This window comes from Streptomyces sp. Tu 3180 (assembly GCF_009852415.1).
Classification (GTDB): Bacteria; Actinomycetota; Actinomycetes; order Streptomycetales; family Streptomycetaceae; genus Streptomyces.
The window spans coordinates 56,738-244,846 of sequence record NZ_WOXS01000001.1; the positions used below are offsets into that span (position 1 = coordinate 56,738).

Below are 188,109 nucleotides of genomic sequence, written 5' to 3' on the forward strand. Positions count from 1 at the left end.
TCGACTCGATCACCGCCACGGACTGATCCCACCCCGTCCTGCCGGGCACGGCTTCCCTGAGCCCTGCCCGGCACGAGCCCGCCGCCCTCGATCGTCGAGGGCGGCCCTTCACGTCTCCCGGAGAGAACCATGACCGCAATCGCCGCGCTGGCCCCCGTCGTGCGCGCCTACTCCTGGGGGTCACGCACCGTGATCCCCGCCCTGCTCGGACAACAGCCCGACGGGGAACCCCTGGCCGAGTTGTGGTTCGGCGCGCACCACGCCGCTCCGTCACCGCTCGTCGGCCGGCCCGGAACCCCGGATCTGGCGGCCGCGATTGCCGCCGACCCCGTCGGCGAACTGGGAGAGGCGAGCCTCGCGGCCCATGGGCCGCACTTGCCGTTCCTGCTCAAACTGCTGGCCGCCGCTCGGGCACTCTCGGTCCAGGTGCATCCCACGCGCGAGCAGGCACGGGCAGGCCACGACCGCGAGGACGCGGCCGGAATACCGGTCGACGCCCCCCACCGCACCTTCAAGGACCGTAACCACAAGCCCGAACTGCTGTACGCGCTGGGACCTTTCGAGGCACTCTGCGGCTTCCGCGAGCCGGCCTGTACAGCCGATCTGCTCGACGCTCTTTCCGTGCCCGGACTCGAACCGTGGGCGGCCTCGCTCCGCTCCCGCCCGCAGAGGGACTCCCTCGGGCACACGCTCCAGGCGGCGCTGACCGCGCCACGACGCCTGGTGCGCGCCGTCGCCGACGCCCTGCCCGCGCTCGCCGGGTCGCCCGGCTCGTGGAGCTCGGCCGCCGCCGCGTACGCCACCGTGGCCGCCGACTTCCCCGGCGATCCCGGCCTGCTCGCGGCACTGCTGCTCAACCATGTCAGTCTCGACGCGGGGGAAGCCCTGTACGTGGCGGCGGGTGTGCCGCACGCCTACCTGCGGGGGACAGGCGTGGAGATCATGGCCAACTCCGACAACGTGCTCCGGTGCGGTCTGACTGACAAACACGTCGACACCGCACTCCTGAGTGGGATCGTCGACCTGACCGCTGCACGACCATCTGTCATACGTGCCTCACCGACGGGGGTGAGGGGTGAGGCACACTATGCCTCTCCGGCAGCGGAGTTCGCCCTGTCCCGCGTCGAAGTGGGCGCCGAGGCCGTGTGCCTGACCGACGCCGGACCGCAGCTGCTGCTCTGCCTCACCGGCGAAGCGCTGCTGGAAGCAGGACCGGCCTTGGCCGCGGGTGCTGCCGCGTTCGTCCCGGCTGGCTCGCCCTGTGCGGTGTCCGGTGCGGGAGCGGTGCTCTACCGGGCTCGGGTGCCCCTGGGCGGCGTCTCGTGAGGCTCGCGACGCGGGTCTGGGGGGAAGGCCCCCGCACAGCCGTACTGGTGCACGGCATCATGTCGGACTCGCGCGGCTGGAGCCGTGTCGCCCCGGCGATCGCCATGCATGGTTACCGGGTCGTCGCCGTTGATCTGCCGGGCCACGGAGCGAGCGTTCCCGCCCCGGTCTACACACCCACCGCACTCGCCGCAGACCTGCTCGACACCCTGCCCCCGGCGCCCGACCTCGCCATCGGTCACTCACTGGGCTCGGCCGTGCTGCTGCTCGCCGTGCCTCGACTGCGCTGCGCCCGCGCCGTCCACTGCGACCCCGCCTGGGTGCCCCGGAACCGGGACCTGGAGGCCCTGCGCGCCGGCAAACATGCCACCTGGCGGGAGTTGCGTGCCGCCCATCCCCGCTGGCACGACGACGACATCACCGCCGAGCAGCAGGCGCTCGCCACCTGGGACCCCGCGTCCGTCACCTCGCTCAAGCACCTGCCCGGCCTGCCGAAGCCCCCGGATGTTCCCTCACTCGTCGTGCTCGCCGGTCCCAGTGAGCGGATCTCGGCGACTCATGCCATGGCGTTGAGCCGCCGCGGCTGGCATGTACGCACGGTGGACGGTGCTGGGCACACCGTCCACCGTGATGATCCAGCCGGGTTCCTCCGGGCGCTTCACGGCTGGCTGTGACCGGCGCACCCCGGCAGGCTCGGCCGCGCAGCGCCCGCTCCGGGCGTCAGGGCAGCACGACCTCACCCTGGTTCAGCACACGGGGGTGGAAGTACGCCGCCTGGATCTCGGCGTTCGTGTTGTTCCCTCGCAGCTGTTCCGACCACATCATGAACCACGCCCACCTGGTCTGACTGTTGAGCAGTGCGGCGTTCGGTACTTTGCCCATTTCCGCAATGGCCATGGGCTTTGTCCCCGCAATGCTCTGCATCTGCTGGTAGTCGGCGGAACTGGGGTGGTTCTTGTACCAGACGTCCAGCGAGACGACATCCACGTACTGGTTGCCCGGGTAGTAGTTGCTCCAGCCGCCCGCCGGATTGTCCTGCACGTTCCACACCCAGATCAGATTGTCCAGCCCTTTCGTCCCGGCGAGGTAGTCTCGGGTGATCTGGTAGAGGCGCGCACTGCCGTTGGCTCCGGGACGGTTTCCCCACCAGTTCCACGATTCGTTCATTTCGTGCAGTGGCCGGAAGAGGACCGGAACTCCCGCGTTCTTCAGTTGCTGGAGGTAGGGGACGACTTCGTCGAGGCGCCGCTTCCAGGCGTTGTTCAGGACGCTTCCCTCGGTGATGATCTGCGAGAACTGGGCGTTGGAGATGTTCGACTTTACGCCGCCTTCGAACGCGCAGGTGCTACCCCCGGTCGGGGGGCAGACATGCCAGGTGAGGGTGACCAGCGAGCCGTTCGCCCACTCGGTCTTTGCCTGGTCGATCACGCGCTGGCGGTTGGCCACGTCGGTGGCGTTGAACATCAGGTCTCCGCCCCACAGGCCGGGGTATTGCCCGGTCACGTCCTTGACCTGCTGCGTGTACTGCCCGGGCGCGGAAGCCGGCTCCTTGTTGTGCTGACCGGAAACGATATGGTGCCCGGAAATGGAGCGCAGATAGTTCAGCACCGTCTGCTTGGGGGTGGGGGGGAACGCCTGCGCGGATTCCGTCGCAGGCCAGACAAGGATTGCTGCGGCGGCCGCGACAGCCACGACGAAAGCGACGCAGTGCCTCGTTCTTCTCATGGGCATTCCATCTTTCATGGTCGAACGGAATTCACTTCGCCATCAAGGTGGCCGCTGCGGAGGCGGTCGTCAATGGGATGGACTGCCTTCGGCAACTACCGGGCGGCATCCTTTACTTAACGTTTCCTGAACGCCGTCGAGAAGGTGACTTCTTATGCCCAATGCGCGGTTTTGTGTTGCAGCTCGACGGTCGGACTTCCTCGTATGCCCGCGCTGTGCGTAAGGTGCGGACCGCCCGTCGGCAACCATCTGCCCGGCGTCGGGCGGAAGCAGGGATGATCTGCTGACACCCCCGCGCCCGGCCTCACCGTCGACCCGCACCGGCCTGCTCTGCGTCACCCTCCTGCTGCGCCTGCGCAAGGAGATCGACGGCGCCAAGCCCGGCACCGTCGTGCACGTCATTGCCACCGACCCCGCCGCCCCGCTCGACCTGCCCGCTGCCACATGACCGGTCACCACTACCTCGGCCCTGTGCTGAACTCAGCCGATGCGCCTGTGTACGCACTGCGGATCGCTGCCGGTGCACGGCTTGCCCGAGCAGGCGCCCCTGGCATGTGGATGACGCGGTCGGCTGACCGGCCCGCCTCACCTCGGCAGCTTGGCCGTGCGTTCGGGATGGGCGGTCCCCACGTAGTGCATGGCGGTCTTCTCCGTGATCCCGAACAGACGCATCAGCTTCAGCGGATCGCCGCACTCGAGCGCCTCGTTGAGAATTCGGTCCTGGCGCAGGCCGTCCAAGGTCACGCCTTTGGGCAGCACCCCTCGGAGCGTGCCGATGTTGACGGCCGGCTGGTCGGGGTCGAGCGCGGTCTTCTGGCTGACCAGCAGATGCGGGTTCGTCGAGGCCGGCCATCGGCGGTGGCGGTAGGTCAGCCACTCGGCGGCCAAGCGGTGCGTGAACTGCTCAAGGTAGAGGGTGTGCCGCAGCAGGCCGCGTTGGATCTCGACGGTGCCGCGGGCGAGGTCCACATCGGCTGTCCGGATCGCGCGGATGTCGTGGCCGGAGATCGCGTGCACAGCAGCCAGGGCGACGGTCAGGCGCCCGAGCGGAGTGGCAGCGTGGTCCAGCAGCCCGGCCAGCAGGTCGCTGGGCACGGACCGCGGCATCCCCTTCAGGTCGCCGACGGGCAGGTTTCGGGCGGGATCGCGAAAGACGACGCGTTGCCGTTTCAAGGAGCGGAACAGGCTGCGCAGGACGATGGCGAGCTGCCGTCGGGCGTGGCCGGACAGGTCGTTCACGGCGTCCTCGACCTGCTGCTGAGTGATCTCCCGCAGTGTGCCCACCCCGCTCGCCGTCCAGTCGGTGAGCACCGGCTGGACGTAGGTGAGGTAGCGGCGGATGCCGTCCCAGCTGCGGAACTCGTCCTCTCGGCGGCCTTGGCTGCGCAGCAGGTCTACCCAGGCTCGGACCTCGCTCGCGACGGGCTGCGGCAGTGCGTCGAGAGCGGCCTCGATCCAGACCAGATCGGCGTCCTGGTGGAGGTCCGGGTCGTCGACGAGCAGGCCGCGGGCGCGCAGGAACTGGCACACCGGCTTGGCGGCGAGGTTCGGATCGAGCTGGGCCAGGCCGTGGACGTCTCGCTCAAGGACGGCCGCCTCAGCACCGAGCCAGTACATGAGGATGGTGAGGGTGTGGATGTTCTTGCGGTAGTCCGGGGCCTGTTGGTCCGCACGCAGCTGGAGGTACTCCTCCACCAGGAGCCGTGCCCGCTCGGTCAGAGGCAGATCGGCCCGCGGCCGACGTCGGAGCCGGGCGAGCACCGGTGACCAGTCGCGCCGCAAGGCGAACAGCGCTTCCTGGCCGCGGGCCGTCCATCCTGCGGGTGTCTCGTCTGCGTCGGCGGCAGGCGGGGCATCGACCGGCACGGGCAGGACCGGCCCACCCACGCCAGCGGGGAGAGTGATCTCCAGTTGGGTGGCCCGGGACGTCACGGGTCTGGCTTCGTCCAGGAGGCGGTACGGATGACAGGTGCGGCAGCGGTCGGCCCGCAACGGCAAGTCCTCGCGGCGACACCGTACGCACCGGCCGCGCGGATGTCGCTCGCGCCAATGCCGGCACGGTGAGCAGCGGAACCCGGCCCGGCGGCCCACGGGCATCCAGCCGTGGCAGTCCCGGCACTGCCGCGGCGCGCGCGGCGGAACTGGTACCGGATCAGTCATGTACGGGGTGCGGGCGGGCTGGTTCGCACGGGAAAACCGCATCGGCTCCGGTGCCGCCTCCAGCAGGTCGGCCCGCAGCAAAACCAGCCGCACCGCATCGCGGTGGGTGGGCAGATCCCGCAGCATCGGCTCGGGGAGCCGGTCAGCTCCCTCGGCCTCGCGGACCGCCAGGGCGAGGTGGACCATCTCGGCAACCACGTAGTGCCAGCCCTGGCTCATGCCGTGCTCGGCCGCCATCTCCACCAGGACGGAACGGGCACGGTCCCAGCCGGACAGCGGCCGGCCGATGATCGCCCGCACAGTGGCATCGGTCAGGGTGCGCGGCACGGTGAACAGGGCGAGTTGGCGACGGAATCCCGGCTCCAGTACGGCCGCCGCTCCGGTGGGTGCCTGCTCCTGCTTGAGCTTGAGCCGCCACGCCTGGCTCACGCGGCGCCCGCCGTCGGTCCTTCGGACCAGCTTCCGGGCCTGCGTCGCGTAGTCGTGCCACGTGCCGACGATGAGCTGCACGTCGCGCGGCCGGGCTCCTGCCCCGCCCAGGGCCCACTCGGCGTCATCGACGGCCCGGATCGCCTGCAGACATGGCTTGCACAGGCCATCAGTATTCAGGTGGGCCTCGTGCCGGCACCGCGGGCATACTCCCCGCTCGGGGTACGTCCGCTTCCAGGCCCGGCAGCCGTGGCACGTCCGGGTCCACCGCAGCACCGACCAGCTCAGGCACATCTCGCAGCTGCGGGCGCTGCCACCCTCGTTCGCCATCTCCAGTTCCTCAGCTCGGAGGCAGCGAGCGCGGCCCGCCTCGGCGAGGACCGCGCGGTACCGGCCGCACCGGCCCCGGCGGCTGGACCTCGGCACCCACGGCCACGTCGCCGGCCTCCCCTGCCGGATGGGCGCCGGCGAGCGGTTCGGCCTGGAGCAGATCCGCGACGGAGCAGTCCAATGCCGCACACATCAGGTCCAGGTCGTCCAGCCGCACCGTGACCGGAGTCCCGCTCCACAGTGCGGCGACCTTGCTCAGCGAAGGGTTGAACCCCACCTGCTGGAAAGCAGCCAGCACCTCGGTCGGCCGCCACAGGTCCCGCTGAGCGGCCACCATCCGCAGATTCCACTTCACCGGAGATTTCCCTTGTCCATCACCAGTCGTTGGGCCGCCCGGGAACTCGCGGCCAGGTTCGCGTGCTCCGGGTCGGCGTGCGCAGTCGCCATGTACCGCAGGGTCGTGGTCGCCCAGTCGTGTCCGAGGACCTTCTACACCTCCCACAACGTCATCCCACGCTCGTAGTTGTGGGTCGCGCATGCATGCCGCAGCAAGTGCGGGAACAGGTCGCTGACCGATCCGCTCAGGTAGGCGCCGGCTGCTTGGTGGAAGGCCCGACGGAACGTTGAGGGGATGATCGCTGGCGCGATCGGAAGGTTCAACGCGGCCACCGCCGTGGGCTTGCGCTCCGACGGCCACAGCGGCGCCTTGGGATGCTCGACGTCGTCGCCGAACTCGCCGCGGATCTCCTCGATGTACCACCACAGCAGAGCGCGGCCCTCCTGGAACATGTACGCCTCGCGCGGCCGGGGCCCCGACCCGTGGGCGCCCTTGCCGAGCACAACGAAGCGGCCCCACTGGCCGTGCTCCCAGTGCAGGTCGCCCATGCACACCCCACACAACTCGGCCGCCCGGACACCGGACAGGTACGCGACCTTCGTCATCACGTAATCGCGGCAGGCGACCAGGTACTTCCGGGCGTTCGGTAGATCCTCACGCCAGCGGCCGAAGAAGTTCCGCAACGCCGTCTGCGAGGGCGGAATCCGCAGACCGAAATCGCCGCGATGGCGCGGCCGGTTGAACACGTCGATGGGCGACTCGACGGTCTGGCCGAAGCGGCGCATGATCTCGCCGGCGTAGCGCTGTTCGAGGAACGCGAAGTATGCGTCGATCTTGTTGATCTTGCCGCGCAGAGTCGACGGTGCACGCTTCCCAGGGCCGGCGAAATACCGGTCGACCTCGCGAGACGTGAGCTGCCACGGCACCGTGCAGTAGAGCTCACAGACCTACACCACGGGCTTGATGAGCCCATCCAGCGTCGTCGGTGCCAGGCCAGCGGCATCCCTCGCCCACTGGTACTCCGACAGCGTGTCGAGGAAGAAGCTCTCCTCGTCCTGCGCCGAGATCCGCGCCTGCCGACGACGCTGGAGCGTAACGACGTCCGCGAGCCCGCTCTCGACGGAGACCGCAGCGGGGTCCACCGGCACAGTCGGCTCCGGTCCGGGGCGCACGAGGGTCAGCACGCGAGTTTCGGAATCTGACACGAAACCGCAGATTACGGCGATCACTTGCAGAATCTGCGAGTTACTGCGGAGATCTCACACCATCGAGTGACAGGCCAGCACGGTACGATCTACCTGCTGAAATGCAGCTTCACCGCCGCCGAGTAGCCTCGGGGAACCCGCGCGTACTCCACTAGAGAACACCACGGCGCTGCGGTTGCTCAGGCTGGCCAGGCTTCTGCGGACCGCCCGCTTCCTGCCCTAGCTGCGCATCGTGCTCGTCGCGGTCGCCCGCAGCCTGCCAGGCACCCTGAGCTTCCTGCTCGTCGGCACCCTGCTGCTGTACACGAGGGGGCCGCTGAGGGGCGGAAGGGTTCGGCAACAGGGGGCGGCGGTCACGGACCGGGTTCCTTTTGAGATCGGGATCAGCTTTCCCTCTCGGCCCTGGAGCGGCGGGATTCCGGCAAAAATCCTCGATGTGACGCCGGTCATTGCCTTGTGCTCAGGTGCCCAGGCTGGGCGGCATACCGCCACTGTGCGAGGCGCCGACGCCTACCTGGCGATGCCTCCTACGGTGCGGATCGCGCAGTCCATGACCTCACATAGCCCGGCCGGCTATCGGCCGACGAGCGCCGCGTACGGGTTGTCGACCAGCAACTTCTTCATGCCGCCCACGGCCACTGCCCCAGTCAAGATGGCGACCCGGTCGAGTGGACAACTCGATGCCCTTTGCCTGCGTCAGAAACTGCGCATCGCCCCTGGTCCCCAGAGGTCGTCACGCGCCTTCCAAACGCCGGCGGGCAGGTCGTCGAGAAGGGCATCACAGGGACGGGCGTCCGACCGTTGGGAGCTGAGTGGAGCCCGGTCGGCTTCTTTCATTCGTCAGGCGGGGTGGTCAGCAGCATGACGCGCATTTGGTACCGCTGGTACCGTAGGTGCCATGTCGGATCCCAAGGCGATGAATCTGCGCTTCCCCGACCCCGCGCAGCGGGCAGCCATCGCGGCGGCCGCCAGGCAGGCGGGGGTCAGCATGCAGGAGTACATCCTCTCGGCCGCCTACGACCGGGCGACCGCGGTGGAGCGGCGGTTCCTGGAGGGCTTCAAAGCGTCCATGGCCCGCAGCGGCGCGGCTTTCGCGGCCGAGCTCAGCAGCATCGACGCCGGCACGGAGCAGCGGGCGGCCGAGCAGGAGGCGCTGCGGAAGCTGGAACAGCAGGAGCGGGGCCACGCCGCGTGAGTGAGCAGGAACCTCCTCACCCGCTCGACGTGACGTTCTTGCTGCATGCCGCCGAGCTGCTCGAGGGGGATCCGCAGGTCGACGACTACGGTCCGCTGTATGCGGCCGTGGCCCGGGTCAACGCCCGGGCGATGGAGCGGGACATCTACGGATCGCTGTACCTCAAGGCCGCCGCCCTGCTGCAGACCCTGGCGAAGCTGCCGTGCCTGGAACACTCCAACGAGGCGTTCGCCTGGCACGCGACCGAGGCCTACCTGGCCCTCAACGCACACACCCTGGACTACCCGCCCAAGGCCGCCGTCACGCTGGTACGCGACGCGGCCTCCAGTGCGCTCGGCGTCGCCCGGATCGCCCAGCAGCTGCGCGACTGGACCGCCGCCTGACCTGATCGCATCGGCCGCTTCGGCACCGCTCAAGCGCAGCGTTTCACCGCGCGGGCCGTCCTTGCTGCTGCCGCGCCCTCTATGGGCGGAAGCCCCGCGGAGGGGGTGGCGTGGGGGTCTGGGCTTGCCGGGCGGCGGCGTTCCCGCCCGGTCGGGAGGGGCGGGATGTTTGCAGGCTGTCGGGCAGGGGCGCGTCGAGGGCTGCGGCGGCCCGCTGAAGGCGCTGGCGTGTGGCCGCCTCCACCTCGGCGATCTTCTGCTGTACCGCCTGCAGTGTGCCGGGGTCCTCCAACGCCGTGCGCCACTCCTCGTGGGAGAGGGTGATCTCGTCGCCTGCGGGGCCGGTGGGCCGGGCCTGGGTGATGAGCTCGATGGGCCGCTGCTTGCGCTGGGCCACCTGCGCCCAATGGGCTGGGCCTGCTTGTCGAGGGTGGGCAAGGTCATCTAAATGCGTGGCATTGGGGGCAGGGCTGCGGTCCTGGTCCATGTCCTGGGGTGCCTTTCGGCCGGGGCTGGGCTGGTGCGCGGCCGACGGTGCCGTAGGTGCGTGGGGTGCGGCCAGGCGGGTGGTGAGCTCGGCGAGGAGGGTGGCATGGTGTGGTGGGCCTGCGGGAGGGGGTCGGGGCGTGGATGGGTGCACGGGGCGCCGGGGAAGGGGTGGGCGCGGCCGGGGAACGCCTCAAGGAGCTGGGTGAACTGGTCGTCGCACCAGGAGGGGACCCAGGCGCCGGAGCGGCACAGGAACACGGTGCGAAGGGGGCCGCGACGGGCGTCTGGTCGTCGACGTTCGTCTTGAGCGGGACCATCGGCGGATGGCTGTCCCCTCGCGGGTGCCAGGCGGGATAGGTGAGCAGGAGCCGCGAGCCCTTCGCGTGGTGGACGAGCATCCAGTCCTCGCAGGAGTACTCCCCCGCGCGCTCCACTCCTGGAAAGTCCGCGGACCGCCCTGGTGCGGGTAGCCGCTGTCGTGGTGGGCGTCGAAGAGGTGCACCTCCTGCCAGGCCGCAGCGGTGCCGTCGAACAGGGCGTAGTGGGCCGGGGTGAGGCGGCCGGCGTAGCGGTTGGAGTCGGCGTAGAACAGCGGCGGGCGGGTGGAAGTGATGGTGAACCGGTCCCAGAAGCCGTCGAGGCCCTCGCAGCGCGGCGGGGTGATGCCGGCGCGGTAGAAGTCCTCGGCGCGGAACGTCCAGATACCGTCCTGCAGGAAGGGCACCGCCTCGGTGTGGGCCCAGTCGTACAGCAGGGGGTCACCACGGTGCGGGACCGGCAGTCCTTCGAGGGGGTTGTGGAAGAAGAAGTCGAAGTCAACGACCAACAACCGGCCCTGCCGTCCTTCTTGCATGGATCCCCCCCCCAGTCCGGCCGGTTCGCGGCGGGGCTCATTCTCCACGGCCCGGCCGGCCGCAGCATGCGGATCCCGGTTTCGCTCCTGCAGGGACAGCGCCTGCGCCAGGACGACCGCAACGGCGTTCGGGAAGGCTGTTCCCTGCTGTCTAGCAGCGGTACGAAGGCGGTGCGCAGGGCGGCGGGCGAGGGCCAAGGACCGTGCCGGTGGACGCAACTCCTCTGCTCCTCAGCGATGGGGTGGGTCCAGGCGTGGCTGCCTGGTCAGCCGTCGAGCGCGGCGGAGGGTGTGTCTCCGTTCTGGGCCTGCTGGGCCCGCTTGGCGAGCACTGTGGCCAGGTCCTGGACACCGTTCTCGTCGATGCCGTCCTTGTTCGCGGAAGCCGCCAGGGTCCACAGCAGCGTCGTGCCGACTCGGGTCTGGGTCACGGCGCCGGGTTCGCCGCGGAAGCCGGAGGAACCGAACCGGGCGTCGCGCTCGTCACCGATCGGGCCGAGCCCGAACCTCTTCGCCCTCTGTCCCGCCCTCTTGCCGTAGTAGCCGTCCCAGAGCACGTCGTACGCCTTTCGGGCGGCCTGTTCGCTGTCGTAGGCGATGATCAGAAAGGTGACGGTGGCGGCGTTGTCGTGGTGCCGGAGGGTCGAGGCGCCGTAGAAGCGGGAGTTCTCGCAGCCCGCGTTGTCCTTGATGGGGCAGGCCTGCGAACGGTAGAGCTTGTCCATCTCGACGGCCGTGGGCCGAGCGGACTCCTTCCAGCCCGTCATGGCTTCGCCGTCCGGCAGCGTCTGCCGTACCTGTTCTTTCGTGAGCGTCACCGCCTTGCCGGTTCCGCTGTCGCTCTTTGCGCCGCCGCAGCCGGCCAGCAGCAGTACCGCCGCGGCCGCCACGCACCACTGGTAGTTCCTCATGGCCATGCCACCACCCCTCGGGCAGTGATCCTACGCGGACCGTCTTCACACAGAGGGTGTTGTCCATGACCCCCACCCAAGAACTGCGCTCAGCGCAATCTTTTGCAGCCATCGCAAACATGCATCCGATTGAAGAACTGGCCACCCTGCGCCACCCGTTGCCCGAACCGGGCACCGTTACCCCCCGCGGACTGCTACGACGACGCCTGCGCGCAGGCCCTCGAGCAGCGCAAGCAGGACGTACTCAACCTGGAGGCCGCCAGTGACGGACTCGAGAGGGACCCGCTGCTGCTGGCGCTGGAGGAACTGAGGGCGCAGGAGGCCGTCGACGCGCGGATCCGCCAACTGCTGGCTTATGGGAGGGAGTTCTACGGCAGCCGCCCCTACGGACTGGAGGAACTCGCTCGCGCCGCCGGGTACAGCTTCTCCGGGGTACGCACTGCGTACGGCGAGACGGAGATTCGGCAGGTCGCCGTGCAGATCGGCCGGGAGCCCAACCGGTCGCGCCGCAACACCGCCAGAGAGGTCAGGTGAGCACGACGAACGGCCGGGCGGCGACGGCCTGCACATCGGCCAGTACGCCGCCGGACAGCGGTTCCTCTTTCGCGCCCATCCCGGGCAAGGGCTGACCACCCTGGCCGACTGGCTCGCCTTCATCGACCGGCCCGGGATGGCGCTCCGTGCCGAGCATGGCCTCACCGTCAGCGTGCAGGAGGTGCAGCAGACGATGACTGCTGCCACCGACGATCAGGGCCTGTCGCTGCGTGCCCGCTTCCGCGGCAGCGACGAGGACCGGTACGTCACCTCCGGCGGTCACGCCTTCTCCCGCCGCGCCTTGTGCTGAGCAGTTGCGAGGGCGGCGCGTACTCTTCGCCGGTACACGCCGCCCTCGCACTTCACTCCCCAGTCGAGTCCCGTCTGCCCGCGGCCGGGCCACTCACACCGCCCCGGCCCGGTGAACGGGACCCCGTACAGCCGGGCGCCTCCTCTCGGCCGGCTGTCCCAGGGCCGCCCCGGCGGGGCAGCGGGGCGGGCGGCAGCAGGTCGGCCGCGGCTTGGGGGTCAGCTGTGGTAGCTGATGTAGCCGTTGCCGTCGCGGTCGTTGGCCGTCTTGGTGTAGGAGTGCACGTCCGCGCGGGCGCCGGAGGGCTTGTACAGGTAGATGGTGTCCTTGTCGTTGTTCCACAGGAAGTTGCAGTTGTCGCGGTAGACGACGTTGCCCGCGTCGGAGTCGGTGCCGTGGCCGCCGCGCAGCTTGATGTAGTCGCCGGGCTGCAGGTAGTGGTTGGCGGTGAAGGCGAAGCGGTTGCCGGCGGCGTCCTTGACGACGTAGCCCTTGAGGTTGACGGTCGCCGACGCGGAGTAGTTCTTGACCGTCAGGTACTCCTCGTCGGTGTTGCCCGTCGAGCAGCTGTTGGAATCGGGTCCGGGGGCGTCGTACTGGATCCCGCGGACCTTCACAGCGGAGCTGTACTCGGCGGCCTGCGCCGACGCGGCAGGGATCAGGGCGGCCAGGGTTCCGGCGGTGACGGCGGCGGCCAGGATCGAACGGATACGCAAGAGAGTGCTCCCCCTACAGGTGAACGAACGCTGCTACGTGGGAGGGGACCGGCAGGAATCTGTCCTGGTTGCACGGCGAACAGCCTGTCACTCTTTCGGGTGACTTCGGTGGACCGCCGGAAGGATGTGCAGTCTTTCAAGCCCGGGGGCTTCGCACCACTGGCAGCAGCTGGCGTTTCGCAGCCCCTGCCAGTGGCCCTGCTCACCCTTCGCGCGATGGCCAGGGGAACATCCCTGCGTAGGATGTTTTCGAGCAGAACGGTGTGGGGTGATCAGTTCTCCGAGGGGATGCGGGCGGCGATCTCCTTCGCCAGCCGGTTTGCCTCCTGCGACAGCGGCCCCTCTCCCTCTTGTGCGATGGTCAGCAGCAGCCGCAGCAGGTCGTGCGCTTCCTCGAGCGTCAGCAGCGCCAGCCGCTCGGCGGTGTGGTCCACCGGCGCGAAGTCGATCTCGTCGAGGTCGAGGTGCTCGTAGTCGTCCATATCCTCGGCAACGGCTGTGCCCGCCCGCCGGTCACGGGCCGGCCCGGTGCGGTGCGGGCGGTGCGGTAGGACCATTGCCACCACGCGGGTGATGTCCCTCGCAACAGATCGTGTCGGGGCTGCGCGGGCCGCTATCAACGGCACATGATCTCCATCGTGTTGCGCGGCCTTGCCGCCGCCGTGCTCGCCGTCCTGCCCCTGGTCGTCTCCCCCGCTTCCGCGCACGCGGCGGAGGTCCTGCCGCTGGCCGAGGCGGTCGCCCGCCTGCCGGTAGGAACGGAGTCCCGCGAGGGCTACAGCCGGGACAGCTTCCGGCACTGGAACACCGGGCTGGATCCGGCCGACGGCTGTAACACCCGCGCCGAGGTCCTCATCGACGAGGCCATCGAGACCCCCGCCGTGGGGGCCGGCTGCCGCCTGACGGGTGGACGCTGGTTCTCCTACTACGACGCCATCTGGGTGACCTCCGCCTCGAGCCTGGACATCGACCACATGGTCCCCCTCGCCGAGGCCTGGGACTCCGGCGCCTCCGCATGGAGCGCTCAGCGCCGTGAGGCCTACGCCAACGACCAGGGCGCCCCGCAGTCGCTGGTCGCGGTCACCGCCGGCTCCAACCGCTCCAAGGCCGACCAGGACCCCGCCCAGTGGCTGCCGCCCGCCGCCGACGTGCACTGCCGCTACACCGCCGAATGGGTCGCCACCAAACTCCGCTGGAACCTGACCGCCGACACCGCCGAGCGGGCCGCACTGACCGAGCTGGCCGCCGCCTGCCCCGACCAGGCCGTCAGCTACGAGCCCGCCTCTTAGATCACGCCAGGCCCGGGTGCCCCCGCAGGAAGCAGCTCCGCCCCGGCCAGGTGGCCGGGGCGGAGCTGATCAGCTTGTGTGGTCGCGAAGGGCGGTCGCCTACGCGGCGAAAGGCTCTGCAGGGCTTCAGCCGAACGATCGTCCCTGCAGGCAATAGGTGAGGCCCGGGGACACTGTCCCCTCCACGACCACACCCCGCACAACCACGCCCGCCCGCGGATTGTTCCCACCCCCTCTCCCCCACCGCGTCAAAGGAGCTCCGCGCCCGGCGGGCACCCTGCGTCCCGGCTCGGGGGACACGGAACGCAGGGGCCGCATCAATTCTTCTCCACCCAGGCGCGACGCGGATGCACCGCGCCGCGCCGACACCATCACCGCGGCGAACACGCGGCTCATCACCGCCCAAGCCGACATCCCGATCGTGCGCTACTGGGGCGACGGGCTGCTCGCCTCCGTGGACGGGCTGCGGTTCGTCATCCCCGTCCGCACGGTCAGCGCAGCGCCGTCGCCGAAGTATTTCGGGTTCAAGCGCAGCATCACCTGGCTCAACGCGGTCAACGACCAGGTCGCGGGCATTGGGCAGATGGTCGCGCCCGGCACCCCGCGCGACTCCCTGCATATTCTGGACGCGCTGCTGCACTTCGATGGCAGGGTCAAGCCGGAGATGGTAGCGACCGACAACGCCTCGTACTCCGGCATGGTGTTCGACCTGCTCGAGATCCTCGGCTACAACTTCAGCCCCAGGTTCCGCGACCTACACGACCAGCGGTTCTGGCGGGCCACCATGCCCAGCGTCGAGACCGGCAGCTATGGCACGCGGGAGGATCTGGCCCGCAACCGCGTGAACCCGAACAAGGTGATCACGCACTGGCCGGACATACTGGAGGTCGCCGCTTCCCTGGTCACCAACCAGGTCCGCGCCTACGACCTGCTGCGCATGTTCGGACGTGAGGGGCGCCCGACCCTGCTGAGGGCGGCATTCGCGGAGTACGGGCGGATCGCCAAGACCGAGCACCTGCTCCGCGTGGTCGACCCGGTCGACGACACCTACCGCCGCCAAATGAACCGGCAGCTCACCGTGCAGGAGTCCCGCCACAAACTCGCGAGGGACGTGTGTCACGGAAAGCGCGGCACCATCCACCAGGCGTACCGCGACGGCCTGGAGGACCAGCTCGGCGCGCTCGGCCTGGTCCTAAACGCCATCGTCCTGTGGACGACGAAATACATCGACGCCGCCGTCCCCCAGCTCCGCGCCGAGGGCCACGAACTGCGGGACGAGGACATCGCCCGGCTCTCCCCCCTCAAGCACCGCAACCTGAACCTGCTCGGCCGCTACAGCTTCACCGCCAGCGTCCCGACTGCCGGCGCCCTGCGCCCGCTGCGCGACCTGGAGGCGCCGGAGCTGGACGAGGACGACGACGGGAGTGAGAGAGACTGAAGCGGCCGGGGCGATGCCGGGGGAGCGATTTCGGCATCGCCAACGTCGTGTGATGCGGCGGAGGATCGGACCGATGGCGGTGATGCTTCTCGCCGTGAGGCTTGCTACCGGGTGCGTTGCTGGGTTTCGGCGAGCCGCGCGAGGGCGGCGGCCATGCCGGGCAGGATGTCGGCGGGGATGTGGTCGAGGACGCGCTGGCGGGCGCTGGCTAGGTGGGTGGGCTGGGCGGCCCGCAAGGCCCGGAGGCCGGGTTCGGTAAGGACGGCTTCGCTGCCGCGGGCGTCCCGGCCGTGGCGTTCCTTGCGTACCATGCCGTGGCGCGCAAGCCCCTCGACGATACGAGTGATGCGAGAGGGCGTCAGGCCGGAAGCCGCGGCCAGCGCGGACATGCGCATACGGTGCTCGGGTGTTTCGCTCAGGAGCAGGAGGACGGCGAATTCGGTCATGGTCACGCTGGTGCGGGACATGTCCTCCTCCAGCAGGCGCGGCAGGGAGTGCACCAGGCGGCCCAGGCTCTGCCATAGCAGCAGTTCGTCGCCGGTGAGGTGATCGGTCGCGGGTGAGGTGTCGGCCATGCCTCTACTCTATTTGACGAAGCAAGCAACTAGGGTAATTATTGCTGAAGCAAGCAATTAAGGAGGCTGGGGTTATGAGTACCTTGGCATCAGCCCCGGCGGGGTTCGAGCACGCGCGGGCCGACCTCGATGGCGTGCGTATCCACTACGTGACCGGCGGAGCGGGCCCCGTGGTGGTTCTCGTGCACGGCTGGCCGTTCACCTGGATCGAATGGCGTGCGGTCATGTCGCTGCTGGCCGAGCATGGATTCACCGTCATCGCGCCCGACCTGCGTGGCTCGGGCGACTCGCAGATCCCGGCCGGGCACTGGACCAAACGCGAGGAGGCCGGTGACCTCCACCGGCTCCTGCGGCACCTCGGCCACGAGCGCGCCTTCGTCATCGGCACCGACGTCGGCACCATGACCGCGCACGCCTGGGCCCAGCACCACCCCGCGGACGTGGAGCGGCTCGTGCTCAGCGAGGCGTTCCTGCCTGGCTTCGGTCTGGAGGAGCACATGAACCCCGCAACCGGCGGTTCATGGCACTTCGGGTTCCACGCGCAGAGCGAGCTGGCAGCCATGCTCACCGCTGGCAAGGAGGAGCAGTACCTGGCCGGGTTCTGGTCGGTGATGACCTGCGGCGGCATCACTGACGCCGACCGCGCGGACCTGCTACGCGTCTACACGCGGCCCGACGCGATGCGCGGAGGGTTCGAGCACTACGCCACCCTCGTCGAAGATGGGCAGCGGGCCCGCGCCGGGGACCGCCTGGCCATGCCCGTTCTCGTCCTGAACGGCGAGCATGGACTGCCTCAGAGCATCCTGCTGGACGGCGCCCGCGACATCGCTGACGACGTGCGCGCCGACATCGTCCCGGACGCGGCCCACACATTCGCTGCCGACAACCCCGCCTGGACGGCCGACCGGCTCGCCCGGTTCTTCTCCATCACACCCGCCGCCTGACACGCGAAGACCCCCGAGTGCCGCCCCGAAGTCGGAGCCGTCGGGCACAGTGCGGCGGGTGATCTTCCCCGTGGTCGGTGGTGAAAAGACGTTCAAGGCCCTGGCGGCGGAGATTGCGGCGAACGAGGCCCGCTATAAGACCCGGGTGCGCACGGTGCTGCGCTCGTCGTACTCGGCGCACTGGCGGCGGATGCTCGCGCCACTGCTGAAGGCGCTGGAGCTGAAGTGCAACAACACCGCCTATCGGCCGGTGATGGATGCGATCGACCTGCTGAAGCGGTATCTGGAGCAGCCGCTGAAGGAGGGCGCGTTCTTCGACCCGGCGGAGACGGTGCCGCTGGAGGGCGTGATCCCCGAGCAGTGGCGGGTGGCGGTGGTGGACGACAAGGGCCGGGTCGAGCGCATTCCGTACGAGCTGTGCGTGCTCGTGTCGCTGCGGGATGCGCTGCGGCGCCGCGAGATCTCAAGCGATCGAGGAACTCGGGCGGGCGGTGCGCACCTCGTTCGTCTGCGACTACCTCGCCGACGTCGAGCTGCGGCAGGAGATCCACGAGGGCTTGCAAGTCGTGGAGAACTGGAACAACGCGAACAAAGACTTCTTCTACGGCAAGGACGGCGACCTCGCCGGGCAGGACAAGGAGTCCCAGGAGGTGTCCATGCTCGCCCTCCACTTGCTCCAGTCCGCCCTGGTCCACGTCAACACGCTGCTGATGCAGCAGGTCCTCGCCGACCCGAAGTGGGCCGACACGCTCACCGATGCGGACCGGCGGGCACTGTCGCCGTTGTTCTGGACGCATGTGAACCCGTACGGCAGGTTCGAGCTGGACATGAACAGCCGCCTCGACCTGGGCCTGGAGTTGACCCCAGCAGCGACGGTGCCCGGCCCGCGCGCTTCCGAGGGCCAGGGCGCCAGGGCATCCACCTGACCAGAGCCGGGCGCACGGTGGAGGGGCCGGACGGGTGCGCCGCTGTGCGTACATCGTCTGAATCCACTCCGCCGCCCCGCCCTTGGCGGTGATCTTCCCGCGCTCGTCCTGCAGGTACAGGTCCTCGGATGAGGACGGCGCCAGCCGGGGAAGGGAAGCGGCCGTGCTCAGAGCACGGGGCCCTCGGCGGCCGCCAGCATGTTCTCGATGAGGTCAGCAGCGCGCGGGGTGCCGCCCTCGGCCCGGGTAGCGGCCTGCAACTGCTTGGACCGGTCAACGCGTTCCGGATCCGTGACCAGGTCATTCAGCGCCGCGCGAAGGGTCTCGGCGATGGCGTCAGCGGTGTCCACACGGCGGGCGACGCCGAGTTCCACGAGCCGGTCGGCGTTCATGAACTGCTCGGCTCCCTGCGGCACGGCGATCATGGGAACGCCGGCGAGGAGCCCTTCGCCGCAGCCGCCCATGCCGGCGTGGGTGACGAAGGCGTCGGCCTGTTCCAGGACTGCCCGCTGCGGGATCCAGGAGTGCACTTCGACGTTGGGCGGGATGGTGCCGAGTTCCTCCGGGTCGGTGTACTTTCCGATCTGGAGTACGACGTGCCAGCCGGGCAGGTCGCCGAAGGCCGCGATGCACTGGCGGTAGAACGCGGGCTGGCGCGTGTACGCGGAGCCGAGCGAGATCAGCAGCACGTTGTCCGCGGTCGCCGGGCGGGTCCAGCCGTCCGTGTCCGCTCGGGTGTCGAAGCAGGGGCCGACGAAGGTCACCGTGTCGGTGTCGACTCGATCGGCGTGCGGCTGCATCGCTCGCGGGATCAGGGCGAGGGCTCGGGCGGGTGGGCCGGAGAACGTGTCCACGTCCGTGGTGGTGGCGCCGCAGTCGGCGAGCCACCGTGCGAACCTGTCCCGGTACGCGTCGGCGCCGGGCAGCTTCCGCAGATGCGCCGCGACTTCCTCCTGGTAGCCGTCCCAGCCGACGAACGTCGGGGACAGTTGCAGGAGGGGACGGCCCTGGGCTTCGGCGAGGGCGCGCGCGGCATAGGCGCCGATGTCGTAGAGGTACAGGTCGGCCGGATCGTCGTCGTAGGCGGCGCGCAGTTGCGGGAGCGCCTGGACGGCGTCGTCGAGGAAGAGGCTCGCCGCGGCGATGGGATCGGCAGGCCAGGCGTTGTCCTCGACGGGCAACGTGGAGGTGCACGGCACCAATTCCGCGCCGGCGGATTCGATCCGGTCGGCCACGATCGGGTCGTTGGCGTAGGTGACCCGGTGCCCGCGGGCCACCAGCTCACGGATGAGCGCGAGGCTGGGCAGGACATGGCTGACGATGGGGACGCCGACCATCGCGATATGGGCGCGGGGACGGGACATGGGCGATCACTCGTTTCTGGCGCGGGACGGGTGCGGGCGGTGTGGCGAGGACGCGGTGTCAGGGCTGGTCGATCTGCGCGGCGGCCTCCTCCATGTCGGCGACGGTCCCCGACATGATCGTCCGTACATGCCGGGTGATGGACTGCACGGGCCAGTCCCACCACGCCACGGCGAGGAGCCGGGCGATGTCCGCAGCGTCGTAGCGGGTGCGGATGAGCCGGGCGGGGTTGCCGCCGACGATGCCGTAGTCGGGGACATCGCCGGTGACCACGGCGCCGGCGGCGATGATCGCGCCGTGGCCGATGCGTACACCGGGCATGACCGTGGCGCCGTGGCCGAACCACACGTCGTTGCCGACAACTGTGTCGCCCCGGCCGGGCAGGTCGGTGATCAGGTCGAAGTGCTCCGCCCAGGAGCCCCCCATCGTGGGGAACGGGAAGGTGGAAGGACCGTCCATGCGATGGTTTGCGCCGTTCATGATGAACCGGGTGCCCGTCCCCAACGCGCAGTACTTCCCGATGACAAGCCGCTCGGGGCCGTAGTGGTACAGGACGTTGCGCGTCTCGAATGCGGTCGGGTCGTCCGGATCGTCGTAGTAGGTGAAGTCACCGACCTCGATCAGCGGCGACTTCACCAGCGGCTTGAGCAGAACCACGCGCGGGTGCTCGGGCATCGGGTGGAGCACGGTGGGGTCAGCGGGAACGGGCGGCATCGCGAAGGCGGTTCCTCTCTAGCGGACCTAGAGCGACAACTGTCGCATTAAGATGCTGGCACAGCCCTGCCGTCTTGATCAACCGGATACTGATTGCCGATGACAGACCCACTGGACACGACGTCGGACCGCCGTCCGGGCGGTCGCACCTCCCGCATCCGCGCCCAGGTTCTCGATGCGGTGCGCACCGAACTCGCTGAAGGCGGTCACGAAGGACTCACCATGGAGGGTGTGGCGACGCGGGCCGGAGTGCACCGCGCCACGGTCTACCGGCGTTGGCGCGATGTTGGCGGCCTGCTCGCCGACGTCATCAACGCCGCCGGCGAGATCGACTGGCAGCCGCCGGACACCGGCTCCCTGCGCGGTGATCTGACGGCCCTCAACCAGGAGATCCAGGAATCCCTGGTCGTACAGCCGTCGCTCGCCATCGCCCTGATGGCCGCCTCGTTCCACTCCGAACAAGCCGCGCGGGCCCAGACGAAGTTGTGGACGGACCGGTACGCCCAGTGCGAGATCCTCGTCGAGCGCGCCACCGAGCGCGGTGAACTCCCCGCACAGCACACGGACGCGCGGAGTCTGTTGATCGCCGCCACTGCGCCCCTCTACCACCAGCTAGTGCTCCTGCGCGCCGATCCGGACCCCCAACTCCCGGAACAGGCCGCGGAGGCGGCAGTCCTGGCGGCTGCCGCGGGGGCCTTCTCCGTCCGTCGGGAAGAGAGCGTGTGATTGAGGAGATAGGGAGCAAACAGCCGCGAGGTCAACTTTTGAGGGCTCACCTACGGCGGCGGGCGGCCGGGTCGCGCTCGGCGACGTGCCGGGCGACCGCGTCCACGCCGGGGCGGGCGTATCGCTCCAGGGAGCGGACGGAGGCGTGGCGGGAGCGGGCCAGCAGCATTGGGGTGGAGGTGCCGCCCTCGGCGTCGTGGGTGAGCGCACTGTGGCGGAGCCGGTGCAGGGTCCAGTCGTCCAGGCCCTCGATGTCCTCGGGTGAGGCGAGGTCCTCGGATGAGGCGAGCGGGTTGGCCAGAGCCGGGTGTTCTCCTCGAAGATCTCCTCAGCCCGACGGTAGGAGAGCCGGGCATGGCCGGTCTCCGGGCACACGTCCATCGTCGGCGTTCCGGCGGGGGCCCTGCGGCCGGTGAGGAACAGCGGGCCGTGGTTACGGCCGGCGATCAGCCGGGGCAGCAGTTGGGCGGCGCCGGACTGCCAGTGGATCCACTCGGTCGCCCCGCTCTTGGCCAGGGTCCGGCCGCGCTTGTCGCCCGGGTGCAGGTCCTCGACGTTCAGGCACAGGATCTCCTCCGCCCGGGCCGCCTATTCGTAGAGCATCTTCTCCCGCAGCGCGACGTCCAGGCGCCAAAGGGCGGCGATCTGGTTCTCCGAGAAGGCCTTCGTGCAGTCCGGCGGCGCCGGGCGCCACTCCATGCCGATCGTCGGGTCGCAGGCGATCCAGCTCTGCCGCTGCCACCAGCCGATCGCCTTGCGCGTGATCGACAGCTCCCGGTGACGGTGTCGGCGTCCATCTCGTCCGCCCGCGCCGCCGCCAGCTCGGCCAATACCTCCGGCAGCACCGGGTGGTCAATCGCGGCGATGGGGATTAGGGGCGGCTTCGCGCCGCGCCGGGCGGGCCCGGTCGGCGCGCGCTCGCCGGCGAACATCCACCCCCACGTCGTCAGTGGGATCCGGTAGATCCGCGCGGAGGACTTCGCGATGCCCGCGCCGGTGAGGTACCGCTCGACCGCCGCGGTGTACGTGGCCGGAGGGGCGGACATAGGCACGACGCGGGCGCGCGGCAATCGAAGCGCGCCTCCTGCTCTGAGTTCGATTGCTAGTTCGATCGCCACGCCTGGCCTGCCCTTCCGGCACTGCCGCAGCAAATGCGTACACCTCGCCCTGGCGGCCGGAGTGGTTCGCCGCAGCCCGCGATGATCGCGGTAAGGGATCCGCCGCAGTAAATCCGGCATTTACTGCGGCAGCGCCCTGACGAGACATCAGGCCACGAAAGTCCGATAAGCCGACCCCGAAACGGAACCGTCGTTGCCAACCGCTGCACCGTCAACCTTCACGGCGAACACAGCCCCGAGCGTTACCCAGCGCTACATGTCCGTTCGCCGTAGCTATACGAGAACAGGGCCGATGAAGGGGACGCACGCGGTGCCCCAGGTCGTCATCGTCGGCAAGCTCTGCTCCTACGGCGCCGCCTATCGCGCGGTCATGCCCTCCGTGGAGCACCGCTCGCACAAGGGGACTGAACAACCGGGCGGAGAACAGCCGTCAACCAGCGAGGCAACGTGAACGGGCGATGAAGGGCTTCCGCTCGGCGAGCCCCACTCAAAGGTTCCTGCCCTCGCTCAGTAGTACCCCGCCCCGCTTCCGGCCCTGCCGTCACCTGATGACCGCCTCCGGACACCGAGTCGGACTGACAGTCCGCTTCGCGGTATGGGACCAGATCACCGACTCTGCCGGTCAGCCCACCACGGCCGACACCCACCAGTGTCGCGCTCGGCTCACTGCTCGTGCTGATTCTCAGAGTCTTCCGCACCATCCTGGCCATGGCCCGCGACCCTCACTTGCCACACGCCCTGGCCGCCGTCCACCCGAAGTTCCGGGGTTCCGCACCGCAGCAATCTCCTCGTCGGTGCTGTCGTGGCCGTGGCGGCCGCGTCCCGGAGGGCGGGCGCGGAGCGATCGTTTCTCCTCCTTCGATGTCCTGGTTTACTACGCTGTCGCCAACGCCTCCGTCTGGACCCTTGCACCGGACGAGGGCCCCCGGCGCAGGTCGTCCCGGTGCTGGGCACCGGGCTGTCCGGGCCGCACCCGGCCGGGGTGCGCGAGTCGCTCGGCTCCGCGCTGCTGGCGGCCGGCGGGCTGGCGCTGGCCGCGCGCCGGAGGTCACCGCTCGTGGTCCTGGCCGTCACCGGCCTGTGCGCGGTGGGCCACCAGGCAGCCGGTTTCGACGTGCTCGCCGTCTCCTACCTGGTCGCGGTCTACGGCGCGGTGCGCGCCGGGCACCGCACGGTCGCACTGGCGGCGTCCTCGGGCCTGCTGGCCGTGCTCCACCTCACCGCCCTGGTCTTCCAGGACGGATCCGCGCGCGAGGTCGTGGCACAGGCCCGGAGCACCCTCGAGCTCGCCTGGCTGATCGCCGCGTTCGCCGCCGGGGAGGCGGTGCGGCAGGCCGAACGGCGGGCGGACGAAGCCGAACGCACCCGTGAGGAGACGGCGCGCCGCCGGGCCGACGAGGAGCGGCTGCGCATCGCGCGGGAGCTGCACGACTCGCTCACCCACCAGATCTCGGTCATCAAGGTGCAGTCCGTGCACGGTAAGCGGTGAAGCGTCGTGAATGGCGGCGGGACTCAATGTTCACGTTTGCCGTGCCAATGTCAGGTCCGCGGTCTGCTGATGGGACAGCAGCCGGCAACAGCCTGAACGGTGTGACTCATGTGCTCGCGGCCGCCAAGGTGGCGGGCCAGAGCACGCCAGTTCTTCTGATGGTCATGTAGACGCACTTCGGGGCGGCAGTCTCCTTCAAAAAGGAGGCCGCGGACACGGCACATGGTGGGAAGCAGCGCCACGAAGGGCGCGCACCACATTCGCACACGTCTCTGACCAGATCCAGCGCATCCCATTACAGGGGCAGCGTTATCCCCAGCTGCTGCATTGCGCTCGATGGCGGGCCACCTTCGGAGCGCTCCGTCTTGTAGCCCTTCACTCGAGGTTCGAGGGTCTGCGGGTCAACAGCTTCGGCAGGAGCGCTCTTGGCGTACAGCCCGTCGGGTTCGCTGTCGCGGTCGTGCGGCAGCAGCCAAAAGACACGGCGGCGGAAGGTGCCGGATGCACGGGAAGCTTTCGCTTGCTGGCTGAGGATGGCATAGCCGACCATGCGGCCGGGACGGTGGTAGGCGGGCTTGCCCTTGCGGGTGGGCAGCCGGTCCAGGCTTTGGCGGACGTAGTCGAGGTTGTCGATGTCCTCCAGCCACACCAGCTCGGTCTCGTGGCTGATCTCGTCCTCGGTGATCAGGGAGCTCATGAGCCGTCCTTCTCCTGGTCGGTGAGCAGTCCGATGCCGGGGTAGTGCTTGCGCTGGTTGGACAGGATCATCTCCTTGGGCGAGGCCAGTCCTACGAGTTCCCGGGTGCGGGCGGCGAACGCCCTGGAGGACATGACCGGTGCTCCTTCATTCTGGCACCAGCTCTTGTAGGCAGCGTAGAGCGCCGTCTGCTCGGCTCGCAGGTCCGGGCCGAGGACGCAGCATTCTTCATAGAAGCGGCCGGTGTGGTCTTCGGTTTCGGCGTAGGCGGTGGTGGCGATGCGGACGCGTTCTGGGCCGGTCAGGTCGCGGTCTCCGACGAGGTAGCGGCGAGCGCCGTCGATGAGCCAGCCCAAGATACCGGGGCCTTCTTCGGTGACGAGGATGTCGGCCAGGTTGTCGATTTTGCGGTGGTCGGGGACGACGCGTTCGAACGGGATCAGGCGCATGCGGCGCCAGAAGGCGAACCCGCCGGTGCCGACTTCGGGGCGGTGGTTGCCCAGCAGCCAGAGCTTGTGAGTGGGTTCGAAACTGAAGAAGTCCTGCCGCATGCGGCGTGCCTTGATCCGGTCGCCTCCGGTGAGCAGTTTCACCCGCGCCTCGTCGAACTTGTCGCCGGGCTTGACCTCAGAGCAGACGATGACGCGGCGGCCGTGGAGCTCGGCGAGGTCGGTGGGGTGGCCTTCATAGGGGCGGGCCATGAGGAAGCCGGGTGGGGCGGCGTCGGCGTAGTCGCCGAGGAGTTTCATCAGGACGTCCAGGAGGACAGACTTGCCGTTCTTGCCAGAGCCGAAGAGGAAGGGCAGGATTTGGCCGCCGACGTCGCCGGTGACGGAGTAGCCGAGCAGCAGCTGCAAGTAGTCGATCATTTCCCGGCCTTCGGCGTCGTCGCCGAAGGTGTCGGTCAGGAATCTCTGCCACCGGGGGGTCGGTACATGCTGCGGGCCGACGGCGGTGGAGCGGGAGTGAAAGTCCTTGTTGGGGTCCGGGGTTTTGACCAGGCCTGTGCGCAGGTCGACAATGCCGTCGGGGGTGCACAGGGCGTAGGGGTCGGCGTCCAGGAGGGCGGCGTTGAGGACCATGCCTGGGGCGGATTTGGCCTGGGTGAGCATGGCGTTGATGCCGGTGGTGGACAGGGCGCGGCGGCGGTGCTGTTGCAGGGCGGTGGTGGTGTAGACGCCACGGGAGTCGTGGGTGGCGATGGCTTCGGCCAGGTCGCCAGCCGCCCACAGGACGGTGTCGTCTTCGTCGATCTGCCAGCGGGTGGTGTCCCAGCGGTACCAGCCGATGCCGGGCACATGCCGATAGTCGTTGGCATACAGCTTGACGAACAGCTTGGCGTTGCCGCGGTCGCTGAGCGTATCGGGCAGCAACCCGTCCGCAGTCGCTTCACCGGCTGGGAGGCGACTGGTATCGGTCCGGGTGGGGCGTGGCACGGCAGCGGCGCCCTGGGCGCGGATCTGGGCGGCCACAGCTTCGGGGTCGAACTCGAAGAGCATGTCTGGCTTGGGCGACGTCACGGGCGCCTCCCGTTGCCGTGCAGGGGGCGCTTGAGGCCGGCGGTCAGGCCGCTGCGAATGATCTGGTCGATGCGCCGTTCCTGTCCGGGGCGAGCGGCGAGTGCGGCTTCCTTGAGGGCTTGTTCGGCTTCTTCCTGGGGCAGGCGGCCAGCGGCGATAAGCCCTCCGAGGGTATAGGCGGCGCGGTTGAGGGTGTCGGAGAATCCGGCGCCTTCGGCGACCTGACCGCACGCCTCCACTGGGGCCAGCACTGTCTCGAGGGTGTGCTGCAAACGGTCGCGGCCGCCGCCTGCGGCGAGGATTGCCTGCCGGGCACGCGGCGGGACCGGCCTGGGTGCGGGGGTGTTAGGGGCGGGCAGATGGCCGGTGCGCTCAAGTTCCTGGGCGAGCCAGAAGGGGAGGGCTGCTGGCTCGCGGACGTCGCCGACAGGGGTGTAGGTGCCGTGGCGTGTGGTGGTGCCGGGGGCGATGATGTAGCTGCCGTGGGCGCGGATGTCGACCTGCCATGCCAAGGCCCTGCTGGGGCTGGAGCCTACGGAGGACTGCCAGCGGTGGCCGTCTCCGGCCCGGTACCAGACGTGCAGGCCTCCGGAGGGAGTGCGTACGCGCAGGGTGGTGGCATCGTCGGCGGGGCTGGGCTGGCCGCGCAGTGCGGCCAGGACGGCGAGGGTGTGGAAGCCGTTGGCCAGGCCTGTGAGATCGACGTGGTCGGCGATGGGGATGCCGGGCAGGATTCGGTCCCGCGTGGGCGGCTGAGCGGGGTGGGCGTCAATGTCGAGGACGATCAGGCCGGCTGGGCCGCAGGAGACTCCGATGCCGAACTGAGGGTTGGCACTCCACCACTGCTGGATGCGGTCCTGGTCGAGGGTTGCCGCGTAGAAGCCGTGACACCAGCGGCCTGCCGGCAGACACGGACATGCAGCAGGTGGATGGGGGTTATCGCGGCAGTCGCTGCAGTTTGCGGCGGGTGTTTTACGGCCTGCGGCGAGGGGGTGCACGGGCCAGCCGCGGCGTGCGCACCAGCGGGCCGTGGCCAGCGACGGCTCAGCGACTGAAGGCTCGAGGGCATGCTGCTGTGAGTCGCTGCGAGGAATCCGCAGCTCAGCAGGCATCTGCACCCCTTATTAGCGACCGAAGCGACTCAACGACAGACACAGACTAGCGAACCTTGCTGGCGAGGTTGTGGAGCACATGCGAAAAGGCCGCGCTGCCGTGTCGATGATGGGACCGGATGACTGCCTGCCAGCGACTGAAGCAGGCGGGGAGCGACCGAACCATCTTCGGTCGCTCCTGCCAGGCGTGGGAGAAAGAGCAGCTCAGAGGGGCTCTGACATGCGGATCAGCGACTGAAGCGACTGAAGCTTCCTATATATAACGCACACGCGCGCACATGAATGTCTTCATATACCTGGAACTTCAGTCGCTTCAGTCGCTGTGCTCCCACTCATAACCCTCTGACCTGCGGTTTTCCTCTGCTCGCAGGCAGCGACCGAAGAGTCGCTGAGTCGCTGGCTTTCAGTCGCTCAGCCAAGACCGACCGCAGCGACCCAAGCGACTGAAGCGACTGAACACCAGACCCTGCTCCCTGCCCTGATCCGTATCCCCTTTCCCCGGCGTGGGTCGCTTCAGTCGCTCAACCTTCACCTCACGCGACCCCTCCCCCACCACTGGCCTTCTTCAACCAAGCTCCGCGCCAGCCAGGGCACTCAACGACCCAACCGCGGTCCCCTGACGGCTTTCGGGTGTGAGTAGTTGAGGTACAGGAAATCCCGGTGAGAACGATCATGGTCGTCTAGCACGCGTGATCGGCCTGGTGCGGGGGTTCGGAGGAAGATCCTCGATTGCTGTCGGGGCATGGCTACCGTCCGCCGCATGCCGGTGGAGTTTTTAACTGATGAGCAGGCTGAGGCGTACGGGACGTTCGCCGAGGTGCCCACCCGCCCGGAGCTGGAGCGGTTTTTTTCCTCGACGATGACGACCGTGACCTGATCGCCCTGCGTCGTACGGACGCACATCGCCTGGGCATGGCCTTGCAGATCTGCACGGTCCGCTACATCGGCCGGTTCCTGGGTGAGGACCCACTGGTGGTGCCGTGGGAGGCCGTGGAGTACCTGGCCGGGCAGCTCGGCATCGCCGACGCCTCGTGTGTGAAGCGGTACCCGGAGCGCCGGTCGACGGTGTACGAGCACGCGGCGGAGATCCAGAAGCGGTTCAAGTACCGGGACTTCACCGATCGGAAGTGGGGGCGGGAGTTCCGCGGCTTCCTGTACGGGCGGGCGTGGACGCATGCCGAGGGGCCGGTGGCGCTGTTCAACCACGCGGTGACGTGGCTGCGGAAGAACCGGGTGCTGCTGCCCGGCGTTTCGGTGTTGGCACGGCAGGTGTCGCAAGCCCGGACGGTTGCCGAGCGGCGCTTGTATGAGGCGGTGGCCCGCGCCGCGTTGCGGGCCGATCCGTCGCTCGCGCCGGCGCTGGCTGAGCTGCTGGTCGTGCCGGAGGGCAAGCGGGTCTCTGAGCTGGAGCGGCTGCGTACTCCGCCGACGAAGTCGACGGGTACGGCGATGGTGCGGGCCATGGAGCGAGTGGAGGAGATCTCGGCGTTCGCGCTGGGGCGGGTGAACCTGTCCCGGGTGCCGGTGAACCGGCTGTCCACGCTGGCCCGGTACGGACAGTTGAGCAAGGCGCAGACGATCGAGCGGGCGCCGGAGCCGCGGCGGACCGCGCTGTTGGCGGCGGTGGTGCGTCAGTTGGAGGCTCAGGCGGTCGATGACGCGCTGGACCTGTTCGCGGTGCTGATGGCGAACCGGTTGATCAGCACGACCCGCCGGGCGTCAGACCGGGACCGGCTGGCGATGCTGCCTCAGCTGGAGAAGGCGGCCCGCATCCTGGCGAAGGCGTCGAAGATCCTGACCGAGGAGCTGGATCTGGTCGCCGCGGCCGGGACGGACCTGGACGTCGGCGCGTTGTGGGCGGCGATCGAGGAGACTGTGCCGCGTACGGCGGTCGCGACCGTGGAGGTCCTGGTGCCGGAGCACGACGGGTCGGCCGAGGCAGCGATGTGGGAGAAGCTGGCCCTGCGCTACAACACCGTCCGGCCGTTCCTGTCCCTGCTGGGTGAGTCGGACGCGCTCGGTGCGGCCCCGGCCGGGTGGCGGGTGCTTGCCGCGGTACGCCGGCTACCCGCGCTGTCGCGGCGGCGGGTCAAGGACCGGCCGCTGCTGCCCCGCGAGGTCGACGCCGAACTCGTGCCGGCGATGTGGAAGCGCGCGGTGTTCTCCAACGCCAAGCTGCCGCAGGGCGCGGTCGACCGTGACGCGTACGTGGTGTGCGTGCTGGAGCAGTTGCACCGCGCGCTGAACCGGCGGGACGTGTTCGCCTCGCCGTCGAGCCGGTGGGCGGACCCGCGCGCGAGGCTGCTGGACGGGCCGTGGTGGGAGGCGATGAAGGCGGACGTGCTGGCGGGCCTGTCCCTGTCCGGGGACGCCGTCGAGCACCTGGACCAGCTGGTCCGGGGCCTGGATGCCGCGTGGTGGCAGATGGCCGACCGGCTTCAGGAGGCCGGGGACGACGCGAAGGTGGAGGTCGTCATCCCCGAGGGCGGCGGCAGGGCCAAGTTGTCGGTGGACAAGCTGGGTGCGGTGGGTGAGCCGGAGTCGCTGACCTGGCTGAAGAACACCACCGGGGCGATGCTCCCTCGGATCGAGCTGCCGGACCTGCTGTTCGAGGTCCATTCCTGGACAGGGTTCCTCAACTCCTTCGGGCACGTCTCCGAGCGGCGCCCCGCATGGAGGGCCTGCTCGTCTCCCTGGTCGCGCTGCTGGTCTCGCAGAGCTGCAACATCGGCCTGACCCCGGTCATCGACACGGAGAACAAGGCGCTGACCCGCTCGCGCCTGTCCCACGTCGACCAGAACTACGTGCGCGTCGACACCATCGCCGCGGCGAACGCCGCGCTCATCACCGCCCAGTCCCGTATCGAGCTGGCCCAGATGTGGGGCGGCGGGCTGCTCGCCTCCGTCGACGGCCTGCGCTTCGTCGTCCCCGTCAAGACCATCAACACCGGCCCCTCGCCCAGGTACTACGGCTACAAACGCGGCGTGACCTGGCTCAATGCAGTAAACGACCAGGTGGCGGGGATCGGCGCGATGGTGGTGCGCGGCACGCCGCGCGACTGCCTGTACACGCTGGACACCCTGCTGAACCTCGACGGCGGGGTGAAGCCGGAGATGGTCGCGACCGACAACGCCTCGTACTCGGACATGGCCTTCGGCCTGTACAAGATGCTTGGCTTCCGCTTCGCCCCGCGCTTCCGTGACCTTGACGACCAGCGGTTCTGGCGGGCTGACCTGCCCGACGACGGGGAGACGTCGGCCGCTGGATACGGGCCGCTGGAGGCCGTCGACTGCAACAAGGTCAACCTCAAGCGGATCGTCACGCATTGGCCGGACATGCTCCGGGTCGCCGTCTACATGACGCTCGCAGGACTGCGCCTGGGCCAGTCCATCGCCGTCGTCGTCCAGCACGTCCAGCGCGACAACGCCGCCGGTCCCACCTGGCGTCTTCCCGCGAAGAACAACAGCTCCTCCGCCGTCACCCGCCTCCAACCCGTCCCTCGGCCGGTGGTGTGGGCGCTGGACGAGTACCTACCGGTACGCACCCACAAGGCCCCGCACTCCACCGAGACGACCGGCCTCCTGCTGCTGTCGCGCACCGGGCACGGCCTGGACCGAGTCACCTTCCCCCGACTGCTGCGCACCGTCGCCGCCACCCACCCCGACCTGAAGGACATCGCCCCCTTCCTCCTGCCGGACGTCGTCGCGCGCTCGCCAAGCCCGTTCGCCGAGGAGACGGATGCCGACGGGGACGGGCAGCGACCCGGTATCTGACCGCGCTCCAATTCACCGAGAACAGCCCCGTAATCACTGGCGCAGGGACGAGTGCGCACCGACAGGAGACTCATGGCCCCCCGGGGGGGGGGGGGGGGGGGGTACCTTCCCTGCAGGTGCAGGGACAACCCGTTGTTACCGACGACCCAGTGATGCGTTTCGGAGCTACCCCCGCGGGTGCGGGGACGACGCTCAGGCCGAGGAGGAGGCCGTGTTCTCGTATAGCTGCCGCCAGGTGGCGAGTAACGCTGAGTAATTACACGGGGCTGCGGTCGCGCTGCTGGAGCGGAGCACGGTGTGCAGCATGTCGTCGGTGATGACCGGCGGCCGGCCGCCGTGGTTGCCTGCGGGCCGCGGCGTCCAGCCCTTCGGGTGGCGGGTCCGGACGCGTCGGACCGCCGGATCAGTCGTGGGGGGTGTCGGCCGGATGTGTAGTCGGGGCGGGGGCGGTCTGCCAGGAGCTGAGGATCCGCAGTGAGTGGTCCTCAGGGGTGCCAGGTTCGGCGGTGAGGACCATGAACATGACGTCGGGGTCGTTCGGACTGGTCCAGGTGTCGCAGTCGAGGGTGAGGGGGCCGACGAGGGGGTGCCGGAAGCGTTTGAGGCCGTAGGTGGTGTCGGAGACGATCCGTCCGTTCCACCACTCGCGGAATTCGGGGCTGCGTACCGACAGCTCACCGACCAGCGTGGCCAGGCGCGGGTCGTCGGAGTTGCTGGCCGTCTCCATCCGCAGCAGTGCCGCGCTGAGCCGGCCCGCGTCCTCCCAGTCGGTGAAGAGGCTGCGCATGGCCGGGTCGAGGAACAGCAGTCTGGTGAAGTTGCGCTCGGATGGCGTCAGCTTGCCGAAATCCTGGTAGAGCGCCGCTGCGGCCGTGTTCCAGGCGAGGATGTCGTTGTAGCGGCCCAGCACCATCGCCGGCAAGTGGCCGAGGGCATCGAGCATCCACTGCACCGACGGCCGCACCCGATACCCCGCGCGGCGGCGCGGGGCGGGGGTCTTGCCCGCCAGCTCGTACAGGTAAGCCTGCTGTGCCTCGTCGAGCCGCAGCGCCCGCACCAGGGAGGCAAGGACGGTCGCGGAGGCCCGCACGCGCCCCTGCTCGATGCGGGTGTAGTAATCGGTACTCATCGTGGCAAGGCGGGCGACCTCGTCGCGGCGCAGCCCCGGGACACGCCGCAGGGTCCCGTCATCGGCGAGACCCACCTGCGCGGGCGTCAGCTCGGCCCGGCGAGCCTTGAGGAACGCACCGAACTCGGATCGGGATGAACGCGAATCGGACATGACACCACTATGCTTCCACCGTGCCGCGGACTCGGGCCATCAAGGGGGGAAAGAATCTTCCCCGGCACGCCTTTCCCCAGGCAGGAACCTTCCTCTCCCGCACACGGGGCACAGCGGGCACGGTGGGGTCATGCGAACCGATGTGACCTTCACCAGCGCCGGGATCACCCTCGCCGGCCACCTGCACACCCCCGACACCGCTGCCGACGGCCCGCTCGCCGCCGTGGTCGTCGCTCACCCCGGCGGCGGCGTCAAGGAGCAGACCGCCGGCGCCTACGCCCAGCGACTTGCCGACGCCGGATTCGTCGCGCTCACCTACGACGCCGCCTACCAGAGCGAGAGCGGCGGCACCCCCCGCGGCACCGAGGACCCCGCCCAGCGTGTCGAGGACATCAAGAACGCCGTCTCCTATCTCACCACCCGCCCGGAGATCGACTCCGACCGGATCGGCGCCCTGGGCATCTGTGCCTCCGGCGGCTACGTCATTCCCGCCGCGGTCGCCGACCACCGTATCCGCGCGGTCGCGACGGTCAGCGCCGTCGACCTCGGACTGTACTTCCGGGTCGGCCCCGACGGCACCCAGGACCCCGCCGTCCTCCAGGCGCTGCTCGACGCGGCGGCCGCGGCACGCACCACCGAGGCGGCCGGCGAGCCGCTCCCGACGATGTCCGTGCTCCCAACTGAGGAAGAGGCACGCGCCGGCGGCCGCTACTCCTACGAAGCCTGGGAGTACTACAGCACCGACCGCGGCCGGCACCCGCGCCAGGCCGACGAGTTCACCTTCTCCAGCGTCGACAAGATCGTGAACTTCAACGCCTTCCACCTCATCGGTCTGCTCGCCCCGCGACCGCTTCTGATGGTCGCTGGCAGCGAAGCGGCCACCGCCTGGATGTCCGAGGAAGCGGTCAAGAAAGCGAACGAGCCCAAGCGGCTGCACTGGATCGAAGGAGCCAGTCACGTCGACCTCTACGACCGCTACGTACCCCAGGTCACCACCGAACTCCTCCCGTTCTTCACCCAGAACCTCGCGGCGCAGACCGCGCACGCGACGGTCTGACACCCCCCCGGCGGAAGCGGTCGCGTGGCCCGGGCGACATTCGCGGCCACGCAACTGCTCCCGTTCGCCATGAAAGGGAAGCAGTTCGGCGTCAACCACCTCGGACACTTCGCGCTCACCGGCCTCCTGTTGGAGGTACTGCTGCCTGTGCCCGGCTCGCGGGTGGTGACCGTCAGCAGCTTCGGCCACCGCATCCAGCCGACATCCACTTCGACGACCTGCAGTTCGACCGTTCCTACAACCGCGTCGCCGCCTACGGGCAGGCCAAGCTCGCCAACCTGACGTTCACCTACGAACTCCAGCGCCGCCTTGCCCGGCACCACACGACGATCGCCGTCGCCGCCCACCCCGGCGCCGCCACCACCGAACTCCGGCAGAACCTGCCCCGCCCGCTGCGCAAGGCCGCGGACCTGGAGCTCCCGCTGATCACCCAGCCGGCCTCCATGGGCGCCCTGCCCACCCTGCGCGCGGCCACCGACCCCGCCGTCACCGGCGGCCAGTACTACGGCCCCGCAGGCATGGGCGGAACCCGCGGCTACCCCAAGCCGGTCGCCTCCGGCAAGAAGTCCCACGACACGACGGTCCAACAGCGCCTTGGGGCGCATCCGAGCAGCTCACCGACGTCCGCTTCCCCGTCTGACCCATTCAAGGCAATCCGGCCGACCACCCCGTACGGCAGAAAATGGATCACTGTGCGCATTGTCATCTTCGGAGCCACCGGCATGGTCGGGCAGGGAGTGTTGGAAGCCTGCCTGCGCGACGAGGAGGTCACCGACGTCCTCGCCATAGGCCGTACATCCACTGGTCGCGCCCATCTCAAGCTCCGCGAACTCCACCACGAGGATTTCACCGACTTCACCGCCGTCCAGGACCATCTGGCCGGTTTCGACGCCTGCTTCTACTGCCTGGGCGCCTCCGCCGTCGGCATGAACGAGGCCGACTACCGCCTGGTCTCCTACGACTTCCCCTTGGCCGCCGCCCGCGCCCTGCTGACCGCCAGCCCCGGCCTCGTCTTCACCTACGTCTCCGGCGCCGGCACCGACGGCACCGGCAAGACCCGCATGATGTGGGCACGCGTCAAGGGCGAGACGGAGAACGGCCTGCTGGAGCTGTCACCGCGGGCCCACATGTTCCGCCCCGCGTTCATCCTTCCTCTGCCCGGCACCAGGGCGAAGACTGCGTCCTACGTCCTGCTGTACAAGGTGATCGGCCCGCTCTACCCGGTGCTGCGGCGCATCGCGCCGCGCTACGTCACCACGAGCCTGCAACTGGGCCAGGCCATGATCCAGACCGCACGCAGCGGCGTGTCCCGTCGCGTGCTGGCCACAGCCCACATCAACCAACTCGCCGCCTCCTGATGGTCGGCACCGTAACGACCACGGCGGCGACGCGGCAGAGAGGGAACCCTCCAATCTTCAAAAAACCTCCGTTTTCTGAAAATCACCCCGCAGTATCGACCAGATCCCGCAGAGCCTTCAAAAACCCCTTCAAAAACCGGGGGCATTCAACAACTCCGGGCCACCGTTTTCTGACATGATTCGGGGCCATGACCACCTCCGTACCGGCCGAGCCGGGCTTCCTCGTCGCCGAACCCCTCGTTCGCACCGAGATCAAGATCGGATACGCCCGGGTCTCAACCAGCGGGCAGAAGCTCGAACGGCAGCTCGACGCACTCACCGCCGCCGGGTGCCGGAAGATCTTCGCGGACAAGAAGTCCGGCAAGAACGCGCTCCGCCCCGAGCTGAAGGCATGCCACGCCTTCCTTGACCCCGGCGACACCCTCGTCGTCCCCTCGCTCGACCGCTACGGCCGCAGCCTCCAGGACCTCATCAACATGGTCGCCGAACTCCGCACCCGCGGGATCGGCTTCACCTCGCTGCACGAGAACCTGGACACCACCACCCCCGGCGGCCGACTCGTCTTCCACGTCTTCGCGGCCCTGGCCGAGTTCATCCGTGAACTCATCGTCGTCGGCACCAACGAGGGCCTGGCCGCTGCCCGTGAGCGCGGCCGGGTCGGCGGACGTCCGAGCGTCGCCACCGAGGAAGTCATCCGCGCCGCCCGCGACCTGCTGCCCGACTCCGGCCGCTCGATCACCTCGATTGCCAAGCTGCTGGGCGTCTCCCCCGGCACCCTCTACAACCACATCCCGGACCTCCGCGAACTACGCGCCGGCGCCGTGCCCCGTCAGATCGAGGCTCCGACGAAGTAGACGGACTCCAGCAAGATCAATCTCAGACGCCCTGCCTGAGATCAGCACCCACCGGGACCGCATCCTGACCGAGGTCTCGCTGTACTGGCTGACCGCCACCGCCGCCTCAGCAGCCCAGATCTATTACGAGGAGATCTCTGCGAACACCTGGAGCGAAGCTGCAGCCGATGACCGGACTGACTCCAGCGCCGCGCACGACACCGGATGGAGCGACGGCCAGGATGACTGGACGGCCAGTCCACGGGGAACTGTGCCCACCGCCGTGCTGCTCTCCGCCCACGACGTGACCATCCGCCGCTGGGCCGAACGTGACCACAACGTTGTGCGGTGGACCGAACTCGACCGCGGCGGTCACTTCCTCGCGATGGAAGTCCCGGAACTGCTCATCAATGATGTCCGCGAGTTCTTCGACAAAGTGCACTGACACGAAGTGACCCGAATCTTCAACGGTCGGGCGAAACAGCCCCGCTGCTCATTGAGCGCGTAACCAAGTGAGGGAGAGGAAAAGAAGTGGAGGATCTCCGAAGATCCTCATCACCGGTCCACAGGGACTGAGCGCCTAGTGTGCAGCAAAGAGCGTGCACGGCTGCGCACTGCAGAACTGACCGAGTCTTTTTGTCGATTGCGCAGCGTCATCGGATGTGCCGGGGCGTGTGCTGTGAACACGTGTACCAGTTCCTACCGGTGTGCGTCGGCGTGGTGGGTCAGGGCCTGCCAGCGTCGTTCGAAGTCGGCGGTGTTCTCGGTGAGGTAGTCGGCGCTGAGGGGCTTGTTGTACTGGCCGGTGATTGCACGAACTGCGCATTCTTGCGCAACAGTGTCCGCGATGGGCTGTTCTTCGCGGATGCGGTACTCGGCCCACACGTGGTAGACGCGAAATGGCAGGAAGTAGCGGCGCAGGGTGGCAGGACTGACCGGCTTCTTCCCGCGGCCGTGCATGCCCTTCTTCGCGAGGTAGGCGGACAGCTGCTCGGCCGTCGGTTCCTCACCGTGCCTGCTCTGGTATTCCGTCCACGCGAGGTAGTAGCGGTCGACGGTGGTGAGGACGGGGTGCTCCCCCGGTGTCTCCTTGGGTCCGGGCGGCGGGCCGTCGACGGAGGCGCTTACGCGTGGGCCGCGCTTCTCCTGCGCGGCTTGCGTACTGGAAGCGCCGGCCACTTCCTCGGCGAGCGCATCGGTGCTGTTGGAGACGTGTTCCCGGAAGAGCGTCACGAAGTCCCTCAGGTCCTCCCCCGTGATGGGGCGGCCGCCGGCTCCGGTGATGGCGTCCCGCTCGTAGACGTAGGCCGCGAGCGTAGCGGCGTCCGGATGAACACCGTGCTCTTGGTGGTAAGCGCGCCAAGCGCTGAAGAAGTAGTCGTACCAGGACTGGTCTGCCGTCTGCGGTTCTTCGGGGTCAGGGGCGGCGGCGGCAAAGTTTTCGGTGTCAGGTGCGTAGCGCTGTTGGAGCACGTGCAGCAAGGGCTGCACCTGGTCCTCGGAGAGGGGGCTGCCGGTGCCGGTGGAGATGCCGTAGACGTCGCGGAGCCACAGGGCCCACTGCGCGGCCGTCGGCACAGCTTGGAACTGAGCGAGGAACGCCTGGTATGCCTGGGCGAACCGCTCGTTGACGTCCTGCGCCGCTGTACGCGGTCCGGCTGGCTGCTGGGGAAGGCCGGTGATGGCGGGCTCGGGAAACGGTTCGGGCTCCTGCAGTTCAGGTATCTCGCGTGGGGGAGCCGTCACAGGGTCAGGGGTGGAGGTTTCCGGCTGTGCGGGAGCGGAGGGCCGTTCGACGGTGATGATGACCGGTGGTTCGGTGATGCCGGCGGCCGCCAGGCCCGCCGGGGCGGTGTCGGCGAGGGGGACGCCGTACTTGGCGAGGCGCAGCGGCATCAGGGCCTCCACCGGGGCCTTGCGGCGCCAGGCGCGGCCGAAGCGGGACCGCAGGCGGGCCTGGTAGACCAGACGCTCCTGCTCCAGCTTGATCACCTGCTCGTAGGAGCGCAGCTCCCACAGCTTCATCCGCCGCCACAGCAGGAACGTGGGGACCGGGGAGAGCATCCACCGGGTGAGGCGGACGCCCTCCATGTGCTTGTCGGCGGTGATGTCGGCGATCCGGCCGATCGCGTGCCGGGCCGCCTCCACCGAGACCACGAACAGCACCGGGATCACCCCGTGCATGCCCACACCGAGCGGATCCGGCCACGCCGCCGCGCCGTTGAAGGCGATCGTCGCCGCCGTCAGCAGCCACGCCGTCTGCCGCAGCAGCGGGAAGGGTATGCGGATCCACGTCAGCAGCAGATCCAGGGCCAGCAGGACGCAGATGCCGGCGTCGATGCCGATCGGGAAGACGTAACTGAAGTCCCCGAAGCCCTTCTTCAGGGCCAGTTCACGGACGGCCGCGTACGAACCCGCGAAGCCGATCCCGGCGATGATCACGGCTCCGGTGACGACCACGCCGATGAGGATCCGATGTCCTCGGGTGAGCTGAGATTTTGTGCCGTTCCCCGCGGCAGTCACTGCTGTTGCCACTCCCCTGTCTGTACATCTCTGGTTGAACAGTTTTCACCCTTGCACGGAACAGCGGGCCTGGGCACTGCTCGGTGCCGTCTGCGTACTGGAGGTTCTCCCCCTTGCGTTGCCGCACCAGGATTGTCGCGCCGTAGTAGTTGCTTCCCACGCCCTCCTTCCTCGCCAGCTGTTTGGCCAGCGGACTGTGACGGTTGAGGCGTCCTCGGCTGGACCTTGCGGCGATCCATGGAGGCACGGTGGTCCGGTGGCAAGGTCGGCGATCTTGTCAGGCCTTGACTGAGGCGGGGAACGAACAGGGCCGGCCCCCCTCAGGAGAGGGACCGACCCTGTGTAGTGCCGCCCATTCGGCCAAGCTGGCCATCAGCTGTAACAGGATCAGCCGGTGCGGACCGTTTGGCCGTCCCTGTGCTTGATGAGCAGGTCCAGCATCTTGTTGAACTCCTCAGGCGGCATCTTGTGGATCAGGTGCTGTGCCGCGTACACGCCGTCCTCGTAGGGGAACCGCTTCGGCTGCTCTCCTGCACCGACTGCTGTCGTAGGAGCGGTGGCCTGCACGGGAACGGATGGCGTGTCCTTCCTCGCTTCAGCGGCGGGCGGCTCATGCTCCGTGGCCTCCGGCGCAGGTGTCGCGGGGTGCCCTGCGGTGGTTGGTTCCTCCGATGCCGGAGATGGTTCGGCTGCTTTGTGTCCATGCGGTTCGCTGCCAGCCGTGGTGTCGGTGATTACGCCGTAATCATCAGCAGGGCTGTCCTGTGAACTTGCGGGCGTGCCGGTTGTCGGTTGCGTGGCATGCTTTGCCGGGGTACGTACCTTTTCTTCTTTTCGTGCTCTTTCTGCCTTCAGTTCCTGCAGAGCTGTTTCCTGCTGGTCCGCTGGTTTGTTGCCGACAGCCCGCAGCAGGTCGATGGGTTCCTCGCCGATGCGTGCTTGCAGCTCGGGAGTGAGGTTGAGCAGGGCGAGACGCTGTGACACCCAGCCTTGAGAGCGGTGGAGGCGCTTGGCGAGGGCTCTTTGGCTTCCGTGGATGGCCAGAAGCCTTTGAAGAGCGCGGGCTTCGTCGAGTTCCTCGAGGTCTTGCCGGTGGATGTTGGCGACGAGGGCGGACTCGAGGAGTTCCTCCGAGGTGGTGCCCTGGTCATCGCTGACCATCACCTTGACGGTGGCAAGGCCGGCCTCGCGTGCGGCGGCGAGGCGGCTGCTGCCGTCGATGACGACGTGGGTGGTGTCCGGTTCGAGGTCGGCTTCCCGGTCCGGATTGGCTTTGACGTAGGCGTCGCGGTTCATGACCGTGATCGCCTGCTTCTGGCCGTGGGTTTTCAGGCTGCCGGCAAGGTCGGTGAGGTCTCCGAGTGCGGAGCGGGGGTTGTCCGGGTTAGGGCTGATGCGTTCGACAGGGAGTTCTGCCGGCGGGGCAACGCCCTCGGTGGGCACACCGGTTGCGGCAGCCACGGCCTGGCGGCGTGCGCTGACAGGACGTACTCCCCCACCGAATCGGCCGGCACCGAGTCGATCGGCCTTGCTCACAAGACCTCCCTGGCGAGCGCGCGCATGCCGACTGCCTGCTGTGACTTGGGGGCATAGGACAGCAAGGGCTTCTTCACCCGGACGGCTTCCTTCTGTTCCTTGAGGTCTCCGATGAGGCCGACGACCCGTGGATCCTTTATGTCCACCCATCCCTGGAGAGAAGAGGTGGCGATGTAACCGCGGCGGGAGTCGTACAGGTTGACGACGATGCCGAGGTAGTCGATATCGACCTGGAGGTCACCGCGGAGGTCGTCGATCTGCGTGGTGAGCAGTTCGTACGCGTCGGCGGAGCTGTCTTCCGCCTGGACGACGATCAGAGCACCGGACTGTCCGGGGCTTTCTCCGTCACGACGACGGCCGTAGTAGGCGGCGGCATCCATGCTGAGGCCGAGGCTGGGCGGGCAGTCCACGATGATTACGTCGTAATCAGCTTCGAGCGGGGCGAGAGCCCGCTCCAGGGCGGCCTCCCGGGCACGCACGGCGGAGAGCCGCACATCGAGCAGAAACGCGTCATTGCAGGCGGGCAGCAGGTGGAGCCGGCCGTTGAAGGTGTCTTCGTCGATGGAGACGATGAGGTCGCTCAGGTCGCCCTTCGGGTCGCCTGCCATGTGGTTGGTGAGGCTGTCGCCGTTCATGGGCAGGGGCGCGGCGCCGAGCTGATTGGTGAGGTGACATTGCGGGTCGAAGTCGACGAGAAGCACACGCAGGCCGGGGCCGGGGAGGTTCTCGATGTCGAGCGGGTCGTCGTCCGGCCCGGCTTCGTCGGGGTGGGTTTCGCTGGCGCGCAGTGCTTTGGTGAGGGCTTTGGCGACGCGGACGGGGTGCAGGGTGTTGGCGTCCTCTGCAAGAGCCTCGCCCAAACCTGCGGTGATCGCGGTCTTGCCGACTCCGCCTTTCTGGTTGCAGACGACGATCCGGCGGGTGATGGAGGGCCGCTCGATCTCCGGGGCCGGATGGGTGTCGAGCCACAGTTGGACGGACTGGGCGAGGCCCTGGATGAGTGAGACGCGTCGGTCGGCGGCGATCTGCCGGAACTCTTCCCACTGGCCGGGAGGCAGGAAGGTGGCGAAGGAGTCGGCTCCGGCGGTGTCGACCGCCGCGGTGGCAGAGGCCAGGTCGCACCAGGCGCTGATGCCTTCTTCCACGGCGGTCTGGATCTCGATGCCGTGCTGAGCGGCTCTGACTTTGAGGTTCTGCCGGAGCCATCCCGGCAGTTTGGAGACGACCTTCTCGCGGTCGCTGGAGGTGGCTGGCGAACTCATGTGAGACACCATACTAACGTTCATGATCCATCGAGACGCCGACACGTTAGTTAGACCAAGTTGATGTATGACGGTGACCGCCTGGGTGATTACGGCGTAATCACCCGGCGCGCCGACCGACCGTCAGCCCGCCGGTGATTACGGCGTAATCACCGGCCGCGACGAGTGTGCGGTACCGGCAGCCGGGGGAGAGCTCGGGCAGGGTTTCCGCACGGCACCCGGCTGGAGGATCGGGTGCTGCCGCACTATCGCCGCAAGCCCATCTCCGCTACCAGGAGACCCGTGCGGATTGTCCCGTCCGTCTGTTCAGGGGGAGCTGCGTGTCTGGTCGTCTTCTTACCGTTGCCGAGCAGAGGGTGTGGGATGCCTTCCCCACAGGGAGGACCGTCACCATGAGCCACTCCCCCCGCAGGCCTGCGTCGGACCCCGACATGGTCGTGCGTGCGGAAGTGATAGCCCGCCTGCTGCTCGGCGAATGCGAACCAGCGCCTGGACACGTTTCTGCCCTGCGGTTACGCGGAGCAGCGGTGACGGGAGAACTGGACCTTTCCGGCTGCGATGTGCCCTACGCGCTCGCTATGACGGACTGCACCTTCCAGCAGGAGCCCCGCCTGGAGGCGGCTTCCACGAAACTGGTCAGTCTCAGTGGTTCACGACTCCCCGGCCTGCTGATGCGTGACGCACGCGTTGATGGATTCCTCCGCCTTACGGGATGCCGCAGCGACCAGCCCGTCCGGCTCACCCGAGCACATGTGACCGGCACAGCCGACCTGTCCAGCATGTCGATCAGCGGTGCTCCCGCTCTCCACGCCGACAGCCTCATCGTGGAACGCGATCTCATCTGCCGCGACGCCACAATCCACGGCGAGCTGCTGATGTGGAGCGCGCGGATCGGCGGGACGCTGGTCATGGAAGCTACCCACATCATCAATCCCGACGGTGTCACCCTGAACGGCGACGGACTGGTGGTGGACGGCGGCCTCTTCTACGGGGAAGTTCTCACACCCTCACGCGCCGTGCTCTCCCAGGGAGAACTGAGGCTGCAGGACGCGAAAGTCTCACGCTGCTGCGTGCTCACCGGAGCACGCCTGGACAATCCCAGCGGCACTGCACTGAGCGCGGAACGATTGCACGTGGATGGCCCTCTGACCCTGACCGACGCCACCGTCGAAGGAACTGTCCTCCTGGCCGGAGCATCCGTACAGGGGCAGCTGGCGCTGCAAGGCGCGACACTCAATGCCTCCGGCCGAAATGCCCTCGACGCCTCACTCATCCGCATCGGCGCAGACCTCGTCGGCACACCGGGCTTTTCAGCCCACGGTCAAGTCATCCTGGACGATGCGCACATCGACGGCTCAGTCGAACTTGCGGAAGCACAGCTGCACAACCCGCACGGCGACACGCTGTCGGCTCGCCGACTCCACGTGCTCGGACGCGCGTACTGCGATGGCCTGACGTCCGAGGGGCAGATCGTGCTCAGCGACGCCAGCGTCGGGGCCAGTGCTGAATTCCATCGCGCCCGCCTGAGGAACCTGTCCGGGAACACGCTGACCGCCTGGGGACTGACTGTAGGCGGTGCTCTCGACTGCTGTGACGGCTTCGTCTCCCATGGCAGTGTGTCCTTCACCGGCAGCCAGGCCACCAGCGCCGTGTGCCTGGCACGGTCGACCATCACTGGCTCTTTGTCGCTGCGGAAGGTGAGGGCCGGGTCGGTCAAGACGGACGCCTACACCGAGCTGAGTGGGCCCGTCGACCTGCGGTATGCACAGGTCGACGTGTTTACCGATGTCCCCGCCCGCTGGCCTGACGATCTTCTCTTGGACGGACTCGTCTATCAGCAACTGGAAGCGGCCCTGCCCGTCGAGTCCCGGCTTGCTTGGCTGGCGAAGGAAAACAGCGGATACCTGCCGCAGCCCTACGAGCAGCTTGCCGCGGCCTACACCAGCAGTGGGCATGACGCTGCAGCACGTGAGGTGCTGCTCGCCAAGTGCCGCCGCCAGCGCGCGACACAACCTCCTGCCCTCCGTCTGTGGGGCTATGTCCAGGACTGGACGGTCGGCTACGGCTACCGCCCCGCTCGGGCCGCCGGTTGGCTCGCACTTCTTCTCCTCACTGCGACGGTGGTGTTCGCCTCGCGTCAGCCTCCTGCGGCCAAGCCGGCCGAGGCACCGCCGTTCAATGCCTTCCTCTTCGTTCTGGACCTGCTGCTGCCCGTCGTGAGCTTTGGGCAGGAGCAAGCCTTCAATCCGCACGGATGGCAGCAGTGGTTTGCGGCAGGACTGATCGCCGCAGGATGGATCTTGGCCACCACTATCGCTGCCGGTCTCACGCGTATCCTCTCCCGGCGCTGACGCCGCTCCCGCGGTGCGGGTGATTACGCCGTAATCACCAGCCCGCCCCGCTGCACATCATGCGAGGGCTGGGCATCCTTCGTGGCCTTTTCCCGGCCAAGACCATGTGAGCCGAGCGTGATGGGTGCGCAGTTGCGGTGGTTACCGGGTCAAGAACTCAACCGCTGCGGACAACGCCAGACGCGCCTCATCATCGGTTGTCACTGGGCGGGCGGTACGTTGCTCCAACTTACTCAGAGCACGGACTGCGGCATCCAAGTAGCGGCCGAGGCTGACCATCTGAGTGGGCGTACTGCAGTTGGACAGGACTTCCGCGACTTCGTCCAGCCAGTACTCGGCGTCCTCATCCAGGACGAGACCATCCCGGTGAGTCAGGAGCCGTTGCGCCACCGGCACTAGGAGATGGTGCCGGTGACGGGCGGCTTCCTGGGCTCGTTGCTCAGCCGCGCGGCGGCGGGCAAGACGCTGTTCGGCTGCAACGACCGCCTCGGGGGTACGGCGAACGGGCTCTGGATGTGCTTCGTCTGCCAGCACTGCGGCCTGGAGCCGCCTGGCCTTGTTGTAGGCCGCGCTGGCGGCCTTCACCGCAAGCGCGGGCGCCAGCTCAATCCATTCGGCACCAGCGACACGCGCGTCAGTGACGGCTTGAGCCTGATGGATCTCAGCGCGCTCACGCAGGTACTCCCAGAGTTGGACACGCTTGAAAGCAGCCGCCTTCTGCTTCTCGGGCGGAAGCTTGCGTAGAGCAGCGGCGTGCTTCTCGACGTACAGAAGCGCGCTGAAGATCTCATCGTCAGCCGGCATGCGCTCCACGTTCGGATCATCGGCCTCCTCATGGAGCTGGCGAAGCTCACCGATGACTGCCACAGCGTCTATCTTCCCCACTTGAACGCGAGCCTTGACCAGGGGCTTTGTTGGGGATGAGGACTTCCGGACGCGATCTGCCATGGAGGACAGTCTGCCCGCTCAGAAGCGATTCACAGAATGTGAATCACTCGGGATGGGCAGTCTCCGAGTGCACAACGATCAGCTGACCGCAGCTCACTGCAGTCCTTGCAACGCATGCATCTGTGCACGTCAGCGGGATCTCCTTCGCAGATGAGGATGGGTCACGCCCAGCCGAAGAGAAGAGGGGCGCAACCCTCGCGCATGTAGTGCCACTTGCCGGTGCGAGTGATCACAGGAACCGATCGGAGACAAGGCTCATCACGGCGTGGGCAGAGACACCCCGCGCGCTGGGCACCGGCGCACTCTTCCGTCGACCACAAGCCGCCTGCGGACTCATCTGTGGTCAATGACTGCTGGTGCGCCTTTGGAGCGCGCTCAGCGGGCCGGAACTCCATGCTGCACGCCCCTGCCGACAACTTGCTCCGAACCGCGGATCCCCGTAGGGGAAGGTCGGAAGAGCTGGGGCGGTCACGATGAAGCTGACTGTGCAGCGCGCGGATCAGGCGCAAGAGTGACGGTCATCCACGGCACGGCCTCTTTGCGGAAGGAGTGCCCGACGGGGTCGATGCCACTGTGGTCGTCGAGACTGAAGCCGGTCACCATGATCATGTCTGAGTCGGTGTCTACGGAGGCGAGGTGGCTTCCGCAGCGAGGGCAGAAGCCGCGGTGGAGGGTGGGCCAGGTCACGTACCAGGTCGGTTCGCCGCCGGGGCCGGTCCAGGCCAGTGTGGTCTTCGGAAAGCCCACCCACAGCACTGCGGGCCCGCCGGAGATGCGTGTCTCGTGAGGGCACGAGCAGAGGTGTGGATCGTCCGGGATTCCGGCTACCTCGTAAGTGATGTGGCCGCACTCGCACCGTCCAGTCCGCACCTCGGGCGTGGGATCGGACGAGACGGCTCCGGGTTCCGTGAGAGTTGAGGAACTCCCGATGGAAACGGAGCTGGTCCTGTGGCCGACGGGGTGGGGTGAGCTGGGCATGAGTCTTCTCCTGAGAGTTCTCGGTCGAGTGGTCGGTCACGGTTGTTCTGTGGTGGACGGAAGCCGGGTTCCTAGCTGCGCTAGGGCGTCAATTGCCCAAGCCTGGGCCCGTCTGCGGTGAAGCAGATGCGGGTGAAGTACTCGGTGCCCATGATCCGGGCACGGCGTTCGTCGTCGAATCGGGAGAGCAGTGCGGGCAGCGGCCTCTCGCCCTGGAGCTGGCTGCGGTGTGAGCAGATAGCGGCCCATTTACGGTCGACCCAGTCCATTACGTTCACGATGGCGGTCACGTGCTCGTGGGGCACGGTCAGCAGGGTTTTGCCTACCCCGTACAGCAACGGCTCAAGATCGTCGATCCCGGACTGAGGGTGGGTGGCCGCGTAGAGCCCCGCGGGGCTGCCACGGCTCGCTGGCCTCGGGATGAAGGTGAACGATTCCGGCTGCCTCTACGGCGAGCAGAGTCACTTGGTGGGTGCGCCGGTGATCCGGGTGGCCGGTGAGCTGGCCGAGCGCGTCATGCGTCACGACGATGTCGGGACGGAACTGTCGGATGTGCGTGACCACCTGGGTGACGGCATCGTCCAGGGGCACGTCGTACCAGCGGGGTCGGCCGGGTGCCGACGATGCATTGCGTGCATCGCCGTATCCGAGCATCCGTGGCGCATCCGCGCCGAGAACGTCCAGAGCCGCAGTGAGCTCGGCGGCCCGCTGGCTGTCCCGGGTCCAGGTGGCGGTGACCACCGCCGTGCGGGCTCCGACGGCGGCGTACTGGGCGAGCACGCCGCCGGCGAGGAGGGACTCGTCATCCGGGTGGGCGAAGACGCCGAGCAAGCTGGGTAACACGGGTATCTCCCGGGACGGTGATCGTGTCCAACGAACGGTCGGACAAGGGGGGGCAGAGGACGATTGGGCGTACTGCTGACCGGTCATAGGGGCGGGTCGAGGGGTCATGAGGCGCAGGTAGGCGAGGGCGGTCTGGAGGGTCTGTCCGGAGGTGAGGGCGCTGGTATCGATCACGTGCCCGTCGGTATGCATCCAGTCGGTGGCAGCCTGGTGGTAGTCGGGCGCGTCGGCGGCGGTAGGTGCGTACGGCTTCGCTGCGTTCGGCGTCACTGGGGAACTCCCAGCTGGCCTCGATCCGCTCCTGGAGCGCTGCGAGGTTGGTATGCACGACGAGGTGGTGGGAGCTGCCGGCCTGGCGTAGCGGGTGAAGATTTCAGTGGGATACGCGGGCTCGAGGAGGGTCATCGGCACGATGACGGGACTGCTCGTGTGCCGGGTCAGACCAGCGACGAAGGCGCCGGTCAGCTGCCGCCACAGTGGTAGATCCTGATATCCCGGCACTGCAGGTCGCGGCTGGCGAGTGTGCTGCGCAGCAGGTCGCCTATGGCCTCCGGGTCAGCTACCACTGCGCCAGACAGAGCGCGGCACAGTGGGGAGGCGAGGGTGGGTTTGCCGCCACCGAACGGTCCGTTCAGCCAGATGATCATGCCTTTCCCGTGACTGTGGTGATCGCGTCGCTGCGCCGAGCGGGGCCAGGGAGGTGGCTGTTCCGGCCGGGCCACCGGAGCACCAGGCGGCAGTGCTCCTTGTCCAGGACGTCCCCGGCCGGCAGCAGGTCGTCGGGCGTGCCGACCGGGTGGACGGTCAGGGCCGGATCGGTGTGTTTACTGTTGTCGTCGGTGCGCACGTGGCGGTCCCAGGTTCGCACTGTGGCCACCAGTTGCTCGACGAGCTGCGGACCCTGCTCACCGAAGGCGTGGACGAACCACTCCCACTCCTTGTCCTCGGAGTGCTTGCTGTGCCAGCTCTGGACGTGGATCAGGTAGGCGAGCGAGGCATCGCCGATGATCGCCGGTGCGTCACGGTCCTTCGCGATGCCGGTGACGCCCGTGTTCCGATGGGCGGTCAGCCGGCAGAAGGTGGGCAGGGTGGTAGCCGCGTACAGCTGCAGGGAGCCGAAGTAGGCGCCCGCCCCCATGGTGACGCCGGTGGCCACTTCGTACCGCGGCCCGCGCAGCGCCTCTTCCAGGCCTGTCGTCGGGGCGGCGGCGCCGTTGTCGAAGCGGAGTGTCAGCTCGCCGTTGAGGAGGCCGGTGACCGGAAGGGTGCGGGCCTGCTGTCCCTGGTCCCGGACGAAGCCGCAATGTGTGAAGTGGCGGGCGTGCAGCACCTGGCCACACCGCTCGAAGGCGATCGCCCGGGTGTAGCCGCCGATCTCGAGCGGCAGGACCAGGCGTCCGCCCTCGGCCAGCTGCTCCCGCCAGGCTGGGGTGATGTCCCAGCAGTTGTAGGTGATCACGCTGGCGTCGAAGCCGCCGCGCGGCACGAGGTGTGCAGGAGCGCCGAGGGCCGCGTCGGCCTCGACGACGGTGACACGCCCACTGCCGGCCTCCATGGTGAACCGACAGGTGCGGCGCACAACCCACGGGTCGATATCGACGGTGACCACACGCCCCTCGGTTCCGGCGATATGAGTGATCAGCTCGGCGTTGTAGCCACCGGATCCCGCCTCGAACACGATCGCGCCCGGCTTCAGGCGCAGGCTTTCAATCATGTCAGCCTGGAGCCAGGCCGCGGACACCGAGCTGATCGCCGCTCCGGTCCTGTCCCGCCGGGTGATGACGGCTCGGTCGCCGCCGTCGTACGCGGTCGCCAGGTTTACTTCCGGCGCGAAGCGGTGGCGGGGCACGGTTCGCAGCGCATCCTGGAGCGGTTCGGAGGGGGCCCAGCCTCCGTCGATCACTGTTTGTGCCATCGCCTGGCGCAGACGAACAGCCTCGGCTGGTTCTCCGGGCACCGGCGGTACGGTGGTGCTGCACGGGTAGGAGTGGACAGGCGCCAGCCCTGGCAGCACCCCGGGCCATACTGCGGTCAGGGCTTGTGCGCTGGGCGCGAAGATCCGGCCCAGGGTGGCCAGGGTGTGTAGGTCGTGCCACTCCCAGCGCACGAAGTTGTGTGCCTCGAGCAGACTCAGTTCGCCGTCCCAGCGGATGACGCGGACCACGGCGATGATGCGGCGTACGTCCAGCCGGTCATCGTGCAGCACGGTGACGACGTGAGCGTCCTCCACGCGCGTGGTCAGTCCGCTCTCCTCAGCGAGCTCCCGCACGGCAGCCGCTGGCGCGGCTTCGCCTTGCTTGATCCGGCCGCCCGGCAGCTCCCACATGCCCTGGGTTGAGCGGCCCAGCAGGACCCGCCCGAACGCGTCGGTGACCACTACCGCGGCCCCGAAGACAGCCTGTGGCTCGGGCCGCTGCTTCTCCTCTGTGCTGTACGACCCATCCGGACCGTGCAGGACCAGCACTGCCAAGCCCTCCGCGTCGAACCGCTCGCATACAGCGAATCCGTCGACCAACGCGGCGAGTTCGCTCTCGTCCAGAGCGATATGGCGCCGCTCCTCGGGAGTGCGCTCCGCGACCGGCGTAATGACGATGAGCATCCCGCCCTCCCGCAGCCGCGCGGCCAGGCGCCGCAGCACCCGGGCGCGATCACGGACAAAGGCGATGGCCAGACGGATGGTGATCAGGTCATAGCCGCCCTCGGCCAGGGCGGCCAGGTCGTCGTGCTCCACGTCCAGGCACAGCCAGCGCACCCCCCCGACTCCAGCGTGCTCCGTACGGGCCCGCTCCAGGGCGCCCTCGGCGAAGTCGGCGCCGTCAAGGGTGTACCCGAGTGAGGCGAGGTAAGCGGCCATCTCGCCGGTGCCGCAGCAAGCGTCGAGCGCACGGCCGCCCTCGGGGGCTGGTGCATGCTTGACGAGCAGGCCCTTCTCCTCGTCTCCGAGCTGTCGGAAGCGGATCCCCGCGTTGTAGTGCTCGGACCAATAGGCCGGGGTGTATCCCACAGATCGCTCCTCGTGCATGAAAGCCGGGTGGTGCGGCGTTACGGCAGTTCGACGGGGCCGTAAAGGGCGGCAGACTGCCGGGTCTGCAGCGCCCAGTACCGGTCGCCGAAACTCCAGTGCCACCACTCGGTCGGGTAGTTGATCAATCCGGCCGCCGACAGCACGGCCTTGAGGGTGGCCCGGTTCGTCCGTGCCCGGGCGCTGAGCCCGGGGGTGTCGGTGTAGCAGGCGCCGTTCGATTCCTCGGGGCTGGCATTGACGCGCGTGCCCATGTCCAGCTCCCGGCCCTCATAGTCGATGAGCGTCACATCGACGGCCGCGCCGGCGGAGTGCGGCGCGATCTCCGGAGGGGACACGAAGCGGCTGGCCGCCTCGCGGAGCTCGGCGGCCAGCCAGTCCGGGTGAGTCCGGGCGAGTTCGTCGGAGTACTCCTCGAAGTACTGCTTCTGCAGGACCGGCGGCCGGAAGCCCTCGATGAACAGCAGTTGCACGCCGGTGGGCAACAGTGACTGCGCGTGCAGCAACCGGGTGAGGACTCCTTGCCGAACGTGTGCGTAGGCCCCGACCTCGTCGTGTTTGCGGTCATCGGCCTTCAGGCCGTACGCACGGACGTCGACGAGGGCCTCGTCGCATTCCTGAACAGGAATCGCGGCTACCCTCCGGTCGGACATCAATACGATGTTGCTGCTCATTCGTCCCCCCCAGTCCCAGGTGCCGACGTACGCGGCCTCGCCGGTACGGCGAGCCTCTGCTACCGCCCTCAGGCGCGCGAAGTCGCGGGACGGCATCAGGGCCTTCCACCCGGCCAGGGGCAGGACGCGGATCTCGTCGTGTTCCTGCGAATTCAAGGTGATGCCGCGTATCTGCGCCGCGGTGAGCCGGCCGCCGTCGAAGACCAGCCCGATCGTGCTGTAGGGCCACTCGGTGCCGGGCGCCCCGTACACGGCCGCCAGGAGCCGGGGCGGTCCGGACGGTGCCAGGCCGGTCTCCTCCCGGCACTCGCGCACGGCCGTCTCCCAGGGCCGCTCACCTGCGTCCATCGTTCCGCCCACCAGCTGCCAGGGATGTGCGGGGGAGTAGACGGAGTGCAGCTGAAGCGTTCGGTCGTCCTCGTCGGTGAAGTACAGGCATGCGAAGCAAGTGGCCTTGGGCACCGTTTCGGCGTACTGCTCGGGTGGCATCCAGGGAGAACTGTTCTCTGGTGTGCTCGCAGCGGCAGGTTCTTTAAGACGCGTCATCCGCATCAGAGCCGGACTACCCATGAAGCCCAGCTCACGGTAGAGCGGTGCTGCCTCCACGCTGGCGTGCAGTTCGAACAGCGTTACGTGCTCGGCGTCGGAGAGATGGTCGAGCAGCGCGGAGACCACAGCCCGGGCGTAGCCGCGGCGCCGGAGGTCCGGGTGCGTGGCGACCACGTGCACGCGGGCAGCCAGGCCCCGCGGGTAGGCCGGTGCCGGGAGCACGGGATGGATCAGGCCAAGGGCGCAGGCAGCCATCGTGCCGTCCGGCGCGTCGATGACGAAGGCCCGTGCGTCCCCCGCCGAAGTCAGCCGCGGGGCCAGCTCGTCCGTGCACCGCCGGATCCACTCCTCACTCAAGGGCGCGGACAGGACGTACTCGGAGCGCATCCGAATGATGCCTTCGGCGTCAGCGGGGGTTGCCGCGCGAACCGGTGGTCGCCCAGCGGCGTCCTGTGGTTCGGCTGTGGCGGCGGGTGCGGTGTCGGAGCTCATGGGGCTTCTCCTTTCGCTGAATGCAGACTGTTGTGTTCAGCGTGCAACCGGGCCAGAGTCCGCCGGCCGCGCTCGACCAGTTCGGGATCACCGTGGGCGGCGCCGTAGGAGATGCCGGAGACGGCATCCAGCACTGACAAGATCGTGAGCTGGGCTTCTTCTGCTGTGGTGAAGGGACGGCCGTAACCGTCCATCACGGCCTTGAGGAGATCGGGGCGGCCGTGCCAGGCATCGGACAGCCGTATGAAGTCTCGTACCGCTGGGCCTTCTTCCGATCGCTCGAAATCGATCACATACAGGGCATCGGCGGCTTCGTCCCAGCGCAGGTTGCGTGGTTGAAAGTCGCCGTGTGTGGGCACCGCCTCCAGGGCGGGCAGGGCGGAGACTCTCTCTGCTGTGGCGCGGATGAACTCCTCATCCTTAGGCGCGAGATAGGGCCGGGCTCCGTCCAGGTGCCGCTCCAGCTTCCCCAAGGGCAGTGTGCCGTCGGCCGGCCGGGGCGGGGTGCTGCTGTGGATGGTCGCCGCGAGCTGCCCGATGCGGTGGAAGATCCGGCGCTGCTGCCCGAGCGGGTGAACGGCACCGTACAGAGACCGGCCTCCTACCGCGGTGAGCACCACGGCTCGCAAAGACTTGTCGGCGGCCACCAGCCGGGGCGCGGCCGCACCGAGATGGAAAACCCAGCCACGGAGTGCCCGGACTTCACGCTGGTGGAACCGGTCGTTCTGGTGGATCTTGACGTACCAGGTGCCGCCCTCAGTGTTGTGTGCCCGCCATACGCGGCTTTCTGTGTGTGTCCAGGAGACGTCTGTCCAGCCGGTGATCCGGCCTACCGCTTGCTCGGCGAAGGCTCGCACCGCGGCTTCAGGAACCGCGCTGCGGCTGCCGCGTTCGGGGACCATGACCAGCCGGTCGGCGGTCGGGTCGTAGGCGATCGGGTCGCTGGGCTGCTGGAAATGCACGGCCATCCGCGCTCCGGCCCGGTAGGCGTCCAGCCCTGCCCGGCAGTACGCGACCATCGGCTGCGGTAGCTCGTCGAGCGTGAACCAGCCCATGGCATCGCACACCTGAGGTTCCATGACTTGCGGGGTGCCGTGCCAGCGCCGGACCTCGAGGAAGAACCCGACGCGCGCTTTGCCGGCGGGGGGAGCGGTGGTGCACGGTGACGGCCGCGTGGACATCCGCCGGGTCGACCACAATGCTGGTCTCCTCCTGGGTCTCGCGCACCAGCGCCGTGACCATGTCCTCCCATGGGCCGTCCAGATGTCCGGACGGAAGGTGCCAGCAGCCTGCCGCGTAGACGTCACCGGCCCGCCGGGAGAGCAGTACCTCGGGCCCCGTCGTGCCGTCGCGCAGTGCGATCAGGTGGACGTCGAGCGGTTCGGTGTGCCGCTGAGGGGTGCCGGTCATGCGTCACCGCCGGGGCGGTGTGCGCGCGGCACGGTGAACACCGCGTCCTCGTTCAGGGCTCCGCTGCGGGCATGTGTCTGGAGCAGCTGGAGCGCCTCGGCCTCGAATTTCTGGTGGCGGTCGGCGAAGAGGGCGGGGCGGGCGAAGCTGGTGGTGCGCAGGTCACCGAGAAGGTCCTCAGGAGTCCGGGTGCGAGCGACGGGGAGGCGGTGTTCGGCCATGTCGCTGAACGCGGAGTCGGCAAGGTCATTCTTGAAGGAGCGGGACAGCCCGGCGTACGGGTTCACGTCGCTCACCAGCCCATCTCCGAGTAGGCGCGGCCTTCGGTGATGCCGACGATGGCTACCCTGGCGTAGGGGACGATCCGTTTTGGAAGCTCGTGCGGCGGCCACCACTGCCAGCTGAGGCACTTGTCGGGCTCGCGTACCTCGGGGACGCCCTTCCAGCGGCAGGCCCGGAAGACCAACTGCAGCAGCGGCTGTCCGCCCGGCGTGTCCACGACGTGCACGACGTGCACCAGCTCCACGTCCGCAGGGTCAATAACCAGCCCCGCCTCCTCCCATGCCTCCCGTACCAGACATGCCACGGCGGACTCCTGCTCGCAGCGCCCGGCCAGGTAGTGCCAGGTATTGCCCGCGTACCGGGAATCAGGGTGGCGCAGCCCGAGAAGGACTCGGCCCTCATCGTCCTCCAGGTGGAGGTGGACGCCGATGCCGTTCAACACGGCCCGCCGGCCCTCATCCCACAGGGGTGGTGTCTCGGCAGGCTGCACTTGTGGGGTGTGCTCGGCCGCGTGCCGGTGGATCAGGTCACCGAGTCCGGGGCTGAGGCGCAGCCGGTCCAGCTGGTCGGGGGTGAACCAGCGCAGTAGTACCCCCTCCCGCAGTCGGAGACGGTCAGGGTTCCCGCGCCAGCGGCCGGAGAAGACCTTGATCGGCACGCACAGTCCGTCGACACTGGTGGCTTCCTCCGTGGCGTACGGCTTCAATCCCTCCAGGCGGAGCCCGGGGACTTCCTCGGACAGCTCACGCAGCAGCGTGTTCTCAAGACTTTGGTCGCCCTGCTTGCGACCGCCACCAAGAAGGGCGAAGGTCCCTGGCTGCCAGATACCGGGCAGGTCATCTCGCAGGTGGAGCAGATAGCGGCCGGCGCCGTCGTGGATGAGTGCGGATGCGTTCACCGGCTCCGGCTGGCCGTCGAGCCGTGCGCCAAGGAGTTTGGCCCGTAGTGTCGATGAGGTGACATCGGTGAGTGCAAGCCACTGGACGCCGGACACCTCCTGGTCCTGCAAGGTGATCGCCGGTGGCTGCTCGTCAGCGAGGTAGAACGCATAGCGGACGTCGTAGTGCTGGTGCGCCGGTTCGCCCTTGGCGGGGCTGGCGTCAATATCGTGGACGTCGATGTCGATCGGTGCACCGAGGGTCTGCGGAGTTAGGCACAGGGCACCCGGTGGGATGCCGGCTTCCTCTGCCACCTCGCGCAGCGCCGCGGCGAGCAGGGTGCGGTCGCCGGGTTCGACATGTCCTCCCGGTGCGAGGAGCAGGCCGGTTGCCCGATGCCGGATGTGCAACATACGGCAATCACGGTCGATGACGACCGCGCTGCAGGTGACGTGCCCGGGCAGTGTCCTCCGGCTGGTCGCATCGTCGGGACGGTCCAGTGCGGCGAGCAGCCCGACTAGAGTGTCGCGCTCGCTCGGGTGGCGGGTGAGATATGCCTCGGCGGCCTTACGGATGGCGTAGTGGCTGGGCGGCACGGGCTTTCCTCGCCTTCGGTGGGGGAATGTGATCGGAGCCGGTTTCATGCAGGTTGGGTCCGTGTGTCACCGCGCTTCCTCGTGATCGGACGGTGAGGCACTGCGTAGGTCGGGTACCGTGCCGGTCGCCGGTACGGTGCCTGTACTGGTGGACTGAGCGGTGAACTTCCCTGATAAGGGCCCCTGCCCGAAGTTGAACCGCTATGGCCTCAGCCAGGACCCGGTGGTCCGTTTGCCAGCCGGTGCGCAACACCATGCGCGGCAGTGCAGCCATCATGTGCCTCAACCCGAGCCAGGCCAGCGGGCCTTCGGGACGTATGCGGGACTGGTCGTAGCGGAGCTGCCTGCCATACAGCTCGCGTTCCGCAGCAGAGATTGCGTCCGTGGCCCCTGTCTTCTGATCCTTTGGGTTTTCGTCGCTGGGTGGTCCAGCTGATGTCAACGTGCTCCCTTTCTTGGAAACTTGAGGCGGTGTCGCCGGGTTCAACGACACCGCCTGCGTTTCGAACACGTGTCTTTCGGTCGGACTGTGTGGCCGGAGATTGAGCGGCTCGCTAAAGGTGTGCAGTACATCGGTCCTTGCCGTGCAAGGAAACGGCACTGAGCCGGGTTGGCCGAAATCCTGATGTCCGCCCGACGACAAGACCGCCCCAAGGAACTGCTGCTCGATCGGCAGGGAGTCACCGACTGTGCGACAGCGGTCCAGGCCGCGACGGTGATCCGCCACGCCCTGGGGGTGCTGTTCTGGTCGGGAAAGCCGGGCACACCGAACGGAGATGGCGGGCTGTTACTCGGGGGTGGTGTGAGTGACCACGAGGAACTGGTCGTTAAAGGGTGTTGTAGAAGGCCGTGAACACGCAGTTTGAATCAGGCGGCTGGCTTGTTGTTTCATGCGGTGAGGGCGAGGTTGTGCATGCGGGCGACGGCTTGGACGGTGTGGTGAAGGCCGTCGCCGCGTTGCCGGCAGTCGTGGGGGATCTTGTAGTTCTTCATCGGGCCGGTGACGTGCTCGACACGGGCGCGGACCTTGTGGTGGGCTGTATTGTCCTCCTCATCCTTGAGTAGAGGTCGTCCGGGGCGTTTGCGGTGCGGGACGATCAGACCGGCGTTGACGTAGACGCCGTCGTCGAGGACCGTCACACCCTCGCAGTGCTCCGCGAGCCCGGAGTCCCGCCAGGCCTTCGCGTCCACCGTGTTGCCAGGCGCCGGGCGAGCCACGGCCACCAGGCGAGACTCGGCGTCCACGATGATCTGCACGTTCACCGAAAACCAGTAGTTGCGCAAGGACGCCCCGACCTTGCGGTCGCGGACCGGGACGAGGGTGCCGTCCACGGTCCCCAGTCGCTCGGCGGTCTCCCGGGAGGTTCGGGCCAGCTCGAACGCGAGCAGCGGGGCGAGCTCCCGTATGGTGACGTTCGTGTGGGAGTACACACACGGCCATCAGCAGTACCCGCTCGGCCAGAGAGGCTGCTGCGGACGGCTCCATCCATACTCTTCGCCACCGCGTTCCCGCGCCGCTCTCAGTGGTCGGCTGAACTGCTTCACTCGCAGCCCGGTGAACGTCTCCACCCACACCCGCAGACCCTCAACACCTCAGTCATACATCGAAAATGCTCTGATCACGGTCTTCCGCAATGCTCTTTAGCGCCAGTCCCCGATGAGCCAGGCGACAAGACGGGGGCGGCCCGTCCACGGCTCGCACGGCACGAACGCGTCGGTGGAGACGAAGTCGGTGGTGATGACCTGCTCAAACTGCTCGATCGGTCGATATAGGTCGTCAGAGACATCGCCGGGTTCCCCGAAGACCGACGTATCGTAGGTGGGCATCGCTTCGGAGGTAGAGCAGCCGACATAGGGGAGGGGCTGGCCGAGGTACCAGCCGCCGACGAAGACGGCGTACAGCAGCGCAGCAGCGCCCAGACGGCGCGGAGTTATCCAGGTGGGCACGCTCGCAGTGTTCCACACGTACGACCGGGTATCTGCTGCTTCAGCCTGCCGCACGGGGGCCGGAGCTCGGCAGGGCGTTCCGGGTGGCTTCTCCCTACCCGCAGCAAACCCGCCGAAGGCCGGACCGTACCCGTGCGGTGATCCCGCAGCGCACCTGCCGCCGGCGCTCGGACCGGAGCCGCGCGGTGGCCCGAAGCCTCGCTGACGGCACATAGAGTACGGCCGGCGTGGCGTATGACGGGCCGCCAGCTGTGCCCCGCCGTTTGTACGGAGGCGAGGAGCTCTGCCCATAACGCCCAGATGCACCCCTGGCCAGTTCCTGCCGCAGGCCTTCTTCCACTTCGCACCCTCAAACAAGCTGCACCCCTGCGCCCGTTTCCCTAACAGGTCAGCGGCCCACCACAGCTCGGGAATCTGAAGGTCCACTGATGAGACCGACTCGGTGGAACTCTCTGTGGGTATCGGTATGCCGCCTTGACCAGGCTGGATGATTCAGCGCCCGCAGAGCCGGCGGGAGCCAAGGGCGCCGTCGGCAAGGCCACGGTGATCGCCTATGGCAGCTACCGCGGCGCCGGCCTGGTCATCCCGCACCGCTGCGAACACGGCCAGGCCGAACTCTCGGCCTGAGAACCGGCTACTCCCCCTCCCAGATCACGAGGAAGTCCGGATGGTGCCGCCACTGCCGGGCGATCGTGGTGAGGGCGTCCCACGTACCTGCGAGGGCAGGCTCATTGCCCCACTCCCGAAACGCCCGCGCCTGGCCCAACAGTGCACGCACCGCGTCGTTCAGTGCCTGCACAGCTCGGTCCGTGTCGGGGGCCACAGGGTGGCTCAGCAGCAGACGGTCCGTACGGGCGAAGAGAAACCGGGCCAGCTCCGTGAAGCGCTCCTCGGTGTACTCCTCCCCGCACTCCTCCACTACCTCGCCCTGCTCGTCCACAGCCGATCCTTTCCCTGCGGCATCCTTTATGCCGCACGATCGTACGGGGCAGTATCTCGCCGCCCGGCTGTCTTCCCGGTCCAGCGATCTGTCTGATGTGCCTTCCTGTGGGAGCAGCGCCCCGGCGGTGCTGCTGCTTCGCTGTCATCACCGTGGCCAGCAGGCTCAATCCAAGCTGTGGATCTTGGGGCTTGGTTGTCGTTTTGCTGACTGGTGGGGTGACTGGTTATCGGAGCGACGCAGACGTGCCTCGGTTGGGTTTACTCGGCCGAGGCACGTCTGGTGTTGTTGACGTGTCGGTCAGTCGTCGTCCGTGTCTTGGTCGGGAGGGCCTGAGAGGACGAGTTGGGTGACGACGGGGCCGTAGTCGGCTTTGGCGGTGACTCGGTACAAACCTGTGTTGGGCAGGGTGACCTTGGCGCCGAGTTTGCCGTCGGCGACGGCCTCGTGCCGGACGGGCATCTCCCAATCTTCGTCGACGGCGGTGACGGTGCAGTGGACTTCGGCGGGATCGTCGCTGCCGGTGACGATGCAGTCCCAGGCGCTTTGGGGAGTGACGTAGTCGGGGATGTTCAGGCCGATTCCGTCTTCTGCCTGATCGGGCCCGAGGTGATCATCCTCGAGGAGGAAGTCGGAGACGATGTGCTGTGCTTCGCGGCCGTTGGCGATAGCTCCGTGCTGGGCGAAGACGGGGATGGCGCGACGGGTCAGGGACGCTGACTCGCGATGGACCGTTCCGTCGCCCCAGACGGGGTAGCGGCGTGGTGCTCCTGTGTCTGGGTGGCGTTTGACTTCGCCGTCCGTGTCGGTGCGGAAACAGTACTCGGACGCGTAGACGACGCCATTGATGAGTTTCATCGACTGGACGGTGTCCTGGCGGATCCCGACCACAGGGCGGTGATGAGGCAGGTCCTGGGCGTGGAGAGTGGTGAAAAAGTCCTGCGCGGCTTTGAAGAGGTCTTTGTCTCCGCCGAGATCAGCGACGTCTGCGGGAGTCAGGTGACGGACGTCGGTTCCCTCTTCGAGGCAGAGGAACTGGGGGAGGAGCTCGTGGACGGCGGGCATGGTGGCGGCCGCCGCGGCCAGGCGCCGGTGGGGGAGGGGGAGCGGGCCGCCTTGGATCGTGTTCAGGATGTTCGCGGCGACCACCGATCCTTTGAAAGGGGTGCCGAGGGTCATGACGCCGCGGGTGTCGGCCAGCAGGGCCGTGTCGCCGCCCAGGGTCAGGGCGGCGTAGGTGACCAGGCCACCCATGGAGTGGGCGATGAACACGAGCCGGGCCGGGCGTTCATCGACGGCCTGCCGGCGTGCGGCGTCGTGGGCTGGGTGTGCGAGCCAGCGCTGGAGGTGCTCCCGGGCTTCTTTGGCGAGCCTGCGGGCGTTGACGGCAACGGGCAGGCGCCAGTCATAGGGGAAGGCCATGAGGGCGTCGCGGTGGGCGACGGTGTTCTCGATGGTGCCGACAAGTTTGTGGTAGGGCTCGATGCCGCGCAGGAACGGGCTCCAGGCGGGGGTTTGCAGGAGGCGGCGTGCCTTGATGCGGCCGTAGTCGCCGGCGAGTTCGTCCGGGGTGAGCTGGAGCTGGGTGAGGCCTGTACGGCTCAGCCACGCTTTGGCGAGCCAGCCGCCGTTTGCTAAGCCCCAGATCACCTTGTTGGTGGTGACGTCGTAGAGTTCGCTGCCCATGATCCCGGGCACGATGACGACCGCGTCGTGGGTGACGGGTGGTGTCAGGCCGGGTTCGGTGTGCGGGAACGGATTCGGGAAGCTTCCCCTCCAAGGCTGGTTCATGCATGCCACACTAGTGACATGCAGCACACGGGGGGTGAGGTTCAGCAGGGTCCCGCGTTAGCCGGGGACGGACTGGCGGCGCAGCGGGTACTGCTGACGCTGGCGGTACGCAACTACGACGATGACTACGAGGCGGAGGCTTTCGCCGAGGGGATCGACCGGCAGTTGTCGGTGGTGCGGGAGTGGTGGAGCACTCCGGGGCCGCTGCAGGCGTTCCGGCAGGTGGCACCTCCGGAGTTGCAGACGCGTGACGACGTTGAGGACTTCCTGAGGGCCCACCAGGTCAGGGAGATGCGCGGCCAGGCGCTGGTGCTGTTCGTGACCGGGCACGGCATCAAGGGCAAGTCGGATACGCATTTTCTGCGGCTTCCCGCCTCGGTGGAGTCCCGGCCTCTGGCCACAGCGGTACGCACCTCTGACATTGTGCTCGCGGCGCTGGACTCGCACGTCAAGAACGTGCTCGTGATCGTCAACGCGTGCTTCGCGGGCAATATGCATGCTGAGATCGCAGCGCTGTACAAGGAGATACCGCCCAGCCGCCGTGAAGGGCGCAACCTCGACGTCCTGACCACATGCAGCCACGACAGCAAGATCAGGGTGCTGCAGTTCCCGAAACTGCTGGAGGAGGCGCTGCAGCGCCTGCGGCGGACCGCCGGGATCACGACCCCGCATCTGAGCGTTCCGGACTTCATGGCCGAGTACGCCCGCGGTTTGCGAGACGAAGAAAAACGCAAGTTCAAGCTGCGGTATGCCCTGGACGGTGGTGATTCCGAGCCGACCCCATGTCTGCCCAATCCCGGCTACGTGCATCTGCCGGAGATGCTCGGCACGGCGCAGCAGGGCGGAGTTCTGGCACAAGGGTACTGGCTGGACCGGGCTACGGGCCGGCCTCGGGAGTACGACACCGGCTGGTACTTCCGCGGGCGTACTGAGCTGAACCGCGCCGTTGCATCGTTCCTCAGCCCTGCTGTTCCCCGGGGGGTCATGCTGATCACGGGATGTGCGGGCAGCGGCAAGTCAGCCGTTCTCGCCCGTGCGGTGACGTTGAGCGATCCCCTGTTCCGCGACGACCCGATGTACAAGGCAGCCCAGGACTCCGCGTCCGCGGACACGTTTCCGCCGGAAGGCGCCGTGACCGCTGCCGTCCATGTCCGGCATTTGAACGCAGCCCAGGTAGCTGCCAGTTTGCTGCACTCTTTGGCGTTGCCCCTCGAGCCGGTACCGGCAGCGGGCGATCAGGTCGACGTCTGGTCCCGCCAGCTGCTGGAGCATGTCCGCACGTGCGATCAGACTGTGACGATCGTTCTTGACGGGCTGGACGAGGCGTACGAGCAGGCGCGGATCATCGGTGACATTCTGACGCCGCTGGCTGATTTCTGCCTTCCGCGTGTGCCGGGGCAACGCCAGGACGAGCACGCAGAGACTGCGGTGCCTGCGGTGCGCTTACTGATCGGAGTGCGCTCCAGCCGGCCGAGCCAGAGCAGCACCAGTGCTCCATCTAGCGAAGACCCGGGCCTGCTGAGGGCCTTGCTGCAGTTGTTTCCAACAGCTCATGTGGAGCGCACCGACAACGAGAGCAGCAAGAACGACATCGCCGAGTACGTGGAAGCACTGATCGGTGATGGGGTGGATGACAGCACCGTGGCGGAGGTGGTGCCGCTGGTGGCCAAGATGGTGTGGCCGTCTTTCATCGATGCCCGGCTGGCGGGGGACCAGCTGCGCAGTACTGATGATCCGCTGACGCTTGCTCGCAGTGAGAATTGGCAGCGGATGCTGAAGCGGGGCATTCGGGGCCTGCTGCAACGCGATCTTGCACTTGTGGGCGGGGATGGTCTTCCTCCGGACGTTGCCCTGGCTTTACTGAAGGCCTCGGCTTTCGCCAAGGGACAGGGTGTGCCGTGGGCGGAGGTCTGGCCGGCCATCGCGGGGGTCTTCCTCGCTCCGAAGAGCCTGAACGGTGATGAATGGGATGCGATGATCGGGAAGCTGCTCAATGGCCGGCTGAGCGGTTACCTGGCCCATGCGGTGGAGGACGATCGGCGGGTGTACCGGCCCGCTCATGAGGAACTGGTCGAGGTGCTGCTCGATCCGGATGCGCGGCTGCTGGACAACGGGGGCCGGGATGCATGAAGCCGCTGACAGCAGGAACGCCGAGATTCACAGGAAAATCGCAGCTGCCCTGGCAGATCTGGTCCCCAGCGATCCGGCCATTCCCCCGCACCCGTACCTGCGCCGGCACCTTGCTGAACATGCCGCAGAAGGCCACGTCCTGGACGACGACCATGTACCGCCCGCTCTGCTCGCCTGGGAGACCAGTTCAGGGGTGCGGCAACTGCTGGCGGCTCATGAAGAGGGACTCGAACGCCGAGAGTGGCTGCAGGCGTGGGCCGGGCTGGAGCCGTTCGCACAGCAGGCGGGACCCCTGTCGCGGCTGTCCAGCATGCGTCTGGCCCAGTACTCGACCTCACTGCTGCCGTCCCAGTCCGGGCCGACACCATCCTCAGCGGCGTCGCAAACACTTCAGGCCTCACCGGTAACCCCGCTATGGAGCGATTGCGTCGCTCCGGTCCCCGCCTGGACCACTACGGGGAAAGATGTGACGGCCATGGCCACCGTCGTGAACGCCGGCGGTCAGACAGCTGCCGTGGCCGTGGGTGACGGAGGCGGTTCACTGCGCATTCTGCGCCGCGACGGCAGCCTGGCTCATGCCCCGATCACAGTCCACACCGGCGCGGTCAGCCATCTGCTCGCTGCCGGGGGAGACCTTGTGGTCACCGCGGGCATGGACGGATGTGTCGCAGTCGTGGACGCACTCCACGGCAGACTCGTCCAGAAAGTCGTCACCTGCCGGCCGCAGACCTGGGTCAGCTCCCTGACCTCCTACCGGCCCCCGGGACACCTCCCCCTGGTCCTGGCAGCGTTCAGCGACGGCCACATCGCGGCCTTCGACATAGGACGCCTCCAGATCCACCCAGTGCCCCTTCCAGAACTACAGGATTCATCAGCGATCATCTGCGGCATCACACGCGCCGACAAACACCCGTGCCTGCTCTTCACCGGACGTGACACCGTCCACTGCTTCGACGGCCACAACCAGTTTGTGCACTCCCGGCACCCGGCACGGATCCGCGCACTGCTGGCCCTGCCGCAGCCAGGCCAGTACGCCGTAGCAGACGAGGACGGAAACGTATCCGTCCACGACCTCACCGACACCACAGGCAGCGCCGCCCCCCTTGCGGTTGCTGCCCACGCCGCTCCTGTCACCGCGCTGCTCGTCACCTTTCTCGACCGCCAGCCGGCTCTCGCCTCGGCGGCCGGTGACGGGACGGTCCGGCTGTGGCGGCTGCCGGGTCTGGAACCTGTCGACGGCGAACTGCCGGCGCACGCCGCACCCGTCACCGCCATGACTCGCCTCACCGGCGACACCGAGGACCGTCTTCTGACGGGAGGAGCCGACCGCCTGGTACGCCGCTGGACGGTAGCCCGGCCCACTTTCGGCCGACCTCCGCAAGCACGGAACCATGTCACCGCCAGCGCCCTGTCCCCTTCACCTCCTCACCTGCTCGCCGTGGCCAGAGCAGCGCGTGTGGTCGTATGGAACCTGACCTCCAATACACAGCGCACGCTGCTGGAAGGACAGAAGGTAACGGCGCTCGCCTGGCCCAGAGTGCAGGGCCGGCTCCTTCTGGCCGCGGCACTGAGCGACAACAAAATCGTCTGCGTCGACCCCGACACCGGGAAGCAGGCCGGACCGGACATGACCGGCCACTTGCTGCCCGCCCGGGCACTGGTGGCGTTATCCACCAAGCAGGGAGAACTGCTGGTCAGCGGTAGCGGTGATGGACAGGTCCGCATATGGAAGCCGCAGACGGGACAGCTGCTCAGAAAGTTCGGCGATCACCAGTTCAGTGTGCGCTGCCTTGCCACCCACCGAAACCTCGCCCAGACGCTCGTCGCCTCAGGCGGGGGTGACGGCAACGTGCGGGTCTGGGATGCGGACAGGCTCGAGCAACACGGGCAGACAATCAAGTGCGATCAGGACGTCATCAACGACCTCGCCTTCGTGAAAGAGAGCGACAGACTCCTCGTTGCCAGTGCCGGGCAAGACGGCACACTGAAGCTGTGGGACGTCAGCACCGCAGAGAAGGCGCACGAGCTGACTCTCGAGGACGGTGAACTCAGCGCGGTCACCGCATTGCCTCTGCCCCAGGAGCGGACCGCAGTCGCGGCAGCTGGCACGACCGGAATCCACGTATGGGACGTCACCACCGGCCGACGCCTGCTGAGCATCGTGACGGGATCACCCATCCGCAGTCTGAAGACCGTGCAGGACCCGGACCGCGACGCTTCATCGATCCTGCTGGCTTCCGGTGAAGCAGGAACCATGGCTTTCCATCTGGACCGGGAACAACTGTGGTGACCGTGCGCCGCCCGCGTGCCTCAACGCTCCGCCAATGCGCCGTGCACCCGGGCCGTTCCTGGAAGACACGCCGCAGGGCCTGACGAGAGAATCTTCAGCCCCGCCAGTGGGACACCGAAGAGTCTGCCCTGCACCAGCACCGTTCGAGTGAGGATCGATGACCGTTGCGTTAGCCGCCCGGCCTCCAAAGCCCGTTGGCAAACACCCTTCCGCCGCGATCGCGGCTTGCCGCAAACGCCGAGAAGCGAGCCAGGAGAAGGGACATCGGCGATGACCGTTCCGCCTGTCACCTTGAAGCCCGCTCCCGACGACGGCGTGTGGCGCCTTGGCTGGGCTTATGACCCGATCAGGTACAACCAGGTAGAACCAGAGACCCTCGACGGATCCGCGGCCGGACGATTCAGTCTCTTCTCCTACGGCATGCTCTACTGCGCATCCGCGCCGGCCGGATGTTACGCCGAGGCCCTGGCTTCCTTCCGGATCGACCCCAGGATCCGCGAGCTCATGAAGGATGCCGACACCGGCAACACAGACCAGATGGCCCTGAACGACCTCGCGTCCAGTTGGCGGGAAGAGCGCATCCTGGTTCGCCTCATCCCCTCGCCCCATGCGCAGTTCCTCGACGTGGAGACCGAACAGACACGAGTCGTCCTCGCGGACTGCCTCGAGGACGAACTGAAGGCCCTGGGCGTCGACGGACCGCTGTCGGACCAGCACATCCACGGCAAGGATCGCCGTATTGCCCGGCAGATCGCCGCCTGGGCCGTTGCGCAGCGCAACAATGACGGCCACCAGCTCATCCAGGGCATCACCTACCGGTCCGGCTACGGAGGCCGCCAGTGCTGGGCGATCCTGCGGGACACCGAACTGAAGGAAGTCGAGCGGCGCCCCATCCGCATGGAGGACATTGCCCTGCAAGAAGTGGCCCGCGAGTACGGACTGACCATCAGGTGAGCGAACTGCGTCGACCGGCCGTACGTACTGTCGCCCGATCCGGTCGATGCAAGCTGCCGAGGTCACGCTTCTGCAACTTGGTGCACTGCAGCGAACCCGCTGCTCACGGGGCCACCCATGGGCCGCATGGTGGAATTTAGGTGTGTTCTTTAGGGGAAAACCGTGGGGTAAGGACCACCTAAACGGGTAACCTTTCATCAACACCACTAGGGAGTAAGCATGTTGATCGACATCGCCGCCACAGACCTCGGCTTACGCGGGCCGGCATCCCGCAGCCAGTACGGCGCAGCACCAACATCCCCCGTCGTCCCAGCCTCCTCCAGGCCGAGGTGGTGTGCTGCTCTCAGCAGCCAGCCGGACAGGCGCGCCCGCGGCACGGCTCCTCACAGCCGATCCGGCCGCCGTCCGAACCTGACCACGCCGCACGCCTTCGCGCGCTAAAAAGCGCCCGCCTTTGCCGCCTCCTCTGGCGGCGGGGAAACGAGGAGACCATGCAGACTCAGCGAGAGAACACCGCAGAAGCCGCAGACCGGGCGCTCCGTGACACCACAGAGCAGCCCATCGCCGAGATCGCGCGCTTCCTGCAGGACACCTTCAGCCAGCGAGTCGCCGCCCACATCGCAGGCGTGGAAGACCCCAAGCAAGTCGGCCGGTGGGCCAGGTCGCAGAACACCCCCCGATTCGACTCTGAATGCCGCCTGCGGACTGCGTACCAGGTGTTCACCTACATCGCCAACTGCGAGAACAGGCACATCGCCCGCGCCTGGATGATGGGCATGAACCCGCAGCTCGAGGACGACTCGCCGATCCAAGTCATCGCCGACGGACGCTTCAAGGACGTGATGGCCGCAGCCCGCTCCTTCCGCCGCGGCGACCTCTGACCACGCCCCGTCATCCGCCACGCTGTGACACGGCCGGCCTCATCCTGCTGGGACGCAAAACCCCTGCAAACTGAGCCGCGAGCACTGCCCCGGCGAGCGTGCATCGCCACGGCAGCAACACCCCAAGCCGTGGCGGTTCCACGCTGCGGAGCGTCCGTTCAAGCGTTCACTGGCCACACACCTGCACAATCCTGCAACGGTCTGGAGCGCCCCAGTCCCCTCGGGCTCCGGACCGCTGTTGATTTCTGCCTCGAATCCGTGGCTACAGGTACAGGTACGGCAGCAATCCTCGGGATATCCGGGTATCGGGCGGCGACGCGCTGGTGCTTGGTGGGGGAGGGGCCCACGGCGGTGACATTCGCCCCGAGGGCGGCCATGCAAACGGCGTGCTGGCCCAGTCCGCTCTGGAGGAGCGCGTCGACGGTAAGGCCGGCTCGGAGGCCGAGGAGGACCGCGAGGGCGCCGGCGGTCGGGGAGGTCATGGAGCGGCTTCCGGCGGTCACCGTGGTGCTGGTCGCCTGCATCCGGCGCAGCACAGCCCCGTCGTCCGGCCCACCTGGCCCGGACACCGCCCGGCAGGCAGCCGCCGCATGCCTGCGCGCGGCCACTGTACGGACGGCCACACACAGGCGTGACGGCATCCTGCAGCAAAGGCCCGGAAAGGGGACATGGACGTCCCGCGCGCCCGGTGGCAGGCTTCCAACCTCTCACCAGTCGGATGCTGTTGCCCGGCCTCACGCATCGCGCTGCGGACCGGCACCCGGTCCCGTCGGCGTCACCGCGCCGGACGAAGAGGTCAGGCCTGCGCCGGCACCTTCTCGGCCTCCTCGGCCCCGGTCTTCTCGGCGGCCGGGGCCACTTCTGTGGCTGCGTCTTCCGCGGCGGGCGCGGACTCGGCCACGGCGGTGTAGAGCACGGTGTTCTTCTGCTTCGTCCGCTCGACGCGGCTCTTGGAGACCAGCCGCTCCAGGGTGTTGCGCACGGTATTGATGTCACGGGCCCGTTCGGGGTGCTCCCGCTCCAGGTCACCGGCGACCTCGCTCGCGGTGCGCGGCTGGCCTGCGTGCCTGCCAAGAACGGTCAGCAACAGCTCGCCCAGGGACGGTTGTCCGTCCTCGGGCGCCGGCTTCTTCGCCGCGGGAGGCTGCTTCGCCGCAGGCTTCCGCACCGTGGTCTTCCTGGTCGCTGACTTCTTGGCCGTGCTCTTCCTGGCGGCCGTCTTCTTGGCCGTGGTCTTCTTCACGGGCGCCTCGGCCGGCTCGTCCTGCTGCTGCTCGGGAACAGCCGCGGAAGCCTCAACAGCCGACTCGGCCTGCTCGGCCGCTTCGGCCGGCCCGGACGTGCTGTCCTGCGGCTGTGCCGACTCCTCCTCGGGCATCTGCGTACCAAAGCGGCCTTCGGCCGGGGCAGACACCGTCTCCAATGCCCTCACCAGCCAGGCTTCGTCCGCCTCGAGCTGTTCAAGGCGCTTGCGCAGACGGGCCTGTTCCTCCCGGTTGGCGCTGAGGTGGTTGGCGAACTGGGTCGCGTACTGGCTCTGCAGGCTCTGGGTGGTGGGCTCTTCCGGCTCGGTGGCCACGCGGCACGCTCCTTCACACGGGGTTGTTGCTGCCGGATGCTACTCACCCGAACGGGACCGTCGCTGCTGTCCTGGGCGAACACCACCCCTGGGAGCAGCCGCACACGGCGATCCCCTCCGGAGCCCCGGTGCCCACAGCCCGGCACGACGACCTTCCCGCACGTCCCGCGCCCCCGGAACACGGCACACGCCTCCAGCCCCGGACTTCGGACAGCCATCACGCACGGCCGCTCCCGGCGATCTTCAACCGTCCCTGCTCCGGCGCCCCGCAGCGCATGCGGCACCCACCATGCCTGCATAAGGTCCCCCTCGAGCCCGCTCGGACAGGACGGCGGGACTTCGGCGGCCCCGTGCCCTCCACGCACGCCGCACGGGGCCGCTCCCGATGACGGACGCCGTTCCCGCCGAGCGCACCAAGTCCCGGGGTACCGGCCCGGAACGTTTCCCGCCCCGCGGGAGCAGCCAGTTTGCACCCGCTGCCTGCGCTGCGCCTGGCGGCCGAAGGACCGTGCCGGGACGGCACACGGTGCTGTCCCTCATCCTGAGGCCGACCTGTATGAGTGTTTCTGCCCGGCCGGGGCCGAGGTGCCCGTGCGGGGTGCAGGCTGACCGTGCCGTGCCCGGCCTGCGGCCTTGCCACCCACCCTCACCGCAGCATGGACTACGACGGGGTGAACGTCTACCGGCCCTGGGCCAGGCCCGACCCGGCGCGTGATCACAGGGGGAGGAGGCAGAGGCGGCATGGATCGTGCTGATCTCCGGCGACTACCCGGCCCGGTACTTCACCGACACCAAGGTCCACCACCTCGCTGGCCAGATCGCTTGGTCCGGCCCCCATCCCCGTGACTACGGCAGCGCGAAGGTCGCCCACGATGCCTGCTGCCCGTACCAGCCGTAACCGGCCGACTTGCAAGCCATTCCCATTTGTGATCGGGGAGGCATATTGCGAAGCGTACATGGACTGGGTGATCGTCCAGGCCGGGACAGCGTAGTCGGCGGAGCCACTGCCCCGCCGATTCTACCGCCGGTAGAATCGGCGGCATGAGTAAGCCGACGAGCATCAAGACCAGCGAGGAAGTGCGCGACCGACTGCGTGTCCTTGCCGAGGAGCGCGGCACCACCATTACCGAGCTGCTGGAAGAGCTCGCTTCCCGCGAGCTCACGGAAGCCGAACGGGAGCAGCGCGCTGCCGAGGCGGCCCGTGAGCTCGGCATCCAGTACACAGAGCAGGTCCAGCAAGCCGGCCAGGATGCCTGGGCGAAAATCCGCGCTCATCAGGCCGGCGCCGCCGCGTGAACCTGACGGCTGTCCTGGACCACACCGCTCTGGCCGCCCTGTACCGGGCCGATCCCTTCTTCACCGGCCTCTACATTGAGGCCTCACGTGGCACCGGCCGAGTCATCATTCCATCCCTGTCCCTCCTTGCCGCCGAGCGGCAGATCGCCGGGGCAGGCGAGCATGCGGCATCCTTGCGCTTCGCCGAGAACATCCCGTTCACTGCTGCGCACGCCGTAGACGCGATGGAATGGAAAAACGTGGACTGGCCGGTGGCCCACGCGGCCGCGATCGCCTGGCACGCGATCAAGGCTGGGGAGCCCCTCACGGTTCTGTCGCTGGAACCCGAGTTGTACACGGGTACCGGCATCACTCCGCTGAACCCCACCTGACCCGCACCCTGGGCGAAGGCGAGGCTGTCTCCGGGGAAGCCTCACATTCGACTTGCAGCGACCGGCCGCCGGCGAGGACCGCGGACGGTGCTGTCATTACATGCGGTGCGGGCACCCGTTGGTGGGACGGTCGGACCAAGCCCGTCCCGCCCACGCCGAGCCCCGCTGCACTCCCCACCGTCAGGCCGCTGACCAGGAGAAATACAGAAGTTCAGCTCGAGTGCTGAAGTGCTCGCCCCGCCAACCAGGGCGCGCCCTCGACTTGCGTCTTGGGCGCAGGCCGCAACACGGACACGGCGAAGAAGGTCGCGGGTCGCCAACGGAGCGTCGTCACCGACGCCCTCGGTCCGCTGCTCGCGGTGCTGGTCACGGCCGCGAGCAGCGGGGCCGGCGCCGGCACCCGCCTGGTCGAGCAGGTGGTTCACCCAGCCACCCAAGCGGCGGGCCGTGGAGCGGATCCCTGGATGGCTGGTGTTCCCCACGTCGAGCCGGTCGGCGCGGCCCTCCGCGGTGCGGCTGCGCTGTCAGTTCCCGAACGCGATCAGGACGCCGTTCTGCCCGGGCGTGAACACCCGGCCGCGCGCGGTCGCGATGCCGGGGTTGACCCAGCCCGCCCAGTCCTCCTCCGCGACCACGTTCTCCTGCGGATGCGGCTCGGCCCGCAGCCGGTAGGACCAGACCACGGCGCCGGTGCGCTCGTTCAAGACCACCAGGCGGCCGTCACCGTCCTGGACATACACATGGCCACCGGCGACGAGGCGGACAGTGGCCGCCTGGCGCGGGCTGCGGTAACTCCAGGCCGTCGTGTACGTCGTCGTGCTGATCGCTTTCACGGTGCCGCGATAGGTCACATAGACCCGGCCGGGACCGAACGTGGGGGTGGCGTCGGCGGGAAAGGACCGCAGGACGACGCCGGTGTGCTGGTCGTAGGCCACGGTCCGCTCGTCGTCGGCGGCCTTGCTGCGCAGCCACAGTGCTCCGGCGCCCCGCACGATCGGATTGCCGCCGAGCGCGGTCAGATCGGGTACGTCGTAACGCCGCAGTTCCCGGCCGGTGCTCCGATCCAATAGCTGGTACGAGTAGTTGTCGAAACCGAACCACACCCCGAGGTCGTCGACGACCACGGGCGACATCCCCCAGTCGACGAGCGGGGCTCGCCAGAGCTCCGCTCCGTCGGAGGCGCGCAGTGCCATCGCCGTGCCGCGGCCGTCCTGCGTGTACAGGACGCCGTCGTACCAGGTGGGCGGATACTCACAGATGCCGGAGCCGGTGCTGCGGGACCACCGCTGCTCACCCGTTGCGGGGTCCCAGGCTGTCACCACGCCTCGGCCGGTCTGGGTGAAGAGCAGCCCGCCACCGTAGGCCAGGGTGGCCTTGGGATCGTTGTCGGCGATCAGGCGTTGGGGCCACAGTCTCTTGCCGGTGGCCGCGTCCAGTCCCACGAGTTCCATGCGCGGGCCGCCGGTCTGCTCCTCGTCCACCGCGTTGACCACCACGAAGACCCGCCCCCCGATCGCTACCGGCGCGGAGACGGCCGAGCCGAGGTCGACCGACCAGAGCTTCGTGAACGGCGGAGCCGCCGTCGCCTGGGCGACGAAGCTGTCGTGGCGGGCGTTGGCGCGGTACCCCAGTGTGGCGTCCGCCGGTTCCGTGGTCGCCGTGGCGGGTGCGGGTCCCGGGGACGCCGCGTTTCCCGGACCGATGCCGACGGCCAGGACCGCCAGAACCGTCGCCGTCACACAGCCCGATCTGGTCCACACATGCCTGACAGTGTTGCCCATGAGCCCCCCCCTTTTGGATCGCCACTCCATCCGCGCGGGTGGAGTCGGCCGGTGCACCGGCCGCCGCTCCGGTTACCCAGGATGCGCGACGTAACTCCCTTGTAGTGAAGGGGGTTTGGGACTTCCCGGATGCGCTGCCCCCGGCAACAGCGCAGCGGACGCCCTACTGGCCCCGACAAAGCCTCCAGAGGTGTCGGTGGGTGATCAGGCAGACGGCGAGTCCGAGGAAGGCTTCATGGATGTCGTCGAGTCGTTTCCGGCGAATGCACAGACGGCGGAAGCCGTGGAGCCAGGAGATCGTCCGCTCGACGACCCAGCGGAAGGTGCCCAGGCCAGTGCCTTAGGGCTGCTCTCGCTCGGCGATCACCGGTCGGATACCCCGCTTACGCAGTAGGCGTTGGTACTTGTCGCGGTCATAGCCGCGGTCAGCGATGAGCATGTCGGGTCAGAAGCGTTGATCAGAATTCACAGTGCAGTCACTGGGAACTTGGAATTCTCAGACAGTGAGATACCGGTTGGTTGGCTTCGCCTGTACGCGGGGTGAGGAGCAGGGCTTTTCAGGTGTAGGCGAGCAGTCGGCCAGCGGCGATCACTCCGCACCATACGAGGATCGAGACGGTGGCCGCCATCCTCGCTCTCTTCGGCGTCGGGATGTCGATGTCCCAGGCGTTCACACCGCGGTAGGTACCCCAGTGGAAGACCGCGACATTGATGCCCGCCACGATCAGGAGGCCGAGTTTCCAAGGTGCCGCGCCACTGTTGCCGACGGCGACGGCACCGGAGATGAACATCACCACTCCGGTTGCGACCGCGAGCGCGAGACCGAAGCGGGCCAGCGGCAGCAGGTGCCGGGCGGCTGCCGTGACGGGCAACATCTGCCGACCGACCCCGAGTAGCCGCAGGTCGAAGGCGAGGGCGGGGCCGACGAGCAGCGCGATGCCGAGAATGTGCACGCTTTCGAGCGAGGAGTACAGCAGCGGCGTTGTGCGGACGGTTTCGCCCAGGTTGGACCGTTCGAGCCAGGAGAAGAAGTCGTCCACGGCTCAGGTCCTGTTGGCGCGCCGTACTACGTAGTAACCGCCGCCGACGAAGAGTAGCAGCACGGCACCGCCAGTCACCAGCCAGACGGTCGCGTCGGAGGAGTCTTCGGAGTCGGACGCCGTACTGCTCGACGCACCGTCGTCGCCGGTCCCGGACTCGGCCGGCGCCGCGCCACCCTCCTGGGGGGTGGCCTCGGGAGCCACCGGCAGGGGCACGGACCGTTGGCGCACCGCTTGTCCGTCCTCCAGGACGATCATCTCGGGGCGCAGCTCGTCATCGTGCTCCCGGTCTAGGTAACCGACGACCTCCAGCTTCTCTCCCTCTTCCACCTTGCTGTCCATCCCCCAGGCCGACAGCCGCTCGATGGGGGCCAGGAACAGCTTCAGTTCGTTGCTGGACCCGGAGTAGGAGCGGGTCGACTCCATCACCTGCCGTCCGCCGATGTCCTCCAGGTCCGAGGGGATCTCCCGGTCGGCCCAGCCGTCCGGCACCTGCTTGTCCTCGATGCGCAGCGTCACCTCGGGGTGCGGGTTGCCCCACCGGACACCGGTCACGGTGCCGGAAACGTAGTAGGGCCGCGGTTGTGTTGTAGTGCTCCCAGCCGTGGTGTGCGGCCGCCGAACCGGCGGACACCAGGGCGAGACCGAGTGTGGCAACGGTCGTGGTCAGAGCGAAAGCGGAGGATCGAAGTCGCATGCCCCGCAGTCTCGTTGGTGGTTCCGCCCACTCCAGTGATTGTTCATCAGATTCAATCTCTGTGATTGCATGGAGGTATGAATCTTGAACAGATGCGCTACATCGTGGTATTGGCGGAGGAGCTCCACTTCGGTCGCACCGCCCGGCGTCTGGGCCTCCAGCAGCCGACTCTCAGTCAACAAGTACGCAAGCTGGAGGACGAGTTAGGTGTATCCCTGTTCGACCGGACTACCCGTGAGGTCAGTATCACCGCGGCGGGCGAGAGCTTCGTCGCCGAGGCCCGCCGCGCCCTCCACCATGTCGAGCGGGCACAGCTGACCGCCAGACAGACTGGCCGCGGCGATGTGGGCCAACTGTCTCTGGGGTTCGTTGGCTCGGCCGTCCCCGAGTTGATTCCCCGGCTGCTGCGCCGCTTCCGGCGCGTCTATCCGGGCGTCGAGCTCCAGGTGCGGGAACTGCCCAGTGCCCGCCAGGTCGACGAACTGCTCGCCGGCCGCATCGATGTGGGGATCCTGCACGCCCTGAACGAAAGCGAAATCCAGGAGGGCCTGACCAGTCAGGAAATTTTCCGTGACGTCCTGGTCGCGGCGCTGCCCCGCAGGCATCCCCTGGCACTCGCTTCCCCCCTGCCGACGTCCAAGCTCGCCGGTGAGCCGTTCATCATGTTCCCCCGCCGTATGGGACCGTCCCTGCATGACCGGATAACCAGCCTGACCCGGGCCGCCGGCTTCGAGGTCCAGGTCTCGCAGGAGGCAGGTCATATGCAGACCATCATCGGGCTGGTCGCGGCCGAGGTGGGCGTATCCATCGTTCCCCGTACGATGGCGGCGCTGCGGCAACCCGGTGTCGAGTTCCGGCAGCTCACCCCCCAACCCGAGCCGCTGCCCATTCAACTTGTCTGGCGCCGAGGTGAGACGAGCCCGGTGGTGCGCAACTTCCGCACGATCCTCACTACGGACTCCTCCGCGCTCCGTGGCCGCCCCGACGGCTGAGGTTTGAGGCTTCCCGGATGCGTTGCCCCCGGCAGCAGCGCAGCGGACGCCCTACACCGTGTCCTGCATGGTCAGTTTCAGGTAGCGCTTGTAGCAGCAAAGGGCTGCGGCGTGTCCGAGAAAGGCAAGGTATCCTACGTGTCCACGCCGAACTCAGGGCCCGGGGACAAAAGATCAACCGCAAGCGCGTGACGCGGCTGATGCGCATCCACCACATCGTCGGGCGCCATCTGCGCCGCACCAGGCGAAGGACGATCGCGGACAAGACGGCCCCGCCCCGGACCTGATGATGCGCGACTTCACCACCGACACTCTGAACACGAAGTGGTGTGGTGACAACACCTACATCCCCGTCGGTTACGTGGCTGTATCTGGCCACGGTGATCGACATCTGCTCGCGCCGGGCCGTGGGCTGGTCGATCGCCGACCACATGCGCGCATCCCTGGTCACCGACGCCATCGAGATGGCCGTGACCGCCCGCGGCGGCCAAGTGGACGGGGTCGTCTTCCACACGGACAAGGGCGCCCAACACATGAGCAGGGCCTTCGCCGGTGTCTGCCAACTGCACGGCATCCGCCGCAGCGTGGGACGTGTCGGATCCAGCTACGGCAATGCCCTCGCCGAGTCGTTCTTCCAGGGCCTCAAGCGGGAACTGTTGCACGGACAGCGCTGGACGTCGAAGGCACAGACCCGCCTGGAACTGCTCCGCTGGATGTCGTATTACAACCGACGTCGCCGGCACTCCGCGCTCGGCTACCTCACTCCGGTCGAGTTTGAACAGCGTCTGATTACAGCACGTACTCTGTCACGCGCCGCATGAAACCCGGTGCCCACGCCCGGGAATCAACCTCACCCCAACACCGACCCTGCCGTGGTCAACACTCTCTCCAGCTGCGAGTGGATCAAGAAGAGTCAGCCCGACCCACAACTACTACCTGGACGTGCCGTTGGAGGAAACCGTCGCCCGGCATGCCACCAAGCCGATCGCCGACGATGTCAGTGAGGCGCAGCTGCGGGACTGGTACCGGTCGCGCGATTTGCTGCCCGGCGGAGTCGAGACCGTCATCGGTGCCGACAGCACTCTCGCCGCGACCGTCGACCGCATCATGCTCGACACTGGCCTGGCCGGCCTCCCGGCCATGGATCGTTGACACCGTCCGGCGAGCACGTCATTCGGTTGCGCTAAGCGTTGTCCCGTAAATGATCTACGGCATGCCGGTTGACCAGCGTCGTTGCCTCTCATCCGGCCAGTGTGAGGTTGTGCAGGCGGGCGATGCCGAGCATGGCATGGTGGACGCCGTCGCCTTTGAGGCGGCAGTCGCGAAGGATCTTCCAGGTCTTCATGCGGGTGAAGGCGTGCTCGACGCGGGCGCGGACCTTGCGGTGTGAGCGGTTGTGCTCTTCTTTCCAGTCCGGGAGTTCGGCCTGGCCGCGTTCGCGGCGGTGCGGGATGACCAGGGCCGGTGCCGCGGTAGCCGCCGTCGGCGATCACGGTGGTGTGGCCGGCGGCGTCCTTCGCGCCCGAGATCTCCCATGCCTTGCAGTCGTTGCGGTTGCCGGTGACCGGCCGGCCGACGGTGACGACGAGCCGGGTGTCGGCGTCGATGACGACCTGGTGGTGGGTGGAGTACCGGTAGTTCTTGGACTGCTCGGCGATGGCGTGGTCGCGGGTGGGGACCAGGGTGCCGTCCACGATCAGCACGGTGTCCTTGCGGAACCGTTTGCGCCGCTGGAGCGCGAGCGCGGGCCCGAGGTGGTCGACGATGCGGTCCGCGGCCGACTTCGACACCTCGAACAGCGGCGCCAGTTGGCGCAGGGTGAGGTTCGTGCGCCAGTACGCGGCGACCAGCAGGACCCGGTCTGGAAGCGGCAGGCTCCAGGGCCGGCCCTTGCGGACCGGGTCGGCACCCTCGCGCCGCAGCGCGGTGACCAGCTTGCCGAACTGCCGCGGGCTCAGCCCGGTGAACGGGGCTATCCAGGAGGGCTCCGACGCCGTGATCACACCAGCCACGGCGAGATCATCTCACCCCTGACCAGCGATTACGGGACAACGCTTAGCTCAGCTACGAGTTCAGCGATCACATCCGCCGACAGGCCCGTGATCCTCCGGTCACTGATGATCGCTGCACGAGACGCGTTCCCCACCACACGACCATGATCGACGAACAGAAGCTCGACGCCTCACCGCCTACCGTGCACGAGCTCGTTAATCATTTGTAGATCGAATGTAAATCGGGGCCCATGAGGATGCCTGTGCCGTCTGATCACAGACTGCTACGCCAAGAGGAAAGGCATACTCATGAGATACGGCAGAACCAGCCTGTGGGCTGCGGGTTCGGCCCTGGCCGCGGCGATGGCGCTCGTCGGCACCCTCGCCCCGGGCGCCAGCGCCGAGCAGCAGCGCGACGGTAACAGCGAGAAGAGCGTCCCGATCTTACAGGCTGTCGGCGCCGACAACCTGCGGAAGATGAACGAGCAGCGACCCCTCGTCGCCGCTGCGAGCATCCTGGCCAAGGCCCAGGAGCGGGGCCACTACGAGGGCTACACGGGCATCGGCCTTCAGGAAGACCACGTCACCCTGTGGTGGAAGGGCGACCTGCCCGAGCCCGTACAGCGGGCCGCGGAGCGGGCCCGCAGAACCGCCCCCGTGCACATCGTCGCCGCGGACCACTCGCTGGCCGAACTCAAGGACGCCTCCGAGCTGTTACAAACCCGGCTGGAGAAGGACCCCTCGCTCGGCCACAGCGTCAAGATCCCCACTGACGGCAGCGGACTGGTCCTGGCACAGGACACCACCCGCGCAGCACGCACCGCCTCCGTCGCGCAGGACCACAGCACGGTCGACCGGATCGCCGGCGTGTCCGTGAAGACGATCAGCGAGGAGCCTCTCCAGGAACGCTCGCGTGTGAACGACGGTGCGCCGTGGTCGGGCGGAGCACAGATAAACTTCAATGGCGGGGCGTGCACGGCCGGGTTCGGTGTGCGTGACGCAAGCGCGACCTACCTGCTCACCGCTGAGCACTGCGGTCGGAGCGGCAATCGGTTCACCAACCCGCAGGGCACCTACATCGGCACCTCCACCAAGTCCAGTGACGCCCACGACGTGATGCTCATCCCCACGAACTCCGACAACTTCATGTACACCGGGGGACCTGACAGCGACGCGGGCGTGCGGGTCGACGGCTGGGACCACGTCTTCCCGGGTGAGTACCTGTGCCAGTCCGGAATCACCAGCGCACGGGCCACGGGCGGCCCGGTCTGCAACATGAAGGTCCTCTTCTTCTACAACGACTCCGAAGACCTGGTGGAGGCGGAGCAGATGGACGGCCGGGAGGCGGCCCGCAGCGGTGACAGCGGCGGCCCGATCTACACCGCCTCGGCCGCCGGCGGCGCGATCGCCAAGGGCACGGTGACCCGTAGTGCGGGGGCGCGCCTGGGCTTCCAGGACTTCTACACGGCCACGCGGGACTTCGGCATCTGGATCAACAGGTAGATCCGTCCTCGCGGCCCGTACCAGGGCCCGCCCGGCGTCCTCGGCGGCCGTGAAGGCCGGGAGGACGCCGGCTTCCGTCGCGGCGGCCTCGGCGAGCCGCAGCGCGGGCTGGTGGTGGGAGCCGAGGCGGGACGGCTGTCAGTGCGGCAGTTCCTGTCCCCGCACCAGCGGCAGGTGTGCCGCTTGGAAAGTCATCGCTGCTGGTCAAGCCGCATATCGGTACTCGTTGATCGCTCCGCCGAGGATGCGGGTGCGTAGGGGTTTGCCGGGATGGCCGTGCTGGCGTTCGGCGGCGGGTTCCTCGCTCACGTCGGGCGGGAGTTGGTCCCGGGCCTGGTGAGGCCGGTGTCCGTTGTAGTGATCTTGGTACCGGCCGAGGACGCGACGCGCATGGGCCTCGTGCACGATCAGCACGTGGTCCAGGACCTCCCGGCGGATCGTGCCGATCACGCACTCGCAGTGGGCGTTCATTCGCGGCGCCCGGGGCGCGCTGAGCAGCACGTCCACGTCCTCTGACTGGAAGACGGCGTCGAAGGCCTCGGTGTACTTGGTGTCGCGGTCGTGCAGCATGAAACGCAGGGACTCCATCCGTGTGCCGAAGTCAGCGGCGAGGTTGCGTGCCTGCTGCACCGCCCACTGGCCGGTCGGGTGGGCGCTAACGCCGGTCAGGTGCAGGCGCCGGGTGCCGTGCTCGAGGAACGCCGGCACATACAGGCGCTTGCCCAGGACGGTGTCGAGGTGGAAGAAGTCCGCGGCAATGATCCCCTCGGCCTGGGCAGTGAGGAACGTGCGCCGGCCGGGGCCGGAGCGGCGTGGGGCCAAGTCGATGCCCGCAGCGTTGAGGATCTGCCAGACGGTGGACGGTGAGATCGGGTGCCCCAGCCGGGCCGGCTCGCCCTGAATCCGGCGATGGCCCCACCTCGGATTCTCCTCGGCCAGGCGCAGGACGAGCTTCTTCAGCGCGGCCGGGGTCGGCCGGTGCGGCCGCGGCGCTTGGAACAGTCCCACTTCTTCGCGATCAGCCTGCGGTGCCAGGCCAGTACGGTGCCGAGCTGGACCGGGAAGACCTGCGCCCAGCGACGGCGCGGTATCAGCGAGGACAGGGCAGCAAACCAGAACTGGTCGGCCGGCTCGTAGCGCACCGGTCCTACGAGTTGGCGGCGCAGGACCGTGTTCTCGTGCCGCAGCACGAACAGTTCAGCTTCCTTCGTGGTGTCGCGGCGCAGCAGTATGCCGGGGACAGCCAGCAGCTTCCGGGTCACCCTGTACAGCAGCGAGACGATCACCATGACAGCATCCCAGCTGCTACCGACGCTCCAGGACATGGGTACGCACCTGCAGCGATGACTTTCCGAGCGGTACACGTGGTCGTCGACCTGCTCTGCCACGCCTGAGGCAGGCGGTGACCGAGCGGCCGGGTGAGGACGCCCGTTCGGCGCGTCCTCACCCGCCTGCGGCTGACGCATACCAACAGGCCCTCATGGCGGGGAGGCCAGTTTCGCCAGCATCTCTCTCGCCCGGCCTGCCGCGTCCTCCCAAGCGCCGTTGGCCGCCCACTCGAACGCCTCCACTGCACCGGGGGTGTCGCCCGAGCGGAGGAGGCTCACGCCGAGGTTGACGGCGGACATGCCGCCCTGGACGGGGTGGCCGCCGGCCATGATGAAGCGGTATGTACTGCGGGCCTCCTCCTCGCGGCCAGCCTCTCTCAGCATGCCGGCCATGTCGAAGGCGACGGCCACGGAGTGGCTGGGGTGGCCGGTGCGGACGGCTCGCTGGTAGGCGGCATGGGCGGCGTCGAAGTCGCCGTCACTGCGCAGCAGTTCGGCCTCTTTCACCGCGGCCAGGGCGGCGAGCTCCGCGTCCCCTGCGGTGACGGCGGCCTGGTGGGCGTCGTGGAGGAGGAGCTGGGCACCGTGCCGGTCGCCCCGGATGCGCCGCAGGCGGGCCCGGCAGAGGAGGACCAGCGGAGTGTCGGCGTCGGTGGCCAGGGCGAGGACGCGATGGAGGTGGTTTCTGGCCCGCTGGGAGTCGGGGTCATGGGCGTAGTCGGTGATCTCGGTGAGGTAGTAGTGGGTACGGGGGTTCAGGTCGCCGGCTTCGATCGCCGCGGTCACGGGCGTGAGAGCGGCCTCGCGGGGCTCGTGGTGGGCCAGCCAGCGTCCGTAGTCGAAGTCCAGGTCGACGGGGGTGGCCGCGGAAGGCCGGGCGGGGGCGATGGCGGTGAGGCGGGCGCGGGCCTCGTCGGCGGTGGTGGGGGAGTCGAGGGCGAGGGCGTAGGCGGCGCGGGCCTCGTCGAGGGTGTACTCGCAGGCCAGGAAATCGCCGAAGGCGAGAGCGCCCGCGCTCACCGCTTCCGCGTCGTCGGCCTTCAGGGCGAGCTCCCATGCCGTGCGGGCTCCCGCGTAGTCGCCCGTTCTCTGGCGGACCTGGGCCAAGAGGGGCGCCAGCAGTGGTTTCTCCTCGGGAGAGAGGTGATGGAGGGCGCGGTCGAGAAAGGGCTGTGCCTGGGGGAGGCGTCCTTCCGTCATCAACCGCAGCCCGGCGGCGATGAGTCGAGGGGTGTCGCCGTGGGCGAGGACGCGGGCGAGCGGCCGGTCCAGCTGGGCTGCCGCGGCCTCGAGTTCGTCGAGTCGGCGCAGTTTGGCCGCCGCCTCCTCAGCCTCCGACGCGTCGGCCGAGTCCCGGGCCTGTTCGTAGGCGGCCCGGGCGGCCTCGAGGTCGTCGTCGGCCACCAGCAGATCACCCAGGGCATTGGCGGCGGCTGGGGCGATGTCCGGGCCGTGGCTCGCCGCGCGGACGAGTGCCTCGCGGGCGCCGTCCCGGTCTCCCCGGTCGAGCAGGACCAGGGCGCGGCCGAATTCGGCGGAGGCGGCGACGCGGGGATCGTCGGCCGCGGTCAACGGAGCGAGGAAGTCGAAGAGGGAGTCCCTGTTGCCCGAGATCGAGATGTCCCGGGCCTGCAGCAGCGCGGCGGCCCAGTCCGGGTCGACCGGTTCCGGCGGCGAGAGCCGCGGAGCGTCGGCCGCCGGAAGCGGACCTCCGCCGACGTCACCGATGGAGGGGGAGGAGTCCAGCGCATGGCGCACCGCGGCGAGGCGGGCCGCCAGCTCGGGATCCGCCTCCTCGATCCCGGCGAGGTCGGTGCGCAGGTCGATGCTCTGCGACCACAGGACGCCCCGGCCCAGCTCCAGGAACTCGACCGCGTCGGTGGCCCGGCCCGCGTCCAGGGCGGCCTGGGCCGCCCCGGACACCAGGCCCGCCCGGTCGGCCAGAGCCGCCTCCCGCACGGTCCGCGGGGCGCCCACCCAGGCGACGAGCGGCATCAGTTCCATCAGCTGCCGGCACGCGGCGAGCGTCTCCTCGTCGGGGCGTCCGGTGGCCGCCGCCCACCAACGCGCCGCCGCGAACCGCATACTGGCCGGAGCGGGGGCCCAGGTGGCCAGGGCACGGAGTACGGCGGCGGCCTCGGTGATCGTGTCGGGTGGATCGGATGCGGCGTCGAAGCCGTAGGCGCGTGCGTGTCGGATGAGGGACTGGCCCAGCAGCAGGGCCGAGACCGGGGACCGTTCGAGGCCGGCCCGGTCGAAGGCCCGACGGCTGAGCGCGATGGACATCTCGAGGTCCCGCCGGTCCCCGGCGACCAGCCAGCGCCTCAGCAGAGCGGCGGCGGTGTTGTGCGCGACGGGTGTCCAGCTGCGCAACGGCACCTCCTCCGACTCGACCGCACGCAGGCCGAGTTCGATGGCGCGGTCCCGGGAGTCACCGTGACGGCTCAGCGGATCGTCGCGGCCGGTCGTGGGTTCTCCGCCGCCGTCGGTGTTCTCACCGCCCCCGGCGTCCACGTCGTCCTCCTGCCCGTCGGGGACGTCGCCGTGGATGCCGACGAGGGCGGCGAGGGCGTAGTAGTGGGCGAACGATCCCTCCGTGGCCGCGCTGACGGCCTTCTCGGCATGGGTGAGACAGGTGGTGAGGTCGTCGGGATTACCGGTGAGGATCCAGCGGCTGCGGAACATGTTCGCCGCGGCGGTCAACCGTTCCGATCGTCTCCTGTGGCCGTCCGGGGTGAGCCGCAGGACGGTGACCATCGCGTCCAGGGCCTCGTCCAGATCGGAGGGGATCTCGTGGCGGTTGTAGCGCTGGCCGAGGGCGGACGCCAGGTTGTGGACCACGGAGATCTGGACGTCGCGGTACCCCCCGACCTCGGAGGCGGACCCGGTGTCCGCCTCCGGAGGGTCGCCCAGCCGGGCCCGGATGGAGGCCCAGGCCGTCCGGTAGATCTCCACGGCCCGGTCCAAATCCTCGGGCGGACCGCCCTGCTGGTGACGCTGGCTCAGACAGGCGGCCAGTTGGAGCAGGGCGGCCGACTCCGGGTCCGGCGGGACGGGGACGGCGACCGCCCGCTGTGCGTGGGCGAGTGCCACCTCCAGATCCGGGAGTGCGCTGAAGGCGTGGAAGCGGTCGTGGTGGTTGGCGGACTGGACCGTGAGGAAGTCCTGCCTCGTCCGGTCGTCGAGGTCCGGGCGGTCCAGCGCCTCGGCGACCAGATCGATCGCACGCTCGAAGTCGGCCGGGTCGAGGCTGACCGAGGCACGCATCCGGTACGCCTCGGCGACGAAGTACGCGACCCGCACCAGCCGTTCGGAGTGGGGTGGCGGCTGACGCAGGACGTGCTCGCCGTGCTCGATCGCCCGGTCCAGGTCGCCGAGGTCGGTGCCGTCGTCGTAGCGCCGCCAGTAGGTGAGGGCAAGGAGCTCGCGGCACAGGACGGCCGGTTCGCGGAGGGAACGCGACGATGCGCGGGCGAGGACCCGCTCCCATGCCTCGATCGCCGAGTTCCGCGTGGTGTCCGTGTCGTCGTGCACGAGGAGCTTGAGCACGGTGCCGGCGTACATGGTGAGGGCTTCACCCAGCTGGGGCTCGTCGTCCGGGAGGAGGGCGAGGGACTCCGCCATCGCCTGGCACGCCTGGCGCAGTTCCGTGGCCGGTCGGTCCGCCCGCTCGGCGATCTCCGAGAGCGTGGCACCGTAGTTGTTGAGGATCCTGGCGCGCACGGAGGAGGCGAGCGGGAGGGCCAGGGCCTCGCGATGGGCTTCGAGGGCGTCGCTCATCAGGTCCTGGTCGCCGGTCACCGTGGCCAGTTGCAGCCGTGCCATCGCCAGGTTGGGGAGGAAGGTCCGCAGCAGGCCGGAGTTCCCCGCCCGCCGCGCGTGTTCGACCACGGCGAGTGTGTGGTCGAGGGCTGCGCGCAGATTCTCCTCCTGGTCGCGGTGTTCGCTCAGACGGAAGAGGACGGCGCCGAGGTCGCCGCGCATCGACACGTGGTTGTCGCTGTCCGGAGGGGTGTGCTCCAGGGCCTTGCGCCAGAAGTGGGCGGATTCCTCGAAGAGTTGGGGGTCTTGGTGGAGGGTGCCGGCGTCGCCGAGGACGAGCGCCAGGTTGGCCGCCATGGCTCCGCGGGTCGGGCGGAGGGACACCGCTTGGCGGCTCGCCGCGATCGACCGTGTCAACAGGCCGGACTCTCCGGTGACCCGCCACGTGGCGCGCAGCAGGCGGCCCAGCCGGTCGAAGCGCTCCGCACGGAGCTCGTCGGGCGCGGCCCGGTCGGTGAGCGCCTCGGCCTCGGGGATCAGGGAGCGGTGGACGTCCGCCGCTTCCGGGTCCTCGGGCAGGCAGTTCAGCAGCGTCGTCCAGATGTTGCTCTCCGCGCGTGGGTCCACGGATGCCTCGTCCAGGAACTCCAGGGCGATGTCCTTCGCCTCACGCCTCAGTTCGGGCAGATTCGCGCGGTCGCCGACCCTGAGCACCTCCGGCAGCATGTTGGAGGCGCAGGCCAGGCGTTCCATGCCGGAGAGCAGGGGCAGGGCCTGCCGGTAGCTGTCGACTCCCTCCCGCAGGGCCTCGAAGGAGACGGCGAACTCGGTCTTGGTGAGGAAGTTGCCGAGGTTGTAGAGGAACTTGCCGCGGAATTCCGGGACATCGGCGACGGCCGGTTCCGCCGTCGCCGACCGAAGGGCATCGATGGCCCTCGCCGTGTCCTCCCGGTTGCCGGTCCGTGCGCCGCGCTCCGCCAGGAGATTGCCCATCAGGCCCTGGTGCAGCCATCGCATCGGGCAGTCCGGGTAGGCGGCCAGGTGCGTTTCATGGGACTCGATCGCGGTGTCGAGGGCGGCAGTGGGGGCGGCCTGCGGATTCTCGATGAAGAAGAAGGCCTCCTCGTGCGTGCTGTCCGAAGTGCCTCGCATCAGGTTCCCCGATCCGTCCTGTTCTCGTCCGCCCGGCCCGTAACCGCGCGGCCCACGCCGGCGCCGTCAGCCACGACCGTGGCCGCCCTTCTACGGACATTTCTCGACCGTTTCCACGACGAGCACATCCCGGAGCGGGACACCGACCCGCCCCGCCTTGGTCTTGATCATGAGACGACTGCCGTTGGCGGTCGCCGCTTCACCGCACAGGACCGTACCGTCGGCGGTCCGCACCAGTAGTCCAGGCTTGGACTTCTCCGGGCCGTACCAGGTGGTGCCCACCGCGGCGACCAGCAGCCCGGTGCACAGCAGGGTGGCGGCGATGCCCTGGCGCAGATCCCTGAGCGCCGTCAGTGCGAGGAGGTGGTCCTGGGCGGCGGTCGAGGCGTTGAAGTCGACGGGCGTGGCGCGTGGCCTGCCGTTGTGCGCGCTGAGCAGCCGGTGGGCGCCATACCCTCCGGCGAGCAGAGAGGCGAGCAGCAGGCAGCCGATGACGATGTGCCACGGCGCCTCCACCTTGTCGACCTCGCTGGGGCCTCGGACCAGTCCGAAACCCACGAGGGCAAGGAGCAGGCCGCCCAGGCCGATGCGCCAGGAGTGGGCGGCCTCCCGCACCCGTGGCAACTCGTTGCGCAGCGCCTGATGGTGCTCGCGGGCACGGGCGGCGTCGGAGCTGTCGACGGGCCGGCCGGGGCGCAGGGAGGCACTCATGAGGCGGTGATCTCCAGCCGCCAGAAGGCGCCGCAGCCGCTCCTGTCTCCGGGCCGGCCGGGATGGTCCTCCTCGCAGGTGCAGATGACGATCTCCTCGTGCACGTCACCGGGCGGTGGAACCGGCTGTGCGCTGCTTCTGCGCCACAGCCGGAAGCTCTTGTAGGTGCTGGTGACGACGGGCACGCGGATCATCACGCGGCAGCGGGGGCAGGGACCGCGGAGTTCGGCGGTGCCGGGTCCGAGCCGGGTGAGGGAGAACTCCTTCGCGGCCTCCTCTTCGAACGAGCGGTGGTTGACCTCTTCGTACGGCACCGGGGTCATGGCATTCCTCTTCTCTCAGCGGCAGCTCTCAGGGACCGATGTGGGTGAACGCCGCCCACCGGCTGGGATGTTCAGGGCTCTGGTGTCTCAGCCGGATCGCGGCCCCGGTCACGGCCACGGCCGACCCCTCCGGACGGAACAGCCCGTCCTTCATCAGTGAACGGAAGACGTCCCGCGCGAGTTCGGTCGCCGTCTCGGCATCGATCGACCACAGCGCGGCCACCACCCGCCGGAAGCCGGAGTAGTGCAGCGCCGCGCCGATGGTGATCGCCTCGTCGCTCAGGTCCAGTCCGCCGGAGGCCGTCATGCAGGCGGAGAGGAACGCGAAGTCACCACGGTAGGAGCCGCGGCTCAGCTCACCGATGCCCAGTGTCCCGTCGCTCAGCAGGAGTCCGCCGCGCGAGGGGTCGAACGGGTCCTGGCGCCCGTGGCAGCTGAAGTGGGCCCAGCGGTGCGTGGCCAGCCGGGACAGGACGGCATCGCGGGTGGCGTCCGGTCCTTCCAGGACGGTCAGCCGCTCCACCCCGAACTCCTCGCGCAACAACCGAACTTCTTCCGCGACCTGCGGCAGCGGTGGCATGTCGGCGGCCTCCTGCACGGCGACCACCAGCAACCGGTCCCTGTCGCAGGGGTCCGGCTCCGGCGAGCGGGTGGCGCGCGCCAGTGCGCGCAGGGTCGGGACGTACGAGGAGACGGTCCGGTCCAGGACGCTGCGCCCGCTGCCGTCGTGGTGCCCCGCCGCGTGCAGCGGCAGGAACGACAGCCAGCCCGTCGGACACCACCAGATACGGTGCCTGCCACCGGACGTCGGATTCGTCTCGTCCAGAGCCTGCAGCACGGGTTCGGCGACGGTGTCCCACAGCCAGGCGAGATCCGGGAGCAGCGTCCTGTCCAGCTCGGCCTGCGCCTCGGCCATGTGCACCTTCGCCGCATGGTGGGCCTGGTAGGTGGCATAGACCTTGCGGACCTGGGCGCGCTGCCTGGTGTGGTGCACCAACTGCGCCGCGGCGTCCGTCATGTGGAGCCCGGCGAGGTGCCTCGCGGTCCGGTCGTGGACCTCACCGGAGGAGAGGTCCGGCAGCGGGACGGCCGTCACTCCGCTGGACGTCACCAGCAGGGCGTGGCACTCCCTCGCCACATTGATCAGCACGCCGGTGCCGTCACCGACCGTCGCCGCGAGATCCTGCCAGCGGGGCGGTGCGAGAAAAGTGGCGAACTGCGGCGCCAACCCCCTTACTCGCGCGACGAGTTCCTCCCACTCGTGAGCCAGCGCGATGCGCTGATCCGTCGCGCTCGCACCATCCGGTTCCGGCCCCCCTGCCACGCCCACGAAAGTAACGGAAGAAGCGAAGCGGGCTCAACCGGTTCGCACCAGTACGTTCATGACGGACGGGGACGGACCGGCGTACGAGGACGCCGCCCTCAGTAGAGCAGACTAAGACCGTGTCCTACATGGTCAGGTTGAGGAGCCGTTTGTAGCAGCAGAGCGCGGCTGCCAGTCCGAGAAAGGCCAGGTAGTTGCGGGGGCGTCGTTCGTAGCGGTGGTTGAGTCGGCGGTAGCCGGTCAGCCAGGACATGGTGCGTTCGATGACCCATCTGCGTCGGCCGAGTCGCTCGCTGGAGTCGATGCCTTTGCGGGCGATGCGGACGCCGATGTGCTTGCCCCATAGCCATCGCCGCAGGTGAGGGATGTCGTATGCCTTGTCCGCGTGGAGACGCCCAGGCTTGGAATCGGTCGCGTGGGATTCGTGTCCCATGTGGAAGTGGGACAGCATCGGCTTCAGGGCGAGGCTGTCGTGGGTGTTGGCCGCGGAGAGTCCGACGCGTAGGGGCAGTCCGTTCGCGTCGGACAAGACGTGCATCTTGGAACCCGGCTTACCCCGGTCCACGGGGCTCGGACCTGTGTGTTCGCCCCTTTTTTAGCGCGGACGTGAGCGGAGTCGAGGACAGCGCGCGACAGGTCGACGAGGTTCTGGCCGTCCAGGAGCTCGAGCACCTTCTGGTGCAGTCGTCCCCACACACCGGCCCGGGACCAGATGAGAAACCGGCGGTGCACGGTCGACTTCGATGCCCCAAAGCACGGCGGCAACGCCCGCCAGGCACAGCCACTGACCAGCACATAGATGATCGCGGCGAACACCGCCTCGTCATCGATGTTCGCGACCCCGCCGCCCTGCGGACGCACCCGCGCCGGCGGCAGCAGTGGCCTGGCGATCTCCCACAGGCCATCCGGCACGATCCATCCCCACCGCCCACTCCCCATGACCAGTCCAACGACCAACTGACCATGCAGGACACGGTCTAAGACCGTGTCCTACGTGGTGAGGCGTCGTTGAGCTGGTCATGGGGCGGGGTACGTGGAGTTGGATTGTTCCGGACGGGTTGTGGGAGATCGCGAAGCCGCTGATTCCTCCGTCGAAGGTGCGGCCGCAGGGCGGTGGAACGCCAGACACACCTGATGAGACGCTGTTCGCGGCGATCATCTATGTGCTGGTCAGCGGCTGCGCCTGGCGCGCTTTGCCACCCTGCTTCGGGATATCGAAGTCGACCGCCCACCGGCGGTTCCTGATCTGGTCGAGAGCCGGTGTCTGGGGCCGCCTCCACGAGGCCGTGCTGCACCGGCTCGACGACGCCGGCCTGGTCGATGTCACCCGCGTCGTCCTTGACACCGCCCACGTAAGGGCGAAAAAGGGGGCGAACACACAGGTCCGAGCCCCGTGGACCGGGGCAAGCCGGGTTCCAAAATGCACGTCCTGTCGGACGCGAACGGCCTGCCCGTCCTTGTCGGCGTCTCCGCCGGCAACGTCCACGACAGCGAAGGGCTGAAGCCGATGGTGGAGGGCCACCAAACGAGACACGACCCCCACCGCGGCCGCCACTTCAAGCCCCAGCGGCTGCACGCCGACAAAGCCTACGACCGGGCCGACCTGCGCAGATGGCTGCGAGGGAAGCGGATCGGTGTGCGGATCGCACGCAAGGGAATCGAGTCCAGCGAACGATTAGGGCGCCGCAGGTGGGTCGTCGAGCGGACGATGTCCTGGCTGTCCGGCTATCGCCGCCTCAGCCCCCGCTACGAACGCGATCCCCGCAACTACCTGGCTTTTCTCGGCCTCGCCGCCGCCCTCTGCTGCTACAAGCGGCTCGTTCGCCTCACCACGTAGGACACGGTCTAATACTCCAGCAGCGGATCGTGTTCTGAGCTGCGTTTTCGGTAGTGGCAGCGGCGGGCGACGGCCTGGCGGTGTCTTCTCCAGGCCGACCACTTCAGTGCGTGGGTGACGGGGTCACGGTCGGCTCGTGGGCGGGGCAGGAGAGCGTCCAGGAGCCGCCGGATCTCTGCCACGGTGAGCGGGACGAGGGCTGATCCGTTTCTGCAGCCCCCTTTGCGGCCTCGCCGCCGGTCTGGGCGGCGAGTGCGGTGAGGACCGCGTGGGCGAGCATGGCCGGGGTGATGTGCCGATACCAGCCGGGATAGCGGCGGACCTCGTACTGGTCGAGGCCGCATTCGTTCTTCGCGGCCTGGAAGCACTCCTCGATCGCCCAGCGGGAGCCGGCCACCTGGGCCAGCTCGGCGATCTCGACGCCGACGGGGGCGTAGGCCAGGTAGTAGGCCACCTCTTCGGGGTCGGACAGGCTGCGGCGGGCCATCACCCACCGGTGGTGGGTGGGCGGGTCGGGGTCGAAGACGAGGTTGGCGGGCAGCTTGGCCGCGGCCCAGTCGTAGATGCGCGGGCCCTTGGCGCCGTCGCCGCAGGACAGCCGCTGCCAGGCATCGGCAGGGGCGTCCTCGATGAGCTGGTCGATGCGCCAGATGCCGGCCAGCGACTTGATCTGCTGCGACTTGGGCACTGCCACCACATAGCCGACGTCGAGCTGCTCGAGCAGGCGGCGGAAGTGCCAGTCCTGCCCGTAGGCCTCGTCCGCGGTGACCCACGTGGCGGGCAGGGCCGCGGCCAGACAGCGTCGGACGATGTCCCGGGCCAGCTCGCCCTTGGTCGCAAAGCCCCGCTCATCGGGGATTTTCGCCGCCCGGCAGCGGTCGCGGTCGGACGTCCAAGCTTTGGGCAGGTAGAGCTCGCGGTCGACCAGGGCCCGGCCCGAGCGGGTGGCATAGGCGGCGAACACGCCGATCTGGCTGGGGGTACCCCCTCTGGGGGATTGTCGATCTTTCCCGAGGTGCCGGTGTACTGCCGGCCGACCCCGGCCGAGGTGGTGCCCTTCTTGATGAACCCGGTGTCGTCGATGATCAACACGCCATTGGGGCCAAGGGACTCACCGACGTAGGCACGGACGTCGTCGCGCAGGGCGTCCGCGTCCCAGACGCTGCTGTTCAGCAGCCGCTGGAAGCCGTCCGGCGTGCGGTGGCCTGCCCATTCAGCGAGCTGCCAGCCGTTCTTCCGTGCCGCTTGACCCAGCAGACCGCGGACGTAGTCCCGCATCCGCCACCGCAGATCCGCCCGAGCGAACCGGCCCGCCACCCGAGCGAACACCGACTCCAACTCCGCAGCCCAGCAACCGACTTCAGTCATGCCCTCCATACCGGGACAACGACAATCACCAGCTCAAGACACGATCCGCTGCTGGAGTACTAAGTCAGCGAGATGACGCCGCGAGATCCCCGTGAACAACCGATGCGCTAGCACCACCCGATTGACCATGATCGCCACACCTGGATCATGCCACCCGCCAGGCACACACGGCCCACCCACTATCACGCACCAACTCGTAAAGCTCGGTGGGCCGGTAGCGTCGATCATGTTGCGGGCCTGCTGGTCATCGCGATGAATTGGAGCTGGCGCGGCGGATGAAGTGAAGTTTCCAGACGTTTAGAGAGACGGAGATAGCGTCCAGCAGGGCCTGCTTCAGGCGTGCGGGGATGTAGCCCTGGCCGAGGCCGGCCGAGGCGACGGCGGCCAACAGCGTATGGTGCTCGTCGTGGCTCAGCTTCTCACGGCAGACGGGATGAGCGAGGACATCACGTGCGACGTATCCGTCCCCCGATGTCGTTGCCTCGTGGGTGAGGCGGTGCGACGCTTCGGTCTGCCGGGTATGTGGGGAGAGGTCGAGTACGGCCAGTCCGAGGCGAGTGCGAAAGACGGAAAGCTCGGGGCCCGTGCCGAGGGCCAGATAGCGCTTCACCATCGTTTCGCCGGGGCCGACCGGGTTCTCGTCGGCTGCGGTGTGGCAAAGCACGGCGAGGCACGCAGCGACCGAGTGCTCCCAATCCTCAACCAGCGTGCTCTTGTGGAGATACTGCAGGGCTTCGCTGGGCTGTCCGCTGAGGCAGCGGACGAGTACTTCCACTTGACGCCCGTCGAAGAGGCGCTGGCCCACACCGCGGTGTTGCTCGCTGTGGGCCTGTGCGCGATCCCATTGGCTGGCTGCGACGAGGGCGCGGGTTCCGTCTCCGAGGAGGACGGTCCACAGCCACTGGCACACCGTCTGATGGTCGGTTGCCGACTGTGTGAGGTGCTGGAAGAACAGAGTGCGGCCGTCGATGACCGCTTCCGTCTTCGATCTCACTGCCCGGTTCAAGGAGTCGAGCAGGTGGTATGCGCTGTCTCCGGCGCTGTCGCGGATGCGTAAACGGGCCAAGTTGACCAAGGGCTCCAGGGCGTACCGGGCCTCCTGCGCGCTCAAGGGCTGAGCGCACAAGATGACCTCGGCGTGACGCCAGCACAGAGTGCGCGCCAGGTCCGGCATGCCACAGTCGCTTGCGATCAGGGCCGCCTTGTTCAAGGCGACGGTCGCGGAGTTCACCTTGTTGTCGCGCTCAGCGGCGGCAGCGAGGTCGCTGATCTCGCGGACCCGATCGGCGAGGGAGAGGCAGGCCGGACGTGGACGGGCGACAAGCGGGAATCGCTGCGCTATCTGGCTGACGTCCATGTCACTGCCATTCGATGACGATGCGGTTCAGCGCGTTGTCGAAGGCGAAGCGGCCGGGCTGCGGTGCGAGCGGGGCCGCGTCGAGCGCCTGGATCTCGAACCCGACATCGAGCGTGCGGAAGTCACGGTCCCAGGTGCGGATCTGGTCCGCGACGTCTCCGGCGAGTGCCTCGCGGTCGGGGCCGTGGCCGATGACGCCGAATTCGTACAGGGCGGCGCCGTCAGAAGCCTTCTTCGCGTACGGGCGCCGGGTGAGATAGGTGAGCGTGCCGCCCTCGAAGACCGCAGTCGAGGATGGGTAGGGCGCGGTGACCAACCCTTTCTCGATGGCCTCGTCCTTGGCGGGCATCCGGCTCAGGCCGTTCGGCATGGCGCAGGTGAGCCACAGCTCCAGGTACTCCGCCGACTCCGGGCCCCGGAAGGTGACGTCCGTCCACACCTCGGTGCGCGGCTGATGGAAGATGTCGCTCAAGGCGTCCGCGTCGACCTGCTGATCTCCATTGGTGACGAGGGTGACGGTGTCGTCAGGGTCTAGGGGAACGAGGACGCGCGGGTCGCTGGCGATGCCCTGGCGCAACGGCATGAACGTGTTCATCTGGCTGCCGACGCTGCGCCAGGATCCGGCGTGGTTTTCGAAGGCGATCGAGCGGGAGACGCTGCCGCGTAAGCGCAGCGGGGTGAGGAGCCGTCCGCCGGGGGCGAGTTGTTCGAGCCAGGCATGGGGCATGGCGTGGGCGCCGACGGTGGCTTCGATGCGGTCGTACGGCGCGTTGGAGGCGTGGCCCACGGCTCCGTCTCCGAGGATCACTTCCACGTTGTCGATGCCTGCGGCGGCCAGTCCGGCACGGGCCCCGTCCACGATGTCCTGGTCCACGTCGAGCGTGGTGACGTGCCCCTTCTCCCCGACGAGGTAGCCCAGGAGGCCGGCGTTGAAGCCGGTGCCGGCCCCCAGCTCCAGGATCCTCTGGCCGGGTTCGACGTCGAGCTGCTCCAGCATCATGGCGACGATGTCGGGCTGGGATGCGCAGCTGATGGAGATGCCGGACGCGTCGAGCTTGGTGTTCACGGGGGCATTGCTGTACGCCTTCTCCAGGGGGACGCCCGGGACGAAGAGGTGGCGGGGCACCGTCCGCATGGCCTCCTCCACGCGGGGCGTGCGCACGCATCCCTTTTCGACCAGATGGTCGATCAGCTGGGAGCGCAGGTGGTCGGCTGAACTGGCTTCGGTGGTGTGACTGTTCACCCCGTCGACCGTAGTGCTCGGCACCCTCTTGGCTGGGCTGGATGCGGCGTTGTCGCTCGTTCCCATGACTACCTCTTTCGCGAGTGTTGACAAGGTGTGCTGGTCCTCCGCGGGGAGGCCCAGACGGTTCCAGTGGAAGATGCCGTGGTGGGCGATCACGGCGCGCAACCCTCGTTCCAGGCGGCCCTGGCGGTTGAGGTCGGCGAGCTGTTGGCCGAACCACTCGAACGTGGCTATCCACTCGGCCAGCGGTGCGAGTCGGCCCTCCGTGACGCTGCGGCTGGTGGTGCTGACGTCGACCGTCATCAGCCGGTGAATTGCAGCCCTGTGCCGTTGCGGATCGCGGATGTCGTCGCCGGAGCGTTCGGCTGCGATCCTCGCCCAGACGTCACCCTGTTCGTACCAGTCGAGTCCCGCTGCACGCATCGCCACGCTGAGCAGGAGGACCGCCAGCTCGCGGCGCCCGAGCCCGGGGCCGCTCGAGGTCTGTTCGCGGGCCGCCTGTTCGAGTAGGTGATGGCTGTCGTGGTGGAACAGGGCGTGCGCGAGCTCTATCGCGGCCGGACCGCCGAAGGCAGTCTCTTCCGGCTCATAGATGCTCCGTGTCCAGGAGGCGAGGACACCAGCCCCGACCAGCTCGTCCAGGGCAGCGTCCAGCCCCTTCGCGGCGTCCGGATCCGCGGGGCGGTAACGCAACCGCCACCATGGGAACTTCCGCAGGAATGACCACTGGGCCAGTCCCGACTCCTGGGCGGTCAGCACCGGGAGCAGGTGCTCCACGGCGGTGGCCTCGGCGCGGCTCCAGTCGGTGAACCGGATGAGGCGCTGCGGCCATTCGTCCGCTGCCATGTTCCCTCTTCTCTATGGCTAGTTGGTCAGGAAGCAGGTGTCCCACCCGGACGCGGACGGCGCTCCGGTGTGGAAGGAGTGGAGGGCGAGGGCGGTGCCTGCGGCACCTTCGAGGAGACCGATGTCCCCGCCTTCGGGTGGGTCGATCAGGGAGTCCGCCAGCGTGCCGGGCGCGATGTCGGTGATCGGTGCCAGGAGCCGGGGCAGGCACTCGGTGAGGCCGGGGGTGGTGGCGTCGGCGGCAACGAGTTGCGTGATGTGCGCCAGACCCGCGAAGCCGTGGCACAGGGAGAGATCCACGGTCGCGCCGAGTTGGCCGGGGTTGGTCATGGCGCGTAAGAGGGCGCCCTCGGAGATTCGTTGACGCGCAGGATTATTGAGAGCCAGAGCGGCAAGTTGCTGAGCGCGGGCGAGTCCGGCGGTCCCGTAGCACCAGGACGGCCGGGAGGGTCCGGAGCCGGGCGTGCCGGATCGTAGCTGCTCGCGGGTGATCCAGTAGGGCCACCACGGGCCGGCGGGGCCCTCCTGCTGCCAGTGATCAAGCCAGGCCAGGATGCGGGTCATCGCGTCGAGGTGACCCTCTACGGTGACGCCGCGGCACGCTGCGAGGGAGAGCACGGCGAGGGGGCCGCCGATGCCGTGGGCGACGCCGTTGTTGGCGTGCCCTTCCAGGTAGTCCGGGGAGGTCGCGCCGGAGGGAGCGAGGTGGCTCCACCAGCCAGGCAGGAATTCGCCGTCGTGCTTGACCGGCTCGGTCAGGCGGACCAGGTACGTCAGGATCTGCCGGAGCACGTCGGTGTGGACGTCGCGGTGCAGCAGGAGCGCGCCCATCCCGCTCAGACCCCGGATCGCGTCGAACTCGGCCAGTGCGGGCATCTCGCCCCGGTCCATGCGCGTGTGCGCGCCGACGAGCCGGTCGCGGATCGCCGCCGTGACGCACCTGTCGAGGGTGTTCAGGGCGCGGACGTAGCGTCCGGGACGGTCGGCTGCGGCGTGCAGGGCGAAGGCGAGCGCGGGCGCCCCGTAGTGGAGGTGGCTGTCCGCGCCCCCCACGGCGGGTTCTGCTGCGGCGCAGGCGAGCCAGTCGTGTGCGCGCTGCCACGGCCCCTGCTCGGTGCGGGCCCGTTCGATGTGCAGCAGCGCGACACCGACCGCGCCGTGCGCGAGGGACTGTGGCCACCAGCCTTGGCGGTGATGCAGCCCTCGTATGTCCCGCGGTGCGGCAAGTCGCCCTGCGATGGTGTCGGCGGCGACCCGCGCTTTTTCACGCAGGTCCATGGTGATCTCCTCGGTGAGTCCAGGCCATGGCGGCGGCGTGGGCCAGCCGTACGCACGTGCGCTCGTCGTCCTTGTCGATGCCGGTGGCACGGATGTGGTGGGCGTGGAGCAGCGAGTCGAGAACGAGGTTCGGGTCGATGCCGCTCGAGATATTCAGCAGCTTCCGGTAGCGGGCCACGGCCTTGTTGCGCTCGCTCCAGGCGGCAGTGATGGTCGCGCCGCCGGGGGCCGTGCGCAGGGCTGCCCAGTCGCCGGTCGGATCGGCTAGACGTACCGCCTCATCGAGCACCCTCCGGTCCAGGGGGCGCGGGTCGGTGATCCGGCCGTGGGTGATCAACCAGTTCATGCCGCCTGCGGTGCTGCCAGTGAATGCGGCAGCGAGCGCGACGAAGTTCGCTGCGGTGAGCACCTGATGGTGAGGGCGCACGTTCTGGGCGAACTGGACGGCCAGGGCGCGGGAGTCCGCAGTGAAAACGTCTTCGGCCAGGCTCATCAGCGGCCCCGTGCCCCACCGGCCGTTTTCCGGGTAGGAGGTGGCGAACTGCATGTCGGTGAGCAGTCCAACACGGCGCAGTTGGGCCGCCCAGGCACCCACGCGCTGTGCGGCGGATGCGAAGTCCTGCGGGTTGGGTACCGCGATGCGCAGACGCAGGTGCCAGCGCGGATCGCGGTAGCGCATGTACCACCACCTTGGCGGTTTTTCCCACTGGGCGAGGAGTCCGGGAAGGTGGCGGGCCAGGATTTCGGGCTGGCGTTCGATGTGCCCGTACAGTTTGACCAGCAGCCATGGAACGGTTCCCGGGAGATGACCGTAGTCGCGGGTGAGGATCTGCTCAGCGGTCACGCGCGGGACGGCTGGCCACTGTGGCGGGCGGGTGGCCGTCATCGGGACGATGATCTCGTGGGCCCGTCCGTCGAACCAGCCCGCGTCGGATACCGCTTCGGTCAGGGCGGCCGACTCGTTGGTGTCCAAGTGGGCGCGCAGCAGTGCGAGGTGCGCGCTTTGGGAGAGGTCCAGCGGGAGGAGCTGGTCGTCCTCGGTCAGCGCGACGTGGTCCGGAACTCGTCGGCGCGTGCGCCACTCGTCGGCGGCCTTGCGCCATTCCTTCCAGGAAGCTCGGCGGCCGGGCAACTCCGACCGGTCCAGCCGCCACCTGGCCGGAGAGAGGATCGTGCGTCCGTAGCGCACGCGCGGCAGGTACGGCAGGGCGGTGGCGGAGGCCCACGGGAAGATGGTCAGAACCGTGGTCTGGGAACGGCTGATCTCGGTGAGGAAGCGGGCGAGCGGGGGCGTGTGGCCGCGCAGGTCCAGAGCGTGCAGCGTCATGGGGTCCAGCAGGCACGCACGGGAGAGGGACACGAGGTAGAGCCTGCGGCGGTCGCAGCCCACGGCGAGGTCATCGAGTGTGACGGTGCGCTCGTCCACCGGGCGGTGCTCCGCCAGGCTGATCACGGCTGGCAGGAGTTCGGCAACGCGGGTGACGTTGGCGTCGCCGCGGTCGAGAGGAGCGAAGGAGACTTGCGTGGGCAACGCGCCGGGCGCGTTGACCGGCAGCTCCTTCAGCATGGCGGCTATGTGAGTCTGGTCCTCTGGTGTGAGTAACCCCAGGCTTCGACCGCTCGTCGTGCCAATTCCGCGGGAGGGCGCCACGCCGTGGAGGGTGAAGTCGCCTTCCTTGAGGGCGGCTTGTGACGTGGCGCGGATCTGGAAGCGCAGCTCCGTGTGGGCCGGCACCTGCGCCACGTTCGGGTCTGCGACCGTCAATGTGCGGACCAGTTCCTCGTCCAGGCAGATCTCGTCGCGGCCGTCGAGCACGGCCGCCTGGGCGAGGGAAAGCAGACGCTGCTCACAGGAGGTCAGGGCCTCACGTCGTTCGGATTCCGCGTCCCGGTATCCGGCCGGGAATCCGAGACCGACATCCGGGTCCACGACGTCCCGGACCGGGACGAGCGAATTGATGCCGTACCGTTCGAAGAACCTGTTGTGGAAGTCCTTCCACCCTGGTGTGCCGAAGGGATGCGCGGAAAGCCGGGCCAGTACGGTGGCGGCCTCCTCCGCCTCGCGGGCAACCTGTGGGGGCAGAGTGAGCGAGCAGTCCATGCGCAGGTCCAGCGTGAGGGGCTGCGCCTTGACGGGGCTCAGGGCCGTCATCTTCTGGCGCAGGGCGGTACGTAGGCGTCGACCGTCCGCCGGGGTGAGGACCTGGTTGTGCTGGCGGATGGCGTCTCGGACCGCTCGCAAGTCTGCCACGAGGTTCGCGGTTGGCGGCGCGTCGGCGGCCTCGGCCTGCTGGACCACGTGGTCGAGGGCGTCCAGGGTGGCGGACGGCGCGTGCAGGCTGCTGATGAGCACACCGCGCTGGACCAGGCTGGTGACAAGCCCTTCCACCCGGTGATCAGGCACGTCGGGGAACCCGGCTTTCACCCGTCTCACGGCTGCCTGGAAAGGGATGGGCGAGGCGGCGGCTTCGACGGCGAGCCGGACGGCGGCTGTGTAGCGCAGGGATACTTCTGCCGCAAGGCTGTTCTCGGTGCGGCGTGAGCGGGGCGGATAGGGGACGATCAACCGGTCACCGCGTACGTAGGCGGTGTTGTTGCCCATCACGTCGAGCTGCCGCAGGAGTTGAGGGCTTGCTTCCAGGCGGGCGATCAGGTCAGCGATCCAGTCGCCGTCGGCGCGTACGACGGCGCGGTGCCACTCGCCCCAGGTCCATCCCGGCTGTGTTCCAAAGGAGGCGGGTGCGATGCCGGCGAACAGGCCGTTGGGGGTTGCTCGGCCCGTCATCCGCAACACGTACCGCATGATTGCCATCACAGCTCGGCGTAGCTGACGGGTTTCGGGTCGAGTCGCTGCGCACAGGGTGGTGATCTGCTGTGCGAGCACGGGGCTGGCCTGCTCGATGGTGTCGGCGACCTCGGTCATCGACCAGACGTCGCGCAACCACGCCTGCCACTGAACTTGCCGGGCCGGGGTGTCGTCGGTGAGGTCCGGCCACGCGGGCAGCGGCAGCCTTGAGTAACGGGTGGCGCGCACGAGTGTCGTGTTCGCACACCGGTACAGCGGTCCGTCCTTCCCGGAATCCATGCACCCTCCCTGGTTCGTGGTGTAGGAGGTGCCAGCCCGCGCGGCGGATGACCGCGCGGGCTGGCACTTCGGCGTGCTGGGGGGTCAGGCCACGTTGGTGGCGCACGGGCTGGAGCAGGTGCTGCCGCAGCCGTCGTCGGTGAGGTTGATCAGCGTGGCCTGTCCGTCGCCGGACTCCAGGACGCTGATGTCGAGGTCGAACTCGTCGTTCTCCATGTGTTGTTTCCTCCATAGGTGTGCGCGGCTCCCATTGAGCCGCGGGATGAGTGCCGCGTGAGCGGCGCCGGCACGGCACGGGCGCTGTGCCGGTGGTCTGGGGTGGTCAGGAGCCGCTGGAGACCCTTGCGTGGGCGGCGGGAGACCAACTGGGTGGTGTCGGCGGCACCTGCATCCGCGAGGAGCTGGTGGAGCGAGACGCGAAGGTCCGCGGGGGCGAGCTTTGCTGCCTGTGTGATGTCGAGCGGTCGACTGCACTCGGTGACGGCTCGCAGAAGGACCAGCCGCGCGTCACTGAGTGCGGGCGCGGGCATGTCCGATGGGGAACAGCAGCTTCCCCGGAAGCGATCAGCCGATGGGCGACGACTGTCAGGGTGCAGCGTTCGGGACTGCGCAGCTTCCCCCGCATGATGCGCAGGTAGGAGTGCGTCGTGCTCGATGAGAGCTGCGTGGCGTCGGCGATTTCACGTGCTGACAAGCCGCCCGCGACGTGCTGGGTGATGCCTTGCTCGGCTGGGGTGAGTGGTGTAGTCGGGGCGGGGGTCACCATGAGGGCCTTCCTCGTTGACATCGGTCAGCGGCTGGGTGCCGGGTGCAGGCGGACGGGGACGGAGGTGTGTCCGTTGCTGATCAGGCTCGGCAGCGTTTCCAGCCCGGCCTGTTCTGTGGCGAGTTGGGTGTGGGGGAAGCGTTCGAAGAGCAGGCGCAGGGCGGTGGCGACTTCGAGGCGGGCGAGCGGGGCGCCGAGGCAGAAGTGGACGCCGTGTCCGAAGGCGAGGTGTTCTTTGCTGGGGCGGGTGGCGTCGAAGCGGTCGGCGTCCTGGTGCCAGCGGGGGTGGCGGTTGGCGGCGGCGTAGGAGGCGAGGATCGCCTCGCCGGCCTTGATTGTCTGCCCGTCGGGGAGGGGGATGTCGGTGAGGGCGTAGCGCAGGGGGAGGTGCTTGACGGCGGGCTGGTGGCGCAGGGTTTCCTCGACGATGTCCTGCCAGGTGCAGCGGCCCTCCCGGAGGTGGGTGAGCTGCTGGGGGTCGGTCAGCAGAGTGGTGATGGCCTGGTCGATGACGTTGACGGTGGTCTCGTACCCGGCGCTGATCATCAGCAGGAGTGTGTCGCGCAGTTCGGCGTGGCTGAGGGCGGAGCCGTCGCCCTCGTCGTCGCGGGTGGCGATCAGCAGCGAGGTCATGTCCTCGCCGGGCTCGGTGCGTTTGGTCTCGATCAGGGCGTCCAGCAGACGGTAGAGGGCGGCGGTGTTTGCGGCCTGTTCCTCGACGGACAGGTGGGTGGCGAACACGGTGTCCACCACGGTGCGGAACTCGGTGCGCTGGTGGGCGGGGACGCCCATGAGCCGGCCGATGACGGCGATCGGCAGGGGGTAGGCCAGGTGCTCGCGCAGGTCGATGACCTCGCCGGTGGGGAGGGCGTCGAGGGTGTCCAGGAGGCCGCTCACCAGGTCGTGGACGATGGGCTTCAGGGCGGCGATGCGGCGGGCGGAGAAGGCGGGGGCGACCATGCGGCGCAGGCGGCGGTGGTTGGGGCCGTAGGCGGTGAACATGTTCTCCACCGCCACCCACAGGGCCAGGGGCCAGGTGGGGACGGTCTCGGCGAAGGCCGGCCAGTGGTTCTTGGCGTCCTTGGAGACGTCCGGGCTGGTCAGCAGGTGCTTCAGGAGGTCGGGGTCGGAGACGGACCAGGCGGTCACGCCGAGGATGTCCACCAGGGTGGCCGCGCCGCGGGCACGTAAGGCCTGGTGCTCGGCGTGAGGGTCGGCGGCTCGGGGGTCGAGGATGAGGATGGGCTGCTGGGGCACGGCGGAAACTCCTTCATCGGGTGGTGGGGAAGACGACGGGCAGTGTGCTGAGGGACCGGTGGAAGGGGCCGGGGCGCCAGATGAGGTCGCCCGGGCGGCAGGCGAGGTCTATCTCGGGGAGGGCGTCGAGGATGTGGTGGATGGCCGTTTCGGCGATGAGGTAGGCGTGGCTGCGGGCCGGGCAGCTGTGCGGCCCGGCGCCCCAGGCGAAGTGGGCGCGGTTGCCGAGGGTGGGTGAGGTCCCGATGGCGGGGTCGTTGTTGCAGGCGGCCAGGGAGATGACCACTGGCTGGTCGGCGGGCAGGAGAACGTCGTCGATGTCCACGGGGCGTGGGGGTAGCTCATGCAGAAGTTGGCCAGCGGCGGGTCGCGGTAGAGGACGGTGTCCAGGGCTTCGCGGACGGAGGCGTCTGCGGCGTGCAGGTCGCCGGAGAAGCCGATGTGGGTCAGCAGCCGCAGGAGGGTGTTGGTGATCAGGTTGGTGAGCGGTTCGATGCCCGCGCCGTAGAGGGTGACGATCTGGTGGATCATTTCGGTGTCGTCGAGGCGGACGGTGTGGGACAGGAGCCGGGTGGTCAGGTCGTTGCCGGGCTGGTGCCGGCGCAGGGCGACCAGGTCGGTGACGGCCTGGGTGAGGATCTGATTGCCGATCGTGGCGTTCACGCCGTCGAAGATCTTCGCCATGCCGTCCGCGATGCGGTGGCCGATCTGGTCGGGGCAGCCGAGCAGGGTGCTCAGCACGTGGAAGGCGATCGGCCAGGCGTACTGGGCCAGGAGGTCGGCCTTGCCGTCGTGGCGGAAGCCGCTGATCGTCTGATGGGCGGCCTTTTCGACCAGGGCGCGCAGGGCGTGCTGGTCGATGGCGTCGAGCGCGGTGGTGTTGGCGGCCCGGTAGCGGGCGTGTTCGGTGCCGGCGGAGCGCAGGGCGTTGGGGCGCCATTCCATCATCGGCAGGACGGGGCAGGTGTCCGGGATCGTCTTTTGCCATGCGCGCGGGTCGGAGGGGAAGCGCATGGGGTCGCCGAGGATGCGGCGGGCCTGCTCGTAGCCGACGACCAGGGTCGCCGGCACCCCGGGGGCCAGGTCCACGGGCACGAGGGGGCCGGATTCCTCGCGCATGCGCCGGTAGGCGGCCTGCGGGTTGGAGGCGAAGTCGGCTTCGTACAGGGGGATGCGGCGGGGGGTGGTGCTCATGGCTGGGGCTCCAGGCGGGGTGCGGGGCGGGTGAGGTACTCGGCGAGGGTGATCAGTGCCTGCAGGCAGGAGCCGTACTCGCGGGCGTCGCACTCGGTCAGCGGGGTGTGGTCTTCCAAGGCGAGGGCCTGGCGGATTTCCGGCAGCGGGTAGCGGGGGGCGTGGTCGAACAGGTTGATCGCCACCGCGTACGGGGTGCCTTGGGATTCGAGGAGGCCGAGGATGTTGTGCGAGGCGTCCAGGTCACGGGTGTCGGCCAGGATGAGCGCGCCCAGGGCGCCTTCGGTCAGGTCCTCCCACAGGGGCCGGAAGCGTACTTGCCCGGGGGTGCCGAACAGGTACAGCACGAGCTGGTCGCTCAGGTGAATGCGGCCGTAGTCCAGGCCGACGGTGGTGGTGTTTTTGCCGGGTGTGCCGGTCAGGTCGTCCACCGCGGTGCTGGCCCGGGTGATCGGCTCTTCCATGCGCAGCGGGGCGACTTCGGAGACGCTGGCGACGAAGGTGGTCTTGCCCACGGCGAAGGCGCCGGCGATCACGATCTTCGCGGACTGTGTCACCGTGGGCGGGACGAAGTCGACGCGGTTAGGCGAGAGCGCGCAGTCCATGGAGCACCCTTTCCATGAGCGAGGCGGCGGGCTGTTCGGGAGCGGCGGGGGCGGTGAGTAGGCCTTGGTCCATGAGGTCGGCGACGAGGATCCGGGTGGCCGACGGCGGCAGGGCCAGGGCGGCGGCGATGTCCGCGACGGCCAGGCCGCCGCCCTGGGCCGGGGCGAACAGGGCAAGGACGCGCCGGGCGTCCGGTCCCAGGCCCTGGATGGTGCCGGTCGCGGCGAACACCAGGCTCTCCAGGCGGACGTCCTGGCTCGGGCGGGTACGTCCGCCCGTGCGGACGTAGGGCCTGACCAGATCCGGGTCCTGCCGCGGCCCGGTCATGCCGTCGGTGCTTTCGTGCTGCCCGTACTGCGTGCGGCGACTGCCAGCTCGCGGCCCACGCGTGAGGCCAGGCGGTGTGCCGCCTCGCTGACCACACCCATGTCGGCGTTCGGCCCGTCCGTCTTCACCACGAGCATGGTGTTCTCGCCTGCCTGGGTGATCAGGGCGATGTGGGTGACGGTTTCGATGAGGACCTGCCGTACCCCTTCGCCGCCGGCTTCCTGCGCGTAGGCCCGTGAGGCGCCCCGTAGTGTGGCGGCGACGGCCGCCAGTTTTTCGGCGTGGTCGATGTCCAGCTCACCGGTGTGGGCTTGCAGCATGCCGTCCGCGGAGACCAGCACGGCGGATTCCACTCCGGCGGTCTTCTCCAGTTCGCTGAGCAGCCAGCCGTTGCCGTTGCCTTTGTTGTTGTGGTTGGTCATGAGTGTGGTCCTTCTTCGGGTGCGGGGGAGGAGGGGGTCTCGCCGCTGCGGGCGCGCTGCGTGCCGCGGGCCCAGGCGGCGACGACGCTCGGCCGTCCCGGTTCAGCGGCGGGAAGACGCGGGGCAGGATCGGGGGTTTTGCTGCGGGTGCGAACGGTGAGGCCGCTGGCCGTCGTCTGGGGCGGTGCCGGAGTCCGGTCCGGCCGGGGGCCGGGCTGCACGGGGGTCACAGAGGCAGCGGTGGCGGCCTCGAGGGGAGCCGGTTCCGCTGGTTGGGCCCCGGGGGCTGGGGTGAGGAGGTCCTGGGGGAGGAAGAGGAGGGCGCGCGTGCCGAGGAATGCGTTCGGTGCTTCCAGATCGACGCGGAAGCCGTAGGCGTCCGCGAGGGCGGCGGCGACCGGAAAACCGGTCTGCGGGTGGGCGCCGAGCTGGGTGAGGTCCTCGTGGCGGTGCCCGGTGAGGATGTCGCGTGCCCGGTCGAGCTGCTCGGGTGTCATGCGCAGGCCGGCGTCGTCCACCAGGATGGTGACGCCGTGGTGCCCCTCCTGGAAGGACACGTGCACGGTCGCGTTCGGTGGCGAGTACCGCACCGCGTTGTCCAGCAGGAGCGCCAGGGTGTGCACGACCGGTCCGACGGCCCGGCTCGTCACCGCGGTGGGCAGTTCCTGGGTACGGACCCGCTGATAGTCCTCGATGTGGCCCATCGCGGCGCGTACCACGTCGGTCAGGGCGGTCGCCGGCCACCGTCGTGTCAGCTTGCCGCCGGCCAGCACGGCCCAGCCCTGGGCGGTCAGCAGCATCTGCTGGACGGTGTGGTCGATGCCGGTCAGCGTCTCGAACGCGGCGTCGCTCTCATGCCGTCGTACTCCCTCGCTCACCTGCCGGCCGGTTTTCGCTGCCATCCCGACGAGGGCGGACGACACGCTCCGCACCGCAGTCCGGGCGGATTCCAGTGCGGTCGAGTGGATCTGTGCCGTCTCCTGCGCTGTGATCGTACGGATTTGTCTGATTTCTTCCGCTGCTGCCGCCTGGGCCTGCTCGACCTGCCTGCGGGCCGCGCTGTGGGTGTCTTGTGCGACCGCGTGCACGACCTCGGCGGCGCGGACCGCGATCGCCGTCAGCTGCTTGCCGACCGTGGTGCCGGCCAGCTCTGCGGGCAGGGGCGGAAGAGCGCCCGGTCTGCCGGTGTGCCGTAACTGCGGAAGCGTCTGCTGCAGGAGGTGGACCAGGGCGCGTTCGGTGGCCCGTTGCTGTCGGGCGAGCCGTTCGGCTTCCTGGCGTGCCGTCTGCCAGTGGCGCCGCAGGACCCATGCCGCCGATCCACCGGTAGTGAGCGTGAGGGTGAGCAGGAGGGCGAGGGCGGTGCCGGCGGTGCTCATCGGACCTCCACCGGCGTGAGGGCGGTGGCGGCAGTGGCGGGCTTGCGGGCGTCGAGGCGCTGCAGGAGGAGCGCCGACTCGATCAGACCTATGTGGCTGAACGCCTGGGGATAGTTGCCCAGTTGCCTTCTTGTGGTCACGTCGTACTCCTCGGCCAGCAGACCGAGATCGCTGCGCAAGGCCAGCAGACGGTTGAAGAGGGCGCGGCCCTCCTCGAGGCGGCCGGTCAGGGCGAGGGCGTCGACCAACCAGAAGGAGCAGAGCAGGAAGGTGCCTTCCTCGCCGACGAGCCCGTCCACGCCCACCGTGTCTGCGGCCGTTGCGTATCTCTGGACGAACCCTTCGGGCGTGGACAGCTCCCGGCGGACGGCGTCCACCGTCCCGATCACCCTCGGGTCGTCGGCGGGCAGGAAACCGACGCGGGGGATCAGCAGCAAGGACGCGTCCAACTCGGCCGAACCGTAGAACTGGGTGAAGGTGTTGCGTACCGGGTCGAACCCCTTGGCGCACACCTCGTGGTGGATGGTTGCGCGTAATTCCTTCAGGACGGCCAAGTCGACGTTCAGAGCACCGGCCTCGGCCAGGCGGATCGTCCGGTCGACCGCGACCCAGGCCATCACCTTGGAGTGCACGAAGTGCCGACGCGGCCCGCGGATCTCCCAGATGCCCTCGTCCGGCTCCCGCCACCGCTGCGCAAGGTGCGCGATGAGACGCTGGTGCAGGGCGGCGGTGTCGCTGCAAGGAGCGAGGCCGCCCCGGTGGACGAGGTGGAGGGTTTCGATCACTTCGCCGTACACGTCGAGCTGCAGCTGGTCCGCGGCCCCGTTCCCGACCCGTACCGGAGCCGAGCCCTCATAGCCGGGCAGCCACGGCAGTTCCCACTCCCGCAGATCCCGCTCCCCGGTGACGTCGTACATGATCTGCAGGTTCTCCGGGTCGCCGGCCACCGCGCGCAGCAGCCACCTGCGCCACGCGCCGGCCTCGGCCAGGAAACCGATGTTCAGCAGGGCGGCCAGGGTGGTGGAGGCGTCGCGTATCCAGGTGTAGCGGTAGTCCCAGTTCCGCCTGCCGCCGAGGGTCTCCGGCAGCGAGGTGGTCGGCGCGGCGACGATCCCCCCGCTGGGGGCGTACGTCAGGGCCTTCAGCGTGATCGCGGACCGGACGACGGCCTGACGGTCGGGCCCGTCGTAGGTGCACTGCCGGCTCCAGTCCTGCCAGACCTTGAGTGTCGTGGCGAGCGCGGCATCCGGGTCCGCTACCTCGGGTGCGGCGCCGTGCGAGGGGCCCCAGCTCAGGACGAACGCCACGCTCTCACCCGTAGTGACCGTGAAGGTGCTCACGATCGCGCCGTCCTTCTCCGTCTGCCGGGTGGAGGTGTCGAGCCAGAGCGCATCGGCGCCGGCCTCGGCGACCATCCGCCCGCCCACTTCGTGAATCCAGGGGCTGACCCGCCCGTAACCCGGCCGAGGACGCAGGGCGGACCGCATCGGAACTTCGCCGGCGACCCCTTCGACGATCCGGATCACCTGCGGCGCCCCGTCCCGAGGCGGCATGAAGTCGGTGACGCGGACGGAGCCTGCCGGCGTGTGCCACAGCGTTTCAAGGACGAGGGAGTCCCCGACGTACCGCCGCTCAGCAGCGGGTTTTGTGCCGGTGGCGCAGGCGGGGGCTATGCGCCAGGCACCGTGCTTTTGCGTGCCGAGCAGGGCGGCGAAGACAGCGGGCCGGTCGAAACGGGGCAGGCACAGCCAGTCGATCGATCCGTCGTCACAGACGTGCGCGCTGGTCTGCATGTCGCCGATCAAGCCGTACTGCTCGATACGGGGAAGGCGTTTCATTGTTCGGGTCTCCGTAGGTCCGGGAATCCGGAGAGGGGTCGGGGCCGCCTGGCGGCCGAAGTGAACGGGGAGCGGGGGAAGGACGCAGGCGCCAGGCCGCAGGCCGTCCGGTGCTGGTGTGGCGGCGTGCCCGTCGCCTCGGCCTTTGACCGGCCGGTTGTCGGTCGCGGTGGCCGACTCGCGCTTGGTGAGCAGGCGCATCACTCTCGTGGCACCGAGGCGGCGATGGCCAAGAGGAGAAGGGCGACAGCGAAGACCGCGACGCGCCCTGCATGGCGACGGGGCCTCCACCGCTGGCGCATGCTTCTTCGCCACCAGGGCAAGGACCGCTCGGTGAGGTCCTGGGCGGTGGACACCAGATCCTGTGTGGCCTCGGCCAGCCGGACCAGATGCACGCGGCTGCGCACGTATCCGCAGGGGACGGGAGCCGAACCGAGCTGCTGCGCGTGAGCGAGGGCGGGAGTTGTGGGAGGAAGGACCGCTCCCAGTCGGTTGATGTGGCCTCGCAACCTCAGGGTGAGGACCTCCACGTCCGCAGCGGTCTCCGGCAGAGGCGAGTGATCACCGAGAACCAGGGCGATGGTCTCGCCGGCGGCGACGGTCTCCTCTCGCCGCCGCATGGTTTCCCTGACTGCAGCACCGTGCAACGCGGTGCCAAGGCCGGTGAGGGAAAGCCGGCCCCGGCGGGCGGCTGATGAGGAAGGCATAGCGGGACTCCTGTGCAAAGTCAGCCGAGTTGAAGGGAGAACGCCGTACGGGATCGGCAGCTGGCGTGCGAAGTGAGTGACCTAGCGGCTACGTTGAGTGAAGCGTGAATCCCCGCTGAGGGGTATGCCCGTGCACACCCCAAAGCCGTCAAAGGCGTCAAAGACCATTTCGACTCGGAAGACAGCGCATGGCTCGTCAGCGAAACGTCGCCCTCGCCGCCCTCCTGCGCGAAGCGGGCTGGTCCCAGCCACAAGCAGCCGCGGCAGTCGCGCGGGTAGCCGCGGAAAGCAAGGTGCGTGAGCTGGAGGCCATCTCCCGCTCGCACATCGCCATGTGGGTTCAAGGCACGCACCCGAGCGGCCAGGCGCCCCATATCCTTCGTGAGACGCTGTCCCGCAGGCTCGGCCGCCGCCTCACCCCGGCCGACCTCGGGCTGGAAGACGGACCGACAGCAACGACCGACAGCGGTTCCGACTGGAGCGTCGACCCTGTGACCGTGCTGGCCGAGCTGGGAAGCGACGACCTGGACATGCACCGACGCAAAATGCTGGCGACCACCGCCTACTCGGCCGCCGGCCTTGTGCTGCCCCCTGCTTCGTGGTGGGCAGCCGCCCCTGCCGCCGCGGCCTCGCGCCCCTCGGTCTCGCCCCGGCGAGTGGCCCAGGCCGACATCGACGACGTCCGCAACCTCACGACCTTCTACTCCGCACGAGACCAGCAGCGCGGCGGAGCCTCGGGGCGCTCGGCCCTCGCCGGCCACCTTCGCGACGAAGCAGTGCCCCTGCTGGGCAGCAGCTTCACCACAGAACAGATGCGTCGTGACACCTACTCGGCCGTTGCGGAGATGACCTACCTCGCGGGATGGATGGCCTTCGACGCCTCCGAGCACCGCACCGCCCAGCGCTACCTCACCCTCGCCGCCCGCATCGCAGCCGAAGCGGGCGACGGGCCCCTCAGCGGCCACATCCTTCGCGCTCTGGCGCACCAAGCCGTGGACCTCGGACATGCCCGCCGAGCGCTCGCTCTGGCCGACGCCTCCATGACCCGGGACCGCTATGGCCAAGCCAGCCACCGTGAGAAGGCCCTGCTCGCGATCGTCCACGCCCGAGCCCTCGCGGCAGACGGCAACCGCGCCAAAGCGCTCGCGGCCATCAGCCGCGCGGAGCGGGACCTCGCCCGCGCCGACCACAACGATGCACCGGGCCGCGTGGGCTTCTTCCAGGAAGCATCCCTGGCCCACGAGACCGCCTGCGCCCTGCGAGACCTGGGCCGGCCAGGCGATGCAGAGATCCACTTCCAGCGCAGTGTCGCCACCCGCCGCCGACAGCAATACGCCCGCACCCACAGCGTGACCCTCGGCTACCTCGGCGCCGTCCAGGTCCAGCAAGGACACCTCGACGAGGCATGCGCCACCTGGAATCAAGCCCTCGACGCCATGGCCGGCGTCCAGTCCGGCCGCGCCCGCGACGTCATCGTCCGTATGCAGAGCGACCTCTCGCCCGTCCGGCAACGCGGTGGTCGCCACGTCGCCGAACTGGACCGCCGAGCACGGAACATGCTGCGGACCATAGGCTGACCGCAGAGCAGATCCGCGGCGTCGGCCGGAGACCGCCGCACACGCTACGCCCAGGGAGAGGAACGAGCGCCGATGGCGACATATGAGGTCAAGTCGATCGCAACAGTCGTCGGGGGCCACACCCGCGTGCAGGATGATTACCAGGGCGGAGTCGAATCGATCATCAGGCTCCACGACACCTACCCCCTCGAAACACTGCAGGGGATCGAGGAGTTCTCCCACCTGACGGTGACGTGGCGCTTCCACCTGGCGCGGCCCGAAGACGTCCAGCTCCACGCACGCAGCCCACGGGGAAACCAGAGCTGGCCGGCGACCGGTACGTTCGTTCACCGCAACCACCGTCGGCCCAACCAACTGGCGATCAGCTACCCGCGGTTGCTCAAAGTCGAAGGCCGGGAACTCCTGGTCACCGATCTCGACGCCGTCGAAGGGACGCCCGTGATCGACCTGGCCCCGTACTTCGAACAGATGGGGCCTCGAGGCCCGATCCGTCAGCCCGCATGGCCCGGCGAGATGCTTGAACCGAACTACTGGGCGAAGGCAAGCGAGCGGCCCTTGGAACGCCCTGTGTAGCGGGCGTGACTGTGCTGTCCGACTCGGCGTTCGCATGGTCGGGGACCAGCTGGAGGTCTGACTCAAACCCGTGACGGTAAATACGACTGCGGGAGCGTCCACCGGCCACGGTGTCATGACGGACTGAGCTGCCATCCGCAGGTAGAGCGGGTGATCGTCGAGGCCCGGAACGGCCAGGTAGGCATAGCCGTGCGCGAGGAACACGCAGGCCGGCTTGCTGATGGCCAAGGCACTCAGAATGCGCGTGGCCAAAGGCTCGAGCCAGCCCACGGGAGCTGGCGCACGGACCGTGGGAACCTCAGCAGGGACTCGGCCCTTGTCGAGGAGCTGCTCCGCGAAGACGCGAAGTGGAGAGTTCAACGGGTACCTCCCGTGAAGAAGAGGCGATGTCCTTTGCCGTCCCGTCGGGGGAGCGGAGCGGGAAAGAGGGCTGAGGCCCGACGCGGGGCGGTGACCTTGCCGTGGGGGAACACGAGTCGGGCAGTTCGCCCCTGCGCCGGGGGTTGTGCCTGCCCGGCGGCCCAGGCCGAGGGGAGGCGTCCGGGCCGCTGGACAGGGGCCTATACGGGGCTGGGCTGCTCGCCGACCGGTGGCCGCTGAGCTTCCTCCTGCGCCATCTCATACAGCTGGTCGCGCGAGACGGGGGTGACGCCGTGCAGGCTGACCACGGTGAAGCTGGCCAGCGTCCAGCGGATCGTCTTGTCCCCCACGTACACGTGCTGGAGCTCGCCCGGCCGCCCCTCGGGCGCGGGAAGCGGTTCCAGCGTCACCGGGTCGTGCACCACGCCGGCCACCCCCCACAGCGGGACGTACTCGACCAGGGCGGCCGCCCAACCGCGTTGCAGGGGCGGACAGTTCTCGAGCGCCTCGACCCCGCAGAGCGGATGCACGGGGGGCGCGGCGGTCGTCTCCCCCTCGGCGATCGGTTCCGCGCCGCCCAGCAGATGCAGGGTGCGCTCATCGGCCCGTGCCTGAAGGACGGTCTCACCGCACACCTGGCACAGGCTGTAGCACATGGCGCGCTGCTGCCGGCGGCTGTTCAACCGGCGAAAGTCCGGCCAGCCGCGACCCGGGGCGATCCCCGAGCGCACCCACAGCGCCTCGTAACGCCGATCGGTGACGGGGTCCTCGTCCGCATAACCGATGCCCACGCCGGCGTACCCGACGTGCCGGACGAGCCCGGGTTGAGGAAGGGCCTCGGCGGTCCAGGCCGTGACGTAAGGGACGCGTTGGCCCTTCCAAAAGTGCTGCCGTGTCACAGGTCCACCAGCCCAGGGACGAGGACGGCACGGACGGTCTTGCCGGGGCCTTCCTGGGGCAGGAACCGGGTAACCCGTGCGCCGAGGCGAGCGACCTGCCGCAGCCCTCGCCCCTTCTTGCCGCGTACGGCCGCGTCGAAGTTGGGGAAGGCCGGATTCTGGTCGGAGACGTCGATGACCAGGGCGCCGGCCGCCTCGAGCGCAGCGCTCAAGGAGAGCTGCCGCTCGGACAGGGCCAGGCCGTCGGGCGTTCCGTGCCGCACCCCGTTGTCCACCAGCCGCGCGGCGACCTCAACCGCCCGCAGGACGTCACCGTTCCAGCCCAGGACGGTGACAATACGCCGGGTCCACATGCGGGGCAGGTGCAGCGCCCTCGAATCGCCAGGAAGCTGCGTTGTGAAGCTGTGGATGAGGAGCGCACCAGCCGTGACGCGGTCACGGGCCGCTGGCGCCAAGGGCCGGGACTCGACGGGCACCGGAGACTTCCCAGGAGGTTGATCTTGGCGGGCGGACATCTCGCGAAGGCTCATGTCGCCTCCTTCAAATGCTTCATTGCGACGAGCCGTTCGAGGAGTTCGCCGGCGGTCCAGCCCATCCGGCGCAGGTGCCCGACGGCCTTTCGGTAATCGCCGGGGACGTCGTTGGTGCGCAGGGCGCGGGCCCGCTCGATGAGCTGCGCCACCGCGGTGTCCTGCCCGGCTTCGGTGGCGACGGCGATGGTCACCAGCTGCATGAGGTGGCCGCGGAGCCGCTGGGCGATCTTCTCGACGGCTTCCTCCGGTATGACGTCATCCAGAGCGGATGCGACGTCGTCCAGGAGGGCGCCGCCGTCGAAGGGCTGCCACCGGCGGACCTTGGCCAGGACGTTTCCGAGTGCAGCATGGTCCAGGGGCGGCGTCCACCGCTGTACGGGGCGGAGGAGGCGCTGGACAGCGCCGGGCCCGGTCATGGCCGCCCGTCCGGGACGGCGAGGTGGCACCAGGTGGTGGCCCCGCCGTCGCTGGTCCCCCAAGTGCCGCCGTGAGCGGCGGTGAGGCAGTCGACAAGGAAGAGGCCGCGGCCGTGCTCGGCGTCATTGTCGGCGTCGTGGACGACCGGTCGGCCGGTCGTCTCGTCGTGCACGGCCATGCGCAGGAAGCCGTCGCGCACGGTCATGGTGAAGGTGACCTGTGCGCCGCGGCCGTGCTGGATGGCGTTGGTGACCAGCTCGGACACGATGAGCGTCGCGTCGTCAACCAGCGTCTCCAGACCGCAGTAGCGCAGCCGGGCCGCGGCCAGTCGCCGGGCCGCACCCACCCGGCGGGCATCCCCTTCGGGGATACTCTTCTCGTTCCGGGGCGGGGAGACCTCGAAGCACACGCTCATCCGGTCGTGGGTCCGGCGCGGACTCCCGGGGTGACGAGGGGCGTGAGGTAATCGGTCTGCCACCGCGGCGGCCAGCAGGGGGAAATCAGCGGCATCTAAGGCGGCTCGACGGGCGCGCCCCGAGGCTGGGAGGTGGGCAGTCGTCATGGTCGGCTCCATGTCGAAATAGCGTGTGACGACATGGTGGTGAACCGTAAAGGCCCCAGCTATCAACACTTGTTGATAGTTGGGGCCAAAGCGTCACCCAGTGTGACTTAGTGGGTGGAGACGGGGCCGAGCCACGACCCGTAGGACAGGAAGCTGTCCGGGAGGCGACGGCGAGCGGCCTCAAGGCCCGCGTACGTCTCCCGTACGGTCGGGTGGTACTTCGCTTGCTGCGGGGCGGCCTTGCGTGCCTTGAGCAGGTTCTCGAAGGAGGCGTCGAGGTTGCCTGTCCACAGCAGGGATCGGGCGACCTCCGCATAGTGGTGACTGGTGCGGGAGTTGGGCCAGTCCTTCGGGATGACAGTTGTCTCCGCGGCCTCGACCGATTCGCCGTACTGATCTAGCTCGGCGAAGACAGAGACGCGGTGCACGCCCACGTTGGTCGGCCCGAAGGCGAGCCAGTGAACCTTCATCGCTTCGCCGGTCTCAACTGCGATCTGCTCGGCTTCACCGAGGTGGGTGTGAGCCTGGTCCGCGTCGTGCGCGCGGCCGGCCAGAACCGCGGCGCCGAGGTGGAGTTGCCCGGTGACGACCCGCCGTTCGCGGCTGGCTTCGGCCTGGTCCAGGGTGGTCAGGCCGAGACGTACTAGGCGGCTGCCTGTACGGTACTTTCCTTCGCGCAGATAGGCGAGCGCGCGCAGGTAGTGGTACATGCCGCCGAGGACAGCGTCTGACCCGCGCTGGGCTGCCCAGTCGAGCCGGGCCAGGGAGAGCTGGGCGAGGTCGGGGTATCCCAGCTTCGCCGCGACGTCGTAGGCCGTGCGGTAGAAGCTCGCCAAGGTCAGCCAGCCCTCCCGGGTTTGGGTGGTGTGCGCGGCGGTCGTGCTCTCCTCGATGAGGCCGGCGACACGCGACGCGGCGCTCTTGATCTTCCCTGCCCGCACATCGGCGCAAAGCTGTTCGGCCTCGCGGTGCAGTTCTTCCGGTCGGCGGGCTCGAATGTCAGGGTCCGCGCCCAAGTCGTACACGTCGAGGGCCTCGCGGATAGGCCTTATAAGTACATCGAGTTGGTCGGCTCGCAGCTCATCGGCGTAGGGCTGGCCCTGGATGGTCACCACTTCAACGCGCAGCGCGCGGGCGCACGCTCCCACGACGTGGGGTGAAGCGGGAATGACACCTTGCTCGACCTTCGTCAGGGTGCTGTACGGGATGTTCGCGAGCTCGCTGAGGGCCTTCTGCGTCAGGTGCCGCTCGCGGCGTAGGCGTGCGATTCGGGTACCAGTGTGGTCTTGCGGCAGAGCGTGCATACTGGCTCCTGTTCTGCTTCGACACCAGAACGGTACCCGCGGTCGGCTCCGCGGGTACACGAATAGCCCCACCGTTCGCCGAGCGGTGGGGCTTCGTCTTTGCACCTGCTGAAGGGGACCCGGGGCGGCGATGTCGCGGTGACCACGGACTGACCCAGCCACATAGCGGGCCTCAATGCTGGTAAGGGAGAGAGCCCGCTGCGCCGGACCTACCTGGCGGCTGACGGCTCAAAGCCGCCAACGGGCACCTCTCGCACAGGTATCGTCGTGCGGGCTGGTCTGAGGCCGGTCGTAGCCCGTATCGACGGTGTTCGACTCCAGTGTCCAGCGGCCGCGCCGGTTGTGTTCCCGCAGGAGAAGAAGCCGACTGAGCCGCGCGGCCCGGAGCGTGAGGCGTATGCGCGGTTGCTGAACGTCGTGGGCCGCCGCTTCCAGCTGGCCCGTGAGCTCACTCAGGAACTGGACTGGCTGCGCGGCTGCTCGGTGCCCCGGATCGCCTGGGTGGCCAGGCACATTGCTGATGCCGGATGGACCATGACCGACGTCCGCGCCTGGCTCCACTTCCGCCGCGGCGACGTCACCCGGGTCCGCCGGGGCTCCGGCCTGCTCGCCGCACTGCTGGCCGACGCAGAGACCTTGCTGGACACCCTAGAGAAGCGGGTCACGGCGGTGGAGGACTGGCACGCAGCCCAGAAGGCGACCCGCCGTCACCGCATCCAGCAGGTCCGCGCCCGCACCTAGCAGTTCGAGGGTGACTGGCAGGCCCCCACCAGCCGCGCCGTCACGCGCCAGGTGGCTCAGGCGATGGCCCACGTCCACGAGGCGGCTAACGGCGGCCGCCACGGAGACCAAGCGCCGGTCGCGGACGACCGGTGCGAGGACAGAGGGCTGGCTGACCCGCAGATCGACCAGATGCGTGCCCAGGCGCGGGGCGAGCTCATGCGCGGAGTGACCGATCTGATCGACCTGGCGGTCGACTCCATGGGCCGCGAGGCCGCCGAACAGCTCTACGGCACAGAGCTGATGCGCCGCGCCCGCCAGCTGGCCAGTGCCGCCCGCAGCTCGCACATGACCATCACCCACCGGTAGGAGGCCCTGATGACCGAGACCACCACCCGTATCGAGCAGGCCGCCGTGGACGGTTCGGAACTGTCCGGCGTCGACCTCGCGCGGGTCGCACTGCACGCTCGCCCGCGAGGCTGCCCGCAAGCGCGGCGACAGCGAGGCCCGGATGCCGCGCCGCCGCACCCAGCATGCCGTCAAGCGCGATGGCCGCGAGCCGACCGGGGTCGCCGCCGTACTCCAGGACCTGATGGCGGAGCGGGCCTGGGCCATCCCGGCCGCCGGCGGCAGCGTCCTGGACCGCTGGCTTGACATCGCGGTCGCAGTTTCCTCCCGGCTGCCCGAGCACGTCCAGGCTGTCGCGTTCCACCCGGAGTCCGGGCAGTTGGACCTGCGCCCGGACTCCCCGGCCTATGCCACCCAGCTACGGCTGATCAGTGCCCGGATCATCGCCACGGCGAACCAGGCGGTCGGCACCGACGTTGTCCGCACCATCCGGGTCCTGGCCGCCGGAGCCGCGCCCGAGCCCCGCAGGACGGAGCCCGCCCCGCAGACCGCTGCCGCGCCCCAGGCGCCGGTGAAAACCCGCGAGACGGCCTGTGAGGGTTACCACCAGGCGCTCACCGCGCCCCAGGCGGCCCGGCCTGACCGGCTCGTCGACCCCGCCATCGCGGAGGCGATCGAGTCGCAGACCCGCGCCCTGCGCCAGCTCAGCCGGCATGCCTTCCCCGACCCCGGCGACCGGCCCAGCCCGATCGAAGCCGCACGGGCCCAGCACCGCCGCCAAGCCGCAGCCACCGAAGCCGCCGCGCTACGCCGAGCCCGGACGGAGCGTAATCGCGCCCGGATGGGTGGTACCGACACCAACACCGAGGAGCAGAGGAGCAGACAGCGATGAGCCTATACGGGAAGGCCCGGATGCTGCTCATGCAGGGCCCGGGGCTGGACGCCCCGCCAGCGCCGCTGTCGCGTAGCTGATCACAGTGGGCTTTTTTCGGCGGGCCGCCCGGCTCTTTCTACTGCTATCTCATGCGGCTCGCTGCCATCATCTGCCCTTCTTGAGACCGCCTGCCTCGCCCCTTCTAGACTGGCGACGCCTCACGAAAGGATTGATCATTTATGCGCCCTTTGGACTACCGCGATTACCTGGTTGACCTGCTGAAAAACTCCCCCGACGTGCAGCGAGTGGAAGTCCTGGAGAACGGCCCCTACCCGTATGCGCTGGCGGCGACGGTCGCGGGCCGTGAGCAGCGTTGGCAGGTGATCGGTCAGCTGGCCGACGGCGCGAAGCACAACGACGCGACGCCGCCGATCGAGGGGCAGCCCCCCGCGTTCACGGCAGCTCCGGTGACGGGTGCGCCAGACGCATGGCTGGCTGGCGTGATCGGTTCCGCGGAGCCGGTAGACACGGAACGCGTCGAGGTGTGGTCGACGCGCGAGGGTCACAACGGGCAAGGGCTGACCGTCTTCTTCCGGAACAGCGAGCGTGCATTCGTGCGCCTGGTCTGACCCCTTTCCGGCTCTTTCCCTCCGGCTTCATGGTGCGGGGAGTGATTCCGTCGAGAGGGGACCGGAATGTGTGATCAGCAGGATGGGCGGTTCGACCCGAGTCGGGTCAAGGCGTCGTGTTCGCAGTGCGGTTCGTGGGTTGGTGCGGAGAAGGGCCAGCCGGCCGCGCATCACCAGAAGCCGGGGAGCCGGGAGACATGCCCGGGAAGCGGTCAGCCCACCCAGTGAGTTCCTCCCGTCGGTGGCGGCGCTTGAGGTAGCGCGCGCCTGGCGGCACAGCGAAGCCTTCCTCCTTGACCGGAGTCCGGGGCGGGGGCTTCGCTGTGTTCAGTCGTCCTCGGTGAGCAGTTCGACGAGTTTTTTGATCTGGTCGGGTTCGAGGTTGTGGCGCAAAGCCTTGACTGCGTCGGCTGGCGTGGTGACGGAGATCCTTATCTTCCGCTTGCGGACCATTCCCGCGGGTGCGGGGAGCAGAGTCGGACGGGGGCCGCTCCGCGCGGGCCCGTGGGACCATCCCCGCGGGTGCGGGGAGCAGACGGGGCCGTTCGTCTCCGTCCAGTGCGCCAAGGGACCATCCCCGCGGGTGCGGGGAGCAGGACTTGGCACGGGCCTTGGCGATGTGCCCCTTGGGACCATCCCCGCGGGTGCGGGGAGAAGCTCGGGGCGCCCATCCGCGTGCTCGGCAACTTGGGACCATCCCCGCGGGTGCGGGGAGCAGTCCCGCTCCAGGTCCTCGCCCTGGATCGGCCGGGGACCATCCCCGCGGGTGCGGGGAGCAGGACGGCGCACACCATCCGCCCGACGCGACCAGGGGACCATCCCCGCGGGTGCGGGGAGCAGACGGATGCCACACGGGCCGGATGGGCGTCGCCGGGACCATCCCCGTGGGTGCGGGGAGCAGAGCGAGAAGCCGGCCGCCTCGCCGACCAGGCCGGGACCATCCCCGCGGGTGCGGGGAGCAGAGGTTCACGCCCATCGGGATCGCCTCCCACAGGGGACCATCCCCGCGGGTGCGGGGAGCAGGCTGTAGGTGCGGGCGGTGAGGCGCTTGTCGTGGGGACCATCCCCGCGGGTGCGGGGAGCAGAAGTGCCGGAAGGCGGCGTGGGAGGCGGAGCGGGACCATCCCGCGGGTGCGGGGAGCAGTGGACGAGGATCGACTTCGCGGCCCAGTGGGTGGGACCATCCCCGCGGGTGCGGGGAGCAGCCGCCGGGCCCCTCCATCCGCAAACGGCGCCGGGGACCATCCCCGCGGGTGCGGGGAGCAGGAGGCGCTCGCAGGTCACCCGACCGAGACCGAGGGACCATCCCCGCGGGTGCGGGGAGCAGCTGTTGCGGGACCCGCACCCGGAGCTGACGCGGGGACTATCCCCGCGGGTGCGGGGAGCAGCCCATCGAACCGGGCGCGAGCTGCTGGGCGATGGGACCATCCCCGCGGGTGCGGGGAGCAGGGCTACCCGTCCGACATGGACGTCCGGGCGGCGGGACCATCCCCGCGGGTGCGGGGAGCAGCGGTTGGCCGTCTACTTCACGAAGCACGGCTCGGGACCATCCCCGCGGGTGCGGGGAGCAGGGCGACGGCACGGTCACGGCGGCGGCCTCCGCGGGACCATCCCCGCGAGTGCGGGGAGCAGGACTACGTCTACGAGGGCGCGGCCAAGGAGCCGGGACCATCCCCGCGGGTGCGCGGAGCAGGGCGGGTGGTGGGCGACGGGCCGCCCCTCTTGGGGACCATCCCCGCGGGTGCGGGGAGCAGTCGGCGCAAGCCGGGCACTGGACGCGGCCGAGGGGACCATCCCCGCGGGTGCGGGGAGCAGGCTTTGAAGCAGGCGTGGGAGGAGCACCCGCATGGACCATCCCCGCGGGTGCGGGGAGCAGGGCTTCAAGGTCACCCAGATGAAGGACGGCCGGGGACCATCCCCGCGGGTGCGGGGAGCAGTACCCCTTGCGCTTGTTGCCCCACGCGGCCGGGGGACCATCCCCGCGGGTGCGGGGAGCAGCGGTACCGCGGATCGCTGCTCGGTTGCGCCGAGGGACCATCCCCGCGGGTGCGGGGAGCAGAATGTCATGATGGGCGTGCCGACCGCCCATTGGGGACCATCCCCGCGGGTGCGGGGAGCAGACGTAGGCCAGGCCGGGGCCGGGGAGCATGTGGGGACCATCCCCGCGGGTGCGGGGAGCAGGGCACCGCATCGGGGCCGTCCGGTGTCGCACGGGGACCATCCCCGCGGGTGCGGGGAGCAGAGTTCCTTGATCCGGCGAAGGGGGAGCTCCACGGGACCATCCCCGCGGGTGCGGGGAGCAGATGAGGCCACGCAGGGCGGGCAGGACGATGGAGGGACCATCCCCGCGGGTGCGGGGAGCAGGACGCCGCGTACCGCACCGACCTGATCGCCCGGGGACCATCCCCGCGGGTGCGGGGAGCAGATCGACGAGCTGCGTACAGCGAACTGGCAGCGGGGACCATCCCCGCGGGTGCGGGGAGCAGAGGGGACCGACGAGGGAACGTTCGAGGCGATCGGGACCATCCCCGCGGGTGCGGGGAGCAGCCTCCGAGGGCGTAGCGGCCGCGGGACTCGTTGGGACCATCCCCGCGGGTGCGGGGAGCAGATCAGCGAGCAGAGGGTCTAGTAGACGACGTCGGGACCATCCCCGCGGGTGCGGGGAGCAGGCCGGGTCGTCGCCGGAGACCGCGGGCAGGTGGGGACCATCCCCGCGGGTGCGGGGAGCAGGTCGTGGTCTGGGTGGACGAGGCGGGTGAGGCGGGACCATCCCCGCGGGTGCGGGGAGCAGCGCCCGGCGCCGACCCGCGCACGGTCGTCGTCGGGACCATCCCCGCGGGTGCGGGGAGCAGGGGAGGGAGTCGTCCCCCGCACCGTGCACGCCGGGACCATCCCCGCGGGTGCGGGGAGCAGCTGGCAGGGTCGGCTGCGGCCGTGGCTGCCCAGGGACCATCCCCGCGGGTGCGGGGAGCAGAACTCGAGCCATGCGGCCCGGGTGGCGAGGTAGGGACCATCCCCGCGGGTGCGGGGAGCAGGACGGAGAAGACGGCTTCCCCGACCTGACGTCGGGACCATCCCCGCGGGTGCGGGGAGCAGGCCCGTCCCGGCACTCCCGGCTCCGCGTGTTCGGGACCATCCCCGCGGGTGCGGGGAGCAGGACCCCCGCACCGGCTGGGTCACCGCGCACTGGGGACCATCCCCGCGGGTGCGGGGAGCAGCATTGCGGTCCTTCCGGGTCGGCGGGGTGGTGGGGACCATCCCCGCGGGTGCGGGGAGCAGAAGCTGGGCGCCAACAACATCGCGCACGCGGTGGGACCATCCCCGCGGGTGCGGGGAGCAGGAATGGCAGGCGCCCGGTTGCGGGCCCGGCCGGGGACCATCCCCGCGGGTGCGGGGAGCAGTAGGAGTGATCCAAGCACCGTTCGGGCCGGGTGGGACCATCCCCGCGGGTGCGGGGAGCAGAGACTGACATGTCGTATCAACTTGCGCAACCCGGGACCATCCCCGCGGGTGCGGGGAGCAGAGGTTCTCCGGGGTCCGGAGAGCCATCCTGCGGGGACCATCCCCGCGGGTGCGGGGAGCAGGGCGCGGGCGGGAGCCCCCTCACTTGATCGTCGGGACCATCCCCGCGGGTGCGGGGAGCAGTCTGACCTGCGCGGGTTGTAGTTTCTCCGGTAGGGACCATCCCCGCGGGTGCGGGGAGCAGGAGGCGGGGGAGCTTGCCTCCCCCTCACCACCGGGACCATCCCCGCGGGTGCGGGGAGCAGCCGTACCACTGCCCGTCGACGGTCACGTACGAGGGACCATCCCCGCGGGTGCGGGGAGCAGTACGGCAAATTTGGCCGTAACATCCCGTTCCGGGGACCATCCCCGCGGGTGCGGGGAGCAGGACGTCGTGAACTCCAGCCGGGCCTGGAACAGGGGACCATCCCCGCGGGTGCGGGGAGCAGCTCCTCGCCCGCATCCAGGGCCGCCCCGGACCGGGACCATCCCCGCGGGTGCGGGGAGCAGTGGGCGGCGGGTCTGACACCACGGTAGCGCGCGGGACCATCCCCGCGGGTGCGGGGAGCAGTGCGCTTCGGCTTGGGTTTGGTGGTCCCCGCGGGGACCATCCCCGCGGGTGCGGGGAGCAGTCTTCGGCGGACACGCCCAGGATCTCCGCGACGGGACCATCCCCGCGGGTGCGGGGAGCAGATCGAACCGGGCTACAACGGCGAGCGGAAGACGGGACCATCCCCGCGGGTGCGGGGAGCAGGGACGTCCGACGCCCTGCGCCACGGCGCGACCGGGACCATCCCCGCGGGTGCGGGGAGCAGCAGGACCGCGAGGAACGCGCGGGCCGGGCCCTGGGACCATCCCCGCGGGTGCGGGGAGCAGTTGCCGGCGCCCTGGCCGACGAGCCGGATCTCGGGACCATCCCCGCGGGTGCGGGGAGCAGATACGGATCACGGCCTCGTCGCCGGGCTCCAGGGGACCATCCCCGCGGGTGCGGGGAGCAGCACACCGGTTGGGCGATCAACATGGGCTCGCCGGGACCATCCCCGCGGGTGCGGGGAGCAGTCCGGCCTCACCGAGGAGGCGGTCGCCGCCGCGGGACCATCCCCGCGGGTGCGGGGAGCAGCCGTGACGGGGGCCGGTGCCCGCGTCGCAAAGGGGACCATCCCCGCGGGTGCGGGGAGCAGGGCGGTTGGGGCCCTCGGGGCTAGAACTCGGTGGGACCATCCCCGCGGGTGCGGGGAGCAGATCGACAGCTTCCCCAGGGCCCGCAGGATGGCGGGACCATCCCCGCGGGTGCGGGGAGCAGCCACCCAGCCTGAGAGGAATTCCCATGAAGAAGGGACCATCCCCGCGGGTGCGGGGAGCAGTGTTTCCAGCCATTTAGCGTGTCACGGATTGCGGGACCATCCCCGCGGGTGCGGGGAGCAGCCTGAGGACGCCCAGCAGTTCAGCCGCTACCTGGGACCATCCCCGCGGGTGCGGGGAGCAGTTCATCGCCAGCGGGGCCTGCGGGGTCGCGCCGGGACCATCCCCGCGGGTGCGGGGAGCAGACGAAGCGCGGGAAGCACGGGCACCGGACCCCGGGACCATCCCCGCGGGTGCGGGGAGCAGACACGGTCACGGCGGCCCGCGCGGCGGCCGGGGGGACCATCCCCGCGGGTGCGGGGAGCAGGTCGTCGGTGGGTGCGAGGGTCCACCCTTCGCGGGACCATCCCCGCGGGTGCGGGGAGCAGGCGCGGTAGACGGTGCGGCCGTCGGCTCCGATGGGACCATCCCCGCGGGTGCGGGGAGCAGCATGTCATGACTGATGACGCCTCCGAAGGTTCGGGACCATCCCCGCGGGTGCGGGGAGCAGGCCAGGCGCAGCGTCCCCGACCCGATGTGGCTGGGACCATCCCCGCGGGTGCGGGGAGCAGTGACGCCGTGTCTGTGGTGCTCCGCTCGCACGGGGACCATCCCCGCGGGTGCGGGGAGCAGCGGGGAGCGGGTCGGCCGGCGTACCGGGAGGCGGGACCATCCCCGCGGGTGCGGGGAGCAGGACTACGTCTACGAGGGCGCGACCCGGGAGCCGGGACCATCCCCGCGGGTGCGGGGAGCAGACGGGACCCTCCGTGAGGTTGTCGTCAGGGCCGGGACCATCCCCGCGGGTGCGGGGAGCAGGCGGTGACGGTGTCGGCGAGGTCGGCGCGGCGGGGACCATCCCCGCGGGTGCGGGGAGCAGTCTCTGCGGGTCAAGGAAGGCGGGACGGCCTCGGGACCATCCCCGCGGGTGCGGGGAGCAGCTGTCTACGGCGGCCGCCGCTCCGTCCGGGAATGGACCATCCCCGCGGGTGCGGGGAGCAGTCCCTGCCGTCCGTGCAGGAGATCCGCGAGCAGGGACCATCCCCGCGGGTGCGGGGAGCAGCGCCCTCGTCGTGGGCCTGGGGCTGGACGGCGGGGACCATCCCCGCGGGTGCGGGGAGCAGGCGCTCGACGCACTCGCTCCCCTGGCGGCGCCGGGACCATCCCCGCGGGTGCGGGGAGCAGCCGGGTCTCCTCGGTGCCAGCCTCAGCCCGGAGGGACCATCCCCGCGGGTGCGGGGAGCAGGACCGGTTCCGGCAGATCGACGACAGCGGCGCGGGACCATCCCCGCGGGTGCGGGGAGCAGTGTCGGGGACTGCTGCGGCGAGTCGCCCCGCCGGGACCATCCCCGCGGGTGCGGGGAGCAGAGCCGCCGGTTCGTCACCGAGGTGAAGCCCGGGGGACCATCCCCGCGGGTGCGGGGAGCAGCTCGCCGACTACGCCGCCACCGCCCCCGCCGGAGGACCATCCCCGCGGGTGCGGGGAGCAGCTCGCCAAGGAGTGGGTGCCCGGCGGTACCCGGGGACCATCCCCGCGGGTGCGGGGAGCAGAACTGCCACAGGTCGATGCCCTGGCCCCACTTGGGACCATCCCCGCGGGTGCGGGGAGCAGACCTCGGATGACTCGGTGTTGAAGGGGAGCAGGGGACCATCCCCGCGGGTGCGGGGAGCAGGCCGTCCCGTCCCACAGGTCGAGGCGGTTGACGGGACCATCCCCGCGGGTGCGGGGAGCAGACTGTGTCCGAGGACCGCGTGGAGACGCTGCCGGGACCATCCCCGCGGGTGCGGGGAGCAGGTCAGCAGGGCGCCACCCAACGTCTCCAGGGCGGGACCATCCCCGCGGGTGCGGGGAGCAGCTGATCAACAAGATCCCAGGAGGCACGACCGGGGGACCATCCCCGCGGGTGCGGGGAGCAGTGCTGCGGCTTGCGCGCGCGGTGCCGGACGCGGGGACCATCCCCGCGGGTGCGGGGAGCAGGCCGCGCGCCGGGCCGCCACGCTCGCCGCAGAGGGACCATCCCCGCGGGTGCGGGGAGCAGGGACGTGCTCTTCCAGATGGACGCTGCCGACGGGGACCATCCCCGCGGGTGCGGGGAGCAGGTGCGGTCGCGGCCGTAATCCGGGTGTCACCCGGGACCATCCCCGCGGGTGCGGGGAGCAGACTGGATGACCTGCGGTTTTACTGGCGCCGGGGGCGGTTTCTGAGTACTTTCTCCGATTCCGGCAAATGTGGCATAAAGGGCCCGATCTGCATCAGCCCCTCCCGAAGCGTCGGCGTTTGGCGGCCCTGCTCCAACCAGAGGGCGGCCCGTTCCGGGGAGCCGGGCCGGGAGCGGGTGTGTTCGGGTCGGGGCGGCGGATCAGGGTGATGCCCTCGTGGTCGATCGGGTGCCAGGCGTGGTCGTGGGTGCGGAAGGTGAAGCCCTGCTCGTTGTTGGTTGTGTGGGCCAGCAGGGCGCGGCCCTGCCCTGCGTACTGCTGGACCTCTTCCCAGAGGACGTCGCGGATCCGGGCTGAGGGGTTGCCCACGAACACGCCGGCGGAGATTTCCAGCAACCAGCGGGTGAGGAAGCCGCGTAGTCCGGCCGGGCAGTTGGTGAGGACGATGACGGTCACCAGAGTCCGTCCTCATAGTCCTCGGGACCGTCGTGGTTGACGCCGGAGGCGACCTGGTGGCCGTGGTCGCTCTGGAGCGTGACGACGTCCCGGTCACCGCCGAGGTCGGAGGATCCGACGGTCTCCGGCAGCAGGAGGTGTTTGATGTCGTCGACGCACCGATTCAGCAGGGATGTTTCGTTGATGCGGTCTCGCAGTGCACGGCGGGTGCGGGGGCCGACGTCCTCTTCGTCCTGTGCGGCTACGTCGAAGGCGAGCGGGATGCCGAGCTCCGTCTTGTAGAGGTCGGCGATGTCCAGGACGAAAGACAGTTCGTGGCCGGAGTGGATGAAACCGAGGGCCGGGCTGCATCCCAGGGAGGTGACGACGGCGTGGGCGATGCCGTACATGCATTGGGCGGCGGCGGTGATGGCCTGGTTGACGGCGTCGCCGCTGGTGAAGTCGCCGGGGGTGTAGCGGCGGCCTCGCCAGGGGACGCCGGTGCGGGCGGCTTCGGCTCGGTAGCAGTCCTTGACCCGTCTTCCCTCGCGGCCGAGGAGTTCGTGCCGGGTGAGGCCGGCGGGGTCCTCGTCCGGGAATCGCAGCCGGTACATCTTCCGGGCCACGTCGAGGCGGCTGCGCGGGTTGGCCCACTGCCGGGCCTGGGCCTCCATGAGGGCGGAGGAGCGGCTGAGGGCGCGGCCGGAGGCGTAGTAGCGCACGCCGTGTTCACCGACCCAGCAGACCGCCGCGCCGGTCTCACCCAGGACGCTCATGGCCTGGTGGGTGATGCGGGTGCCGGGGCCGAGGAGGAGGGTGCCGATGGTCGCCGAGGGGATGTGGGTGGTGCCCTCCGCGTCCTGGGCGGTGATGGCGTTGGCGTCACGGTGGACTGTGCAGCGTTCCAGGTAGACGAAGGAGAGGCGTTCATCAGTGCGGGTGAGTTGCCGGGGCGTGAGTGCCGGGCGCCGGGCGACGGTGCTCATGGGATCTTTTGGGCGTGCTGGGTGAGGGGGGACAGGGTGAGGAGGCCGCAGCCGTAGGCGCGGGCCCGGCCGATGCCCTGGGTGAGGGTGCGGCGCAGGGCATCGGGGTCGGTGACCTCCAGGCGTCCTTCGAAGGTGACGGTGACGACGGTGACCGGTTTGTCCCGACGGCTTCCGGAGTCGCGGGACTTGTCGAAGGAGAGGGACCTCGTGTCCCGTATGGCCAGCTCGTACCGGTCTCCGGGGTGGGGCCGCTTGTGGTGGGTGGTGCCTTCGGGCAGGAGCCGCCGGTCGGCCGGTTTCTCGCAGACGCGGAAGCCGAGGCGTTTTTGGCGTTCTTCGTCGAGCAGCCAGCCCATCTGGTGGACGGGTGTGAGGTGGGCGGTGAGTTTGCGGGGTTCGCCCTCCTTGCGGCGGATGGTGTGCACGGGGTTCGCGGTCAGGCGGAACGCCCAACGGTCACCGGTGGTCAGCCGGTCGAGGAGGGGGGCGTAGGGCCGGGTCTGCCAGCCGGGGTTCTCGGGGCCGGCGACGGCGGGCCATCCGGCCTGCTCGACCAGGTGTGTCAGGTCGGGGCGGTCGGGGCTGACGATGTACAGCAGCACCTCGGCGCGGGCCCGCTGGTCCAGACGCCACAGCACCCGTGGCGCGTCGGGCTGCGGGGTGTCGGAGGGCAGGATGTGCGGGAAGGACGACATGACGGCCGCGTGCATCGCCTGGGGCGAGGACAGCAGGCGGCGGGCGCCGGGCCGCGCGGTGTTGACGCGGAAGCGGGAGATGAACATCAGGCGCTCTCATCCTCCAGGACATCGAGGGCGGCGAACGGATCGTGCACGTCCCGCGGGCTGCCACCCGCCGGGATCGGGATGGGCACGACGGCGGTGACGACGGTGCGCAGCGCGTGCCGCCGGTGGGCGGCGTCGAAGCTGACCGGCTGGTCGCGCAGGACGTCCGTCGCTTGGGCGGGTTCGTCGGCGGCCGTCTCGCGCAGCACGGTCAGGGTCTGCGGGATCCGGTGGCGCCTGCGGTACCAGGCGGAGGCCTGCCAGGGCACGCTCGTCAGTACGTCCTCGAGGCGGGCGTCCTCGTGCAGTGCGAGGTCGACCGGCTCGGAGGGCGGGCAGGAGCGCCGGCCGAGGTACGGCGGGTAGACCGGGGTGCCCAGGGCGTCGCGCAGGCCGGTGAGCAGGGCGTGGTCGCCCTCGACGGCGGCGACGAAGACGGCGTCGGCGAGGTAGAACCGCTCGGACAGCGGCATGGACGCGCCGGTGACGCCGTGGTGGGCGGTGTGGAAGTCCCGGATGCGGGTGCCGGGCTGGTCGATGCGGACGGCGAACCGGAGCGCCGCCAGGGGGGCGAGGCGCGTGTCGTCGCCGCGTTCGATGCCGGCCGCCGCGGCGAGCAGGCCGACGACGCCGCTCTTGGTCGGGGCTGATTCGGTGGTGCGGCGGGTGAAACGGGAGGAGGCCCCCCAGGACTGCAGGGGGCCTGCCAGGCGGAGGACGAGCACGCCGGTGCGGCTCATGCGGGCTTCTCCAGGCGTTCGGTGACGGCCTGGCCGACGGCGGCGGCGAGCTCACGCAGCGTGCCGGTCTCGGTGCCGAGGTCGGCGAGCTTCTGCGTGGCGGGGCCGACGCGCAGGACCCAGGTGAGGGTGGTCTCGGGGTCGCCGTAGGCGCGCTCGACGTCCAAGGCGTAGGCGGCGAGCCGGTCGGCGGCCTCGCGCAGGTGCCCGCCGCCGTCACTGCGGACCGGGTCCTCGAAGGCGGCGACGCAGCTGATCGGCCGGGTGGTGCGGAGCTTGACGACGACGGCGTCGGGTTCGGTGTGGTGCCCGAAGGTGTTGATCTTCCCGGTGGGCAGGGAGGAGACGAAGGCCTGCACGAACGCCTCGACGGCCCGGCGCACCGGCTCAGTGCGCGGTTCGTCGTCGCGCAGCCCTTGACCGAGGTTGGCGGCGAGCTGGTGCACGCCGAGCGCGGCGTAGCGGTAGAGGGTGGCGGAGTTGAAGTCGACGGTGCCGATCATTCCGGCGCCGGTCTCCTCGTCCGTGTTCTCGTCGTCGACGGCGGTGTAGTAGTCGGACTCGTTGTCGACCCGGTGGACGCTGAGGGCGTGCGCGACCTGCACGGCGGCGTCGACGTTGATGTCGGCGACGTCGGCGACCATCCGGCCGAACAGAGCGATGTCCACGGAGTGGCGGGTGTCCGCGAGCTCCTTGGCGCGGGCCTTGTTCTCCTTGGTCTTCCAGAATGCCGTGCTGTCGCCGGCGCTCTCGAGTGAGAGGCGGGCCAGACCGTCGAGCTGCCGGGAGCTGAGGAAGACCAGGTACTTGCTCTCGGGGGCGGGGGTGGGGCCTGCGTCCTTCTTCGCCTGCTCGGCCTTCCGCTTGGGAACCTCGGTCTTGAAGCCCGCGGCCTTGACCGTCTCGTCGGCGAGCTGCAGCGCCGTCTCCCGCTCGACGGACGGGTCGAGCCCGGTGATCCGGTCGGCCAGGAGCTCCACGACCTTCTTGGTCCGCACGCCCAGCTCGGCGGGGTCGAGCAGGTGCTCGTCCTTGAAGTAGGTGCGGATGGCTCGCTTCCACGCCTGGCTGGAGACACGGGCGCGGGAGACCCCGCCGTAGACGGCCGTCTTGGGTGCGCCTGTGTCGTCCCGGTTGAGGTTGCTGGGCGGGACGGTCTGCAGGGCGTGCACGTCCAGGAAGATGCGGTTCACGAGGCGTCCTTGTCGTCCGTGTCGGTGTCCGAGGTGCTGTTCTCGTCGGTGCCCGGGGTGGTGTTCTCGCCAGCGGCCGGCCGGGTCCGCCGCTGCTCGTGGAAGGAGCGGCCCCACCGGCGGCGGACGGCGGCGGGCCCGTCGGGCCACTGCCAGAGGTAGAGCTGGCCGGCCAGGAGGCCGTAGTCGAGCGGGATGTCGTCGCGGCGCAGCAGGGCGACGATGTCGCGCAGCCGCTGAGTGAGGGTGACGAGGTCGGGGGCGGTGCCCGCGCGGACCAGGCGCTTGCGGACGGGTTCGTCGACGCCGTCGGCCGGCATCAGGCGCCTCACCGCCGCGCCCAGGCCGCCCGGCCGACGGTGCATAGGAGTGGAGCGAGACTGCTGGTGGAACGCCCACAGGGTGAGGGCCGCGTGCAGCGCGTTCTCGGCACGCACCAGCTCCTGCTCGCTCAACGGCCGCGTCCCCTCGGCCGGGGTGTGCAGCGGATCGGTGTCGATCAGGCTCCACAGGTCGGGCGTCTCACCCGCCTCACGGCCCGCACCGCGGCGCAGGCGGGCGAGAGCGGCAACCGCCGCGGACCTGTCCTTGAGGTACCCCTCCTGCCAGGAGCCGATGAGTGTCGCGGCGAGCTCCGCGACCCGCTGGTGAATCGGGACCGCGACGGGCGGAGCCGATGGGGATGTGGCGGATGCGGTGGTCATGCGTGCACCTCCGGGTCGGTCGCGGCGTGATCGGTTTCCGGCAGGCCGGTGGGCCCCGGCCCGGGCGGACCGTCGTCGGCCGGGGCGGTGCCTCCGTTGCTGTCTCCGGAACCGGGAGAGCCGGGGTCCCCCAGCGCCCGGGTCAGTCGCCCGCGGAACCACACGTCGGCCAGGCCCGCGTTCAGCCAGTGGGTACGGCCCTTGGTGTCGGTCTGGATGCGCCCCTCCCAGGCCGCATCACCTGCGGCGGCGATGAGACGGTCACCGAGACGGCCCACCGTCTCCCGCACCTGCCGCTGCCAGACGTGCCGGTGCTCGAAGGGGTCGGAAGCCTCCGCTATGGCGGACAACCAATTGCGGTACGGATGGTCCAGCGCGTCGAACCCCTCGGCACGGGCCGCGGACTTCGGCCCCTCCTCCTCAGCCCCGGCCGCCCGGGCCAGGTCGGCCGCGAGATCCCCCAGGACCCGCACCGCCCGGTCGGCGTCCTCGGCCGCGGCGATGGCCTGCCGCGCGTACGTGGGGTCCTGCCGGTGCAGCAGAGCGACCGGCATTACCAGGCGGTCGTCGACAACCTCATCGATCACGGACTGCTGGGTCCCGTACCTGACGCCCACCACCCGGGCACGGACGAGGGAACGACGGGGGAGGTGGCCTTCGGTCACCAGTCGGGCGACCCACTCGAGGATCCGCGGCCGCAGACGCGAGGGACCCTCGGCGCCACCGGTCTCCTCCAGCCGGTCGGCGAGCAGCGCGGCGATGCCCCGCCAGGCCGAGCGGGCCGGATCGTGTTCCAGGGGCAGGTACACCGGCGACTGCCCCAGCTTCTTCTCCTGCGCGGGACTGCGCCGCCACGCAGTCATCGGCTCGCAGCGGTGCATGTTCCGCCAGACGAGCGGATCACCGTAACCGAGGACGACACCGTGGACACCGTCCGCATCGTGGTGCAGACGCACCCGGCGCGACTGCCAGGTGTACAGGTCACGGAGACCAGTCGCTGAGCGCCCGTCGGAACCTGGACCGCAGGGCTCACGGCGCCAGGCCGGCCTGTCATCGGGGGAGAAGCCGAGCTCTTCGGTGTCCGCCGCCACCAGGTTGAGCAGCAGGGTCTCGCGCAGGGTGTCGCCCTCCACGAAGACGCCGCCCAACCCGCCCGCCCAGCCGGTGCCGAGCGGGTACACCTTGCCGCTCTTGACCCGGTCGTCGCCGACCATACCGGTTTTGATACCGGAGGTGTCATAGGCGTGGACATGAACGACCCAGCGGGCAGCCTCGGCTAAAGTCAGCCGTTCCACGTCCGGCATCCGCGCGCTGAAGAACGGCTCTCCGACGGGCACGTCGGCCACGATCCGGTTGAGAGAGAAGACCTCGTCCTTCGCCGTGCGCAGCCCGGCAGCTTGGAGGAACGGCAAGTCGGGGTGGAGCAGGTCGAAGTGCCCGCGGTGGGTGTCTAGGTACGCCTCGACGGGGACGAAGCAGTCGGGGTCGCTCCACAGGTCCGCCCAGTCCTCGGTGTTGCGGGGACCGTCCAGGGCGTCGTGCGCGACGGCCAGCAACAGGCGCACTAGGGCGAACTCCTGAGTGGCCAGGTCCCCGACCACCCGGCGCAGGTCGTCCACCTGGGCGAACACTTGCCGCAGCGACAACTCGTCTTGCGTACCGTCACATCTGAGCACCCCGATCCACGGGCGGTCGGTCAGATCGAACGACGGTGGCATGTTCTCCTCCGTCCTGGCCGATTCCGCTCCCACCGCATACACCTCACAGATCGCTGTTCGGACTGTCCTGAGCTACAGAACTTCGACACCAACATCCGCCGCTGCCTGCCAGCAGCCGTGTCGACGACTGATGTGGTCTCTGACCATTGCTAACTCTCCGACGTGCACCAGACACTGGTGCACAAGGACCGGATCTCACGACCTATCGTCCCATGACGCAACAGCTTAAGGGGAGTTGAACCGCTAGGCTCGGCCCCCTAGGATACGCAAGTCCACAACAGCTTGAGGGGGGATGAGAGTTGAAGGGCTGGATCCGTTGGCTTGTCGTCGTAAGCATGGTCGTCATCGTCTTCTGGTTGGGTCTCCTGCTGGGCCGTTGGCTGCCGTTAGGAGGATCTGAGGACGAATCCGCCAGATGGACTGTTGCCACCGCCCTCGCAAGCGCGTTGTCAGCTGTAGTCGCCATGCCGCTGGTCCGATGGGCAGAGAAACGCCCGGAGGGTCGCCAGCCGTCGAAGGAGCTCTGAGGTGCGCTCCCGCGACGTACGGCACCCCTGCGCGTGCGCGGCGTGCACCGGAGCGGGAACGTGAACCTGGCCTGATACGAGTTCCACGTATCATGCGACTGTTGCTCCCCACTCTCATGGGGATGGCCCCAGCTTGAGGGGCATACCTGCCTTTTCGCTTCACTGCTCCCCGCCCCCCGCGGGGATATCCCGCAGGACCACTGTGTGCCTTTGGCTCTCTGTCCTGCCAGTTCACGTCACCTCCAGACCATCCAGGCGGCTGTACCGGAGCGAGAATCCTGCCAGCCGGGTCTGACAGTTCTCATTGAGAGCGAGGATCAGCTGGTCGGAGAGCCAAGGGCTTTCCTTCCCCTGCCACTTGGGCAGATACAGCCGCTCTAGCTCCTCGATGGCCCGGTCCATGGTCTCGCCGGAGAACTGCAAGGGGAGCCGTAGCCCGCAGCTCGCGGCCGTACGGGCCGCGAACCGCGTCGGCGTCGCGTCCTGCGGCAACTCGAGGCCTGCGCGCTGCCGCCCTTTGCGGTCCGGCTTGAGCCACGGCAGGGTGGCGAGGCTTCCGTCACCGCGCCGCTGCACGACGACGACCTCCAGACTGTCCCGGCTGTCGCGGACCTGAGCACGCCCGGTGGAGGTGTCGTCCGTGTCGCCCACCCCGGCGGCGACCCAGCCGAACAGCGGCCGCCCCGGCTTGCCGACATCCCCCAGACGGAACACGGCGGCGCGCCCGGCCTGGTCGTCGCGGTGCCGCTCGAACAGCTCGCGCGCCTCCTTCAACGCGTCCTGCCAATGGTCCGGTCCGATCGGGTCTTCCCCGTATGCGCTCTGCACGAGCGGGCTGATGTCCGCCGGGAGCCGTACCGGCCGCCGGGACCCGCCCTCCAGGTGGGGGAGGAGCACCGCGGCCGACCGCAGTAGGGCGTACCTTCCGTACACGGCGACCGACCCCCGCACCGGGGCAGGCACGTCCGCCGTCCAGTCGGCTCCCGTCACCAGACAGCGCGCCGTCCGCAAGGGCTCAGGCCGCTCCCCTTGGCCTCGTCCGCGCTGGTGGCGGTGCAGGCGCCCCATGCGCTGCAGGAGTAGGTCGACGGGGCACAGGTCACTGACCAGCAGGTCGAAGTCGACATCCAGGGACTGCTCGGCGACCTGGCTGGCCACCACGATGTGCCGACCCGTCGGCCTGTCGTCCGTCTTCTCCGAAGGCCCGAAGAGACGGAGCAGTGTGCTGTCCTTGTCCGCCCGGTCGAGGTCGACGAAGCACGAGTGGGCCACGGTCACGTTCTCGGCGCCGAACCTGTCGCGCAGCACGTGGGCCGTCTCCAGCACCCGCTTGACCGTGTTCCGGATCACCAGCACGCACCCGCCGTCAGCCAGTTCACTTTCCAGCCGGTCGGCGAGGACGTCCAGATCGTCGGCGAGGCGCTCCACCTGTACGGTCGTCGACCGGCCCGATGCCTGCGGGCTTCGGGCCAGCGGAGTACCACCCGGTGCGACGGCGGTCAGCAGCGGATACGCGTCCGATGCGGTCGTGTCCCCGGGAGCGACCGCATCAGTACGGCCGGAATACGCCGCGACGAGTTCACGTCTGCGTGAGGCCGGCAGGGTCGCGGACAGCACCACCACCGGGACCCGGTACGCGCCCAACCAGGACAGCACCCGGTCCAGGTACACGCTCATGTACGTGTCGTAGGCGTGCGCCTCGTCGATGACCACGACCTTCCCGGCCACGGCGAGGTGCCGCAGCGCCAGGTGCCTGCTCTTCAACCCGGCGAACAGCAACTGGTCGATGGTGCCCGCGACGAACGAGGCCAGCATGGCCTTCTTGCGGCCACGCAACCAGGCGTGCGCCACGAGCTCGGCCCCCGCGCGGTGCTGTTCGTCCAGCCTCTGCCGGGGTGCGGGCTCGGATTCATCCACGCCAACGGCCACGACCTGTCCCGTACGGGCCATCAGGCCGGCGAAGTCCTCATTGAGGGCTGCCTTGGAATGGGCCAGCTGCACCGAGCGGCGTGAGCCGGCCACCCCCGGCAGCCGATCCAGCCAGTCGAGCAGGCGAGGGAACATGGCATTGCCGGTGGCCATGGTGGGCAGGGCGAAGAACACCCCTCCCGCGCCCGAGCGCGCCGCGAAGATCTCGGCCACGGCGAGCGCCGCCTCCGTCTTGCCCTCGCCCATCGGCGCCTCGACGATCATCAGACCGGGTGCTTCCATCTCCCGGGCGAGTGCCACGGCCGCTTCCTGGACAGGGCGTATCTCCGCTCCCGTCGGCAGCTCGAACCGGGAGGTGAACAGCTCCTCGGCACTTCGGTCCGGTTCTTCGGCCCGCCAGGGATCCGGCAGGTCCAGTCCCTGCCAGGCCACGGCGAGACGCTCCTGGTCATCGCGGGACGCACCATCGGGGAAGTACGGGAAGAGGTCCGGGTTGCTGGCGATCCAGTCGGAGACGATGACCAGCGCGGTGAGCAGCACCTGCACCGGCTGCGGCAGCCTGACCGTCCGCCATCCCCCCAGCCTTTCGGCCACACCGAAACGCTCGGCACAGGCGTTGAGCAGCTCGGTCTGCACCTGCCGCCAGACACGGCCGCTCGCACCAGGAGTGCGCAGCAACTCCTCATGCTCATACAGAGCCTTGATCTGGCCGTGCTCGGGCGGCACACCGTGATGTCCGCCCACAGCAACCGTGAACTGCCCGGTCCGGTTGGGCGCCCACCCGTGTCGTTCCTCCAGCCACTCCCCCAGCAGCACCTGCCCGGCCAGACCGTGCGGCGCGATCCGACGGTCCGGCCCCATCGCCCTCGCCGAGCGCATCTCCAGCCCTCGACCGCGCATCACGTCGGCGAGCTGATCGACCTGACACGCGAACGCCGGAGTGGCCTTCCCGATGTCGTGCACACCGGCGAGCCATACGGCGAGGGCACGTGCGTCCGCCTCACCCTGCGGCAACGCCTCGGCCACCAGCCTCCGCACCCCTACCGGCAACCACCGGTCCCACAACAGGCCGGCCACCGCAGCACTGTCCTCCATGTGCCGCCACAACGGCAGCCAACCGTCGGTGTCACGATCATGCTTGGCCCATACCGACCGAGCTGGCTCCCCAAGCCGGCGCAATAGGTCGGAACGAGGGCTCCCCCCATCGCTCATGGGTGATTGATACAGCGAAAGCTCGGCTCCGCACACCAAAACGAGCAAACAGAAGTATCCGCAGGAAAACAGCACCTCCAAGCCGTACGATGATCGGCTCACCTTCGAGTCAATGAGAAGCGCCTACGAGACCAGAAACCCCCGCCATGTCCCATTTGCCGGAAACTGTATAAGTTACTGAAAGCACGTCTCCGCAGCAATAAAATCCCAGGTCAGGCAGTCTGCTCCCCGCACCCGCGGGGATGGTCCCAAAGCCGGTGAAATTATCACGGCCAGAGTTAACTGCTCCCCGCACCCGCGGGGATGGTCCCCTCGGGCCGGATCGAGACGTAACCGCGTCCGACCTGCTCCCCGCACCCGCGGGGATGGTCCCAGCACTTTCAACGGCACTTCAACGGCACTCGTCTGCTCCCCGCACCCGCGGGGATGGTCCCGGAACAACCGGCTGCGCTCGGCTGCGCGACACCTGCTCCCCGCACCCGCGGGGATGGTCCCTCGCCGAAATCCACGGGGTGAGCGTGTCGACGCTGCTCCCCGCACCCGCGGGGATGGTCCCCGGCTCGCCATCTCCCGATAGGTGAGCGGCGGCTGCTCCCCGCACCCGCGGGGATGGTCCCGACAGATGCGGGCGACGCCCGCTGAGCTCCGGCTGCTCCCCGCACCCGCGGGGATGGTCCCTGGCCCGCGTCCACCCATCGGAGAACGGTCCGCTGCTCCCCGCACCCGCGGGGATGGTCCCGGCCACGGCCGCACTCATCGCACATCGTTCCCCTGCTCCCCGCACCCGCGGGGATGGTCCGCCTTCCTGCCACACCGTGGCCGGGCCGTCCGGGCGTCCGTCCTCCTGCTCCCCGCACCCGCGGGGATGGTCCCACGGCCGGCATCCCCAGCAAGCGCGGGGGGAACTGCTCCCCGCACCCGCGGGGATGGTCCCGCGCGCCGGAACGCCCTCGGCCCTGCTGAACGCTGCTCCCCGCACCCGCGGGGATGGTCCCGACAACCCGCAGGCCAGCCTCGCGACCGTGACCTGCTCCCCGCACCCGCGGGGATGGTCCCGTTCCGCCCCAGAACGGGGCGAACAACGGCAACTGCTCCCCGCACCCGCGGGGATGGTCCCTCAGCGCTTCCGACTTCCGTCACGTGACGAAACTGCTCCCCGCACCCGCGGGGATGGTCCGTCGCCGCCCGCTGGCTGATGGGTGAAGCCGTGCTGCTCCCCGCACCCGCGGGGATGGTCCCGGTGGCGCGGCACGGGCGGCCACCACTTCCAGCTGCTCCCCGCACCCGCGGGGATGGTCCCGCCCTCGTTGCGCGTCCCCATCATGAAGGAGCCTGCTCCCCGCACCCGCGGGGATGGTCCCGCCGGCCTGGCGCAGGATCTGCCGGACGCGGACTGCTCCCCGCACCCGCGGGGATGGTCCCCAGGTCGGCCAGCGAGACGTCGAGGACGTGGGCTGCTCCCCGCACCCGCGGGGATGGTCCCAACGCCCTGGCCGCCTGGCGGGAGGACCTGGCCTGCTCCCCGCACCCGCGGGGATGGTCCCATCTACCTGGGCCTGCCGATCCGCACGCTCGGCTGCTCCCCGCACCCGCGGGGATGGTCCCGTCGGCGTGTTCGCGGCCGTGGGCGTGATGTTCTGCTCCCCGCACCCGCGGGGATGGTCCCGTCGGCGTGTTCGCGGCCGTGGGCGTGATGTTCTGCTCCCCGCACCCGCGGGGATGGTCCCGACTCCACCGACAGCGCGGCGCGGCTGAGCATCTGCTCCCCGCACCCGCGGGGATGGTCCCAAAGCTGGCCAGGGCCACGAGGCCCGATGCTGCTGCTCCCCGCACCCGCGGGGATGGTCCCGCCGAATGCCGATACAGCGCGTCGGCCGACCTCTGCTCCCCGCACCCGCGGGGATGGTCCCCTGGGCGGCGTCCTGCGGGCGGCCGGCCGCAGCTGCTCCCCGCACCCGCGGGGATGGTCCCCCGGGCGACGTCGACGTGTGGCCGACCTGGACCTGCTCCCCGCACCCGCGGGGATGGTCCCGTCGCCACGCTCGCCGAGGAGGCGCAGAAGGCCTGCTCCCCGCACCCGCGGGGATGGTCCCAGCCACCCACCCCCCGCCGGCCGGGAGCCGGTCTGCTCCCCGCACCCGCGGGGATGGTCCCGCCCCGACGATCTTGTCTTTCAGTGTCGTGCCCTGCTCCCCGCACCCGCGGGGATGGTCCCTGGGCCAGCTCGCCCGAGGACAGGTCGTGCCACTGCTCCCCGCACCCGCGGGGATGGTCCCCAGGAAACGGAAACCGGAAACCACTACACAACCTGCTCCCCGCACCCGCGGGGATGGTCCCAACCCCCGCACTCCCGTAGGAGGCGGGGGCTGCTGCTCCCCGCACCCGCGGGGATGGTCCCGGCGGGCCAGGCCCAGGCTCGGGCGGGGTCCACTGCTCCCCGCACCCGCGGGGATGGTCCCGTCGGGTTGGTGTTGAGGGTGACGGACGTGGTCTGCTCCCCGCACCCGCGGGGATGGTCCCCACTGCACCCGGAAGGACCAGACCCTGTGAACCTGCTCCCCGCACCCGCGGGGATGGTCCCCCGGTGTCTGCGGCGGCAAGCTCCGCAATGGCCTGCTCCCCGCACCCGTGGGGATGGTCCCACCACGCGCCGCACGCTCGGCAACGGACCGATCTGCTCCCCGCACCCGCGGGGATGGTCCCCACACCCGGCGCAAGGTGCTGGAGCTGCTGAACTGCTCCCCGCACCCGCGGGGATGGTCCCAGCTCGCGGCCGCGGAGACGACGCTCCGCCGGCTGCTCCCCGCACCCGCGGGGATGGTCCCACCAGCACGCTCCTGGTGTGTGACCTCCCCGGCTGCTCCCCGCACCCGCGGGGATGGTCCCTTCAGGTCCTCGAGGGCGCTGTTGTAGCCGTCCTGCTCCCCGCACCCGCGGGGATGGTCCCTACCAGCTCAACGCGATCAAGACGAAGCAGCTCTGCTCCCCGCACCCGCGGGGATGGTCCCGCCGCGTTGCGCAGCATCGGCGGCCGTCACCTCTGCTCCCCGCACCCGCGGGGATGGTCCCACGATCCTGTACTTGGGTATCGACTGGAGCGACTGCTCCCCGCACCCGCGGGGATGGTCCCGGAACCCGCAGCTTCGCAAGCTGCTGGAGCTGCTGCTCCCCGCACCCGCGGGGATGGTCCCCGCCCGTCAAACCCCGAACCCAGCCCCGAAAGCTGCTCCCCGCACCCGCGGGGATGGTCCCGACGCCCAGGCCCGCGCCACCCACCACCTCACCTGCTCCCCGCACCCGCGGGGATGGTCCCCTGTCTCTCTTCGAGGAGGAGCGGGCTTACGACTGCTCCCCGCACCCGCGGGGATGGTCCCGCCGGAGTCCACAGCCCTGCCCCACTACTTCCTGCTCCCCGCACCCGCGGGGATGGTCCCACGTCCCCGGCGCGCAGGGTGAACTTTCGCTCCTGCTCCCCGCACCCGCGGGGATGGTCCCGCCCCCAGGCTCGTGTTGAACGCGGTGATGGCGCTGCTCCCCGCACCCGCGGGGATGATCCCTGAACCGGGCCGCGGGTGCCGGTGAACGGAGACTGCTCCCCGCACCCGCGGGGATGGTCCCAAGGCGGGCCGGTGGCGTATCGTCCCCGCCCTCTGCTCCCCGCACCTGCGGGGATGGTCCCCATCGGCGCCGAACCGGCCGGGGCGAGCGGGTCTGCTTCCCGCACCCGCGGGGATGGTCCCTTGTCGAGCTTGGCGGGACGGGTCTTGCCGTTCTGCTCCCCACACTCGCGGGGATGGTCCCACTACCTGCACGACGACGGCCGAATCGATGCGCTGCTCCCCGCACCCGCGGGGATGGTCCCACTACCTGCACGACGACGGCCGAATCGATGCGCTGCTCCCCGCACCCGCGGGGATGGTCCCCAGCCCGGTGACGGGAAGTTTGTTCAGCTTGACTGCTCCCCGCACCCGCGGGGATGGTCCCGGGATCCGCTTCCTGTCCCGGACCGCGTCCCGCTGCTCCCCGCACCCGTGGGGATGGAGGCGGTGCAGGGGCCGCGGCCATGGAGGGCGAGCGACTGGAGGGTGTGGTTGCCGGCGAGCACCACCAGGTGGCCGTCCGGGAGTGGGCGGGCGATCAGGAAGCGGTACTGCCCGCTGGTGCGCAGGCTCTGCAGGATGAGGCGCACGTCGCCGCGGCGGGCGTTGCCCAGGTAGAGGGTCAGCTCCTCCAGCGTCACCTCTTGGGTGCGCACGCACGTCGCCTGTGACATGGGCTTATCCCCCTGCTCGGTGTCCTGGGCGACGGAGAAGGATAAGTGTAAGTTCCGCTGCCGGGCCCGGTTGCGGGCCCGGCTGGTCAGGTGCGGCGGGCAGCGCGGCGGGCGTCCTGCTCGGCCTGCCACTGGCGGGAGATGCGTCCCTTCATGCGCCGGCGGAAGGCGGGGATGTTATTGGAGGGGATGCCGACGGGGGCGGGGCCGAGGACGGCCAGGAGGCCGCTGTTTGGTCGGCGTCTGCGACCGCCGGGAGTCGATGATTACTCCCGACGACAATTGCGGTTACGTGGGCATTCGCCTTAGGTGCCCTTTTGGCCAGCTTATCCTAGATCGTGCGAATCCAACCTGGAACTGCCATCATGAGCGGCGACAGCGTTTGGTCGCTGCCCACCCAGGTCCAGCGAAGGGCGACGGCATGTCCGATCAGTCCGTTCAACCAAAAAACGACCGTCGTCTCACCAGGGCCGAGCGGATCGTTGCCGGTGCAGTGGGAGCGGTCATTCTAGTCATCGCCTTGGTCCTCGTCGTCAAACCGCCCGATCACCGGGTGGCGCTGCAGCAGTGTCGAAACGCCGCTGCGGGATGCATCGTCTCCGTCGACAACGACCTGACTACATTCGCTGTCGCCCTGGCTGCCCTGGGGACGGTCGCAGCCCTGATCGCGATCCTCGGTATTCGGTTTAACACGGTTAAGGCCGTCGGTACGGAGCTGGGTCGCGTGGACACCGAAGGCCTGGCCTACGTCCCCCCACCGGCCAAGGAGGGGGCGGCCGATGCCGTACCGTCTCAGACCTCACCGGACGAGCAGTCGGCAGACCAGTCGATCAGTGTGGAAGTGCGACAGGGCCTCGGTACGACGCTCGGCCGGGCCCCGGTTGCGATCACTCACCTCACCGAACCGATGCCTTCGGTGAACCCGCTACTTCTGCGTGACTACCGATCGGCGCGCAAGGAGGCCCAGTATGGGCACTTTCTGACGCATGTCCTCAACCCGGCTAGGACTCCGGGACAGCGTTATTCCGTTGCGCTCCGAGTAACCCCTGCCAGGAACGCCACCGAGAAGGTGCGGTCTGCATCGTTCTTCTTCGGGAAGCACTGGGGGGACAAGGTCTTCGACGGCCAACGCGGAGCGGACGGACGAGTCGGCATTGTCACCGAGGCCTATGGACCTTTTCTCGCGCTGTGCCAGGTCGAATTCGAGAGCGGCCGCCGCATCCTGCTGGACCATTACTGCGACTTCGACATGGGCGAGTTGCTGCACTAAAGGGCGTTGCAGAAGGCCGTGAACTGGGCATCTCCGTTGTATGGCTCGGGTGTTGAGGGCCGAGCGGATGCGGGTGGAGACGTTCACGGGCCTGCGGGCGGATCAGTTCGGTCGGCTGCTGAGGGCGGTGCGGGAACGCGGTGGCGAGGACTGCGGGCGGGGTCGCCCGTGGCGGCTTCCGCCGGCCGAGCGGGTGCTGCTGGTGGCCGTGTACCGCCGCACGAACCTCACCATGCGGCAGCGCGCCCCACTGTTCGGCGTCTCGCCCGCGACCGTGTGCCGAGCGATCCAAAGGCTCGGTCCGCTGCTCGCGCTCGAGCCGGCCCGGGCCTCCCGGGAAGCAGCCGAGCGGCTGTGGATCGTGGACGGCACCCTCGTCCCGGTCCGCGACCGCAAGATCGGAGCGTCCTCTCGTGACTCCCGGTTCTCGGCGAGCGTGCAGGTCATCGTGGACGCCGAGTTCCGCCTGGTGGTGGCCGCGGCCCGGCCGGTGCCCGGCACGACCGCGGACGCGAAAGCCCGGCGGGACTCCGGCCCGGCCGAGCACTGCGAGGGCGTGACGGTGCTCGGCGACGGCACCCACATCAACACCGGACTGATCGTCCCGCACCGCAAATACCCCGGACGACTCCCGCTCAAAGACGAGGAGGAGGACAACGCGCAGCATCGCAACGTCCGCGCCCGCGTCGAGCACACCTTCTCCCCCATGAAGAACCACGAGATCCTCCGCGACCGCCGGCAACGCGGCGACGGCCTCCACCACGCCGTCCAGGCCGTCGCCCGCATGCACAACCTCGCCCTCGCCGCATGGACCGGCAGACCAGCCACCCGCTCCAGCCCGCGCGATCACGGCCTTCTGCAACGCCCTTTAGCCGGATGAGTCATCTCCGCACCGCGCGGAAAGCAGACTGCCGACATGGGTCAGCACCGTCTGTGCCACCCTTCGATGCCGCATGCCGACGTACTGTGCGATCTCAACCAAGTCCGCGACGTTGCCTCCATGCCCTGATTTTCAACGGAATCACCCGACTGGAGTGGAATATCGCTTGTTAAACGCTGTCCCTCGCCGCTCCGTCAACTCGCCCGGACCGACCGCAAGATCAATCATCAGATACGGTCTAGTTGTTCGATGGTCAGACGCGTCCCTGCGGTCCTGCAGGCCAGCGTAAAATCGGCCGTGCCTGCGAGTGCAGGGGCTGCACTCTTGCCCCTGCCTGAAGTCGGCAGTTGCTCCGGGTTCACTCGAGGCTGGTGGGCGCTACACGCCGCCTGCGATCAGCGAATATCCGGGTTGTATATTCGTGATCGGGCCGACGTTGGCGTATTTACCACTGGTAAGCGTTGCCGTATAGGCTGTCGCGGTCACCCCGTCACTCTTATAGAAGACAAGACTGTCTGCGGTGCGTCCCACTTTGTGCCAACCAGGCGTATTTCCTAGCGTCTGCAAGGGGCCGACCTTGCCATCTTTCGCGGTCGCCACCACGAAACACTGCTCGTTCGTTGTGGCGTTGAGAGTCCACCATCCGAATAGGGAGTCCTTGGTCCCGGCCATGGCAGATAAGTTGCCGCCTGCGCTCCAGTTGCCTTCTGCGTACCAGACACCGTCAGGCAGCGGAACGTTCCCCACATGTTTATAGAGCCCGTATGTGAGGGTGCCGTATGCCAGTTCCCCGCCTTCCAATTTCCCTATTTCTTTCCACCAGGAGCGACTGAAGCACATGGTGTCGCAGGAGCCAGCGATGGACGACCAGCCGACGCGGAAGTCTGCGTATGAGCGCACGTGTTGGTACTTGCCTCCCCAGAGTATCCCTGTACCCGCGTGACCATTGTCCTTGTTGTAGAACAGTGCGGAGTCGCCTGTAGCCGTCACGCTGTGCCACCCTGGATTGAAGGTGTTGTAGATGTTGACCCGGGTGTACTGGCCAGCCTTGAAGGTTCCCGTCTCAGCGGTTCCTCGGTTCGCATTGTAGAGAAGTAGGGAGTCCCGGCTAGCGGCGGCGTGAGTATACCCGACCGGCAGAGTGAGCATGTTCTTCTGCTGCCATTTTCCGGACGATAAAATTCCTGTGATGGCAGAGCCTGTTCGCTCATTGTAAAAGAGAAGTGAGGAATTTGACTCCGAGTATTGGCAGACTGGCAGGGCGACGGCTTTTGCTATGGGGTTCCCCATGATTTTTCCCGGTTGGTTGTGTCTGGTCGTGCCGCGCCACCTCGGGGCGCTGAGAGGTTTGAAGTGTTCATCCTGAGCGAGGAATGCATGCTCTCTCTTCCACGGTACGTCGATGCTGCGGTGCCAGCGAGGCGAAGCCGGAGTCACTAGAGACCGACGAGGGCTCCCGCTGTTTTCCGGTTCGGAGCGTCGTCGAACGCTGCTTCAGCAGGCTCAAGCAGTTCCGGGCTGTGGTCACCCGCTTCTGCAAGAAGGCTGTCCGCTACCTCGCTGGTCTCCGCCTCGCGTCACTCATCCTCTGACTTCGCGAACAGTAAACCTTTTCATCCTATGCTGCAGGAATGAAATGAGCTGGTCAGCGGGGGCGGTAACGGGGCAGGGCCCCTCGTCATTGGCGTGGTGATTCTATTCAGCATGTCGGCGACCGGAGGGGCCCTGTTGGTTACGTGTCCTGCCATGCTCGACGTCTCCCATGAGCTGGTCGAGCACGTCTCCTGGCTCATCCTGTGCCGCTCGAAAAGTCATCGGCCCAGGTGGGAGTGGTGCGGTTCGGTCCTGGAATCGGGTCCGTGTGATCGTGTCTTTGCTGTACAGGGTGGTCCGGAGGCTGTTGTCCGTCCCGTCGGTGCTGCTGCGTGATACCCGTGAATGGCGCCGAGCTGCTCGTGCTGCGGCGTGAGAACGCAGTTCTGCGTCGGCAGATTGCCGGCCCGGTCCGCTACGAGCCGGCGGACCGGTTCTGGTTCGCTGCCCTTTTTGGGCTGATATCCCGGCGACGTTGGCGCGGGGTCTTCCCGGTCGCCCCAGGCACCTTGCTCGCCCGGCACCGCGGGTTCGTCGCTGCCAAGTGGGATTACACCGCACGCCGACACGCCGGACGCCCGCCCACCCGAGGGGCGATCAGGACGCTTGTTCTGCGGCTGGCCCAGGAGAACTCGCGGTGGGGGCACAGGCGGATCGAAGGGGAGTTGGCCCGACTCGGGCATCGGATCGCTGCCTCGACGGTCTGGGAGATCCTCAACGTCGCGGGCGTCGATCCGGCGCCGCGTCGTGCCGGTCCAACCTGGCGCGAGTTCCTGGCCGCCCAGGCCGAGGGGATCATCGCGGCAGACTTCTTCCACCTCGACACCGCGCTCGGCACGAGGCTGTACGCACTGGTGTTCCTCGAGCACGGCACGAGACGCCTGCACATCACCGGAGTCACCGCCCAGCCCACCCGGGAGTGGGCCGTGCAACAGGCGCGGAATCTCGCCGCCGACCTGGGCATGCGCAGGGAGTCCGTGCGGTTCCTGCTGCGTGACCGCGAGGGCAGGAACGGCGCGGCGTTCGACACGGTCTTCGAGGCCGAGGAGCTGGAGGTGATCTTGAGTGCCCCGCGGGTTCCTCGGATGAACGCCCACTGCGAGAGGATCATTAGCAGCATCCGGCGCGAGATGCTCGACCACGTCCTGATCGTGAACGAGGCCCACGCCCGCCAGGTCCTGGCTGCCTACCGGCGGCACTACAACGCCCACCGACCTCACCAAGCCCGACAGCAACTACCGCCTGATGCCAAGAAACGGCCCGATGCCACAGTGCACGACCTCAACGCCCGCCGAGTGCTGCGGACCAGGATCCTCGGCGGCGTGATCAGCGAGTACCGCTATATCGCTTGACCGGCGACGATGACTTTTCGAGCGGCACAGGCAGCGGGCTCGGTGTCGGACGAGCATCCCGGCAGGGCGCTCAGGGCGGTCAGGGCCAGAGCTGCGATACCGGTGCGCACGGTGCGCGGGGTCATGAGGGCGTCTCTCCTGTGAATCGTGGTGTCCGCGCTGGGTGGCTGGCACGGCTGGGTCGGAACGGTGGGTGCGACGTCTCACTCCGCTCAGCGCATCGGCGTGAGATGTCGCACCTACAGCGCGTTGCGCTCCGTCGTGTTCGGGCCGTTGAGCAGGTCGTTGATGAGTTGTTCGGTCTCTGGTTCGGGTGAGCAGTCCAGGGCCCGGTTGATCTGTTGGATGCGGGAGATCGCCGTGTGTAGCCCCGACCGGTTTCCGGCAGCGGCCTCGAGTCGGAGCCAGTCTCGGTAGATCAGTTCTGCTGCGTCGTCCACTTCCAGTCCGGTCGCCACGGCTTGCCGGGCCGCGTTGAGGTCCTGGTGCGGGCCGGCGGGGGTGCGGTGGGTGGCCACGGTGTGGGCGATGTCGATGATCCGGGTGGTCATCTCCTGGGCGAGGGGCTCGGCCCACGGCAGGGGTTTGCCCCCGAACGGTTTGCCTTGTACCAGCGTGAGTGCCTTCTCGAGATCCGGCAGTCCTGCAGGGCCCAGCGGCAAAGCGTGTTCGATGAGGTGGAGGAAGCGGGTCCAGTCGCAGCGTACATGGGGAGAAAGGCGGTAGGGGTCTTCGCTGTGGCTGCGGCGGGGGACGTAGGGGTTGCCGTCTGGGTCGTTTCCCAGGGAGCGGCGCAGACCCTGCAGCCGGGCGTTGAGGGTGCTCGTTGACCAAGGGCTGTCGGGGTCCATGCTGGTGCACAGTTCGTCGGCGCTGCGGCCTCCCCTGAAGTAGAGCAGGGCAGCGAGTTGGGCGGTGCGAGGGCCGTGGCCGCTGGGCCGGACGCCGGTGACATCCACCGGTCCCAAGACCCTGACCTCGGGCCCCTGTTTCTGATCAGCGCTGTGGTCGGATGTGTTCTGCTCGGGATACGCGCTGCCGATCGGGGCGGTGTCCCCGGCTGGGCCACCTCGTCCTGTTCGAGGGAGTGCGGTGGGGCACCGTGTGGCTTTGAGATCGGCTGAAGCGGCGGGCCGGACGGCTTCTCCCTCGGGCAGGTCGGCAGTGGTGGAGGGCGGCGGGGTGGTCTGAGAGGCCGCGGCGTGCAGGGCGGGAAAGACTTTGTCACTGTCGTTGGCGTTGTGACCGGTTGTTTCCGTCCCGGAGACTTCACCGGTGCCGATTTTCCTGCCGGTGGGAGTGATGCGCCGCTGTGATGCTGGTCGGGCAGGTAGCGGTGTGCGGGCATGAAGGCCGTCCGGCCTCTGCGGCTGGTCCGGCTGCGCGGGCTGCACGGCGGGCTCGAGGGCTGTGGTGAGGCGCTGGTAGGCGTGGTCGGTGAGGCGCTGCACGGTCACTGTGGCATTGAGGTGGTCCAGCGGTTGTGGTCTGTCGAGTGAGGCGTTGAGTACCAGTGCCTGGGGGAAATGCGGGGCAGCGGCATGGACCGGGGCGATGAGGGTGAGCGGGAGAGGTGCGGCTTTGTCGGCGAGGTCGGCAATGTGGGCGGCGAGATCATCCTTCAGGGGTTGTGCGCTGAGCAGCAGGTGGGGCCGGTGGCCGGGCTGCGGGAGCTGGCTGGCTTCGAGAAGTCGTTCGTTCATCTCGGGCACGGCATCGGTGGCCCGCGGCAGGTGAGTGGTGCGCGGGACGGGAGTCAGGTGCGGCAGGTCCTCGCCGAAGCCGACGTTGATGATGTCGGTGTCGGCCGCCCAGGGGCTGGTGATGAGTTCCAGGGCCAGCGCGGTCAGGACTTCCCTGACGCGCGGTAGGTCGCCGTCGAGGAGCAGAGCGGGCAGGTGGGCGAGGTTGAGCAGCAGCAGCGTGTCCTGGCCGTCTGCCGCGGTGGTGCCGATGGTGGCCAGCGCCGGATACGGGGCGGGCACCGTGCGGGCGGTTTCTTCGTCCAGCAGGTCGGCGTCGCCGGGCAGCTGCCACCAGCCGTCAGATCCGGCTCTGAAGGGCTCAAGGGGATGCCGGGTCTGGTTCTCGGGCAGGATGGCGAGGGTGTGGGCGCCGATGCGCGCGGCCTTGAGCTGCGGCAGATCCTGCTCGCCGTTTGCGGTCAGGCGGTGGGCCAGGGTGCGCAGGGCTGTGTCCAGGCGGGCGAGGCCGTCCGGTGCGGCCGACGGGTGAGCCTTGAGCGTGGCTTTTGGTGTGGTGCCGGTGCTGGGTGTGCGGCGGCGCTGCAGCAGGATGCGCGCTGCAAGAGCGCTGGCGACAGCGGCGGCCAGGAGGGCGAGAAGGCCGATCATGGTGCGCAGATGAGGCCCGCGGCGTCCTTCGGCTGCTGGCTGGGGTGTGGCAGTGCCGCTCGGCGGGGTGGCGGCGGACGGCTGCGGGGAGACCGGCGCGGAGGTGTCCGGCGTGCCTGAGCCGGCGCCGCTGTGTCCGGTGCGGCCCGGCTGAGGGCGGTCGGCCGGCTGATGGGCCGGGAAGGGCCGGGGTTGGGGTGGAGGGCTGGCGCTGCTCGTGGTGATGACCTGGGTGAGGCCGAGATGGCGCTGGTCGAGGTCGAGGATCTTAGGCCGGGCCAGCCGGTGGTGGGCGGGCAGCTGCAGGTCCGGATCGCGGGGGTTGAGAGACGGGGCCGGTGCTGCGGACGGCGGGGGTGCGGGCGCGGTGGGCCCGGTGGGAGAGGCTGAAGCGGGCAGTGTGCCGGCGGCGACGACAGCGGCCGCGACGCAGGTGATGAGCTGTGTGGTGATGCGGCGGGTGGGGGAGGGCGTCATGGGGTGCTCATCCGGAGATCGGGATGGAGGCGGTGTCGAACTGCGGGAGCTGGAAGGTGACCTGGCGGGTGCGAGCCGGCGGCGCGGGGAACTGCATGTAGACGGGGATGGATTCGCGCGCTTTGAGCACGGACAGGCCGGTGGTGGTCAGCGGGTGTCCTTCGGTGTCGCGCAGCACGTAGTAGCGCTTGCCGCCGGCGAAATCCACGAGGGTGGCGCCACCGAGGGAGGGGCCGTGCTTGGCGATGTCGGGCTCGTTGCCCGACAGGTGAGCCGACACGATCGTGGTGGTGGCTGCGGTGTTCGCCAGTGTGCCGCGCACTGTGATGAACCCGCCGGTGTCTCGCAGTGCGGAGGTGAGGGTCAGGCGCAGGTGGCGCGGACCGTTCAGGGTGGCCAGGGGCGCCGACCGCGGGCTGGCGGAAAGAGCAGGGCTGGCGGTGGGGCGGTCATGGCCGGCGCCGGTCAGGTCGGGGGAGGGTCGGGTCGAGCAGCCGGTGATGCCCGTCAGCAGTCCGGTCAGCACTATGAGCAGCACGGTCAGGCGCCGGGCGGCCCGGGCTGTGGCGGCCCGGCTGGTGAGGCCTGCCGCTGCTCGCATGGAACGGCTACTGGCACGTCGGCGGTTCGGTGCTCTTACGCCGCGCAGTGCGGCGGCTGGCTGCTGTCGGGGGGTGCTGCAAGGTGGCGGCGGTGGCAGGCGTCGGGCGGGCTGTGCGGCGCCCGTTGACCGGTGGAGGGGTAGGTGCGTCATCACAGCTCCCTGGGGCGGGGCCAGACGGTGATGACGTCGCCGTCGAGGGTGACGTGCCGGCCGGGGAAGCGGCGGCGCACCAGGGTTAAGTCTTCCAGGTCGAAGTCGCCGCCGTGGGAATGCACCACCCACGCACTGTCCATGCGCGTGATCGCGCGGGTGCAAGCCGGCCAGCCCTTCTGTGGCGGTCGGTTGATGATGTGAACGGCAGGGACGATGTGCATGACGTGCCTTCTCCAAATCCGTGAGAAGTCAGGGGAGTTGTGATGCGTGTGGGATGTACGCGCCAGCAATCTAAAGTTCGCCTATGCAAATTTCAAGGGTTTGTCGATCGTGCTCCCCGGTATGTCTCGGTCGGTGGGCACATTCCGGCCACCTGTGTGATCCGTCGGCCGCGAAGGCGCCCAACAGGGCATGTCGTGCGGCTTTCGGGTGGATGTCGGCTGCAGGGCAGTGCATAGACGGTCGAGTGCTTGCCCTCTGTTCCAGGTCGTGCAGGTGCCAGGAGTCTTTGCCGGCGACCCGGCCCCGTCAGGCAGAGTCTTCACGGATGCACATCCAGTGAGCGGGCAGCGGGCCTTCCCGTCGTACCCGTGCAGGTCAGGGGAGGGGAGGGAGTGCAGATGGCCAGGGCAGTACGGCTAGCTGGTTCCGCAGATGGGTCGACCTGGATGGTGTAGCCGCTGGTTCTGTCCGGTGCGGTCCCGTCTCGGCCCTTGACCGTGAGATCCCGCCGGTCAGCGGTGTCCATGCGGCTGCTCTCGATCCGCGGTAGGGCGGACAGCCGCGCGGCGCCGGGAAATCCCGAGTCAGCCGTGTGCCCTCGCTCGTCAGGCACCAGGCGCGTGTCCGCTTGAAGCGTGATAGCACGACATAGCCGATCAGGCCGTGGCGGCGCAGCCGGTTGAGCGGCTGGGAGGCAGCTTGGCGAGCGGCGCCAGCCGTAGGAGGGTTTGGAGCCGACTGGTGGTGCCCATGCGGTGCAGGGGCGAACACGGTGAGCGGCTGGTGCGACAGTGGCCCGGTGGTGGGCCGCGACGGCATGACTGCGGCGGCCGTCACGGTGGTCACGGCGGTTGCAGTGGTGGTCACTGATACCCCCTCGGCTGGTTGCGGCCTGCTACCAGAACGGTGGCAGCGTGCTGGGTGAGGAAGTCGCCCACCCGGTGGAGCTGGCCGGCGGCCCGGGCCGTGAGCTGCTCCAGCGGGGCGGCGCCGGCCACCCTTCGGGCTGAGCGTTCGAGGGCGGCCGCCTGGTGCGGGCGGGCATGGTCGGCGAAGACGTCGTCGAGGTGGGGGCCGGTGATCCGGACGGGTCCGATGCGGCGGCCGTGGATGGTCAGTGACATGTAGTGCTCGTAGCGGTCCAGGGCGGCGACGACGTCGGGGCCGGGGCTGTCGCCCCACTCCGAGGTGATTGGAGCGACGGCGGACTGCGAGCCCGCGGTGGAAGCCAGCGTGGAGGCGTTCTGCACCAGCGACAGCCGCACCGCGATGGGCAGGCGGGCGAGCAGCTGGGTCATGCCGTGGACGTGGACCCTGTACTTGCGGAAGTCCTCGAACATGCTCGCGATGGTCTCCGGGGCCACACCGGTCAGGGTGATCAGTTCGTCGAAGTACGCTCGGAACGGCACCCGCCGGTCCTCGGGGACATCGCGGCGGGAGCGCACCGCGCGCAGCAGGTCGCGGGCCAGGAGGGCGGTGATGAGCCGGTCGGTGGGTCCGTTGCCGCCCGGGCACACCCACACGATCATCCGGTCGTCCATGGCGGCGCGGATGTTGTAGACGCCGGCCGGTTGGCCGAGGAAGACGCGGGTGACGGGGTTGGCGGCCAGCCGGGCGATCGGGTTGAGGACCACGGCGAACGCGTCCGGCGGCAGCGTCGGGAAGACCACCTGCCACCAGGAGCGGGTCTCCTCATCCAGCCGGCCCTCCACCGCCGCGAGCGCTGCTTTGCGGAACGGGGCGTCGGTGAGCAGGGCCCGCACGTGGAAAACCGTCGCCTGATCCTCCGGCCGTCCGGCCCGGCAGGCGGCCTCGTTCACGGCCACCAGCACGGCCACAGCGGCAGTGAGGATGGTCAGCGCGCGGGGAGCGCTGGCATCGTCCCAGCCCAGCGCCGAGGCGTAGGCGTCGGTGACGGCTTCGACGACCTCGTGCGCCACCTGGCCCTGGTGCATGCCGATCGGGTTCCAGGAACTGATCTGCGGGGCGGGCCCGACGGCGTTCAGGTCGATCAGTGTGATCCGCTCGGCCAGATGGTCGTGGGCGAGGAATGGCATGGCGCGAGGCCAGGAGTCGCGGTGCGGGTCGAGGAACAGCAGTCCGCCGCCGGCGTGCGCCCAGCCGATCGCCTGGGCGAGGGCGCGTTCGGTCTTGCCGCCGCCGGCCTTGCCGACCCCGACTTCGAACAGCGTCTCGCGCGCGTAGGTGGCGACCAGGCGCCGTCGTCCGTCCGGTGCCCGGTAGATGCCTTGCAGCAGCAGGTCGGGATTGCCGTGCTGGAAGGTCGGCAGATCGGAGGCGAGTAGCGGCAGACGGCAGTGCACGGTGGGTGGCTTGAGCAGACCGGTCAGCTCTTCCAAGCGGACCCAGTTCGCCCGGGGCGGCTGGCAGTGCCCCAGCGCCCAGCGCCGCTCGAAACCCCGCCTGCTGGGCCAGCGGTCCGCCCCGAACCGCCAGGGGCCCAGGCGCCAGCCGCGCATCGCCCACCGCGCACCACCACCGAACACATCGAGGGCGGCCTGGAGCTGGGCGAGGCGGGCGTGGGCGCGGCCCTCGGTGTCGGAGGCGCACATCACCAGCAGCTGCACCCGCACCAGATGGTCGTCCTCGGCGAGCTTGCCCAGTGCCTCGGCCGCGTCCACCCGGCGCGGGACGGGCGGCATGACCAGGCGGCGCCCGCCCGCGCCCCCACCCTGCTTGCCGGTGACCAGCTGCTGCAGCTGCCAGGTCAGGGAGTCCTCGATGCCGCTGGCGTCCTGCCGTATCCAGCGGGCGGCCCGCTGCGCCTCGCGCCGCTCGACGCGCCGGGCCTGAGCCATCAGCTGCACACGGTGCGAGCGCAGTGCCCACTTCGGAGCACGCTGGATGTCGAGGCGCACCTCGGCCAGATCCCCCAGCTCCGCGCGCAGATCGGACACTGCGTCGACCAAAGGCTGCAGCGGGTCGGGCTCGAGGGGCACCTCGCGCAGCGGCGCGGTGGGCCTGCCGCGCAGCACGAACTCGGCCCGCACCACATGCTTGCGCGGCTTGTCCCTGAGGGGAGAAGCCTTCTTCACGGTGACGTCCGGTCCGAACGGGGTGATCGACAACAGCCGCTGCGCGCCGGCCGGTCCTTCGATGCGGTAGCGCAGCGGGCTGGAGCCGTCCGCGCGCAACCGGATCTGCACCGTCTTGGACCGGCGCGGCGCCCACCAAGGCATGGACGTGGAGGCCCGGGCCAGCTGCACCCCGCGGCGGAAGATCTCCTCCAGCGACGGGTTGAAGTGCCGCGAGGGCACCAGCTCCAGCGCCATCTTCTGAGTCGAGGCCGCGCGTGCCAGGCGGCGCACCACCAGCTCGCTCACGGCCCAGCCGATCAGGGCGGCCGTGGCGGGCACCCACCAGTAGGTGATCAGCCAGCCGGCGATGTGGGCGAGACCAGTGAGCAGACCGAACACTTCACCGGGGGCCGATGCGGCGGCCTGACCGCTCAGATACGGGGCTGCGGAACCCACGAGGATGCTCCCTTCGGCGAAGCGGTGCGGGTGAAGTACAGGTCGGTGATGCGGCCGTCGCTGTAGGTGTCGCCGCGGTCGGTGCCCGCCCACACCAGGTGCACCACCGCCCGGTCCGGGCGGCCGGCGCGGCGAGCGACGGCTGCCTGGACGCGAAACCGGGCGGTAGAGAATGCCGGCGCCAGGCCCCGGCCGGAGCCGGGGAAGACCTCAGGCCACCGCTCGCGGCCGGTCCCGGTGGCATCCGCGCGCAGCAGAGCACGCCCAGCCGCCAGCAGCTGCCGCTCATCACCGGTCGGGAGGTCGGCCGGCCACGCGGTTTCGAGGGCCTGCTGGATGGCCCGGTCACCGGCCGCGCCCTCCCCACGCGGCGGCAGCATCGAGGCAGGCGCTGATGGGCTCGGTGCAGAGGCAGTCGCGCGAGCTGAGTGGGCAGCCGACGGGGCACCGCCGCTGAAGTGCTGGCTGGCGGCAGGCCCTGAGGAATGCTCGGGTGAGGTGGCCGGGGCGGTCGCTGCATCCGCAGGGGCTGGTGCACTGGGTGGGTGCGGTATGGCCAGCAGGGCAAGCCCGGCGGCGGCCAGGACCGTGGCAGTGAGTGCCAGTAGGCGCGGCGAGCGCGGCGTGTGCGGTTGTGGTGAGGATGGCGTCATAGCAGGCGGGCTCCTCCCGCGTAGCCGGACATCGCGTCGACCGGGTCAACGCGGACGACGGCGCCGGGCCGGGGGGCGTTGATCATTTGGCCGCCGCCGAGGTAGATCCCGACGTGGTAGATCGTCGAGTCGAGGCCCGGGGCGTAGGCGTAGAAGACGAGATCACCCGGTCTCAGGGCGCTGGTGCCGTTGCTGGCGGGGATCCGTCGCCCGACGCCGGCCTGGGCAGCTGCGGTGCGCGGCAGGCGGATCCCGGCCTTCGCGTACGCGTAGGTGGTCAGGCCCGAGCAGTCGAAGCCCTTGATGGCCGTGCCGCTCTTGCCGCTGGGGGAGCAGCAGATCCCATAGGAAGGGCCGCTGGCGTTGCCGCCGCCCCACGAATAGGGCACGCCTCGCTGGGCGAGGGCCGCCTCGATGACGGTGCGGACCTTGCCGGAGACGTTGTTCAGGTCGGGGCTCTTGGCGGCCGCGGTGTACTGGTCGATCCAGCCCAGCACGTTGGCCACGTATGCGTTGGAGTGGTTGTACTGGAAGATCGCTGCTTTGAGCTGGGAGCGCTGGCCCAGGTTGCGGCCGCCTCCGCACAGGTAGATCGCGGCACCGAGCGCGGCATCGTCGGCATTGTGGGGATCGGCCGTGCCGTCACTGCCTGCGTCCTTGCCCACGCCCTCCCAGGTGGAGGGCAGGAACTGGAATGGTCCGACCGCGCGCTCCCCGGATGCGGTGCCGTCGTAGCGGCCGTTGTCGGTGTCGGGGAAGACGGTGGTGTTGCCGCCGGCGCCGGAGCCGTTGAGGAGGACCCCGTAGATCTTCGGGCGGATGTCCCCGTCCGCGCTGACGGTGCGGCCGGTGGCGTGGTTGGACTCGACCTTGGCGATCCCGGCGAGGATCGGCCAGCGCATGCCCCGGCACCGGGGCACATGCCGGCCCACCCGCTGCACGGCGTTCTTGTACGCGGCGAGCATGCGCGGCGGGATGTCCGCGGCGGTGCCCCCGTCGTCGATGGCGCCGTCGCCGTTCGTGGCGCTCTGCAGCGCGACGTAGGCGCTGATCGCGTTCGAGACCGGAGCGGCGCAGCACACCGCGGACAGCAGCACCACCACACCGATGCACCCCCACCGCCCCGCACGGCGCCGGACTCGCCTCACTCCTGCTCACCGTCCTCGGACGCGCCGGACGACTGCTGCTGGCTGCGCTCCTGGCGCAGCCGCTCGGCCTCGGGCGCGGTCCTGCGCATCAACTCCTGCATCCGGGCACGGGCCTGATCGCGGACATCACCGTGTGCGCTGCCACCGCCGGGAAGCACCGGCCCCTGCACGCTCGGGCCGGTACCGCTCGCCAGCCGGTTCGGCGACGTCGCCGGCGTGGCGCCGCCTTGGGCTGCAGACGCCAGCGCGCTGCTTCGCCCCGCTGCCGAGCCTGAAACGCGCGCAGCACTGCCGACACCTGACGTCTGCTGCGGAGGGCTCGGTCGTCGGCCGGAGGGCGACGCCGATGCGGCCGGGAGCCGACGGCCACCCGACGAAGCGGGCCCGCCCGGGGCGTCGGGGTTCTCCCGCAGCGCACGGGAAACCTGCCGGGCGGTGTCGCTCCAGGCCCGGCCGTCCTCGCGGACGGTGTTGCCCCACACCCGTACCTGCTGGCGGGCGTCCCTGGAGTAGCGCGAGCCGGCTGCCTTGGCCTGGCGGACAGTGGCCGGCAGGCCGACGGTCGCCCCGTAGGCGGCTCGGCCGCCGCGGTGCAGGATGCGGTAGCCGCGGAAGCGGACCAGCCGGTTGTGGGCGCGGGTGGACAGCAGGGTGCGGTCGGCATGCTGGTCGTGCAGCACCTCACCCGTGGCGGCGTCGATGATCTGGCCGTCGTCGTCGCGGTAGCGGTCGCGCGGACCACCGGCCCTGCGCGGCTCTCCGCCCGGGCCTGCCAGCCCGCCGCCGCCCGGACCACCCGGCCCCTGACCGGACGGGCCACCAGCATGTGGTTCGTCACCGCCGGCGGTGGGCTTTTGCCACTTGGCCAGCTGCTCCCGGTCCGGACGACGGCCGATCAGCAACCAGTGGGCGCCCTTCCCGCCCAGTCGTGCACCGAAGCCTGCGACTGCCGTTGCTGCGGTGAGCGGGGCCAGCCCGCGTCCGGCCTCGGCGGTGGCGTCGGAAAGGACGCGGCCGGTGTCCACCGGCATGCCCGCCCCGTCGACCAGGGAGGCGAGGGCGCCCATCAGCCGCTGCCGGGTGCCGAGCATCCCGAACCGGCCTTTGCCGCCGCCGGTGAAGGCCCGCAGCCCGCCCCCACCCAGGGCGGCAGGGGAGTTCATGGCCAGTGCGGCGCCGAGTTCGGAGGTGTCGCCGGGCAGGTGGGTACCTCCCACCTTGGCGTAGCGCATCCGCATCGCCATGCGCCGGCCGAAGGACGTGACGCCGGTCAAAAGCCTGCGGTGTCCGGCCGCCCCGGCGATGGCCAGCACGTCGATCAGCAGGATCCGCTCGATCATCAGGTCGGGGCCGTTGGTGATGGTGGCGTCCACGGCGATCCCGAACAGCGGCACGAACGCGCAGACGGCGACCAGGGCGAGGATGGCGATCCCCCACAGCGACAGCCACTTCCACACCGACTGGCGGGCGGGCCCGGGCAACATGCCAGCGACGAAGGTGACGCCGCCCGCGGCCGCGGCGGCCACGCAGATGCCCTGGATGCCGAGCATCACGACGGCGCTGGACAGCAGCATGCCGCAGATGAACAGTGCCGCGACGAGCAGCAGGCCGGCGCCGCCGACCCGCCACCAGGTGGGCTTTTCGGCGTAGGCGGCGCACGCCTTGCCGACGTCGCCGGCCCGCTTCATGTCCTGCAGGAAGGCGTCGAACTCGCGGTCCTCGTCGGTGACAAGCGCGTTGGAGGAATTCAGCAGCTCGCCGCCAGGCGTGAGCGAGGGGAGATCGTCGTCCGTTCCGGTGTCGCGCGCGATGTCCTCACCGCTGGGGACGCCTTCCTCGAAGCCGCGTTCGCAGTACTTTCTGGCCGGGCCGCGGATCTTGCTGCAGAGGTCCTTCCCGCGGTCCGAAATTTTGACGTCTCCGGCCTTGTAGCCGCCGGTGAGCCATTTCAGGTGGACGGCGTACGCCCTGCGGTCGGCGGTCTTGGCCGGGTCGAGGATGCGCCCGTACTGCAGCAGCATGTACGGCTTGACGATCAGCGCATTGGTGACCGAGTCCTGAAGCGGTCGGGCGATGTCGGTGGAAGAGGCCGGCGTGGCGGCCTCGCGTCGGTAGCAGTCGGCCTCGGCGGCGCCCGTGGCGGTGGCGCACGGGGAGCTGCTGGCGAGTTTGCCGCCCCAGTCGTAGGCGTTGACGCTCTGCTGGGCGACCTCGAGACCCACCTGCCGGCTCTGCCCCAGCGGCCCGTCCGTTGCGAGGAGGTAGTCCGGGCGGACGAACGCCGACGCGGCGAACGCCGCGATCAGCAAGGTCAGGAACATCTCGCCCACACCGCGGCCGATACGGCCGCGCACCAGCATGAAACCGGTGAACACGAACGCCCACGCCAGCAGCAGCCCGTTGATTCCGAGGGTGTCGACGACCACCTCGTCGTAGACCTCGGAGACTTTCTGCGCCGGAGTGGTGAGGATCTTCAGCAGCGGGAAGCGGAAGGCCACCTCGATCGCCCATCCGGCCAGCCCCACCAGTAGCCGGATCAGCGTGAACAGGCCCGACAGAGCGAACGCCAAGGCCTGAGTCTTGAAGGCCACGATGGAGCCGCCCTGGGCGTTCAGCTCGTACCCGTCGATCGGCACCCCCTCGGAGGAGTCGATATTGAGTGGGCCGAGCAGATCGCCGCTGGCATCGCTGTCGGCGGCGTGGACGACATGACTGTTGATCATGATGAACGCGACGGTGAGCAGCGCGACGAAACTGGCCGAGCGGAGGGTGCCACGGTCTGGACGCACCATCAGTCCAGCTCCCGCCGCGCGGTGGTCCGTTCCCGCCAAATCATGAGGGCGGCCAGGCCCGCTCCGGCTGGCACCAGCCTGCTCACCGCTCCCGCGACGTCGTGGCGTCCGGCAGAGGCGGAGGCGGAGGCGGAGACTGTGGAGCCCCGCTTGCAGTACTCCTTGGCCGGGCCCACGATCGGGCCGCACGGGTCGTGCCGGGCGAAACGGTTCTCGGTGGCGAAGGCCTGCCCGGTGCGCGGCCACCATGCCTCCGGCAGGCTCACCGACAGCACCAGGACGAGCGCACCGGCGGCCACAACGATGACGGTGAGGACGCTCGCGGTGGCGGTGCGCCGGGAGCGGCTGGGAGAGAAGGAGCTCATGCGGTGGGTTCCTCTGGACGATCACCAGTGGTGGCACTGGCAAGCGGCGCGGGAGCGGTGGTGCGGTGTCCCGGTGTGGTGGTGATGGACGTGGCGATGCGTGGGATGCGGGGGATGACGGCCTTGACCCGGCCGGTGTTCTGCCGCGGGCAGGTCAGCAGGAACTCGCCCTCCCGGCCCTTCTGGCCGACCGGGGACAGGCCGGTGGTCACCAGCCGCAGCAACTCCGGGTCGCCGGCGTCCAGGCCGACGAACTCGAGCCCGCGCCGGGCGCGTTCGCGGTCGGTGGTGCGCGCCAGCGCCCGGTAGGCCATCAGCCCGCGGTCCGGGCCCAGTTCTTCTGCGTCGTGGGAGCCGGCGATCAGACCGGCGCCGTGCTTGCGGCCGTCGTGGAGGATCTCGTGGACCAGCGCGGTGCCCTCGGCCGACGAAGTGAGCCAGTACAGCTCGTCCAGCACCACCGCGGTGAACCGCTCCGGGTCCTCGAACGCGGTCTGCCGGGCGATCGCCGCGATCAGGTAGAGCACCGCGCGGCCGATCAGCGCCTCCAGCGGCTGCTGGTGCAGCACCTCCGGCTTGTCGAACGCGGCCTTCGGCGGCAGCTTCAGCCCCGTGGTCGTGATCACGATCATGTCGGAGGCACCAGAGGCATCCAGCCGCACCGGCGGCAGCGCCGGATCGAACACCATCGCCGCCAGCGGATTGCTGGCCACCACCTTGATGAGACCGGCCAGAGTCGCGGCCGCGTCCTGCCGCTTACCCGCCTCCCGCGTCGCCATCTCCTGCAGGACTTCCAGCACGCGGTGCATCGACGGCTGCTCACTGGCGGCGGCCTGCTCCACGGCGTGGTGCAGTACCTCACCACTGGTGGACATCGGCCCGATGCCCAGCTGCAAGGTGAGGTAGGACAGGGCGTAGTGACGTCCCTCCGGCCCGTCGAACATCCGCAGCGGGTCGATGGACACCTCCGCCTGGGCGGCGTCGATGATCTGGCAGCGGCCCGCAGCGGCGGTGCGTGCGAAGGTGGCCCACTCGCGCACCGGGGTGCGGTCGATGCAGATCGCGACCCCGCCCCGGGCCCACACCGCTTCGGCGATCAGCTTCTCCAGCACGCTCTTACCGGCGCCCAGGTCGCCGACGATGCCCATGGAGGCCGAGGCGTCCTGCTTCGGCGCATCCGCCACATTGATCATCACCGGGCGGGTCGTGCCGCAGTCCAGGTCGAGACCGAGAAACATGCCGTTGGGATCGCCGACCTCCGTGGTGGTGAAGGCGCCGCCCAACGCCCAGTCCTCGGAGACCTGGTGCTGGGTGAACTCGCGCACCACCCCGGGCCGCACCGTGCCCGGCAGACCGAGCATGAACAAGGCCTCCTGCAGGCCGGCCGGGCGCACCGCCCGGTAGTCGGCGCCGCCCAGCAGCGCGACCAGCGCTCGGGCGCGGGCGTCGCAGATCGCGGCGGTCGGCCCCCACACCGACAGCACCGTCACTGACTGGACCTCGACCTCCACGCTGGTGCGGGACAGGCGGGCGTCCAGCTCGCCCAGATCACGGGCGGCCTCCGTCAGCGAGGCGGGCATGCCGGTGGGGCGGGCGTCGTACTGGTCGGCCTGGTCGATCAGTTCGTTCTTCTTGCGCCGCACCTGCTCGCGGGCCTTCTCCGCCGGCACCAGGGTGAGGTCGATGGTGTAGTCGACGGGAAAGTCCAAAGCCTCGAGCTGGGCGAACAGATCGGCGGCGTCCTGACCGATAGCGGGAGGGCACTCGGCCAGCACCAACTGCGCCTGATAGCCCACCCCGGCATCGGACTCCACCTGCAGCCACCGCCTGCGCAAAGGGGAGGACGCCTTGACCCGCCACCACGCCTTGCCGCCCGAGCGCGTCAGCTGACCTGCGCCATTCAGCTCGTCGGCGTCGTCGAGTTCGGGATCGACGCCGCCCTCTTGCAGGCGGACCTGACCGAGGTCGGCGTAGCTGGGGGAGTGCAGCACACCGGCGCGGACCTGCCCGCCGTACAGGCTGCTCGTCTCGGCTTCGGCCAGCAGCGGCTCGGGCATGCCGCGGTGCAGGGCGTGCTGAACCATCCACACGATCTCCGCCGGGCGGGCCGGGCGGAAGGCGACACTGCCGGCGAGCGCGGCCTCCACCCGCGAGGCCTGCTCGCGGTAGGCGCTCACCTCGCGCCGGGCCACGGGAGCGGCCCGCATGCCCAGCATGGGTGCGACGTCCGCCCACATCGCTCCCAGTGAGGCAGCCAGCTGGCCACCCGCGGCCTCGTTCTGCAGCGGCACCGCCAGCCACAGCGTGCGGCGGTGCATCTCCTGCCCCTCCAGCAGATCCAGGGTGGCCTCGACGTTCTCCACCCACGGATGCGGCTTTCCGCCCGCCGCCGGCCCGGCCGGCTCGACGCCCTCGATCATGCGCAGGGCGATCTCCCCGGCATCGACCTGCGCGCACAGCCCGAACAGACGCGGCGCCCCGGACAGCGAACGCACCAGATGCGTGATCCTGGCGAGCTGTTCGTCGCGGACCGCGGCCGGCACATAGGTGCCCTGCACCGTCTCCTCACGCCGCCCCTGCTCATCCGGGCCCGGGTGCAGCCGGTAGACCGCCCACACACTGCCGTGCGTGGACCACACCAGGTGCCCGGCGATGTGACGAATCGGCACCCTCACCGCGCACCCCCGCCCTGCTCGGCGAGCGCGAGCAGCCGCTGCACCCCCGACACCGGCCCCGCCGGCTCCTGGCGCGCACGCACCGCAGGACGTCGCGGCGTGGGCGTGCGGGTCACCGCGCTCCGGCGCGGTTCGCGAACAACAGCGTGCTGCCTGATCCGATCCGGTACGGCCGCAGACGACGAAGACGGGACAGCGCCGTGCTCGCTGGTGGGAGCGCCCTCGACGGTGAAGCCGCCCAGCAGGGCACGGGCAGCACGATCCCGGGCGGCGCGCCCGCCGATCCGGCCGCCGTGCGGCTGCCAGGCCAGCAGCACCCAGCCCAGCGCGGCCTGCAGCGGAGCCCGCCCCCCGATCCTCGGACGGCGCACCGCCCACACGGCCAGCACCCACGCCACGATCGGCACCGGCCCCATCCACGACCACAGCGGGATCGTCTTGACCAGCAGGAAGCCGCCGCCGACGGCGACCGCGATCTGTGCCGGGGTGTAGGGGCCGAGCGGAATCCTCCAGTCGGCGACCTTGCCCAGCACCCACGGATGACGACGAGCCGCAGTGTAGAACCGCCCGACCCGCCCCGCAGCCGCGCTCACAGCCCACCTCCGACACCGGTGGAGTGCTCCCGAGCAAGGGGATCGGCACCGCGCGCGGGCCCGGGGATGGCGGGAGCGCCCTGGGCGGGGTTCTTCACCTCGTCCTCGAACATGTCCGCCAAGTCCTCGCGGGAGTTGTACAGCCCCAACGCGATGATCATCAGCAGCAGGGCGCCGATCCCGGCCTTCAGGCTGAACTTCTGGATCATGATGACGACCACCAGCACGACCAGACCGGCCTGCAGGCCCTTGGTCGCCCAGTCCTCGAACATGGTGATCCAGCTGTCGCCGAGATCGTCCAGCTGCCCGGCGAGCACCACACCGTGCATCCCCATCACGACCGGTCCTCCTTCTGAGCGATTCCGGATGCCAGAGCGGCCACGTCCCACCGGCCCGAGCGGGCCGTGAACTCCAGCTCGTAGGCCAGCGGCCACCGCCCGGCCTCGTCCCGGGCCTCCACCTGCGCCAGGACGCGGACCGTGGTTCCGTCGCCCGGCACCTTCTCCCCCGCCGCGGCCTCCTCGACGGCGAGGACCCGCCGGAGGGTGACCGCGCTGTACGGGGCAGGAGAGACGGCCGGCAGGTGCACGCCCGGGGCGAGGTAGCGCTCCACCTCCCCGGCCCCGGCGAGGTACGCGCCCAGGAACTCCCCGACCGTGGACGACAGCTCGCCCTTGGGCACGGTCACGCCGTACGGCGACGGCGTCACCTCGGCTCGGGCTGGGCTGGCCACCACGCCGGGCGCGCCGGTCACCGTGAACGAGCCGCCGCCGTCGCCGGCGGCCACCGGGACGGCGAAGTAGCGCACCGAGGCGTCGGCGTACTGCGCAGCCACCGTCACCCACCACCGGCCGGGCTTGTGCTGCGCACTGCGCACCGCGGTCACCGACTCCAGCCGCGCGTGCGCATCGTGCGCATCGGCGGCCGGGTCGGGCAGCTCGACGTCCGGTGCCAGCGACTGCGCAAGCCGGGCCTGCGCGGTGGCGGTGTCGTTGGCGCTGCTGCGCAGCCACGCACCGAGGAACAGCTGCGCATAGCCGGACGGGTCGGCCGCAGCGGCCGCCGCCGTGGTGCGCATCGTGGTGGGCTCGGCCTGCGCAGTGGCCGCGACCGTGGTCGGGTCGGAGACCACCGCCACGCCCAGGGCGACGGGCCCGGCCGCGATCGCGGTGAACAGGGCCAGGCGCGACAGGCGTACGCGGCGGTTCATCTTCTCCAGCCGGACGCCCGCGGCCACCACAGCCGCCTCGGGTTTGGTGGCCTGCTTGCCAGGAGACATGGTCAAACTCCCAGGTCATCAACGTGTACGTGCTGACCTCGAGAAAACCCGCCGACCCCGACCAGACCACCGACCATGAAGGCCCGACCACGGTCACGAACAGGACACAAAACCCGTGGTCGGTCTCATGGTCGGCCCGACCACGAGACCGACCACGGCCCTGGACGCGACCGGGCACGCCCGAGCTCACCGCCGGGCGGGGGAGCTGGCCGCCGGTGAGCCGAACGGCTGCGCACAGGGCGAGATCGCCGACGGGTCGGACGTGCTCTCAGGAGTCGGTCGGGCAGGTCGGTTGCGCAGACTCTGCCGGTTGCGCAGCCTCACCGCGGACTTGCGCATCCCGCTGTGCGCAATCGGATGCGCACGCCGATTGCGCAGGACCCCACTCCCATTGCGCAGAGGTCTGCGCAATCGGATGCCCTGCGGTGCGCAGCCGCGATTGCGCAGTTGTCCGCGACACCGGAACCGCCACGGTCGGAGGCATGGTCGGGGCGGTGAGGACCGTGGTCGGCCCGACCATGAGACCGACCACGGCAGCTCACGGCGCATGTTGCCCGATCGTGACCTGTGGTCGGGGCTGGTGGTCGGCAGTCTGGTCGGGGGCGCCCGATGAGCTGATGGCATGGATCTCGTCCACCACTTTGCACTCAGCGACCCTGGTCATCCTCCGGCGTCACGCCGGCCGCAAAGCCTCAGCGGCGGTGCGGTCAGGATGCGTGGGGGCGCGTGGTGAGCCGCTTCGGCGCGGGGGTCCGGCGCGGGGTGATGGCAGCCGATCAGTTCACCCAGATCGCCAACCGCCTCTTCCGCGACCACCGGCTGTCCTACAAGGCGAAGGGGATCTTCGGCTGCATCTCCACACACCGCGACGGCTGGCAGGTCACTATCGCCGATCTGGCCGCCGTGGGCCCCGACGGGAAGGAAGCCATCCGTGTCGCCCTGAAGGAGCTGGAGCACTGCGGCTACCTCATCCGAGAACGCCTACGCCGCGCAGACGGCACACTCGGCGAGATCGTCTACTCCATCACCGACCAGCCCACCATGCTCGACGCAGCCCTGGGCGAGGTTCCCCCTGCCCTCGCAGCCCCGGTCGCCGACGGTGACACCGATTTCGCGGGAGGAGTCCGGCGCGGGGTGATGGCGGCCGATCAGTTCACTCAGATCGCCAACGGTCTCTTCCGCGACGGTCGGCTGTCCTACAAGGCGAAGGGGATCTTCGGCTGCATCTCCACACACCGCGACGGCTGGCAGATCACCGTCAGCGAGCTGGTCCGCCGCGGCAGAGAAGGCATAGACGCGGTTACTACCGGCCTCAAGGAGCTGGAGAAGTACGGCTTCCTGCTGCGTGAACGCCTGCGCAACCCCGACGGCACCCTGGGCGCGGCCGCATACTGCATCACCGACCTGCCTGCACTGCAAAACCCCAGCTCACAGCCAGAGTCGGGTTTTCCAGGATTGGCTGAACCTGTGTTGGCTAATCCCGGCACTAAGAACACCATGAGTAAGAAGACCAACAAGCAGAACACCAGACCCCTCCATCCGTGCGCCCACGACACCGCCACGCGCATCCCCGGACGGACGGACCAGCCACACCCGCCGACCGCTCCGCCGGCCGACGAGATGCACCCGGGGATCCGGCTTCTGCTGGAGATCGGAGCGAGCCGTCCCGAGCTGCTGCTGACGGGCAAGGCGCTGACCGATCAGGGCCGCGTGGTCACCGTGATGCTGGAAGCCGGCTGGAGTGCCGAGCTGCTGCGCCACGTCATCACCGGCCGGCCCCTGCCCAGCCCGGTGCGTACCTCGGTCGGTGCGATCATCGCCGCCCGGCTGCGCGCCGCTCAGGCCTACCCGCCCCCCGCCGTCGTGGCCGGCCACCCGGGTGCGCCCCGGCCGACTGAGCCGCTCACCGAGCAGTCGTGGGCGGAGCGGTCCTCGACCAAGGCGGCCGCCCGCACCGTCAATGAGGCCCTCACCTACCGGGCGCTCGTCGAGTGCGCGGGCTGCGGGGTCCCCGGAACCGCACCCGGCGAAGACCTCTGCCCGACCTGCCTGGGCTGGCCACCCTGCCGCACCTGCCCCGGCCCCACCCCCCGCCGCGCCCACCCGGACGGCGACGGCCGCTGCACCACCTGTGCCACCGCACTGACCCACTCCATCCAGGTGAGCACCTCGTAATGGGCCCGCTCTGCTCACGACACCGGCCGCACCCAGACAGTTCACACGATCCCTCAGCCTGAGATGACCGCCTCTCCGCTATCTCGCTGCCCTATTCGTACGCGATCCGCACGGAGAAAGTACGCTATCCGTACGGTTCAAAGGGTAGAATGCTGGTCAGGAGGTGTTTCATGTCCGAGTTGTTCGAGGCGGTCGACGCGCTGGTGGCGTCCCGTGCTCCGTTGCCGCCGGCGCAGGAGCGCAAGCGGCTGCGCCAGGCGCACGGCCTGACGCTGGACGAAGTGGCCACCGCGCTGAAGGTGCGCCGGGCGACGGTGTCCGGCTGGGAGTCGGTCAAAAAGACAGTCGAGCCGCGGGGCCCGGAGCGTGAGGCTTACGCGCGGCTGCTGAACAAGCTTGCAGAGCTTTACCCCGCGCCCTCAGTACCGGAGGAGTCAGCCGCCCCGACGACACCGGCCACCTTCACCGCCGCGCCCGCCCCGGCGGAAGCACAGACTCTGCCCCCGGGCCCGGCGCCCGATACTGCGGCTACGACTGCAGCCGGGAACACTCAGATCACCCCTGACCCCCTTCCTCCTGCTCCGGCGGTCGCGCCGCGTCCGGCGCGCACCACCGGGAGCGCGTCGACGTCGCGCCGCCCTGCCGCACGGAAGGCGGTCCCGGTCGGCACCCCGGCGGGCGGCTCCGACCCGCGCTTCGAGAACGGGCCGCTCGCGGTCGTCGACGTCGACACCGACGGCCAGGTCCTCGCGTACTGCACCGGCGGCCTGGTCCTGGACGTGCCCGCCAAGTCCCTCCCGGCCTTGGTGGAGTGGACGCTGAAGGAGGCCAGGCTCGGTCAGCCGAAGCTGTCCGGGCCGGGCAAGGACGCCGACCCGCTGCTGGTGCTGACCGAGGCCGCGCTGGAGCGCTACGGCCTGCCCGTGGCCCTCACCGAGGAGGAGCGCCTCGCCGGGCGCCTGCCGGAGGGCCACAAGGTCATCAAGCAGCTGGCCCGCGCGGACTGGAAGCTGACCAAGCGCGGCTTCGGGCCGTGGGCGCGGATCTACCGGCCCGCGACCGGTTCGGAGCGGGCCTGCGTGCAGCTGTGCATCCCGTCGTGGAACGCGCTCGATGCCCGCCACTGGGGCAACGCCGCCCAGCTGCCGCCGGCGGACCTTGCCCGTGTGCTCGGGGTGTACGCGTCCCGCGTGATGACGCCGCGCGGCTCGACCGCCGTCACCGGCCTGGAGCTGATGACCGCGCTGCACCCGCCGACCCGCGCCTCCGAGCCCGACGCCGACGGCCGCAGGCACTCCGAGCACAACCCTGGCAGCCTGGGCAAGGACCCGGTGGACTGCGCCCCGTGCGAGGCCCCCGACGGGCACCCGCTTCTGGCGGACCTGCCGCGCTTCCACGTCCGCGGCCCGGCGGAGAAGCTGTTCGAGGAGGCGTACGACTGGGCGCGGCCGATGACCGATGCCGAGTGCACCCTGCGACACCTGGTCGGCATCGACGTGAACATGGCCTTCGCCGCCGGAGCCAACGGCCTGATCGTCGGCCTCGGCGCGCCCACTCACGTCACCAACCCGGTGTTCGACCCGAAGCTGCCCGGCTCGTGGCTGGTGGACCTGTCCCACGTCGACCTGTCGAGGGTGAAGGCCGGCAAGGAGTGGGTGGAGCTGGACGGCAGCCTGTTGCCCTCCCCGTTCACGCCGAAGGGCGAGCGCCCGGAAGGCCCGGCCTGGTACGCGACGCCGACCGTCGCCTACGCGGTGGAGCTGGGCTACGAGGTGCGGCCGATCGAGGCGTACGTCCGGTACGACAACGGCCGCTACCTGGACGGCTGGTACCAGCGGCTGCGCGACGCCTACCTCGCCACGATGGCCGACCTCGGCGTCCACGCCGACATGGAGCCGGCCGACTTCCTGGCGGCGATGGACGGCTACCAGGAGCGCGATCCCGAGCTGGCGATCGTCGCTGCGGCGATCAAGGCGACGGTCAAGGGCGGTCTGGGCAAGCTGCGCGAGCGCCCGCGCGGGGAGGGCTGGCGGCCCGGGCAGCCGTGGCGGGCGCTGTCCCGGCCCACCTGGCGGCCGGACATCCGCGCGGCGGTCATCTCCCGCACCCGGATCAACCTCCACCGCAAGATCGTCAAGCATGCGGCGTTCACCGGCCAGTACCCGGTGGCCATCCTGTCCGACTGCGTGGTCTACGCGGCCGACGGCACCAGTCCGCTGGACTTCCTGCCCTACCGCCAGGGCAAGCCGCTGCCCGGCGGCTTCAAGCTCGGCGTCAACCCCGGTCTGGTCAAGCACGAGGGCACCCAGTCCGTCCTGTGGGGCGAGGAGGTCCGCGAGCGGTTCAACGCTCCGGAGCTCAACCTCGCCCGCTACATCAAGGACGGTACCGTCACCGACGTCGACAACGGAGAGTAGGAGAGGGCGACGATGAGTCTGTTCGGGGACGGCCTGGACGCCGCGGTGCAGAAGGCGTTCACCCGCCCGGCGCCCAAGAGCGCGCCCGCGCAGATGCGCTATCTGGTCAAGCAGCTCAAGGGCACCAAAGCCGTGGCGCAGATGCTGCGGATCTCCCAGCGCACCGTCGAGCGGTACGTGAAGGGCCAGATCAAAAAGCCCCGTCCCGACCTTGCCGCGCGCCTGGAGCGCGAGGTGAAGAAGCGCTGGCAGCCGCAGATCAGGGCCAAGGCCAGGGCGAGGGCGGCCACCACCGGTGGCATCGTCATCGACACCCGCGCCCGTCTCGGCTACACCGCGCCGATCGGGTCGACGGATGAGTCCCGCATCCGCCACCTGACCGTCGCCCTGCCCCCGCAGCACGCCGCCCGCCTCTTCGACGCCCACCAGGCCGGCGCCGGCGACCAGCAGCTCCAGCAGATCGCCGCCGACGCGCTCAAGGAGGTGTACTTCCAGGACGGCGGCCGCCGCGCCGGCAGCCTGGAGGAGGTCCGCTTCACCGATATCGAACACCTGGAGTTCGAGCTGTAGCCGCCACCGCACACCACGCGAGCCTTGGACCGATACGGTGAGCCGAAGCACGATAGTTGTCGCATCGACAGGCTGGTTGTCACCGACCTACAGCCTGGAGGAGTACCCGCATCAAGCACGTATGTCTTACCTGAGGTTGTGAACGCGCCCGCCGACCCCTGGCGATAGCGGGCCGAAGGCCCGTGGGTGTTGGCAGAGGGTGGGGTCATAGCGTGGTTGTGCCGCCCGGTCGCACTACTGTCTTTGGCCGGTTCCGACAGTTCACCCGGTTCTGCAGTGGGAGTAGCGTCACGGATTAATTGGCGCCCTCGCGGTCGGCCGACTCACTGGTGAATCGGCCACGCACGACGAGAGCGGTAGCAGACGGCGAGATGCCTTATCGGGTCGTAGAACCCGAAAGCACCGACCGGCAAGGAGGACGACGATGTCGTGGGTGACCAGCAGCCTTCGGACGCTTAGCGGTGAGATGCGTGCGCGGTGGCACGGGTACTTCGTCGGCTACGGGCAGCAGGACTGACGCTCGGCAGCCGTAACAGGCACAACTCCGACCAGCAAGGGTCGGGCAGCCGCCGTGTCATGGATCATCAAAAGCCTCCGGGTGCTCAGTGGTGAAGCGCGCACGCGCCGCAACCAGTACGGCGACAGGTACGGGCACAACGCCTGACGTGCTCTTCGTAAAGGGAATGGGACGCGCGGCCAAGCCGCCGCGCGTCCCATCCTCCGGCAGATGGGCGAACGATCTGTGCTCTTGGACAGGAAGAGTCTGTGGCCGCAACTGCGGCGGTGGGAGGAGCAGTCCGCGGACCGCGACGGTCCGTTCAGGCTCCGCTTTGGAACCCTCTTTGTAGCCGATGCCGACGCGGCCCGGAACATTCTGGTCGACTCGGCCGACAACTACCTGTCCCAGTCCGGGTTCTACCGCCTGGGATCGGACCCCCTGCCCCAGGCGGCCCGGAGCGAAGCCTCCCGCGAGTTACTCAGGGTCCTGGCCCGGCACGACCTGGCGGCATCATTCGACCTCGACTCCGCCCTCGATGAGGTGAGTGACGGCCGCGGCCGTCTGCGGCACCAGCGCTGGGGTGTCGAAATGGTCCGGCGGTACTTCGCCCCCGTTATCGCGCACCAGTGTCATACCGAAATCAACGCGCTCGTCGACGCCTACGTGACGTCGAGCATTGTGGCCGACGACATCGTCGGCCACGTGCTGAGACGCTCGCACCGTACGGTGCCCGCCGTCCGGGCCGGGCTCGCTGAACAACTCAGCCGGCTGCCGGCGCGGGAAGGTGGCGCACAGGACCTGGTCGATCTGGTACTCGGCCTGCCCGGTGAACTATCCCCGGGCGATCGCGCACAACTGTTGCAACGCCTCGTCCTGTCCACGGTCGGCTTCGCCGGTGTGACTCTCGAGTGGGTGGTGATGCTCGGCATTCAGCACGGCTACGACACCCCGGCGGTGCGGCAGGAACAGATTCATCGGCTGGTCAGGGAGGCGCTGCGCCTGTACCCAACCGCGTGGCGCCTGATCAGGGTGGCCGCCGCCGACCACGACGTTGCCGGCACCCGGGTCCACGAGGGCGAGCACATCCTGATCGGCACACACGCGATCCACCGGTCGGCGACCGTATGGGACAGACCACTGGACTTTCGTCCCTCGCGCTGGGAGCAGCCGACCGATGACCAGCGGCGCTCCTACCTCCCCTTCGGTAAAGGCGACGGCATGTGCCCGGCGAACGGCTTCGCCGTCAAAGCACTCGAACACCTTGGCCACCTCATCCTTAACGGCCACCGGGGGCACGTGCGCATGCACACCCGCAAGCCCCATGTCCGTACACTCCTGGCTCCACCTGCCGGTTGGACCAGCCTCGCCCCCGCCGCAACACTCGAGCGCTGAACTGAGCCTCTCGCTTTCATGAAGCGGGCTGTCCGGCAGGCGGTCAGGAAAACAGAAAGTTCCTCTGACCAGCAAGCATGAGGATTGTCGAGGTCCTTGTTCCTGCCACCGCCGGAGGCACAGGCCTTGCCCCTTGCTCTTGGACACACGAGACACTGGATCTGGGAGTTGTCGTCCGGTACGCGGTGAGCGGGCCTGCGCCCCCTCAGAGCCCGCATCGGTCGAGGATGCTCATCAGCTTGCGCCGGCGTTTCAGTTCTGCCCGCAGGTTGGCGAGGTAGTCGGTGAACGCCTCTTGCGTTCCCAGCGCACGATGGCAGTCACGGGCACCCAGCAGCAGCCGGGCCAAGTGCTCGTAGGCACGGTCGCCGGTCGGCTCCTTCAGCCGCTCGACCAGTCTCAGATAGACCCCGAGCGCCTTGGCCGGACGCGTCTCGCGTGACAGGTCGGCAAGATGTTCCCACTGCCGGTCGTCCGCGAGGCCGGCGGCCTCGCGCCAGGCCGTGTCCACATCGCCGTCGTCAAGCAGCGCATCGATCAGCACGGGTCCGCCATACCGCCCGCCATGAGCGCGGCGGGCGTCCTCTCTCAGGGCAGCCAGCGCGGCCACACGCTCGGCCTCCCAGCACTGCGCCGTCTGAGCGGCGGAGCGCAACTGCCGGTAGGCGGCCAGGGACCGTTCGACACGGAAGCGGTTCCGGCGCACCCCGACCACGTCCGCCGGCCGCCCCGCCTCCGAGTAACGGGCGCACACGTAGTCGACCAGGCGGCCGTCGATGTACGTCTCGGCGGCGCAGTCTCGAATTCCGTGCTCCGCCCACGTGAGTGCCTCGTCCGCACGGCCCGCCGAATCGAGTTCCTCGGCGATGCGCAGATGCGTTGCACCGGACGGGTCGAGGTTCTGCGCGTACAGAGCGACTAGCGCGTCGACGTCGCCCTCCGCCTCGACCAGGCGCTCCATCAGATGCTGCTCCGCCCAGCCGGACGGCCTGCGCCGCTGTGCCTCGGCCGCCAACTGCCGCAGGCGGGCAAGCCCACTCGGCCCCAGCACCTCGGCGTAGTCGAGCGGGTCCAGGTCGATCACGTCATTGCTGTCGCCGAGCACCTGGCCGACCAGCCACTCGGCCAGGTGCTCCGGATCGGTGCGCGCGGCTTCGCACGCTTCCAGATGGGCCTTGGCCACCGCGGCGGCGGCCTGCCCCACCACACCGTCGGAGTCGTCGATCTCCCCGTACGCCTCTCCCAGCACTCGGATCGCCTCCTCGGCCAGACCGAGTGCCTGCATCGCCTGACCGTCGGTGGTCAGGGCGCGCAGCGCGGCTGCCGCCTCTGCCACCTGCTGTGCGTACCTGGAGGCATCGGCGTACTCGTACCGGGCGAAAGGCCGCGGGTCAATCAGTGCCAGGATCCGGTCCCGGACCGTATCGGTGTCGGAGCGAGCGACGGCGGCCCGCAGTTCCAGGCGTCGGCGCAGCCGGTGGTCCTCGGCGATCTGCTCCCGCACCAGCGCCAGGAGTTCGTCCCGGGACAGTGCCGTGAGCCACGCTTCCAGGCCGGAGGCTCGTGCTCGTGCGGCGATCTGCTGATGCGGGATCGTTTTCGCCCGCCGCAGCATGGTCAGTCCCACCGCCACACAGTGCTTGCAGAAGTTGCCCTCCTGCCCGTAGGGACAGTCGCACCACCCCGAAGGTCCGTCGTCCCCGCCGAGGGTGAGCTCCACCTCGTAGATGTTCGTACCGTGCACCACGGCGGTGACCGAGTGCTCCCTTACCTCCAGATCGCTCACCGCGTCCAGGTACCCCAGCCCCCGCTCGAAGGACCGCATCCCCGCGAGCACCCGCAGATCGTCCTCGCCGAACCCCACGATTTTCCGTGCCACACCGGTATTCAATCGCGGATCGGCGGCTTCCGGAGGCCTCATGATCCCGGCTGTCCGCACGCGGGGCCGTGGAATACTCGGCTGCAACCAAGGCTGGCCAGCCCGTAGGCTCCTCGTTCGCGGCGTCGGCATGGCGCCCTGCCGGCAGTGGACACTCAACGGACCGAGGGTGCGTGGCGCAATGAGCAGCCGACTCTTCGCAATCTCCTTCGATGCGCACCAGCCCGAGCGCCTGGCGCACTTCTGGGCCGGCGTCCTGGGCCTGCAGAGAGCCGACGGGGGTGACGACGGGGTCACCCTGTTGTCCGGGAACGACGCCGGCTACCGTCTGGGCTTCCGTCCCTCCCGGGCGCGGAAGACCGCCCAGAATCGGCTGCACTTCGACCTGACCAGTTCCTCCCCGGAGGAACAGCGGGAGACCGTGGCCAGGGCGCTCGACCTCGGCGCGCGGCACGCCGACGTCGGCCAGGAACCGGACGCGTCCCACGTGGTGCTCGCCGATCCCGAGGGCAACGAGTTCTGCGTCATCGAGCCGGGCAATGCCTTCCTCGCCGGCTGTGGCCTCATCGGAGCGCTCGCCTGCGACGGTTCGCAGGCCGTGGGCTACTTCTGGAGCCAGGCGCTGGGCTGGCCGCTGGTCTGGGACCAGGACGAGGAGACCGCCATCCAGTCACCGAACGGCGGCACGAAGATCACATGGGGTGGTCCGCCGCTCATGCCGGACCCCGGCAAGGACCTGCACTTCGACCTCGTGCCGGAGGACGATCAGCAAGCGGAGGTCGAGCGCCTGCTCTCCCTCGGGGCGAAGCGTCTCGGCCCCGCCCGCGGCGGGGACGGGGCCGTGCTGCTGGCCGACCCCGACGGCAACAAGCTCCGCGTGCTCACACGCCGGTGAAGCCGGAACCGACGGGAACCGAAGCAGGCGGTTGCCGCGGGAGGGTCGTCGCTGCCGTCGAGCCCTGAGGCGCAGAGCGGTACCCGGCCCGGGACGGCCTCCCTGCGGCTGCCCACCCCCGGCCAAAAAGCCGCGCGGGCCGGCTGAAGGTATGAGGGCGGCCTTGGATCTGGTCCCGGCTGCTCATGCCAGGGCAGGTCTGTGCGCGTGGTCGTCGAGGCCACAGATGTGGAGACGCTGCGGATGGTGTTGCGGAGGTCGGCCGTTAGCCTGTCGGTATGGCAGAGCGTGTCACTGCGGGCCGTGCGGACGGTCTGATCACTCTGGGCGCCGCGGACGTTTTGTGGGCCGGTTTGACGGCCGACAGCGCGGTGCCGACGGCTTCTGCGGCGCTCACCCGCTCCCCTGCCCGAGCTCAGGCGGGCTACGTCCTGCTCGGCGGCTGCGTGGTGGCGACGGTGAAGGCCAGCGGCCGGTGGAGCGTTGTGGAGACTGAGGTGCGCCGGGCGGCGGCGGAACTGAACGCGGTGGAGATGGACCGCCAGGACCTGGTCCGCATCGGTCCGTTCCGTGACGGGGCGAAGCAGGAACACCATGAGGAAACGCCGTTGCGATGGCGCCGGCGCATCGCCCGGGAACTGCAGGAACTAAACGAACCCGAGCGGGCTGACGGCCGTCTTTACCATCTGGCGGGGATCGACTGGCGGCACATTCTCGTGGAGCAGACCTGCGACGGAGCGCAGCGGACGTGGTGGCTGCCGCGCGCTGTGGTCAGGCTGCTGGACATGGCCGAGCACACCGAAACGCGGTGGCTGCGAGCCGCGCGAACCCGCCAGGCAGGCACAACCGTCGCCGAGTCGCCCTCCCGCCATCGGCAGACCCGAACCGTCGACGGCCGGCCAGCGACGAGTCCCAACCATCCGGCCGTCCCACTGCGCCCGTACAACGAGGAACTCAAAGGCCACCTGTACTCGGTACTCAGCAGGAAACCCGGCATCTCCCGCAAGGTGGCCGGGTGGGCGTGCGCCGTCTGCCGCTCCGCACCCGCCGCCGTACTCGACCACTGCCACGAACATGGCTACGTCCGCGCCCCCGTCTGCCACTCCTGCAACACACAAGAACGACCCGACCACCTCTACAGCAACCACATCCGCGTGGGCGACCACTACAGGCGCCTCTTTCACACCCACACCGCCCAATGGCTCCGCCACTGGCACCGCTGCCCCGGCTGCCGCGCCCGCACCACCCTGCCCCTACCCCACCTCGCCGCATGGACCGCCCACATAGCCTGCCGCTCCCTGCGCCCCACCCACCGCGACCCCAGGAGCTCCCGCGGACGCAAACCCTGCGGTGCGCTGCGCGTGTCCTGGACCGGCAGCCACCATGCGCCCGGCTCCTGCCAGTTCACCGTCGCCGTCGACCTGTGCCCCTCCGGCGAACACCGTGTCCTGGCGCACGTCTCCTACCGCGAAGCAGCCGAGCAGTTTCGCACCTGGCTGACCGAGACCGCCCCTGCCGTGGCGGCCGAGGCCGGACCCGACCGCCTGGACGACCTCCCCACCCAAATCCGGCCAGTCATCGCGGACACCAGCAGCGAAGGCCAGGCGCTTTTCTGAGCCGACAACGACAGGTCCGACACCACGCCGGCCGGATAATGACGAAATCACCCAGTGGCCATCGGTACACCACTCCAGCGGATGTGACCGACAGGCTGGAACTGTGCCCCTTGCGTTTGCTGGCCCTGTCCTACGGGGTGGCGGACGCCTCCCGGGCCACCGCCGAGTCTCCGCGTCCTGAGCCCCGATCACCCGAACACCCTGGGCAGCCGACACAGCTTGGCCATCGACCTGGCGGACCCGGGCCAGCACGCGCACGCAGTCGACCACCACCGGCAAAACCTCGCCATCCGCGCCCGTATCCTGGGGATCGACCACCCTGACACCCTGCACAGCCGTCAAGGCCTGGAGGAGGCGCTGGCCGGCTCGCGCACAGCACACCGGCCAATGAATCGCCGTCCCTGGCACAGAACCATCACCGACTGAGCCAACGGTGCTTCCCGTCACTGAGATTCTTCAGCAGTGCTGCTCCAGGGTGGGGACGGCTTGGACGATTGACGTGAGCTGGTTCGGGTCGTAGCGCGCCCGACGGAAAATCCGCCAACTCGGAACGTCAGCGGCCCGGTTCTGTTACACCCCAACGGCCGCGCCCCCCGGGCCGGGGAGGCTCGAGGGGCGTGGTAAAGGGCTCAGGAGGCGTCAGGGCGGCGCCACTGCTGCGTCGGCCGCCACGGCTCAGGCCGTGGGGGCAGTTTGCTGAACATGGGCAGAGGAACCTGTTCGGCCCGCCGCGCCGCATCCTGCCCGGTCTCGTCCGCGGCGGCCGCGCGGTCCTCGGCAATGCCGGCCGGCGTCCACTGGTGCCCGTCCCATTCTTGAATGCCGCGTGGTGCGTCAGGGGCGACGTGGGCTCCCTGCTCCGGCTGCTCGCCAAGCGGGACCGCCCGACGCTCCCCTGGCGCGGGGCGTCGCTGCTCACGGCGCCCCGCCCACTCCTCGAGGGGCTCGTCTTCCACAGGGTGCTCCCTCCCTTTGTCGGTTCTCGTCCAGTCTGCCGTGTCAGCGCCATCGCCGGGACCCTGCGCGGGGGTTACAACGTCACGGACCACCCGCCGCGCGACAGGGTCGTCTCGCCGTCGGGGGTGATGGTGACCTGGGCGCCGTACACGGGGAGTTCCCCGTGCTCCAGCCACCGCCATCGGATCTGTTCGAGGGTGTCGTACAGGCGGCGCGGGCCGCCCTGGTGGACGGTCGTGGTGCGCTCCCCCTGTGCGGTGTGGGCACGGGCCCAGGAGCCGTCCGGGTGCAGCATCCACGTCATGCGGCTGCCGTCGTCTGCGGTGCCGGTGCGGTGCTCGATGCCGGGCACGGTCAGGGAGAGCATGGACCACACCTCCCAGACCTGCATGACGTCCAGCACCGGGAACGGGGAAACGCTCACCTCCCCTTCGGCGGTGTTGGCCGTGTCGAACACCTCGCTGAGTGCGGGCGGGTAGTCGTCGCCGGTGCGGGTGGCCATGAACGACCCACGGTCCCACTCCACGCGCCCTCTCGCGCCGCCGTCGTCGGTCTTGCCCGCGGTGACGATCAGGCCGGTTCCCTCGAGCGTGGTGACCAGACGCCCGCCGGGGGCGAGCGCGGCCAGCCACGAGGCGGGGATGCGGGGCATCGACACCGTGGACACGATCCGGTCGAACACGCCCGGCAGTTCCTCGCCGCCGGCGTCCGCGGTGACGACGGTGGGGTACCAGCCGATTTGGTCCAGGCGTTCCGCGGCCGCATGGGTCAGGTAGGGGTCGACGTCCAGCGTCGTCACCAGGTCGTCGCCGATCCGCTGACAGGCCAGAGCGGCGCTGTACCCAGAGCCGGTCGCCACGTCCAGCAGGCGCATGCCGGGGGTGAGGCGGCAGTGCCGGAGCATCGTCACCACCAGGCTGGGGAGGGTGGAGGACGAGGTGGGATGCCCGGTGACGGTACGGCCGGCTTGGGCTTGGTCCGCGTGTACGGCGCCGACGCGCGTGATCAGCGTGGTGTCCGAATACGCGGCCGCAGCCCACGCCTTCTCGTCGGACGGCCCGTCGACGACGGTCCACCCCTGCGGGCCGGGGGTGAACCAACGCGGCACCAGCATGTGTCGAGGCGTCTCCTTGACCGGGACCCACCAGCTCGATCCCGGGTACGCGGTCTGGGCCGCGAGGGCGGCCGCGTGCGGTTTCCAGTGCATCAGGTGCCTCCTTGCAAGTCGTCGGCAATCGCCTCGGCGATCGGCAGGCCGGTCGCGCTTTGAATCCAATCCCACTGGCCGCACGGGTTGACCTCGAGGAACGTCCACTGCCCATCGGAGCCCACAATGAAGTCTGCCGCGCCGTAGCGCAGTTGCAGCCGCTCCATCAGGCGCCGCATTCCTGCGGCAACGTCCTCGGGGGTCGTGGTCGTGGTGTAGGTCAGCGATCCGTAGTCGCTGCGCCAGTCCTCGTACGAAGCTTCGCTGCCGGCGTGGATCGCGGCGGCGAACATCCGCTCCCCGACTACCGTCAGCCGCACCTCGTACTCCTTGCTGACCCAGGCCTGGAACAGGTGCGCGGTGGTGTCGATCCCGCGCAGGTCCTGCAGGTCGGACAGGCTCAGGCGCTGTGTGTAGACGGATTTGAGCCGGCCGTCCTCGATCAGTACGGGGGAGGCGACCGGCTTGCACACGATCGGCCCGCCGGTCTGCGTGGCGAACGCCACCACGTCGCGGGGCCGGTTGGTGATCAGGGTGGCCGGGATGCGCAGCCCGCACGCGCGGGCGGCCGCGAGCTGCGCGGGCTCGTACTCGGCGCGTGCCATGGCGGTCGGGTGGTTCACCCAACGGCACTCCAGCGCGGACAGCACACCGCCCAGGCCAGCGCGGGCCTGAGCAGCGGCGAATCTCTCCTCCGGTCCGGACATCCCCTCGGGGAAGCGGAACGCCCCGGGGGCGCGGTAGTACACCGCGCCGACCTGGGACAGCTCCACCGTCCGCTACTCGGTGGCGAGCTCGCCCGTCCACGCCTGCGCTTGGTCGATCTTGCCGGCCAGGGTGAGCTGCTGCGGGAAGTCGGCGGTGTCCATGCGGAACACCTCAACCCCGCGGCGCTCCAGCTCGACGACGACCCGGTCCGTGGGCCAGTCATCGGCAGCGGCGATGATCAGGACGGGCGAGGGCATCAGTCCTTCGGCCCCTCATCCAGCGGCGGCGGGTTCTTCGTGTCGCCGTCCGGGACGGTCGGGGTGTGCGTGTTCGCCATGCACGTCAGCAGGCCACCGTCGTCGCAGATGTTGACCTGCCGGTCGTGGTCGTAGACGTGCGCCGGGACGCGGGCGGCACCGGTGGAGTCAGGGGTGCGCGCGAACCGTAAGGCCCACGGCCTGGTCTGCGGAGCCGACGGGGCCTCCGCGCTGTACGGGGTGCGCCCTCCGGGCGCGGTGAGGGGGAATGCCTCTCGGTCGAGAGCTGTCGTCACGTTCTTCTCCGTTTCCTTCGGGTGTGCGATGGGGTGGGCGGGTCCGTCGCAAAGGTGGAGTCGGGGGCGACTCCTTGGGCTCGCCCGACGCCGGCCGCCTGTCCTTCGTGTGGTCGGCCGGCGTGTCTGGCCCCGGCGCGGGGCGGTGACCTTGCCGTGGGGGAACACGGATCGGGTAGTTCGTCCCGCGCCGGGAGTTGTGCCTGGCCGGCGGCCCGGCCGGGGGCATACGGGCCGCCGGCCAGGGGTCTATGCCGCGCCGGGCCGCTCGTCGGCCAGCGCCATCTCGTACAGCTGATCGCGGGAGATGGGGATGATGCCGTGCAGACTGACCACGGTGAAGTTGGCCAGTGTCCAGCGGATCTTCTTGTCTTCGACGTGTACGTGCTGGAGTTCGCCCGGTCGCCCCTCGGGCGTGGGGAGCGGTTTGAGCGTCACCGGGTCGTGCACGATGCCGGCCACCCCCCATAGCGGGCTGTACTTCACCAGGGCGGCCGTCCAGCCCTGTCGCAGGGGCGGGCAGTTCTCGATCGCCTCCACCGCGCACAGCGGATGCACGGGAGGCGCGGCGGTCGTCTCCCCCTCGGCGATCGGTGTCGCGCCGCCCAGCAGGTGCAGGACGCGTTCGTCGGCTCGCCTGTCGAGGACGCTCTCGCCGCACACCTGGCACAGGCTGTAGCGCATGGCGCGCTGCTGTCGGCGGCTGTTCAGCCGCCGGAAGTCCGGTTTCCCGCGCCCCGGGGCGATGCCTGAGCGCACCCACAGCGCCTCATAGCGCCGATCGGTGACGGGGTCCTCGTCCGCGTAGCCGATACCCACTCCGGCGTACCCGACGTGCAAGACGATCTCGGGCTGGGGGAGGGCCTCAGCGGTCCACGCCGTGATGTAGGGGACACGTTGGCCCTTCCAGAAGTGCTGCCGCTTCACAGGTCCACCAGCCCAGGGGCGAGGATGGCACGAACGGTCTTACCGGCCCCTTCCTCGGGCAAGAACCGGGTCACCCGTGCGCCCAAGCGAGCCACCTGCCACAGCCCCCGCCCCCTCTCTCCGCGCACGGCCGCATCAAAGTCGGGAAAGGCCGGGTTCAGATCGGACACGTCGATGACCAGGCAGCCGGACGCCTCAATCGCAGCGCTCAAAGACAGCCGCAACTCACACGGGAGAAGGCTGTCGGGCAACCCGTGCCGCACCCCGTTGTCCACCAACCGGGCCACAGCCTCGACAGCCCGCAGGACATCACCGCGCCAGCCCAGGACAGTGACGATGCGCCGGGTCCACACGCGAGACAGATACAGCGCCCTTCGGTCTCCGGGGAGCTGCGCTCTGAAGGTGCTGGTGATGAGCGCACCAGCCGTGACAGGGGCAAGGTCTGCTGGTGTTAAGGGCAGGGACTCGGTGGGCATTGAGGGCTCTCCGGGAGTTCGTTCCTGGTGGGCGAGCGTCTTGCGAGGGTTCATGCCGCCGCCTTCAGGCAATCGCATCGCACCCGTGTGGAATGCGAACACTTTGATCATGTTCGCGTCTACTGCGTGATACATCGCTGCGCCTCCTGGCGGTCAGGGTGGTGCGGAATCCGGCATGATCGACATCGGGCCCCGCTGGGCGGGTCAGCCGCCGATACAGGTGCTGATGAAGCAGGTGTACTGGCAGGTCGAGCCACAGCTGTCGACGGTGCCGTTCAGCAGCGGGCCAGGTACGGCCGAAGCGACGGTTCTGAGGTCCACGTCGAAGTCCGGCCCGTCCTCGACCGTGATGCCGGTCGCGGTTTTGTTGCCACGCACGTGACCGGTGTGCGGTAGGTGAGCGGCGTGGAGGACCGCCCCGGGCTGGGGAGGGGATACCCGTCCGGGGCGGTCGGCCTACTGGTCGATGGCGAGGGCCATGCCGATCACCAGGCCGCACGACCCGCTGATCATGATGATGAACAGGACTCCCGCGTACCGTCCGATGGCGCGCGTCACAACCCGTCCCGACTGTTGCTGCTCTTGGTGGCCAGGCGCGCGCTCAGTTCCTTCCGCACGGTCGGCGGCTTCACGTTGTCCGGCATGGCATCCCGCTTCATCGAGGGCAGCACGGTGATGCCGCCCCTGGTCGGCTGCGTCATGACAAGCACAGTGCCGACGTGAGCACGGAGACTCGAGACCGGGACAAGACCGGGGTGACGTGACACGCGGGCGGCGTCCTGCACAGGTTGTCCATGGTTGGAGCGGTGCGCATCGAGGGCTCCTCGGTCGGCGCAGGGGTGATCAGGTGAACACCAGAATGGCCCTGCCGAAAGCCAAGACCGAGGACTTTGAGAGGTCTCTTCTGTGTCATTGAGAGGACTTTTGATGGGGCCTAGGGGTGAGTGCTAGTCAGAAGGAGGACTTTCAGTGACACTTACCGCAGTACATAATGATGGAGGTATAGCTGTGGCACGCCCTGGAAACATCCGCCTGAAGGCAGCCCGGCTCGCAGCCGGTTACCACTCTCAGCAGGCCCTCGCCGACGTCCTGGGCGTCGGCGTCCGTCAGGTCCGCCGCTGGGAATCCGATGCTCCGCCCTGGCCGCAGCCCGAGGTTGCCCAGGCCCTCACGCGTACGCTCGGGCAGGACCTGGAAGCTCTTGGGTTCACACCGCCCAGTGGGGCGCCCGACAGCGGGCGGCGGACCGTGCTTGCTGCCCCGGCTGCCGCTGTCGGCCTTGCCGCTTTTCCCGTCCAGGCCGTCGCAGTGCAGCCAGCCACCACGGCCGAGGACTATGAAGCCGTCACCCGTTCGCACCGGCGCCTGTACTGGTCTGTTGCGCCGGTCACGCTGCATCCGGCGGCACTCGCGCACACCACACTCGGCTGCGCCCTCCTCCCGGAGACTGCCGGACAGACCCGGCAGCGGATCGCTGCAGCGCTCGCCGAGAGCTACTTGCTGGTCGGTAGGATTGAGTTCTTCGACATCCGTGAGCCCGACCGCGCTGGGCATACCCTGCTCCGGGCGCTGCAGGCCGCAGGCGAGGCCAACGACCCGCTGCTTGGCGCTGCGGTCCTGGCGCACATGGCCTTCATCCCCGCCTGGACCGGTGACCGTGAGGCGGCCGGTGAGCGGATGGTGGCCGCGCGAACCTACGCCCGTCGCGGCCCGGCCTCCGCCGAATTGCTTGCCTGGCTCGACGCGGTGGAGGCCGAATGTGAAACCCGCTGCGGCAACACCAGGATGGCGCTGCACCTGATCGGCCACGCCGAGGACGTCCTCGCCACCGGATCGGAACATGCCTCGCCCCAGTGGCTGGACTGGTTCTCCCCCGCCAGACTCGCCGCGTTCAAAGGGAACACACAGTTGCGCGCGGGACACTTGCCGCAAGCGCGCGAGACACTCCTCAGCGTCCTTGACGCGCTCGACCCGACCGAGGAGAAGCAGACCACGGTCGTGCTCGGTGACCTGGCCGCGGTCGAGGCCTCGGCCGGAGACCCGGAAGCCGCCTGCCGGTACGCGCTGCGCGCACTCGACCAGCTGGAGCGCACCTGGTACGCGATGGGCATGGACCGCATCCGCGAGGTGCGGCGCGCGCTGGCACCGCACCAGCAGCAACAGTGCGTGCGGGAGCTGGACGACCGGCTTTACGGGTGGACGACCACGGTCAGCGCACTTGCTCGTTGAACCGGGCAATCTGCGGAGACAGCTCCAAAAGGCTCTCGACGCGGAACGTCGGCAACTTTTGCGCCTCCTCGCTGTCCCACTGGATCGTCGCCCAGGGCCCGCGGCGCACCAGCGCGGTGTACATGTCGGCGGCGACGGCGGGCCGGATGTCGTTGTCGACGCGGTCACCGACGTACAGCATCTCAGCCGGATCAACCGGGACGACCTCGGCAACGCGATCGAAGAAGGTCCGATCGGGTTTGCTGGCGCCCCAGTCGTCGGAGGTGCCGATCAGGTCGACGTCGTTGGCGAACAGCGTGCGCAGGATCTTGCCCGCGCGTACGGTCTGGTTTCCGGCGATCCCCAGCCACAGGCCGTCCGCGCGCAACGCAGCGAGCGCGTCACGGACATCGGGGTAGAGGTCCTCCTCGCCGAAGGTCTCGGGCTGGCCGGCCTGTGCCCGTTTCTCTCGCTCCTCGTACAAGTCGAAACCAGGCCGGAACTCCTGGAACACGTCGCGATAGTCGCGACCCTGGGCGATGACCGCGCCGAACATGGCGTGGAAGGTGTGACGGGGTACGCCGAGCCAGTCGGCCCAGGCGCTGTACTCGGTGGTCTCGTCCACGAGGCACTCGCCGACGTCGAAGATCACAGCGCGAATCATGAGCTCGAGCGTACCTGGGCATGGTGGTCTCCTGGACGCTGACCGAGTGTGCTGGTGCGATGTGGCTTGGCACCGCTTTGGACGAGGATCTCTGTCGTCCCATTGAGGATGGCATGGGGACCATTTCCGCGTCGGCGGGAGAGCCCGGACTTCGTGCCGGTTCTTGCTCCCGGAGGAGCCCGGTCGACTTCGGCGAGGGCTCGCAGCATCACTCCATTTCTGCTGTCACCACCAGACCCAAGGCACATCGAGCGCCAGGCGTAGTAGCCGGCTGCGGCTCTGTCAAACGAGCGGTGTAAATCGGGTAGTTGGGGTTACTGGCGGGCTGCCGACAGGCGGCCGTCGAAGGTGATGTCGAGGGCGTTCAGCGCGGTCTTCCGGCGCATGGTCCAGCGGGCCTGTCCCTTGCCCGTGGGGTCGAGGGACATGATCGCCATGTAGACGCACTTCAGGGCGGCCTGCTCGTTGGGGAAGTGTCCGCGGGCCTTGACCGCCCGACGGATCCGCGCGTTCACCGACTCGATCGCGTTCGTCGTGCAGACGATCCGGCGGATCTCGGTGTCGAACCGCAGGAACGGGGTGAACTCTCCCCCAGACTTCGTCCGGGGGCACCCCCACCCAGGCGTTCTCCCACAGCTTCACGATCGCCGGATACTTCCGACCCCAGGCGTCGGCGAACTCCGCGAACCGCTCCAGGGCGGCCTCTTCGGCCGGCGCCGTATAGACCGGCTTCAAAAGCTTGGCGATCTTGTCCCAGTCCTGGCGGGCGGCATAGCGGAACGAGTTCCGCAGCAGATGCACCACGCAGGTCTGCACGATGGTGCGGGGCCAGACGGTCTCCACCGCCTCGGGCAGGCCCCTGAGCCCGTCGCAGACCAGCATCAGCACGTCGCTGTGAAGCGCTCTGGGTCTGATGGAGGCTCGATTCCCTGAGAGGATCGAGTCATGGCCCGTCCGTCCCCTTACCCTGCCGAGCTTCGTGAGCGTGCGGTGCGCATGGTCGCGGAGGTCCGCCCCAACTACCCAACTGAGTGGGCCGCGATGAAGGCGGTCGCCGCGAACTGTAACCACTGCCGTACAGCACGCGCGCCCCGGACCGATACGGTCCGGGGCGCGCTCGCGTATCCACCGGCAAAGGCCGGCAGCGTTACAGGTCGGTCCAGGGGCGGGGTGTGCCGCCGGTCAGGGGCGTCCACATGTCCTGGGCGGGGCCGTGTAGTTCGAGGTCCTCGAGGACGGCGGCTCCCAGCGGCACCTCGCGGGCGAGCGCGGCGACCAGGGGGTGCTGGGCGGCCATCGCCTGCAGGTCGCTGATCCTGCCCTCCAGCCGCCTGCGGGAGGCGCCGGTGAGGACGAACAGCACGCGGGGGAAGACCGGATACCAGCGCATCCAGCCGGGCTCCGCGGCGACGCGCCGGCGCCGGCCGACGGGCTGCGCCTCGTGCTGATGCAGCCGCGCGTATTCGATCAGCTTCACGGCCAGGCGCTCGCCGCTCATGGTGGCGCGGTCCACCTCCACGAACGCGCGCAGCTTGCGCCGCTGCTCACCCCTGACGACGGTGTAGTACATGACGGCGTCGGCCACCACCCGTTGTCCCTCGCCGATGGAGTGTGACACCTCGGGTGTCCAGTCCCAGGGGCCGTGCTCGTGCCCGAGCCGGCGGGCATCGGCGGCGAAGGCCAGATGGGCGCGCACCACGGTCAGGGTGTGCGCCGTCTTCAGCGACGCCGCCGTCGTGGAGGTGATCGGATAGGGCGGCCGCCCCCGCAGGATGGGTAAGTCCCTCGTCAGGCGCGCACCGTCGGGGGTGAGGTACCAGGCGTGGGTGCGGGAGCGGTCCGAGCCGGGCAGCACCGTGTAGTCGACGAAGCCGTCGGAGCGCTGTCGTCACTGAAAGTCCTCCTGATAGCTCAGTGGCCCCCAGCGTCAACGTTTCGACGTCATATGGACGGAGTTACCGCCCAGGGCGTTACACCTGATGGCTGAGAGGTTCAGAAGGTACGGCAAGAGCCCCGCTCATCCGCCACGGGGGGAAGCGGACGAGCGGGGCCGTCTGTGGGGCCGGTCAGGCGGCGGGGCGTGCGGGTCAGAGCTTGGTGACGCTGACGAATCCGAGTGAGCGCAGCCCTTCGGACTGGCACAGTCGATCGGAGGCGCCACCGATTTCGGTCTGTAGTAGCTGGTAGTCGGCGCCGTGAGCGGTGCCCCATGCCATGGCGGCGCGCCACAGGGTGCGGCCGTGGCCGTGGCCGCGGTGCTCGGGCAGAACGCCGAAATATTGCGGCAGCAGCCGGGTTGCTCCGGCGTGGTCGGGCATGGTCTCCATGGGGCCGATCGCGCCTACGATGCGGCCGCCGTCGGTGGCGGCCAGGACGGGGCCGACGGAATTGGCCTGCATCTGGCTGTGCAGGAATGCGAACCCGTCGCTGGTCAGCCGGTCGGCGAACGCGGCGAATGTGTCCCTCACCGGTGCAGACAGAGCGGCCACGGCTTGGATGGGACCGGGCTGGTCCTCGTGCCGGGAGTGGGTGAAGGACTTCATCTGCACGCGGGTGACGGCGGTGCCGGCCGGTGGCGTCTCCTCTGGAGCGTGGAAGGTGACCACCCGGGCGGTAGAGGTGTGGTGGCCGGCGGCGAGCTTGGCGGCCAGGCCCGAGGCCTCTTCGGTGGCAGGCCCGTAGACGTAGACGGTGAGGGTGCCGCTGCCGCGGTTGCGCAGGGTGGGGATCAACGTCCGCGCACTGGTGTGCTCGATGTGATCGAGCAGTACGGTCTCGTCCTTCGTCGCGGCCCAGCGCTGATCCTTGTCGTACGGCAGGAACGCGCCGGTACCGGCGACGCGCAGGACGTCACCGAACAGGGCTACGCCCAGAGCGTCGGGGTGGACGGGGCCGATCGTCGGCACATAAGGCACGCGGATCACAGGGTGCAACCACTCCCACAGCAAGCGCATGAGGCCAACGCTACTCGCCCCTCACGCATGACTCGGGCCTCGGTGCAGGAGACACCGAGGCCCGAGTGTTTCCTGCCGTTTTCGACCGGCTAGTGGGGGTTGTCGTCGCCCGCGGAGCAGCTGCACTTGGCGCTGTCCATGAGCTCGTCCATGTCGGCGATGCCGGTGATCTGGGTGACCGGCTCGGCCGGGGAGAGGACCGGCCGGGTGAAGTACGGCAGGTCACCGTCCTGGGTGGGCCCGTCACCCGGAAGCGGGCGCCTGGGGGAGATCTCGACTGTTACAGCGGTCATGTGTTCACTCTGCTTTCTTTCGTCCGTGCTGGCAGTAAGCCGCCAGTGGGGCCTTCGCCTCCTGGAAGTGCTTGGCCAGGGGCCTGCATACGGTGCAGGAACCGGAGAGTGCACATCCTGAGCAGCCTCCGGTGCGAAGCATCAGCCGGTCGGCGATGGCGCCGAGCCGGGCGAGGCCGCCGATGCCCTCCCGCGGGAGGGAAATCTGGTCGTCGCGGCCGATTTTGCAGATGGACACCAGCCCGTGCGGGTCCATGTGGAAGAAGGTGTGTCCTGCATTGCAGCCCGTGAACTGCCTGCGCATGCGCAGGTGGTCCTTGGACTGCGTGGTGAGGACTTCCCCGCCGCCGTAGATGGTCGGCGTCATGTTCGTGTACACCTCGTGCTCCACGCCCCAGCGCTCGCACAGGTCGATCATGGCGGTCTCTTCGTGCGCGTTGTCCTTGGTGACGATGACGCTCATGCGCAGCGGCAGTCGTGCGTGGCGGGCGGCATTCATGCCCTGAATGAACAGGTCCCACGCGCCGGACCGTTGCGTCAGCTCGTCGTAGCTGGCCTTGGTCGCCCCGTACATGGACACCGTGACGCGGTACGGAGGGCATTCCTCGAACAGGCGCAGGATGTTCTCGCGCCACAGCAGGGAGCCGTTGGTGGAGACCGTGAGCATCATGCCCAGCTCGAACGCATGCTGGTAGGAGCGCAGGAAGTCCTTGTCGATGGTGGGCTCACCGCCGGTGATCTGGAGCCACAGCACGCCGGCCTCGGCCATCATGTCCAGGCACCGCAGCTTGTCCGGCAGCGGCATGCCGGAGTTCACCTTGAGCCCCAAGTAGCAGTGCTTGCAGGCGTAGTTGCAGCCGAGGTTGACCTCCCAGCTTGCTTTGCCATAGCCCCAGGAAGACGGCTGCCGAACAAGCAGGAAGTCACCTGTCGGCCGGCCTGCCACGTCCATGCCCCACTGGTCGCGGACGGTGTCGGCCAGCCAGGCGGGCGCGGGCTGGGCGGGGTCGTGGGAGCGCAGGCCTTTGTAGTTCGCTTCGGGCAGCAGGAGGCCGTCCTTGCGGCCGGTTCGCAGCAGCACATGCTGTTCCAGGAACGGGCTGGCGATCAGACGATGCACGTCGTCTTCCCTTCGTTCAGGGAGGGGCTGGTCCCTCTTTGCCGCCCCGTCGGGGGAGCGGGGCGGCAAAGAGGGCTGGGGCCCGGCGCGGGGCGGCGACCTCGCCGTGGGGGAACACGGAGTCGGGCAGTTCGTCCCCACGCCGGGGGATTGTGCTGCTCCGGCGGCCCGGGCCGAGAGGACGTCCGGGCCGCCGAGCAGGGGCTCTACGCGGTGCGTTCCAGTTCCCAGAGCAGCTCGTCGAGGCTGACGACGCGGAACGACTGGAGGCGGCGAACGAGCTGTGAGGCGAGGAATGTTCCGGTGTTCGGGTGGCCGTAGGGCAGTGGTGCGTCCGGCTGTGTGATGACCTTCACGCCGTGCTCGTCCCGGCCGTACAGGGTGCCGTGCACGCCGTACAGGGGCGCGCTCCTGGCCAGGAACACCATCGGGTCGTCCTTTAGATGCGGGCAGAGCTTCGCGGCGGTGCGGGCATGTTTGCGGCACACGGGAGGCTGGCTGGTGAGGATGCTCGCCTGAGCCGGGTCGTGGTCCCGGGGGCCGGCGAGGAAGATGAAGCCGAGCGGCGTGCGGGCGGGACGCGTGCACACCTGGCAGGTGAGCGTCTGCATGCACACCATCTGCCGATGGGGGTGCACCAGCTTCCACTGCGGTTCACCGGTGATGCGGCCCTGCGCGTCGACGGGATTCCATCCGCACCGGGCCCAGAGCACGCCGCGCGGATCGCGGTCCCTTGGGTCCTCGTCCGCGTAGTACAGGCGCGGGCCGGAGGGGTGCCGGGTGAGGACGAGGTTGTCCGGTGCCGCGTCCTCCCCTTGTCTCTGGGTGATGTACGGGACCAGGGAGAGGTGTTTGTCTCCCGGCTCGAGGGCCCGCGGGTTGTAGGCGAGGCGCAGGGACGGGAAGGTCACGGCGCCTCCGTAAGGCACTGGTGGGCCACCAGGCGTTCGAGGAGGTTGTCGAGCGTCCACGCCATGCGCCGGATGTGTCCGACGGCCCGGCGGTGCTCGGCGGGTGTTTCCTCGGACCGGAGAGCGCGCCCGCGCTCGACAAGGTCGGCTACCTGCTCGTCCTGCTCGGCCACCGTGGAGACCACGGCGAGGTCGATGAGTCGCCTCAGGTGGCCACGCAGCCGCTGCGCGTGCTCGTCGCCCTCGTGCTCGGTGGGCGTGTAGTCGTCCAGGACGGCTGCCACGTCCTCGAGCAGCAGGCCGTCGACGTACGGGGCCCAGCGCTGCACCTTCTCCAGGACCCTTCGCAAGCCGGCCTCGGTGAAGGGCGGCACGGCCGCCCGCACGGGATGGGACCAACCGGGGCAGAGGGCGGTGGCCGTCATCGCCCCGGCTCCTTTTGTCCAGCGAGACGGATCCGGTAGGTACCTCGTATGAGGGCGGGCACGGTGATCTCCTCTGCGTGAAGTCGGCGATCCGAACGCCCTGGAAGGGGTCCGGTCATCGGCTTCGAGGCTCCCGTCACGGGGGTGGCGTTTCCACGCCGTCGCTACGCCCTCTCCCCGCCGTCTGGACGGCGAAGAAGCGTCGGTCGGACGGCGTGGAGACGCGCTGCGGATCAGCGGAACCTGTGGGTCACGCCCGTTCGTACGACCGGAAGAGCGACCGCGATGCTGAACGACTCAAGCCCGGCAGCCCACCGTCCGCACACGTACCGGGTGGCCCTGGCCGGCCGGCCTGAGCCGCTTGCCCCGGCCCGTGACCAGGTTCGTACCGTGCTGGCCGGCGTCGTGCCCTGCGTGGACGACGCGGTGCTGGTCGTTTCCGAACTGGTGGGCAACGCCGTGCGGCACACGACTGCCGGCCCCGACTGTCTGACCATCGAGATCGACGGGGATCAGGTGATCGTCGCGGTCCACGACCCCGAGCACGACGATGGTCATGTACACCCGTCGAAATCCGCTGCCGATCCGCTTGTCGAGTCCGGCCGTGGACTGTGGCTGGTGCAGACACTGGCACGGCGGTGGTACGTGGAGACCACCGCCGTCGGCAAGGCGGTCGTTGCCGTCCTGCCGTGCAGGAAGTCGGCAGTCAGCCGAGCGGAACGCTCTTGACGACATCCCATCGGTAGGCACGGTCCTCGCGCCGCAGCTCCACCAACTGCACCTCTCGGACATGCAGGTCCACGGCAGGAAGGTCCCGTAGCGTGGTGACGGCCTCGATGATCGGGGCAGCGGGACGCGGCCGGTTGTTGTAGGCCAGGCTCAGGTGCGGGCGGAACAGCGCGGTCGGCTTGCCAGGAGTCAGCCCCAACGACGTCATGGACTCGCTGAGCGCCACGTGCAGCGCCAGTACCGGGGCCCATGGCGCGACCGTCAGGCGTACGGCGCCCCGGGAGCCCGCGAGCGGGACGGCACGCAGGCGGAAGGCTTCCGGGAGAAGGGGCGTCGCCGCGTTGATGACGTCGTCGAGGTGGCTCAACGGAAGCGTTGCGGCGGAGCCGACGCGAGCGAGGGTGATGTGCAGCCCGTCGTCGGGGACCGGATCCAAGCCGAGCGGTGCGAGGCGCTGCTGACAGCGACGGGCGAGGCCGACCAGTACCGGGTCATCGGGGAAGGTGAGCATCCAGTAGTACGCCCGGGTCTGCGCCGTCCAACCGGGCCGGTCCCAGTGATCAACCATCCTCTCCACGGCGTCGAAGGCCGCCTGGTCATGCGCCGCGATCACGGCTGGGTCGGCCAAGTCGGCGGGTGGGCAGACAGGGAAGGCGGCGGGATCGGCGCTGAGAGGGATGTGCGGCCAAGACACCCGGCTAACCTCTTTCGTGATCACCCCGCCTCGGCAGGCGGGAGCTGACAGCCCCAGGCACGGAGCTGTTCGCCATACTCGCGCACCGCCGGCCGGGACCACCAAGGGGCTGCCCGCTCATACAGGTCCCGAGAGCGCTGCCGCACCGAACTGATCGGCAACGGACTAGCCAAAGTGATGGCCTGCTGCCCGAGAGACATGGCGTGCTCCACATCCGGCGCTTCCTGTTGCAGCACCGCAGTGGCCACGTCCAAACGGACCAGGGAGCGGCTCCACGCGGAGTCGGACTGTTCGACCAGGCCATCGAGGTCCTCAGCGTCCCGCAGTACGTGCCCGGTGTCCTGCAGAGCGACACGGGCGGTCAGCGCATTGGCCAGGGTGCGAGCCCGCCCGTACGGAAAGAACGAGATACACGAAGTCAGACCAGGGACGACGTCATACCGGTCGGACAGGTCCAGCGCCTGCCCGATAGCCCGCTCGGCCTGGTTCCGGTCACCCAGCTTGCCCAGCGCCCGGGCCCGGCCGTTGACCAGCAGCCGGATGGCCTGCGGATGATCCGGTGCCCGGCCCAGCGCGGCGGCGGCCCGTGCGTCGGCCTCGGCGTAGCGGCCCGCGTAGTACGCCGCGAAGGACTGGGTGCCGCCGGCCCACAATTCGGTGTCGAGATCGCCGATCGCCCGGCTCAGTTCCAGTGCCTCGGCGCAGTACGCCTCAGCCAAGGGGAACGCGCCGGTGTTCACGGCCATGTAGCCGAGCAGTCCGCCGGCCCGCGCGGTGATCCGGAACAGCTCCCTGCGTGCCGCCGGAGGCTGCTGGCCGGCGAGCAGAGTATGGCCCAGAGCGCGCAGGCTCTTCGCCTGTCCCCACAGGATGTGCGGCCCGTCCTGCTCGTACCGCTCGGTGATCACCTCGAGCTGGGAGGCGAGGAAAACCAGGGTGGCCTCGTCAGCGTTACCACAGGTCAACTGACGTGCCCGGGCGACGATCTCCGCCGGATCCTCATCGTCGGTGACCGGCAAGGCCGGGGCGGCAGGCACAGGGTTGGCAAGCATAGATGATGAGGCAGGCAACGGGTCCGCCGGGGCCGAGCTGAACAGATCCCGGGCAGCCCTGCCCAACAGCTCCTCCAGGATGCGGCAGGTGTCAGGGCGGGGGAGCTGCTTCAATTCCCCACTCATCCATCGGTCGAACTGCCGCGAAGAGACCACCACCGAGGCCAGCCGAGGATCACCCGCCTCCGTTGCCAGGCGTCGGGCCGTACGGGAGAACTGCACCTCGAACGCCTTGTACGTCGTGAGGTGGCGCTCTTCGAGTAACTGCCGCAGCAGCGTCTTCCGGAGCATTGAAGACCTCCCAACACGTCGGCGGAACCAGAGGTTCGTCGGCGAACGGCACGCACGCCAGGGTTGAACGGCGCGCGGGATGTCTGACGCAAGAATGCCCACGCAACAGCAACTAGGCAATATGTCTCGTGAAGTTGGCTCTTTCGGGTTGTCTACGAACGGGAGGATGGACAGACTGCCCCCATGGCACTGAAGAGGAAGCTGGCCCCTCAGTCGGTCTACCGACGCCAGCTCGCCGCACGACTACGCGAGTTACGAGAGGCGGCCGGCCTCACCCTCATCGAGGTCGCGGAACAGATCGAGGTGAACCAAGGCTCCCTCAGCCGGATCGAGACCGGCGAACGCGGCACCACCCCCGTACTGGTCCGAGCCCTCCTCGATTGCTACGCCGTCACCGACGACCGCGTACGTGACGACATCCTCGACCTCGTCCGTGCCGACAAGGAACAGCAAAAACCCTGGTGGCGCAAATACTCCACGGTCCTCGCCCCCACCCGCTACGACGGCTACCTCGCCCTGGAAGCCAGCGCCACCACACTGGCCAACTACCAGCCCCTGCTCATCCCCGGACTGCTCCAGACCGAGAACTACGCCCGCGCCGTCATCGCCCAGATGCGCCCTGATCTCACGCCCGACCAGGTAGAAGCACTGGTCAAGGTACGTATGGAACGTCAGGAAAGCCGCCTGTCCGGCGAGCGCCCCGCCGAACTGTGGGCCGTCCTGGACGAAGCCGCCCTCCACCGAGTCATCGGCTCACCCGCCGTGATGCGCCAGCAGTTCGCCCACCTCGTCCAGGCCGGCGAACAGCCGAACATCACCATCCAGCTCCTCCCGTTCTCCGTCGGCGCCCACCCCGGCCTCTACGGCCCCTTCGTCATCCTCACCTTCCCCCAGCCCACGACCCCGCTCGTCTGGCTGGAAAACCCCAACAACTCCGTGTACCTGGAGTCCGAAAGCGACATCCAGAACTACACAGACATCTTCGATCAACTCAGGGCCTCCGCCCTCAGCCCGACGGAGACTCGTCCACGCCTCACTCACACTGCCGAGGAGCTCGAACCGTGAGCACGATCCCGCCCCGCCACCCCCGCACCGAGGAACTTCACCAGGCACGCTGGCGCAAGAGCTCCTACAGCGGAGGCGCCAACGACTGCGTCGAGATCGTCCACCTCGGTGCGCATGCAGCGGTGCGCGATTCCAAAGACCCCGGCCGATCACCCGTGATCATCAGCCGCTCCGCCCTGGACGACCTGCTGCGCTGGTACATCAACGGCGAGACCCGCGTCGGCTGAAGCCCCACCCGAACTGGGTGCTCCCTGTTTCTCCAGTCAGCGCTGCCGAGCGGAGATGCCTCACCATGCTGATGCCTGGACGCCACGAAGAGGAAGAACATGGGTGCGCTGGGTTCGGGTGTCCGCAGTGACGGGCTCCTGGCTCGCCTGCACGACCGATCCGTCAGGACCGGGGCGGACACTGGTGGGACAGCACCATCTGGTACCGACCTGACTGGGTAGGTCCCGGACGGCGGAACACCCCCGCGTCCGCGGGGGTGCTTCGCTGATGCTCGACATCGCCAAGAGCATGCAGAAGTCTTCCCCGCCGACGTGGGGGCGCTCTGCAGCTGGCGGGCGTGTGTTGTGCAGCTGGTGGTCGTGGCGGGGTGTGGCTGCGCAGTCCGCTGCTCTGGTCTGCGCAATGCGTTGGCCTGCTTGGTCGGGGGCGTGGTCGGGGTCTGCGTAACACCTGGTCGGCTTCCCACCACGGCCCCTGACCACAGTTGTGCGCAGCCTGACCACGGCTCTTTGGGTGGTGTCAGTGGCTCCAGGGGAGGCGTTGGTCGGGGCCCTGGACGGACCGCCAGATGGGTGCGGTGGGGCCGTCGCGGAGGATGTCGGTCAGGGGTGCGGCCAGGACGGGGACCTCGCGCAGGAACCCAGCCAGCGCGATATCGCGGGCGGCGGCGTGTAGGGCGTGGATGCGGGTTTCGATGCCGGTGGGTCCGGTGCCGTCGAGGACGAACAGCAGGCGGGGAAGAGGGGGTAGCGCTGTCGCCAGGTTTCCTGTGCTGGTTCGGGGAAGGGTTGTTGCCGTTGCCGGGCCGCGGGTGCGGGTGTGTAGTTGTGGAGGCGGGCGTAGGAGGTGAGTTTGGCGGCGAGGCGTTCGGGTCCCATGGTGGCGCGGTCGACCTCGACGAACGCCCGCAGCATCACCCCGCCCTTGGCGCCGACCGCGCTGTCCGCGCTGTCCGTATCGTCCGTATGGTCGGTGTCGTCTGTACGGCCGGTGCGGCGTTGGTAGTAGAGGAGGGCGTCGGGGATGACGGCTTCTCCGCTGCCGAGGGGGTGGTGGACTTCGGGGATCCAGTCCAGGGGCCGGCACAGGTCGCCGTGGCGGCGGGCGTCCTGCAGGAACGCCAGTGCGGTCTCGGTCACCGTCAGTCCGTGCCCGACTTTCAGTCGCACCGCAGTTCGGTCGGTCGTGCCCCGCGGGGGTCGCCGGCCGCGCAGCTCGGGCCACTCGCAGGCGATCTGCGCCCCGTACTGGGTGGGGAACCACACCCGGGTCCGCCCTGCCTGGGGCAGGGTGATGCGGTCGATGAGCCCCTCCCCGCGCAGCTTGGCCAGCCGGCGCCTGGTCTGCTCGATCCGCACCTCGGGCGAGAGGATGAGGTGCAGCTGCTCGGTGGTGGCCATCCGGTACTGGACCAGCACCGCCAACGCCAGCCGGTCCCCACTGCCCGCGTCCACGTTCCTCATCGCCGCCCTGCTCCCGCATCCGTAGGTGCGGCACCGCCTGACCCGGCGCCGCGCTTACGTCACAGGCCAGCAGCCGGCCCCGACCAGACCACCGACCAGGAGGGCCCGACCACGGTCACGATCCGACAACACCACCCCGACCACGGCCGACAACCCCTCCGGCATCCCCACCGACACCGGCCCGCACCTGTCCGGGTCCGGCTCGCTTATGCGCAGGTCACCACACTGGTCTGACCATGGTCGGGAGCCCGACCCTCCCCCGTACGCCCCTCATGACCACCTCACTGCCACAAGAGGAGACAACGGGACGGACAGGGCCGGGCGGTGTACGACCGGGAAGCGGGGCGGCCTGTCCTCGGCCGCGCGTCGGCCGAGGCCTTCGCGCCTTGACCGGAGGGCTTGCCGCATCAGACCGGATCACGGTGTCTGCGGTACTGGCTCTGTCGACGTCAAAGAGCAGCGCCTTTCGACGGGGCCGGGAGACACCTTGGTCACCGGCTCGGGCTGGCAGCGGACAGCGGTACAGGGCAGGCACGTGAGTCTGTCTGGCACCCGGTCACCTGCCCCTCGTCATCGGTACGCACAAAAGCGCTGGCTACAGGGCCAGAAGTGCGGTCATGGCCTCGCCGTCGCCGACTACGCGGTGCCCGCGAGGGCCGCCTCCCGAACTCGTCGACATCGATATCCCGGAGCGGGGCGCCTTTCGAAGCCGTCGTTAACTGCTGTCGCAGAACCTCAAGATAGCCAGCGGTACCTACGGCTGGCCGCGCCGGCGCGGCCTCCACCATCGCCTGCGCCCCGCCCGTGCCACAGCCGCCTCCGCTCGGGCGAGGTTGCTGCGGCTGTTGAGGGTGCTCGGGTGGTGGGGGCCGAGGGTGCGTGCGCGGGCGGTGAGGGTTTGGCGGTGCAGGTCGGCTGCCTCCTGGTGCTGGCCGAGATCGCCCAAGGCGTTGGCGAGGTTGTTGCGGCTGTTGAGGGTGCTCGGGTGGTGGGGGCCGAGGGTGCGTTCGCGGGCGGTGAGGGTTTGGCGGTGCAGGTCGGCTGCCTCCTGGTGCTGGCCGAGATCGCCCAAGGCGTTGGCGAGGTTGTTGCGGCTGTTGAGGGTGCTCGGGTGGTGGGGGCCGAGGGTGCGTTCGCGGGCGGTGAGGGTTTGGCGGTGCAGGTCGGCTGCCTCCTGGTGCTGGCCGAGATCGCCCAAGGCGTTGGCGAGGTTGTTGCGGCTGGTAAGGGTGCTCGGGTGATGGGGGCCGAGGGTGCGTTCGCGGTCGATGAGGGTTTGGCGGTGCAGGTCGGCGGCTTGCTGGTGCTGGCCGAGGTCGTTCAGGGCGCCAGCGAGGTTGTTGCGGCTGTCAAGAGTGTGGGGGTGGTGGGGGCCGAGGGTGCGTTCGCGGGCGGTGAGGGTTTGGCGGTGCAGGTCGGCGGCTTGCTGGTACTCGCCGAGGTCGTACAGGGCGCCAGCGAGGTTGTTGCGGCTGTTGAGGGTGCTCGGGTGGTGGGGGCCGAGGGTGCGTTCGCGGTCGATGAGGTTTTGGCGGTGCAGGTCGGCGGCTTGCTGGTGCTGGCCGAGGTCGCTTAGGGCGCCTGCGAGGTTGTTGCGGCCGGTGAGGGTGTCGGGGTGATAGGGGCCGAGGGTGTGTTCGTGGTCGGTGAGGGTTTGGCGGAGCAGGTCGGCGGCTTCCTGGTACCGGCCGAGGCCGTGCAGCGCGTTGGCGAGGTTGCCGCGGCTGGCGAGGGTGTCGGGGTGGTCGGGGCCGAGGTGACGGGTCTCGGCGTCCAGACGTGCT

At 69.3% G+C, this 188,109-nt stretch carries 146 protein-coding genes, 24 pseudogenes and 2 CRISPR repeat arrays (1 of these 172 running past the window's edge); of the genes and pseudogenes, 60 read left to right on the forward strand and 110 right to left on the reverse strand.

Annotated features, from left to right (window positions below):
- The 3 genes from GL259_RS00310 to GL259_RS00320 form a co-directional block, all read left to right on the forward strand.
- Positions 1-26: the end of a carbohydrate binding domain-containing protein gene (locus tag GL259_RS00310; protein WP_159528158.1), read on the forward strand. 2,476 nt of this gene lie to the left of the window's left edge; the window shows 26 of its 2,502 coding nt (coding positions 2,477-2,502); its start codon lies beyond the left edge, outside the window; its stop codon occupies positions 24-26.
- A 103-nt stretch (positions 27-129) separates the two neighbouring features.
- A complete protein-coding gene (gene manA, locus GL259_RS00315) occupies positions 130-1,326 on the forward strand; it encodes a mannose-6-phosphate isomerase, class I (RefSeq protein ID WP_159528160.1) in 1,197 nt (398 codons plus the stop codon).
- A gap of 47 nt (positions 1,327-1,373) precedes the next feature.
- Positions 1,374-2,000 (forward strand): alpha/beta fold hydrolase, encoded by a 627-nt coding sequence (locus tag GL259_RS00320; RefSeq protein WP_347814599.1) that lies wholly within the window; start codon positions 1,374-1,376, stop codon positions 1,998-2,000.
- Between the two features lie 46 nt (positions 2,001-2,046).
- Here the strand turns inward: GL259_RS00320 and GL259_RS00325 are convergent, their stop codons facing one another.
- The 4 genes and pseudogenes from GL259_RS00325 to GL259_RS00340 all read right to left on the reverse strand — a co-directional run bounded on the left by GL259_RS00325 (position 2,047) and on the right by GL259_RS00340 (position 7,449).
- The gene (locus tag GL259_RS00325) at positions 2,047-3,018 is read right to left on the reverse strand and encodes a glycosyl hydrolase (protein WP_243762141.1); all 972 of its coding nucleotides are present in this window, start codon (positions 3,016-3,018) and stop codon (positions 2,047-2,049) included.
- Between the two features lie 618 nt (positions 3,019-3,636).
- The gene (locus GL259_RS00330; RefSeq protein ID WP_159528394.1) at positions 3,637-5,934 is read right to left on the reverse strand and encodes a hypothetical protein; all 2,298 of its coding nucleotides are present in this window, start codon (positions 5,932-5,934) and stop codon (positions 3,637-3,639) included.
- Between the two features lie 46 nt (positions 5,935-5,980).
- Complete coding sequence (locus GL259_RS00335) at positions 5,981-6,325, reverse strand: helix-turn-helix transcriptional regulator (RefSeq protein WP_208026382.1); 345 nt, start codon at positions 6,323-6,325, stop codon at positions 5,981-5,983.
- A pseudogene (locus tag GL259_RS00340) lies at positions 6,322-7,449 on the reverse strand (site-specific integrase). Before GL259_RS00340 ends, GL259_RS00335 begins: the two are co-directional and overlap by 4 nt.
- A gap of 211 nt (positions 7,450-7,660) precedes the next feature.
- On the opposite strand from GL259_RS00340, the pseudogene GL259_RS38110 reads away from it, so the two are divergent.
- The 3 genes and pseudogenes from GL259_RS38110 to GL259_RS00350 all read left to right on the forward strand — a co-directional run.
- Positions 7,661-7,892: pseudogene (locus GL259_RS38110) on the forward strand (ion transporter); the annotation flags it as partial.
- A gap of 518 nt (positions 7,893-8,410) precedes the next feature.
- A complete protein-coding gene (locus GL259_RS00345) occupies positions 8,411-8,707 on the forward strand; it encodes a hypothetical protein (protein WP_243762142.1) in 297 nt (98 codons plus the stop codon).
- Positions 8,704-9,090, forward strand: a complete 387-nt coding sequence (locus tag GL259_RS00350; protein ID WP_159528166.1) for a fic family toxin-antitoxin system, toxin component — start codon at positions 8,704-8,706, stop codon at positions 9,088-9,090. The genes GL259_RS00345 and GL259_RS00350 overlap by 4 nt, the downstream gene beginning before the upstream one ends.
- A gap of 79 nt (positions 9,091-9,169) precedes the next feature.
- Here GL259_RS00350 and GL259_RS00355 read toward each other — a convergent pair whose 3' ends face one another.
- The 3 genes from GL259_RS00355 to GL259_RS00365 form a co-directional block, all read right to left on the reverse strand.
- Positions 9,170-9,487 (reverse strand): hypothetical protein, encoded by a 318-nt coding sequence (locus GL259_RS00355; RefSeq protein WP_159528168.1) that lies wholly within the window; start codon positions 9,485-9,487, stop codon positions 9,170-9,172.
- Positions 9,488-9,769: 282 nt separating this feature from the next.
- Complete coding sequence (locus GL259_RS00360; RefSeq protein ID WP_159528170.1) at positions 9,770-10,408, reverse strand: hypothetical protein; 639 nt, start codon at positions 10,406-10,408, stop codon at positions 9,770-9,772.
- Between the two features lie 290 nt (positions 10,409-10,698).
- Complete coding sequence (locus GL259_RS00365; protein WP_159528172.1) at positions 10,699-11,349, reverse strand: hypothetical protein; 651 nt, start codon at positions 11,347-11,349, stop codon at positions 10,699-10,701.
- A 123-nt stretch (positions 11,350-11,472) separates the two neighbouring features.
- Between GL259_RS00365 and GL259_RS37515 the strand changes: the two genes are divergently transcribed.
- Positions 11,473-11,877 carry a hypothetical protein gene (locus tag GL259_RS37515; RefSeq protein WP_166461393.1) on the forward strand — a complete coding sequence of 135 codons (405 nt, stop codon included), beginning with the start codon at positions 11,473-11,475 and terminating at the stop codon, positions 11,875-11,877.
- Here the strand turns inward: GL259_RS37515 and GL259_RS38115 are convergent.
- From GL259_RS38115 to GL259_RS00380, 3 genes are all read right to left on the reverse strand, one after another.
- Positions 11,870-12,034 (reverse strand): hypothetical protein, encoded by a 165-nt coding sequence (locus GL259_RS38115; RefSeq protein WP_243762143.1) that lies wholly within the window; start codon positions 12,032-12,034, stop codon positions 11,870-11,872. The two genes, GL259_RS37515 and GL259_RS38115, sit on opposite strands and share 8 nt — an antisense overlap.
- A 371-nt stretch (positions 12,035-12,405) precedes the next feature.
- Positions 12,406-12,903 (reverse strand): lamin tail domain-containing protein, encoded by a 498-nt coding sequence (locus tag GL259_RS00375; RefSeq protein ID WP_159528174.1) that lies wholly within the window; start codon positions 12,901-12,903, stop codon positions 12,406-12,408.
- Between the two features lie 272 nt (positions 12,904-13,175).
- Positions 13,176-13,385, reverse strand: coding sequence for a DUF6417 family protein (locus GL259_RS00380; RefSeq protein WP_166461394.1), 210 nt, complete (start codon positions 13,383-13,385; stop codon positions 13,176-13,178).
- Positions 13,386-13,529: 144 nt separating this feature from the next.
- Between GL259_RS00380 and GL259_RS00385 the strand changes: the two genes are divergently transcribed.
- Together GL259_RS00385 and GL259_RS00390 are read left to right on the forward strand one after the other, a co-directional pair.
- Positions 13,530-14,192 (forward strand): HNH endonuclease family protein, encoded by a 663-nt coding sequence (locus GL259_RS00385; protein WP_159528176.1) that lies wholly within the window; start codon positions 13,530-13,532, stop codon positions 14,190-14,192.
- A 358-nt stretch (positions 14,193-14,550) separates the two neighbouring features.
- Positions 14,551-15,630 (forward strand): annotated as a pseudogene (locus GL259_RS00390) (transposase); the annotation flags it as partial.
- A 104-nt stretch (positions 15,631-15,734) separates the two neighbouring features.
- Here the strand turns inward: GL259_RS00390 and GL259_RS00395 are convergent.
- On the reverse strand, positions 15,735-16,205 hold the full coding sequence (locus GL259_RS00395; RefSeq protein ID WP_159528178.1) for a MarR family transcriptional regulator: 471 nt from the start codon (positions 16,203-16,205) through the stop codon (positions 15,735-15,737).
- Positions 16,206-16,279: 74 nt separating this feature from the next.
- Here GL259_RS00395 and GL259_RS00400 point away from each other — a divergent pair, with 74 nt between their 5' ends.
- Together GL259_RS00400 and GL259_RS00405 are read left to right on the forward strand one after the other, a co-directional pair.
- Positions 16,280-17,149 (forward strand): alpha/beta hydrolase, encoded by an 870-nt coding sequence (locus tag GL259_RS00400; protein ID WP_159528180.1) that lies wholly within the window; start codon positions 16,280-16,282, stop codon positions 17,147-17,149.
- 491 nt (positions 17,150-17,640) lie between these two features.
- Entirely contained in the window at positions 17,641-18,075 is a 435-nt protein-coding gene (locus tag GL259_RS00405) for a Tn3 family transposase (RefSeq protein WP_159528183.1), read from the forward strand.
- A 167-nt stretch (positions 18,076-18,242) separates the two neighbouring features.
- On the opposite strand, the gene GL259_RS00410 is transcribed toward GL259_RS00405, so the two are convergent.
- Both GL259_RS00410 and GL259_RS00415 read right to left on the reverse strand, forming a co-directional pair.
- Positions 18,243-19,439 (reverse strand): macrolide family glycosyltransferase, encoded by a 1,197-nt coding sequence (locus GL259_RS00410; RefSeq protein WP_208026383.1) that lies wholly within the window; start codon positions 19,437-19,439, stop codon positions 18,243-18,245.
- 58 nt (positions 19,440-19,497) lie between these two features.
- Complete coding sequence (locus tag GL259_RS00415; protein ID WP_159528185.1) at positions 19,498-20,151, reverse strand: CatB-related O-acetyltransferase; 654 nt, start codon at positions 20,149-20,151, stop codon at positions 19,498-19,500.
- Between the two features lie 99 nt (positions 20,152-20,250).
- Between GL259_RS00415 and GL259_RS00420 the strand changes: the two genes are divergently transcribed.
- Entirely contained in the window at positions 20,251-20,877 is a 627-nt protein-coding gene (locus tag GL259_RS00420; RefSeq protein WP_159528187.1) for a TetR/AcrR family transcriptional regulator, read from the forward strand.
- A gap of 46 nt (positions 20,878-20,923) precedes the next feature.
- On the opposite strand, the gene GL259_RS37890 is transcribed toward GL259_RS00420, so the two are convergent.
- Positions 20,924-21,046 (reverse strand): PmrA, encoded by a 123-nt coding sequence (locus GL259_RS37890; RefSeq protein WP_208026384.1) that lies wholly within the window; start codon positions 21,044-21,046, stop codon positions 20,924-20,926.
- 1,262 nt (positions 21,047-22,308) lie between these two features.
- Between GL259_RS37890 and GL259_RS38120 the strand changes: the two are divergent.
- The 3 pseudogenes from GL259_RS38120 to GL259_RS00435 form a co-directional block, all read left to right on the forward strand.
- Positions 22,309-22,495, forward strand: a pseudogene (locus GL259_RS38120) (DDE-type integrase/transposase/recombinase); the annotation flags it as partial.
- 154 nt (positions 22,496-22,649) lie between these two features.
- Positions 22,650-22,947: pseudogene (locus GL259_RS38125) on the forward strand (amino acid permease); the annotation flags it as partial.
- Positions 22,939-23,472 (forward strand): annotated as a pseudogene (locus tag GL259_RS00435) (histidine kinase); the annotation flags it as partial. The pseudogenes GL259_RS38125 and GL259_RS00435, both read left to right, overlap by 9 nt.
- 307 nt (positions 23,473-23,779) lie before the next feature.
- Here GL259_RS00435 and GL259_RS00440 read toward each other — a convergent pair.
- The 3 genes from GL259_RS00440 to GL259_RS00450 are packed head-to-tail and all read right to left on the reverse strand — an operon-like array spanning position 23,780 to position 26,699.
- Positions 23,780-24,181 carry a DUF6009 family protein gene (locus GL259_RS00440; protein WP_159528189.1) on the reverse strand — a complete coding sequence of 134 codons (402 nt, stop codon included), beginning with the start codon at positions 24,179-24,181 and terminating at the stop codon, positions 23,780-23,782.
- Entirely contained in the window at positions 24,178-25,680 is a 1,503-nt protein-coding gene (locus GL259_RS00445) for a phage/plasmid primase, P4 family (RefSeq protein WP_166461401.1), read from the reverse strand. Before GL259_RS00445 ends, GL259_RS00440 begins: the two co-directional genes overlap by 4 nt.
- 17 nt (positions 25,681-25,697) lie before the next feature.
- Positions 25,698-26,699: a bifunctional DNA primase/polymerase gene (locus GL259_RS00450; RefSeq protein WP_243762165.1), complete on the reverse strand. Its 1,002-nt coding sequence runs from the start codon at positions 26,697-26,699 to the stop codon at positions 25,698-25,700.
- Positions 26,700-27,573: 874 nt separating this feature from the next.
- On the opposite strand from GL259_RS00450, the pseudogene GL259_RS00455 reads away from it, so the two are divergent.
- Positions 27,574-30,163: pseudogene (locus GL259_RS00455) on the forward strand (Tn3 family transposase); the annotation flags it as partial.
- An 826-nt stretch (positions 30,164-30,989) separates the two neighbouring features.
- On the opposite strand, the gene GL259_RS00460 reads toward GL259_RS00455, so the two are convergent.
- Positions 30,990-31,868, reverse strand: a complete 879-nt coding sequence (locus tag GL259_RS00460; protein ID WP_159528196.1) for a helix-turn-helix transcriptional regulator — start codon at positions 31,866-31,868, stop codon at positions 30,990-30,992.
- A gap of 130 nt (positions 31,869-31,998) precedes the next feature.
- Between GL259_RS00460 and GL259_RS00465 the strand changes: the two genes are divergently transcribed.
- The 5 genes and pseudogenes from GL259_RS00465 to GL259_RS39450 all read left to right on the forward strand — a co-directional run bounded on the left by GL259_RS00465 (position 31,999) and on the right by GL259_RS39450 (position 35,561).
- Entirely contained in the window at positions 31,999-32,925 is a 927-nt protein-coding gene (locus GL259_RS00465; protein WP_159528198.1) for an alpha/beta hydrolase, read from the forward strand.
- Positions 32,926-33,006: 81 nt separating this feature from the next.
- Positions 33,007-33,565, forward strand: a pseudogene (locus tag GL259_RS38135) (oxidoreductase); the annotation flags it as partial.
- 52 nt (positions 33,566-33,617) lie between these two features.
- Positions 33,618-34,283 carry an NAD-dependent epimerase/dehydratase family protein gene (locus GL259_RS00470; protein WP_159528200.1) on the forward strand — a complete coding sequence of 222 codons (666 nt, stop codon included), beginning with the start codon at positions 33,618-33,620 and terminating at the stop codon, positions 34,281-34,283.
- Positions 34,284-34,471: 188 nt separating this feature from the next.
- Positions 34,472-35,137: a recombinase family protein gene (locus GL259_RS00475; RefSeq protein WP_159528202.1), complete on the forward strand. Its 666-nt coding sequence runs from the start codon at positions 34,472-34,474 to the stop codon at positions 35,135-35,137.
- Between the two features lie 250 nt (positions 35,138-35,387).
- Positions 35,388-35,561 (forward strand): alpha/beta hydrolase, encoded by a 174-nt coding sequence (locus GL259_RS39450; RefSeq protein WP_208026386.1) that lies wholly within the window; start codon positions 35,388-35,390, stop codon positions 35,559-35,561.
- A 254-nt stretch (positions 35,562-35,815) separates the two neighbouring features.
- Here the strand turns inward: GL259_RS39450 and GL259_RS38145 are convergent, their stop codons facing one another.
- The 3 genes from GL259_RS38145 to GL259_RS00495 form a co-directional block, all read right to left on the reverse strand.
- The gene (locus tag GL259_RS38145) at positions 35,816-37,576 is read right to left on the reverse strand and encodes a DUF2637 domain-containing protein (RefSeq protein ID WP_243762145.1); all 1,761 of its coding nucleotides are present in this window, start codon (positions 37,574-37,576) and stop codon (positions 35,816-35,818) included.
- Between the two features lie 450 nt (positions 37,577-38,026).
- A complete protein-coding gene (locus GL259_RS00490; RefSeq protein WP_159528204.1) occupies positions 38,027-39,175 on the reverse strand; it encodes a ParB/RepB/Spo0J family partition protein in 1,149 nt (382 codons plus the stop codon).
- Positions 39,172-40,437 (reverse strand): ParA family protein, encoded by a 1,266-nt coding sequence (locus GL259_RS00495; RefSeq protein WP_159528206.1) that lies wholly within the window; start codon positions 40,435-40,437, stop codon positions 39,172-39,174. Before GL259_RS00495 ends, GL259_RS00490 begins: the two co-directional genes overlap by 4 nt.
- Before the next feature lie 392 nt (positions 40,438-40,829).
- On the opposite strand from GL259_RS00495, the gene GL259_RS00500 reads away from it, so the two are divergent.
- A complete protein-coding gene (locus tag GL259_RS00500; RefSeq protein ID WP_159528208.1) occupies positions 40,830-42,788 on the forward strand; it encodes a hypothetical protein in 1,959 nt (652 codons plus the stop codon).
- A 141-nt stretch (positions 42,789-42,929) separates the two neighbouring features.
- Here the strand turns inward: GL259_RS00500 and GL259_RS38150 are convergent, their stop codons facing one another.
- The 10 genes and pseudogenes from GL259_RS38150 to GL259_RS00545 all read right to left on the reverse strand — a co-directional run bounded on the left by GL259_RS38150 (position 42,930) and on the right by GL259_RS00545 (position 53,460).
- On the reverse strand, positions 42,930-43,655 hold the full coding sequence (locus GL259_RS38150) for a hypothetical protein (RefSeq protein ID WP_243762146.1): 726 nt from the start codon (positions 43,653-43,655) through the stop codon (positions 42,930-42,932).
- A 549-nt stretch (positions 43,656-44,204) separates the two neighbouring features.
- Complete coding sequence (locus GL259_RS00510; RefSeq protein WP_159528210.1) at positions 44,205-44,714, reverse strand: GFA family protein; 510 nt, start codon at positions 44,712-44,714, stop codon at positions 44,205-44,207.
- Between the two features lie 80 nt (positions 44,715-44,794).
- A pseudogene (locus GL259_RS00515) lies at positions 44,795-45,563 on the reverse strand (PIG-L deacetylase family protein).
- Positions 45,564-46,018: 455 nt separating this feature from the next.
- The gene (locus GL259_RS37910; protein ID WP_208026387.1) at positions 46,019-46,204 is read right to left on the reverse strand and encodes a hypothetical protein; all 186 of its coding nucleotides are present in this window, start codon (positions 46,202-46,204) and stop codon (positions 46,019-46,021) included.
- Positions 46,201-48,561 carry a methyltransferase, FxLD system gene (fxlM, locus tag GL259_RS00525; protein ID WP_243762147.1) on the reverse strand — a complete coding sequence of 787 codons (2,361 nt, stop codon included), beginning with the start codon at positions 48,559-48,561 and terminating at the stop codon, positions 46,201-46,203. The genes GL259_RS37910 and fxlM (GL259_RS00525) overlap by 4 nt, the downstream gene beginning before the upstream one ends.
- Positions 48,562-48,599: 38 nt before the next feature.
- The gene (locus tag GL259_RS39455; RefSeq protein ID WP_159528214.1) at positions 48,600-50,294 is read right to left on the reverse strand and encodes a GNAT family N-acetyltransferase; all 1,695 of its coding nucleotides are present in this window, start codon (positions 50,292-50,294) and stop codon (positions 48,600-48,602) included.
- Positions 50,291-51,262, reverse strand: coding sequence for a phosphotransferase (locus GL259_RS00535; protein ID WP_243762148.1), 972 nt, complete (start codon positions 51,260-51,262; stop codon positions 50,291-50,293). Before GL259_RS00535 ends, GL259_RS39455 begins: the two co-directional genes overlap by 4 nt.
- Positions 51,159-51,704 (reverse strand): NUDIX domain-containing protein, encoded by a 546-nt coding sequence (locus GL259_RS38165; protein WP_243762149.1) that lies wholly within the window; start codon positions 51,702-51,704, stop codon positions 51,159-51,161. The genes GL259_RS00535 and GL259_RS38165 overlap by 104 nt, the downstream gene beginning before the upstream one ends.
- Positions 51,701-52,000 (reverse strand): hypothetical protein, encoded by a 300-nt coding sequence (locus tag GL259_RS00540; protein WP_159528216.1) that lies wholly within the window; start codon positions 51,998-52,000, stop codon positions 51,701-51,703. Before GL259_RS00540 ends, GL259_RS38165 begins: the two co-directional genes overlap by 4 nt.
- Positions 51,997-53,460 carry an NUDIX domain-containing protein gene (locus tag GL259_RS00545; protein ID WP_159528218.1) on the reverse strand — a complete coding sequence of 488 codons (1,464 nt, stop codon included), beginning with the start codon at positions 53,458-53,460 and terminating at the stop codon, positions 51,997-51,999. The genes GL259_RS00540 and GL259_RS00545 overlap by 4 nt, the downstream gene beginning before the upstream one ends.
- A gap of 610 nt (positions 53,461-54,070) precedes the next feature.
- Here GL259_RS00545 and GL259_RS00550 point away from each other — a divergent pair.
- Positions 54,071-54,313 (forward strand): hypothetical protein, encoded by a 243-nt coding sequence (locus GL259_RS00550; protein ID WP_159528220.1) that lies wholly within the window; start codon positions 54,071-54,073, stop codon positions 54,311-54,313.
- A gap of 35 nt (positions 54,314-54,348) precedes the next feature.
- Here the strand turns inward: GL259_RS00550 and GL259_RS00555 are convergent.
- Positions 54,349-55,041, reverse strand: a pseudogene (locus tag GL259_RS00555) (transposase family protein).
- 60 nt (positions 55,042-55,101) lie between these two features.
- Complete coding sequence (locus GL259_RS00560) at positions 55,102-55,407, reverse strand: hypothetical protein (protein ID WP_208026388.1); 306 nt, start codon at positions 55,405-55,407, stop codon at positions 55,102-55,104.
- Positions 55,408-55,911: 504 nt separating this feature from the next.
- Between GL259_RS00560 and GL259_RS00565 the strand changes: the two are divergent.
- Positions 55,912-56,025, forward strand: a pseudogene (locus tag GL259_RS00565) (IS5/IS1182 family transposase); the annotation flags it as partial.
- Between the two features lie 16 nt (positions 56,026-56,041).
- Here GL259_RS00565 and GL259_RS37525 read toward each other — a convergent pair.
- Both GL259_RS37525 and GL259_RS00570 read right to left on the reverse strand, forming a co-directional pair.
- Entirely contained in the window at positions 56,042-56,347 is a 306-nt protein-coding gene (locus tag GL259_RS37525) for a hypothetical protein (RefSeq protein ID WP_166461395.1), read from the reverse strand.
- Between the two features lie 300 nt (positions 56,348-56,647).
- Complete coding sequence (locus GL259_RS00570) at positions 56,648-58,138, reverse strand: hypothetical protein (protein ID WP_243762150.1); 1,491 nt, start codon at positions 58,136-58,138, stop codon at positions 56,648-56,650.
- An 18-nt stretch (positions 58,139-58,156) separates the two neighbouring features.
- On the opposite strand from GL259_RS00570, the gene GL259_RS00575 reads away from it, so the two are divergent.
- The 4 genes from GL259_RS00575 to GL259_RS00590 all read left to right on the forward strand — a co-directional run bounded on the left by GL259_RS00575 (position 58,157) and on the right by GL259_RS00590 (position 64,393).
- Positions 58,157-60,268, forward strand: a complete 2,112-nt coding sequence (locus GL259_RS00575) for an ATP-binding protein (protein WP_159528224.1) — start codon at positions 58,157-58,159, stop codon at positions 60,266-60,268.
- The gene (locus GL259_RS00580; RefSeq protein WP_159528226.1) at positions 60,261-62,558 is read left to right on the forward strand and encodes a WD40 repeat domain-containing protein; all 2,298 of its coding nucleotides are present in this window, start codon (positions 60,261-60,263) and stop codon (positions 62,556-62,558) included. The genes GL259_RS00575 and GL259_RS00580 overlap by 8 nt, the downstream gene beginning before the upstream one ends.
- Before the next feature lie 270 nt (positions 62,559-62,828).
- Complete coding sequence (locus tag GL259_RS00585; protein ID WP_159528228.1) at positions 62,829-63,512, forward strand: RES domain-containing protein; 684 nt, start codon at positions 62,829-62,831, stop codon at positions 63,510-63,512.
- A gap of 491 nt (positions 63,513-64,003) precedes the next feature.
- The gene (locus GL259_RS00590) at positions 64,004-64,393 is read left to right on the forward strand and encodes an XRE family transcriptional regulator (RefSeq protein ID WP_159528230.1); all 390 of its coding nucleotides are present in this window, start codon (positions 64,004-64,006) and stop codon (positions 64,391-64,393) included.
- A gap of 796 nt (positions 64,394-65,189) precedes the next feature.
- On the opposite strand, the gene GL259_RS00595 is transcribed toward GL259_RS00590, so the two are convergent.
- Positions 65,190-65,972 carry a BlaI/MecI/CopY family transcriptional regulator gene (locus GL259_RS00595; protein ID WP_159528232.1) on the reverse strand — a complete coding sequence of 261 codons (783 nt, stop codon included), beginning with the start codon at positions 65,970-65,972 and terminating at the stop codon, positions 65,190-65,192.
- A 748-nt stretch (positions 65,973-66,720) separates the two neighbouring features.
- Between GL259_RS00595 and GL259_RS00600 the strand changes: the two genes are divergently transcribed.
- The 4 genes and pseudogenes from GL259_RS00600 to GL259_RS39460 all read left to right on the forward strand — a co-directional run.
- The gene (locus GL259_RS00600; RefSeq protein ID WP_159528234.1) at positions 66,721-66,870 is read left to right on the forward strand and encodes a hypothetical protein; all 150 of its coding nucleotides are present in this window, start codon (positions 66,721-66,723) and stop codon (positions 66,868-66,870) included.
- A 143-nt stretch (positions 66,871-67,013) separates the two neighbouring features.
- Positions 67,014-67,268 (forward strand): hypothetical protein, encoded by a 255-nt coding sequence (locus GL259_RS00605; RefSeq protein ID WP_159528236.1) that lies wholly within the window; start codon positions 67,014-67,016, stop codon positions 67,266-67,268.
- On the forward strand, positions 67,265-67,639 hold the full coding sequence (locus GL259_RS00610; RefSeq protein ID WP_166461397.1) for a PIN domain-containing protein: 375 nt from the start codon (positions 67,265-67,267) through the stop codon (positions 67,637-67,639). Before GL259_RS00605 ends, GL259_RS00610 begins: the two co-directional genes overlap by 4 nt.
- A gap of 299 nt (positions 67,640-67,938) precedes the next feature.
- Positions 67,939-68,058 (forward strand): annotated as a pseudogene (locus tag GL259_RS39460) (IS5/IS1182 family transposase); the annotation flags it as partial.
- 105 nt (positions 68,059-68,163) lie between these two features.
- On the opposite strand, the gene GL259_RS00615 reads toward GL259_RS39460, so the two are convergent.
- The 4 genes and pseudogenes from GL259_RS00615 to GL259_RS00630 all read right to left on the reverse strand — a co-directional run bounded on the left by GL259_RS00615 (position 68,164) and on the right by GL259_RS00630 (position 71,015).
- Positions 68,164-69,378 carry a PQQ-binding-like beta-propeller repeat protein gene (locus tag GL259_RS00615; RefSeq protein ID WP_159528238.1) on the reverse strand — a complete coding sequence of 405 codons (1,215 nt, stop codon included), beginning with the start codon at positions 69,376-69,378 and terminating at the stop codon, positions 68,164-68,166.
- 205 nt (positions 69,379-69,583) lie between these two features.
- A pseudogene (locus tag GL259_RS38170) lies at positions 69,584-69,859 on the reverse strand (transposase); the annotation flags it as partial.
- A gap of 118 nt (positions 69,860-69,977) precedes the next feature.
- Positions 69,978-70,460 (reverse strand): DUF6644 family protein, encoded by a 483-nt coding sequence (locus GL259_RS00625; RefSeq protein WP_159528242.1) that lies wholly within the window; start codon positions 70,458-70,460, stop codon positions 69,978-69,980.
- 3 nt (positions 70,461-70,463) lie between these two features.
- Positions 70,464-71,015, reverse strand: coding sequence for a hypothetical protein (locus GL259_RS00630; RefSeq protein ID WP_159528244.1), 552 nt, complete (start codon positions 71,013-71,015; stop codon positions 70,464-70,466).
- Positions 71,016-71,234: 219 nt separating this feature from the next.
- Between GL259_RS00630 and GL259_RS00635 the strand changes: the two genes are divergently transcribed.
- The 3 genes and pseudogenes from GL259_RS00635 to GL259_RS00645 all read left to right on the forward strand — a co-directional run.
- The gene (locus GL259_RS00635; protein ID WP_159528246.1) at positions 71,235-72,149 is read left to right on the forward strand and encodes a LysR family transcriptional regulator; all 915 of its coding nucleotides are present in this window, start codon (positions 71,235-71,237) and stop codon (positions 72,147-72,149) included.
- 17 nt (positions 72,150-72,166) lie between these two features.
- Positions 72,167-72,970, forward strand: a pseudogene (locus tag GL259_RS00640) (IS3 family transposase).
- A 97-nt stretch (positions 72,971-73,067) separates the two neighbouring features.
- Positions 73,068-73,301 (forward strand): annotated as a pseudogene (locus GL259_RS00645) (kinase); the annotation flags it as partial.
- Between the two features lie 88 nt (positions 73,302-73,389).
- Here GL259_RS00645 and GL259_RS00650 read toward each other — a convergent pair.
- Positions 73,390-74,161 (reverse strand): annotated as a pseudogene (locus GL259_RS00650) (transposase).
- 288 nt (positions 74,162-74,449) lie between these two features.
- On the opposite strand from GL259_RS00650, the gene GL259_RS00655 reads away from it, so the two are divergent.
- Positions 74,450-75,643: a trypsin-like serine protease gene (locus GL259_RS00655; protein WP_159528250.1), complete on the forward strand. Its 1,194-nt coding sequence runs from the start codon at positions 74,450-74,452 to the stop codon at positions 75,641-75,643.
- A 204-nt stretch (positions 75,644-75,847) separates the two neighbouring features.
- On the opposite strand, the pseudogene GL259_RS00660 reads toward GL259_RS00655, so the two are convergent.
- The 6 genes and pseudogenes from GL259_RS00660 to GL259_RS00685 form a co-directional block, all read right to left on the reverse strand.
- Positions 75,848-76,929: pseudogene (locus tag GL259_RS00660) on the reverse strand (integrase core domain-containing protein).
- A 192-nt stretch (positions 76,930-77,121) separates the two neighbouring features.
- Positions 77,122-81,885, reverse strand: a complete 4,764-nt coding sequence (locus GL259_RS00665; protein WP_159528252.1) for a hypothetical protein — start codon at positions 81,883-81,885, stop codon at positions 77,122-77,124.
- A gap of 90 nt (positions 81,886-81,975) precedes the next feature.
- Positions 81,976-82,596, reverse strand: coding sequence for a hypothetical protein (locus tag GL259_RS00670; protein ID WP_159528254.1), 621 nt, complete (start codon positions 82,594-82,596; stop codon positions 81,976-81,978).
- On the reverse strand, positions 82,593-82,919 hold the full coding sequence (locus GL259_RS00675) for a hypothetical protein (protein WP_159528256.1): 327 nt from the start codon (positions 82,917-82,919) through the stop codon (positions 82,593-82,595). The genes GL259_RS00670 and GL259_RS00675 overlap by 4 nt, the downstream gene beginning before the upstream one ends.
- Positions 82,920-82,947: 28 nt before the next feature.
- Positions 82,948-84,243, reverse strand: a complete 1,296-nt coding sequence (locus GL259_RS00680) for a CHAT domain-containing protein (RefSeq protein WP_159528258.1) — start codon at positions 84,241-84,243, stop codon at positions 82,948-82,950.
- A gap of 124 nt (positions 84,244-84,367) precedes the next feature.
- Positions 84,368-85,182, reverse strand: a protein-coding gene (locus tag GL259_RS00685; protein WP_243762168.1) for an IS5 family transposase whose coding sequence is annotated in 2 segments (ribosomal slippage) — positions 84,368-84,834 and positions 84,834-85,182 — 816 coding nt in all. Because the reading frame shifts where the segments join, the coding sequence is not laid out codon by codon here.
- Between the two features lie 80 nt (positions 85,183-85,262).
- Between GL259_RS00685 and GL259_RS00690 the strand changes: the two genes are divergently transcribed.
- Positions 85,263-86,080 (forward strand): IS5 family transposase gene (locus GL259_RS00690; protein WP_159528260.1). Its coding sequence is split into 2 segments (ribosomal slippage): positions 85,263-85,605 and positions 85,605-86,080, totalling 819 coding nucleotides; the frame shifts between segments, so codons are not numbered across the junction.
- A gap of 103 nt (positions 86,081-86,183) precedes the next feature.
- Here GL259_RS00690 and GL259_RS00695 read toward each other — a convergent pair.
- The 14 genes and pseudogenes from GL259_RS00695 to GL259_RS38175 form a co-directional block, all read right to left on the reverse strand.
- Positions 86,184-87,457 (reverse strand): annotated as a pseudogene (locus GL259_RS00695) (IS701 family transposase).
- Between the two features lie 235 nt (positions 87,458-87,692).
- Positions 87,693-88,805 (reverse strand): hypothetical protein, encoded by a 1,113-nt coding sequence (locus GL259_RS00700; protein WP_159528262.1) that lies wholly within the window; start codon positions 88,803-88,805, stop codon positions 87,693-87,695.
- Position 88,806: 1 nt separating this feature from the next.
- The gene (gene fxlM, locus GL259_RS00705) at positions 88,807-90,897 is read right to left on the reverse strand and encodes a methyltransferase, FxLD system (protein WP_159528264.1); all 2,091 of its coding nucleotides are present in this window, start codon (positions 90,895-90,897) and stop codon (positions 88,807-88,809) included.
- 18 nt (positions 90,898-90,915) lie between these two features.
- Positions 90,916-92,175: a lanthionine synthetase C family protein gene (locus tag GL259_RS00710; protein ID WP_159528266.1), complete on the reverse strand. Its 1,260-nt coding sequence runs from the start codon at positions 92,173-92,175 to the stop codon at positions 90,916-90,918.
- On the reverse strand, positions 92,162-95,260 hold the full coding sequence (locus tag GL259_RS00715) for a lantibiotic dehydratase (RefSeq protein WP_159528268.1): 3,099 nt from the start codon (positions 95,258-95,260) through the stop codon (positions 92,162-92,164). Before GL259_RS00715 ends, GL259_RS00710 begins: the two co-directional genes overlap by 14 nt.
- Positions 95,261-95,344: 84 nt before the next feature.
- Positions 95,345-95,476 (reverse strand): FxLD family lanthipeptide, encoded by a 132-nt coding sequence (locus GL259_RS00720; RefSeq protein ID WP_159528270.1) that lies wholly within the window; start codon positions 95,474-95,476, stop codon positions 95,345-95,347.
- Positions 95,477-96,050: 574 nt separating this feature from the next.
- Entirely contained in the window at positions 96,051-97,283 is a 1,233-nt protein-coding gene (locus tag GL259_RS00730) for a cytochrome P450 (RefSeq protein ID WP_159528274.1), read from the reverse strand.
- 108 nt (positions 97,284-97,391) lie between these two features.
- Complete coding sequence (locus GL259_RS00735) at positions 97,392-98,477, reverse strand: cytochrome P450 (RefSeq protein WP_347814600.1); 1,086 nt, start codon at positions 98,475-98,477, stop codon at positions 97,392-97,394.
- Entirely contained in the window at positions 98,474-99,082 is a 609-nt protein-coding gene (locus GL259_RS00740) for an ATP/GTP-binding protein (protein WP_166461398.1), read from the reverse strand. Before GL259_RS00740 ends, GL259_RS00735 begins: the two co-directional genes overlap by 4 nt.
- Positions 99,060-99,410 carry a DUF742 domain-containing protein gene (locus GL259_RS00745; RefSeq protein ID WP_159528276.1) on the reverse strand — a complete coding sequence of 117 codons (351 nt, stop codon included), beginning with the start codon at positions 99,408-99,410 and terminating at the stop codon, positions 99,060-99,062. Before GL259_RS00745 ends, GL259_RS00740 begins: the two co-directional genes overlap by 23 nt.
- Positions 99,407-99,832 carry a roadblock/LC7 domain-containing protein gene (locus tag GL259_RS00750; RefSeq protein ID WP_159528278.1) on the reverse strand — a complete coding sequence of 142 codons (426 nt, stop codon included), beginning with the start codon at positions 99,830-99,832 and terminating at the stop codon, positions 99,407-99,409. Before GL259_RS00750 ends, GL259_RS00745 begins: the two co-directional genes overlap by 4 nt.
- Positions 99,829-101,211 carry an ATP-binding protein gene (locus GL259_RS00755; RefSeq protein ID WP_159528280.1) on the reverse strand — a complete coding sequence of 461 codons (1,383 nt, stop codon included), beginning with the start codon at positions 101,209-101,211 and terminating at the stop codon, positions 99,829-99,831. Before GL259_RS00755 ends, GL259_RS00750 begins: the two co-directional genes overlap by 4 nt.
- The gene (locus GL259_RS00760) at positions 101,208-103,049 is read right to left on the reverse strand and encodes a glycoside hydrolase family 15 protein (protein WP_159528282.1); all 1,842 of its coding nucleotides are present in this window, start codon (positions 103,047-103,049) and stop codon (positions 101,208-101,210) included. The genes GL259_RS00755 and GL259_RS00760 overlap by 4 nt, the downstream gene beginning before the upstream one ends.
- Before the next feature lie 200 nt (positions 103,050-103,249).
- On the reverse strand, positions 103,250-103,756 hold the full coding sequence (locus GL259_RS38175) for a DUF6415 family natural product biosynthesis protein (protein WP_347814601.1): 507 nt from the start codon (positions 103,754-103,756) through the stop codon (positions 103,250-103,252).
- Between the two features lie 188 nt (positions 103,757-103,944).
- Between GL259_RS38175 and GL259_RS00765 the strand changes: the two genes are divergently transcribed.
- Together GL259_RS00765 and GL259_RS00770 are read left to right on the forward strand one after the other, a co-directional pair.
- Positions 103,945-105,333 carry a Tat pathway signal protein gene (locus GL259_RS00765; protein WP_208026389.1) on the forward strand — a complete coding sequence of 463 codons (1,389 nt, stop codon included), beginning with the start codon at positions 103,945-103,947 and terminating at the stop codon, positions 105,331-105,333.
- A gap of 72 nt (positions 105,334-105,405) precedes the next feature.
- Positions 105,406-105,906 carry an SAM-dependent methyltransferase gene (locus tag GL259_RS00770; protein WP_159528284.1) on the forward strand — a complete coding sequence of 167 codons (501 nt, stop codon included), beginning with the start codon at positions 105,406-105,408 and terminating at the stop codon, positions 105,904-105,906.
- A gap of 560 nt (positions 105,907-106,466) precedes the next feature.
- Here the strand turns inward: GL259_RS00770 and GL259_RS00775 are convergent.
- The 5 genes from GL259_RS00775 to GL259_RS00795 form a co-directional block, all read right to left on the reverse strand.
- The gene (locus GL259_RS00775) at positions 106,467-107,057 is read right to left on the reverse strand and encodes a hypothetical protein (protein ID WP_159528286.1); all 591 of its coding nucleotides are present in this window, start codon (positions 107,055-107,057) and stop codon (positions 106,467-106,469) included.
- 104 nt (positions 107,058-107,161) lie between these two features.
- Positions 107,162-107,518 carry a hypothetical protein gene (locus GL259_RS00780; protein WP_159528288.1) on the reverse strand — a complete coding sequence of 119 codons (357 nt, stop codon included), beginning with the start codon at positions 107,516-107,518 and terminating at the stop codon, positions 107,162-107,164.
- A 173-nt stretch (positions 107,519-107,691) separates the two neighbouring features.
- Positions 107,692-108,114 carry a DUF6415 family natural product biosynthesis protein gene (locus GL259_RS00785; RefSeq protein ID WP_166461399.1) on the reverse strand — a complete coding sequence of 141 codons (423 nt, stop codon included), beginning with the start codon at positions 108,112-108,114 and terminating at the stop codon, positions 107,692-107,694.
- Positions 108,111-108,461 carry an ATP-binding protein gene (locus GL259_RS00790; RefSeq protein ID WP_243762151.1) on the reverse strand — a complete coding sequence of 117 codons (351 nt, stop codon included), beginning with the start codon at positions 108,459-108,461 and terminating at the stop codon, positions 108,111-108,113. Before GL259_RS00790 ends, GL259_RS00785 begins: the two co-directional genes overlap by 4 nt.
- Positions 108,462-108,784: 323 nt before the next feature.
- Complete coding sequence (locus tag GL259_RS00795) at positions 108,785-109,981, reverse strand: helix-turn-helix transcriptional regulator (RefSeq protein WP_159528292.1); 1,197 nt, start codon at positions 109,979-109,981, stop codon at positions 108,785-108,787.
- A 405-nt stretch (positions 109,982-110,386) separates the two neighbouring features.
- Here GL259_RS00795 and GL259_RS00800 point away from each other — a divergent pair, with 405 nt between their 5' ends.
- The 4 genes from GL259_RS00800 to GL259_RS00815 all read left to right on the forward strand — a co-directional run bounded on the left by GL259_RS00800 (position 110,387) and on the right by GL259_RS00815 (position 112,552).
- The gene (locus GL259_RS00800) at positions 110,387-110,722 is read left to right on the forward strand and encodes a hypothetical protein (protein WP_159528294.1); all 336 of its coding nucleotides are present in this window, start codon (positions 110,387-110,389) and stop codon (positions 110,720-110,722) included.
- Positions 110,723-110,893: 171 nt separating this feature from the next.
- Positions 110,894-111,070, forward strand: coding sequence for a hypothetical protein (locus tag GL259_RS00805; RefSeq protein ID WP_159528296.1), 177 nt, complete (start codon positions 110,894-110,896; stop codon positions 111,068-111,070).
- A 142-nt stretch (positions 111,071-111,212) separates the two neighbouring features.
- A complete protein-coding gene (locus GL259_RS00810; protein ID WP_243762152.1) occupies positions 111,213-111,941 on the forward strand; it encodes a DciA family protein in 729 nt (242 codons plus the stop codon).
- Between the two features lie 221 nt (positions 111,942-112,162).
- Complete coding sequence (locus GL259_RS00815) at positions 112,163-112,552, forward strand: hypothetical protein (protein ID WP_159528298.1); 390 nt, start codon at positions 112,163-112,165, stop codon at positions 112,550-112,552.
- A 445-nt stretch (positions 112,553-112,997) separates the two neighbouring features.
- Positions 112,998-119,552: direct repeats of the CRISPR family, unit length 29 nt; unit sequence GGGACCATCCCCGCGGGTGCGGGGAGCAG.
- 92 nt (positions 119,553-119,644) lie between these two features.
- Here the strand turns inward: GL259_RS00815 and cas2e are convergent.
- From cas2e to cas3, 8 genes are all read right to left on the reverse strand, one after another.
- Complete coding sequence (cas2e, locus tag GL259_RS00820) at positions 119,645-120,007, reverse strand: type I-E CRISPR-associated endoribonuclease Cas2e (RefSeq protein WP_159528300.1); 363 nt, start codon at positions 120,005-120,007, stop codon at positions 119,645-119,647.
- On the reverse strand, positions 120,004-120,972 hold the full coding sequence (gene cas1e, locus GL259_RS00825) for a type I-E CRISPR-associated endonuclease Cas1e (RefSeq protein ID WP_159528302.1): 969 nt from the start codon (positions 120,970-120,972) through the stop codon (positions 120,004-120,006). The genes cas2e and cas1e overlap by 4 nt, the downstream gene beginning before the upstream one ends.
- Complete coding sequence (gene cas6e / locus GL259_RS00830) at positions 120,969-121,757, reverse strand: type I-E CRISPR-associated protein Cas6/Cse3/CasE (RefSeq protein ID WP_159528304.1); 789 nt, start codon at positions 121,755-121,757, stop codon at positions 120,969-120,971. The genes cas1e and cas6e overlap by 4 nt, the downstream gene beginning before the upstream one ends.
- On the reverse strand, positions 121,757-122,497 hold the full coding sequence (cas5e, locus tag GL259_RS00835; RefSeq protein WP_159528306.1) for a type I-E CRISPR-associated protein Cas5/CasD: 741 nt from the start codon (positions 122,495-122,497) through the stop codon (positions 121,757-121,759). Before cas5e ends, cas6e begins: the two co-directional genes overlap by 1 nt.
- The gene (gene cas7e / locus GL259_RS00840; RefSeq protein ID WP_159528308.1) at positions 122,494-123,690 is read right to left on the reverse strand and encodes a type I-E CRISPR-associated protein Cas7/Cse4/CasC; all 1,197 of its coding nucleotides are present in this window, start codon (positions 123,688-123,690) and stop codon (positions 122,494-122,496) included. Before cas7e ends, cas5e begins: the two co-directional genes overlap by 4 nt.
- Positions 123,687-124,394 (reverse strand): type I-E CRISPR-associated protein Cse2/CasB, encoded by a 708-nt coding sequence (gene casB / locus GL259_RS00845; RefSeq protein WP_159528310.1) that lies wholly within the window; start codon positions 124,392-124,394, stop codon positions 123,687-123,689. Before casB ends, cas7e begins: the two co-directional genes overlap by 4 nt.
- Positions 124,391-126,112: a type I-E CRISPR-associated protein Cse1/CasA gene (casA, locus tag GL259_RS00850; RefSeq protein ID WP_159528312.1), complete on the reverse strand. Its 1,722-nt coding sequence runs from the start codon at positions 126,110-126,112 to the stop codon at positions 124,391-124,393. The genes casB and casA overlap by 4 nt, the downstream gene beginning before the upstream one ends.
- Before the next feature lie 758 nt (positions 126,113-126,870).
- Positions 126,871-129,780, reverse strand: coding sequence for a CRISPR-associated helicase Cas3' (cas3, locus tag GL259_RS00855; protein ID WP_159528416.1), 2,910 nt, complete (start codon positions 129,778-129,780; stop codon positions 126,871-126,873).
- A gap of 221 nt (positions 129,781-130,001) precedes the next feature.
- Positions 130,002-133,825: direct repeats of the CRISPR family, unit length 29 nt; unit sequence CTGCTCCCCGCACCCGCGGGGATGGTCCC.
- Positions 133,826-133,843: 18 nt separating this feature from the next.
- On the opposite strand from cas3, the gene GL259_RS00860 reads away from it, so the two are divergent.
- Positions 133,844-134,050, forward strand: coding sequence for a hypothetical protein (locus GL259_RS00860; RefSeq protein ID WP_159528314.1), 207 nt, complete (start codon positions 133,844-133,846; stop codon positions 134,048-134,050).
- 89 nt (positions 134,051-134,139) lie between these two features.
- Here the strand turns inward: GL259_RS00860 and GL259_RS38180 are convergent.
- Positions 134,140-134,277: pseudogene (locus GL259_RS38180) on the reverse strand (hypothetical protein); the annotation flags it as partial.
- 197 nt (positions 134,278-134,474) lie between these two features.
- Here GL259_RS38180 and GL259_RS00870 point away from each other — a divergent pair.
- Both GL259_RS00870 and GL259_RS00875 read left to right on the forward strand, forming a co-directional pair.
- Positions 134,475-135,323 (forward strand): pYEATS domain-containing protein, encoded by an 849-nt coding sequence (locus GL259_RS00870; RefSeq protein ID WP_159528316.1) that lies wholly within the window; start codon positions 134,475-134,477, stop codon positions 135,321-135,323.
- A 40-nt stretch (positions 135,324-135,363) separates the two neighbouring features.
- A pseudogene (locus GL259_RS00875) lies at positions 135,364-136,128 on the forward strand (transposase family protein); the annotation flags it as partial.
- Between the two features lie 453 nt (positions 136,129-136,581).
- Here the strand turns inward: GL259_RS00875 and GL259_RS00880 are convergent.
- On the reverse strand, positions 136,582-137,493 hold the full coding sequence (locus GL259_RS00880) for a hypothetical protein (protein ID WP_159528318.1): 912 nt from the start codon (positions 137,491-137,493) through the stop codon (positions 136,582-136,584).
- Between the two features lie 182 nt (positions 137,494-137,675).
- On the opposite strand from GL259_RS00880, the pseudogene GL259_RS37915 reads away from it, so the two are divergent.
- The 3 genes and pseudogenes from GL259_RS37915 to GL259_RS00890 all read left to right on the forward strand — a co-directional run.
- Positions 137,676-137,795: pseudogene (locus GL259_RS37915) on the forward strand (IS5/IS1182 family transposase); the annotation flags it as partial.
- A gap of 112 nt (positions 137,796-137,907) precedes the next feature.
- Positions 137,908-137,997, forward strand: a pseudogene (locus GL259_RS00885) (IS5/IS1182 family transposase); the annotation flags it as partial.
- A gap of 140 nt (positions 137,998-138,137) precedes the next feature.
- Positions 138,138-139,148, forward strand: coding sequence for an integrase core domain-containing protein (locus tag GL259_RS00890; protein ID WP_347814602.1), 1,011 nt, complete (start codon positions 138,138-138,140; stop codon positions 139,146-139,148).
- Between the two features lie 239 nt (positions 139,149-139,387).
- Here GL259_RS00890 and GL259_RS00895 read toward each other — a convergent pair whose 3' ends face one another.
- From GL259_RS00895 to GL259_RS00945, 12 genes are all read right to left on the reverse strand, one after another.
- A complete protein-coding gene (locus tag GL259_RS00895; protein WP_159528320.1) occupies positions 139,388-141,979 on the reverse strand; it encodes a hypothetical protein in 2,592 nt (863 codons plus the stop codon).
- Between the two features lie 7 nt (positions 141,980-141,986).
- Positions 141,987-142,580, reverse strand: a complete 594-nt coding sequence (locus GL259_RS00900) for a hypothetical protein (RefSeq protein ID WP_159528322.1) — start codon at positions 142,578-142,580, stop codon at positions 141,987-141,989.
- A 152-nt stretch (positions 142,581-142,732) separates the two neighbouring features.
- Positions 142,733-142,861 (reverse strand): hypothetical protein, encoded by a 129-nt coding sequence (locus GL259_RS39245; RefSeq protein ID WP_279578613.1) that lies wholly within the window; start codon positions 142,859-142,861, stop codon positions 142,733-142,735.
- A gap of 960 nt (positions 142,862-143,821) precedes the next feature.
- A complete protein-coding gene (locus GL259_RS00905; RefSeq protein ID WP_159528324.1) occupies positions 143,822-146,452 on the reverse strand; it encodes an ATP/GTP-binding protein in 2,631 nt (876 codons plus the stop codon).
- The gene (locus GL259_RS38185; RefSeq protein ID WP_243762154.1) at positions 146,428-146,832 is read right to left on the reverse strand and encodes a hypothetical protein; all 405 of its coding nucleotides are present in this window, start codon (positions 146,830-146,832) and stop codon (positions 146,428-146,430) included. The genes GL259_RS00905 and GL259_RS38185 overlap by 25 nt, the downstream gene beginning before the upstream one ends.
- 269 nt (positions 146,833-147,101) lie before the next feature.
- Positions 147,102-148,208: a bifunctional lytic transglycosylase/C40 family peptidase gene (locus tag GL259_RS00915; protein WP_243762155.1), complete on the reverse strand. Its 1,107-nt coding sequence runs from the start codon at positions 148,206-148,208 to the stop codon at positions 147,102-147,104.
- A gap of 41 nt (positions 148,209-148,249) precedes the next feature.
- On the reverse strand, positions 148,250-151,045 hold the full coding sequence (locus GL259_RS00920; RefSeq protein ID WP_159528328.1) for a hypothetical protein: 2,796 nt from the start codon (positions 151,043-151,045) through the stop codon (positions 148,250-148,252).
- A complete protein-coding gene (locus GL259_RS00925; RefSeq protein WP_159528330.1) occupies positions 151,045-151,410 on the reverse strand; it encodes a hypothetical protein in 366 nt (121 codons plus the stop codon). Before GL259_RS00925 ends, GL259_RS00920 begins: the two co-directional genes overlap by 1 nt.
- Positions 151,407-154,085 carry an ATP-binding protein gene (locus GL259_RS00930; RefSeq protein ID WP_159528332.1) on the reverse strand — a complete coding sequence of 893 codons (2,679 nt, stop codon included), beginning with the start codon at positions 154,083-154,085 and terminating at the stop codon, positions 151,407-151,409. Before GL259_RS00930 ends, GL259_RS00925 begins: the two co-directional genes overlap by 4 nt.
- The gene (locus GL259_RS00935) at positions 154,082-154,678 is read right to left on the reverse strand and encodes a hypothetical protein (RefSeq protein ID WP_159528334.1); all 597 of its coding nucleotides are present in this window, start codon (positions 154,676-154,678) and stop codon (positions 154,082-154,084) included. The genes GL259_RS00930 and GL259_RS00935 overlap by 4 nt, the downstream gene beginning before the upstream one ends.
- The gene (locus tag GL259_RS00940) at positions 154,675-155,016 is read right to left on the reverse strand and encodes a hypothetical protein (protein ID WP_166461400.1); all 342 of its coding nucleotides are present in this window, start codon (positions 155,014-155,016) and stop codon (positions 154,675-154,677) included. The genes GL259_RS00935 and GL259_RS00940 overlap by 4 nt, the downstream gene beginning before the upstream one ends.
- Entirely contained in the window at positions 155,013-155,957 is a 945-nt protein-coding gene (locus GL259_RS00945; RefSeq protein WP_159528336.1) for a conjugal transfer protein, read from the reverse strand. Before GL259_RS00945 ends, GL259_RS00940 begins: the two co-directional genes overlap by 4 nt.
- A gap of 729 nt (positions 155,958-156,686) precedes the next feature.
- On the opposite strand from GL259_RS00945, the gene GL259_RS00950 reads away from it, so the two are divergent.
- From GL259_RS00950 to GL259_RS00965, 4 genes are all read left to right on the forward strand, one after another.
- A complete protein-coding gene (locus tag GL259_RS00950; protein WP_159528422.1) occupies positions 156,687-158,132 on the forward strand; it encodes a hypothetical protein in 1,446 nt (481 codons plus the stop codon).
- Between the two features lie 170 nt (positions 158,133-158,302).
- Positions 158,303-160,549 carry a helix-turn-helix transcriptional regulator gene (locus GL259_RS00955; protein WP_159528338.1) on the forward strand — a complete coding sequence of 749 codons (2,247 nt, stop codon included), beginning with the start codon at positions 158,303-158,305 and terminating at the stop codon, positions 160,547-160,549.
- A 12-nt stretch (positions 160,550-160,561) separates the two neighbouring features.
- Positions 160,562-161,119, forward strand: a complete 558-nt coding sequence (locus tag GL259_RS00960; RefSeq protein WP_159528340.1) for an XRE family transcriptional regulator — start codon at positions 160,562-160,564, stop codon at positions 161,117-161,119.
- 742 nt (positions 161,120-161,861) lie between these two features.
- A complete protein-coding gene (locus tag GL259_RS00965; protein WP_159528424.1) occupies positions 161,862-163,010 on the forward strand; it encodes a cytochrome P450 in 1,149 nt (382 codons plus the stop codon).
- Positions 163,011-163,215: 205 nt separating this feature from the next.
- On the opposite strand, the gene GL259_RS00970 is transcribed toward GL259_RS00965, so the two are convergent.
- Positions 163,216-164,835, reverse strand: a complete 1,620-nt coding sequence (locus GL259_RS00970; RefSeq protein ID WP_159528426.1) for an SWIM zinc finger family protein — start codon at positions 164,833-164,835, stop codon at positions 163,216-163,218.
- 235 nt (positions 164,836-165,070) lie between these two features.
- Between GL259_RS00970 and GL259_RS00975 the strand changes: the two genes are divergently transcribed.
- The 3 genes from GL259_RS00975 (at position 165,071) to GL259_RS00985 (ending at position 167,826) form a co-directional block, all read left to right on the forward strand.
- Positions 165,071-165,784: a VOC family protein gene (locus GL259_RS00975; protein ID WP_159528342.1), complete on the forward strand. Its 714-nt coding sequence runs from the start codon at positions 165,071-165,073 to the stop codon at positions 165,782-165,784.
- Positions 165,785-166,062: 278 nt separating this feature from the next.
- Positions 166,063-167,400: an endonuclease domain-containing protein gene (locus GL259_RS00980; RefSeq protein ID WP_159528344.1), complete on the forward strand. Its 1,338-nt coding sequence runs from the start codon at positions 166,063-166,065 to the stop codon at positions 167,398-167,400.
- Positions 167,401-167,601: 201 nt separating this feature from the next.
- Positions 167,602-167,826, forward strand: a complete 225-nt coding sequence (locus tag GL259_RS00985) for a tetratricopeptide repeat protein (protein WP_279578614.1) — start codon at positions 167,602-167,604, stop codon at positions 167,824-167,826.
- A 203-nt stretch (positions 167,827-168,029) separates the two neighbouring features.
- On the opposite strand, the gene GL259_RS38190 is transcribed toward GL259_RS00985, so the two are convergent.
- From GL259_RS38190 to GL259_RS01020, 9 genes are all read right to left on the reverse strand, one after another.
- The gene (locus tag GL259_RS38190) at positions 168,030-168,539 is read right to left on the reverse strand and encodes a DUF6087 family protein (protein WP_243762156.1); all 510 of its coding nucleotides are present in this window, start codon (positions 168,537-168,539) and stop codon (positions 168,030-168,032) included.
- Positions 168,431-169,564, reverse strand: coding sequence for a protein-L-isoaspartate(D-aspartate) O-methyltransferase (locus tag GL259_RS00990; RefSeq protein WP_159528348.1), 1,134 nt, complete (start codon positions 169,562-169,564; stop codon positions 168,431-168,433). Before GL259_RS00990 ends, GL259_RS38190 begins: the two co-directional genes overlap by 109 nt.
- Entirely contained in the window at positions 169,564-170,337 is a 774-nt protein-coding gene (locus GL259_RS00995; RefSeq protein ID WP_243762157.1) for a RimK domain-containing protein, read from the reverse strand. Before GL259_RS00995 ends, GL259_RS00990 begins: the two co-directional genes overlap by 1 nt.
- Before the next feature lie 6 nt (positions 170,338-170,343).
- Positions 170,344-170,529 (reverse strand): MvdC/MvdD family ATP grasp protein, encoded by a 186-nt coding sequence (locus GL259_RS38195; RefSeq protein ID WP_243762158.1) that lies wholly within the window; start codon positions 170,527-170,529, stop codon positions 170,344-170,346.
- On the reverse strand, positions 170,529-170,825 hold the full coding sequence (gene tgmA, locus GL259_RS01000) for a putative ATP-grasp-modified RiPP (protein ID WP_159528350.1): 297 nt from the start codon (positions 170,823-170,825) through the stop codon (positions 170,529-170,531). Before tgmA ends, GL259_RS38195 begins: the two co-directional genes overlap by 1 nt.
- A 249-nt stretch (positions 170,826-171,074) precedes the next feature.
- Positions 171,075-171,644, reverse strand: coding sequence for a hypothetical protein (locus GL259_RS01005; protein WP_159528352.1), 570 nt, complete (start codon positions 171,642-171,644; stop codon positions 171,075-171,077).
- 104 nt (positions 171,645-171,748) lie between these two features.
- The gene (locus tag GL259_RS01010; protein WP_159528354.1) at positions 171,749-172,363 is read right to left on the reverse strand and encodes a hypothetical protein; all 615 of its coding nucleotides are present in this window, start codon (positions 172,361-172,363) and stop codon (positions 171,749-171,751) included.
- A 69-nt stretch (positions 172,364-172,432) separates the two neighbouring features.
- Positions 172,433-172,606 (reverse strand): hypothetical protein, encoded by a 174-nt coding sequence (locus GL259_RS01015; protein WP_159528356.1) that lies wholly within the window; start codon positions 172,604-172,606, stop codon positions 172,433-172,435.
- Positions 172,607-172,782: 176 nt separating this feature from the next.
- Entirely contained in the window at positions 172,783-172,929 is a 147-nt protein-coding gene (locus GL259_RS01020) for a hypothetical protein (RefSeq protein ID WP_159528358.1), read from the reverse strand.
- A 307-nt stretch (positions 172,930-173,236) separates the two neighbouring features.
- Here GL259_RS01020 and GL259_RS01025 point away from each other — a divergent pair, with 307 nt between their 5' ends.
- On the forward strand, positions 173,237-174,457 hold the full coding sequence (locus tag GL259_RS01025) for a helix-turn-helix transcriptional regulator (protein ID WP_159528360.1): 1,221 nt from the start codon (positions 173,237-173,239) through the stop codon (positions 174,455-174,457).
- Here GL259_RS01025 and GL259_RS01030 read toward each other — a convergent pair.
- The 8 genes and pseudogenes from GL259_RS01030 to GL259_RS01065 form a co-directional block, all read right to left on the reverse strand.
- Entirely contained in the window at positions 174,438-175,100 is a 663-nt protein-coding gene (locus tag GL259_RS01030; RefSeq protein WP_208026390.1) for an HAD family hydrolase, read from the reverse strand. The two genes, GL259_RS01025 and GL259_RS01030, sit on opposite strands and share 20 nt — an antisense overlap.
- Before the next feature lie 314 nt (positions 175,101-175,414).
- Positions 175,415-175,979 (reverse strand): annotated as a pseudogene (locus GL259_RS01035) (transposase); the annotation flags it as partial.
- A gap of 268 nt (positions 175,980-176,247) precedes the next feature.
- Positions 176,248-176,982, reverse strand: a pseudogene (locus GL259_RS01040) (replication-relaxation family protein); the annotation flags it as partial.
- 205 nt (positions 176,983-177,187) lie between these two features.
- Complete coding sequence (locus GL259_RS01045; protein WP_159528364.1) at positions 177,188-178,054, reverse strand: GNAT family N-acetyltransferase; 867 nt, start codon at positions 178,052-178,054, stop codon at positions 177,188-177,190.
- A gap of 89 nt (positions 178,055-178,143) precedes the next feature.
- Positions 178,144-178,347 (reverse strand): hypothetical protein, encoded by a 204-nt coding sequence (locus tag GL259_RS01050; RefSeq protein ID WP_159528366.1) that lies wholly within the window; start codon positions 178,345-178,347, stop codon positions 178,144-178,146.
- A 4-nt stretch (positions 178,348-178,351) separates the two neighbouring features.
- On the reverse strand, positions 178,352-179,467 hold the full coding sequence (locus GL259_RS01055) for a radical SAM protein (protein ID WP_159528368.1): 1,116 nt from the start codon (positions 179,465-179,467) through the stop codon (positions 178,352-178,354).
- Between the two features lie 206 nt (positions 179,468-179,673).
- Positions 179,674-180,378: a hypothetical protein gene (locus GL259_RS01060; protein WP_159528370.1), complete on the reverse strand. Its 705-nt coding sequence runs from the start codon at positions 180,376-180,378 to the stop codon at positions 179,674-179,676.
- The gene (locus tag GL259_RS01065) at positions 180,375-180,803 is read right to left on the reverse strand and encodes a DUF6415 family natural product biosynthesis protein (RefSeq protein ID WP_159528372.1); all 429 of its coding nucleotides are present in this window, start codon (positions 180,801-180,803) and stop codon (positions 180,375-180,377) included. The genes GL259_RS01060 and GL259_RS01065 overlap by 4 nt, the downstream gene beginning before the upstream one ends.
- Before the next feature lie 285 nt (positions 180,804-181,088).
- Here GL259_RS01065 and GL259_RS01070 point away from each other — a divergent pair, with 285 nt between their 5' ends.
- Positions 181,089-181,532 (forward strand): ATP-binding protein, encoded by a 444-nt coding sequence (locus tag GL259_RS01070; RefSeq protein ID WP_159528374.1) that lies wholly within the window; start codon positions 181,089-181,091, stop codon positions 181,530-181,532.
- Here GL259_RS01070 and GL259_RS01075 read toward each other — a convergent pair.
- Together GL259_RS01075 and GL259_RS01080 are read right to left on the reverse strand one after the other, a co-directional pair.
- Positions 181,510-182,160 carry a 2'-5' RNA ligase family protein gene (locus tag GL259_RS01075; protein ID WP_243762159.1) on the reverse strand — a complete coding sequence of 217 codons (651 nt, stop codon included), beginning with the start codon at positions 182,158-182,160 and terminating at the stop codon, positions 181,510-181,512. The two genes, GL259_RS01070 and GL259_RS01075, sit on opposite strands and share 23 nt — an antisense overlap.
- Before the next feature lie 86 nt (positions 182,161-182,246).
- Entirely contained in the window at positions 182,247-183,569 is a 1,323-nt protein-coding gene (locus GL259_RS01080; protein ID WP_159528379.1) for a hypothetical protein, read from the reverse strand.
- A gap of 183 nt (positions 183,570-183,752) precedes the next feature.
- On the opposite strand from GL259_RS01080, the gene GL259_RS01085 reads away from it, so the two are divergent.
- Complete coding sequence (locus tag GL259_RS01085; RefSeq protein WP_159528381.1) at positions 183,753-184,634, forward strand: helix-turn-helix transcriptional regulator; 882 nt, start codon at positions 183,753-183,755, stop codon at positions 184,632-184,634.
- Positions 184,631-184,861, forward strand: coding sequence for a DUF397 domain-containing protein (locus GL259_RS01090; RefSeq protein ID WP_208026391.1), 231 nt, complete (start codon positions 184,631-184,633; stop codon positions 184,859-184,861). The genes GL259_RS01085 and GL259_RS01090 overlap by 4 nt, the downstream gene beginning before the upstream one ends.
- Before the next feature lie 603 nt (positions 184,862-185,464).
- On the opposite strand, the gene GL259_RS01095 is transcribed toward GL259_RS01090, so the two are convergent.
- Positions 185,465-186,325, reverse strand: a complete 861-nt coding sequence (locus tag GL259_RS01095; protein WP_243762160.1) for a replication-relaxation family protein — start codon at positions 186,323-186,325, stop codon at positions 185,465-185,467.
- A gap of 754 nt (positions 186,326-187,079) precedes the next feature.
- Positions 187,080-188,109, reverse strand: a 1,030-nt coding sequence (locus GL259_RS39250) for a tetratricopeptide repeat protein (RefSeq protein WP_159528383.1), incomplete at its 5' end; no start/stop codon positions are given.

Coding starts and splice junctions, on each gene's coding strand:
- manA (WP_159528160.1), top strand. CDS start 130: ATGACCGCAATCGCCGCGCTGGCCCCCGTCGTGCGCGCCTACTCCTGG.
- GL259_RS00330 (WP_159528394.1), bottom strand. CDS start 5,934: ATGTGCCTGAGCTGGTCGGTGCTGCGGTGGACCCGGACGTGCCACGGC.
- GL259_RS00345 (WP_243762142.1), top strand. CDS start 8,411: ATGTCGGATCCCAAGGCGATGAATCTGCGCTTCCCCGACCCCGCGCAG.
- GL259_RS00365 (WP_159528172.1), bottom strand. CDS start 11,349: ATGGCCATGAGGAACTACCAGTGGTGCGTGGCGGCCGCGGCGGTACTG.
- GL259_RS38115 (WP_243762143.1), bottom strand. CDS start 12,034: ATGCTCGGCACGGAGCGCCATCCCGGGCCGGTCGATGAAGGCGAGCCA.
- GL259_RS00380 (WP_166461394.1), bottom strand. CDS start 13,385: ATGGACGACTACGAGCACCTCGACCTCGACGAGATCGACTTCGCGCCG.
- GL259_RS00385 (WP_159528176.1), top strand. CDS start 13,530: ATGATCTCCATCGTGTTGCGCGGCCTTGCCGCCGCCGTGCTCGCCGTC.
- GL259_RS00395 (WP_159528178.1), bottom strand. CDS start 16,205: ATGGCCGACACCTCACCCGCGACCGATCACCTCACCGGCGACGAACTG.
- GL259_RS00400 (WP_159528180.1), top strand. CDS start 16,280: ATGAGTACCTTGGCATCAGCCCCGGCGGGGTTCGAGCACGCGCGGGCC.
- GL259_RS00410 (WP_208026383.1), bottom strand. CDS start 19,439: ATGTCCCGTCCCCGCGCCCATATCGCGATGGTCGGCGTCCCCATCGTC.
- GL259_RS00415 (WP_159528185.1), bottom strand. CDS start 20,151: ATGCCGCCCGTTCCCGCTGACCCCACCGTGCTCCACCCGATGCCCGAG.
- GL259_RS00420 (WP_159528187.1), top strand. CDS start 20,251: ATGACAGACCCACTGGACACGACGTCGGACCGCCGTCCGGGCGGTCGC.
- GL259_RS37890 (WP_208026384.1), bottom strand. CDS start 21,046: ATGCTGCTGGCCCGCTCCCGCCACGCCTCCGTCCGCTCCCTGGAGCGA.
- GL259_RS00440 (WP_159528189.1), bottom strand. CDS start 24,181: ATGAGCTCCCTGATCACCGAGGACGAGATCAGCCACGAGACCGAGCTG.
- GL259_RS00445 (WP_166461401.1), bottom strand. CDS start 25,680: ATGCTCTTCGAGTTCGACCCCGAAGCTGTGGCCGCCCAGATCCGCGCC.
- GL259_RS00460 (WP_159528196.1), bottom strand. CDS start 31,868: ATGTCCGATTCGCGTTCATCCCGATCCGAGTTCGGTGCGTTCCTCAAG.
- GL259_RS00465 (WP_159528198.1), top strand. CDS start 31,999: ATGCGAACCGATGTGACCTTCACCAGCGCCGGGATCACCCTCGCCGGC.
- GL259_RS00475 (WP_159528202.1), top strand. CDS start 34,472: ATGACCACCTCCGTACCGGCCGAGCCGGGCTTCCTCGTCGCCGAACCC.
- GL259_RS00495 (WP_159528206.1), bottom strand. CDS start 40,437: ATGAGTTCGCCAGCCACCTCCAGCGACCGCGAGAAGGTCGTCTCCAAA.
- GL259_RS00500 (WP_159528208.1), top strand. CDS start 40,830: ATGAGCCACTCCCCCCGCAGGCCTGCGTCGGACCCCGACATGGTCGTG.
- GL259_RS00510 (WP_159528210.1), bottom strand. CDS start 44,714: ATGCCCAGCTCACCCCACCCCGTCGGCCACAGGACCAGCTCCGTTTCC.
- GL259_RS37910 (WP_208026387.1), bottom strand. CDS start 46,204: ATGATCATCTGGCTGAACGGACCGTTCGGTGGCGGCAAACCCACCCTC.
- GL259_RS39455 (WP_159528214.1), bottom strand. CDS start 50,294: ATGAGCTCCGACACCGCACCCGCCGCCACAGCCGAACCACAGGACGCC.
- GL259_RS00535 (WP_243762148.1), bottom strand. CDS start 51,262: ATGGCCGTGCATTTCCAGCAGCCCAGCGACCCGATCGCCTACGACCCG.
- GL259_RS38165 (WP_243762149.1), bottom strand. CDS start 51,704: ATGACCGGCACCCCTCAGCGGCACACCGAACCGCTCGACGTCCACCTG.
- GL259_RS00570 (WP_243762150.1), bottom strand. CDS start 58,138: ATGAACCAGCCTTGGAGGGGAAGCTTCCCGAATCCGTTCCCGCACACC.
- GL259_RS00575 (WP_159528224.1), top strand. CDS start 58,157: ATGCAGCACACGGGGGGTGAGGTTCAGCAGGGTCCCGCGTTAGCCGGG.
- GL259_RS00580 (WP_159528226.1), top strand. CDS start 60,261: ATGCATGAAGCCGCTGACAGCAGGAACGCCGAGATTCACAGGAAAATC.
- GL259_RS00585 (WP_159528228.1), top strand. CDS start 62,829: ATGACCGTTCCGCCTGTCACCTTGAAGCCCGCTCCCGACGACGGCGTG.
- GL259_RS00590 (WP_159528230.1), top strand. CDS start 64,004: ATGCAGACTCAGCGAGAGAACACCGCAGAAGCCGCAGACCGGGCGCTC.
- GL259_RS00605 (WP_159528236.1), top strand. CDS start 67,014: ATGAGTAAGCCGACGAGCATCAAGACCAGCGAGGAAGTGCGCGACCGA.
- GL259_RS00635 (WP_159528246.1), top strand. CDS start 71,235: ATGAATCTTGAACAGATGCGCTACATCGTGGTATTGGCGGAGGAGCTC.
- GL259_RS00655 (WP_159528250.1), top strand. CDS start 74,450: ATGAGATACGGCAGAACCAGCCTGTGGGCTGCGGGTTCGGCCCTGGCC.
- GL259_RS00665 (WP_159528252.1), bottom strand. CDS start 81,885: ATGCGAGGCACTTCGGACAGCACGCACGAGGAGGCCTTCTTCTTCATC.
- GL259_RS00670 (WP_159528254.1), bottom strand. CDS start 82,596: ATGAGTGCCTCCCTGCGCCCCGGCCGGCCCGTCGACAGCTCCGACGCC.
- GL259_RS00675 (WP_159528256.1), bottom strand. CDS start 82,919: ATGACCCCGGTGCCGTACGAAGAGGTCAACCACCGCTCGTTCGAAGAG.
- GL259_RS00700 (WP_159528262.1), bottom strand. CDS start 88,805: ATGGACGTCAGCCAGATAGCGCAGCGATTCCCGCTTGTCGCCCGTCCA.
- fxlM (WP_159528264.1), bottom strand. CDS start 90,897: ATGGCAGCGGACGAATGGCCGCAGCGCCTCATCCGGTTCACCGACTGG.
- GL259_RS00710 (WP_159528266.1), bottom strand. CDS start 92,175: ATGGACCTGCGTGAAAAAGCGCGGGTCGCCGCCGACACCATCGCAGGG.
- GL259_RS00715 (WP_159528268.1), bottom strand. CDS start 95,260: ATGGATTCCGGGAAGGACGGACCGCTGTACCGGTGTGCGAACACGACA.
- GL259_RS00720 (WP_159528270.1), bottom strand. CDS start 95,476: ATGGAGAACGACGAGTTCGACCTCGACATCAGCGTCCTGGAGTCCGGC.
- GL259_RS00735 (WP_347814600.1), bottom strand. CDS start 98,477: ATGAGCACCACCCCCCGCCGCATCCCCCTGTACGAAGCCGACTTCGCC.
- GL259_RS00740 (WP_166461398.1), bottom strand. CDS start 99,082: ATGGACTGCGCGCTCTCGCCTAACCGCGTCGACTTCGTCCCGCCCACG.
- GL259_RS00745 (WP_159528276.1), bottom strand. CDS start 99,410: ATGACCGGGCCGCGGCAGGACCCGGATCTGGTCAGGCCCTACGTCCGC.
- GL259_RS00750 (WP_159528278.1), bottom strand. CDS start 99,832: ATGACCAACCACAACAACAAAGGCAACGGCAACGGCTGGCTGCTCAGC.
- GL259_RS00755 (WP_159528280.1), bottom strand. CDS start 101,211: ATGAGCACCGCCGGCACCGCCCTCGCCCTCCTGCTCACCCTCACGCTC.
- GL259_RS00760 (WP_159528282.1), bottom strand. CDS start 103,049: ATGAAACGCCTTCCCCGTATCGAGCAGTACGGCTTGATCGGCGACATG.
- GL259_RS38175 (WP_347814601.1), bottom strand. CDS start 103,756: ATGCCTTCCTCATCAGCCGCCCGCCGGGGCCGGCTTTCCCTCACCGGC.
- GL259_RS00765 (WP_208026389.1), top strand. CDS start 103,945: ATGGCTCGTCAGCGAAACGTCGCCCTCGCCGCCCTCCTGCGCGAAGCG.
- GL259_RS00770 (WP_159528284.1), top strand. CDS start 105,406: ATGGCGACATATGAGGTCAAGTCGATCGCAACAGTCGTCGGGGGCCAC.
- GL259_RS00780 (WP_159528288.1), bottom strand. CDS start 107,518: ATGTGGACCCGGCGTATTGTCACCGTCCTGGGCTGGAACGGTGACGTC.
- GL259_RS00785 (WP_166461399.1), bottom strand. CDS start 108,114: ATGACCGGGCCCGGCGCTGTCCAGCGCCTCCTCCGCCCCGTACAGCGG.
- GL259_RS00795 (WP_159528292.1), bottom strand. CDS start 109,981: ATGCACGCTCTGCCGCAAGACCACACTGGTACCCGAATCGCACGCCTA.
- GL259_RS00805 (WP_159528296.1), top strand. CDS start 110,894: ATGCGTGCCCAGGCGCGGGGCGAGCTCATGCGCGGAGTGACCGATCTG.
- GL259_RS00810 (WP_243762152.1), top strand. CDS start 111,213: ATGCCGCGCCGCCGCACCCAGCATGCCGTCAAGCGCGATGGCCGCGAG.
- GL259_RS00815 (WP_159528298.1), top strand. CDS start 112,163: ATGCGCCCTTTGGACTACCGCGATTACCTGGTTGACCTGCTGAAAAAC.
- cas1e (WP_159528302.1), bottom strand. CDS start 120,972: ATGAGCACCGTCGCCCGGCGCCCGGCACTCACGCCCCGGCAACTCACC.
- cas6e (WP_159528304.1), bottom strand. CDS start 121,757: ATGTTCATCTCCCGCTTCCGCGTCAACACCGCGCGGCCCGGCGCCCGC.
- cas5e (WP_159528306.1), bottom strand. CDS start 122,497: ATGAGCCGCACCGGCGTGCTCGTCCTCCGCCTGGCAGGCCCCCTGCAG.
- casB (WP_159528310.1), bottom strand. CDS start 124,394: ATGACCACCGCATCCGCCACATCCCCATCGGCTCCGCCCGTCGCGGTC.
- casA (WP_159528312.1), bottom strand. CDS start 126,112: ATGCCACCGTCGTTCGATCTGACCGACCGCCCGTGGATCGGGGTGCTC.
- cas3 (WP_159528416.1), bottom strand. CDS start 129,780: ATGAGCGATGGGGGGAGCCCTCGTTCCGACCTATTGCGCCGGCTTGGG.
- GL259_RS00860 (WP_159528314.1), top strand. CDS start 133,844: ATGGAGGGCGAGCGACTGGAGGGTGTGGTTGCCGGCGAGCACCACCAG.
- GL259_RS00870 (WP_159528316.1), top strand. CDS start 134,475: ATGTCCGATCAGTCCGTTCAACCAAAAAACGACCGTCGTCTCACCAGG.
- GL259_RS00880 (WP_159528318.1), bottom strand. CDS start 137,493: ATGGGGAACCCCATAGCAAAAGCCGTCGCCCTGCCAGTCTGCCAATAC.
- GL259_RS00895 (WP_159528320.1), bottom strand. CDS start 141,979: ATGACGCCCTCCCCCACCCGCCGCATCACCACACAGCTCATCACCTGC.
- GL259_RS00900 (WP_159528322.1), bottom strand. CDS start 142,580: ATGCGAGCAGCGGCAGGCCTCACCAGCCGGGCCGCCACAGCCCGGGCC.
- GL259_RS38185 (WP_243762154.1), bottom strand. CDS start 146,832: ATGCTGCCGCCGCGTGGGGAGGGCGCGGCCGGTGACCGGGCCATCCAG.
- GL259_RS00920 (WP_159528328.1), bottom strand. CDS start 151,045: ATGGTGCGTCCAGACCGTGGCACCCTCCGCTCGGCCAGTTTCGTCGCG.
- GL259_RS00925 (WP_159528330.1), bottom strand. CDS start 151,410: ATGAGCTCCTTCTCTCCCAGCCGCTCCCGGCGCACCGCCACCGCGAGC.
- GL259_RS00945 (WP_159528336.1), bottom strand. CDS start 155,957: ATGTCTCCTGGCAAGCAGGCCACCAAACCCGAGGCGGCTGTGGTGGCC.
- GL259_RS00955 (WP_159528338.1), top strand. CDS start 158,303: ATGTCCGAGTTGTTCGAGGCGGTCGACGCGCTGGTGGCGTCCCGTGCT.
- GL259_RS00960 (WP_159528340.1), top strand. CDS start 160,562: ATGAGTCTGTTCGGGGACGGCCTGGACGCCGCGGTGCAGAAGGCGTTC.
- GL259_RS00970 (WP_159528426.1), bottom strand. CDS start 164,835: ATGCGGTCCTTCGAGCGGGGGCTGGGGTACCTGGACGCGGTGAGCGAT.
- GL259_RS00975 (WP_159528342.1), top strand. CDS start 165,071: ATGAGCAGCCGACTCTTCGCAATCTCCTTCGATGCGCACCAGCCCGAG.
- GL259_RS00980 (WP_159528344.1), top strand. CDS start 166,063: ATGGCAGAGCGTGTCACTGCGGGCCGTGCGGACGGTCTGATCACTCTG.
- GL259_RS38190 (WP_243762156.1), bottom strand. CDS start 168,539: ATGGCGGTGGCTGGAGCACGGGGAACTCCCCGTGTACGGCGCCCAGGT.
- GL259_RS00990 (WP_159528348.1), bottom strand. CDS start 169,564: ATGCACTGGAAACCGCACGCGGCCGCCCTCGCGGCCCAGACCGCGTAC.
- GL259_RS38195 (WP_243762158.1), bottom strand. CDS start 170,529: ATGCCCTCGCCCGTCCTGATCATCGCCGCTGCCGATGACTGGCCCACG.
- GL259_RS01010 (WP_159528354.1), bottom strand. CDS start 172,363: ATGTATCACGCAGTAGACGCGAACATGATCAAAGTGTTCGCATTCCAC.
- GL259_RS01020 (WP_159528358.1), bottom strand. CDS start 172,929: ATGACGCAGCCGACCAGGGGCGGCATCACCGTGCTGCCCTCGATGAAG.
- GL259_RS01030 (WP_208026390.1), bottom strand. CDS start 175,100: ATGATTCGCGCTGTGATCTTCGACGTCGGCGAGTGCCTCGTGGACGAG.
- GL259_RS01045 (WP_159528364.1), bottom strand. CDS start 178,054: ATGCGCTTGCTGTGGGAGTGGTTGCACCCTGTGATCCGCGTGCCTTAT.
- GL259_RS01050 (WP_159528366.1), bottom strand. CDS start 178,347: ATGACCGCTGTAACAGTCGAGATCTCCCCCAGGCGCCCGCTTCCGGGT.
- GL259_RS01065 (WP_159528372.1), bottom strand. CDS start 180,803: ATGACGGCCACCGCCCTCTGCCCCGGTTGGTCCCATCCCGTGCGGGCG.
- GL259_RS01070 (WP_159528374.1), top strand. CDS start 181,089: ATGCTGAACGACTCAAGCCCGGCAGCCCACCGTCCGCACACGTACCGG.
- GL259_RS01080 (WP_159528379.1), bottom strand. CDS start 183,569: ATGCTCCGGAAGACGCTGCTGCGGCAGTTACTCGAAGAGCGCCACCTC.
- GL259_RS01085 (WP_159528381.1), top strand. CDS start 183,753: ATGGCACTGAAGAGGAAGCTGGCCCCTCAGTCGGTCTACCGACGCCAG.
- GL259_RS01095 (WP_243762160.1), bottom strand. CDS start 186,325: ATGAGGAACGTGGACGCGGGCAGTGGGGACCGGCTGGCGTTGGCGGTG.